General features: G+C 36.7%; 172 protein-coding genes, 37 pseudogenes and 2 CRISPR repeat arrays (2 of these 211 only partly in view). Of the genes and pseudogenes, 125 read left to right on the forward strand and 84 right to left on the reverse strand.

All coding sequences use genetic code 11. The features are described from left to right. The 5 genes from SSOP1_RS06395 to SSOP1_RS06420 form a co-directional block, all read left to right on the forward strand. Window positions 1–1,464, forward strand: partial view of an ABC transporter substrate-binding protein gene (locus SSOP1_RS06395; protein WP_063492894.1) — the 3' portion only. The gene continues 297 nt to the left of window position 1, outside the view; the window shows 1,464 of its 1,761 coding nt (coding positions 298–1,761); its start codon lies beyond the left edge, outside the window; the stop codon is at window positions 1,462–1,464. Between the two features lie 6 nt (window positions 1,465–1,470). After that, window positions 1,471–2,367 (forward strand): ABC transporter permease subunit, encoded by an 897-nt coding sequence (locus SSOP1_RS06400; protein ID WP_231918220.1) that lies wholly within the window; start codon window positions 1,471–1,473, stop codon window positions 2,365–2,367. Window positions 2,368–2,374: 7 nt separating this feature from the next. Next, entirely contained in the window at window positions 2,375–3,175 is an 801-nt protein-coding gene (locus SSOP1_RS06405; RefSeq protein WP_231918223.1) for an ABC transporter permease, read from the forward strand. Window positions 3,176–3,262: 87 nt separating this feature from the next. After that, window positions 3,263–4,018: an ATP-binding cassette domain-containing protein gene (locus tag SSOP1_RS16280; protein ID WP_081225713.1), complete on the forward strand. Its 756-nt coding sequence runs from the start codon at window positions 3,263–3,265 to the stop codon at window positions 4,016–4,018. Continuing rightward, the gene (locus SSOP1_RS06420) at window positions 4,011–4,757 is read left to right on the forward strand and encodes an ABC transporter ATP-binding protein (protein ID WP_063492770.1); all 747 of its coding nucleotides are present in this window, start codon (window positions 4,011–4,013) and stop codon (window positions 4,755–4,757) included. Before SSOP1_RS16280 ends, SSOP1_RS06420 begins: the two co-directional genes overlap by 8 nt. A 287-nt stretch (window positions 4,758–5,044) precedes the next feature. On the opposite strand, the gene SSOP1_RS06425 is transcribed toward SSOP1_RS06420, so the two are convergent. The 3 genes and pseudogenes from SSOP1_RS06425 to SSOP1_RS06435 all read right to left on the reverse strand — a co-directional run bounded on the left by SSOP1_RS06425 (window position 5,045) and on the right by SSOP1_RS06435 (window position 8,675). Further along, window positions 5,045–6,904: a hypothetical protein gene (locus tag SSOP1_RS06425; RefSeq protein ID WP_063492771.1), complete on the reverse strand. Its 1,860-nt coding sequence runs from the start codon at window positions 6,902–6,904 to the stop codon at window positions 5,045–5,047. Between the two features lie 279 nt (window positions 6,905–7,183). Next, window positions 7,184–8,054: pseudogene (locus tag SSOP1_RS06430) on the reverse strand (transposase). Between the two features lie 132 nt (window positions 8,055–8,186). Continuing rightward, window positions 8,187–8,675 carry a hydrogenase maturation protease gene (locus SSOP1_RS06435; protein ID WP_010923251.1) on the reverse strand — a complete coding sequence of 163 codons (489 nt, stop codon included), beginning with the start codon at window positions 8,673–8,675 and terminating at the stop codon, window positions 8,187–8,189. 995 nt (window positions 8,676–9,670) lie between these two features. Here SSOP1_RS06435 and SSOP1_RS06440 point away from each other — a divergent pair. Then, the gene (locus tag SSOP1_RS06440) at window positions 9,671–10,285 is read left to right on the forward strand and encodes a carbon disulfide hydrolase (protein WP_010923252.1); all 615 of its coding nucleotides are present in this window, start codon (window positions 9,671–9,673) and stop codon (window positions 10,283–10,285) included. A 17-nt stretch (window positions 10,286–10,302) separates the two neighbouring features. Here SSOP1_RS06440 and SSOP1_RS06445 read toward each other — a convergent pair whose 3' ends face one another. The 3 genes and pseudogenes from SSOP1_RS06445 to SSOP1_RS06455 form a co-directional block, all read right to left on the reverse strand. Next, window positions 10,303–11,064, reverse strand: coding sequence for a hypothetical protein (locus tag SSOP1_RS06445; RefSeq protein ID WP_010923253.1), 762 nt, complete (start codon window positions 11,062–11,064; stop codon window positions 10,303–10,305). A gap of 315 nt (window positions 11,065–11,379) precedes the next feature. Continuing rightward, window positions 11,380–12,729, reverse strand: a pseudogene (locus SSOP1_RS06450) (RNA-guided endonuclease InsQ/TnpB family protein). Further along, on the reverse strand, window positions 12,698–13,285 hold the full coding sequence (locus SSOP1_RS06455) for an IS607 family transposase (RefSeq protein ID WP_010923255.1): 588 nt from the start codon (window positions 13,283–13,285) through the stop codon (window positions 12,698–12,700). Before SSOP1_RS06455 ends, SSOP1_RS06450 begins: the two are co-directional and overlap by 32 nt. A gap of 443 nt (window positions 13,286–13,728) precedes the next feature. Here SSOP1_RS06455 and SSOP1_RS06460 point away from each other — a divergent pair, with 443 nt between their 5' ends. Continuing rightward, the gene (locus SSOP1_RS06460) at window positions 13,729–15,207 is read left to right on the forward strand and encodes a CoA-acylating methylmalonate-semialdehyde dehydrogenase (RefSeq protein ID WP_010923256.1); all 1,479 of its coding nucleotides are present in this window, start codon (window positions 13,729–13,731) and stop codon (window positions 15,205–15,207) included. A gap of 33 nt (window positions 15,208–15,240) precedes the next feature. Here the strand turns inward: SSOP1_RS06460 and SSOP1_RS06465 are convergent, their stop codons facing one another. Both SSOP1_RS06465 and SSOP1_RS16285 read right to left on the reverse strand, forming a co-directional pair. Continuing rightward, complete coding sequence (locus SSOP1_RS06465; RefSeq protein ID WP_010923257.1) at window positions 15,241–15,927, reverse strand: helix-turn-helix domain-containing protein; 687 nt, start codon at window positions 15,925–15,927, stop codon at window positions 15,241–15,243. 218 nt (window positions 15,928–16,145) lie between these two features. After that, complete coding sequence (locus SSOP1_RS16285) at window positions 16,146–17,159, reverse strand: IS630-like element ISC1078 family transposase (protein ID WP_010923639.1); 1,014 nt, start codon at window positions 17,157–17,159, stop codon at window positions 16,146–16,148. Window positions 17,160–17,243: 84 nt separating this feature from the next. Between SSOP1_RS16285 and SSOP1_RS06480 the strand changes: the two genes are divergently transcribed. The 5 genes from SSOP1_RS06480 (at window position 17,244) to SSOP1_RS06500 (ending at window position 21,549) form a co-directional block, all read left to right on the forward strand. Continuing rightward, window positions 17,244–18,329 (forward strand): zinc-dependent alcohol dehydrogenase family protein, encoded by a 1,086-nt coding sequence (locus SSOP1_RS06480; RefSeq protein WP_048054205.1) that lies wholly within the window; start codon window positions 17,244–17,246, stop codon window positions 18,327–18,329. Window positions 18,330–18,400: 71 nt separating this feature from the next. After that, window positions 18,401–18,667 (forward strand): hypothetical protein, encoded by a 267-nt coding sequence (locus tag SSOP1_RS17600; protein WP_063492772.1) that lies wholly within the window; start codon window positions 18,401–18,403, stop codon window positions 18,665–18,667. 92 nt (window positions 18,668–18,759) lie between these two features. After that, window positions 18,760–19,725, forward strand: a complete 966-nt coding sequence (locus SSOP1_RS06490; RefSeq protein ID WP_010923358.1) for an ISH3-like element ISC1439A family transposase — start codon at window positions 18,760–18,762, stop codon at window positions 19,723–19,725. Window positions 19,726–19,950: 225 nt separating this feature from the next. Continuing rightward, window positions 19,951–20,655 (forward strand): acetoacetate decarboxylase family protein, encoded by a 705-nt coding sequence (locus SSOP1_RS06495; protein WP_231918225.1) that lies wholly within the window; start codon window positions 19,951–19,953, stop codon window positions 20,653–20,655. An 81-nt stretch (window positions 20,656–20,736) separates the two neighbouring features. Further along, window positions 20,737–21,549, forward strand: coding sequence for an acetoacetate decarboxylase family protein (locus SSOP1_RS06500; protein WP_048054307.1), 813 nt, complete (start codon window positions 20,737–20,739; stop codon window positions 21,547–21,549). Between the two features lie 61 nt (window positions 21,550–21,610). Here SSOP1_RS06500 and SSOP1_RS06505 read toward each other — a convergent pair whose 3' ends face one another. Then, window positions 21,611–22,618, reverse strand: coding sequence for a catechol 2,3-dioxygenase (locus SSOP1_RS06505; protein ID WP_010923261.1), 1,008 nt, complete (start codon window positions 22,616–22,618; stop codon window positions 21,611–21,613). Window positions 22,619–22,721: 103 nt separating this feature from the next. Here SSOP1_RS06505 and SSOP1_RS06510 point away from each other — a divergent pair, with 103 nt between their 5' ends. The 9 genes from SSOP1_RS06510 (at window position 22,722) to SSOP1_RS06550 (ending at window position 29,243) form a co-directional block, all read left to right on the forward strand. After that, window positions 22,722–23,141 carry a GlcG/HbpS family heme-binding protein gene (locus SSOP1_RS06510; protein ID WP_010923262.1) on the forward strand — a complete coding sequence of 140 codons (420 nt, stop codon included), beginning with the start codon at window positions 22,722–22,724 and terminating at the stop codon, window positions 23,139–23,141. 165 nt (window positions 23,142–23,306) lie between these two features. Beyond that, window positions 23,307–24,521 carry an NAD(P)/FAD-dependent oxidoreductase gene (locus SSOP1_RS06515; protein ID WP_010923263.1) on the forward strand — a complete coding sequence of 405 codons (1,215 nt, stop codon included), beginning with the start codon at window positions 23,307–23,309 and terminating at the stop codon, window positions 24,519–24,521. 75 nt (window positions 24,522–24,596) lie between these two features. After that, entirely contained in the window at window positions 24,597–25,403 is an 807-nt protein-coding gene (locus SSOP1_RS06520; RefSeq protein WP_010923264.1) for a ferritin family protein, read from the forward strand. A 133-nt stretch (window positions 25,404–25,536) separates the two neighbouring features. Next, window positions 25,537–26,469: a YHS domain-containing protein gene (locus SSOP1_RS06525; protein WP_009992600.1), complete on the forward strand. Its 933-nt coding sequence runs from the start codon at window positions 25,537–25,539 to the stop codon at window positions 26,467–26,469. A 5-nt stretch (window positions 26,470–26,474) separates the two neighbouring features. Next, complete coding sequence (locus SSOP1_RS06530; protein WP_009992601.1) at window positions 26,475–26,909, forward strand: hypothetical protein; 435 nt, start codon at window positions 26,475–26,477, stop codon at window positions 26,907–26,909. 4 nt (window positions 26,910–26,913) lie between these two features. Beyond that, complete coding sequence (locus SSOP1_RS06535; protein WP_009992602.1) at window positions 26,914–27,318, forward strand: Rieske 2Fe-2S domain-containing protein; 405 nt, start codon at window positions 26,914–26,916, stop codon at window positions 27,316–27,318. After that, a complete protein-coding gene (locus tag SSOP1_RS06540; protein ID WP_009992603.1) occupies window positions 27,296–27,643 on the forward strand; it encodes an MmoB/DmpM family protein in 348 nt (115 codons plus the stop codon). Before SSOP1_RS06535 ends, SSOP1_RS06540 begins: the two co-directional genes overlap by 23 nt. 11 nt (window positions 27,644–27,654) lie before the next feature. Next, window positions 27,655–28,785, forward strand: coding sequence for an aromatic/alkene monooxygenase hydroxylase subunit beta (locus SSOP1_RS06545; RefSeq protein ID WP_009992604.1), 1,131 nt, complete (start codon window positions 27,655–27,657; stop codon window positions 28,783–28,785). Next, a complete protein-coding gene (locus SSOP1_RS06550) occupies window positions 28,782–29,243 on the forward strand; it encodes a metal-sulfur cluster assembly factor (protein WP_010923265.1) in 462 nt (153 codons plus the stop codon). Before SSOP1_RS06545 ends, SSOP1_RS06550 begins: the two co-directional genes overlap by 4 nt. 42 nt (window positions 29,244–29,285) lie before the next feature. Here SSOP1_RS06550 and SSOP1_RS06555 read toward each other — a convergent pair. Both SSOP1_RS06555 and SSOP1_RS06560 read right to left on the reverse strand, forming a co-directional pair. After that, window positions 29,286–30,234 (reverse strand): annotated as a pseudogene (locus SSOP1_RS06555) (IS110 family RNA-guided transposase); the annotation flags it as partial. A 19-nt stretch (window positions 30,235–30,253) separates the two neighbouring features. Continuing rightward, window positions 30,254–31,237: an IS630-like element ISC1048 family transposase gene (locus SSOP1_RS06560; RefSeq protein ID WP_010923242.1), complete on the reverse strand. Its 984-nt coding sequence runs from the start codon at window positions 31,235–31,237 to the stop codon at window positions 30,254–30,256. Window positions 31,238–31,281: 44 nt separating this feature from the next. Between SSOP1_RS06560 and SSOP1_RS06565 the strand changes: the two are divergent. The 3 genes and pseudogenes from SSOP1_RS06565 to SSOP1_RS06575 all read left to right on the forward strand — a co-directional run. Then, window positions 31,282–32,197: pseudogene (locus SSOP1_RS06565) on the forward strand (IS110 family RNA-guided transposase); the annotation flags it as partial. Between the two features lie 309 nt (window positions 32,198–32,506). Beyond that, window positions 32,507–32,731: a type II toxin-antitoxin system CcdA family antitoxin gene (locus SSOP1_RS06570; RefSeq protein ID WP_009993015.1), complete on the forward strand. Its 225-nt coding sequence runs from the start codon at window positions 32,507–32,509 to the stop codon at window positions 32,729–32,731. Continuing rightward, a complete protein-coding gene (locus tag SSOP1_RS06575) occupies window positions 32,721–33,113 on the forward strand; it encodes a type II toxin-antitoxin system VapC family toxin (RefSeq protein WP_009993017.1) in 393 nt (130 codons plus the stop codon). Before SSOP1_RS06570 ends, SSOP1_RS06575 begins: the two co-directional genes overlap by 11 nt. A gap of 442 nt (window positions 33,114–33,555) precedes the next feature. Here SSOP1_RS06575 and SSOP1_RS16290 read toward each other — a convergent pair. Further along, window positions 33,556–34,034 (reverse strand): annotated as a pseudogene (locus tag SSOP1_RS16290) (ISNCY family transposase); the annotation flags it as partial. Between the two features lie 117 nt (window positions 34,035–34,151). On the opposite strand from SSOP1_RS16290, the gene SSOP1_RS06590 reads away from it, so the two are divergent. Next, window positions 34,152–35,204 carry an ISH3 family transposase gene (locus SSOP1_RS06590; RefSeq protein ID WP_063492773.1) on the forward strand — a complete coding sequence of 351 codons (1,053 nt, stop codon included), beginning with the start codon at window positions 34,152–34,154 and terminating at the stop codon, window positions 35,202–35,204. A 187-nt stretch (window positions 35,205–35,391) separates the two neighbouring features. On the opposite strand, the pseudogene SSOP1_RS06595 reads toward SSOP1_RS06590, so the two are convergent. The 3 genes and pseudogenes from SSOP1_RS06595 to SSOP1_RS06605 all read right to left on the reverse strand — a co-directional run. Then, a pseudogene (locus SSOP1_RS06595) lies at window positions 35,392–35,979 on the reverse strand (ISNCY family transposase); the annotation flags it as partial. A 433-nt stretch (window positions 35,980–36,412) separates the two neighbouring features. Beyond that, window positions 36,413–36,754: a nucleotidyltransferase domain-containing protein gene (locus tag SSOP1_RS06600; RefSeq protein ID WP_009990179.1), complete on the reverse strand. Its 342-nt coding sequence runs from the start codon at window positions 36,752–36,754 to the stop codon at window positions 36,413–36,415. After that, window positions 36,745–37,092 carry a HEPN domain-containing protein gene (locus SSOP1_RS06605; protein WP_014511635.1) on the reverse strand — a complete coding sequence of 116 codons (348 nt, stop codon included), beginning with the start codon at window positions 37,090–37,092 and terminating at the stop codon, window positions 36,745–36,747. The genes SSOP1_RS06600 and SSOP1_RS06605 overlap by 10 nt, the downstream gene beginning before the upstream one ends. Before the next feature lie 719 nt (window positions 37,093–37,811). Here SSOP1_RS06605 and SSOP1_RS06610 point away from each other — a divergent pair. Beyond that, on the forward strand, window positions 37,812–38,240 hold the full coding sequence (locus SSOP1_RS06610) for a PaaI family thioesterase (RefSeq protein ID WP_009991882.1): 429 nt from the start codon (window positions 37,812–37,814) through the stop codon (window positions 38,238–38,240). On the opposite strand, the gene SSOP1_RS06615 is transcribed toward SSOP1_RS06610, so the two are convergent. Together SSOP1_RS06615 and SSOP1_RS06620 are read right to left on the reverse strand one after the other, a co-directional pair. Continuing rightward, window positions 38,212–39,021 carry an HpcH/HpaI aldolase/citrate lyase family protein gene (locus tag SSOP1_RS06615; RefSeq protein ID WP_009991883.1) on the reverse strand — a complete coding sequence of 270 codons (810 nt, stop codon included), beginning with the start codon at window positions 39,019–39,021 and terminating at the stop codon, window positions 38,212–38,214. The genes SSOP1_RS06610 and SSOP1_RS06615 overlap by 29 nt on opposite strands. A 30-nt stretch (window positions 39,022–39,051) precedes the next feature. Further along, window positions 39,052–39,690, reverse strand: a complete 639-nt coding sequence (locus SSOP1_RS06620; RefSeq protein WP_009991884.1) for a GntR family transcriptional regulator — start codon at window positions 39,688–39,690, stop codon at window positions 39,052–39,054. 825 nt (window positions 39,691–40,515) lie between these two features. On the opposite strand from SSOP1_RS06620, the gene SSOP1_RS17605 reads away from it, so the two are divergent. After that, window positions 40,516–41,826 (forward strand): DUF3782 domain-containing protein, encoded by a 1,311-nt coding sequence (locus tag SSOP1_RS17605; RefSeq protein WP_231918226.1) that lies wholly within the window; start codon window positions 40,516–40,518, stop codon window positions 41,824–41,826. A gap of 517 nt (window positions 41,827–42,343) precedes the next feature. On the opposite strand, the gene SSOP1_RS06630 is transcribed toward SSOP1_RS17605, so the two are convergent. From SSOP1_RS06630 to SSOP1_RS06680, 11 genes are all read right to left on the reverse strand, one after another. After that, complete coding sequence (locus SSOP1_RS06630; RefSeq protein ID WP_009991888.1) at window positions 42,344–43,480, reverse strand: mandelate racemase/muconate lactonizing enzyme family protein; 1,137 nt, start codon at window positions 43,478–43,480, stop codon at window positions 42,344–42,346. Between the two features lie 2 nt (window positions 43,481–43,482). Next, complete coding sequence (locus tag SSOP1_RS06635; RefSeq protein WP_009991889.1) at window positions 43,483–44,646, reverse strand: UxaA family hydrolase; 1,164 nt, start codon at window positions 44,644–44,646, stop codon at window positions 43,483–43,485. Further along, window positions 44,631–44,930, reverse strand: a complete 300-nt coding sequence (locus tag SSOP1_RS06640; RefSeq protein WP_009991891.1) for a UxaA family hydrolase — start codon at window positions 44,928–44,930, stop codon at window positions 44,631–44,633. The genes SSOP1_RS06635 and SSOP1_RS06640 overlap by 16 nt, the downstream gene beginning before the upstream one ends. Before the next feature lie 1,193 nt (window positions 44,931–46,123). Then, the gene (locus SSOP1_RS06645) at window positions 46,124–46,651 is read right to left on the reverse strand and encodes an LOG family protein (protein WP_009990017.1); all 528 of its coding nucleotides are present in this window, start codon (window positions 46,649–46,651) and stop codon (window positions 46,124–46,126) included. Between the two features lie 29 nt (window positions 46,652–46,680). Continuing rightward, window positions 46,681–47,217, reverse strand: a complete 537-nt coding sequence (locus tag SSOP1_RS06650; RefSeq protein WP_009990018.1) for a hypothetical protein — start codon at window positions 47,215–47,217, stop codon at window positions 46,681–46,683. A gap of 4 nt (window positions 47,218–47,221) precedes the next feature. Beyond that, window positions 47,222–47,959, reverse strand: coding sequence for a hypothetical protein (locus SSOP1_RS06655; RefSeq protein WP_009990020.1), 738 nt, complete (start codon window positions 47,957–47,959; stop codon window positions 47,222–47,224). Further along, window positions 47,928–48,788 (reverse strand): ABC transporter ATP-binding protein, encoded by an 861-nt coding sequence (locus SSOP1_RS06660; RefSeq protein ID WP_009990022.1) that lies wholly within the window; start codon window positions 48,786–48,788, stop codon window positions 47,928–47,930. Before SSOP1_RS06660 ends, SSOP1_RS06655 begins: the two co-directional genes overlap by 32 nt. A gap of 40 nt (window positions 48,789–48,828) precedes the next feature. Then, window positions 48,829–50,583, reverse strand: coding sequence for a glutamine--fructose-6-phosphate transaminase (isomerizing) (gene glmS, locus SSOP1_RS06665; protein ID WP_063492774.1), 1,755 nt, complete (start codon window positions 50,581–50,583; stop codon window positions 48,829–48,831). A 35-nt stretch (window positions 50,584–50,618) separates the two neighbouring features. Continuing rightward, entirely contained in the window at window positions 50,619–51,101 is a 483-nt protein-coding gene (locus SSOP1_RS06670) for an HD domain-containing protein (RefSeq protein ID WP_063492775.1), read from the reverse strand. Beyond that, window positions 51,092–52,477 (reverse strand): hypothetical protein, encoded by a 1,386-nt coding sequence (locus tag SSOP1_RS06675; protein ID WP_063492776.1) that lies wholly within the window; start codon window positions 52,475–52,477, stop codon window positions 51,092–51,094. Before SSOP1_RS06675 ends, SSOP1_RS06670 begins: the two co-directional genes overlap by 10 nt. A 2-nt stretch (window positions 52,478–52,479) precedes the next feature. Next, window positions 52,480–52,932: an alanyl-tRNA editing protein gene (locus SSOP1_RS06680; protein WP_063492777.1), complete on the reverse strand. Its 453-nt coding sequence runs from the start codon at window positions 52,930–52,932 to the stop codon at window positions 52,480–52,482. Window positions 52,933–52,967: 35 nt separating this feature from the next. Here SSOP1_RS06680 and SSOP1_RS06685 point away from each other — a divergent pair, with 35 nt between their 5' ends. From SSOP1_RS06685 to SSOP1_RS06715, 7 genes are read left to right on the forward strand one after another with little or no spacing between them, the layout of a single operon-like run. Then, the gene (locus SSOP1_RS06685; RefSeq protein WP_063492778.1) at window positions 52,968–53,975 is read left to right on the forward strand and encodes a MupG family TIM beta-alpha barrel fold protein; all 1,008 of its coding nucleotides are present in this window, start codon (window positions 52,968–52,970) and stop codon (window positions 53,973–53,975) included. A gap of 60 nt (window positions 53,976–54,035) precedes the next feature. Beyond that, window positions 54,036–56,753: an ABC transporter substrate-binding protein gene (locus SSOP1_RS06690; protein ID WP_063492779.1), complete on the forward strand. Its 2,718-nt coding sequence runs from the start codon at window positions 54,036–54,038 to the stop codon at window positions 56,751–56,753. 16 nt (window positions 56,754–56,769) lie between these two features. Further along, window positions 56,770–57,816, forward strand: coding sequence for an ABC transporter permease (locus tag SSOP1_RS06695; RefSeq protein ID WP_063492780.1), 1,047 nt, complete (start codon window positions 56,770–56,772; stop codon window positions 57,814–57,816). A 2-nt stretch (window positions 57,817–57,818) separates the two neighbouring features. Then, window positions 57,819–59,171 carry an ABC transporter permease gene (locus tag SSOP1_RS06700; protein ID WP_009990034.1) on the forward strand — a complete coding sequence of 451 codons (1,353 nt, stop codon included), beginning with the start codon at window positions 57,819–57,821 and terminating at the stop codon, window positions 59,169–59,171. 1 nt (window position 59,172) lies between these two features. Next, window positions 59,173–60,111, forward strand: coding sequence for an ABC transporter ATP-binding protein (locus tag SSOP1_RS06705; RefSeq protein WP_009990035.1), 939 nt, complete (start codon window positions 59,173–59,175; stop codon window positions 60,109–60,111). Further along, a complete protein-coding gene (locus SSOP1_RS06710) occupies window positions 60,080–61,057 on the forward strand; it encodes an ABC transporter ATP-binding protein (RefSeq protein ID WP_009990037.1) in 978 nt (325 codons plus the stop codon). Before SSOP1_RS06705 ends, SSOP1_RS06710 begins: the two co-directional genes overlap by 32 nt. 15 nt (window positions 61,058–61,072) lie before the next feature. After that, window positions 61,073–61,252 (forward strand): hypothetical protein, encoded by a 180-nt coding sequence (locus SSOP1_RS06715; RefSeq protein ID WP_009990041.1) that lies wholly within the window; start codon window positions 61,073–61,075, stop codon window positions 61,250–61,252. A 182-nt stretch (window positions 61,253–61,434) separates the two neighbouring features. On the opposite strand, the gene SSOP1_RS06720 is transcribed toward SSOP1_RS06715, so the two are convergent. Genes SSOP1_RS06720 through SSOP1_RS06740 form a run of 5 tightly spaced genes read right to left on the reverse strand, consistent with a single transcriptional unit; the run spans window position 61,435 to window position 66,681 of the window. After that, window positions 61,435–62,160 (reverse strand): hypothetical protein, encoded by a 726-nt coding sequence (locus SSOP1_RS06720; RefSeq protein ID WP_009990042.1) that lies wholly within the window; start codon window positions 62,158–62,160, stop codon window positions 61,435–61,437. Continuing rightward, entirely contained in the window at window positions 62,138–63,130 is a 993-nt protein-coding gene (locus SSOP1_RS06725) for an ABC transporter ATP-binding protein (protein ID WP_009990044.1), read from the reverse strand. Before SSOP1_RS06725 ends, SSOP1_RS06720 begins: the two co-directional genes overlap by 23 nt. Then, a complete protein-coding gene (locus tag SSOP1_RS06730; RefSeq protein WP_009990045.1) occupies window positions 63,120–64,091 on the reverse strand; it encodes an ABC transporter ATP-binding protein in 972 nt (323 codons plus the stop codon). The genes SSOP1_RS06725 and SSOP1_RS06730 overlap by 11 nt, the downstream gene beginning before the upstream one ends. Further along, window positions 64,088–65,689 carry an ABC transporter permease gene (locus SSOP1_RS06735; RefSeq protein ID WP_009990046.1) on the reverse strand — a complete coding sequence of 534 codons (1,602 nt, stop codon included), beginning with the start codon at window positions 65,687–65,689 and terminating at the stop codon, window positions 64,088–64,090. Before SSOP1_RS06735 ends, SSOP1_RS06730 begins: the two co-directional genes overlap by 4 nt. Before the next feature lie 5 nt (window positions 65,690–65,694). After that, entirely contained in the window at window positions 65,695–66,681 is a 987-nt protein-coding gene (locus tag SSOP1_RS06740) for an ABC transporter permease (protein ID WP_009990047.1), read from the reverse strand. 484 nt (window positions 66,682–67,165) lie between these two features. Here SSOP1_RS06740 and SSOP1_RS06745 point away from each other — a divergent pair, with 484 nt between their 5' ends. The 5 genes and pseudogenes from SSOP1_RS06745 to SSOP1_RS06760 all read left to right on the forward strand — a co-directional run bounded on the left by SSOP1_RS06745 (window position 67,166) and on the right by SSOP1_RS06760 (window position 72,520). Continuing rightward, window positions 67,166–67,594, forward strand: a complete 429-nt coding sequence (locus tag SSOP1_RS06745; protein WP_063492781.1) for a transposase — start codon at window positions 67,166–67,168, stop codon at window positions 67,592–67,594. 83 nt (window positions 67,595–67,677) lie between these two features. Then, window positions 67,678–68,115: a hypothetical protein gene (locus SSOP1_RS06750; protein WP_010923288.1), complete on the forward strand. Its 438-nt coding sequence runs from the start codon at window positions 67,678–67,680 to the stop codon at window positions 68,113–68,115. Window positions 68,116–68,305: 190 nt separating this feature from the next. Continuing rightward, a pseudogene (locus SSOP1_RS16925) lies at window positions 68,306–68,593 on the forward strand (IS256 family transposase); the annotation flags it as partial. Window positions 68,594–68,698: 105 nt separating this feature from the next. After that, window positions 68,699–69,910: a hypothetical protein gene (locus SSOP1_RS06755; RefSeq protein ID WP_010923290.1), complete on the forward strand. Its 1,212-nt coding sequence runs from the start codon at window positions 68,699–68,701 to the stop codon at window positions 69,908–69,910. Window positions 69,911–70,024: 114 nt separating this feature from the next. Beyond that, complete coding sequence (locus SSOP1_RS06760; protein WP_063492782.1) at window positions 70,025–72,520, forward strand: ABC transporter substrate-binding protein; 2,496 nt, start codon at window positions 70,025–70,027, stop codon at window positions 72,518–72,520. 376 nt (window positions 72,521–72,896) lie between these two features. Here SSOP1_RS06760 and SSOP1_RS06765 read toward each other — a convergent pair whose 3' ends face one another. Continuing rightward, window positions 72,897–74,138, reverse strand: a complete 1,242-nt coding sequence (locus tag SSOP1_RS06765) for an ATP-binding protein (protein ID WP_009991992.1) — start codon at window positions 74,136–74,138, stop codon at window positions 72,897–72,899. 701 nt (window positions 74,139–74,839) lie between these two features. Here SSOP1_RS06765 and SSOP1_RS06770 point away from each other — a divergent pair. The 3 genes and pseudogenes from SSOP1_RS06770 to SSOP1_RS06780 all read left to right on the forward strand — a co-directional run. Next, a pseudogene (locus SSOP1_RS06770) lies at window positions 74,840–75,367 on the forward strand (glycosyltransferase family 2 protein); the annotation flags it as partial. Between the two features lie 63 nt (window positions 75,368–75,430). Beyond that, window positions 75,431–76,330, forward strand: coding sequence for an IS5-like element ISC1058 family transposase (locus SSOP1_RS06775; protein ID WP_010923244.1), 900 nt, complete (start codon window positions 75,431–75,433; stop codon window positions 76,328–76,330). Window positions 76,331–76,425: 95 nt separating this feature from the next. Continuing rightward, window positions 76,426–76,881, forward strand: a pseudogene (locus tag SSOP1_RS06780) (glycosyltransferase); the annotation flags it as partial. Here SSOP1_RS06780 and SSOP1_RS06785 read toward each other — a convergent pair. Then, window positions 76,871–78,199 carry an APC family permease gene (locus SSOP1_RS06785; RefSeq protein ID WP_009991990.1) on the reverse strand — a complete coding sequence of 443 codons (1,329 nt, stop codon included), beginning with the start codon at window positions 78,197–78,199 and terminating at the stop codon, window positions 76,871–76,873. The pseudogene SSOP1_RS06780 and the gene SSOP1_RS06785 overlap by 11 nt on opposite strands. Before the next feature lie 275 nt (window positions 78,200–78,474). Next, entirely contained in the window at window positions 78,475–79,050 is a 576-nt protein-coding gene (locus SSOP1_RS06790) for an XdhC family protein (RefSeq protein ID WP_009991989.1), read from the reverse strand. Window positions 79,051–79,288: 238 nt separating this feature from the next. Here SSOP1_RS06790 and SSOP1_RS17610 point away from each other — a divergent pair. After that, window positions 79,289–80,308, forward strand: a pseudogene (locus SSOP1_RS17610) (DUF4322 domain-containing protein). A gap of 559 nt (window positions 80,309–80,867) precedes the next feature. After that, window positions 80,868–81,611 carry a nucleotide-binding protein gene (locus SSOP1_RS06810; RefSeq protein WP_009991984.1) on the forward strand — a complete coding sequence of 248 codons (744 nt, stop codon included), beginning with the start codon at window positions 80,868–80,870 and terminating at the stop codon, window positions 81,609–81,611. A gap of 226 nt (window positions 81,612–81,837) precedes the next feature. Here the strand turns inward: SSOP1_RS06810 and SSOP1_RS06815 are convergent, their stop codons facing one another. Genes SSOP1_RS06815 through SSOP1_RS06825 form a run of 3 tightly spaced genes read right to left on the reverse strand, consistent with a single transcriptional unit; the run spans window position 81,838 to window position 85,645 of the window. Next, a complete protein-coding gene (locus tag SSOP1_RS06815) occupies window positions 81,838–83,916 on the reverse strand; it encodes a COG1361 family protein (RefSeq protein WP_063492783.1) in 2,079 nt (692 codons plus the stop codon). 10 nt (window positions 83,917–83,926) lie between these two features. Further along, complete coding sequence (locus SSOP1_RS06820) at window positions 83,927–84,373, reverse strand: hypothetical protein (protein ID WP_014511642.1); 447 nt, start codon at window positions 84,371–84,373, stop codon at window positions 83,927–83,929. Between the two features lie 9 nt (window positions 84,374–84,382). Next, entirely contained in the window at window positions 84,383–85,645 is a 1,263-nt protein-coding gene (locus SSOP1_RS06825; RefSeq protein WP_231918229.1) for a glycosyltransferase family 2 protein, read from the reverse strand. A gap of 462 nt (window positions 85,646–86,107) precedes the next feature. On the opposite strand from SSOP1_RS06825, the pseudogene SSOP1_RS16300 reads away from it, so the two are divergent. Continuing rightward, a pseudogene (locus SSOP1_RS16300) lies at window positions 86,108–86,941 on the forward strand (DUF4322 domain-containing protein); the annotation flags it as partial. 177 nt (window positions 86,942–87,118) lie between these two features. Here the strand turns inward: SSOP1_RS16300 and SSOP1_RS06835 are convergent. Further along, complete coding sequence (locus SSOP1_RS06835; protein ID WP_231918230.1) at window positions 87,119–88,153, reverse strand: NAD(P)-dependent alcohol dehydrogenase; 1,035 nt, start codon at window positions 88,151–88,153, stop codon at window positions 87,119–87,121. Window positions 88,154–88,498: 345 nt separating this feature from the next. Next, a pseudogene (locus tag SSOP1_RS06840) lies at window positions 88,499–89,460 on the reverse strand (transposase). A 397-nt stretch (window positions 89,461–89,857) separates the two neighbouring features. Here SSOP1_RS06840 and SSOP1_RS06850 point away from each other — a divergent pair. Beyond that, complete coding sequence (locus SSOP1_RS06850; RefSeq protein WP_009991431.1) at window positions 89,858–90,976, forward strand: L-rhamnonate dehydratase; 1,119 nt, start codon at window positions 89,858–89,860, stop codon at window positions 90,974–90,976. A 196-nt stretch (window positions 90,977–91,172) separates the two neighbouring features. Here SSOP1_RS06850 and SSOP1_RS06855 read toward each other — a convergent pair. Further along, window positions 91,173–92,241: pseudogene (locus SSOP1_RS06855) on the reverse strand (IS110-like element ISC1228 family transposase). A gap of 81 nt (window positions 92,242–92,322) precedes the next feature. On the opposite strand from SSOP1_RS06855, the pseudogene SSOP1_RS16305 reads away from it, so the two are divergent. The 3 genes and pseudogenes from SSOP1_RS16305 to SSOP1_RS06875 all read left to right on the forward strand — a co-directional run bounded on the left by SSOP1_RS16305 (window position 92,323) and on the right by SSOP1_RS06875 (window position 95,363). Then, window positions 92,323–93,239 (forward strand): annotated as a pseudogene (locus tag SSOP1_RS16305) (IS1/IS1595 family N-terminal zinc-binding domain-containing protein). A 94-nt stretch (window positions 93,240–93,333) separates the two neighbouring features. Beyond that, window positions 93,334–94,650 (forward strand): MFS transporter, encoded by a 1,317-nt coding sequence (locus SSOP1_RS06870; RefSeq protein ID WP_009992894.1) that lies wholly within the window; start codon window positions 93,334–93,336, stop codon window positions 94,648–94,650. Window positions 94,651–94,652: 2 nt separating this feature from the next. Continuing rightward, window positions 94,653–95,363, forward strand: a complete 711-nt coding sequence (locus SSOP1_RS06875) for a cyclase family protein (protein ID WP_014511646.1) — start codon at window positions 94,653–94,655, stop codon at window positions 95,361–95,363. A gap of 5 nt (window positions 95,364–95,368) precedes the next feature. Here SSOP1_RS06875 and SSOP1_RS06880 read toward each other — a convergent pair whose 3' ends face one another. Both SSOP1_RS06880 and SSOP1_RS06885 read right to left on the reverse strand, forming a co-directional pair. After that, window positions 95,369–95,542, reverse strand: coding sequence for a hypothetical protein (locus tag SSOP1_RS06880; protein ID WP_231918231.1), 174 nt, complete (start codon window positions 95,540–95,542; stop codon window positions 95,369–95,371). Between the two features lie 140 nt (window positions 95,543–95,682). After that, window positions 95,683–96,633: an IS110-like element ISC1190 family transposase gene (locus SSOP1_RS06885; RefSeq protein WP_063492785.1), complete on the reverse strand. Its 951-nt coding sequence runs from the start codon at window positions 96,631–96,633 to the stop codon at window positions 95,683–95,685. 157 nt (window positions 96,634–96,790) lie between these two features. Here SSOP1_RS06885 and SSOP1_RS06890 point away from each other — a divergent pair. After that, a pseudogene (locus tag SSOP1_RS06890) lies at window positions 96,791–97,834 on the forward strand (ISNCY family transposase); the annotation flags it as partial. Between the two features lie 7 nt (window positions 97,835–97,841). Then, a pseudogene (locus tag SSOP1_RS16310) lies at window positions 97,842–97,976 on the forward strand (transposase); the annotation flags it as partial. A gap of 193 nt (window positions 97,977–98,169) precedes the next feature. Here the strand turns inward: SSOP1_RS16310 and SSOP1_RS06895 are convergent. Continuing rightward, entirely contained in the window at window positions 98,170–99,222 is a 1,053-nt protein-coding gene (locus SSOP1_RS06895; RefSeq protein ID WP_014511406.1) for an ISH3-like element ISC1359 family transposase, read from the reverse strand. A 117-nt stretch (window positions 99,223–99,339) separates the two neighbouring features. Here SSOP1_RS06895 and SSOP1_RS06900 point away from each other — a divergent pair, with 117 nt between their 5' ends. Further along, the gene (locus SSOP1_RS06900) at window positions 99,340–99,591 is read left to right on the forward strand and encodes a hypothetical protein (RefSeq protein ID WP_063492787.1); all 252 of its coding nucleotides are present in this window, start codon (window positions 99,340–99,342) and stop codon (window positions 99,589–99,591) included. An 83-nt stretch (window positions 99,592–99,674) separates the two neighbouring features. Further along, the gene (locus SSOP1_RS06905; RefSeq protein ID WP_063492788.1) at window positions 99,675–100,118 is read left to right on the forward strand and encodes a hypothetical protein; all 444 of its coding nucleotides are present in this window, start codon (window positions 99,675–99,677) and stop codon (window positions 100,116–100,118) included. A 321-nt stretch (window positions 100,119–100,439) separates the two neighbouring features. On the opposite strand, the gene SSOP1_RS06910 is transcribed toward SSOP1_RS06905, so the two are convergent. Next, complete coding sequence (locus SSOP1_RS06910) at window positions 100,440–101,144, reverse strand: helix-turn-helix domain-containing protein (RefSeq protein ID WP_063492789.1); 705 nt, start codon at window positions 101,142–101,144, stop codon at window positions 100,440–100,442. 1,140 nt (window positions 101,145–102,284) lie between these two features. Between SSOP1_RS06910 and SSOP1_RS06915 the strand changes: the two genes are divergently transcribed. From SSOP1_RS06915 to SSOP1_RS06935, 5 genes are all read left to right on the forward strand, one after another. Continuing rightward, window positions 102,285–102,479 carry a hypothetical protein gene (locus tag SSOP1_RS06915; protein ID WP_063492790.1) on the forward strand — a complete coding sequence of 65 codons (195 nt, stop codon included), beginning with the start codon at window positions 102,285–102,287 and terminating at the stop codon, window positions 102,477–102,479. 79 nt (window positions 102,480–102,558) lie between these two features. Further along, window positions 102,559–103,296: a CorA family divalent cation transporter gene (locus SSOP1_RS06920; RefSeq protein ID WP_010923300.1), complete on the forward strand. Its 738-nt coding sequence runs from the start codon at window positions 102,559–102,561 to the stop codon at window positions 103,294–103,296. A 228-nt stretch (window positions 103,297–103,524) separates the two neighbouring features. After that, window positions 103,525–104,853 (forward strand): circularly permuted type 2 ATP-grasp protein, encoded by a 1,329-nt coding sequence (locus SSOP1_RS06925; protein ID WP_231918233.1) that lies wholly within the window; start codon window positions 103,525–103,527, stop codon window positions 104,851–104,853. Next, window positions 104,838–105,638, forward strand: a complete 801-nt coding sequence (locus SSOP1_RS06930) for a transglutaminase family protein (RefSeq protein ID WP_010923302.1) — start codon at window positions 104,838–104,840, stop codon at window positions 105,636–105,638. The genes SSOP1_RS06925 and SSOP1_RS06930 overlap by 16 nt, the downstream gene beginning before the upstream one ends. Next, entirely contained in the window at window positions 105,628–106,029 is a 402-nt protein-coding gene (locus tag SSOP1_RS06935) for an alpha-E domain-containing protein (protein WP_010923303.1), read from the forward strand. Before SSOP1_RS06930 ends, SSOP1_RS06935 begins: the two co-directional genes overlap by 11 nt. Window positions 106,030–106,181: 152 nt before the next feature. Here SSOP1_RS06935 and SSOP1_RS06940 read toward each other — a convergent pair whose 3' ends face one another. Together SSOP1_RS06940 and SSOP1_RS06945 are read right to left on the reverse strand one after the other, a co-directional pair. Next, window positions 106,182–106,985 carry an enoyl-CoA hydratase/isomerase family protein gene (locus tag SSOP1_RS06940; protein ID WP_010923304.1) on the reverse strand — a complete coding sequence of 268 codons (804 nt, stop codon included), beginning with the start codon at window positions 106,983–106,985 and terminating at the stop codon, window positions 106,182–106,184. Window positions 106,986–106,995: 10 nt separating this feature from the next. Continuing rightward, complete coding sequence (locus SSOP1_RS06945; RefSeq protein ID WP_048054210.1) at window positions 106,996–107,763, reverse strand: 1,2-phenylacetyl-CoA epoxidase subunit PaaC; 768 nt, start codon at window positions 107,761–107,763, stop codon at window positions 106,996–106,998. Between the two features lie 103 nt (window positions 107,764–107,866). Here SSOP1_RS06945 and SSOP1_RS06950 point away from each other — a divergent pair, with 103 nt between their 5' ends. The 4 genes from SSOP1_RS06950 (at window position 107,867) to SSOP1_RS06965 (ending at window position 112,850) form a co-directional block, all read left to right on the forward strand. After that, complete coding sequence (locus SSOP1_RS06950) at window positions 107,867–108,571, forward strand: 1,2-phenylacetyl-CoA epoxidase subunit PaaC (RefSeq protein ID WP_010923306.1); 705 nt, start codon at window positions 107,867–107,869, stop codon at window positions 108,569–108,571. A gap of 69 nt (window positions 108,572–108,640) precedes the next feature. Further along, window positions 108,641–110,230, forward strand: coding sequence for a benzoate-CoA ligase family protein (locus tag SSOP1_RS06955; protein ID WP_010923307.1), 1,590 nt, complete (start codon window positions 108,641–108,643; stop codon window positions 110,228–110,230). Between the two features lie 72 nt (window positions 110,231–110,302). Then, window positions 110,303–111,103: a transcriptional regulator PaaX gene (locus SSOP1_RS06960; protein ID WP_010923308.1), complete on the forward strand. Its 801-nt coding sequence runs from the start codon at window positions 110,303–110,305 to the stop codon at window positions 111,101–111,103. Window positions 111,104–111,635: 532 nt separating this feature from the next. Continuing rightward, window positions 111,636–112,850 (forward strand): RNA-guided endonuclease InsQ/TnpB family protein, encoded by a 1,215-nt coding sequence (locus SSOP1_RS06965; RefSeq protein ID WP_063492791.1) that lies wholly within the window; start codon window positions 111,636–111,638, stop codon window positions 112,848–112,850. A gap of 29 nt (window positions 112,851–112,879) precedes the next feature. Here SSOP1_RS06965 and SSOP1_RS06970 read toward each other — a convergent pair whose 3' ends face one another. Further along, window positions 112,880–113,713, reverse strand: coding sequence for an ABC transporter permease (locus SSOP1_RS06970; protein ID WP_010923313.1), 834 nt, complete (start codon window positions 113,711–113,713; stop codon window positions 112,880–112,882). Further along, window positions 113,706–114,599, reverse strand: a complete 894-nt coding sequence (locus SSOP1_RS06975) for an ABC transporter ATP-binding protein (RefSeq protein WP_010923314.1) — start codon at window positions 114,597–114,599, stop codon at window positions 113,706–113,708. The genes SSOP1_RS06970 and SSOP1_RS06975 overlap by 8 nt, the downstream gene beginning before the upstream one ends. Before the next feature lie 93 nt (window positions 114,600–114,692). Between SSOP1_RS06975 and SSOP1_RS06980 the strand changes: the two genes are divergently transcribed. Both SSOP1_RS06980 and SSOP1_RS06985 read left to right on the forward strand, forming a co-directional pair. Further along, window positions 114,693–115,544: a hypothetical protein gene (locus SSOP1_RS06980; protein WP_010923315.1), complete on the forward strand. Its 852-nt coding sequence runs from the start codon at window positions 114,693–114,695 to the stop codon at window positions 115,542–115,544. A gap of 367 nt (window positions 115,545–115,911) precedes the next feature. Then, on the forward strand, window positions 115,912–116,523 hold the full coding sequence (locus SSOP1_RS06985) for a 3'-5' exonuclease family protein (protein ID WP_010923316.1): 612 nt from the start codon (window positions 115,912–115,914) through the stop codon (window positions 116,521–116,523). Here the strand turns inward: SSOP1_RS06985 and ilvC are convergent. Then, window positions 116,520–117,521, reverse strand: a complete 1,002-nt coding sequence (gene ilvC, locus SSOP1_RS06990; RefSeq protein WP_010923317.1) for a ketol-acid reductoisomerase — start codon at window positions 117,519–117,521, stop codon at window positions 116,520–116,522. The genes SSOP1_RS06985 and ilvC overlap by 4 nt on opposite strands. Before the next feature lie 42 nt (window positions 117,522–117,563). Beyond that, the gene (gene thiC, locus SSOP1_RS06995) at window positions 117,564–118,865 is read right to left on the reverse strand and encodes a phosphomethylpyrimidine synthase ThiC (protein WP_010923318.1); all 1,302 of its coding nucleotides are present in this window, start codon (window positions 118,863–118,865) and stop codon (window positions 117,564–117,566) included. Window positions 118,866–119,244: 379 nt separating this feature from the next. On the opposite strand from thiC, the gene SSOP1_RS07000 reads away from it, so the two are divergent. Then, complete coding sequence (locus SSOP1_RS07000; protein ID WP_010923319.1) at window positions 119,245–120,417, forward strand: DNA double-strand break repair nuclease NurA; 1,173 nt, start codon at window positions 119,245–119,247, stop codon at window positions 120,415–120,417. Here the strand turns inward: SSOP1_RS07000 and SSOP1_RS07005 are convergent. The 3 genes from SSOP1_RS07005 to SSOP1_RS07015 form a co-directional block, all read right to left on the reverse strand. Further along, complete coding sequence (locus SSOP1_RS07005) at window positions 120,404–122,194, reverse strand: ATP-binding protein (protein ID WP_010923320.1); 1,791 nt, start codon at window positions 122,192–122,194, stop codon at window positions 120,404–120,406. The two genes, SSOP1_RS07000 and SSOP1_RS07005, sit on opposite strands and share 14 nt — an antisense overlap. Window positions 122,195–122,808: 614 nt before the next feature. Then, window positions 122,809–124,488 (reverse strand): McrB family protein, encoded by a 1,680-nt coding sequence (locus SSOP1_RS07010; protein ID WP_010923321.1) that lies wholly within the window; start codon window positions 124,486–124,488, stop codon window positions 122,809–122,811. Window positions 124,489–124,512: 24 nt separating this feature from the next. Further along, window positions 124,513–125,718 (reverse strand): hypothetical protein, encoded by a 1,206-nt coding sequence (locus tag SSOP1_RS07015; protein ID WP_010923322.1) that lies wholly within the window; start codon window positions 125,716–125,718, stop codon window positions 124,513–124,515. A gap of 480 nt (window positions 125,719–126,198) precedes the next feature. Between SSOP1_RS07015 and SSOP1_RS07020 the strand changes: the two genes are divergently transcribed. The 4 genes and pseudogenes from SSOP1_RS07020 to SSOP1_RS16955 all read left to right on the forward strand — a co-directional run bounded on the left by SSOP1_RS07020 (window position 126,199) and on the right by SSOP1_RS16955 (window position 131,168). Further along, window positions 126,199–127,260: an AAA family ATPase gene (locus tag SSOP1_RS07020; protein WP_063492792.1), complete on the forward strand. Its 1,062-nt coding sequence runs from the start codon at window positions 126,199–126,201 to the stop codon at window positions 127,258–127,260. 290 nt (window positions 127,261–127,550) lie between these two features. Then, window positions 127,551–128,605, forward strand: a pseudogene (locus SSOP1_RS17615) (zinc ribbon domain-containing protein). Between the two features lie 418 nt (window positions 128,606–129,023). Beyond that, entirely contained in the window at window positions 129,024–130,838 is a 1,815-nt protein-coding gene (locus tag SSOP1_RS07035) for a DUF2075 domain-containing protein (protein ID WP_010923326.1), read from the forward strand. A 183-nt stretch (window positions 130,839–131,021) separates the two neighbouring features. After that, window positions 131,022–131,168, forward strand: coding sequence for a hypothetical protein (locus tag SSOP1_RS16955; RefSeq protein WP_158011698.1), 147 nt, complete (start codon window positions 131,022–131,024; stop codon window positions 131,166–131,168). 145 nt (window positions 131,169–131,313) lie between these two features. On the opposite strand, the gene SSOP1_RS16960 is transcribed toward SSOP1_RS16955, so the two are convergent. Beyond that, the gene (locus tag SSOP1_RS16960; RefSeq protein ID WP_158011699.1) at window positions 131,314–131,466 is read right to left on the reverse strand and encodes a hypothetical protein; all 153 of its coding nucleotides are present in this window, start codon (window positions 131,464–131,466) and stop codon (window positions 131,314–131,316) included. A 288-nt stretch (window positions 131,467–131,754) separates the two neighbouring features. Here SSOP1_RS16960 and SSOP1_RS17390 point away from each other — a divergent pair, with 288 nt between their 5' ends. Further along, the gene (locus tag SSOP1_RS17390; protein WP_164671528.1) at window positions 131,755–131,922 is read left to right on the forward strand and encodes a hypothetical protein; all 168 of its coding nucleotides are present in this window, start codon (window positions 131,755–131,757) and stop codon (window positions 131,920–131,922) included. A 193-nt stretch (window positions 131,923–132,115) separates the two neighbouring features. Here the strand turns inward: SSOP1_RS17390 and aceA are convergent, their stop codons facing one another. Next, entirely contained in the window at window positions 132,116–133,429 is a 1,314-nt protein-coding gene (gene aceA / locus SSOP1_RS07040) for an isocitrate lyase (RefSeq protein WP_010923328.1), read from the reverse strand. Between the two features lie 461 nt (window positions 133,430–133,890). After that, entirely contained in the window at window positions 133,891–136,371 is a 2,481-nt protein-coding gene (locus SSOP1_RS07045) for a malate synthase (protein WP_010923329.1), read from the reverse strand. A 474-nt stretch (window positions 136,372–136,845) separates the two neighbouring features. Here SSOP1_RS07045 and SSOP1_RS07050 point away from each other — a divergent pair, with 474 nt between their 5' ends. From SSOP1_RS07050 to SSOP1_RS07060, 3 genes and pseudogenes are all read left to right on the forward strand, one after another. Further along, entirely contained in the window at window positions 136,846–137,424 is a 579-nt protein-coding gene (locus tag SSOP1_RS07050; RefSeq protein WP_063492794.1) for an IS607-like element ISC1904 family transposase, read from the forward strand. Further along, window positions 137,402–138,673 carry an RNA-guided endonuclease InsQ/TnpB family protein gene (locus SSOP1_RS07055; protein ID WP_010923331.1) on the forward strand — a complete coding sequence of 424 codons (1,272 nt, stop codon included), beginning with the start codon at window positions 137,402–137,404 and terminating at the stop codon, window positions 138,671–138,673. The genes SSOP1_RS07050 and SSOP1_RS07055 overlap by 23 nt, the downstream gene beginning before the upstream one ends. A gap of 12 nt (window positions 138,674–138,685) precedes the next feature. Continuing rightward, window positions 138,686–139,917 (forward strand): annotated as a pseudogene (locus tag SSOP1_RS07060) (MFS transporter); the annotation flags it as partial. 6 nt (window positions 139,918–139,923) lie between these two features. On the opposite strand, the pseudogene SSOP1_RS07065 reads toward SSOP1_RS07060, so the two are convergent. After that, window positions 139,924–140,718 (reverse strand): annotated as a pseudogene (locus SSOP1_RS07065) (AMP-binding enzyme); the annotation flags it as partial. A gap of 93 nt (window positions 140,719–140,811) precedes the next feature. On the opposite strand from SSOP1_RS07065, the pseudogene SSOP1_RS07070 reads away from it, so the two are divergent. Then, window positions 140,812–142,019, forward strand: a pseudogene (locus tag SSOP1_RS07070) (RNA-guided endonuclease InsQ/TnpB family protein). Window positions 142,020–142,025: 6 nt separating this feature from the next. Here the strand turns inward: SSOP1_RS07070 and SSOP1_RS07075 are convergent. After that, a pseudogene (locus tag SSOP1_RS07075) lies at window positions 142,026–142,865 on the reverse strand (AMP-binding protein); the annotation flags it as partial. Between the two features lie 100 nt (window positions 142,866–142,965). Between SSOP1_RS07075 and SSOP1_RS07080 the strand changes: the two are divergent. Both SSOP1_RS07080 and SSOP1_RS07085 read left to right on the forward strand, forming a co-directional pair. Continuing rightward, window positions 142,966–144,066 (forward strand): CaiB/BaiF CoA transferase family protein, encoded by a 1,101-nt coding sequence (locus SSOP1_RS07080; protein ID WP_010923336.1) that lies wholly within the window; start codon window positions 142,966–142,968, stop codon window positions 144,064–144,066. 416 nt (window positions 144,067–144,482) lie between these two features. Next, window positions 144,483–145,133: a PD-(D/E)XK nuclease family protein gene (locus SSOP1_RS07085; protein ID WP_048054212.1), complete on the forward strand. Its 651-nt coding sequence runs from the start codon at window positions 144,483–144,485 to the stop codon at window positions 145,131–145,133. Between the two features lie 421 nt (window positions 145,134–145,554). Here the strand turns inward: SSOP1_RS07085 and SSOP1_RS07090 are convergent, their stop codons facing one another. Together SSOP1_RS07090 and SSOP1_RS16315 are read right to left on the reverse strand one after the other, a co-directional pair. After that, window positions 145,555–146,328, reverse strand: a complete 774-nt coding sequence (locus tag SSOP1_RS07090; protein WP_010923338.1) for an MBL fold metallo-hydrolase — start codon at window positions 146,326–146,328, stop codon at window positions 145,555–145,557. A 287-nt stretch (window positions 146,329–146,615) separates the two neighbouring features. Further along, window positions 146,616–147,456 (reverse strand): annotated as a pseudogene (locus SSOP1_RS16315) (DUF4322 domain-containing protein); the annotation flags it as partial. A gap of 307 nt (window positions 147,457–147,763) precedes the next feature. Here SSOP1_RS16315 and SSOP1_RS07100 point away from each other — a divergent pair. After that, window positions 147,764–148,426, forward strand: coding sequence for a hypothetical protein (locus SSOP1_RS07100; RefSeq protein ID WP_010923339.1), 663 nt, complete (start codon window positions 147,764–147,766; stop codon window positions 148,424–148,426). A gap of 134 nt (window positions 148,427–148,560) precedes the next feature. On the opposite strand, the pseudogene SSOP1_RS07105 reads toward SSOP1_RS07100, so the two are convergent. Then, window positions 148,561–149,725, reverse strand: a pseudogene (locus SSOP1_RS07105) (zinc ribbon domain-containing protein); the annotation flags it as partial. A gap of 151 nt (window positions 149,726–149,876) precedes the next feature. Further along, window positions 149,877–150,464, reverse strand: coding sequence for an IS607 family transposase (locus SSOP1_RS07110; protein WP_010923342.1), 588 nt, complete (start codon window positions 150,462–150,464; stop codon window positions 149,877–149,879). Between the two features lie 313 nt (window positions 150,465–150,777). Here SSOP1_RS07110 and SSOP1_RS07115 point away from each other — a divergent pair, with 313 nt between their 5' ends. The 3 genes from SSOP1_RS07115 (at window position 150,778) to SSOP1_RS07125 (ending at window position 153,752) form a co-directional block, all read left to right on the forward strand. Then, on the forward strand, window positions 150,778–151,584 hold the full coding sequence (locus tag SSOP1_RS07115; protein WP_010923343.1) for a DUF1028 domain-containing protein: 807 nt from the start codon (window positions 150,778–150,780) through the stop codon (window positions 151,582–151,584). Between the two features lie 70 nt (window positions 151,585–151,654). Continuing rightward, a complete protein-coding gene (locus SSOP1_RS07120; protein WP_010923344.1) occupies window positions 151,655–153,334 on the forward strand; it encodes an MFS transporter in 1,680 nt (559 codons plus the stop codon). Then, window positions 153,318–153,752 (forward strand): MarR family winged helix-turn-helix transcriptional regulator, encoded by a 435-nt coding sequence (locus tag SSOP1_RS07125; protein WP_010923345.1) that lies wholly within the window; start codon window positions 153,318–153,320, stop codon window positions 153,750–153,752. Before SSOP1_RS07120 ends, SSOP1_RS07125 begins: the two co-directional genes overlap by 17 nt. On the opposite strand, the pseudogene SSOP1_RS07130 reads toward SSOP1_RS07125, so the two are convergent. Then, window positions 153,727–154,470: pseudogene (locus SSOP1_RS07130) on the reverse strand (GH116 family glycosyl hydrolase); the annotation flags it as partial. The gene SSOP1_RS07125 and the pseudogene SSOP1_RS07130 overlap by 26 nt on opposite strands. 256 nt (window positions 154,471–154,726) lie before the next feature. On the opposite strand from SSOP1_RS07130, the gene SSOP1_RS07135 reads away from it, so the two are divergent. Then, window positions 154,727–155,692 (forward strand): ISH3-like element ISC1439A family transposase, encoded by a 966-nt coding sequence (locus SSOP1_RS07135; RefSeq protein ID WP_063492796.1) that lies wholly within the window; start codon window positions 154,727–154,729, stop codon window positions 155,690–155,692. Window positions 155,693–155,912: 220 nt separating this feature from the next. Here SSOP1_RS07135 and SSOP1_RS07140 read toward each other — a convergent pair. Then, window positions 155,913–157,166, reverse strand: a pseudogene (locus tag SSOP1_RS07140) (GH116 family glycosyl-hydrolase); the annotation flags it as partial. A gap of 54 nt (window positions 157,167–157,220) precedes the next feature. After that, on the reverse strand, window positions 157,221–158,219 hold the full coding sequence (locus SSOP1_RS07145) for a GH12 family glycosyl hydrolase domain-containing protein (protein ID WP_063492797.1): 999 nt from the start codon (window positions 158,217–158,219) through the stop codon (window positions 157,221–157,223). Window positions 158,220–158,311: 92 nt separating this feature from the next. Between SSOP1_RS07145 and cpsA the strand changes: the two genes are divergently transcribed. From cpsA to SSOP1_RS07160, 3 genes are all read left to right on the forward strand, one after another. Further along, window positions 158,312–159,493, forward strand: coding sequence for a carboxypeptidase CpsA (gene cpsA, locus SSOP1_RS07150; protein WP_010923348.1), 1,182 nt, complete (start codon window positions 158,312–158,314; stop codon window positions 159,491–159,493). Between the two features lie 28 nt (window positions 159,494–159,521). Next, window positions 159,522–159,995, forward strand: a complete 474-nt coding sequence (locus SSOP1_RS07155; RefSeq protein ID WP_048054214.1) for a hypothetical protein — start codon at window positions 159,522–159,524, stop codon at window positions 159,993–159,995. Window positions 159,996–160,130: 135 nt separating this feature from the next. Next, window positions 160,131–160,859, forward strand: coding sequence for a glycosyltransferase (locus SSOP1_RS07160; RefSeq protein WP_063492798.1), 729 nt, complete (start codon window positions 160,131–160,133; stop codon window positions 160,857–160,859). On the opposite strand, the gene SSOP1_RS07165 is transcribed toward SSOP1_RS07160, so the two are convergent. Genes SSOP1_RS07165 through SSOP1_RS07175 form a run of 3 tightly spaced genes read right to left on the reverse strand, consistent with a single transcriptional unit; the run spans window position 160,851 to window position 162,936 of the window. Then, complete coding sequence (locus tag SSOP1_RS07165; RefSeq protein WP_010923351.1) at window positions 160,851–161,381, reverse strand: hypothetical protein; 531 nt, start codon at window positions 161,379–161,381, stop codon at window positions 160,851–160,853. The genes SSOP1_RS07160 and SSOP1_RS07165 overlap by 9 nt on opposite strands. Continuing rightward, window positions 161,378–161,788: a hypothetical protein gene (locus SSOP1_RS07170; RefSeq protein ID WP_010923352.1), complete on the reverse strand. Its 411-nt coding sequence runs from the start codon at window positions 161,786–161,788 to the stop codon at window positions 161,378–161,380. Before SSOP1_RS07170 ends, SSOP1_RS07165 begins: the two co-directional genes overlap by 4 nt. Before the next feature lie 23 nt (window positions 161,789–161,811). Beyond that, complete coding sequence (locus SSOP1_RS07175; RefSeq protein ID WP_010923353.1) at window positions 161,812–162,936, reverse strand: MFS transporter; 1,125 nt, start codon at window positions 162,934–162,936, stop codon at window positions 161,812–161,814. A gap of 178 nt (window positions 162,937–163,114) precedes the next feature. On the opposite strand from SSOP1_RS07175, the pseudogene SSOP1_RS16320 reads away from it, so the two are divergent. Then, window positions 163,115–164,102 (forward strand): annotated as a pseudogene (locus SSOP1_RS16320) (IS630-like element ISC1048 family transposase). Between the two features lie 180 nt (window positions 164,103–164,282). Here the strand turns inward: SSOP1_RS16320 and SSOP1_RS17620 are convergent. After that, window positions 164,283–165,581, reverse strand: a complete 1,299-nt coding sequence (locus SSOP1_RS17620; RefSeq protein ID WP_010923356.1) for a PIN domain-containing protein — start codon at window positions 165,579–165,581, stop codon at window positions 164,283–164,285. A 134-nt stretch (window positions 165,582–165,715) separates the two neighbouring features. Here SSOP1_RS17620 and SSOP1_RS07195 point away from each other — a divergent pair, with 134 nt between their 5' ends. The 3 genes from SSOP1_RS07195 to SSOP1_RS07205 all read left to right on the forward strand — a co-directional run bounded on the left by SSOP1_RS07195 (window position 165,716) and on the right by SSOP1_RS07205 (window position 169,372). After that, complete coding sequence (locus SSOP1_RS07195; protein ID WP_063492800.1) at window positions 165,716–166,891, forward strand: RNA-guided endonuclease InsQ/TnpB family protein; 1,176 nt, start codon at window positions 165,716–165,718, stop codon at window positions 166,889–166,891. A 448-nt stretch (window positions 166,892–167,339) separates the two neighbouring features. Beyond that, window positions 167,340–168,377, forward strand: a complete 1,038-nt coding sequence (locus SSOP1_RS07200; RefSeq protein WP_009992547.1) for a thiamine pyrophosphate-dependent dehydrogenase E1 component subunit alpha — start codon at window positions 167,340–167,342, stop codon at window positions 168,375–168,377. Then, window positions 168,374–169,372 carry an alpha-ketoacid dehydrogenase subunit beta gene (locus tag SSOP1_RS07205; protein WP_009992546.1) on the forward strand — a complete coding sequence of 333 codons (999 nt, stop codon included), beginning with the start codon at window positions 168,374–168,376 and terminating at the stop codon, window positions 169,370–169,372. Before SSOP1_RS07200 ends, SSOP1_RS07205 begins: the two co-directional genes overlap by 4 nt. A 398-nt stretch (window positions 169,373–169,770) precedes the next feature. Here SSOP1_RS07205 and SSOP1_RS07210 read toward each other — a convergent pair whose 3' ends face one another. The 3 genes and pseudogenes from SSOP1_RS07210 to SSOP1_RS07220 all read right to left on the reverse strand — a co-directional run bounded on the left by SSOP1_RS07210 (window position 169,771) and on the right by SSOP1_RS07220 (window position 172,303). Continuing rightward, window positions 169,771–170,136 (reverse strand): DUF6293 family protein, encoded by a 366-nt coding sequence (locus tag SSOP1_RS07210; RefSeq protein WP_231918234.1) that lies wholly within the window; start codon window positions 170,134–170,136, stop codon window positions 169,771–169,773. A gap of 747 nt (window positions 170,137–170,883) precedes the next feature. After that, window positions 170,884–171,270: pseudogene (locus SSOP1_RS07215) on the reverse strand (IS1 family transposase); the annotation flags it as partial. A 214-nt stretch (window positions 171,271–171,484) separates the two neighbouring features. Next, window positions 171,485–172,303: a hypothetical protein gene (locus SSOP1_RS07220; RefSeq protein ID WP_009990015.1), complete on the reverse strand. Its 819-nt coding sequence runs from the start codon at window positions 172,301–172,303 to the stop codon at window positions 171,485–171,487. Between the two features lie 207 nt (window positions 172,304–172,510). Here SSOP1_RS07220 and SSOP1_RS07225 point away from each other — a divergent pair, with 207 nt between their 5' ends. The 3 genes from SSOP1_RS07225 to SSOP1_RS07235 all read left to right on the forward strand — a co-directional run bounded on the left by SSOP1_RS07225 (window position 172,511) and on the right by SSOP1_RS07235 (window position 177,109). After that, on the forward strand, window positions 172,511–173,362 hold the full coding sequence (locus SSOP1_RS07225) for a hypothetical protein (RefSeq protein ID WP_009990012.1): 852 nt from the start codon (window positions 172,511–172,513) through the stop codon (window positions 173,360–173,362). A 238-nt stretch (window positions 173,363–173,600) separates the two neighbouring features. Further along, window positions 173,601–175,442 carry a hypothetical protein gene (locus tag SSOP1_RS07230; RefSeq protein ID WP_010923362.1) on the forward strand — a complete coding sequence of 614 codons (1,842 nt, stop codon included), beginning with the start codon at window positions 173,601–173,603 and terminating at the stop codon, window positions 175,440–175,442. A 551-nt stretch (window positions 175,443–175,993) separates the two neighbouring features. Further along, the gene (locus tag SSOP1_RS07235) at window positions 175,994–177,109 is read left to right on the forward strand and encodes a tubulin-like doman-containing protein (protein ID WP_010923363.1); all 1,116 of its coding nucleotides are present in this window, start codon (window positions 175,994–175,996) and stop codon (window positions 177,107–177,109) included. A gap of 154 nt (window positions 177,110–177,263) precedes the next feature. Here SSOP1_RS07235 and SSOP1_RS07240 read toward each other — a convergent pair whose 3' ends face one another. Beyond that, window positions 177,264–178,223 carry an IS5-like element ISC1234 family transposase gene (locus tag SSOP1_RS07240; RefSeq protein WP_010923364.1) on the reverse strand — a complete coding sequence of 320 codons (960 nt, stop codon included), beginning with the start codon at window positions 178,221–178,223 and terminating at the stop codon, window positions 177,264–177,266. A gap of 99 nt (window positions 178,224–178,322) precedes the next feature. On the opposite strand from SSOP1_RS07240, the gene SSOP1_RS07245 reads away from it, so the two are divergent. The 6 genes from SSOP1_RS07245 (at window position 178,323) to cas6 (SSOP1_RS07270) (ending at window position 186,658) form a co-directional block, all read left to right on the forward strand. Continuing rightward, a complete protein-coding gene (locus tag SSOP1_RS07245; protein WP_048054216.1) occupies window positions 178,323–180,338 on the forward strand; it encodes a hypothetical protein in 2,016 nt (671 codons plus the stop codon). A 6-nt stretch (window positions 180,339–180,344) separates the two neighbouring features. After that, window positions 180,345–180,614 carry a hypothetical protein gene (locus SSOP1_RS07250; RefSeq protein ID WP_063492801.1) on the forward strand — a complete coding sequence of 90 codons (270 nt, stop codon included), beginning with the start codon at window positions 180,345–180,347 and terminating at the stop codon, window positions 180,612–180,614. A gap of 76 nt (window positions 180,615–180,690) precedes the next feature. Further along, window positions 180,691–181,650, forward strand: coding sequence for an IS5-like element ISC1234 family transposase (locus SSOP1_RS07255; protein WP_010923922.1), 960 nt, complete (start codon window positions 180,691–180,693; stop codon window positions 181,648–181,650). A 310-nt stretch (window positions 181,651–181,960) separates the two neighbouring features. Continuing rightward, window positions 181,961–184,072, forward strand: a complete 2,112-nt coding sequence (locus tag SSOP1_RS07260; protein ID WP_231918235.1) for a hypothetical protein — start codon at window positions 181,961–181,963, stop codon at window positions 184,070–184,072. 5 nt (window positions 184,073–184,077) lie between these two features. Continuing rightward, window positions 184,078–184,860, forward strand: a complete 783-nt coding sequence (locus SSOP1_RS07265) for a hypothetical protein (protein WP_231918236.1) — start codon at window positions 184,078–184,080, stop codon at window positions 184,858–184,860. A gap of 1,096 nt (window positions 184,861–185,956) precedes the next feature. Beyond that, window positions 185,957–186,658: a CRISPR-associated endoribonuclease Cas6 gene (cas6, locus tag SSOP1_RS07270; protein ID WP_009992588.1), complete on the forward strand. Its 702-nt coding sequence runs from the start codon at window positions 185,957–185,959 to the stop codon at window positions 186,656–186,658. A 289-nt stretch (window positions 186,659–186,947) separates the two neighbouring features. Here cas6 (SSOP1_RS07270) and SSOP1_RS18045 read toward each other — a convergent pair. Next, window positions 186,948–187,113: pseudogene (locus SSOP1_RS18045) on the reverse strand (AAA family ATPase); the annotation flags it as partial. 233 nt (window positions 187,114–187,346) lie between these two features. On the opposite strand from SSOP1_RS18045, the gene SSOP1_RS07275 reads away from it, so the two are divergent. After that, window positions 187,347–187,880: a PaREP1 family protein gene (locus SSOP1_RS07275; RefSeq protein ID WP_009991931.1), complete on the forward strand. Its 534-nt coding sequence runs from the start codon at window positions 187,347–187,349 to the stop codon at window positions 187,878–187,880. 105 nt (window positions 187,881–187,985) lie between these two features. Here SSOP1_RS07275 and SSOP1_RS16975 read toward each other — a convergent pair. Beyond that, window positions 187,986–188,126 (reverse strand): annotated as a pseudogene (locus SSOP1_RS16975) (CRISPR-associated endoribonuclease Cas6); the annotation flags it as partial. 176 nt (window positions 188,127–188,302) lie between these two features. On the opposite strand from SSOP1_RS16975, the pseudogene SSOP1_RS16335 reads away from it, so the two are divergent. Further along, window positions 188,303–189,315, forward strand: a pseudogene (locus SSOP1_RS16335) (IS630-like element ISC1078 family transposase). Between the two features lie 310 nt (window positions 189,316–189,625). Here SSOP1_RS16335 and SSOP1_RS07290 read toward each other — a convergent pair. After that, window positions 189,626–190,654 (reverse strand): annotated as a pseudogene (locus SSOP1_RS07290) (IS110 family RNA-guided transposase). 479 nt (window positions 190,655–191,133) lie between these two features. On the opposite strand from SSOP1_RS07290, the gene SSOP1_RS07295 reads away from it, so the two are divergent. Both SSOP1_RS07295 and SSOP1_RS07300 read left to right on the forward strand, forming a co-directional pair. Further along, window positions 191,134–191,439 (forward strand): hypothetical protein, encoded by a 306-nt coding sequence (locus tag SSOP1_RS07295; protein ID WP_009991621.1) that lies wholly within the window; start codon window positions 191,134–191,136, stop codon window positions 191,437–191,439. Window positions 191,440–191,730: 291 nt separating this feature from the next. Next, window positions 191,731–194,826 carry a hypothetical protein gene (locus SSOP1_RS07300; RefSeq protein WP_009991620.1) on the forward strand — a complete coding sequence of 1,032 codons (3,096 nt, stop codon included), beginning with the start codon at window positions 191,731–191,733 and terminating at the stop codon, window positions 194,824–194,826. Between the two features lie 445 nt (window positions 194,827–195,271). On the opposite strand, the gene csx1 is transcribed toward SSOP1_RS07300, so the two are convergent. Next, entirely contained in the window at window positions 195,272–196,405 is a 1,134-nt protein-coding gene (gene csx1, locus SSOP1_RS07305) for a CRISPR-associated CARF protein Csx1 (RefSeq protein WP_009991619.1), read from the reverse strand. Window positions 196,406–196,975: 570 nt separating this feature from the next. Next, a CRISPR array of direct repeats spans window positions 196,976–202,331; the repeat unit is 25 nt; unit sequence GATTAATCCCAAAAGGAATTGAAAG. Between the two features lie 275 nt (window positions 202,332–202,606). Here csx1 and SSOP1_RS07310 point away from each other — a divergent pair. The 3 genes from SSOP1_RS07310 to cas4 all read left to right on the forward strand — a co-directional run bounded on the left by SSOP1_RS07310 (window position 202,607) and on the right by cas4 (window position 204,270). After that, a complete protein-coding gene (locus SSOP1_RS07310) occupies window positions 202,607–202,789 on the forward strand; it encodes a hypothetical protein (RefSeq protein ID WP_048054217.1) in 183 nt (60 codons plus the stop codon). A 61-nt stretch (window positions 202,790–202,850) separates the two neighbouring features. After that, window positions 202,851–203,705, forward strand: coding sequence for a type I-A CRISPR-associated protein Cas4/Csa1 (cas4a, locus tag SSOP1_RS07315; RefSeq protein WP_009990076.1), 855 nt, complete (start codon window positions 202,851–202,853; stop codon window positions 203,703–203,705). Between the two features lie 7 nt (window positions 203,706–203,712). After that, entirely contained in the window at window positions 203,713–204,270 is a 558-nt protein-coding gene (gene cas4 / locus SSOP1_RS07320; protein WP_009990075.1) for a CRISPR-associated protein Cas4, read from the forward strand. Between the two features lie 223 nt (window positions 204,271–204,493). Here the strand turns inward: cas4 and SSOP1_RS16345 are convergent. Further along, window positions 204,494–205,506, reverse strand: a pseudogene (locus SSOP1_RS16345) (IS630-like element ISC1078 family transposase). A gap of 400 nt (window positions 205,507–205,906) precedes the next feature. Between SSOP1_RS16345 and SSOP1_RS07335 the strand changes: the two are divergent. From SSOP1_RS07335 to SSOP1_RS07390, 12 genes and pseudogenes are all read left to right on the forward strand, one after another. After that, window positions 205,907–206,872 (forward strand): CRISPR system ring nuclease, encoded by a 966-nt coding sequence (locus tag SSOP1_RS07335; RefSeq protein ID WP_009990074.1) that lies wholly within the window; start codon window positions 205,907–205,909, stop codon window positions 206,870–206,872. Beyond that, window positions 206,862–207,179 carry a clan AA aspartic protease gene (locus SSOP1_RS07340; RefSeq protein ID WP_009990072.1) on the forward strand — a complete coding sequence of 106 codons (318 nt, stop codon included), beginning with the start codon at window positions 206,862–206,864 and terminating at the stop codon, window positions 207,177–207,179. The genes SSOP1_RS07335 and SSOP1_RS07340 overlap by 11 nt, the downstream gene beginning before the upstream one ends. Window positions 207,180–207,665: 486 nt before the next feature. Next, window positions 207,666–207,875 (forward strand): annotated as a pseudogene (locus SSOP1_RS07345) (DUF4322 domain-containing protein); the annotation flags it as partial. 79 nt (window positions 207,876–207,954) lie between these two features. Further along, entirely contained in the window at window positions 207,955–208,914 is a 960-nt protein-coding gene (locus SSOP1_RS07350; protein WP_063492804.1) for an IS5-like element ISC1234 family transposase, read from the forward strand. Window positions 208,915–209,083: 169 nt separating this feature from the next. After that, window positions 209,084–209,956: pseudogene (locus tag SSOP1_RS07355) on the forward strand (ISH3-like element ISC1225 family transposase); the annotation flags it as partial. 69 nt (window positions 209,957–210,025) lie between these two features. Then, entirely contained in the window at window positions 210,026–210,559 is a 534-nt protein-coding gene (gene crn1, locus SSOP1_RS07360; RefSeq protein WP_009988389.1) for a CRISPR-associated ring nuclease Crn1, read from the forward strand. Between the two features lie 738 nt (window positions 210,560–211,297). Next, the gene (gene csa5, locus SSOP1_RS07365) at window positions 211,298–211,786 is read left to right on the forward strand and encodes a type I-A CRISPR-associated protein Csa5 (protein WP_009988390.1); all 489 of its coding nucleotides are present in this window, start codon (window positions 211,298–211,300) and stop codon (window positions 211,784–211,786) included. 1 nt (window position 211,787) lies between these two features. Further along, the gene (cas7a, locus tag SSOP1_RS07370) at window positions 211,788–212,723 is read left to right on the forward strand and encodes a type I-A CRISPR-associated protein Cas7/Csa2 (RefSeq protein WP_009988393.1); all 936 of its coding nucleotides are present in this window, start codon (window positions 211,788–211,790) and stop codon (window positions 212,721–212,723) included. Then, window positions 212,724–213,515 (forward strand): type I-A CRISPR-associated protein Cas5a, encoded by a 792-nt coding sequence (gene cas5a, locus SSOP1_RS07375; protein WP_009988394.1) that lies wholly within the window; start codon window positions 212,724–212,726, stop codon window positions 213,513–213,515. Next, on the forward strand, window positions 213,500–214,471 hold the full coding sequence (locus SSOP1_RS07380; RefSeq protein ID WP_009988397.1) for a hypothetical protein: 972 nt from the start codon (window positions 213,500–213,502) through the stop codon (window positions 214,469–214,471). The genes cas5a and SSOP1_RS07380 overlap by 16 nt, the downstream gene beginning before the upstream one ends. After that, complete coding sequence (cas3, locus tag SSOP1_RS07385) at window positions 214,468–216,114, forward strand: CRISPR-associated helicase Cas3' (RefSeq protein WP_009988399.1); 1,647 nt, start codon at window positions 214,468–214,470, stop codon at window positions 216,112–216,114. The genes SSOP1_RS07380 and cas3 overlap by 4 nt, the downstream gene beginning before the upstream one ends. Further along, window positions 216,111–216,755, forward strand: a complete 645-nt coding sequence (locus SSOP1_RS07390; protein ID WP_009988400.1) for a CRISPR-associated endonuclease Cas3'' — start codon at window positions 216,111–216,113, stop codon at window positions 216,753–216,755. Before cas3 ends, SSOP1_RS07390 begins: the two co-directional genes overlap by 4 nt. 156 nt (window positions 216,756–216,911) lie before the next feature. On the opposite strand, the gene cas2 is transcribed toward SSOP1_RS07390, so the two are convergent. After that, window positions 216,912–217,217 carry a CRISPR-associated endonuclease Cas2 gene (gene cas2 / locus SSOP1_RS07395; RefSeq protein WP_009988403.1) on the reverse strand — a complete coding sequence of 102 codons (306 nt, stop codon included), beginning with the start codon at window positions 217,215–217,217 and terminating at the stop codon, window positions 216,912–216,914. A 1-nt stretch (window position 217,218) separates the two neighbouring features. Further along, complete coding sequence (gene cas1 / locus SSOP1_RS07400; protein WP_009988404.1) at window positions 217,219–218,121, reverse strand: CRISPR-associated endonuclease Cas1; 903 nt, start codon at window positions 218,119–218,121, stop codon at window positions 217,219–217,221. 201 nt (window positions 218,122–218,322) lie between these two features. Here cas1 and cas6 (SSOP1_RS07405) point away from each other — a divergent pair, with 201 nt between their 5' ends. Both cas6 (SSOP1_RS07405) and SSOP1_RS16985 read left to right on the forward strand, forming a co-directional pair. Beyond that, on the forward strand, window positions 218,323–219,108 hold the full coding sequence (gene cas6 / locus SSOP1_RS07405) for a CRISPR-associated endoribonuclease Cas6 (RefSeq protein ID WP_009988407.1): 786 nt from the start codon (window positions 218,323–218,325) through the stop codon (window positions 219,106–219,108). 56 nt (window positions 219,109–219,164) lie between these two features. After that, window positions 219,165–223,108: a CRISPR direct-repeat array (repeat unit 25 nt; unit sequence CTTTCAATTCCTTTTGGGATTAATC). A 559-nt stretch (window positions 223,109–223,667) separates the two neighbouring features. Further along, window positions 223,668–223,838 (forward strand): CRISPR-associated protein DxTHG, encoded by a 171-nt coding sequence (locus SSOP1_RS16985; protein WP_014511649.1) that lies wholly within the window; start codon window positions 223,668–223,670, stop codon window positions 223,836–223,838. Between the two features lie 865 nt (window positions 223,839–224,703). On the opposite strand, the gene SSOP1_RS07410 is transcribed toward SSOP1_RS16985, so the two are convergent. Then, window positions 224,704–225,669: an ISH3-like element ISC1439A family transposase gene (locus SSOP1_RS07410; protein WP_010923988.1), complete on the reverse strand. Its 966-nt coding sequence runs from the start codon at window positions 225,667–225,669 to the stop codon at window positions 224,704–224,706. 288 nt (window positions 225,670–225,957) lie between these two features. Between SSOP1_RS07410 and SSOP1_RS16990 the strand changes: the two genes are divergently transcribed. The 7 genes and pseudogenes from SSOP1_RS16990 to SSOP1_RS07435 form a co-directional block, all read left to right on the forward strand. After that, window positions 225,958–226,113, forward strand: coding sequence for a hypothetical protein (locus SSOP1_RS16990; RefSeq protein WP_158011700.1), 156 nt, complete (start codon window positions 225,958–225,960; stop codon window positions 226,111–226,113). A 53-nt stretch (window positions 226,114–226,166) separates the two neighbouring features. After that, on the forward strand, window positions 226,167–226,319 hold the full coding sequence (locus SSOP1_RS17290; RefSeq protein WP_162268489.1) for a hypothetical protein: 153 nt from the start codon (window positions 226,167–226,169) through the stop codon (window positions 226,317–226,319). 237 nt (window positions 226,320–226,556) lie between these two features. Further along, window positions 226,557–227,291 carry a PIN domain-containing protein gene (locus tag SSOP1_RS07415; protein ID WP_010923381.1) on the forward strand — a complete coding sequence of 245 codons (735 nt, stop codon included), beginning with the start codon at window positions 226,557–226,559 and terminating at the stop codon, window positions 227,289–227,291. Window positions 227,292–227,497: 206 nt separating this feature from the next. Continuing rightward, window positions 227,498–228,375: pseudogene (locus SSOP1_RS07420) on the forward strand (IS5 family transposase). Window positions 228,376–228,818: 443 nt separating this feature from the next. Further along, window positions 228,819–229,361: a hypothetical protein gene (locus SSOP1_RS07425; RefSeq protein WP_048054218.1), complete on the forward strand. Its 543-nt coding sequence runs from the start codon at window positions 228,819–228,821 to the stop codon at window positions 229,359–229,361. 51 nt (window positions 229,362–229,412) lie between these two features. Further along, window positions 229,413–229,832 (forward strand): hypothetical protein, encoded by a 420-nt coding sequence (locus SSOP1_RS07430; RefSeq protein ID WP_010923384.1) that lies wholly within the window; start codon window positions 229,413–229,415, stop codon window positions 229,830–229,832. A gap of 161 nt (window positions 229,833–229,993) precedes the next feature. Then, a pseudogene (locus SSOP1_RS07435) lies at window positions 229,994–230,506 on the forward strand (IS256 family transposase); the annotation flags it as partial. A gap of 73 nt (window positions 230,507–230,579) precedes the next feature. Here the strand turns inward: SSOP1_RS07435 and SSOP1_RS07440 are convergent. Next, window positions 230,580–230,686 (reverse strand): annotated as a pseudogene (locus tag SSOP1_RS07440) (IS110 family transposase); its annotated part runs 121 nt beyond the window's last position; the annotation flags it as partial.

Consider the following 230,686-nt stretch of genomic DNA (forward strand, 5'->3'; position numbering starts at 1 on the left):
AGAAAGGGAGTTATGTGGCAAGATGGAAAGCCACTAACAGCCGAGGATGTAGTATTCTCCATTAACTATACTAAGTATGTTAATAATAACATTATACCTATTTGGTGGGTTAATCAATGGATCAATTTGGTTAAGAGCGTAAAGGCAATAAATAACTACACTGTGGAGATCACATTTAACACAACAATTCCTACCGATGTTGTATTAATGAAGATATTTACAAACATGTTTATAATACCAAAACATATATGGGAGAATGTAAGTAATCCTAGGAGCTTCACGGAGGCAGAAGCGTATATTGGTACTGGGCCGTATAAATTAGTGAAATACGAACCGGGAGTGGAATACGTATTTACAGCTAATGATAACTATTTTTTAGGTAAGCCAATTGTTCAAACTCTCATCCTAAAAGTTGTTCCAACAACCCAGCTAATCGAATATATGATGATGGGTGAAGTAGATGTAGCATTGTTCAGTAGTTATTACGATGCTAAACCGTTATTAGGAAATCCTATGTTTAACTATACCGAGTTTGGAGCAGGGTTAGCTTACGTATTAGTGTTTAACCTTAATAAGTACCCATTTAACATGACAGACTTTAGAAAGGCCATAGCATATGCTATAAATTACACTGCTATTTACGAGAAGCTTGGTAAAGCAGCTGCAGGTTGGACTAGTGTCGGTCCTAATATAGTGCCTCCATATTCCCCTTATTACAATGATAGTTATAGTTATAATTACAGCCTTGATAAAGCTATTTCAATACTAGAATCTCTGGGCTATAAATATATAAATGGAAAATTACTTGATAAAAATGGCAATCAATTATTTGTTACTCTTACAGTGCCAGATGACCCAATTGCTGAAACGATAAGTCTTATTGTCGCACACGATTTAGAGAACGTTGGAATTGGGGTAACGATTAAAAGCATACCATCTAATTTAAGAACTCAAATCTTGAGTGAGGGTAATTTTGAAATTATGATCAATATTTATGGAGGGCTACTTTCACCATACCAGTGGAGTTTTAACGTGAAGGGAAGTGTTCACTATGTCCCAGGGTATAACTCAACCAAGTTATTAGGTATTGAGTCAAAAGCCTTCTTATCAAGCTATAATGAGAGGATAAAACTTCTAAATGAATTTCAAGCTATAGTTGCAAATGATGTCCCAATAATAGTTCTATTCTGGCCTAAATTCTATTGGGTCTATAATAGTGAGGTAGGAATTGCTGGTTGGTTCTTTGATCCTAAATATGAGTATGGTCCACCTTGGATATTAAATAAACTGGTCTTAATTGAAGGTCAACAATCAATGACAAATACTACAACTCTAACGACAAAAGGAACTACAGCTATACCAAGTACCTCGCAATCACCTTCTTTATCCCTAATTGTTCCAATTATAGGAGTAGTTATCGTTATTATAGGTTTTATAGCTTGGAGGTATATCTTTAAGAGATGATGAGTTTTGAAATTCTTACAGCTATTACAAATAATTATTAAACTGTTTATCATGATCATTTCTATAGCTATCCTTAATTATATTCTTGCGAGATCTTCAACAAGTGTATATATTATTCTGTCATACTATGAGTATAGTTCTCCAAGCGTCGTAGAAGCCCTTTCCAAATACTATGGGTTCGATGTTAGTCCCCTACAAGGTGCTCTTATATTTCTGGTGAATCTATTTAGTGGTAACATGGGAATCTCTATTTTTTACAGTACTCCAGTATCTCATATTGTTTTTAAGGCACTTATGAAATCTTTATTGATCATACTGCCATCAACAGTATTCTCAACGTTTCTAGTGTTCTTTCTAGTAATATATACAATAAAATATATGGGGACAAGGCGTGATAGGATTGTGGATTACCTTATCATAAGTCTTATGGCGATACCAGAAGTTCTGCTAGCTATTATATTCTTCCTATATTTACCTTCAAATATATTCTCAATGATTGCCCTTTTAACTTTGTTTCAAGTCACCTTCGTATACGTATTTATGCGGAGAAATATGGTTCATATTCTCTCAGAAGCGTCAGATCTCGTGGAATATTACCTCTCTTTAGGGTTTAAAGGTAGGGAGATCGCTAGAGAACTAATAAGGATGAGTCTGCCTCTAGTTTATATATCAATAGCATATTCTATTGCTACTGTTGTTCCTGTTCTCGTTTTCGTAGAAACAGTGTTTAATTACCCTGGTATAGGATATATGATGTTTACCGCACTTGAGAAGTCTGACTATCCACTAGCTTCTGGATGCTTTTTAATATTGTCAATTATTGCTATACTCTCTAACACGATGTCAGATTTAATAAGCTCTAGATATGATTGGAGGCAAGATATATATGAAACTCAGAGGTAAGATTTTAGTGTCAATATTCACTTTAATATTCTTTTTAGCTCTCTACATGATTGGCCTCACAATAACCACAGCTCCTATATATAAACCCTTTGAGAAACCTAGTATACGCCATCCACTTGGTACAGATAATGCTGGTAGAGATCTACTAGCTTACTTGTTAAGAAGTGCTGGAACAGCCCTTCAGTTCGGTATATTAACTCCTGCGTTAAGTATATCTATTGCAATTTTCGCACTCTTCAGTATATTTAATATTAAAGCCGAGAGAATTATGAATGACATAACGAACTTTTTCATAGCGATCCCTAAATATCCCTTATTTATAGTACTATCTTTTTTACTCCCACCTAATAACTGGATAGCTCTTATAGTACTTTCGTTACTTCTATGGTCTGCTCCTTTTAGAATATTAAGACCTACCTTTAAGCAGCTCCTTGAAAGTGGATATGTAAAGTCCGCAACGATTCTGGGAGGGGGAAGTCTTTATATAATGAGGAGGTACCTATTAAGAAAAACATCTCAACTGTTGGTCTCCCAATACGCATGGCTAGCCATAAGAGCAATAGGTATACAGGCTGGTTTAGCGTTTTTAGGTATTGGAGATGTCACGACGCCCAGTTGGGGATATATGATTAGAAATGCGTTCGACAATCCAATTGTCATTTATAATGGGGAATGGCTCTACTGGGTAATACCTCCTACTATTTGCTTAATCTTACTTGCCATAGCGTTTCTATTGATAGCGATTAGTTTTGAGGAGAGGAGATATAGGGCTACATATACATCTGAGATGCTTAGGATTTTTTGGTAGTAGATAGGGTGGTATAAATGTATCGAAATAAAAAAGGGAAAATTTGAAATAACAGAACAATCCATTATTAAGAGGTGGTAATATAACATGCCTATAGAGGTTAGGAGGCTTAGGATAGCCTATGGAGAATATGTTGCTGTCGAAGAGTTTAACATGAGATTAGAAAGGGGCTCAATAGTTGCACTAATAGGTCCCTCTGGAAGTGGTAAGTCAACAGTTGCTAAGGCGATCTTAAGGATTCTTCCTCCTATAGCTAAAGTCTCGGGGGAGGTTTATTTAGACAACCTTAACATATTATCGTTGCAAGACAAGAGTATGAGAGAACTTAGGTTAAAGAAGATCTCCTATATACCTCAAGGATCGTCTAAGGTATACTTAAATCCAATGTTAAAAATTTCAGATACAATAAAGAAACTTTATAGAAATAGAAATATGGGATTTGAAGAGAATAAGATTAGAGAGTTGCTCCTAATGGTAGATTTAGAGCCTAGAATATTAGAAAGATATCCATATATGCTCTCGGGAGGACAACTCCAACGAGTCTTAATTGCAATATCACTACTATTTAATCCAGAATACATTATAGCTGATGAACCTACGGCTTCTCTTGATGTAATAACTCAGAGGTCTATTGCGCATATTTTCAAGGAGATGGTAAAGTCAAAGGAATTAGGCATGCTACTGATAACTCATGATTTAATGTTTGCTAAATTAGTAGCGGACTATGCTATAATTCTCTATAAAGGGAAAGTCATAGAGTATGGTAAGATGCAAGAGCTAATTAAAATGCCTAAGAGTAATATTACTAAAAATCTTGTGGAGGGAAGCATGACGGTTGAATGAGCCTTTAATTAAGTTAAAGGACGTGAGTGTAGTATACCATACCACATCTGGAGAGATTAGAGCTTTAGATAATGTGAACTTTAGTATAGATGAAAAAGAAGCTGTAGGAATTTTAGGAAGATCGGGTAGTGGTAAGTCAACATTAGCAAAGGTCATTGGGAGAGTTGTAAAACCTACTATGGGCTACGTAATGTTCAGAGGTAAAGATGTCTGGAAACTTAGAGGTCAAGAGTTTAAGGAGCTTAGAAGATCCGTGCAATTAGTACTACAAGACCCATATGATACTATAGATCCAGAATTTGAGACAATTGAAGCAATCATGGAAGGTGTTAAGATAAATCATATTAACAAAGATCCGAAGGAGGTCAAGTGGATTCTCGATCTCCTAGACATAAATCAAGTATTAAATAGAAAGGTTTGGCAACTCTCAGGAGGCGAGAGACAAAGAGTTGTTATTGCAAGAGCTCTCATGTTAAATCCAAGAATATTGATTTTAGATGAGCCTACCTCTATGGTAGATAGCATTCATAGAAAGGAGATAATTACAGCTATATGCAGAATTAAAGAAAGCCTTAAGATATCACTTGTCATTATTACTCATAACATAAAGGATCTCATATGCGTGGATGAGATAGCAATAATGAAAGAGGGTAAGTTTGTAGCCAAAGGGAGTCTTATAGAACTTAGAGATTTAGATGACGAATATGTAGCCAACCTTATGGAGGGATTAAAAATTTGAGCTAAATGAACTGAGTATTTTAGCGGATATTTAACTCAACTATTTCCCATTAGAAAATATGATAACTATTGCTTAATTTAAAATAAATCAATTGGATAGTACAGATTACTTATGTAAAAATCTGTTAAATAATATCAAATTATACAAATTAAATCGTATATATGATATTATTTATGATAATCTTATATAAGATGTTAAGATAATTTTAATGGATGATGATATCAAATATTTGTATTAAGTTAAAACAAGTATCTCGTCTTGCCTTTACTTAGATTTACTTTTTTCTATTAAACCATTAATACATAGGCTTTAAGTAGATATGATTCATTATAATCCTTTTCTTTATATTTAATTAATAAATTCCTTAACAAATTACTTTTACTTCTGTTAATCTCTACATCAACTAGCTTCTCCTTTACTTCACTATCACTAATCTTTTTAATCAAATAAAGCATACCAATACGGCTTAAAGAAAGCATTGTATTATGAATCAGTTCTATTTCATTATCGGATACTTTTTCTAGTGAGCTAAATATCTCATGAAATTCTTGGCCCCAATAATCCACTACTACTTTTTTAAACGTTGTGATGATGTCCTTTGAATTAATTAAGGTAAAGCAAGCCACTTGGTCATCTACTTCTACAAGCTCTCTACATAAATTAGCTGCTTGGTCTCGAGAAACTTTCCCTTCAACTAGTCTATGTATTACTTGAAATGATCTAGGAAGGGAAATAGAAAGAAAGTCAATCAACTCTTCCATGTTTACTTTATTGAAGATATTACCAGGCGTAAAAAGATGTGCTATATCTACTAATTCCTCCATATCACATTTAACATCTTCACCATAATATCTTTTTGATAAGTATATTATGCTTAAAATTCTAAATAGAGTATCAAGAGGAATTTTATCAATATTCTCTATAACTTCAGCAAGTAATTGACATGAGTAACCAGTTATTTTATCAGTTAGAATCTCTAATCTTAACTTCCACAATTTTAACGATAATTCCTCACTATACGCATTTATACTTCTAAAGAATTCGATCGCCTTGCTAATATACTCTAAGGCTACATTAAATTTCTCCTCATTGAGCGATATTAAAGCCTTAGTGTAGTTTATTAGTCCATTAGAATATATAACATAATATTGCAAATTACTGAAAAGTAACTCATTTATATCATTTAATTCACTTAGTTTTAACTCCCCTTCAATCTCACTTAATATTTTAGCTGAATTACTAAAATCTTGCATGAAAGCTAGATAAAGTGCCACTCTGGGGAATATTAACAACTTTGCAATATTACAATATTCATCATTTTTTATCGAACATATAAGTTTAACCAAATTGTAAGCTTCAAATATTAAGGGATTCCCTAAATTAGATGCAGTTAGTGCTAAAATTACTCTGCTGTCTCGCCTTAATCTATAATTGAAATTAATTAAATTCCTAACTATTTCTACTAACTCTGATGTAGGGTGTTGTTGGCTCAGAAATAAAAGCAACGAGGGTAACCATCTTAAAGATTCCATATTATTAATTATTTCATTATATATTTTACTAATTAAATAATTTAATTTTTCTGGATTAAGATCTCCTTTAATTACATTACTTGTTAGTTCTCTTATCAAGTCTGGATCATATTTACTGCTAACTACTGCTTTCAATAATCTACTTGTTAGGCTATTATATTTTGGAGTTAAATCTCTCTTATTTATTATTGTATCTAATATCATATAATATATCGCATTATTTAAATAACTAGTTAGAAATTTACTAAAAAATTTTTCTATATCTATTACCGAGAGAATTTTATCTATTATTTCATTAAATTTTATATTGTATTTTTTCATTGTACTATATATAGTTGTATTGGATATGAGGTATTTTTTATCATTTAGAAGTCTATCAATATAATATGAAGATATAAACTCGATTAGTTTTTCTCTTGGTAAAGTAGGTAGTTCTCTTCTTGTTAGGATAATTATATAAGAATTCGATAGTTTACATATTTTCCTAAGAATGCTTATAGTCTTCTCATCTAATTCAAAATTCAGAATTAATAAGGAGTTTTTTGGAACTATATTAGGTATGGAAGATAAACTGTAGACTTTTTCAATTTGTTTTCTACTAATTAATTCCTCCAAAACACTTTCATCCTTAATACTAATAATCCTCTCTTCCTCCAGTTTATCGATTAAATCATCTATAAATTCTCACCTAATTCCTTTATTTTTACAACATGTATTTTTAACTAGGTTCTCTCCATATTTAATACTCACCCATTCTAGTACGGGAATGAGAGAATCTCTAAATTTCTTTCCTTCTGGTACTTTGTTGATTCGTTCAATTTGTCTCATTAAAACGATATTGTATAACACTAATTTTTTCAGTAATTAATATTTATTTCAACGTTCTTCTCAAGCTTACACCCTAATGCCCGGAGCCCTACCGACTACAGAATTCGCCAAGTTAACCATCCACGCGTAAGCCCAGAACTTGAGCTTAGCCTCAACTACTTGCCCAGCAAAACTTGTCTAACCGATTCCCCAAAAGTACGCTTCACCGCAGAGAACAAGGACTCGACCCGCCACCTAACGCCATAACCCTTCTCCTCCCTCCAACGATCATAACCCAACTTCCTAAACTCCCGCACAGCCTTACGTCTAGCAGGATGGCCGCGTTTAGTAGAAGCGTTCTTCTTGGGAGGAACTACAACCTCAACTCCGGTCTTGTAAACCTCATTGGCGTCATATGCCTTATCTCCATAAAACTTCTTTCCCTTATCTTGAAGATCCTTAACTGTTTTTACAGCACTTTCAACCTCGTTGCTAGTGACCTCAGCGTTTACCACGTTGAATTCGTTATTGTCCATTACTATCTCGATCTTGAGGAATTTTGAATCCCTAGTCTTACCCCACTTGGCAACAATGTATTGTCCTCCCGTGTTTGATGCCGGTAGCGTCTGCAATTACTTCAAGTTCGTCACTTGTCTCGGGGAAGGTTATGTTCATGTTCCTCACTCTCTCCCATATTGTTCGAGGCTTGTGGGGATGATCTTCAATTGTTCTAAGGCTCTTAATACTCCTTCTATTGCAAGGTAGGAAGATGTGTAAGAATGCTAGGAATTCGTTGAACTCCTTCGGAGCTTTATACTTTGTCCTAGCGTTACTGTTCTCCTCTGCTAATAAGTCCCACCAATGTTCGAATACGTAGAAGGGGGAACATCAACTTATATCTAGTTATGACGTTCTCGTCGTACTTGCTCCAGTCCCTCTTGTACTTACTCTTTCCCATAGGTAATACTTAACGAATAATCTATAAACTTTTTGTACAATTCTGAAGCAATCCACAAAGCAGTCAAAAAGCATATACTTATAACCCTCTAAGTAAAATAGAAGGAGGTTGTTATAAACTTTTCATATCCCATTACTTATTGAGAGTATTGACGCACCTCTCCTTAATCTCCTCAATTATATCCATAACGTTAAAATCAGCATCAATTCCCAGCTTCTTCAAAAAGGCTTTAAATTCTGGAATTAACTTTTCGATCCTAAGTAAGCAGTCTTTCGATAAACCGTATCCTATCTGGATTTCTTCTGGCTTACATACTATAATATAAAACTGTTTATCTTCATACAATTTTAGAATAGTATTAAGTCCTAACTCATGTAATGACTGTTCGAGTATCCCCTTACTTGTTGATGTTATCTTGAAAATTCCGTATTCTTCGTTAATGTTAGCCACATCTATGATTATTACAGTATCGTATTTGTCTAAATCAACACTTAATAAGTTACCTAAACCTAAGTCAACAACTACAGCATTCTTAACCTTGTTTATTATAACCTCAGCTAAACATGAACCAAAGCCGTCATCTTTCATAAGCCTATTTCCAACACCTATAATTGCCTTCATAATAATTTCACTATATTGTTAGAGGAAGTAATTATATGTACTGCACATACCTAACATGGGTCAAAACTTCTAATAATACGAAGTGTATCTAATCCTTTAATTTTCTTACTTTCCTCAGTAATCCTTTGCCGTTTATCCATCTTCATAACTGGTATTATAATTGTGGGATTCCAGTAAACCATAAGTTATAAAATCAACGTCTATATCCTTGATAAACCCCTTATAGGATTCACTTAGCTCCAACGCAACGTAAAAACAATTTCTCTAAATCACTCTTAACCTCCTTAAGGCCATCCTAAATTTCTTTGGCTATTGCATTGCGATCCCTAACTTCAATTCCACCAAATCTTAATGATAATGAACGAAGACACCTTAACCATATTAAGGTGAATAACTCCCTAAATTTTGTTGAAAGTTTTAATGCGATCTTGTATATCTCACATTTATAGTACAAATTGTCCATTAAATCCGAAACCTTAACGTAACTGTGGACGCCCCTAAACGTGCTATAAGTATTTAAAACCTTAAGAAACTGTGATGGGGTTAGGAGTGCAATAAACGGTGATGATAAATTTATATTCTTAAATAAAAATCCGATTGCTATATTATTATATGTAACGTCAACTAATGAATATGCAACGTTTCAGAAATCTATAGTTCCTGCCGTTGGATAGATTTCAGTGGTCATCTCTATGGCTTCTATAGACACGAGAGAGTGGATAGCTCCATAAACTCTACAAATCTTGTAGTTGAGTTTGGCGTTAAGTTTAATCGTTTATTCTTAAGTAAAATTTCGAAACCCTTAAATATCCTAATTTTTATTTTTATATCCCAATAATCTATAATAAAATTATAATTACAAGGCATTTTCATACATGATTCATTAGTTGTGAAGTACATTTAATTCTTGAAAGCTAATTTAAATGATATATGATCATATACTACCTATAGCATAAGCATAATTATAAGGATAAAGAGAAGAGACATGTGAAAGTATGATATCAGAGTACGTGGATGAGGAGATAAAAAGGAGAGAGGATTATAGTCTAAGAAGACTAAAGGGTATACCTAATGATAGAAGGCTATGGATATTGACTTGCATGGACGAGCGAGTTCACGTGGAGGAAGCTTTAGGGATTAGGCCGGAGGATGCCCACATTTACAGAAATGCTGGAGGTATAGTAACTGATGATGCGATCAGATCAGCTAGTTTGACCACGAATTTCTTCGGTACTAAGGAAATTATAGTTATCACCCATACCGACTGTGGAATGATAAGATTTACTGGAGACGAGGTTGCCAAATATTTCCTAGACAAAGGTGTAAAGGTTAATGAATTACAAATAGATCCTCTATTGCCATCATTAAGACTTCAAAGTACAGAGGATTTCACCAAATGGTTCAAGTTCTTTAGAGACTTAGGCGCAAATAGTCCAGATGATATAGCATTAAAGAATGCTGAGATACTCAAAAATCACCCATTAATACCAAAAAATGTAACAATTAGCGCATACGTATATGAAGTTGAAACTCATAAATTGAGAAAACCTCATCAAAGACTTTATGAATTAACATCAAGATTTGAACATGGAACTGTAGTTAAGGAATAAGATTTTTTTTAAAAATTTTATATATTTAAATCATCGTAAAAGATTTCTGAATTTCCACAGCTACATCTAGATCCATTAACTATATTTTTACACAAAGTACATCTAGGTATAATGTTCTCCTCCTCAGTCATTATCTTAATTGAACTCTTAATTAACTCACTCCACTCTTTTTCAAACTCCTTTAGATTATAGTGAGAGTAAACGCTATCAGGGGTCTCCTCTCCTAAAATCGTTACTGCGTATATGGCAGCGGTAAATGCAAGCTTCTCCCAATCTTTTGTCTTTAAAATGGAAAGTTCTCTAATTTTTTCAACACATCTTAACCATAAAATTTTAGAGTATAGTAATGGCAAAGAATAGATTCTTATACGCTTAACCTCTTCCATTAAATCATATTTTATTAGCTTTAATGTAGAGAAATTTTCCTCAGGAATTTTTGCATAAGATTTTAAAGAGACTATTAACATTAAAACACCTAGTGTTTTGAATACGACTCTAATATCATCATGAAGATTTATTATATTTAGTATGGCCTCTGCATTTTTCCTTTTCAAAACTCTTCTTATATATTTCTCATTATCTAAAATCTCTCCTTGATAATAATACCATTTATATAATCCCTTAACCACATTATAATAACTCTCAATATTCTCAGTAATTACTATTTTATTCTCTATAATCTCTTTAATTAATCTATTAGGTTTTTTAGTGAGAAAATTAGCTAACTCCTCAACATATTTATAGGTTTTTGGACTAAGCCAAATGGAAACAGAAGGCATTTAGTATTATATAGTTCTAAAAACTTTAATCTTTGCTTTAAACGCAAGAATATCTTAACTCATATAAATAAAAATATATCAATTCCTAATTCATTAGCCCTAAATAGAAGCAGTATGTTAAATTACTTCATTACTAATGTAACTTTACTTCCTTATATAAAACATATTAGCCAAGTGTATATTAGTCAGACTTAACTAGGGTATAGGTAGTTGACCTCATTGAGCGTAAAGCTTGACAATGAGCTGGACTTCCAATTCGTACTGGAAGTTGGGCTTGAAATCAGAACAAGGATGAGCATATTCGGGGTTTAGGCTTCATGGGATTTCATGATATTTAATATTAATCCTCAGCCCTTGGGCTTCACCAAAGTCACGGACGTTCATCCCTCTCCGCCCCATTAGCGGGATAACCCCAACCCACACCCGCGCTATTTCACGGATGTGAGGAAAACCGCACATCTTGAGATAAATATTCAGTGAAGCATTCAATTGCCTATCTAACTTGAACCCGCACCTCTCACACTCAAAGGTCTTACCAACCTTTCGGGATACAAACCCACATCTGGGGCAAGACCTCGAGGTGAGGTACGGGTTAACCTCCTTCACGAAGGAGCCGTAAAGCGGAGCCTTGTACTTCAACACTCTGTGTATACTCCTCCAAACAGTCCTAGAAATCTTCCTCGAAAGAGACTCATTAGCATCTACAAACATACCCTCTTTATCAAGCTTTTCCACAGCGAAAAACGTCATGGGGTACAAGTCCAACAACGCGTTTACAAACTTGTGAACGAAGTCCAGAACGCTAGTGCTTTCAGAAAGTTTATAGCTTTAGGCAAAGGATATACCACTAGATCATAGTCTAAGAACTTTTCCAAAATACTAGCGATTCCTCTCCCTATGCGAATACTTCCTCATCAACTCTCTCCCCCTCTTCGTGTGCTTTGATGCAAATGATTGCACCTTAGCCCTCTTCACCTCCATAGAGTACTTAAGGGAGTACAACTGCTTCAGAGAGATTGTAACGAATTTCTCACCATCATAAGCATCTAGAGTATAAAGGTTGGAGTCAATAGCTAGAAAGTTCACTGGTGTTACCCACGGTAACTTGTAACGAAATGGCAAATACACTTTCTCCTCCTTAATTATAGGTTCGCCAAGTTCCAACTCCCTAACCCTTCTTGAGAACCATGACTTACTCCACGGGAAGGTGATGTACTCATAAGGTCTTACAGTTATTCTAACGCTTTCCCCCACAACCTTCCTCAGAGTCGTCTTTATCCTAACGTAAGCCTTCTTTACCCTTGGTTTTTCAATCGAAGCTCTCCCCTTTATGGCCCTTTTCCTCCACGACTTCAAGATCGAGAATGCGTCATTAATTGCCTTATCAACGTAGTGTGACGCGAGGTGGTTGATCTTCTCCAACTCTTCCCTAAGTGGTTTGTACACTTCCTTCTTCTTCGGTAGTGTTATCTTGTAATTACCGTTCTTTTTTCTTACTTGTATTTTCGTTAAACTCCACAAGTAGTCAATTGCTTTCTGTAGTAGTGTTCTGTATTCTTTAATTAACTCTTTGCTCTTCTCCCTCTCACTATTCTTGATAGAGTACGTGAAGTGCACGTATTCCTCTTCCGGTTCAAATTTTCCAATTCTTAAGTTCTTCAGCACATTTCTTCACCTTTTCGTATTCATGACTTCTCATACCATACAGTTTCCCACTGAATGAGACTAGTGCTGACATTAGGTCTTCAACTAGTTCTTCCTCTTTGTCCTCTTGGTTTAGTACTACTATTTCACAGTTGTGTGCTTTGCACACTTCCTCCAGGATTTCGAAGCCGACTCTAACAAGTCTGTCTGGGTAAGCAACAACTACGCGTGATACTTCGTTGTTCAGTATCATTCTTAACAACTTCAAGAACCCCTTTCTCTTCATGTTTAACCCGGAACCTATGTCAGTAATTACGAGGTCGTACTCCTTGACTTGTTCCTCTAGATACTTCACTTGGTTTACTAGTTCGTCTTTTTGTGTGGAAGATGATACTCTAGCGTAAAGTATTACTTTTCTTTTTCTAATAATTCCCATTAGCCTCTCTACGTCCTCTTCTCCGAATCTTTGTTTTCCACTCTGTAGTATAACTGGTTTTATGTATCCTTTCTTAACGTATTCTCTAAGTGTTGCATAGGATATTCCTAGTCTTTGGCATGCTTCCTTAGGTCTTAGCATTGTATAAGAGTTTGTGTCAAAATAATATAAACTTTACGGTTTATCGGAAATCGTTGGCAACGGCAACCCCAGTTGCAGGAATAAACGTATCAAAGGATAAACTATTTTCACAATATTCAAAAATGAGAAGAGGGAAAAATTTCAGACTTTCACTCATTCTTTTATTCATAACATTAGTTCCTAAAGATAATCCTAATCGAAATAGAGAAAACGCTTAATAATACTATAGATTTATTTTCAAGAGAGTGATTTAGGGTCTATCGGGGAGACAGAGATAAGCCAGCAGAGGTTCAAAGGCTTGAAATGAAATACATAACAAAGTAAGGGTTTAGAATTGACTTTTATTTTTTGCTTAAAAAGATGTCACTATGCATAATCTTTTCATGATTTGTTTGAAACATGTTTGAAAGAGGTATATTAACGCTTATTATTTTAAATTACTTATGGGTAAGGTATTGGGAGAGGTAAAGAAGGATTATGGAAAGCTAAAGCTCTACATAAATGGTGAGTTTATAGATTCTAAAACTGATACAATAGGCAAAGCATATAATCCAGCTAAAGATGAAATTATTGCTGAAGTCCCATTCTCAGCTAAAGATGAAGTTGAAGAGGCTATACAATCAGCCCAAGAGGCATTTGAAAAATGGAGAGAAGTTCCAATAACAACTAGAATACAATACCTCTTTGCACTTAAGAATAGATTAGAGGAGTATTCAGAAACAATAGCTAGGATAATAGTTCAGAATCACGGAAAGACCATCCAAGAGGCTAGAGGAGATATGAGGAGAACTATAGAGAACGTTGAGGCTGCAATAAGTGCAGCCTACACTTTATATAAGGGCGAACATCTAGATCAAGTATCTCAGGAGGTTGATGAGACCGTTGTTAGGGAACCTTTGGGAGTTTTTGGAATTATAACTCCATTTAATTTCCCAACAATGGTTCCCTTCTGGTTCCTCCCATATGCGATAGTTTTAGGCAATACGGTAGTAGTCAAACCTTCTGAGATAACTCCAGTACCAATGGATTTTATTATTAGAATTTTTGACGAGATTAAGTTACCTAGAGGCGTTGTAAACGTTGTTCACGGTGCAAAGGATGTAGTTGATGAGTTTCTTACCAATAAGTTAGTTCAAGGTGTAACTTTCGTAGGTTCAACGAGAGTAGGAAAATATATTTATGAAAATGCAGGGAAAAACGGTAAGAAGGCTATTGTTCAAGCAGGGGCTAAGAACTTTGTCGTTGTAATGCCAGATGCTGATTTAAATAAGGCAATACCTTCTATCGTCTCAGCGTTCTTTGGCAATGCTGGACAAAGATGTCTGGCCGCCGCTAATTTAGTAGCTGTAGGGAATATTTATGATGAGGTTAAGAGGAAGTTCATAGAGGCTTCAAAACAACTAAAGATAGGTTATGGTTTAGATGAAAGTGTAGATATGGGACCAGTAGTGACAAAGGACGCTAAAAAGAGAATAATAGGATATATAGAGAAGGGAATTGAGGAGGGTGCAAAATTATTATTGGACGGGAGAGATGTAAAGGTTCCAGAGTATCCTAATGGATATTTCCTAGGTCCAACAGTATTTGATGAAGTTACACCAGAAATGGTAATAGCTAAGGAGGAGATATTTGGACCAGTAGCATCCATAATTCACGTTAAGAATTTAGATGAAGCGATTAACATCATAAATAGAAGTAATTACGGTAATGCGTCATCAATATTTACCACCAGTGGTTATTATGCCAGAAAGTTTAGGCGTGAAGTCAATACCGGAAATATAGGTATTAATATAGGAGTAGCTGCACCAATGGCGTTCTTTCCATTTGGAGGTAGGAAGGAATCCTTCTTTGGCATACTGCATGGGCAAATAGATAGCGTAGACTTCTTCACAGATAAGAAGGTAGTAATAACCAGGTGGTAAAATTAATTTTTAACCACTATTTTTAGCCATCTTTTAGCTATCCTTTTTCTCCTCTTCTTGCTTAGAGACATTGTTAATTACATTGTAGAATTTTAGGTCGTCAATATATCGTTTAATTATTCTCGACTCAGCCGATCTTAAATGATATGTGAATGTGGATTTACTTATATTTATCAATTTAGATATTTTATCAGACTTGATCCTCCTAGGAAAATCAAAATATCCATTTTTATAAGCTAAAATTAAAGTTTTGAGTTCATATGGAGTAAGTTCATCCTCAGTTATATCTAATTCATGAAAACTAATAAACTCTACATTCCCTTTTGACTTAAGCTTCTCTCTCAGTTCATTAACGTAACTTTCATATAATAAAACTCGCCAATATTCCTTTCCATCATACTTAAATCCATCTAAGATTATTCCATCTACGGAGTTTATATTATCCATCACACTATTTTTGTATCTCTTTCTGAAATCAAACAGTATTTTCTTATTATCTGTTGTAAGTGAAACTAATGAGTACCCTATGAAACTATTATTTCTTTTTATCTTATTTATTAACTCCTTGTATTTTTTATCCACAACAATTAGAGACCTAATAAAGTTCCTCTCAGTGTCTACGGAAAACCTTAAAGTTTTCACAACGTATTTACCAACTAGATTAGTCCAACAATTCTCATGTTCTACGGAAAACGTAATCTCCAATAACCTATCACTCATACATTTTTACCTATAATACTATTTTCGATTAGAATTTTTAAGCTTTATGAAAATTCTCCTTATCTCAAACTATTGAATCAAGCAAAAATGTTCATAGTGAATCAAGTTGCTATCTAAAAACATTTATAGTGTAATTATTGATATTTTAATTAATTTATTCATCTAATTTACTTTATTTTTCATATCGAACATGTTAGAGAAATCCATTTTATACTTCGTCAGACTTTAAAGGGCAAGAAAACTTCACTCAGTATTGACGTCCAAGGTTCACCGCACCTCTTCACACTATACGTAAGGTCATTTACTCTCTTGGATATGGAGCGTAGGAACCTCGTTGCATCCCACATTAAGGTCTCGAAGTCCGTGTAAATCTTCGAGTAGAGCCTTTTCTTGAGGACTGCCCACGGCCCCTCCGCCGGACTCTTATCCGGAGAGTAAGGCGGCAGATAAACAAACTCCACCCCATTTTCCTCAAGGAATTCCCTCACTTCATTACCGTGTATTCTAGCATTATCCATCACTATCACGGTCTTCTCGTCCTTTATTACCTTCCTCAAGTAGAGTATAATATCTTTTGAGTTCAGCGAGGGCTTCTTGTATGTCGAATAGGAGAAAGTTATTCCCTCTTTACTAATCGTTATCCCGCCTACTACTGCAAACCTCTTCCTCTTAGGGTTGACCTTTATCCCTCCTCCGACCTTCATCCAGCCTTTACCCTTGTTTATGTAGGACACGTACGACTCATCGAAGATGTGTACCTTGTACCCTTCTCTTATTTTTTTAAAAAGCTTCTCCCCTTGTTCCTTCACCCACCTTTCTACAGCGTTATCGTCTCTAACGTAAGTTCTCTTTCCTTTCTTGTACTTGAAGCCTAACTTCTTGAGGACTGGGCTTAAACTCCTCGGGTTGTACTTTATCCCAAATTCCTTGTCAAGTATATACGCTATGAGCTTCAAGGTCCAGAAATCGTAGTTCAAGCCGAAATCTCTTGGGCTCTTTTCTAAGATTCGGACGAGCTTTTCCTCGTCCTTCAGTTTCGTGGGTCCCTTCCTCGGCTTAGCGCTCAGGTCACCTTTCCTCAACCACTTGTACACGGTAAAGATGGAGACGTCATACTTCTTGGCAACGTCCTTTATACTCATCCCGTTCCTCACATCTTTTACAGCGTTAATCCTCCTCTCTTCCTCTTGTTTCTTGTTGAGCCTTATACCGTGCATTCTGGATTTCGGCATAACAATTTAGTATTACTCATGAAATATAAATCTTGCTCTTTAAAGTCTGACGAAGTATAGTAGAGTAAGATAAAATTTCTTTTGATGAAGGCAGCTAGATTAGTGGAGTTTCAAAAACCTCTTAAAATAGAGGATCTAGATGTTCCTAAAGTGGGAAAAGGAGATGTACTTCTGAAAGTGATAAGCTGTGGAATATGCAGATCAGATTGGCATCTATGGCGTGGAGATCCTGCTTTGGTAGCATACATGCAGTGGAGTGGTGGTAAGTTACCAATAACTCAAGGTCACGAGGTTTATGGAGAAATTGTAGAGGTTGGAGAGAGTGTAACTAGATTAAATAAGGGAGATAAAGTAGTTATGCCTGCTTCTTCTACCGGAGATAATAGGACATGCAAATACTGTATGGAAGGAGATTCAAATGTTTGTGAACACTTAGTAATAGCTGGTTATGGAATTAATGGATGCTTTGCCGAGTACATGCTAATCCCAGAGAGGTCAGTAATTGATCTAGTTAAAGTACCAGATGGAATAAAGTCAGAGTGGGCTGCTCTAAGTTCTTGTGGTTTTGGAACTTCATGGAATGCGTTTACAATGAAGACTAATTTAAAGCCCAGTGACATAGTGGTCATAATCGGAGCAGGTGGAATGGGTTTGAGTGGTATAGCAATAGCTAACGCTCTTGGAGCTAAAGTGATAGCTATAGACGTTAACGAACGATCTTTAGAGAAAGCTAAGATGTTAGGTAGCGTTGAGACTTATAGACACTCTGGTAAGTCTGAGGAATTGAATAAAATAGTAGAGGATATTATGAAGAAGTATGGTTCAGTGGACGTAATATATGATACTACCGGAATTCCAGAGGCTGTCATTCCATTTTTGCCTCTCCTTAAAGTACATGGAACATTGCTATTAGCGGGGCTTATGATGAAGGGGAAAGAGATTTTTCCATTGCCAGCAGATTTAGTAGTAGCAAGGGAAATCAGAATACAAGGAGTATTAATGTTACCAGCTCAAAAATTCGATACAATATTTAAATTAATGAAGGAAGGAAAGATTAACCTAGATCCGGTTATTTACAAGACTATAAGCATCTATGATGTCAATGATGCCTACAAGGAAATGAGCGAGTACAAAAATGCAGGAAGAATTATTATTAATAAGTTTAGTTAATTTTTCTCTTTTTTCCTAATTATAAAACAAGTTTTAGAAAGGTTTATTAAGACAAGGAGAGAAAAAACAATATGGAAGAAATACGTCCTTACTATAATACATTTAGTTTACCAATAACTAAATCTGGCAAGTCGCAAATAGTTCCACCTCCACCATGGATATATGCAATAGAAATGCAGTGGTGTTTCACCAATTTTACTCAAAATGATACAATTTCTATGGAAGAGAAAAATATCAGAGCGGAGTTAGAAAAATCGGCTTATTTCAACACAAGAAGCAAAAAATTTTCATATTTGTTGAAGAAACTAACAGAAAACGAGTTTATATATAAAGAGTAATACCATTTGTCTAGTATTATCAATAGAGGAAAGTAGGTGGAAGGACGAGATGAACAAGAAAAGGTTAAAGCGAGGGACTCCATAACTCCGTTATGCAAACCATACAAGTATCCAAAACGGAGCTGAAGTCCCTCGCTATAACTTTAGCAACAAACAATATTAACGTTATCTCTCAAGATCTAGACCCGGAAATAGTGAAAGCAGCACCATCCTTGCTAACCGGAAACAGAGGAAAATACTACTTGAAGGTAGTAAGACGAGGCGAGAAAGTAATTAGTAAAGGTCAGAGAACCTTCAAGTTCTACCCAATCTACAGAGAAGTAAAGGGAGAGATCAACGTAGTCGCTGTAGATGAGACCGGATTAACCGTGGGAGAAAAGGAACAAGAAAAAGCAGAGGGCTTTCTACTCTACAACTGGAAGAGAAAAGGAGTAAAGATGAGATCCTTGGACCTCGTATATCCCTTAAGGTTACCCCTCCTAGTGGAGGTAGCAGATTTGAGAAGCGACAGTCCATCACAGTTCCTACTCAGGAGCGTGAGGGAAGTAAGCCAATACATGGAAATAGATTACGTTGTAGCTGACGCCGGATTCTTGAACCTAGGGGTCATCAAGGAAATGCCCGTGAAGACCATTGTGAGAGGGAAGTCGAACTTGAAGGGATTCAAGGAACTATCTAACGTTCCATTAGTTGAGAAGAGATACGAGGTTAAGGACAAGGTTTACGTTGCGTATAGGGTCTTGAAATTTGAAGGGCTTTATTATTACGATGTGGTTTACGTTAAGGGAAAGCCGAGGCACTTTATGTTCGTGACGAACTTCGAGGGAGATCCCTATGAACTGGCTGAACTCTATAGGTTGAGGTGGCAGGTTGAGGAGGGTTTCAAGGTTAGGAAGGCAAGGATAAGGTATGTTAGGAAGTTGAGTAATAAGATCTTCTTGTTCCTCTATTACACGGTTCTGGATTCTGCGTGGAATCTAGTGAATCATCTTCTCTTTAACTTCAAGTCCACGTGTAAGAAGGTTTTGTCCTTCGATTCATTCGTCAAGCTTCTCTAACTTTCTCGGTGTTCAGAGGAGACTATGCACGTCGTTTTCACCACGTGAGAAAAATTCAGAATTCTCCTCTTATTATTAGAATTGTACGCTATATTTTTTGCAAATTATTTTAACATGTTATGTTTCATAATAATTTTATTGTTTTTCTCTATATCAATCTCTTTTTGAAAGGACTAATATTATATCTTTCAAATGAAATAATTTGGTGAAACACCACTGATAGAAATGATAGGAGTAAAAGCCTATTTTGATCCCGTTAAAGTTCTAGATTTAGTGCCTCCTCCGTTGGAAATAGTGGATGGTGAAGGATTTGTATACATTGCTAAGATTTTCACGGTAAGTGGAAATAGATGGGAGATGTTATACGAAGATCCTGAAGAGACTAAGTATATGGAGGCTGCAATAGCCCTAAAGGTCAAATATAATGATAATATTTTCACCTATTTCCCGTTCATGTGGGTTGATAAAGACCTACCGCTACTTCGTGGGTGGCTGCTAGGCTATCCTAAAAAACTAGCTTACATATCGATCTCAGAATTTCATAAACTTCTAGATGGTTACAGCGGTCCTTCTAGTGGGGTAAGGATGGGAGGATATGCATTAAGGAATGGTAAGGAGATAATAAGAGTGAAAATAACGCTAAAAGAAAAAGTATCGCAATATCCAATACCCTTTGGTCCTATAGTACAATTCAGGAGATTCCCAGCTGTCCAAGATGGTACAGATGTTTACGAGCTAGGACAAATAATCTCTTCAGATTTTAGAGTCGGCGAGGTGTGGAGAGGTGAAGGGGAGGTGATATTAAATGGTTCAGTGAATGAGGAGTTGGAAGTTTTGAAGATAAATAGGATTGAGGGAGGATATTACTTCAATTGGTCATTTAAGCAGTTAGGCACAAAAATTCTAACTAAAGTTCCAAATAATTATTAAGTGGTATTTTTAAGTGAGATAGGAAAACTTGAAACAAGTTTAATGGAGTGCTTATTTAGTAGGTTAAAAGTAAAAGTACCTATGACAAAAAATAACTCCGATTTCACTTTACCCCCAACGAATAGTGGTAAATCCCAAATTGTATTCCAACCACCATGGTATTATGGTGTAACCTACATTGGGGCTCATGTAAAGTTCACTAAGGAATCTGCAGAAAAGGTAATTCCGGGATTCCTATCAACTGACGGTGAAGGTTGGGTTTACATTGCCGAATTTATTTCTACCTCAGAAGACAATTGGGACTATATGTATCAAGACCCAGATTTAGTACAGTATATGGAGGGAGCTATTGGGTTAAAGGTCAATTTTGAAGGAAAGAATTACTTATATTTCCCATTCATGTGGGTTGATAAAGATTGGGCATTGGTAAGGGGTTGGTTAGATGGCTATCCAAAGAAAATAGCTAAAATAGCCATGACTAAATTACATCCATTACTTCCCAAGTACAATAAACCAGAAAGTGGACTTAGATTAGGAGGATATGTTGTAAGGGGAGGAGGTGTAATGTTTAGAATGCAAGTTGAATTAGAGGGGAGGACTGATTCACTGCCCCTTAAGAGCTTCGGACCATTCTTAAATATAAGGAGGTTCCCAAGTAGAGGTGAGGGTGAAGTTGATCTTTACGAAATAGTAAGTAGAGTTAGGGATGAGAGCAAGTACGGAGAAATATGGAAGGGAAAAGCTAATGTGGAGCTAGGCGGATACGTTAACGATGAAGTTAGCTTGCTTGAAGTTGAGAGAACGATTGGAGGTTACTACTATACCTTATACTTCAAAGTAACTACCACTCAACTAATAAGCAAGAAAATCGAAGAAACCATCTCTCTAAAATAAATAAAGAATGCTATACATAAACCTATACATAAACATAAAAAAGTAATAATGTTTATTATTATTAGATTTTTGCGCCTAATTTCTGTCTGACTATCTCTTTTAATTCGTCACTAACTCTATTTGCAGGTATAGGGCTACCATGCCAAAATGCCTCTTTAACATGTCCCCAATAATATAACCATCTGTTTTCATCCTCCTTAGTATCCCACACTATTGGCTCCCAATCCGGTACAACATTAAGGTAACCACCATGCAATAATTCAATTACGTTACCGCCAGGCTCCTTTACATAAAGTGAGTGGCTATCAGTTATACCGTGCCTTAAAGGACCCCCTACAATTTCTAAACCGTAATCAGTGTAAAAATCAGCAGCCTTAAGTATGTCGTCCGCATAATCCACATTAAACGTAACATGGTTTAGTCTGGCTGGAACTCCGGAAGGATCTAGGCTAACCGCCAAGTCATGTGCTGTACCATTAACTGCCATCCAATATGCAATCCTTTTGTCACCTTCTTTTAATATTTCATTTACTTTAAATGTGAGCCTCTTCAGTAACTCTACGGTCTTAGCAAGAGATTCATCATTATAGGCGAAGATAAATATATGGGACAAATCCTTAGCTTGAACTCCTTTAGTAGGTTTTTTCATAGGTCTAGCCTTATATCCCGATCTAAGTTCACCTGAAGCTCTCCATATCTTCATTTCCCATACCAGTTTACCAATTTGACCACTTGGTAAGATAAATTTATACCCTTTCCCTACACCCATATCTGGCTCTCCTTCATCCCACCCTAATCCTAATCCATTAGAGTTTACTATATTTATAGAATCAATTAGATCTTTTTCACTATAAGTTCTCCATACAATCTCCTTGACTCCAGCGGTATCAGATTCAGTAACCTTTAAACTATATGCGTACCAATCTTCCCACCCTCTTAGGTATACCGATCTATCCTTCCTTCCAACTTCATGTAATCCCAAAATGTCCTTGAAAAACCATAATGTATCATCAATTTTAGGCGTTAGAATTTCTACGCTAGCTAATTGGGAAAGTAACTTATTTACCATTTCTCACACTCTCCTTATTTTCATTTCTCTTCTACGACATTAAAAAATCTACTCAAACAAGTTTTATGTATGGCTTAATTCCACCTTTACTTAAACAGCATTTATGAACATATTAAATAAGTTAGGCATATCAGATGAATTAGCGGATATGTTAATAAATGAGGCAGTAAGGAAGGCTAAAGAGTTAGGAGTAAACGTTTCAATAGCAATAGTAGATGAAGGAGGAGAATTGAAGGCTTTTAAGAGGATGGACGGTGCACCAATCTTGACCATACAAATAGCCATAGATAAATCGTGGACTGCTGTAAGTTTTGGTATACCGACCCATGAATGGTACAATATACTTAAAGACAACCCCTCGCTGGCAATGGGATTTCCTAAAATACCTAGGTTAATAATCTTTGGTGGAGGATTTCCTATAATCTATAAAGAGCAAGTAATAGGAGGAATAGGAGTATCTGGTGCGTCTGCAGAACAAGATATGGAAATTGCCAAGAGTGCGCTTAAAAGATTGGAATCATAATTTTGTAAAATATTAGATAAACTATTTGATGAAGATATAAAATGTACAAGAATGGTTTAAACTTTATCTTCCTTTTTTTAAATATAGACTTTTAAGTTCAAAATCTCCATGCATCAAACTTGTTAGATTAAGCTTAATATAGCTTTCAACGGTTCATGAATGTAGATGAAATGTGAATACTTAATTATTGGAAGTGGCATTGCGGGATATAACGCACTAAAGGAATTACTCCAAATAAAACCAAACTCGAGAATAATTATGATAACCTCAGACAAATATTATCCATATGATAGACCACCACTATCAAAGGATTATCTTAAAGGAAAATTGGAAAAAGATATGTTATTCTTCGAGTCTGATGATTTTTACAAGAGGGATAATTTAGAGGTAATGTTAAACAAGAGTGTCGAAAGGATTGATGCTAATTTAAAGGAGGCAATACTAAATGATGGTAGTGTAATATCCTTTGATAAGGCATTAATAAGTACTGGTGGTAGGCCTAGGAGATTAAACATTCCGGGGAGTGAAAACGCGTTATACTTAAGAAGTTTGGATGACGCAGATAGGATAAGGGAAGCTGCGAGTAAAGGCAAAAACGCGTTAATAATTGGTGCTGGATTTATAGGTGTTGAAGTGGCCTCTAGCTTGATAACACTTGGTGTAAAGACTACAGTAGTGGAAGTAATGCCATACATATGGAATACATTCGTAGACGAAAAAGTATCAAGAGTCATACAACAATACTTGGAAAGTAAGGGAATAAACTTCATTCTAAACGAGTCAGTGAAGGAGATTCAAGGGAAAATCGCAACAACCTCAAGCGGTAGAAAAATTGAGGCAGACATGTTCCTAATCGCAGTGGGAATCTCGCCAAATGTCGAACTAGCGCAGAGAAGTGGAATGCAAGTGGATAATGGCATAGTTGTTAACGAGTACCTAGAGACGAGTGCCAGGGATATTTATGCAGCTGGGGACATCGCTAACATATTCGATCCAAGGGAGGGTAAGAGGAAGAGAATAGAGCATTGGAACAACGCGGAATACACTGGAAAATTGGCAGCTAGGAATATGGCTGGAAGCAGAGAGGCTTACAATTTCATATCATCCATATGGTCAGACATATTCGACTTACACATAGAGTCAGCCGGTGAAACAAGGAATTATGACGAATATATAATAAGGGGAAAGTTTGAATTGGAAAGACCAAGGTTTAGTGTAATATACTTAAAAGGAGGTATTATAAAGGGTTACTTAGCGATAAATAGAAACGTTAAAGAAATAATAGCCCTCAATAAATTAATACAAAAGCAAGCAGACGTTTCAAGTAAAAGAGATAAGTTGGCAGATGAAAGTTTTGATCTTCAGAAACTTTTAATATAAGTGGGATTTAAAGTTACTTCTTTTTTCGAACATGTTTAAGAATTATTTTTAAATGAGGATTATACATGTTTACTTATGAAACCAGTTCCTGTAGAGCCTAGACTACCATCAAGAGACGAGTATTATGATTTAGCGAACAAGTTAGAGTGGACGCCAAAATATGTAAAAGAAGAAGAGCTATTTCCGGTAGATATGAGTGGAATACCGAATTTACCAATAGATGTATGGACTGAGCTATATGATGCCCCCTATAAGGTGACATATAGGGAGTATGTAAAGAATCAAAAGGAGAAGGATCAAAGACTTTTCTCTGTAAGAGAGGCTGGAGTAAGGGCAGAGCTAGTAAAGAAATTAGATAAGACTTATCATCAAGGTTCCTTCTGTTTCCACATAACTGCAGTTCCTATACCAGAATATACTGCGGCTATAGCTGAAGCAAGAATGGCAAGGTTTGGGAAAGCTGGTGAATGGAGAAACTTATCCACATTTGGTTCTATGGATGAGGTAAGGCATGCGCAATTGCAAATCCTACTGTCTCATGATAATATACAAGCTAGTCCTAAGTTCGCTTTCGCGCATAAGATGTTCTGGGTTGACGGCTGGTTACCAATAGCTGCTAGATCGTTCTTTGACGATACTATAACTGGGACTAATGCAATAGAATTTGCTTTATTAACGACCTTTGCATTTGAGACTGGATTTACTAATTTACAATTTGTAGCATATGCCGCTATGGCAAATAAAACTAATGACTTCGTGTTCTCCTCAGCAACTCAAAGTATACAAACTGATGAGGCTAGGCATGCGCAAATAGGGCACCCAGTTCTAAAGGCTTTTGTTGACGTAACAAAGGTAAATGAAGAGATGGAAAAGAAAATTTAATTTGTTTTTTTAAAATTTTTCCCTATTTATACTTTACTCTTCTTAGTAAGAATTCAAAATCTATAAACTGATAAACACATCTATCAAACTTGTTAGAACAATTCTTAAAAAGTATAAAAAAGATTATACGACGATGAGTAGAGAAGGAAGTTTAGGCCAAACTAAAGGAGAAGTCAAGCAAGTATTATCAAACATTTCGGAGGGATTAATGAAAAATTATAGAAATACTGTTGAATTTGCTGCTAGGATGAGAGAAAAAGGCCCGGCATATAAAGAGGCAGGAGAATATTTGGTAGCGAAAGGATTCTGGCTCTCCGTTAGGCTAATAGGAGCCTTAACCGGAGTTTCAATGGATTACCTCACTCCTCTAGACGCTAGAATAATGTCATACAAGGAGTTTATGACAGAATGGGTAGGTGCGCAGTTAAAGAGATTATTAGAAGATTATGGAATAAGATTACCTTGGTATTGGAAATGGTTTGAGTTAGAGTTAGACCATTGGCATCATGACTTTATTATAGGATTATATACGTGGAGAAGGACTCTAAATGTTTCATTTAGAGGTCCTACGCCTGATGAGAGAAAATGGTTAAACGAGAAATATCCACATTGGGAGATGTTTTTCGGTAGAGTTTGGGACTTGTATATAAAGAAGATTATTGATGGCCAAATACCGTTACCATTAACTGCAGTACATTTATGTGCGGTTTGTCAAGTACCGATACAAGCTCCAGCTAATGGAAAGTACTTGAGGATCTACTTAAAAGAGTATAAGGGAAAAATGTATACGTTTGATAGTCCCGCTTGCTTATGGATATTTGAACAAGAGCCAGAAAGATATGCTGGGAGAAGGACTTACACACAAAGAGTTCTTGAGGGTATGATACAGTTTACTGAAGAGGCATACAAGGATCCGAAGAGGCTACTAGATGAGGTGATATGGAATATGGGACAAACAGAGGAAGGGGAAGCTGGTCTAGACCCTACTGACGGTGCATATGCATTATTATATAGAGAGAAAGATCCAGATTTCTTTAATAGAATAAAGAAGTATACGGAGGCGTAAAACAAATGAGTATAGAAGCGGTACCCATAGTGTTTGTTCCAGAAGAAGGTACAGTATGGTTACCAGCTGTGCTTCCAACAAACATTGCAGTAAAAGAAGCTGTTGAAATGTTAAAGAGTTTAACAGTCAATGTGTTAGTATGGGAAAAGAAAGGGAAAGAGTTAAGGTTAGTAAATTACTTTACTGGTCAAGTCTTAGACCCTAATGCCAAAGTTAGAGACGTAATAAAGCCATATGACGTTTTCTGGTTAATCTGGTGGCCTCCTAGAGAAGAGTTCTGGAAGCCAGAAAATCAGAATGATGAAATATTTAGGATTATAAAGGAGACCGAAGATGCAGTAAAGTCAGCCCCAAGATCTCCTTCAGTACTATTTGCAGATGAGATTGAGAAATATAGTATCGTTAGAAGATTGGAAAGGGAGGGTAAACTAAGAGCGTGAGATTATGAATTACCCTGGAGAATTTCATAAATTACTAACTCTAGACGACATTTATGAAGGAGAGGCTAAGCTAGTAGAGGTTAATAGATATGAAATTCTAGTAGTAAATATAAAGGGAGAGATTAAGGCATATTATGCTAGATGTGCCCATGCATTAGGTTTAATAGAATCAAACTCTTTCGATGGTGAGGAGAAAATAATATGCCCAGTACATCTATGGGAGTATAACGCGAGGACAGGCGAAAGTATAAATCCAGTTGGTAGTTCTCTCTTTCCTTTAGATGTGAAGGTTGAAGGTAGTGATATTTTTGTTAAAGTTCCATCTGTTCCCATATCCGAATTCAAGGTTAAATGGTTTGGTATGTATAGGCAAAGGGGTGTGATAAATGAGTTTGGAGTTAACTCTTGAAACAATTTTAGATAAATATCAAATAATGGATTTAAGTAAATTACCACAAAATATGGTAGGGCCAGTGCTCATGAAAGACGAGTTCAGCTATGCTGTAGTTGAGGCTTTAGCGCGCGATAATCCAAATACTTTCAAAGGAGTTCTTGATAGGGGTTCTTACATAAGAGTAGTGGGTGAAAGGGAACTTATCTTAAACAAGACTACGCTAGAGGAAGTGATAGGTATGGACGTTAGATTTCCTGGAGAGGTTGAGGTAAGGATGAGCGCATTTGCAGGAAAGATAATTGTTAGAGGGGATTATATAAAATGGCATTTAGACTTGTGAGGTGAAAGGATATGACTAGATTAGAGGATTTGGAATGGTATAAAAGGTATAAACAAATGTTCGGAGCATTCAAAAGCGGTCCAGAAGGGGATCCGTTTTTCAGAGATTATGAGTATAGGGGATACAAGAAAGTTTGGTCAACGTGGCCAATGTTGGAGAAAAAGTTAGGAAGAAAAAAACCATCAGAATACCAAGTAGTTACTTATGCATTATCATACTGGGCCGATCCAAGATCCCCTACTTATATCTACGATAAAGGGCCATTTGAACTAGGGACAGAACACATAACCCAAAAATGGTATAAACACTTTAGAGACAACTCACCGTTCATTAAACCATTATTCGAAAGAGGTGAATGGCATGATTATGAAGACCCATACAAATTGACATATTGGACTTATAACTCCATGGCGGACGATAATGAAACTTTCTTAGATAAGATTTACGAGGAGATTGTAAATACTAAATATGATTGGAACCTAAATGAAGAGGTACTGGAATTATACAAGAACGTTTATGACCCATTAAGATACGTATTCCATATTATGCAAATGGAGTCAATGTATCTAGCTACTATGGCTCCTACAAGTTCTATAGCTAACGTATTTATTTTCATGGGAATGGACCATTTAAGGAGAGTCCAAAGAATTTCACAAAGGGTAAAGATGCTCGATATTGTATATCCAAGTCTAGGATTTGGAAAGGAAACAAGGAAGGTATTTGAGGAGAGTCCAATATTTCAGCCAACAAGAGAAGTATTGGAGAAAATGTTAGTTACGTATGATGTAGGAGAAGCCTTAGTAGCGTTTAACTTAGCAGTCAAATTCGTATTAGATGAACTGATACTCCAACATCTAACTCAACCATTCAGTAAGTTAGGAGACGAGATGATAAAGCACATTCACTTATCGTTCTATAACGATACGTTAAGACATAGACATCAAGCTCAAGAGCTGTTCAAATACGCATTCAGTAAGGAGCCAAGTTTAAAGGATGTTATTAAACCTTGGGTGAAAGATTGGCAAGAGATGGGATTTAAGGCTACAGAAGGGTTTAGAGATGTGCTTAAAGGAGAATATGATAATGCTATAAGGCAGATTAGGAAGGCTCATAGTGAATATCTTGGAGGAATAGGACTATGAAGGAGAAGGTTGTAGAAATTTTGAGGCAAATTTACGATCCAGAAATTCCAATAAATATATATGACTTAGGACTAGTAAGAGAGATAAGAATTGAAGGCAAAAGAATTTTTGTTAGATTGATTTTCACTGCAAATAAGGGATGTACGCTGGCAGATCTTGTAGCAGTTCAAGTTAAGTATAAACTAATGAAGGTATTTCCAGACTATAACGTGGAGGTCAAGAGTGATTTCAATGAAGAATGGAATATAGGCTATGCAACAGAAACGGGCAGGCTGATGTTAGAGGAAATATATGGAAAGGATGCAGTGGAGGTATTAGTTAATAAGACCAAAATAGAGGAATTAGTATCAACAAATAAAGTCAAGTTAGAGAATTTCGATCCACGTGAATATATGAGAAAAGCAGTGGAGGAGAGATATAAAAAATTTAGAGAATGGTATGACAAACACAAAATATAGTCTTTTTCTTAATAGGCACTACATGCTCCGCCTCTAACAAACCTACTGGGACAACGAGTCTAGCACATCACCCACATCAACATCTTGAACGTTAACGTCCTTCCCCCTAGGTGCCCTAAAACTCTTCTTAACATCGCCCTTGTAAACACCATCCTTTATAACGTGATAACAAATACAAGCAAGCTTCCCACCAAGAGCACAAGTTTAGTAGCACTCTTCCACTTGGAGACAAGCCTATCGTAATACTCCTTAAAACGCTCAGACTTCCTAGCAACCCTAGCAACCAAGAAAAAAGCCCTACGCAAATACTTATTACCCATACCAGAGTGAGACTCGCTCTCACCACTCTGCTTAGTTCTGGGAGCAAAACCAGCATAAACCCTAGCCTTAGAACTGGAAAAACGAGAAACATCACCGAACTCAGCGTAAATGGTTGCAGCACTAATCAAACCAACTCCCGGCTCAACTCGACCACAGGCTGAGGAATCTTAGAAATTATCATGTCCTCAACTTCCTTAACCATAGCCTCCAAGCTCTTCAGTAAGTCTACCAGCTGCTTCAAAGCTAGCTTCTCAGCATCATTCAAACTTCTCCCTAACTTCTCCTTCAACTCGTCCCTTTCCTCCTTGCTCAACCCTTCTCCCCTACTTAACTTCTCCAGCAACGCCATTCCCCTCTTATCAAAGGGCTCTATCTTGTATCCCGCCATTTCTAGAAACTTCCTTATCTCGTTCTTTACTTGCGTTATCTTCCTCATCAAACTCTCCCTATACCTCGTTAACTCCCTCAATTCCCTTATTTCCCCGGTCGGTATGTATGACCCCTTAACTGCTCCCAGGATGAAGGCTTTTGCCAGTCTTTGCGCGTCTAGCTTGTCGGTCTTCTTTCCGAATACTTCCTTCAAGTGTAAGGGATTTATTACTGTTACCTTATATCCCTTTTCTGTTAGTTCTTCGTGTAGGTAGAAGAAGTACGGTCCGGTTGACTCCATTAGTATTTCCGGAAAGTTCTTAGACTTCAATTTTATCTAATCCTAGGTATGTTATTGCATTAAGATTAAATCTATACTTATTTTCTTCAAAGAACTGTTTAATACAGTTTTTAACGTCTTCTATCGTATAGAATATTTTATTGCTCATGTAGTTCTTGAGGGACTTGAAGACCGCCTCAGCCATATTAAGCTCAGGCGAGTAAGGAGGAGTAAACACGGGATGAATACCCTTCCTGCGACAAACCTCAAGCGTACCCTTAGTCTTGTGAGGAGAGTAATTATCCATGACCATGTAAACCCTACCACTACCCACACGCCTCTTAAAGTACCTCAAGAAATACTTAACGGATTCAGAGTTAGGCCTTTTAGCAAGAGAAACCACTACTTCGCCGGTCCAAGCGTTTATAGCTAGAATAACATAGATTGAGGAAAAACCTATATTGACGCGCATTACGGGCTTACTGCCAACCTTAGCTAGAACCTTCTTAATTGACGTGCTAATTACTGTCCTACACTCGTCTAGAAAGAACAGTGCCTTTCTTTCCAATTTCTTTATTTTTTTAAAATCTTCCCACTTGTCCTTTTCTGCTTGGATGTTGGTAGGTCTGGGTTTTACTAGGTTGTATCCTAGTTCGTGGACTAGTTCGTATAGTCTGGATTTCTTGTATTCTATTCCTTGTTCTTGTAGTGCTATCTTGAGTGTTTTCATTGTCCAATATTCTTGTTGTATTCCGTATTTTTGGGGCTTATCTTCCAGAATTTGTTTTATCTTTTCCTCTTCTACTTTTCTGGGTCTTCCTGATCTGGGCTTGTCCTTTAGTCCATCAAGACCTTCTTTCTTGTACTTGCCAATCCACAATTTTATCGTGGAATAGCCCTTGTTAAGCATTTTCGAAACTTCTTTCTCCGATTTACCATCAACTACGTGCAGCTTCACTGCAAGAATCCTCTCCTTAATTCTCGCGTTCTTCTCTTCCTTATAAGCTTGAACCAAATCTTGCATAGTTCAATCTGGTAATACTAATCTATAAACTTTTCGGAAACACTAACGAAGAACTAACAGAAAAGGGATATAAGGTAACAGTAATAAATCCCTTACACTTGAAGGAAGTATTCGGAAAGAAGACCGACAAGCTAGACGCGCAAAGACTGGCAAAAGCCTTCATCCTGGGAGCAGTTAAGGGGTCATACATACCGACCGGGGAAATAAGGGAATTGAGGGAGTTAACGAGGTATAGGGAGAGTTTGATGAGGAAGATAACGCAAGTAAAGAACGAGATAAGGAAGTTTCTAGAAATGGCGGGATACAAGATAGAGCCCTTTGATAAGAGGGGAATGGCGTTGCTGGAGAAGTTAAGTAGGGGAGAAGGGTTGAGCAAGGAGGAAAGGGACGAGTTGAAGGAGAAGTTAGGGAGAAGTTTGAATGATGCTGAGAAGCTAGCTTTGAAGCAGCTGGTAGACTTACTGAAGAGCTTGGAGGCTATGGTTAAGGAAGTTGAGGACATGATAATTTCTAAGATTCCTCAGCCTGTGGTCGAGTTGAGCCGGGAGTTGGTTTGATTAGTGCTGCAACCATTTACGCTGAGTTCGGTGATGTTTCTCGTTTTTCCAGTTCTAAGGCTAGGGTTTATGCTGGTTTTGCTCCCAGAACTAAGCAGAGTGGTGAGAGCGAGTCTCACTCTGGTATGGGTAATAAGTATTTGCGTAGGGCTTTTTTCTTGGTTGCTAGGGTTGCTAGGAAGTCTGAGCGTTTTAAGGAGTATTACGATAGGCTTGTCTCCAAGTGGAAGAGTGCTACTAAACTTGTGCTCTTGGTGGGAAGCTTGCTTGTATTTGTTATCACGTTATAAAGGATGGTGTTTACAAGGGCGATGTTAAGAAGAGTTTTAGGGCACCTAGGGGGAAGGACGTTAACGTTCAAGATGTTGATGTGGGTGATGTGCTGGACTCGTTGTCCCAGTAGGTTTGTTAGAGGCGGAGCATGTAGTGCCTATTAAGAAAAAGACTATAATCTATAAATTTTATTAAATAGGGGAATTCTCTATATAGAGTATAGCCTGGCTCAGATTCTCAGAGACACCTTTTACTTAAAGTATAAATTTATAACTTAATGTCGACACTATGTTTTTCCTTAGGTCTTAAGTTAGGCTAATTAGGATAAATTCTACTAGTTAAAAGTTATTCATATGTTCTCTCTGAGAAAAAATTGGAGTAACCTAACAAGCATTAAATATACGAAAATTTTATATACGTATATCTCGTATACATATATATGTCAGACGTAATAAGCGTAAGAGTGAAGAAAGAGCTAAAGAAGAAGGCAGAGGAGTTAGGAATTAACGTTAGGGAAGTTGTAGAAAAAGCTTTAGAGGAAGCCATAAGGGAGAAGGAGAAGGAAGAGCTTAAGGATATGACTATGAAAATTAAGGAACTAATGAGGGACGTAAGTGAATATGATTGGGTAAGTACTGTTAGGGAGAGTAGGGATGAAAGATAAGGAATTCTTGCTCGATGCCTCAGCTTTGTATTCACTTTTAGATTACGTGGATAAGGTAGATGTTAAGAAAATTCATGTACTTACCCTAACTTTTTATGAGGTAGGTAATGTCATATGGAAGGAGTATTATATACATAAAAAGGTTAAAGATCCTATAACCCTTTCGAGGCTTTTCTATAAATTAATGCGAAAATTTAACGTAATAGAGGATTCGCCTCTTGAGGGGGTAATGAGAATTGCCATAGAAAGGGGTTTAACTTACTATAACGCATCTTATGCGTATGTTGCTGAATCTTTAGGGCTTATCCTAGTGTCTAACGATAAAGAGTTGATAAGAAAGGCTAACGCTATTTCGTTAAAGGATTTGATAAAAAGTATGTGAAAAAAGTAAATTATTTGTATGTTGATATTTTTGGAGTTTTTAGGTTCTCTTTAGTAAGGTGTACATATGGGCGATTCATGTTTCCATTGCGAATTCATTTTATTTCAAATATTGTTACGAAATTAACTTAATGAACAGCAGTTATGTGATTTTAAGGGGATTTTAAGATTTTCATCAGATTCCTCATTTCATCTAAATTATTTTTAACGAAATTCTTCAATCCTTAAGTTCTCAACGTTCTAACCACGGAGTTGAAGGGCTCTCGCAAACTCAGTCTTGACCTTGTTGATCCCTTGATTTTCGCCCTTCTTCATATTTTTCATTTTATGACCTCGATGATTAAAAACTTCCTCGGTAGTATTGAATCCCTAGTAGTACAAAGGGAAAACTTGATAACTGCTGTAGGATAAGATGACTGCATGAGAACACTCCACTTAGCATTTTACGTATTTTTCCTTCTCTTAAACAGTTTCTTAATCCCACCCAAAGACTGATAAATATTTTTTATCAGCCTTGATATCCTATTGGCACCTAACTTCAAACCAAGGGAGTACTTGAACGAGAGGACCAAGAACAAGGAGAGGACCTTCAAGGTCACAAAACCCTTACCCAAGTGAGGAAAGAACCCTTCTCCAACCCCAACGCCTTTAACTCCCTAATCAAAACCTCAATATCCCAACGACTCTCTCATGAAGTTATTATGTCCTCTGAAGTATCATTTACATTAGTAGAGAAGAAGTACCTCTTACCCAAACCCTTATAATCATCTACTACAAGTAACTTTATGGGAACACCTAGATACTCAACTAGGTATTCCCCTTGGGGGAACTCGCCAACGGGCACGAGTCTACCACCCTCGGTGACTCGCGCGCTGGACTTGAGTTCCCCCACAGTATCCTTTAAGAGAGTTTTGGAATTAACGTCAGTATGGGAATCTCATTTTTTGCGTAAAAAACGAGATGAATGGAATACAGAAAAAGTTGAGAGGATGAGAATTTCTGTAGAAAAGTTTGTATATACGAGGGCGGACTTGAACATATGAAACATGAGAATACAACTAAACCGGCGAAGTTCAACCGGGACTTCGCCAGGTCCGCCCTCAAGATAATTTACTCGATCCTCACTAAAATACTTTTCCTTGAGGAACTCCTCAGTGCCTTGCTTAAGGCGAGTGGGAGCTACTTGAGCAGGTTGGGGAAAGATGGGAGAAGAGCGTTGAGAAAATTGAACGCGGTTCAAGTTGAGGACGTGAGGGATGCGTTGAGGAAGATGGGGAGGATGACGTTAAGGGGAGTCAGGGACAGGAGGGTAGCGGTGGACTTCCATGCCATACCTCAATACCACGCTAACAAGAGTTTCTTGAGTAGGATAAAGCCAACTAAGGGGACGTCGTGGGGACTGGTTCAAGCTGCGATCTTCCTCCTGGGGAGGACGAGGAGCTTCTTGGACGTGATCCCAGTGACCGTGAAGAACGTAGCTGAAGGTTTCAAGGCGGTGATGGAGGTAATCGTGAAGGAGTTGGAGGAGGACAAGCTGAGGCTCGTCATGGTCTTCGCGGACAGGGAGTTCGCGGTGAACGAAGTGATTAGATACCTCTTGGAGTTGGGCTTGGACTTCGTCATATCTGCCAAAGCCCAGATGTACAAGAAGTACAAGGGGATGTTGCAAGATGTGGATGTGAGTTTTGGCGGAGTTAGATACACTGGCTTTCTCTGCGTGAGACATGGAACCGGAGCTTACCTCATTATCCTGAGGAAGGAAGACGGCAAGATTATTGCCTTCCTCGTGAGGAGGGAGATCGACCTTCACGATGCCATAGTCCTTGCCGAGATGTACAGGGAGAGGTGGGGGATAGAGAACGCCTTCCGCTCCCTTGAGGAGTTCAGGATCAGGACTAGGACTTGTGACGTGAGGAAGGAACTGGTTCTCGTTCTGCTTTCCTATCTTCTCTTGAATGTCTGGTTCTTGATCCGTTCTTGGAGGAAGGTAAAGTTGTGGGAGTTCTCGGTCTCCCTCTCGAATCTCCTCGATCGGGAGGTAAGAGTGGAACAGGGACGTGTGTTCCGTGAAGTGAAGACGTCATTCCCCTAGACTCCAGCTAACCCTATGCACCTCCTTCCAGCTACGTGAAATTAATTCTATATATTTATATTCTTCTGTTCAAAGCTGACTTATTAACTGTCATTTTCATAAAATATATGCAGTTATATTTGAATAAAACTGGTGCGGTTCAATCTTACATATATTATCATTTATATCAGAAAAATGAGATTCCCATACTGACGTACCAAGAATCAAAAACCTTGCATACAACACTAAACTCCTTCTCGAGCACTGGCAAAATTTCCAAGTATTCTTGTATTTTGGTCTTGAACTCAACTTCCTCTCCCCTCTCCCTTAACACCTCAACAACCTTTTGTGGTATATACGGTATTATTGTTACTACGTAGGCCTCGTTTGTCCTCAAGTCTTTTACTGTTATTAGTAAAAGTTGTATTGCCGGCTCGTATCTCTTGTGTTCTCTGCAGTAAAAGACTTGTGCTCCGTTTCTTGATACCGGTATCGCTCTCGCGTATTCTTTGTGGTCGTGTGTGTCGTCTATTATTAGTAGTACCGGGTGGTCTTTTACTATTTCCTTTACTGCTTTGATCAAGTTTACGTTTGCCAATTTGTCAAGGTTTTTTAGTACTGTCTCGTAGTCCATACCTATTACCTGGGCTATCTCGGTTGCCGTCCCGCCCATTACTCCTCCAAGTACCAGTTTTGCTAACGTGTCTTTTCTCACGTCGGTCATGGGGTCGGCTAGTAGCTGGATTGTCTCTTTAAGTGCGTGGTAATACTGTTGTATTGCCGGGATTTTATTCACACGATACTTTATTTGGTTAATTTTTAAAAGTTTTTAAGGTCTCCTCAAACTGCAAGGATTTTCCTATAAATGCTATCCACTATATCTTCAGTTTAATCACAAGAAATATGGTTATTAATCATTAATAGTCTGAAATATATAATATTTTACTTAGGCTAACTAGACAAACTCAATTAATTTTAAGTTTTAATTTATCTCGAGATAAACGAGATCCCCATACTAGCATACAAATACTCCCATTATTATCATTTCGTGTTCACATGTGGTAATATCCTCTTCCTCACCTTAAATCCTTTTCAATTGAATTTCTTTGAACATAATCAGTTTAATTATTTTTACAAACTCAATATTAGCCAAGGAGAGTCATTTCTTGTAAAAAGATTTTTGGTCTATCGTCGCGCAAGGAGACCTCTACTCCTTTAACCCCACAAAGTTAGACTTCTTTATATACGTCAAGAAATTTAGAATACCAAGATACATATTCTTCTTCATTAATCACGTGAATTTCAAAGGGATTTGGATTGCCTATAGCTTTATTAACCTCATGGTATATTTTCAACCTATCGAATTCATTGCTTACATTAGTTATTATTAAAACGTCAATATCACTATCAGGTCTGAAATTTCCCCTTATGTAGCTACCAAATAAAATAATCTTAGTACTTGGATCAATATTCTTAACAACTTCTTTAATTCTATCTAGGTAGAAATTTAAATTTTTTATGTAATTATCTCTCAATCTCTTATTCTCCTCAAGGACCTCGATTATAGACATCCTAGACCCCTCATCATATTCTCTACAAAGTTTAAAGCTTTTTCAGCACTCTCCTTTGAGAAAGTATAAGGTAAGTAGCGAGAAGAGATATAAGATTGTACTAAAAAATCCAGCATTAGCTCATCAATTTCTACCTTCTCAAATCTCCCTAGACTATTGATTAGTACCTTTAAATCATGAGTTTTAGGATAATCACCTAAATGAATATATAATTTATATTTAACGCAAAGTTGCAGTGCTTGTTCTGAATGAAATACCGATAAATTCCAAATTCCTTCCTCAAAATCTCTCCTTGCATCGTGCAAGAAATTTTTAGCGTTGTTGAGAAGAAAGCTCATAAGCAATTACTCATGTTGCTCGATTTAAATTTATTGAAACTATATGAGGTAAAGTGTTCTTATGTCGTTATCCTATTCGATAATTAGTAGAAAAATTATATCATCATAGGAGTTTTTCTTAATTATCCGTTTTTAAATGTAGTAGCGTGATTAGAAGTAAGACTGAAAAAGGTTTATCTTAATGGGGGTTAAGGGGGCGGAAGACTCCATCCGTGACGGTAGACCCAAAATCGTTTTACAAAAATAATCCTGTTTGAGTAATATCAGATTCTGGAAAAATAATAGAAATTATAGCTTTGTTAAGAATTCAACGACTGAAGAAAGATTTAAGGTGAGGAAGCCGGTATTATCACTAGTATTTTGGAAAAGTTCTTAGACTATGATCTAGTGGTATATCCTTTGCCTAAAGCTATAGACTTTCTGAAGGCACTAGTGTATCTCTGCTAATTAGTAGCCTTCATATAGTTAATTTCATAACAATCTTTGAAATAAAGTGAGTTCGCAATGAATATTTGAATCTCTCTTTCTTTGTTTCTATAATATTATATTTCTCTCATCTTATTTTTATTCAGTTATTTGCACTTAGGGCACTTCTGGAGAATAGTACTGAAGGAGAATGAAAAGTATTCATTAATCTATCTAATGTATAATATCTTAGATGGTATATCTTTTGCCATATTATAAGAAACTTTTTAATGAAGAATAAAAACTTATTTCCCATGTTATCGGTGAGCGAAGTAAATGAATTGCTTAAACAAGAAGAAATTTTCAATTTTATAGGGATTGAATTTGAAAAACTTGAAAAGGGCTACTCTAGGCTAAAGTTCAATTTTAATGAGAAATTAACTAGAATAGGTGGAATTTTACATGGTGGAGTAGTATTTTCAGCAGTAGATTATGCAGGGAGTTACGCAGTGAGAACTTTAGATAAAGTAAAAGATGGGGTTACTGCAGAACTAAAAATAAACTTTTTAAAACCAATGAAGGAGGGACCTTTTACAGTCGAGGCAAGGGTTATAAGTGAGGGAAAAAGATTGGTTGTAGTTGATATATCAGCATATGACGGTAACAGTAATCTATGTGCAAAGGCTTTGGGAACGTGGGTAGTCTATAGGGAAACTAACTCTGAAACTCAATTATCCTCTTAGCTATCTTATAATGCACGTAATCAACTAACTTATCGTCTAACCTTATAGCTCCTCTACCCTCCCTCTTCCCCTTTTCATAAGCCTCTATAACCTTTTTAGCCCACTCAATTTCCTCCTTACTCGGTGAGAACACCTCATTTGAAATATCAATCTGAGAGGGATGAATAACTTGCTTACCCACATAACCCAGCTTCTTTGCTTCTTCGCATTCCTTCCTAAAACCATCTAGGTTTTTCAAATCGAAATAAACCTTATCTATAGCGTCAACGTCATAAGTCCTAGCGACGCTGACAATTAAAGTCTTTACGTACACGTTCTTCTCATAAAAATTGTAGTCCCCGCCAAGGGACAATGAAAGATCGGCTGCTCCATAACTTACGGCAACAACGCCTTCCGACCTAACTATATCCTCAATCTTAACTAAACCCTTTGCAGTTTCTATCAATGGTATTAAGGATTTCCCAGTTGCCTTGTAGAGAAATGAAAGGTCGTTCTCAGCCTTTGGTAAGACAATACACGTGATTTTATCCTCCCTTGCGATTGTAGAAATGTCCTTATATGAGTCAAGCAATTGTAGGGAATTCACTCTTACGCATAACTCCCTCTTCCCCCAATCCAGTTCCTTCACGAGTTTAATTAGCGATTCCCTTGCTCTCTCTTTATCCTCAGGAGGTACTGCATCTTCAAGATCGAAAATTATTGAATCAGCCTTTAGTTCAACCGATTTCCTTATCATCTTTTCGGAAGTTGCAGGGACGTATAACTGAGATCTCCTTATCATAAGTTAATAATGGAGGTTGAGCATAAAATCTTATCTAAACATTACTGGCAGTATATTTTGCTTTACATAATCTAAAACTTTCTCCTCATGCATTCGCATCATGTCATAAGCCAAATCTGGACTGCGATTCTTTATGGCTATTACTATACTTTCATGTTCCCTAAACTCCTCATCTCTTCTCTGAAAGCTGGTAAACAAGGTTATCCTAACAATTTTTAGCTTCAATCTAATACTATCCAAAATATCCACAATGTATTTATTATGTGATGCCTCAGCTATTGCCCTATGTAAGTTACCGTTTAAATTAGCTAAGGTTAATGGATCAGCATTTGCTGACCCTCTTATCTCGTTTAAAACATTTATGATCTTGTTAATCTCATCTTGGCTAGCTCTTATTGCGGCTAGTTTAGCTGATAGGGATTCTAAGTTTATTCTAACCTCGTAGAGTTGAAGAATATCACTTTCTGTTAACGGTATTACAGTGAACGATTTACCGTTCTTTACTATTACTCCCTCCTTTTCTAACCTAGCTAAGGCTTCCCTAATTGGGGTTCTACTAATCTTAAGTAATGACGCAAGCTCCTCTTCTTTCAAAGTATTGCCGGGTTTGTATTTGCCGGTAATTATGTATTCCAGAATTTTCTCGTAAGCTATTTGTGATAGTGACATATGAAATGTTTCTATAGTAAACTTATAAGTGTTACCAATTGAGTCACTTTAAGTATACATGAAAGAAATATTTTTACTGAATAGTAAATACGAATTGTATGAGCATAAATTGCTAAAGAGTCTAGTAGTAAAATTTTTAAAAAAAAAACTAACTATATGGATAAATAGAATAAGGGGAGAACGTTAGTGCTTTCAGAAAGTTTATAGCTTTAGGCAAAGGATATACCACTAGATCATAGTCTAAGAACTTTTCCAAAATACTAGTGATGGTTCTTTCATTTAGTATCGTTAATATGATATTACTTCACGCTAATCACTAATTAGTCTTTTGAAATGTAGAGTCAACTATTCTAAAAACTTTTACAGAAATAAATTGAAAGCTCAAAGAAGACATGAATCCCCTTATGGATTTTCTCTACTTATGTTTTTCCGTAAGTTATTACTCCTCTTGAAAAATAATCCGCTTAGATATTTTTGTAAAATGAATTTGGAGTCTACCAACTATGCTTGACGAGAAATTGCTAAGGAAAATAAAAGACCTTGATTAAGTTCTTCATACATAGGATTTTCGATTTAGTATCAATTAGACATGACTATTAACCACTATTTAAATTGCATTAGATAAGTAACTTGACACAAGCTACAACTAGGGTTATATTGCAATATGAGGTAAAAGCTAATGATTTTTCCTACGTCAAAAAGAGATAGTTATCCAATTCGGAGTTTAATATTAAAGTAAGGGTAAAACAATTAACTTTCTTTGTATTAATTCTATAAACTTTTCGCCCAAAAATTTAAATACTCTAAATTCGATAAGGAATTGATATGCTTAAGGACGATATCCTAAAATTACTAAAGGAGGATGCGGAGTTTAGAAAACAAGTAGAGGAAATATTAGGTATTTCATTTATAAATGTGACTCTAGCCGACTTAAAGGATATATTGAAAGGGTTATTAGCATCAATGGATAAACTAAAGAGTTCTGTAGATCAGCTGGTTGATGCTCAAAGAAGGGCGGAAGAAAGAATAGCGAAGCTTGAAAATGCAGTGGAGCAACTGGTTGAGGCGCAAAAGAGGACTGATGAGAGAATAACTAAATTGGAGGAGTCTACGAAGAAGTTGGAGCAAGCTGTACAAGAGCTTATTGAGGCTCAGAAAAAACATGATGAGAGAATAACTAAATTGGAGGAGTCTACGAAGAAGTTGGAGCAAGCTGTACAAGAGCTTATTGAGGCTCAGAAAAAACATGATGAGAGAATAACTAAATTGGAGGAGTCTACGAAGAAGTTGGAGCAAGCTGTACAAGAGCTTATTGAGGCTCAGAAAAAACATGATGAGAGAATAACTAAATTGGAGGAGTCTACGAAGAAGTTGGAGCAAGCTGTACAAGAGCTTATTGAGGCTCAGAAAAAACATGATGAGAGAATAACTAAATTGGAGGAGTCTACGAAGAAGTTGGAGCAAGCTGTACAAGAGCTTATTGAGGCTCAGAAAAAACATGATGAGAGAATAACTAAATTGGAGGAGTCTATACAGAAATTGGTTGATGCTCAAAGAAGGGCGGAAGAAAGAATAGCGAAGCTTGAAAATGCAGTGGAGCAACTGGTTGAGGCGCAAAAGAGGACTGATGAGAGAATAACTAAATTGGAGGAGGTTACTATGAAATTAGTTGAATCTCAATTAGGTATGCAAAATGAGATTAGAGAGTTAAGGAAAGCTTTAGGAAGTATGGGTAAAAGGTGGGGAAGGGATTTTGAAAAGCTAATAATTGAAATAGTCGACGAGTTAGCTAAGCAAGAAGGACTAGATTTAAAGTACGTTAATAAGTTCACTTACAAGGATGATAATGGATTATTTGGTCTTAAAGGTGTTGAATATGATGTTGATCTCTTGATAAAGGACACTAAAGTGTATTTGATAGAGATTAAGTCCTATGTAGAGAAAGATGATGTGAACTGGGCTGCACATAAATTCAATGTGATAGAAAAGGCTTTAGGTCTAAAGAATACTATCAAAATGATATTTGCAGTTGATGCTACAAATTTAGCAACAAAGAAGGGTGAAGAGTTGGGAATTAAAGTCGTATACGGAAGTCAATCCGAGGAGGAAGAGAAAGGAGAAGTAAAGGTAGGTTGAGCTTTTACTCTTGCCCTATCTATCTCTGAGAGATGCGGTATAACTTAATTTTCATGCAAAATATCGTTAGGGCTAAGTTTTTTATATCGTATACGACCCGATTACCTTAAATGCTAGTCTTCTAGGCTATTCACTAGGTGATGAGAATACAAGACTTAAAGCGATTACAACCAAAATTTTAGCTTAATTGAGAAAAATTGAGACCGTTTAATGTAAATATTATCGCTCTATATGTAGTAATAGAGAAGCTTTCATTAACATTTTGGTTCAATATTGCTGAATAGAGGGAGTGTGGCAACAATTTTAGTAATTTAGTATAAATCGTATATAAAGTCTTCATTTATCCTCAATTCAGCATATGGTTCAGATGTTGATAAAGAGAAGGTCTCACAAATGTTAAATCCTTTTTCTCCAAAACTTTGATACATAATGAAAGTATTTAATGAAAGTGACTTGAAGGAATTTAAACTAAGTTTCAAATGAATGAAATCGTTGTCTACACTCTCTTGCAATTCCCTTATGTTATTTTCCTCATTAGCTTATTCTCTAAATCACTGAAATGTAATATTCTGAGCCTATTTTTATAACTGTATTTTTCTATATTTCTCTCTACAACTTCAAGGTTTTCTGGAGGAGATATGTAACCATCTTTGAATTTAGGCAAGGAATAAAATAGATCATTAGGAAAATCCGCAATTGTATACTCTACCATCTCTATTTGACTCTTTACTAGTCCGATATTTAACGTGTATATTAAAGATATGGGGGAAGCGTCTGGTCTATCGTGAGGCAAGACTCTCACCTTATACTTAGATGCCAGATCTAATATTTCGAGAAATTTTGTAACCCCTCCAACCTTAGCAATATCTGGTTGTAGATATGTTATGCCGCTTTCAATTAATTTCTTAAAACCGTATAAAGAATACTCGTTCTCCCCAGCAGCTATTGGTATAGGAGAAAACTCAGTAAGCTTAGAGAGTAGATCATAATCATTAGGAGGCCATAACGGTTCCTCAATCCATTCAATTTCATATTTATGAACCTTATCTACGAACTCCTTAGCCACATCTAGATTATCAAAAGGAGAATTAAGGTCAATCGCTATTTTAACTTCCTTGTAATTCTCTCTTATAGCTTTTACCGCAGCTAAAACAGTTGAAGGAGATTGATGAAGTTTAACCAGATCAAAACCTCTTTCTAAAGATTTTCTCGTAGCAATCAAAACATCATCAATTTTACCAAACCTGGGAAAGCTAGCGTATACTTTCACTGAATCTCTGATTTTATCTCCAATTAATTTATACAATTCTACATTACTTTTTCTAGCTTTTAAACTCCATAATGCCATTTCCACTGCACTTATGGCCCCAGAAACCACTCCGCAATTTCCAGCACTAAAAAGAATTTTCTCTAAAATAGTCCTAACGTCTATGGGTTCGCTTAATTCTACTCTAGATAAAAGTGGTATTGCAATGTCATTTATAATCGAGAGGTAAGAGTTTATAATTCCACTTCCCGCTACTAATGCCTCCCCCCAACCGTAATCTTTTTCATCTTCCACTTTAACGTAGAGCTGCACATCCCACGCATCCTTCCAATCAGAGGGAGGTTCAGTATTAAAGGGGATGGATAAAGAAAAAGGCTTAACTTTCATCTTTAAGCACTTATGTAAAGCTTTATTGGAGAGAACTCCTCATGTTGTAATATCTCCGCTGAAGTTAACCTACCGTTGGCAACCCTAATCGTATAGTTGAATATTCTTTCCCCTGCTTCTTTTAAGCTAACCTTCAATTGAAGTAAATCAGAAACGTCAACGTCAATATGCTCACTCATTGTTGCAATAGTCTTTGGATTTGCGGAAATTTTTACTACAGGAATTATCGGATGACCAACTACATTCCCTTGCCCAGTTGTAAACAAGTGAAGTACTGAACCCTTAGCGGCAAACAGCGTAACTGCCTCAGCAGCAGCAGACGAAGTATTAACGAAACACAGTCTAGATGATCCCTTCCCTAATGGATCCAAATAGTCTAACACACAAGTAATTGGTTTAGTGCCTAATTTTTGAATATTCCCTAGAGCCTTTTCCTCTATAGTCGATAATCCTCCCTTAATGTTTCCCTCAGTTGGTTGTGAGCCTAATAGGTCGACTCCTTGACTCTCAATGAAAGCAACGTATTCGTTATAAATCCTCATGAACTTATCCCTCAAAACCGGATCTTGTATCCTACTGGCTACAATGTCTTCAGCACCAGTTAACTCTGAGGTCTCTCCAAACATCACTGTTGAACCGTAATCTATCAATTTATCCACAGCATAACCGGTTGCTGGGTTTGACGCTAAACCAGATGTTGTATCGCTCTCGCCACACTTAATGCTTAAAACTAAAGATGATAGGTCCACTTCAGTCCTCTGCTTCTCACTAGCCTCTTGGACGAACTCCTTTGCCTTTCTGCTAGCTTTCTCTATTACTTTCAAATCACCATTTCCCTCAACTGGGAAGACCTCAACTGGCTTACCAGTCTCAGCTATCTTATCAGCTACCTTATTTGCCCAGTTTTCCTCAATTCCTATAACTATTGCAGCAGCTACGTTTGGATTTGCACCAGTACCAGATAATACGTGAAAGAGTAAGTCTAAATCCTTACCAAACTGTAATCTACCGTAGGGATGGGGAATAGCTACCGTACCCCTAATTAATTTCGATACCCCTATTGAAGCGGAATTTGATAAATCATCTACTGGTATTACAGCTACGTAATTCCTAACTCCTACACTACCGTTTTCCCTAATGTAACCCCTTATTATTGGTTTTTCCATTTACCCCACCTGTTAGATCTTATATTGTGTACGTGCACATGTTCTCCTACTTTAATATCCTTTATAGCAGACCCTATTGGTCTACCATACTTTATTACAATATCGCTTTGTCTAATATCCTTTAATGCTATTTTATGACCTAAGGGTATATCGCTAATCGCCTTAATTTTAGGTCCCTGTGTCATGTCCTCGATATAAATTCCCTCAACCTCTTGTCCAGTTTTAATGTCAGCTATGGCAACTCCTACATTATCATTTTTGTTGTGGATAAGAAAATATGGCATGATTTATATTAAGCAATAAGCCATATATACTTAACTGTATACAGAAACGATCTTTTCAGCCAATCTTAATAGGGTATAATGAAATATTTCGTTAGTATTTTGGAAAAGTTCTTAGACTATGATCTAGTGGTATATCCTTTGCCTAAAGCTATAGACTTTCTGAAGGCACTAGTGTATAAAGAAAGGACGCTGAAAGGTAGCTGGCTAAAATGTTTATTGTAGAAGAATTTACTTACAAGAAAGTCGGGAGTGTTCTCAAACAGTCATGAAATTCAAAAAACGTTTGTAAAAATATTGGAATAGTATGGAAAAACGCTCGTTTAACGTTTAAGATATAGAAATTTGAACAAAGACATTATTTTAGAAAAGGGTTTATGTGCAAGGGTTTACGAGGTTCATTCTAGTACTACCACAAAAAGATTTCATAACCCTCCCACATAAACCCTTTTCAAAGGCCGTTTTTCACGTTCTAATTCCTTAGCTACATCTCGATCGAAACGACTAATTGTGAAAATTTCTAGTCTGATTTAATTTTACTATATGATATCGAATAAGATGACTGCATGAGAACACTCCCGTTAATTGAGTATGAACATATATTAAAAATGACATTAAATTCAAAGAAATCCAATTTTATTTATATTATCAGATACATATAATTAAATTTTAGATTATTAATAATAAGAAAAACAGAGTAAATTTTCTTATGTTTGAAGAAATAATATAATACTCCTAACTAAATTTATATTTGTAAGATGATTTTGGATCTACTGTTATGGACGGAGCATCCTCACCTCGCGATGAGGATTTCCTGCTTCTCAGAGAAAACCTCGATCCCCTTACCCATAGCGGAGGTTACATCGAACTGAGCTGCAATGCCCCTTATGGAAGAGGGGTTATGGAGGGTTTGCTCTCCACAAGCATTAAGGGCAGTCCCACGACCCAGCTCCTTCAGCCAAGGTCAGATTCGTTATTTATTACTTCTTGGTAATAAACTTTTCTATAAGGGGACTATCCATCCTTACGGAAGGGGACATTCGCCCCCTTAACCTCCATTAAGTTAAAGAGTTTATGGCTATTTTATGGATTGAATTTCTTGATGGATATGGTTTTAAGATAAGGGCTAAGAGACTTATTGAGGCCATATCAATCCATGATGAGTTGTTAGATCAGCTACAAAAATTAATAAGGGTTTACCCGAAGTTAACCTCTTTACCCTTTATCTCATCTTCGCAAATCTCTTCTGCCATCCTTTCCACGTTATCAAAGTACTTTACCTTTACAATCTTCCTATCATCAATGTAGTCTGGGAACGATTTAGCGAAATAGTCGGTACTAAGACCAGTATTAGTCAACGCGTATATTGGTTTCCCCATTGCATAAGCCATCATTATCTCTATTTCAGTCCCCACACCACCTCCCAAGGATACTAATAAATCACCGGATCTAACTAGGATTACGGATCTGCACCTAAATTCACAACCGGACTTAATGCAAATTACTTCCCTAGGAATTTCTATGTTTTCTTTCTCTATTGGCAATATTAAAACTGTTTTTATATTCTCTCTTAAGGCCTCATCAACTACAACTCTCATTAGTCCCCAATATCCACCCAGTAAAAGTATTGGATTGCATGGTTTAATCGACCTTACGAATTTCCTTGCCTTTTCAGCTAACTCATGGTTAGATTCTTCGCTATGGGCAGCTATGGAAATAATCATGAGTATAATGAATCCTTTCTCCATTTTTATTAGTATCTCTTAAACCTAATAACTATCAGAGTGATAATATCAATAACTATTAAGATTACACCTAGAACTTCCGCTATTTCCTTATACTGAAGTATATCAACCTTATGGATTGTTATTTCGAGGTCAATAGGGTAAGTAGTGTTTTTTGTCGTTACTATCTCTTGATATTTCTCTATTTTTTGATATTCGTAAACGTATACTATATCGTTTGATTTATTAACAACAGTAGCGTTTACCACTTTTGTTAAAGTTATGGGAAACGTTTCGTTATATATTGAAAACTCCCATTTACCAGGGGTTAATTTAAAATATGAAGGTAATTTCACAATTTTCGTATACCCGTTATGAATAATCTGAACGTAGATCGTAACGTTACTATCATTCTCAAAAAGTCTAGCCGTAACATAAGCGATCTTAGGAACTGCAATGGAATAGGGGTTTGAAATACTTATTAATGATTGAATTGGCGAATTAATAGATAACACAGATAAAACTAACAAGGAGAAACCTATAGTGGTGAGTAAACCAAATCTCATTTCATCACACCTCTATCCTCTTGAACTTTAGTGCTGATATGGCGAATAATATCAATGATATCACAGCCTCAGTATAAATTCCTACATTCAAATAAGGTACTCGTTTTTCGCTTACTGCTTCATAAATTAAAAACACATACGGGTTCGAAATAGTCGCTATGGGTGTTAATGATGAGTTCATTATTATTCCATAGTATCCTGCAATACCTCCAAAGATGAATAGAATTCCTATTATTGTTCCTGAAAGAAGAGTAACTATTCCTCCACTTCTAAATGAGAGGGCTATTAATAATACAATGTTTTCAGTGAAGAAATATCCAACAGTGTAGATTAGGACTAGATATTGGGGAACTGGAATATTTGAGAGAAATATGTAAAGTTCAGTTGTAAATAGCCAAAATAAATAAGGCAATATCACATCGCAAAAGTAAGTGAAGAAGAATAGGCTTATTCTCTTTATAGCCATCATCATAAAGGATATTATGGAACCCCTATAGATGTGATCACCAGTAACGAAAATGATGTTCCTCAAGGCTAAGGCAAAGGTCAAGGTTTCCGAAACGCTTATTAAAGGCACGAAGGCTAAGACTAAACCATAATAATTGAACACTCCCCTAGCGTAAAACGCACTAATGAAAACGTTTGAAACTAACATTGTTGGGATTACTAACTCAAGCGTAGGTTGCCTATATCTCTCCTTAAATATGAGTCTAAATATTTGAAAACTTCTTGAAGGCATCATCTAGTGAGAACCTCCTAATACTTATTATCTCGATTCCATTATCATCTAACTTATCTACTATCTCCCTTAACTTACCTTTAACCTTTATATAAGGTCCTTCAAGTATTCCTCCCAATAATTTCAAAGCTCTATCAGTATCGTCTACCATTACGTAAATTTCTTCCTCTTCGGTATCGCTTAAAGCCTTGTTCATCCTGCCTGAGTATGTAATTCTTCCGTCATTAATAAATATTACATCAGTTATAACTTTTTCGAGCTCTGAGAGTATATGAGATGAAATGAAAAACGTTACACCATTTTTCCTATTCAACTCCTTCACTACCTCATAAAACTCTATTCTAAAGGAGGGATCTAGATTGGCAGTGGGTTCGTCTGCTATTATCAACTCAACATCCTTTATTAATGCAGCTACTAATTGAACTCTTTGGGCTAAACCAGAGGATAGTTGATAAAGCCTCTTATTAAGGTGAGGAGTTAACTTAAATTCCTCAATTAGATAGTTAATTATCTCCCTCTTTTTCCCATAAACATTTCCCAGATCCATCAAATATTCCCCTACTGTGTTCTCTTGAGGATGAATTAAGTTAGTGAAAATAACTGAAATTCTCTCCATGACCTTTGGGTTATCCCAAGGATCTTCACCAAATACTTTAACAAACCCTCCGTCCTTTCTTAACAACCCAGAAAGTATTTTTATTGTAGTCGTTTTTCCAGCACCATTTGGTCCAATAAAACCAGTTATTGATCCACTTCTGAGTTTAAAACTAACGCCCTTAAGTACTTCTTTACCAGCAAACTTTTTCCTTAAATCCTCAACTTCAATAGTCATGTAATATAAATAGAAGAAAAAGGATAATTTATTATTTATTTTAAACTATCACAGCTTTCACTAACCCTGGAGGAGTATCTATCGGCAACCCTTTCCTAACTCCCAGTTTATAGGCCAATAAGTGTAACGGTATTACATTGCTTATGGGAGTTAAATCCCTAGTAGCCTTTATACTTTTCATATCACCATCTTCAGCAACGGTCACAATTACATCTCCTCTTTCCTTTATAGATCTAATAACCTTGTTATATAAATCCTCAGCCTCCACAGGTTTTATTAAAATTACGGGGTAACCTTTATTTGTTAGAACAATGGGACCGTGGAGGAGTTCTCCCAGCTGAATCCCCTCTGCGTGAGTCATCGAAGCTTCCTTAAACTTCAAAGCTCCTTCTAAGGCTATGGGGTAATTTATACCACTACTCGAAATGTATAAGCTTTCCTTGTCTAATTTAGGAGCCAATTTCTCTGCCTCTTTCTCCATCTCCGGTAACCTTACCATTAACTGTTTAGCCAATTCTTCAATCTCACTTTTTAACGAACTGATCTCACTCCTATCGTTTTTACCAGAGTGAAGTCCAGTGTATAGCGAAAGCACTTTTAATACTACAATAGTTGAAGTGAAAGTTTTTGTCGCTGGTACAGCCATCTCTGGCCCAGCAGTTATTGGTAAGTACACGTTAGATTCTAAGGCTAATCTTGAACCTACAGAGTTGGTTATACCTAATATTACAGCCCCTCTTTGCTTAGCCATTTTAATACTCCTTATAACATCACTTGTCTCCCCACTTTGACTTATAGCAATAATTACCGAACCAGTAGTCACGTTTTTCAAGGCGTAATAGGGAAACTCCGCTGCACTTACAACATTAACATTTAGGCTAATTTCAGAAAAGTAATATGATGAGATAAATCCAGCGTGAAGACTAGTCCCATTACCTATTATATAGACGTTCTTGGCACCATATACTATCATTGAGGCTAAGGAAAGGTACTTTTCCATTAGAGAGTTAAATGAGTTTATTAACGCTTGGGGAATGTCATATATTTCCTTTAACATAAAATGTGGAAATCCACCCTTTTCAGCGATCTCCTCCTTATATTTAACTCTCTTAATTTCCGGTTTCACCTCATTACCTTCAATATTATACACCTTAACCTCATTCCAAGAGATCACTGCAATAGTATTTTCTGGTACTATTATTGCATTCTCCGCAATACCACTTAAAGAGGGCAAATCGCTAGAAACGTATTTACACTCTGGTGTGATGCCTATCATAAGGGGCTGACCGGAGTTTATTGCAAATATTTTATCAGCACCTATAGTTATGAAGGCAAGGGAGTAGATTCCCCTTACCCTTTTCAGAACGATTAATGAAGAGTTTAGGTAGTCTTCTGAATTCTCAAGTAGGTGTGGTATTATCTCAGTGTCCGTAGTGGAGACGAATTTATGCCCCTTGGTTATCAGATCATCCCTTATTTTCTCGTAATCATCCAATATACCATCCATTACTACTGCTATTTTTCCATTACAATCAGTTAGCGGATGAGCGTTTTCTAAAGTTGGCCAACCCCTACTTGCATATCTAGTGTGACCTATTGCAACTCTTGCCTTATCACTAACGTTTATCTCATTTTTTGAGATATTCCCTACAATTTTCTTTATCACCAAATCCCCGTCCTTAAGATAAGCAATACCAGCACTATCATAGCCCCTATAAATAAGCTTCCTTAAACTCTTATTTATGATTGAAAGATCCATAGGATCCTTGCATACAAAGGCGAAAATTCCTCCCATACTTAAAATCTTAACGGAGCCATAAAAAAGGACTTCTATTTCCCAATTAATGTGAATATAGCTAGAACAAGGCTATATACCTCTGGGTAAACTAAAGACAAACTACTAAACAGTTTTCTAATTTGAATTGGTTCAACATTACCGTTTAGTATTTTCATAACAGCTTCCCTTGGAATGCTAGTTTCCCTTAATTCATTTTCAATCCTTCTTTTCAAATCCTCTTTAACCTCAAATGTCTTTAACGTACTGTACGTTGTAGCACTCTTAAGATCTCTAGCCTTCCATACGTCTTTATGATTGACAATTGCGAAGACGATTGGAATTCCCAGATCAATATCCCCCAATTCCTTGTATATATGATAAAGGTAATACGCAGTATACACTTCATTTCCTATCGCATTCTGTAAGATTATGGCTAGCTCAATGAACCCCTTAACTTTCTCCTCATCCCTCATAACCCTATTAGCTATTATTGGAACAACGTAATGATACTCCTTCCTAAACTTCTCTAAATCCATTCTTCCACATCTCTGGCCTTTAACCCTAAAAACACCTTCTTTTCTCCATTTTCCTCTACGTAATTCTTATAAGCCCTAGCCAAATTTCTCTTGAACCATAAAACACCTCCACCTTCTAACCAATTGTAGGCTGTCTTAGAGCATTTTTCACCATCAAGGAAGTAAGTATAAACACACTCATCCCCATAGTATAATATCTTCTTTTTGTTTTCATATACAAACTCGGGGGATACTTCAGATATTTTTCCTGAGTCAGTAAATAAATCAACAGTTATGAAATCACTAAAGAGTTCCGTTATCTTTTCGAACTCCCTCTTATCCATTAGGTGACTTATTTCACTCAACCTCTTGATCAACCTCTCATCAATATTGGGCTTCAAGATTATCTTATTAGCATAACCCTCCTTTCCACTACAGCCAAAGGGATGTTTCAAGCATACCTTTATATTTGAAAGTAAATTAAAAGTGCTTTGAGTCATTGCATCGTAATTATCCTTATCAATCCATATGTAAATTTTATCACTATCGTTAATCATTCCACTTCTAGCTATAATTCTAGGCAATGGCGAAATTTCACTCACTACGTTAGACCTAGTAGGCATAATCTTTGGTGTAATAATTACGTTACATTCACCATCATCATAAAGTAAACAAACCTCCACATTTCTTTTCTCCCTCAATTTCTTGTATAATTTCAACGCCTTCTCCCATGAATTTACGAAAAGCGTAAATGCCTCCTTTAGCTTAAATACGTCTTCACCTTTAACGATCTCATAATCTAAATCCCTAATCCTAAAATCCTCAATCAACTCAATCACTTCATAATTACCCCTACACTGATAATATCCCTCACCTTTCTTTACGCAATTTCTACCCTCTATTGCTTGTCCGTATTCATTAACTATCGAAATAGATACCACTCTTCTATTCCTAAATCTACGTCTTATTTCCTCCTCAAAGAATACTGAAGGTGTTGAAGTAGAGAATATGGCGTTAGTACCACTCCTTGCCAATTCGTCAGTAGTTGCAATCAACGCGTTATCTGACATCAACTGATATTCATCAAATACAAGGAGTGAGGTGAGAATTTCAAATCTAGGAATTTTGGAAATCGGATCACTGTAAAGGTTTAAAAGGAATTTACTGAAAGGTATTTGCGATACTTCATAGTCATTAGGAACTACTCGGGTTAATCTTGAAAAGTTATTAGTTGTATGTGTAGACAAGTAGTCTTCTAGTGGTAAAATTGCGTCCTTTAGATGACCAATAGGTAAATTTAAGATGAAGTTAGTATCTTCACACACTGAAAATTTTTTCCCATCAATTTCCCTTTCAGTTTCCTTACAGTTCAAAAGCTCAAAAACTTCTTCTATCATTCTTAACACTTTACGTTAAATGATATCTCAAGTAATTGTTTGTTATTTCTATACCTCCAGTAGTCCTTTATGATCTCCCCAACCTCAGAGGTACTCTTAGTGTGTTGTTTATTACAAGCGTTTATATTCCAATCTAGTATTATTACGATACTCAGCTCTTTAACCTCAGCTGGAACGGGAAAGAGATCGTAGATCTCATCTCCATATTTCTTTTCAGCCTCTTCCCTAGGTAAAACCTCAACTAGTATTGGAAGGCTTTCCCTAACCTTCTCATTGGCCAATTCAAAGACCTTATCCATTTCCTCATCGCTAGGTTTCCTCTCGAACTTTACTGTCAATCTGCCGTGATTACTATTAACATAAGTGCTTGTAGTCCACTTAGTATTTAATACCTTCCTTACAGCTCCTTTAACCACATGTAAAGCGGTGTGAGTGCGAACCTCAATCTGCTCCATGCTAAATATATTATCTACAAAGCCTTTTATATAGTGTGACTAAGAGGAGTATAGGTTTCTCAATCTTCCCAGGTTGGAAAGAAATAAGAGAGGAGCAGATTAATTTATTAAAAAAGGCTAGAGATTTGGGATTTTCCGAAATATTCATGGGTATTGGTCCCGGGACACATTGGAGGACTCCGGTAAGTGAGGCGTTTAGTATTGCTAAAGAAATCCTAGAAGAGGCTAATAAATTGGACTATTATACCTTTGTGGATATAAACCCTCAAATTCTTAAAGAGTTGAACGCGTCTCCAAGGGATCTATCGAAATTTAAGAATATTGGCTTTAAGGGGGTTAGGGCTGATTATGGATTTAGTAAAGAGGAAATTGTTGAAATGAGTAAGCAAATGACTGTTGAGTTAAACCCATTTGAGATAAGTGAAGAGGAAGTTGATTTCATTGTCAGAAATGCAAATCTTGAAAGGATTAGAGCTTGTCATAACTATTACCCAGTCTTATATAGTGGAATATCTAAAGAGGTCTTTCTGGAGAAGAATAGAATATTTAAGGAAAGAGGTATGGAGGTTGGTGCATTTATTGGTAATCCGAAATTCAATCTTCGAACCACACTAGAGGTTTTAAGATATGTCGAACCGTTCGATTCTGCCAACTACTTGTTCAAATTCGTTGACAGAGTTTTGATAGGAGACCCCATTCCAGATTATGAAAGTTTAAGACAAGTATCAGAAGTTTTCAAATCTGACATTACGAAGATAAGGATTAAGGTATATGATGAAGGTGTGGGCAAAAAATTAGATAGAAAGTTTGTAGTAGATAAGGATAGGGAGTTCGCCATAGTATGTTATACTAGGGATAATATATATGAAGGTGAAACGTGTTATACTAAATTATTTAAAAATGCGGTGGCAGTGAGGGGCAGAGAAGTATGGATATTCACTAGGGATTTGGGAATTGGTCCCTACAGGTTAGTAGGGGAAATAGATGATATTAATATGGAAATTGTCAAAATGTCGAGTGAGATAATGTTAATTAGTAAATAATCAAGATTGAATCATTGTATGCAAAAGATTTTTTATATTACTCCTTCCTAAATATATCCGGTGTATAGTGTGTTAAGTATAAAAGACAAAAAAATAATTTCGCTCTTAATACTAGTTGCAACTGCTATCAGTCCCATTTTTGCCATAGCACAATCTGCCAGTTCCTCGCCTGCTTCTACAGCAATAACAATAATTTCATATAACGGTAATGACGCCAACGGTATATTGGCTTTTGAGCATGGGCAAATAGCTTTTTACGCTTATGCCGTACCTCCATCAGAATATACCAGTTTACCTCCCGGAGCCAAACCTTACTTGTTACCGAGCACTTATTACGACATTCTAGTAAATCCATTAAATACTACTTTTGGTTTTAACCCATTCCAATTCCAAGAAGTTAGATTCGCACTGAACTATATAGTAAATAGAACCTATTTTGTAGATAGTATATTACACGGTTATGGTATACCAGCAATATCCCTATATGCTGGAGAACCTGACGTAATTCATTTACAGCCAACATTATCTAAGTACGCTAATGTCCATTACAATTTCACTTACGCAAATGAAACTGTTTATAAAGTTCTAACTACTCATGGTGCTCAATATATTAACGGTAAGTGGTATTATAATGGAAAACCCATAACAGTTTACGTGTTTGTCAGAACTGATGCCACAGTAAGGAGAGAATATGCTGAATACTTTATAACTCAGTTACAGAAGTTAGGTTTTACTGTCCAGCAAATTCAAGGCAATTTACAAAAGGAAATTTCTGTAGTATATGGTAGTGATCCCGCAAATACTACATGGGATATACTAATTGAAGCTTGGGGTGGGACTTATGGGTATTATGATTCATCATTAGCAATAAGTCTTTACAGTACTTTAGGAGCTTCAGCTCCATTTTCTTCATACTATGGCTTAAGTATGGGAACATATAATGATACCAAGTATGAATCTCCACTATTACTTAAAGAGGCGAACGAGCTTGACAACATGTCATTAATAATAGCTCAAAGTCAGTTCACCAGTGCCCAAGAATATTATCAGTTATATAATGAAATTGTAAACTTAGGTATTAATATGTCAGTAAGAATAGGACTAGGGATGAGTCTGACTCCAATATACGCGCTATCTAACATTAACGGAATTTATCCGAGTTTCGCCCAGAGTACACTATTAAGCTTCCAGACGTATTATTCTATAACCAATGGAAGTTTTCCCAATGTTACAATAGGTGTTAGATATTTAAGCCAAGGTTCAGCTAACCCTGGTGCTGGTTTTACTGATGCCTATACTGATGAAATAGGAAATGCTCTATTCACCCCATCCTCTTTAACAGTGCCAGGTTCTGGATATCCTGTACCTTTCATCTACACCTACAAGATAGTGAATATTACTCCCCATGCCGTAGTATCAGTACCTTCAAATGCGTTGTGGTGGAATCCAACAACACAACAAGTGACTAAGGTACCTCCTAATACTACTGCACAAATGGCAGTAATATACAATTTAGCCCCAGTATTTAATAATGATAAATGGGCTGATGGTCAAAATATAACTCTCGCTGATATAATATATGAGTATATTGTTGCATCAGAGATGTCCTTAAACTCTAGTAATCCAATTTATGACTCTACTGCATCGTCAGTTTATGCTCCAGCGCTACAGACCATTAAAGGATTTAAGATAATTAACTCCACTGCTATAGAAATATGGGGCAATGATTGGTTCTTCGATCCTACTGAGGCTGTAGTGTCCTTATTTGGGGCTTTCAATCCATTAGGTTATGCTCTAGCTGGAGGAGGTTACTTCCCATGGCAAATGTATGTTGGTATGAAAGATGTTGTTGCACAAGGTAAAGCAGCGTGGTCTGAGGGAACAGCTCAGTCAAAAGGAATTGATTGGCTAAATCTGGTTAGTCCAACTGATGTTGGGTATATAACTTCAGCGTTACAGAATGCCTCAGCTACCGGATATATACCTAAGAGCTTACAGATAGTGGAGAACTTAAGCGGTATAACTCTAGTAACTCCACAACAAGCAATAGCTGGTTATCAGGCTGCAATCAACTTCATGAAGACCTATGGAAATGGATTAATAGGAGATGGTCCATATATCTTGGCAGCGTGGAATCCAAGTGCTTCTCCGCCTTATGCAAAACTGGTTAGGAATCCCTACTTCCATTTGGTTCCTCCATCTAATGCATTAGCCTTGCCAACAATGTATTCAATTTCACTAAGTGTCCCATCAACAGTTTTACCTGGTCAAACCTTAACTGGTACAGTAATGGGAACTCCTTCGGGAAGTACTACTGCAATACCCAGTCCTAATGCCTTGGTTAATATAGAGATATTATATCCAAATGGTTCTATAATATCAAGTTATCAATTAATGACCAATGCAAATGGACAATTTACCTTTACCGTTCCATCTTCATTATCCCCAGGGTCTTATCTAGTAACAGTATCAGCGTACAGTAATACTTCGATACTAATAAATCCAGTGACATATACTCTTGTAGTGTTGCCATCAATAACAACTACTACGAGTACAACAACTACGACAACTACTATTACTACTACCACAACTACATCAATCAGTACGTCTGTATCTACAACTACAATTACTTCTGTTAGCACTGTAGTTAGCACCTTATTAAGTACTGTGGTAAGTACTGTAGTATCTAGCGCTTCCAATGTTGGTTACATAGCTGTAATAGTAGTCCTAATAATTATAATAATAGCTTTAGCAGTATTATTGTTCAGAAGAAGATAATGAAGAGTGGGTAATAATGGGTTTTACAACATATATTGTAAAAAAGGTACTTATTTATTTTTCAGTTCTTCTCGCAACTTTAACAATTCTTTATATTTTCACTTTTCCCATATTACAAGAGATTATAGCTAAGAGTATTAATTTTCAAGTCGCTCAATTTTCTCAAACCTTGTTCAAAAATGCTCATAATCTAAACTCTACCCAAATTCAGATTGCGGTAGAGAAGTATAAGGAATCTTTAATTGCGGCTTATGGACTTAATCAACCCATTATAGACAAATATTTTATTCAGATGTATAATTTGTTACGTTTTAATTTCGGTACTGCCTACTTTTTACAAGCTCCATCTGGTTCTAGGGACGTTAGTGCAATTATTGCTTATTACTTACCCAATACAATCCTCTTGTTCACTACTGCTACGATAATATTCATAGTCGTAGGAACGATAATAGGTTTACTCTCTGCAAAATCTAAATTCTGGGAGAAGGTAATTGCAATAATAGCTGTAATACACTCTAGTATTCCTACTTGGTGGTTAGGTTTTGTCCTAATTGCAGCTTTAGCGTATGCAGTTAAGGTTTTCCCACCTGGTGGAATGACCTCAGTACCACCTCCAAAGAATCCGTTTGATTATGGAATGAGTGTTTTATATCACATGGCGTTACCACTGATTACTATCTTTATTGTAAACGTTGGAGGATTTGCGTATATTGTTAGAAGTTTAGTTACCTCAATTATGAAAGAAGATTTTGTAATTACAGCGAAAGCTAGAGGATTACCAGCCTCTAGAATACTATATAGACATGTCTTACGCTCAGCCTCACCATCAATTGCCACACAAGCTATTTTAGCATTAGCTGGATCATTAGGAGGTAGTTTAACCACAGAAGTTGTTTTCGAGTGGCCTGGGGTGGGTTTATTAACTTATGTAGCCATAACCTTAAATGATTTACCAGTGATATTAGGGATAACCTACGTTTTAACAATTGTGTTATTGGTTGGATTATTTTTAGGAGAGTTAGTTTACGGGTTATTAGATCCTAGGATAAAAGTTGGTGAGTAGGATTGAGTAAAAGAAATGTAGGCTTTTCCTCTTATATTAGAGATTTTTTGTCGAGTAAAATTGGATTAGTAGGCCTTATAATTCTAATTATTTTACTTATATTTACTGGAATAGCCTTATCTATCCCTGCAAAAGTTTACGTTTCGTGGAATAATCCAGCAGCCTGGAATCAATATCCGGAACACGTACCTCCAGCTTGGTTATCCATCTTTTACCCGGGAAAGTATTTCACAACAGAAGAGCTATCACCAATAAATATGTCTTTGTATTCTCCTGCTAAAAATATATTCGTAGCGATAATCACATATCAATTTAATTGGTCTAAGGTCTTACCGGCATACAACGTATATTTCATAACTTCGAGTAATGTTACCCCTATAGAAGAAGTAATATATTGGAGTAAACCGGATGGTTATACCTTACAGGTAAATGTTCCAGCTGGTGTATTTAATGTGCCATTTGATCTTACAAGTATTAGAGGTGATATTTTAAGTTATATATCTTCAATTACGGGAAAAACACCAAATATAGTTAACAGCACCGTATTGTCATCAGCTTTATTTAACTCTCCAAAATCTAATTTTACGGTAATTGAGCAGGGGAAGTATGTAGTTAAGATAGAAATAGTATCCTCATTACCCATGAATATTACAAAGTCAAGGTTAATTCTATTAGGGAATTCCTATGGCTTGATGGGAACTGACTATTTCGGGAGGCCATTGGATTTAGGAATTCTTTTAGGATTACCGAATGCGCTAGAAATAGGTGTATTAACTTCATTAGTAGCTGTACTTGTGGGAGTTTTTGTTGGAGGCATCTCTGGTTATCTAGGTGGAAATAAGGATTCTATAATACAATGGGTTACCTTAGTATTCCTTGCATTACCAGCTCTCCCCTTTTTAGTTGCAGTATCGTTTGTTGCAGAACCTAACATAGTTATAGAGGCTCTATTAATAGCTTTCTTATCCTGGCCATTTTATGCCATAATAGCTAGATCAATGGCCTTATCAATAAAGTCAAATAGTTATGTTGAAGCTGATAAACTACTTGGAATACCATCATATAGAGTATTCTTTACACACTTCATGCCTAGGTTAATACCAATAACAGTTGCTTACATGGTATTAGGTGTTCCTGCAGGGATTCTTTTAGCCCAAACGTTAGCCTTTTTAGGAATAGCTCCAGCCAATATAGTAACTTGGGGAGGGATTTTAGATGCTGCAGAAACTTATCAAGCTCAAGTTAATGGATGGTGGTGGTGGGTTGTGTTCCCTGGAGCAATGGTCGTTATTGTAGCAATACCTTTCGTGCTAATAGGTTTCGCAATAGAAAGAGTTACATTAGGTGAGAGATAGGATGTTATTAGAGGTAAGAAACTTAAAGGTTTACTTCTACACAAAGAGAGGTATTGTTAAGGCTGTTGACGGAGTTAACTTATATTTAGATAAGGGAGAAATAGTTGGGCTCGCTGGTGAGAGTGGATCTGGAAAGAGTACGATAGGTTATGCCATAATGAGGCTTGTACCTTTTCCTGGAAAGATTGAAAGTGGGGAAATATTATTTAAAGGTGAGAATATACTAAAACTAGATGAAGAAGCATTTAGGAAAAATTATAGATGGAAGAAGATAGCAATGGTTTTCCAAGGCTCAATGTCTGGATTCACTCCAGTGTTTAAAATAAAGGATCAGATAATCGAGGTTTTACGTATTCATGGTTGGAACGGAGATTATGAGGAGAGAATAAAGGAGTTGTTCAAAATGGTTAACATGGATCCACAATTAGCTGAAAAGTATCCTCATGAGCTTTCTGGAGGTCAAAAGCAAAGGGCTTTTATTGCAATGGCCCTAGCCTTAAATCCTGAGGTTCTGATAGCAGATGAACCCACAACAGCCCTAGATGTGATGGTCCAAGAACATATTCTTAACCTATTGAAGAAGTTAAGGAAAGAGTTAAACTTGTCTATAATTTTCATAACACATGATTTGGCCTTACTTTCCGAGATTTCAGATAGGGATTATACGCTATATGCAGGTAAAGTTATGGAAAGTGGGCCATCAGAAGTTATATTCAAAAAACCTAGACATCCCTATACTTCACTACTTATCGAATCCATTGCCACATTGGACAAAGATATAATAAAGGGAATACCGGGAGCTATGCCAGACCTCTCAAGTCCACCGTTAGGTTGTAGATTTAATACTCGATGTCCCTTTGCTAGAGACATTTGTTTTAAGGAAGAACCTAAAATGAAAACGTTCTCAGATGGTGATGAGGTTGCCTGTTGGCTCTACTAGTAATTATGTAGTTAAAGTAGAAAACTTAAAAGTATATTTCACTAAGGGTGGAATGTTTACTAAGAAGTATGTAGTTAAAGCGCTAGATGGTGTGACGTTAAGTATAAAAGAAAGGGAAATTATGGGAGTCGTAGGTGAAAGCGGATCTGGTAAAACCACATTAGGTAGAGTAACAATAGGTCTCCAAAAACCAACTTCTGGTAATGTTTATATTAAAGCTGATAATAAGGAGATTAATGTAAATAAGGCAAAATTAAAAGATATTAGCAACTACGTTCAGATGATATATCAAGATCCATATTCCTCCATAGATCCCATAATGAGAGTATATGACGTTTTAGCAACTCCATTGAAATACAAAAAGATGAGTGATATAGATAAGAAGATTGAGGAGGCAATGAGGTTAGTTGATCTTCCACTGGAACTGTTGGAAAATAGGGTATATCAATTATCTGGTGGGCAGAGACAGAGATTAAGTATAGCTAGGGCAATAGTTGTCAACCCAAAATATATTGTAGCAGATGAACCTACTACAATGTTAGACGCTTCATTAAAAGGAGAGATCTTGAAGATAATAAAAGACGCTAGAGAAAGTAAAGGTTTTTCCTTTATGTATATAACGCATGAGCTACCAATAGCAAAAATAATATCCGATAGGATTATAGTATTATATTTAGGAAAGATAGTAGAATTAGGGAACTCAAATGAGATTATTAAAAACCCATTACATCCATATACTCAGGGACTAATTGAGGTTTATCCTAGAATAGATCCCTCACTTAGAGATAAGATCAAGGAGATAAAGATCAAGGTTGATATAGTGAGACCAGATAAGGGGTGTGTGTTTTATCCCAGATGTCCATTTGCAATGCCTAAGTGTAAGGAACAAGAACCAGAGCTGAAGGAAGTTTCTCAAAATCACTACGTAGCGTGCTGGCTTTATTGATAGAGGCTTGGTTACATGAGATCACTCTTCAAAGTAATAGTTGGTCTTGCAATGTTAGGTGGGGCGATTGGATTAGATTATGTTGGAGCCTCGTTTCAAAGCTTATCTATCTTAATAATCTCCATGATTCTTGCCATTGCTGGGGCAATGGTGGGTATAAGAGGACTAATGGAGTTTTTAGGAGAGAGATTTTAGGTGCTTATTTGATTCCTTAAATTTTTTCCCACTAAACTACTATTAACTTGCTTTCAAGCAATAATTAGCTCCACAATTTCTGTCCTCACAACTCTTAACTCTTTATGAAAATTCAGCAAGTTCACAAAGTAGATTTTAGATAAAAACTACATATAGATCTTCTTTCACCACTTTAATTTTCATTATTTTGATGATTTCCTAAATCTGTACACTGCAATACTACTTGCTACTATTATAATAATAGCAATTACTACACTTGGTATAATTACGCCAGAATAATCGGTCCCACCTTCCATTCGAGATATGTTAGTATATAGGTAAATTTGTCCCGAATTGGTGTAATTACTCTGCATTTGACTAATTAAACCATTAACGTAAATTATTCTTTGGCTTACGTAATAAGTAGGTATCGTTGTAATATTTAAGTCTGAGAAGTTAACAACCAATTTTCCGCTATTCTGCTTAATGATACTAATGTTCGTTATTATTTGACTTTCAATTTTATTATTACTCATATTTACAATTTTTTCATTAAATGAGTAAGTTCCATTAGTTGAATAAGGCATATAAAATGGAGCTAATAATCCTATGTTGCTAGACGCGTTAGATATGTAGTACGTAATCCATATTTCCTTCCCACTCATGTTTATAATGTAATAATATTCTCCATTATAACTGAGCTGGATTCCTAAAGTCTTGTTGTAAGAATTACCGATCTCCCTAATAGTAACGTTATAACCACCGTCAGGCAAATGATTAACTGATACTCCTACGTTCATATTTATTGCAAGAGAGCTTAATACTCCATGATATCCTATTAATTGTGTGCCATAAAAAGTCAGAGATAGAAATAAAGGAAAAAAGAAAAATAATGATAAAAACAAGTTAATATAGGTGGCATGCAACATAATGATCTCCTTTAATCCTCTTTATCTCTGGGGGTTTTTCCTTACAAATATCTTTTGCAAATGGACATCTACTATAGAATACACATCCCTTTGGTAACTCTAGTGGGCTTTGAATCTCACCTTTGATATTGGGTTCCTTTATACCAATATCTGGATCTGGAACAGGCACTGCTTGCAGTAGTGCTTGAGTGTAAGGATGTAAAGGCTCGCTTATTACTTCTTCCGGAGTTCCGATTTCCACTACCTTACCTAAATACATTACTCCTATTCTATCTGAAACGTAACTAGCTATTGAGATATCATGTGTTATAAACAAATACGCCGTTCCCCTTTGATCCCTATCGTTTAATATAAATTCCAAAATCTGACCCCTGGTTGATGCATCTAACATTGAAATTGGTTCATCAGCAACAATAAACTTGGGCCTTAATAATAAAGCCCTAGCTACTACAACTCTTTGTCTCTGTCCTCCAGATAACTCCATTGGCTTCTTATTTGCAAAATTCTCAGGGGGGGTTAACTTCACTATTGATAGTATTTTATATATTTGCTCAACTTCCTCACTTTTATTCGATATGAGTTTGTGTAATCTTAGCCCCTCAGCCAAAATTTCATATACGCTCATTCTAGGATCTAAAGCACCATACGGATCTTGTTGAATTATCTGAAAATCTTTTCTTAGCCTCCTTAAAGTGTTATCATTTAATTTTGTTATATCCACTAACTTACCACCATCAACTTTCCAGTATATACTTCCAGAGTAAGTCTCGATAAGTCTCAAAATTCCCTTTCCTAACGTGGTCTTCCCAGAGCCTGATTCGCCTATTAAACCAAATATTTCTCCTTTCTTAATCTCGAGAGAAACGTCGTTAACTGCATGTACGTAAAGTTTCCTAAATAATCCAACTCTACCCATGGGATACTTTATCCAAACATTTTGAACTTTTACGATAATCTCATTATTGTCCATTTTCTTCCCCTCCTACAAGATGACAAGCCACGTACCTTCCATCCACATATCTTAATTTTGGTTTTTCAACCTTACATATATCTTTAGCTATCGAACATCTTGGTGCAAATGGACACCCTTTAATCTCCTTTGACAGATCTGGTGGATCACCTGGAATATAATGCACTTTCTTTACCTTACCAAATCTAATATCCGGTACTGAGGACAGTAAGCCCTTAGAGTAGGGATGTAGTGGTTCCTTGAAGATTTTACGAGAATCTCCGAACTCCATTATCTCTCCGGCATAAAGTGTTAGTACCTTCTTAGCAACTCCAGCAACAACTGCTATATCATGAGTAATGTAGATTAAAGTCTTTTGCTTATCCACAATTTCCCTCTTAATTAAAGATATGACCCTTGCTTGGTTTATAACATCTAATGCAGTAGTCGGTTCGTCTGCAATTACTAATTCTGGGTCTAATAATAGGGCTGAGGCAATTACAACTCTTTGTCTCTGTCCTCCAGATAGTTCGTCTGGAAGCTTCTTATAGATCTCTGGTGGCAAACTAAGTTGATTAAATAGGTAAAATATCCTTTCACTAGCTTTACTAGTATCAATATTACTATCATTTTCCATCATTATCTTTACTAATTGTTCACCAACCCTCTTTATGGGATTAAACGCATTCATAGAGTATTGGGGTATTATCGATATTTTCTTCCATCTTATCTCCTTTCTGTAGGTTTCTTGATCCATTTTCAAAATATCCTTATTATTAAAAAAAATGCTACCAGAATATTCTGCATTTTCGGGCAATGCCCTCATAATAGCATTAGCAATTGTGGTTTTTCCGGAACCTGTCTCACCAATCACTCCTAAAGAATCACCCTTCTCCAATTGAAAATACACTCTATTAATAGCCCTAATTGACCCTTTGCCAATCTTGTAGGATATGTTAAGGTCCCTAACTTGTAAACTCAATGGGTCTCACCAACTAAACTTCCATAATACCTAGTTATCGCCTCACCTATATAAAATAGACTAACGCCCAAGAGAAATAACGCTATACCTGGTGTCAGAATCCACCACCATGCAAATCCAGGAGCGTCTAGTGAGGCATTAATTGAGAACCCTAACATATTACCCCATGTTGGGAATTTAAGTATTCCAATACCTAGAAAGTCTAGGGCTGACTCTATACCTATCACAGCTGGAATATCGAAGATTAGCTGTGCTATAATTATTGGGAAAACGTGCCTTAACACGTGCTTTCTTATGATTTCCATATTGGACATTCCTAAAGCCTTAGCGGCTTCAACGAATGCCATATTTCTAACTTGGAGAACTTGTCCTCTTATTGTTCTAGACGTAGGAGGCCAGCTTAGAATTACTAAAACTATTATGATTAAAATATCCTTAGGGAAAACTGTAAAGATTTGTTGGAATATGGTTATTAAGACTATTAGTATTGCTAACCCAGGGAGTAGTAGTATGAAATCAGTAAATGAGGTTAATATTTGATCCAACTTCCCACCATAATAACCAGCAAATAAGCCAAATACCGCACCTATGAATACTATTGCCAACCCAGCAAGTATTGCGAGTTCAAGGTCGAATATTCCACCTTGTGAATACTCTGCAAACACACTAGCCCCATTATTATCAGTACCCAATACTCCATATCTACTACCAAGAAATTCGAAATAAAGGTCAGATAAGTAAACTACTAATTTGGAGTTAGGTCCGTTTGGGATATAATTTATGGTGAATTCCACCTTGTAATTTCCGGTACTATTAAACATGCTTTGAAGCATTATAACAGAAGCTACTGCGCTTTCATTAGGAGGTATATTTGAGGTATAGAACCATGGAGTTTCTCCAGCTGATGCCGAAGATGCTAATATGTAATTCCATCCTCCATTCCCTAAGTACTTAAATACAGTTGAGAGCGTAACCAAATTTGTTGGCAAGTAGTTCCCAGCTAAGAACAACCAAAATGTGGCATTTGACGGATTTATCACATATCCATTAAAAGTATAGTAAGCGTTTGTAGCATAAGCGGAAATACTGGCTTGGATGATATAGAATTCATAGTCTCCAAATTTTGTCTCTCTAGGCAATAAATAGTTATAAAGAAAGTCATGATACAGAGTTAAATTTAATGGATTAGTTCCTTCTATTATTATCTCTACACTCCCGTTTCCAGTGTTTCCATAAGAATAAAGTGTCTTTTGGAAGTTAGTTTCTCCCTTGGGTCCATAGCTACTATTATAAATTATTATAACAGCATCTCCGTTAAAAGTAAAGTTAGACAAATGCCAATAATTTATAACAGATGCTGTCTTCGCAGCAATCAGATCATAATCATTAGGTACTTTTATGTCAGGTGGAAGATTACCGTAGAAGATTGAAGCCCACGAAGGCACTGCATATGGTGAAGCTGCATACTGACCAGCTGGTGTATAAGGGTTTGCCTTAGGCGCTGTAAAGAAACCATATGCAATACTCCCTAAAAGAAAAATGAATATAATTAGCGCAACCCAAAGTAGCTTCAGTCTTAATATTGGGGGAATTCTCATTAAATTCACCTTAGTTTTATTCTAGGATCAACTAATGGATATATTAGATCCATCGCGTAAAGTACGACTAGGGCGTAGAGTGTTAGGAAAAAGAACGATCCAGTTAATAAGGGTATATTTAGTTCAGTGGCAGCAATAATTCCTAAGTAACCCATCCCTGGAATTCCAAAAATATACTCGATAAAATATATACCACCGAGTATAAAAGCTAAGTCAATTCCAGTTCTCGTTATGACTGGTATAATTGAATTTCTCCTAGCTATTGCCCTTACTGTACTCTCCTTCAATCCCGAGAGCCTTGCGTATTTAACGAAGTCAGAATCTAATACATCAACCATCGTATTTCTCATTAGTATTCCCCTAACCGGGAACCCGAAAATAAAGACTTGGATTATCCAAGGAAGCCAATATACCTTTAATATGGATACTATATCATTCAAATGAAGAACTTGGATGCCAGAAATTGGTATCGCCTTAATATAAACTGCAAATACAACCCATAGTACTGCTAATATGAAGAACCCGGGAATATTATACTGAAGAATCATGTAATTGGATATTATATGATCTACAGCCTTATTCCTTTTTAATGCTGCATACGCACCAACAACTATAGCTAGTAATGTCTGAAATATAAATGGAGGTAGGGTAAGTATTATAGTATATGGAAGATATTGAAGAACCTCATTTATTACGTATTCATGATGCTGGAAATCATACCCTAGATTGAAAGAAAATAAAGCATAAAGATATCTTATAAACTGCACGTATAACGGCTGATTAAAGCCGTAAAGTGTAGTGATATCGTTAATTATATTCTGAAAATAAGACGCGCTTTTGCCCAATTGACCTACGGGCGCGTACCAAATTGCTGGATTTACTCCAAATAGTTCAGGCAAAGCTTCCACAACAAACCAGAGGAGTATTACCAACCCTAATAGTAAAATTATCCTGTCTACAGCCCTTTTTATAGCGTAATTAAGGAACCCCATATAAGACTTTATCACTGGAGACGTTTTTAAAGCTTTTTATCTTGCAAATTTAAGGACATCAACTAATTATAAAATATTTATTTAAGGACTCTTGACTCTAAATATTTTAAATATTGGATAATGCTTTATAGAAACTTTTTAAAGGATGAGTTATTGTAAAACGAGTCATTTATATAACATTTTAAAAATTCTCAAACATATTGATTTACATTCTTACAGAAACAATGAGATGTGGCATAGTACTTACTGTTTTTCTATAACTCATTTTAAGCAAATTTTAGTTTAGATAATTTTATATCTAGGGTTAACATAGTATGCTACCCATTTCGGGAGCTTCCGGTATAAAAACCTTTCCGTGAAAATCGAGCATAGTATATACTACTTATTCAAGTGATGTCACCTGCTTTACTCGTGACGTTATCCACGTTGATTAAAATGGCAATTCATGAGTAATATTAATAAGAAATTAGGATGAGATAATATTATGGTAAAGGCAATTTCAACTGAAAAGGACCTCTTGCTCAAGATAGATAAATCCTTCCCTTGGGAAACGTTTAGGAGTAAGCTTAAGTCCCTTTACTCCAAGAAGCCCAAGTGGGACGTCATCTCACTCCTCAAAGTCCTCCTAATCAAGTTCGTTTTCGACATCTCTTGGAATAACTTGGAGGGAGAAATTAGGGACAGTAAGAGTTTTATGGACTTCTTGGACGGGAAAGTTCCACCAAAGAGCACAGTATTCTCCTTCTACAAGAAACTTCAACAAACAGTTGTTCAAGAGGGCGAGACGATGAGAACAACACTAATGGATGAGTTAAACAAGGCTTTGAACAAGGTGATCAGCGAGTATAGGGAAAAGGGCTTTGAACTTGAAGTTGGGAGAGAAAAAACGATAGGTTCGAGGACTACCACATAATTGATACATTCTTCCGTGAGGCCTACCCCGGAAAGAGGAGTCTTCAAAACGGTCTTGAGAAGATCTCACTTGACCTTAAGGAGATGAGATTCAATGACGTTTTTCTCCTCATGGGTTATACTACTTCCAAGCTCAAGAACTTCACGGCCTTTAGGAAGTATAAGGGTAGTTGGGGTGGGAAGCACGGTAAGTCCTACTTCGGGTTTAAGGTCTGTAACCTTGTGGAAAGGAGGACTAATTTCGTTAGGGACTTCAAGGTTGGATTGTTGAGTGATCTAGCCTTTTCATTTGATAACGTTAAGTTAATGGCTGATAGGGCTTGGATTTCCAAGAAGGACGTCTTAGTTAAGGGTGTTGGTAGTGCTAGGCTTCCGGTTGAGGGTAGTGGTGTTAAGATTAGGGAAGGTAAGGCTTCGTCTACAACTTTAAGGGGAGTGGTTATGGAGGTATTCTTCCTTAACTTCTATCGTGATCTCGAAATTCTTTCGACGAGGATTAGGACGAAGGTATTCGTTAATTAACGAGGTTCGTTTACGTGTTTACTTGTTGTTATGGCAAATTTTATTGCAAAATCGTACAATTATCTGTATTTTCCCTTATTAATACATATTATATTATTCTTTATACTTGAATATAATGAAGAATAGTATAATCTGAAATGCTGTAATTATAATGATTTTTAATTTTGCTCAAATCGGACAACGTCACGTGATCATCTCGTCGGCCGAGCTCGGAGGGATCAAGTCCGAGGCCAACCCAACCCTTCTAAGCTACCTCGTTGCGAGCAAGGAGCTCTGGAAGTTCAAGACCAACAACTTGGTCGAGTCCTTCAACTCCCTCTTGGAAAGGAGGTTTAGTAAGTTTCACTCCCCTTGGAGGATACTCCAGATCGCGCGGGCCATAGCCCTCTACTACAACCTATTGACCTATTTTCTCACTATTATAATAATATTACAATTACCTTCATTTCTCTCAATTTCACAGAAATATATCCAATAATTTATACATTGAATAAATGAAATTCAGAGTCAGAAGATACAATTCGCAATGGACTCCTGAATCGCTCGCTAAGCAGAAGTTAAGATAAAATTTATTTATAAGTAAATGAAAACATATTTATGTGATACTATGGATGTGAAATATATTCTTGTAGTGATAATAATAATAACGTTTATAGTAAATATTGTATCTCTATTTTACTTAAACTCTCAAATAGCAAGTCTGTCATCAAGCTATAATACATTAGTCAATAACTATAATACTTTAAGGACCTACTACCAAAACCTCAATTCCAATTATACTACACTTTACTCATCATATTCTAATCTAGTTAACTCTTATAATTCGTTATCATCTCAATATGCAAAGCTATCTTCAGAATACAATACGCTTATGGCAAAGTACGATAACTTAACCGCAAAGTATAACACTCTATCTCAAAATTACACCATATTGTCAGGTCAGTTAGCCCTAACAATGGGCACAATGACTGTTCAGTCATTCTATATTTATTTAGCACAAGTAAACACTCAAGGCATGGAAAGTTTATTAGTAGGACCTCTAGCATCTTACTTCGAAATAACGTCACCACCTGGTAATGGTACTATAATAGCTTCCCCAGCGAATTCTTCAGATGCACTTCCTCTTATTGGATCTAAGTTATCCCAATTCTTCAACTATTTAAGTGTAAAAACTGAGGTTAAAGAACTTGTAATTACTCCCTTGGAAAACTACGTATTGGGAGAGGGTTTGGTTTCATTTAATGACCAATATGCTAATGGAACAATTGTTACAAATTACGCACTAATCACAGTAGTTGCGCAAGAGATTAACTTATCCACTTGGCAAGTTGTATATGTAAAGATTAACAACGCGCTCACACAAAGTCAATATAACACGTTAGTAACGCTTTTCAACTTAATCCAAGCGTTAGAATCTAAGAATATAGGTCAATTACAATCCATATTAGTTGGTCCTTATCAAAGTTATGTGTATATAGCCCGAGGACCTTACGCTGGTAATTATTCTGGATTAGATGTACCTAATGTTTTCATAGACACTATAATATCTAAGGATGTAAGTTCACTACAATTTGAATTATATTACTTTAACATAACTCCATTAAACCCCACTACTAGCTTAGTTGATATGTATGGCGTACTTAAGATTACCCTCTCAAACGGTTCTACTTACACTTCCTATACAGATCTCCGCACAACAGTGGAACTAGAACCTAACGGGGTACCTCAAGTAGTTGCATTAAATATAATTAATGATCTAACTCAACAACAAGTAGTTTCTGCATTGCCAAAATGAGTTATTTAACGGTATTCTGTTTTTTATCATTTTCATCTTTCTTTTTACTCTCATTCAACTCAATCACTGTTGGTATGGTAACATTTTTATACCTCTTTTTAACCTTATTAAATTATGAAAAGGGAGATTTATCTACTATTCGCTATATTTTTAACTATGTTAATATCAATATCTCCAATAATCACTAGTGGTTATGCGCTAATAACTAACTTTCAAACACCGGTTCTCTCACCGGCACTATATAGAGCTTATACACCTTATGTTGCTGTTCTCAATGAGATGTGGAGTTTCACATCACCTACAGCACTGTTTCAAGCCTTAATAGCAGGTCAAGTCCAATTGGCAGGCTTAGATCAGCAATCACAAATTCTCCAAGCTCAAAGAGATCCAAATATCTACCTTTACGATCAGCCGAGCTATGGATTTGGACCCATAATACAATTCAACTTCGCCAAATACCCAATGAACAATACTTACTTTAGATGGGCAATCTTTAGTCTCATAAACTTCCAGCTAGTTCAACAGCAAGTATTTGCAAATGGACTCTTGGGTCAAGCAATACCATACTTCTTAAATCCATCTTTATATCCAGGGTTTTTCAATCCAAACGCATCAATATTTTATCAAACCCATGAGAGTTTTAACCTAACTAGGGCGATGATTTACTTGCAGAAGGCAGGGCTAGTTTACAATACCAAGCTTAACACTTGGACATACCCCAACGGAACTCCAGTAGTTATATCATGGATAATACCAGCTAATGCACCAGAATCTCTTAGCCTAGCTCAAATCGTAACTCAGGCCGCTAAACAAATAAACTTGACGATACAGTATGAAGTAGTTCCATTTTCGCCGACATTGATTCAAGATTTATTAACAGGTAATTACGAGTTAATTACTTTTGGATGGGACGTTAATGCAATAGCACCGTCATTCTTGTACTTCATTGATGGTCCATTAGCACCAGTAACTAGCAATAATGCATTTGTAAATAATACTATAAACCAATTACTGACCAAGGCATATATTGAAGCTACTGCTCTAAATGAGTCACAATACTATACGCAGCAAGCAGTTTACTATCTACAAGCCGCAGTACCTGAAATAATAGCAGGATGGGGTAATGCGGTACAAGGTGCGTACTTACCCGGTTATGCTAATTATATTCCAACTGTTGGTAGTGGTATAAGTCTGATGAACGTACATACTGCGAATTCAACCCACGGTACTTTCAACTGGGGTATTACCGTTTTAACCGCAGCCCCATCAACTTATGACGTTTATAGCGCGCAAACAGCATACGAATTTGATGGCTTAGGAGAAGTTTATGATACTCCACTATCATCTCCTCCATATAACGCATTACAATTACTACCATGGGTAGTTACTAATTGGACAATACAAACTGGGTTAAATGAGACAATACCAGGTACCAATATAAAATTAGTTAATGGCCAGGTTATCACATTGTATCTGGTTCATAACGATACTTTCCATAATGGTCTTCCATTAACAGCTCAGGCAATAAACTTCACCATTTGGTATTTCGACATGGGTGGTTACAGTAGTAATCCATTTAATTCATCTAAAGATACGGTTTACATAGGCAATTATTACGGTAAGCCGGTAATCTTAAACTATACCGCAGAAGCAATGGCACCATCATTTGAGTGGTTTGATGCACTGCCTGAACTTGTATACTCTTATATACCTCCAAATAACCCCTACGAGATACAGATATACTTCAATACAAGTAGTTTGTGGGCAATTTATGAGGTATCGGGAATCTATATAGTACCACCCTCGATATTTGAGAATATACCCCCGCAATGGCTAGGTTTAAATACTTACTCGGTATCATCAAACGGTCAAGTGATAGGTTCTGGGCCATACTATATGTACAGTTGGAATAAGAGTACTGGAGCAACATTCTATAGATATAACGGTTACTTCAGAATGGATCCTCTAACCAACTTCATAGCAAATATAACGGCAGGCAGCACGTATACCTATACCTTTAATATAACTCAAATACTTGCAGAACCCGCTTATATTAATGGCAAGCCAACAATTCCAAATCCGATAGTACCGATATCCAACGCTACTGGTGTAGCTGAAATATGGGTTTATGGGCAAAGTCCAAGACCAATTATGAGCATACCCATATCTCATGTAAGTGGAAATACCTATGAGGTAACCATAAATACAGCTAGTCTAACTCCAGGGGAAACCTATGTTCTATTCATTAATGCGACATATACCGAACCATTAATGTTAAATTACAGTGCTAATAGTTTAGGAGGAGGAATCAAATATGTTGATATACCTCACTTCTACACAGCTTACTATACTTTCAACGTTCTACCGACAACCACTGTATCTACAACTATAACAACTTCAACTACTTCTACTTCAACTACTTCTACTTCAACTACTTCTACTTCAACAACTGTAACACCAGTTTCATCGGTATCTGCACCACCCGCACCACCTAGTGTAAGTGCAATAACTATAAGCACTAGTCCCGTAGTTTATGGTTCATTAGGAGTTGGAATAATACTAGTGATTGCTGCTATAGTTGTAGCAGTTTTGCTAGGAAGAAGAAGCTAAAAACTCATAATTTAAGTTAATTATTTTTTAATTCAGATCTATACTTTTTAACTAATTATAACAAGGTCAAATAGAACATATTTTTGGAGGGCGATTCAGATACCCATTGCGAATTCACTTTATTTTAAAGATTGCTACAAAATATTTTAAAGATTGCTACAAAATTAACTAAATGAAGGCGACTAACTGGCAGAGATACATGATTACCAAATGTTAACATTTTTACAACGTATTATTTACAAATTACAATTCGCAAAAGACACCTGAATCACCCAATTGGATAACGTCTCGTGTGGTTGTGCGTCATCAAAAATTAGATATTCGTAAAAAGTATATAACTTTCACGGTTTATCGGAAACTACTGACAACGTCTTACTCATGATTCTTTCCCTATCATCTCCCCAGCAAATCTCTCCTTAACTAAGAACTTCCATAAAGGGATTAATGTAATCTCCTTTCCGTTTCTAATTTCCTTCCCCTCCCTATCCCACGTTATGATAATTAGCTTATAGTCCTTAAACCTCTCAGAAAATCTTACCAATCCCTTATACTCCCTATCATCTATTCCACCTTCATCATACGTAACTTGTATTGCAAACTTATCCTTAATTATAAAATCAACCTCCGCATTACCATTTGAATAATAATAAACTTCCTGACCATACCTCTTATATAACTCTAGAAAGACTAGATTTTCTATCATTTTCCCCATCTGGAGTCTCTTATACGTGTTAAAAAGCCCAGTATCAATTACATAAACCTTTCTAGGTAACGTGTACCTTTCAAGGGATTTTCCAGTAAATCTCTTCACGAACAGAAAGAGGTATGCGTTAGATAGACAATAGAAGTAGTTTTCAACGGACTGGTGAGATAGATTAAACGCATTTCCAACTCTCCTAGTCGACACCTCCTTACCAATATTCTCTAATAGAAAGTCAGCTAACCCCTTTACATCTTTTCTAGTCTTGCATCTAATTATAACATCCCTTGTAATGATGTCAGAATAGAGGTTCCTTAAATACTCGTTTTTATCGAATTTGAAGGTCTCTGGAAAACCTCCTTGTTGTAAATAGTTTCTTAACTCTTCTTTTAGCCTAGCAATACCCCTAGTGGTCTCCTCTACTTTAACGTCCTTATACCTTAAGTACTCCTTAAATGAGAAGGGAAAAACGAGGAAGTCCATATGCCTCCCAGTCAAGTAAGTTGCCATCTCTGAACTCATTAGTCTAGCGTTACTTCCAGTAACTATTACTGGGTATATTTCCCTTATTCTAGAAACGAAGAGTTCCCATCCCTTAACGTTTTGTATTTCATCTAGTATTATTACCTCAATTTTCTTTTTTATCTGATAGCCAGCCTCTAAAAATTTATTCAATTCGTTAGCCTTTATTCCCGATAACCTCTCGTCATCGAAATCGACTCTTAAGATCTCTTTGCCTTTAGTGAGTTGAACTGTAAAGATTGATTTCCCAGCCCTCCTTGGACCAGTTATCAAATAAGCGTTGTTATACGTTATTGAGTAGTTATAGTGCCTCGTTATGATCCTCTCTTTTCTTAACTTATCGTTTAGGAAAGATTCTTGGTCTAGGAGTATTCTCTTTATCTCTTCTACTTCCACAATAATAAGGTTAGAGTTTGGGGTTAAAAAACTGTCAATATTTGTTTGACAGTCTACTGTTTTACTGTCAATTTTTACTTGACAGTCCAAAGTGAATACCAAAAGAGAATTCCTCACTATAATGCTGACAAATAGGGGTTTAAGGTTAGTCCTTGTTCTTTCTTAGAATTTTCCAATGAAGAATAAGTTTGGTTGAAGTGACGCGTCGGAGGAAAAGGTCGGCCTTATAGGTTATTGCTGGTTATTTGAAGAGGAGTAAGGTTAATTATAAAAGAGTACTTAATTATTTATTTGTATTATTTAAGTATTTATAATAATTTTATTGTTTTAGTATAAATCATTTAAAATATTCATTTTGTTGTCTACACATTATTATTTTCTCCTTTCCCGTTTAGCTGATCTTTAAATTTAACGATATTATGTGCTTTGTGACCTTGTTGAATTTTAGCAAACGATTAAGAGATCTCATAAGCCTAAATTGTAGACCTTGAGATTAATTGATAGAAAGATAATAGTGATTTAATGTAGAAATATTCAACAGATCAACTAAACGGATATTATAAGAATCTAGATGTTCATTAATTCACTTCCCTTATATTAGGCTTTTAGTAGTTTCCCTTTTACCGTACTTAGTGATTATTCCATAATAATAAGATTCCATAATAGAAAATTTTATTACAACATCATGTAAAACGTAGAGTGTGAATTATTGCATTTACGCAACAGTTTTCAACAACGCCCCAACATTGGAGGAGAGTGTAAAGAGCGTTTGGAGGAGTGATGTAACCATAGTGATTACTGACAATTATTCAACAGATAGTACATGGGAGAGATTATTAGAACTTAGAAAGGATTATAATTTAGTATTATATAGGCTGAAATCAACTAGGGGTAAGGGTAGAGGCTATTCTTTAAAACATTGTCCAGAGAACAGTATTACAACTTACTTTGACTTGGATATGAGGTATAATGAGAGTTTTCATAAAATCTTAGAATGGGCTCCAAGGGATAAGAAGATATTAGTAAATCTAGTTAACGGGTTTGTTGTTAAGAGAGAGACCATATTGGAGAAAGGGAGTTGGAGGGATCTAAATAGAGCTGAGGATTGGGAGATTGTTTCTAGAGTTGGTTTCGATTATTTTGTCCCTGCACTTATTCATGCTGAGTTACGTAATGAGTTAGCTAGGGAAAAGAGATATGCCAAAGGTTTAAAATATTATGGTAGGAGGTGCTTTGTGGATTGCTTCAGAATTGTACAAAAAGTTTATAAATTATTCGTTTAAGTATTACCTATGGAAAAGAGTAAGTACAAGAGGGACTGGAGCAAGTACGACGAGAACGTCATTACTAGATATAAGTTGATGTTCCCCTTCTACGTATTCGAACATTGGTGGGACTTATTAGCAGAGGAGAACAGGAACGCTAGGACAAAGTATAAAGCTCCGAAGGAGTTCGACGAATTCCTAGCCTTCCTCCACATCTTCCTACCTTACAGAGCAATAGAAGGAGTATTAAGAGCCTTAGAACAATTGAAGATCATCCCCACAAGCCTCGATTACTCAACAATATGGAAGAGAGTGAGGAACATGAAAATAACCTTCCCCGAGGCAAGTGACGAACTTGAAGTAATTGCAGACGCTACAGGCATTAGCACAAACACGGGAGGACAATACATTGTTGCCAAGTGGGGTAAGACTAGGGATTCAAAATTCCTCAAGATCGAGATAGTAATGGACAATAACGAATTCAACGTGATAAACGCTGAGGTCACTAGCAACGAGGTTGAAAGCGCTGTAAAAACAGTTAAGGATCTTCAAGATAAGGGAAAGAAGGTCAAGAAGTTTTATGGAGATAAGACATATGACGCCAATGAGGTTTACAAGACCGGAGTTGAGGTTGTAGTTCCTCCCAAGAAGAACGCTTCTACTAAAAGGGGCCATCTTGCTAGACGTAAGGCTGTGCGGGAGTTTAGGAAGTTGGGTTATGATCGTTGGAGGGAGGAGAAGGGTTATGGCGTTAGGTGGAGGGTCGAGTCCTTGTTCTCTGCGGTGAAGCGTACTTTTGGGGAATCGGTTAGGGCAACAAGTTTTGCTGGACAAGTAGTTGAGGCTAAGCTCAAGTTCTGGGCTTACGCGTGGATGGTTCACTTGGCGAATTCTGTAGTCGGTAGGGCTCCGGGCATTAGGGTGTAAGCTTGAGAGGAACGTTGAAATAAATATTAATTACTGAAAAATTAGTGTTATACAATATCGTTTTAATGAGACAAATTGAACAAATCAACAAAGTAGGTAGGAGGTTCAAAAATAAATTAGATGTTATAAGAGGTTTGGGATATAACTGGAGTGATATGAAAATTGCGTATTCCCAACATTCAATTCCATATAAGATTTTTGTCAATGCCCCTTCCTTTGTACTCGCCAAACTTATGGGAATTTATAGAAACTATAAGGAATATAATAACGGAGTTGGTACAATATTATCAGCTCTTGATAGAATGATTGATCTTAAGGAGATAGGAATTAATGATAAGTACTTCTTATTTGGTGGGTATTGGGGTTTCTTCAGTGCGTATAATTTGGATAAGATTATTGATGAAAAGCTACCAAGTAAAGTAGGGAGAGTAAGAAAGCTCATATGCAATGATGATGGGCTACGATATATCAAAACCTTAGATGGATTTGACATAATTAAGCTTGCATCTTTTTTAAAAGACAAGCTTGAATGTAAGGAGTTCAACCTTTAGAATTCTCACTCTCACTTGATTGCCTGCTTATCTCCAATGCCTCAGCGTAAATGAAACCTAGTATTATCCAACCAAAGAACAAGTACACAATGTACTTGTTAAACGTTGGTAAAGAGTAGAGAAATACTGAAATACTGACTAATGATGCAAATATCCCGATAAATACTTCGTGAAGGTGCTTTAAGGCTCTCTTTGATGCAATCCTAACCAGTGATGAATTGGCTGAAATATGAATAAATAGGTTATTTAAGCCAGCCAGGGCTCCAAGTATTGTAAAAACATTGTATAGTCCAAAGGTGTAGGTCATTGCAGTTAGCGAAGTTATAAAGACTAATCCTACAAGTAGTTCAGAGTATTTCACCTTAGAGAGACCACTTGGCATTATTTTATCCTCAGCCATTGCTTTCAATGTTCTAGAGTTAGCTAAAATATACGTCATTCCTCCTAATGTCCCATCGCTTAATGCGATGAGGGCTATTACTAATGTCCCTATTAAGCCAAATCTGAACAGTAAGTAGTCTATTAAGTTTCCAGTGAAGTTCATGGCTGCTAAGGAGTAAAAGAAAAACGTTGCTATTAAACCTCCAAATAATAAGACTGAAATTGCAGCCTTACCTATGGTCTTAGGATTAGTTTCCCCACCTAAGGGAGCTATTGAGCCATAACCAGTTGGTATTCCTAATCCGAATACTACAGCTGATATTAAGGTAGGTGTAATTGAACTCGGTATTGGATTGTAAAAATTCCATCTAGAATCGTAAAGAAATAATAAGGAAAGTAGGGAAATTATTAAGATTTCCACTATTGACGCTCCAATAGCGTATTTAGCTGACACTTGTACTCCAGCAAGCACTATTGAAGTTGCAATTATTCCAATAATTAGTGCGTAAAACCACTGATCATAAAATATTGAAGGCAGCATTGTAGAAGGTATGTACGTTGAAATAATAGTATAAAGTACGTAAGCGCCACCTGTGAGTAGCGTTCCACCATAAGCCAACCCATAAAGTAAATAGTTCCAACCCGTATTCAATCCTAACCTAGAGGTTAAGGAGTAAAATGCGTATGTGTAATACCCCCCACCCCTCTTAAATCGCCCAGATAAGGAATAAATAACCAGACCATTAAATAGGACCACGAGAGTTGCGATCAACATTGCAAATGGTGCTTGCGTTCCGACTTTTCCTATCATTACAGTACCGAAGGTTAGTAAGGAGATAAAGGGCGCTTGCCCACCAAATGAGATAAAGAATACGTCTTTAAATGTTAGCTTTTTACTCGTCTTCATTTCCTCCTTTTTGTCAATCTCTTCCTTCATACAGTAAAACATAGTGATACATTACAAATAAACGTTTCCGTATGTAACTAGACTGTGGACAACAATTTCATTCATTTGAGACTTAGTTTAAGTTCCCTTAATATCGCTTTGGGCGATTCAGTTATTATTTTAAAGATTGCTACAATTTGACTGAATGAAGGGCGACTAACTGGCAGAGATACATGATTACCAATGTTAACATTTTTATAAGCACATTATTTACAAATTACAATTCGCAAAGGAGACCTGAATCGCCCATTTTCCCTTCTAACACCTCATAACTTCTCTAAAAGCTTTTCAAACCCCTTAATTTCTCTAAGTGGTAATCCCATACTTCCTCTTGTCACAGCTAAAACTTCAGCAACAATTGAAAACGCGATCTCCTTCTCGTTTTTAGCACCAATATCTAAACCAGCTGGTATTCTCAATTTCTTTAATTTCTCTTTATCAATTCCAGCTTGGATAAGCCTCTTCAATATTACCTCAGCCCTTTTTAAGCTCATTATTACAGCAATCTCCTTAGCTCCACCGTAAATTGACTTCATAATAGCCCAAGTATCGTATACGTGTCTAGTTGCGACTATTACGTAATTGTCCTTTACAACGTCATCTGGAATTTGGAAAGTAGTACCTTTAATCACCTCATCAGCCTCATAATAACTTTCCTCAGCAAAAGGATCTACTACTAAAACGTGGAAGCCCAAATCTTTTAAATATCTCGCTATAAATGGCGCAACGTTAATTCCCTTCCCAGTACACTTACTGGCATCAACTTTGACGGTGTCCCTATCGCAAAATACTGGTTCCTCCATATCCGCTTCCCTACTTGAAGCAAATATAACGACTTTCATAAATTAACATACTAACTAAACGCTTATATGTATTCATTAAAACCGAGTTAAGGTAGTTTCAAGTAAAGTGAACTACCAAGCTTTAATTGTAGATCCATAAAGTTTTAACAAAAAATAATACTAACAAGCTAATATCTGGTTAACAGAAGATAATGGAGTAAATTACAATATTAAGAAGTTAAGAAGTTGAAAAAGATTTAAGGTGAGGAAAACCATATATTACTAAGGATGAATTCGAATGATAACACTAGATTTTCCTCACCGAAATGATGTTGAGCAGATAGGGCATAAATTACTTTCCATGATAGACTTCAAGGGAAGTAAGGTAGAAGAAGTCGCCAAGGTCCTCGTCTCAGCAGCCCTATTGAATGACTCGATTGAGAACAAGCTAAAGATGTTTGGGATCTCAGACCAAACGGTAAGTAATTACGCCGAGAAAGAAGAAGTTGCCGAGAGAACTCGAAAGAGTAAAGCAATTATTGCATGATATGTTAAAAGGAGGTAAACATATTTATCGATTGGATTACAATGAGACGGTAGGCCAGTCGAGGGGTTAGGTAGCTCAGACGAAGGATACTCATGGAACTACGTCACTACAACGACAAAACCCAATGAGAAAGTACTTGTACTCGCATTCATAGAACAAGAGAACGGGGTGACTAAGGACATAGTGAAAATATTCGTAGAACAAGTATCAGGGAATTTCAATATCTCGATAACACTTGACGCTGGATTTAACTCAATAGACGTACTGAACTTCATCTTACAATTCAAGTACATAATCGCAGTACCAGTTGGGGACGTCAAAATTTATGAGTTGATGGGGAATACAAGACGAACATTAAGAGGTACAAGAAGGATGAACAAGTGACGTTCAGATTATTCGTTTATAGAAGAGGGAGGAAGAAGGAAAAAGATTGAGTATTTCGCAAGGTCACTAACCTTGCCCAAGGATCAAGTGCTCAAGTTTTACAACAAGGTGAGGAACCCTATAGAGACTTCCTATAAGAACATCAAGTCATTTCTCCCGTTCATAAGCTTAATCAAGTTCGCTAGTATTTTGGAAAAGTTCTTAGACTATGATCTAGTGGTATATCCTTTGCCTAAAGCTATAAACTTTCTGAAAGCACTAGCGTTCCGTAAGCTAATCTTCATGATAGCTCTCTACCCCCTCCTATGGTTGCAGAAAATCACTGCCACGGTCCACTTTGTTAGAGGCGAGGCATGTGGTGCCTCTTCACAATATTCAAGGAAGTGAAGAAGGAAGACTTTTACTAATCCTTTTATTCATAACATTAGTTCTCGGAGATAATCCTAAAAATAGATAAAACGCTTAACAATACTACGAATTTATTTTCAAGAGGGGTGTGATTTTTGATCTACTGTAAAGGGAGAAGTTTATCCTCTTCTTCCTAGGTTATACCAAATAATATAGTCCACTCATTTGCTAACACGAATTATCATTCTATGTTAAGAAATTCTTTGCTTTTTAAACGGAAAGATCTCTATATTATATTATAGTATAACTTATTCTTTTAGTATCCTAAATAACTCATTATGAACTTCCTTAGTTGATGGTAAATCGGGAGTAGAAGTATTCCTACAAGGGAGAAAATTGGATACAGCTATTGTGTTCACTATTCCTTCATTTGTGATCAAAGGATTCTAAATAACGCCGTAATACTTTCCTTCTTTATTAGTTCTTCATTAAAATTTATCAAAAACTAGAAGATATCTACAGAAACTATCACAATAGGTATGAAAGAAAAGTCTTGTTATGAGTAAATTTTATTTTCTCATTTTGCCATTTATCTATAGTGAAGATTAGGGTTGATATTATAGGTTTAAAAGGTGGTGTCGGGAAGACAACAATAGCGTTGAATACTGCATTATATCTTTCCAAGAGATATAAGGTTTTATATATTGATAAGGATCTGCTTTCAATGGGGTCTTTAATTTTAGGATTTAATGGCCTTGGTTTTAATAAAGCAATAGTAGAAGGTTTAGGCAATGAACAATATGAGTATAAGGTTAATAATAACTTAACGTTATTCAAGTTATATAGTGATCCAGTAAACGAGAGAGAGTTACAGCATAAGGTTAAAGGCATGGGTGAAAAAGCTGAAAGAGCCTACGTTGATGTTGTATCGAAGGGCTATGATGTTATCATAGTAGATTACGGTAGGATTTTCAGAACTAATGATCCATTAGTGTATGACGAATATGAAATGTTTAAGAAAAATTTCCCTGACTATACGATAGCTGCAGCAGGAATTACTGACGCCATTAGAAATGATGTTACAGATGTTGTAAAATATTTTCTAGATACAATAAATAGAATTAAAGCCAAACCCCTCGCTTTCGTAATTAACATGGTACCTCAAATAGGTGATATTCAGAAAGAAATTAATCAAATAGTTAGAGAAATTAGTGAAGTTGTAAAATGTGATATACTTACTATTCCCTTTAACGAGAAGTTAGTACAATATGCCAATATGGGAGAAGTAGAAGAAATGCAAAAAGTGGGAAAGTTAATAGAGCGAATTTTATCTAATGGGTAATAGATCTTTTTAAGCTAGTTTACAAGTTTTTTACAAGAGAACGTCTATCCTTTTGATGCTGAATACTCTAAGCATAAGTGGTTTTTTCCAAATATTTACTTATACAATACATAAAAGTTGCATAAAAACTATTTTAGTTAAACTATCCGCATCCTCTACTAGAAAACGTTCATCGGGATATAAGAAAAAAATTGTTTATATGTATTTTAAAAAAAAAGAACATACTTTACTCTTTAGCCGTATTTTTCTTAACTGTAGGGATAATAGATATTAATATAATAATTAGTATGAATGCTATTACAATAGCAGGTATTCCGTACACTTGGTATAACGTATATTTTCCCACGTAATTAACTAGGTAGTTAACTACAGTTTCCCCTGGTGTTAATTTGACGTAATTTAATGGTATTGTGATGTTTTTGACGTATGTCTGATTACTATAGTAATAGAACATTGATATCTGAAATACAGTATTCTTTGTGACATGTATGGTAAAAGGCATTGCTATGGTTTCGTTTGGTAGTATTTGTGAGATTACGTAGAATGGTGGTGTTATTGCAGTACCGTTGGGTTTTATAAGGATGTATATATTGTTGGCGTTTTGGTTTCCGGTGTTTTGTATGTATAGTATTAGTGTGGCTGTATATGTTCCAGTTGTTGATCTAGTTATATTGATGAATTGGTATGTTGCATTCAACCTGACTGATATAGGTAACACTGATTTAGTATAATTTAATGGTATTGTGATGTTGCTAGTATATGATTGGTTACTATAGTAATAGAACATGGTTATTTGAACCAGTGCGCTATTTGGTGTGCGTAAAGTGAATGGGATTGCTATGGTTTCGTTTGGTAGTATTTGTGAGATTACGTAGAATGGTGGTGTTATTGCAGTACCGTTGGGTTTTATAAGGATGTATATATTGTTGGCGTTTTGGTTTCCGGTGTTTTGTATGTATAGTATTAGTGTGGCTGTATATGTTCCAGTTGTTGATCTAGTTATATTGATGAATTGGTATGTTGCATTCAACCTGACGAATGGGACTTCGTAAACTTTCTGCCAGTAAGAAAACACGCTATTGCCAGAATAAAAGGTAATGTGAACAAGGTTAGGTTTTATAGTGGCAGGATACAAGACATTTCCTTTAGGAGATAGTTTTAGTATCTTTACAGCGTCTTGTCCAAACTGAACTGTTATATTATATAGCGTTATGTTATCACGATTAGATATGTTAATGTTACCGTTATTCCACGCTACACTTATTGGATATACTATAGGAAAATAATAACTGCCTAAAGTTACGTTCTTAAGACCTAATGGTGTGTAGAAGAAAGCATAAATCTTGAGTGAAACATTTGAATTGGCATAGAAGGATAATATGAAATTTACAGCACTATTTGAAGCTAAATGTGGAATAGTTAACATCTTCATAGTATTATTATAGTTGGCAATTATGGTGAGGTTGCTTATTGGAAGGGTGTCTTTATTTACTATTGAGACATTAAAGTTATTATAACCCGGATAAACGACTCCATTAGGAGTTCGAACATTTGCATATAGTGTTGATATTGAAGTATTTACGTTAGTTTCTAAAACGAGTTGCCTAACATAGTAGAGGTTATAGGGTGTTAAAAACCGTATAGTTAATGGAATATTTAAATGATAAATCGGAATATCTTCAAATGGGACAAATAGCTCCACTGATATGTCCTTACTCCCGTTAACGTAAGACAAACTAACGTTTTTCATAAAATATGGGGATAAGATAGAGCCATTGTAGAGTGGAGATGGTGTGTTAATTCGAAAGATAACTTCTTGGAAACCTTGTATTAAGCTTGAATTTAATAGTTTAATACTAAAGTTATAAATACCATAGTAAGGCAAAGTAAATGAGGTATTATAAGATACATTACCCCCATTTTCAGTGATTAATGACAACATTACTGGGAAATCTAACTGATTAGGAAGACTCGAGCTAACTATAGTAATGTTAAATTGTATGTTATATTGTTGCACTTGAGAGGATAAGGGTAAAATGTCTTCTACATAATGTCCTTCGGTAGCGTTTAGAATTCCTTGAGGTAAAAGTATCTTTGCAATTAGGGCATAAGCGTTTATCTTAGTAGAATTTAAAAACGTAATCAAGTTTACATTTATCGTTGTAAGATTATCCAAGGTGGGGATTGTCTTCCAGTTAGCTGTAATGAAGTATGAAAAAGGTGGTGTTGTAGATGAGGAATTTGAGACTCCAGATAACATTAGTGGGAAGAGCACTAGAAGTATTAAGACAATTGATTTATACATCTCATATCACCTACTCCTCAAAATCCTTCAATATCCATCCTTGATATCCATGAATTTCTAGTTCTTTACAAGCTGAGACAGATTTCGCTTCACCTATAGTAATGGAAACATTAGGGATAGTCTTATTTTCACACAGATTCACTACTCCATTGAGATCGAGCTGCGAAATATCATTAATTAGAAGGATGATTTTCACATCCTTTCTTCTTAGTTCCTTTATCTTTTTAATATTCTCTATATGAAAATTAAGGTATGTTAGAGTTGATTCTTCGTAAATAAATATCAATCTTATTTCTCTCTCTAGATCCAAGTAAAACGGAATTTTAATTCCGTTAATTTCCACATTTTTCCTTGCACTAATCACTATCTGATCTAATTTTTTAACCATTTCCATTAAATAATCATTAATTAAATCATCTTCTATTAACTCATTTTTTGAAACTAAGATTTTATCCATTTTTCCCACCTAACCCAAATAGCTACTTCCCCTCCATTCGGAAACACCGTAATGGGTGATTGCTGCATATATAAACATGGGGAATATTACGAATAAACCGAGAATGCCTAGTGTAATAAGATCAACGAAGGATATTTTATCTGGGAGTTTAAGGTTCAAGATTCCAAAAGATATTTTCATACTTAAGTAAAGACCAAAAATAAAGATAAGGAGCGAATATAATATTATAGGTATGTTAAATCCATAATAGGCTAAATAACTCCAAGTCAATGCAGTGGGATTTCCAGGAACTAAGAGCGTGTCTATTAATGCCAAAGCAAATGAAAATGGAGCTAATAGATATGTTAACATATGAAATCTATATTTTCCGGGCATTTTGAAAAATAAGCCACTCCTCATTTCCTTAATTAGGTAAAGATAACCGCTTCTAGCCCATCTTAACTGCTGGTTGAGGAATTTTAAAAACGTAGGTTGGGCCGCTGATTTAGCCACTGCCGTAGCTTGATAGACTGTCTTATAACCATTCATATTTGCGTAATAAGTCAGTGCTTTATCGTCTGCAGCAATTAGTTTTCTCTTTCCGTAAGTCTCGTGATTGAAATGCCTTATAGTCTCTAGTAGATAACTTCTTCTGTAAGCGGCAATCTTTCCATCAATCACATTTAACGTTCCATTTAACGCTCTAACAACAATATCCCTACTATACTCTATTATTTGTCCAAACAAATAGGGAATTCTGCCATCAGTTCTGAATAATACTGGTCTCCCTTGAACTCCAGCTACCTTAGGGTCCGCAAACGGTTTAACGATTTCATTAATAGTATTATCTTCCATAATCGTATCACTATCTAACTGAACTATTATATCTCCAATTGCGTTTAACCAACCTATGATTAATGCACCGCGTTTACCAACCCTTCTACTAAGGCTTATAACCTTAGCACCATACTTTTTGGATATATCCACTACTTCCTTTCTCTTATCATCGTGGACTACTATTATCTCATCTGGTTTATTTTTTGCAACTGATCTAAGACATTTTTCAAAAATCTCAAGATTCTCACCGTACTCTGGAACTATTGCACTTACTTTTACCTTATCTCTACTTAAACCACTGATATAAGGTTTATAGCTTTTAGAGAAATGGCGCAATAAAAACTGTCTAAACAAGAAGAATATTGCAAAATTCACTGGAAAATATATGAAGACACCGTATTCAAGCATATACAGCACGTTTTCTAATTCGTATAGCATAATCTCTAATGTTATCAATGCCAAAAGCTTATAAATCCTTATGTTTTTTTCATCAAAATTAGATATATAATAACTATGAATTATACACAGTTCACAACTTAGAAAAATAATAATATTTAAATAAATAACATTTATTCTTAACCAACAAAGTTAACTACACGATATCTTTATTGGTATATAAGATTTTTATTTATCTCACGGAGCGTTCAGTAATAAATCTCGTGGTTGAATTTTAAGCATAGTGTAAGCTAATATTACCACGCAGATCTCCTTTCAATCCGCGTGATTACGGAAGACCCAAAATCTTTTTACAAAAAAAAAAAAAAACAATATTAGTTAATTAATATCCAGCTTATAAAGGATAATAGAGTAAATTATAGTGTTAAGAATTCAACAAATTGAAAGGAAAAATTTTAGGTGAGGAGATCTGTATTACCAAGAGTGAATTCCAAATAATAATACTTAACTTTCCCCACCCAAATTCAGCAAATAGGGTATAAATTACTTTCCATGATAGACTTTAAGGGAAGAAAGGGAAAAGAACAAGCGAAACCCTCGTCACAGCCGTGGAACGACTCAATCGAGAACAAGTCAAAGATGTTCAAGACCTCAAGCCAAACAGTGAGAAACTACGCCGAGAAAGAAGAAGTAGCCGAGAAATTACCCAAACGAGTGAAACAACTATCCCTTGAAATGCTAAAAGCAGTGAAGAAAGTAAACATATCAATAGATTGGACCACGATAAAGTACCAGACCAATAGAGAGGTTAGGTAGCTCAGAAGATGGATACTCATGGAACTACGCAACTGCAACGACAAAACACAACGGGAAAATACTAGCATTCATTGAACAAGAGAAAGGGATGACAAAAGACGACACAGTCAAGCTACTTATTGAATAGATCTCACCAATGGGTCTAAAAGTAAACTTGATAACACTTAACGCGGGATTCTACTCAGCAGACGTGTTGAACTTCATCTCCAAGTTCAAGTTGCAGTCCCAGTAGGTACCTTGAAAATCCACAACGATTTCGATGAAGGTGAAGAATAGCAAGAGACATAGGAGGTAAAAGCAGGTGAAGTTCAAGTCAATTGTTCAAGGTAGGGATTAGGAGGAAGAATTGAGTACTTCGCTAGGGCGACAAACCTAGATCTACCTAAGGATGTGGTGTTTAGGCTTTACAACAAGGTGAATCCAATAGAGACTTCCTATAGGAATATCAAGTCGTTTCTCCCGGTCATAAGCTCAACCAGGTTAGCGTTTCGTAAGCTGATGTTCATGATAGCTCTCTACTTCCTCCTCACCATATTCAAGGATGTGAAGAGGGAAGACTTTTACTCATCCTTTTATTCATAACAGTAATATCAAGGATAATTTTATTAAAATAGAGAAAACGCTTAATGATACTATAGATTTATTTTCAAGTGGGCGATTTTGGGTCTACCGTCACGGAAGGGGACTTTCGCCTCCTTAATCCCCATCAAGGTTAAATTATGGTGTTATTACTTGTCTTCCGTCTACTCTTCCCTCATCCAAGTTAGTGAATGCTTTGTTAATATCATCTAAAGGTACCTTAATAATATATGGCTTAATTTTTCCACTTTCACTAAGCCTTACTACATCTTCTAAATCGTTTAGCGAACCGTAATTTGAACCCAGAAGCTTCTTATTCCACACCGCAGTATCAAAGGCTTCTAAACTTACTCTCTTCCCCTCCATTCCTACCAGTATTATTGCACCTTCTTGTGCTAATAATTTTCCTAAATTATAAGTAGTTTCCTCAGTCCCCACCAGATCTATTGCAATACTAGCACCTAAACCATCTGTGAGTTTGTTTATTAGACTCTCAGCGTCTTTCATTTCCGACACATAGTCTGCTCCTAACTCTAACGCGAAATCCCTATGCTTCTTACTCCTAGAAATTCCAACTATAGTTATATTCTTCATTAACGCTTTTAATATTTGGATAGTGTAAACGGCTAACCCTCCAATACCGTTAACTATAACAACTGGTTCAGCGAATTTACTTATGAACGGCAAGGCTTGCCTTATAGCCCCCATAGAGGTCGTACCGGCATCCGCTAAGGGTGCTGCTTCAACTGGGCTTAGGCTGTTTAATTTTACCAGCCATCTGGAGCTTTTAACCAACATGTACTCTGAGAAACCACCATTTGTTGTTTGCCCGGGGATTATTTGATTTTTACAAATGTTGAACTTCCCCTCTCTGCAATATCTGCAAGTTAGGTCACCCCATGTTGCGTAAACTACTACGTTGTCTCCCTTCTTTACCTTTGCTAACTCTCCGACTTCCACTATTGTCCCAGCGTTTTCGTGACCTAGTATTATTGGTAATCTAAAGCCTTGCTTCGCTTCAACTCCCTTCCATACTCTTAAATCTGTTCTACAGACTCCAGCTCCTCCTATCCTTATTAACACCTCTTCCCCTTGGGGTTCTGGAATGTTAACGTCTTCTATTGATAATGGTTCAGAGAACTTCTTTAGAAGGGCTGCTTTTGATTTAACCATATTTACATTTTCCATAAAGCTGAATAAAAGGTGATTCCAAACATGTTAGGATTGGTATTCATCACTAAAGTTAATTATACTTGCTTATAGTCTGAAGGGCAACAACATTTCTAAAACTACACAAGACCAGTGGTGTTTCACCAAATTATTTCATTTGAAAGATATAATATTAGTCCTTTCAGAAAGAGATTGATATAGAGAAAAACAATAAAATTATTATGAAACATAACATGTTAAGATAATTTGCAAAAAATATAGCGTACAATTCTAATAAAAAAGGAGAATTTTGAATTTTTCTCACGTGGTGAAAAAGACGTGCATAGTCTCCTCTGAACACCGAGAAAGTTAGAGAAGCTTGACGAATGAATCGAAGTACAAAACCTTCTTACACGTGGACTTGAAGTTAAAGAGAAGATGATTCACTAGATTCCACGCAGAATCCAGAACCGTATAATAGAGGAACAAGAAGATCTTGTTACTCAACTTCCTAACATACCTTATCCTTGCCTTCCTAACCTTGAAACCCTCCTCAACCTGCCACCTCAACCTATAGAGTTCAGCCAGTTCATAGGGATCTCCCTCGAAGTTCGTCACGAAGATGAAGTGCCTCGGCTTCCCCTTAACGTAAACCACATCGTAATAATAAAGCCCTTCAAATTCCAAGACCCTATACGCAACGTAAACCTTGTCCTTAACCTCATATCTCTTCTCAACTAATGGAACGTTAGATAGTTCCTTGGATCCCTTCAAGTTTGACTTTCCTCTCACAATGGTCTTCACGGGCATTTCCTTGATGACCCCTAGGTTCAAGAATCCGGCGTCAGCTACAACGTAATCTATTTCCATGTATTGGCTTACTTCCCTCACGCTCCTAAGTAGGAACTGTGATGGACTGTCGCTTCTCAAATCTGCTATCTCCACTAGGAGGGGTAACCTTAAGGGATATACGAGGTCCAAGGATCTCATCTTTACTCCTTTTCTCTTCCAGTTGTAGAGTAGAAAGCCCTCTGCTTTTTCTTGTTCCTTTTCTCCCACGGTTAATCCGGTCTCATCTACACTACGTTGATCTCTCCCTTTACTTCTCTGTAGATTGGGTAGAACTTGAAGGTTCTCTGACCTTTGCTAATTACTTTCTCGCCTTGTCTTACTACCTTCAAGTAGTATTTTCCTCTGTTTCCGGTTAGCAAGGATGGTGCTGCTTTCACTATTTCCGGGTCTAGATCTTGGGAGATAAGGTTAATATTGATTGTTGCTAAATTTATAGCGAGGGACTTCAGCTCCGTTATGGATACTTGTATGGTTTGCATAACGGAGTTATGGAGTCCCTCGCTTTAACCTTTTCTTGTTCATCTCGTCCTTCCACCTACTTTCCTCTATTGATAATACTAGACAAATGGTATTACTCTTTATATATAAACTCGTTTTCTGTTAGTTTCTTCAACAAATATGAAATTTTTTGCTTCTTGTATTGAAATAAGTCGATTTTTCTAACTCCGCTCTGATATTTTTCTCTTCCATAGAAATTGTATCATTTTGAGTAAAATTGGTGAAACACCACTGACACAAGACCTTTCCGTATGATAGGAATAGAGTCTTGCCCTTTAAAGTCTCAGAAAGTATAAATATAAGCTTTATGTGATTCTCGTACTTATCCACACAAGTTAGGGTTAATTGATAAAAGGATGCTCAGACAAATGTTATAGTATGACTGCAAAAATTGATAAGATATACGTAGTTACTACGGAAAGAATTTCAAGGCAGAATTTTCCTTACGTTAAACCGACTGATTATTACAGAGAATATTTGGGATCTTTATCGCCATTTCAATCAGCGTTCATGGATAAGGTTTGCTTTATAAGAATGGATCTAGACGATAACGTCACTTATTCCATTCTTGAAACCTCTGAGTCTGTGTGTAATTTCGTAATGTCAAATTTAGCTGATCTGGTTAGGGGTTTACCCGTTTCTAGGATAAACATGGTGTGGGATTTGTTATATAGATATACCTTGCCAATTGGCAGGAGTGGGATAGCAATTCATGCAATAAGTGTTATTAATCTTTTAATGTACGATGCATATGCCAAGTTGCTGGGAGTTCCAGTTTACGAACTATTAGGAGGAAAAGCTAGGGATAAGATAAGGGCTTACGCTAGTCATCTACATCCCACAAGTAAGGATGAGTTAGAGAAGGAGGCTAGGAGTTATGTAGAGGAAGGATACGCTGCAATGAAGATGAGGTTCTGCTGTGGCCCCTCTGATCCTCTAGGTGTTGATAAGAACGTTGAATTGGTAAAAGTTATAAGGGATAGTGTTGGATATTCAGTGGATTTGGCTGGGGATGCGTGGATGTCTTGGAATTTGAATTTCGCGTTAAAGATGGCTAGGAGATTGGAGAAATATGAGTTAAGTTGGATTGAGGAACCTTTATTACCGGATGACTTTGAGTCTTATAGTTACTTAAGTAAGAGAACAGATATTCCAATAGCTACTGGTGAGCATCACTATCACGTTTACGATTTCAAGAGGCTTTTGAATTCTGGAGTAAGAATATTACAGCCTGATAGCATATGGGTTGGGGGAATAACTCCAATGAAGAGAATTGCTGGATTAGCTGAAGCTTATGGCGCTGTTGTAATCCCTCACACCTCTAACATATACAATTTACACTTTATAATATCCGAACCAGAAAGTATTGCACCAATGGCTGAGCACCTAACTAAATATAAATGGCTGGAGGATAGGGTTTTGAATCCTCCTAAGCCAATAAAGGGATATTTCGAGTTGGGCGAAGAAAAAGGTTTTGGCTTAAAGTATAGCCTTTAGCTGAGGGTTCATTTACTGCTAGGAAACTTTGTATCTGATTCTTTTGCTTTAGATACTGGAATCGTTCCTCCGTAAAATTCCTTTATTACCTCCTCTAAGGGCATTCAGTAATAAATCTTTCGGTCGAATTTTGAGCATAGTATCAGCTACTATTGCCACGCGGACTCTTTCAATCCGCGTGGCGATTAGGGGAGGGTCACTTCACCTCATAAGGTTTATTATTATACCAAACACTCCACACTATCCTAGCCAACTTCCTAGCTAAGGCAGTGTACAGTTTCCTACCCTTCAGTTTATCCTTGTGGGTTTCGTAGAACTTAAGGAGAGTAGGGTTACGCGAATATTGAGTCTCGGCGAGGAAATAAAACAAGCTACGCAAATACTTGTTACCCCTCTTGGAGATACCCTTTCTAACCTCAATCCTACCACTCCTCTCAACCACCGGGTCTAAACCGCAATAAGCAACGAAGGATTCAGGTCTTGGGAAGCGCTTAATATCACCCACAATCCCAATTATAATCCCAGCTGCCAGTTTCCCTATTCCGGGAATCGTGAGTAACACGTGGTCTTGAGGCACATTACCCTCTATCATTTTCCTCACCTCCTTCAACTCTTCTCGCGTTTGAAGTAGTGTTCTCGCTAGGACTTAAATCTCACGTAGTACTGTACCAGTGTATTCCAGTTGATACAGTTTTACGTCAGAGAAGTCTCCCTTAGAGAACTTCTCCAACCTCTCCTCGCTCAACTTCTCCTCGTCGCTCACGAGGAAGAGAACTCTCCTTAACCTGTTCTCTTGTTTCGTTTGCACATCCTTCATGAAGAGGTAGAGTGATACTAATTCTTTTAAGGGGTTGTTAACGTATTCTCTAGCCTTATTTACCATGTTTTCAAGTTTTTCTGCGTCGTAAAAATCTGTTTTCTTTCCCCTTACGTCCTTTTCTTTCCATAACAAGGCTGACTAGTAGGACTTTCACTCCTCTTTCTTTGAAGTATTGGCAAGGTCTTGTTGAGTATACTCCGGTGGGTTCTATTACGATGATGTTTGGCTTCATGGTTAGTATTTCTTCGTAGCCCTTCTCGTTGTTTGTGAATTTCCTCACCCTCCCCTTACTTGTTACCAAGTGTTCTTTTGATACGTCTATTCCAATTACCCCTACCCTTGTGTCACACCTATATTCGTGAATATTTTCACAATGTTCAGTCCGACGGTAGGGGCTCGTCACGCCCTTGCCCGAAGACTTTGCTTCAATTCCCATCTCGACCATTTTTCCCAGCTGAGGAGTATTACTCTCCCCAGCTAATTAACCTATATATAGGTTACGAGATTTTTTGTGAGGGTTACCAGGATGAACCTCGTAACCCTCGCACAATTAATACTTATGATTCTAAGAAATTTAAATCTTAAGCCGAGAAAGTACGAGCTAAAGGATATTGCATTAGCAGCCTACTCCTTGGGAGTTCAAATCACGAAAACGGGAATCCCACCATCAACCCTATACTACTATTTGAGGAAAGTAGGGATAAGGAGAAGAGAGAGCAGACCAACATGCCCATCATGTAACTCTAACAGAGTAGTAAAGAACGGTTCATCTAAAGGGAAAGCAAAATACAAGTGTAAAGCGTGTGGAAGGACGTTTTACGACGCGTTAAGGCACAGAATGGATAGGGAACAGAGGGAGAGAATCTTAAAGGAGTACTTGAACAGGATGAGCATGAGGGCAATATCAAGAGTTGAAGGTAAACCATTGACTACAGCCTAGTGAGGAGGGTTGGGATAAGGGCCTTCACGTATCTAACGATCTTGAAGGGTGAGCTCAAGAATTTCACAGCTAAGTCTACGGTGTTTGACGAGTTCTGGACTTATTTCCGTGTTAGGCATGGGGTGATGAGGGAGGATTTGTGGATTTGGACTACTGATGGTGTGCCTTTCTATGAGTTTGGGGATAGGAGTTACGGGACTTTTCGTTTGGGTTGGTTACCTAGGAGTGAGGTAAACTATACTGATTATTACTGTGTTTATCAAGTTCTCGATAATCGTGTAGCGGGTAAGAAGTATACTTATCTTGTGGAGAGTCATAATTCTTGCTGTAGGTTAGTGAGGCTGGTTAGGGATACTAAAGCTGTTAATAGGAGTATAAGAATGGCGGAGTACAGTTTGGCCTTGTTGAATGTAATGTACCCTCACGTATTCTCAAGGGAGAGAACTCCCTTAAATGAGGCTTACTTGAAGGGAGTACAGTATATTAGAGAAAACTTGATATAATTTTACTATATGATATCGAATAAGATGACTGCATGAGAACACTCCATACAAGTATGGATATATTAATAATAGTTTCTTACAATAATTTATTAATATGTCCGAACCTTCTAATCCTAAAACTCAATCCAACTCTAATAAATCTTCTAGATCCAGACGGTATATTATATATCTAACAATAATAGCATTAGCTGGATGGACTATGGCCTCATTCGATTTTAATCTATATACATTAACTCTTCCACTTACATCTAAGGCATTACATTTTACTGTAGCTGAGGCTGGGATTCTTTCTGGAATCATATATCTAGGACAATTTATATCAGTTCTAATATTTGGACCTCTAATGGATAGATTAGGTAGAAAGGTAATGTTCCAGCTAACTCTACTAGTTTCTGCAATATTTACTGGTTTTACTGCATTTGTACAGAATTTTATACAATTTGTTACCTTAAGATTTATATCTGATGGTAGTGCATTTGCAGAATTACCTACTGGACTAACACTTATAACAGAAGAATCAAAACCAAAATTAAGAGGAGTCTTATATGGATTTGTTCAAGGAGGTTGGCCTTTAGGAGTTTTCTTAGCCTCTGCTATATACTTAATTCTGGTATCATCTATTGGTTGGAGAGGATTATATCTAGTGGGACTACTTCCACTTGTCCTTATCCTAATAGGTAGAAAATGGGTAAAAGAAACGGATAGATTCATTGATTTAAAAAAGACGTTAGAAGGTAAACAACAAACTACAAGATTTAAGGCTGATCTTCAAAAGGCTAGAGAGTTTCCATTTAAGCAATTATTTACTGATAAAAGTATTAGAAGACAGCTTATTGCAGTTAATTCTGCGTGGATGTTATATACATTTTCTTTCGTTACTACCAATGTAGTGATAACGTTAATTTTTACTACTTACTATTACCTTACTGCGTCTCAAGCAGCTTCAATTTTATTGCTTTCTTCTGGTATAGGGTATTTTGCGTATCCTATAGCAGGTTGGTACGGACAGAAAATAGGTAGAAGAAATGCATGGGCAATAAGTAGCGTAATTATGCCCATATTAGCAGCAATCTTTCTATTTACCGCAAGACCTGGTAACTATCTATCAGTGCTTATGCCATATATTCCATTATATTTCTTCAGTAATGGCACATTTGCGTCACCAGGCTTTATGTATGTATCTGAAAGTTTTCCTACCAGAGTAAGAGGTACTGCAACTGGATTTACAATGGCATTAATAGCAGCTTCGTATGCCATAGGCGGATTTTTATTTTACAGTGTTCTTACTTTAACTCACAGCATATACCTAACATGGATAGCATTAGCAATCATATTACCTTTAGGTTCATTAAGCATATTGATAGGGAAAAATATACCACCTAATGCAGAACTAGAAGAAATATCGTGGTAAAAATGTCTTTTAGGGAATTTTTGCAAAATACTTCCGATAAAATTAAAATTTTTGATTTGACCCATTTGATGTACCATAATATGCCAGTATATCCAACGTCTCCTATTATTTCTATAAATCAAATAAACAATGTTGCTAGAGATAAATTTTCTTCTAGAGAGATTAAAATGATTACACATCACGGTACTCATTTTGATGCTCCTGCTCATATGTTAGATCAAGGAGAAAGTATTGATAGAATAAGTCCAAAAACGTTTATTCAAAAGGCTGTAATACTAAATTTAAGTTTTCTTAAACCTAAAGAGGAAATTACTTCTAAACATCTCTTACGATTTAAAGATGTTATAAGTAGAAATAATGCAATTTTACTCTATACTGGATGGAGTAAAAAAAGAGGATTAAATTCAGAATATCTATTTCAATGGCCATATCTAGATATAGAAGGTGCAACATATCTAACGTCCTTTAAAGACATTAAGATAGTAGGAACTGACGGATTAAGTATTGCAGGATATGGAAATAATGTAAATGTATTTGATACACATAAGATATTATTGGAAAAAGGTATTCTAATAATAGAGGAATTGAATTTTAATAATATTTCAGTAGTCCTTGATTCAGTAAATTACTTAGAAGGAGTCTTTATAGGATTACCTATGCTAATTAAAGAAGGAGACGGTGCTCCAGCTAGAGTCTTATTTATATTAGGATAATTTTTCTATAACTTTTCTCCGTATTTAACAATATTTTCTGGATCATAAGCCGGTATAACTATCTTACATTCTTCTTGAAGGTAATCGTAGGCTCTTATACATTCATAAATATCTTCCGCTATCCCTATAGGCGTCCTAGTTTCCAGATTAGCATTTATCGGAAAATCCTGGCAGTTCAAGAGGCCCATAAAAACTTTTTAAAATTAGAGCCTTTAATTTTGGTATGACCAAAGAATTGACGAGGGAGCTTCCGGTATAAAAACCTTTCCGTGAAAATCGAGCATAGTGCACACTACTTATTCAAGTGATGTCACCTGCTTTACTCGCTAGCATCAAAGGGCTTATTATAATACAGCACAGCCCAAGTAATAACAGCAAGCTTCCTGGCACAAGCAGTAATCAACTTCTTACCCTTCAAATTCCCCTTGTGCTCCTCATAAAACCGCTTAATAATAGGATTAACCTTGATAGCAGTTAAAGCTGCAAGATAGAAAGCCCTCCTCAAAACAGCATCACCCCTCCTAGATATGCCTCTCGATACAACACTCTTCCCACTGGATTCAACAAGAGGATCGAGACCACAGTAAGCGACAAACCTCTTCTTGTCACCAAAACGCTTAACATCACCAACCCTTGCTAAAATTATACAACCCAACGTTCTTCCAATACCCGGAATCGTGAAGATCAAACTATCCTTAGGAACAAGATCCTCAAGCTCTTCCTCAATCTCCCTCTTCCTAACCTCAAGCCTCTCCAACTCGTCCAAGAGGAACCTAACCTCAGATAATACTATATTATCCTCCCCCCTCAATACCTCATTCAAGTTCTTCTTGGACAAACTGTCCTTATAGCCTAGAAGTATTAAATCCCTCCTTAGCCTAGTCTTAACCCTAACAATGCTCCTTGTGATAAAATCCCATTGACTTGTTAACTCCTTAGCCTCACTCGTTGTAAACTCACTGCCCATACTTATAACTAGTTCAGCGAGCTTTTTAGCGTCATTCTTATCACTCTTCTTACCCCTAATGTCCTTGAACTTCTTGAGTACGAGGGGATTAATAATCCTCACGTCGTACTCCTTACCCAAGTACTTAGCCAAGTTGATGTGGTAAACTCCAGTACTTTCTATAGCCACTTTACAACCCTTTGGCAAGACTTGCTTTACTCCTTCAAAACCTTGCTTATTATTTTGAAATTCATAGTATTTACCTTGGAAGTACACTACTAATTTATCTTTTGAAACATCTATTCCGGCGACTGGGGCCTCCATGTATACTCACCCTTATGTTTTATTCGGGCTTCAAGCCCAACTTCCGGTCCGAATTGGAGGAGGCCAAGCTCCCTCTCGAGCTCTAAGCCCAAGGAGAGCAACGGCCTCAACCCCAGTCAGATCTGTAATACGCAGATCTGACTAATATGTTTTATATAAGGAGTACTATAAGGCATTGGAAAAGGCAGTTAACGAGGTCATACTATCCATGACTGGAACGAGGAAGGATGTTGCCAAGAGGCTCGTCCTGGGGGCGGTTGTGGGAAGAAATGCTACCGAGATAGCTCAAGAGGCCGAGATGGACTACGAGACCGTACTGAATAACTTGGACAAGGCAGCTCAAGCCAAACTAATCGAGGTCGTGAAGAAGTTAGTCGGGGATCATCCTGTCCTTCTCATAATAGACGACACCCACGACCACAAGCTCTACGCTAGGGCCATGCCGGTCTCCAGAAACGGGGCACAGATCTTCTACTGTAGGGCGCACAAGAGGTTCGAGCCCGCGATCCAACTCCTTGTGATTGGCGTCAAGGATCTGGTGAACAACCAGATCTACGTGATCCACATAATTGCCTACATACCCCGAAAGGTGGAGGAGGAGCTCAAGCGTAGGGGAGAGGAGGTGAAGTTCAAGACCAAGATAGATGCCCTCTTGGAGTTTCTCTCCTCCCTCTCAGGTTTGAATGTGAAATCCAAGGTCTTCGACTCGTGGTACGTGAACTCGAGGACTCTCCAAGGGAATACTGTGGGGGAACTCAAGGCCAACGCGCGGGTCGTCGAGGGTGGCAGATCCGTGCCCGTTGGCGAGTTCCCCCAAGGGGAGTACCTGGTAGAGTACTTGGGTACTCCCATAAAGTTACTTGTTATAGATGACTATAAGGGTTACGGGAGGAGGTATTTCTTCTCCACCGACCTTAACGACACGGCTGAAGATATCATAACAACTTGGGAGAACCGTTGGGACATCGAGGTCTTGATCAGGGAGCTCAAGGCCTTGGGACTCGAGGGTGGGTCCTTCTTGACCTGGGTTAGGAACTCAGGCTTCGTGGCCTTGAAGGCTCTCTCCCTCCTCGTTGTCCAATACTTCAAGTACTCCACGGGTCTGGTGCTCGGGGCCAAAAGGTTGGCCAGATTGATAAAAAGCATTTACCGTGAGGCGGGTGGAATCAAAAAACTGTTCAAGAGGAGGAGAAAACCGTAAAGTGCTAATAGATAAATCCTTCCCTTGGGAAACGTTTAGGAGTAAGCTTAAGTCCCTTTACTCCAAGAAGCCCAAGTGGGACGTCATCTTACTCCTCAAAGTCCTCCTAATCAAGTTCGTTTTCGACATCTCTTGGAATAACTTCAGTATGGGAATCTCATTTTTCTGATATAAATGATAATATATGTAAGATTGAACCGCACCAGTTTTATTCAAATATAACTGCATATATTTTATGAAAATGACAGTTAATAAGTCAGTTTTCAATAGCAGAATATAAATATATGGAATTAATTTCACGTAGCTGGAAGGAGGTGCATAGGGTTAGCTGGAGTCTAGGGGAATGGCGTCTTCACTTCACGGAACGCGCGTCCTTGTTCCACTCTTACCTCCCGATCGAGGAGATTCGAGAGGGAGACCGAGAACTCCCACAACTTTACCTTCCTCCAAGAGCGGATCAAGAACCAGACATTCAAGAGAAGATAGGAAAGCAGAACGAGAACCAGTTCCTTCCTCACGTCACAAGTCCTAGTCCTGATCCTGAACTCCTCAAGAGAGCGAAAAGCATTCTCAATCCCCCACCTCTCCCTATACATCTCGGCAAGGAGTATGGCATCATAAAGATCCATCTCCTTCCTCACGAGGAAGGCAATAATCTTGTCGTCTTCCTTCCTCAGAATAATGAGATAAGCTCCACTCCCATGTCTCACGCAGAGAAATCCAGTATATCTAACTCCGCCAAAACTCACATCCACATCTTGCAACATCCCCTTGTACTTCTTGTACATCTGGGCCTTGGCAGATATGACGAAGTCCAAGCCCAACTCCAAGAGGTATCTAATCACTTCGTTCACCGCGAACTCCCTGTCCGCGAAGACCATGACGAGCCTCAGCTTGTCCTCCTCCAACTCCTTCACGATTACCTCCATCACCGCCTTGAAACCTTCAGCTACGTTCTTCACGGTCACTGGGATCACGTCCAAGAAGCTCCTCTTCCTCCCCAGGAGGAAGATCGCAGCTTGAACCAGTCCCCACGATGTCCCCTTAGTTGGCTTTATCCTACTCAAGAAACTCTTGTCAGCGTGGTATTGAGGTATGGCATGGAAGTCCACCGCTACCCTCCTGTCCCTGACTCCCCTTAACGTCATCCTCCCCATCTTCCTCAACGCATCCCTCACGTCCTCAACTTGAACCGCGTTCAACTTTCTCAACGCTCTTCTCCCATCTTTCCCCAATCTGCTCAAGTAGCTCCCACTCGCCTTAAGCAAGGCACTGAGGAGTTCCTCAGGGAAAAGTATTTTAGTGAGGACCGAGTAAATTATCTTGAGGGCGGACCTGGCGAAGTCCCGGTTGAACTTCGCCGGTTTAGTTGTATTCTCATGTTTCATATATTCAGGTTCGCCCTCGTATATACAAACTTTTCTCCAGAAATTCTCATCCTCTCAACTTTTTCTGTATTTCATTCATCTCGTTTTTTACGCAAAAAATGAGATTCCCATACTGACTTGGAGGGAGAAATTAGGGACAGTAAGAGTTTTATGGACTTCTTGGGCGGGAAAGTTCCACCAAAGAGCACAGTATTCTTCTTCTACAAGAAACTACAACAAACAGTTATTCAAGAGGGCGAGACGATGAGAACAACACTGATGGATGAGTTAAACAAGGCTTTGGACAAGGTGATCAGCGAGTATAGGGAAAAGGGCTTTGAACTTGAAGTTGGGAGAGAAAAAACGATAGGTTCGAGGACTACCACATAATTGACACATTCTTCCGTGAGGCCTACCCCGGAAAGAGGAGTCTTCAAAACGGTCTTGAGAAGGTCTTACTTGACCTTAAGGAGATGGGGTTCAATGACGTTTTTCTCCTCATGGGTTATACTACTTCCAAGCTCAAGAACTTCACGGCCTTTAGGAAGTATAAGGGTAGTTGGGGTAGGAAGCACGGTAAGTCCTACTTCGGGTTTAAGGTCTGTAATCTTGTGGAAAGGAGGACTAATTTCGTTAGGGGCTTCAAGGTTGGATTGGCTAATTTGAGTGATCTAGCCTTTTCATTTGATAACGTTAAGTTAATGGCTGATAGGGCTTGGATTTTTAGGGAGGACGTCTTAGTTAAGGGTGTTGGTAGTGCTAGGCTTCCGGTTGAGGGTAGTGGTGTTGAGATTAGGGAAGGTAAGGCTTCGTCTACAACCTTAAGGGGAGTGGTTATGGAGGTATTCTTCCTTAACTTCTATCGTGATCTCGAAATTCTTTCGACGAGGATTAGGACGAAGGTACTCGTTAATTAACGAGGTTCGTTTACGTGTTTACTTGTTGTTATGGCAAATTTTATTGCAAAATTGTACAATTATCTGTATTTCCCCTTATTAATACATATTATATTATTTTTTATACTTAAATATAATGAAGAATAGTATAATCTGAAATGCTGTAATTATAATGGTTTTCAATTTTGCTCAAATCGGACAACGTCTCATCAAGTGCTTTTAGAGAATCTGAGGGTTCATCCATATGGGTATTTATGTAACATATAATTTATAAGTAAGGATTCATACTTGTATGGAGATATGCACTTTATCCGAAAATTTTCAAAACAGAATATCTATAACTTAATAATCTGAAGACTTGTAGAGTAGATCTTGTTGGTAGAACTCCCTAAATATTTTAGACATAATCTTCTTTTCGGCTTTCCTTAAATACTCCTCCAACGTGGGTTTTGATATTCCCATGATCTTTCCTAATTCCTCTAGGTTTATTCTTCTAGGATATTCATAATACCCTAGTCTTATGGCTTTAAGTACTGCATTCCTTTCTTGCTCAGAAAGATCGAAGAATGTGGGTACGAAGTCATTAAAGTTTACAAGTTTAGCATTAAAGTAATGGATCTTCCCTATCGATTCCAAATCCCTCTTCAGTGTTGTAACGTCGCTTGAAGGCATAATTAGTAATAATCTTTCATTACCTTCTTTTATTAAATCTTTTATATAGAGCGTCATATAATTTTCTATGATACTCATGATCATGTTCTCATACCTTTCTTTAAACAATATTCTATAAATCCCCCTCCTACTGTCCAACTCTAAGATTTGTATAATCTCGTAAATGCTCTTCTCTTTCTTGAACGATTTTAAAAAATCCTTAAATACTCTTCTGTTATATGTTTTAACTTCGTCCATTCCTAAAATGTAGTCTTTTCCCTTACTCGGTTTTGCAAAAATCGTCTTTACTTGTACAGGAAAACTTGACGTGAGTTTACTCCAACAATCCTCGTGATCTATTTCAAAAGTCACTAGTGACAAGTTAAATAGTGACACAATTAAAAGTATATTATTTTTAAAAATATATAATAGTTTAGGACATTTAATTACGTTAGACTTGAGTATAGTTTTTGGTAACTTACCATAAACGATCGAATAGTTGTAATGTGAATTTCATCTATCAACTAAATATTTTTATTTTACATAATGAATATTATAAAAGATTTGTATTCGTCAAAGAAGCTGATACTTTTTCCTTTAACATAATGAAAATCTTATAAAGACAGAATTGCAAAAATGGGGCGTTCAGTAGTAAATCTTACGGTCAAATTTCAGAGTGTGGACAATAACTTCGTTCATTCGAAACTTAGTTTAACCTTGATGGGGGTTAAAGGGGCGTAATTCCCCTTCTGTGAGGTAGGGGATGGATAGCTCTGGAAAAGTTTATTACCAAGAAGTAATAAAAACGAATCTGACCTTGGCTGAGAGAGCTGGGTCGTACCTATGGGACTGGGGGATCTTAAGTCTGTGGAGAGCAAACCCTCCGTAACCTCTATTCCATATCGGGCATTGCAGAACGGTTTGATGGAACCTCCGCTATGGGGATCGAGGTTAATCTGAGAAGCAGGAAATCCTCATCGCGAGGTGAGGATGCTCCGTCTGTGACGGTAGACTCAAAATCGTATTATCAAAAATAATAGCTTTCCGTTAATAACCAATTATCGTGCATTACATGATTATTTTACTCAATTATACCAAAATTTATGGAAAATTCTAGTCCTATAGTAATATTTTTTATAATAGTTAATATAAAAAATGTTAATTGAGTATGAACATATATTAAAAATGACATTAAATTCAAAGAAATCCAATTTTATTTATATTATCAGATACATATAATTAAATTTTAGATTATTAATAATAAGAAAACAGAAAAAATTTTCTTATATTTGAAGAAATAATGTGAGAATCCTATCTGAATTTATATTTGTAAGATGATTTTGGATCTACTGGTGAGGGCGGGGTAGTTCACATTCTCCATAATACCACTTTCGCCAAATACTTCAATTGGGTAATAAAATTTTTGGAAGAAGATTTAAAAGTTGCGATATCTTCTCTTTTTCCAACATTCGGATCTTACGGTGAATTGAAAATAACTGAATACTTTATGTGATTTATACTAAATTAACAAAATTGTTGTCCACACTTAAGGGTGAGAGGGTAATATTTCTTTTAAAAAAGAACAAAGAACGAACCAGTTTCACTACTAGCGAGTCACTAATTCATGTTTACCTTTTGCTAGAAGAGTTTGGATGGATTCCAAAACAAGGAGATTCTAAAGTCTTAAAGGTTAAGAGAAAGATTTGTTATAACTTGAGGTTTATTGGATAAAATTACCAATAATATAGATTTTTATACTCTCTAGAAAGTTCCTATTAACTTAAAATAGGTATATATTTAGGGTTAAAATATGAAGTGCCAGATACAATACGTTGAGTTACCGAATACTTTCCCTAAATCTGATGTAGATGTTTATAGGGTGTTGGAAGAGGATGGTAAATATTACATTAGACTTGAGCTTAATGGCAAACCAATGTATTTTACCTTTAGTACCAGCGAAATAGTTTTGCACTCGAAGGAACTATACGAACTGGTCTCAAGGGAGGAGATTGACGATTGTTCCCCATTGGGAATTTTAGACGAAATCTTCTATGTAATATTATATCAATTGGGTACTAAGAGAACTCAACTCTTCTTAGAATTCGATAACCTTTTCGATCTCATAACGTCTGGAAAGGTAAAAGATTCAAAACGCATAATATTGTTAAGGAAGATGATATTAACGAATTATTCAGATTCAACAGTAATATACTACGTTAGTAGAAGGTTGAGCAAATTCCTCACAGCTGAGAGTGTAGAGGACGTTAAGTTCAATTATGAAAGAGCTGAATTGCTAGTTACTAGATCTGGTGATCTGTACAACATCTATCTCACAGAAGTCCAAAACGAGTTAAATGAGATAATCAAAAAGCTTACCTCGATATCGTTTATATTTATGCCCATAACTGCAGTTGCCAGCATATACGCGGTTGACTTCACAAATGTATATAGTACACTTATAAACTGGCAGAGCTTAATCTTCTTATCTCCCGTTTTAATATTAACAATCCTTCTGGTAATTTACCTAAGGAAAATAAGGTGGTTATAAAATCCTCTGGTAAAGTAATCGTTACATACTTACAGCTGATAACCTTTGATGGAGATATTGAACTTTTGCAAATTTATCCTTAAAAAAAGATGTAAAATTTATAATGTGCCATAAAAACTATTCCCTCTTACTTAAATATTTACGTAAAATATAATTCATTTAAGAGTAAAGTGTTTATGTAGATACCCTTTTAAAAGCTTAAAATGTTTGTATTACATATCTCTAAATGTGAAAAGAAGAAAGCTCAATAAGGATAATAATTACAATGAATTTCTGACGGATCCAATATATTCTAGATTAATAGAAAATGTTGAAAAACTTAAGGATAAAGTATTTCATTTGAGCAAGATTGTGAACTTACAAGCCTATATGGAGGGTTTCACTTTCTACACTTCGTCAAATTACAGAAGCACACCAATTGATGTTATACCTAGAATTATTACATCTGAACTCTTCTTCAAAATTTCAAATTATTTAGTAGCTAGAAGTTATGTGCTTAACAAGTTCATAAGGGAAGTATACCAAGAGGGTTCAAACCCAATTCCCGACTGGATAGTGAAAACGACTCCATACTTTAGGCCAGAAATGATGGGATTCTCACCACCAAAGGATATATACATTCACGTTTACGGTGCCGATATAGTTAGGGTTAACGGTGTGCCATTTATTTTAGAGGACAACCTGAGAATTCCATCTGGAATATCATACTCGTATAAGGCCTTTGAATATGTTGATAGGTTTCTGCCAGAGTTAAAAGAAGGTTATGATAATAGGGTGCTTCAAATTAACGGGTTGGACTACCTTTATGACATTCTACGTTACGTGAGCGGTAACAAAGATCCCATCATAGTTATCTTAACTGATGGTAATTATAATTCAGCATATTTCGAACACAAGTTCATTTCCGAAAAATTAGGAATAATATTGGCTGAGCCAAACGATATTTACGTAAAGGATAAGGAGGTAGTAGTGAGGACCGTAGATGAGGGCGAAGTCCATGTAGACGTAATTTACAGAAGAATTGAAGATTTGGACTATTTAACCCCGGGATTGATGAAAGCCTATTTGAGGGGTTGGGTAACATTAGCTAACGCGCCGGGAACTGGGGTAGCTGATGATAAGGCAACGTTTGTATGGATACCATATTTGGCTGAAAAGTATGGAATTAAACTAGAAAACGTTATACAACCATATACCATTTGTCTTTACGAAAAGGAGAATCTAGAGAAAGTTATTACCCAGCCTACGAGATATGTTATAAAGAAAAGGGAGGGTTACGGGGGTATTGGTTTGGCAATAGTTAAGGACGATAACATAAATGTTTTAAAGGAGATATATAAGGAGTATGAGAACTTTATAGCGCAAGAAGTTCTGGACTTTGACACAGTTATTTCTGTGGTTAACGATTCCTTTTACGAGACCTATGCTGATATGAGAATCTTCACTTACTACGATAAGGTTGCCAGTGCAGTTTTAAGTAGAGTGGGAATAATGGGAAGTAGGATAACAAATAACTCGTCTGGAGGGATGGTGAAGCCTCTATGGATTATAAAGTAGAGTATATTAGCATTTACGAATACGAGGCTGATGTGATATCAAACGAGAATACGCTGAAGATTGTACCATATAACGGGGATAATCAAGTGCTAATATCACACGAGGTTGGAACTATACCTAATGGTTACAAAACGTCTTATGTAGATATATTTGGAAACATTGTGTATAAGATAAAGGTTCAAGAATTACATAGAAGGTTGGAAATTTATTCCAAAAGTGTAGTGACACTGGATAAAAAAGTAATAAAGACAGATTATGAGTTCCCGTACAATTACGGCTTCAATGAGTTCCTTTTACCAACAAGATTAGTTGATCCAGAACAATTCCAGAAAATAGCTAAGGAGCTAACAAAGAGTTTAAAGACACTTGGAGAAGTAATAGAAACAATAGTTAATTTCGTGAGAAAGAAGATTATATATAAGCCCGGAATAACCAACATCAATACTACGGCATTTGAAGCGTATAGTTTGGGTTATGGAGTTTGTCAAGATTATACTCACATCACGTTAGGATTACTTAGAGCTCTAGGTATTCCAGCTAGATATGTAATGGGAGTAGTTAATGATAATCCAAGAGCAACTCACGCTTGGGTTGAAGTGTTAACTCCAGATGGTACGTACATAGATGTTGATCCTACTAGAGGTAGGTTTTACAATTTAGATTATATAAAGTTCGCAGTTGGTAGGGACTTCAATGATGTAAGTCCAGTGATAGGGTTTTTCGTTAGTTCTGGAAGGGGATGGCTTAAGGAAGTAAGAATAAAGGTGGAGAAAAGTGCTTCCTAAAAGTATTGCGTATAAGATTTACTGGGCTGGAAGGTATTTGGAAAGAATAGAGAACATATGTAGGATGTCGTTACTAGCCATTAATAACGGGTTAAATATTAACACTGTAGCTAAACAACTTGGATTTGATAACGAGTATGAATTGATAAATTATGTTAAAACTTCTTTCCAGTACTTAAGGGAGAACGTTAGAAGTTTTGCGGATGAGAAGGTAATTATTCAAGTGAATACACTTGAGTTTCTGATAGACTCTGACAAATCCGATTTACAAAGTTACTTTACGCAACTACTTAATGGAGTATATAACGTTGGAAATAGCTTTGAGAAGTTCTTTGTAGAGGTTAGGAGCGAGATGAGGATTAGACCACAGCAGGAAAATCAGCCAGAATAACGTCGGTATGTGGATTTCTTTTATCTTAAGATGAACTGGAGAATACTGAGATAATATTAAAATAATAGTAAATATTAACTTTAATAATTACAATCTAAAATTACCAATTGTATCAAATCTGGAATATAAAAATCTTATGAGGTTAGGAAGTTTCACTTCCCTTTAAAATTAGGTCTTCTTTTCTCGAAGAAAGCTCTAGCGCCTTCCTTAGCATCCTCTGAAGCCAGAGCTTGATTCTGCATTTCTCTCTCCAGAGCAAAAGCATTATACAACGGCAAATCCATTCCTTCATTAACTGCTAATTTTGCAAATCCCACTGCTAATGATGGACCTCTAGATATTTGCCTAGCAAACTCTAATGACTCTTCAAATAGTTTTTCTGGCTCTACTAACTTGTCTAGGATACCTAAATCATAAGCCTCTTTAGGAGAAAGTGTCTTGCCGGTTATCATTAGATATATAGCCTTCGATCTTCCAACTAATCTAGCTAAAAACTGAGTTCCTCCCTCACCTGGGATTAAAGCTAAATTGGCTACTTCTGGCATTCCAAATTTAATATTCTCATCATTGGCACCGAACCTCAAATCACAAGCAAGTGCCAGTTCTAAGCCCCCACCCATACAATGGCCATTTATGCTGGCTATTATCAATTTCTTTGTTGACATCATTCTTAACATGACCTCTTTGCTAAACTGACTTGAGAGCCCTATGTATTCTGGTGATTTATCCTTTATTTCATTTATATCAAATCCTGCAGAGAAAAATCTGGGAATTGCGCTAGTTATAATTAACGCTTTTACATTTTCATCAAAACGTGACTCCACAATAATGTTATCCAATTCTCTTAACATTTCCAGATTATGTGCATTAGCTGGTGGTCTATTTAATCTTATTATCCCCACTCCATCTTCGACTTCTATTTTGAAATATTTTGGAGTCAATTCAGTTAAACCCATGAACTATCACCTAAAATATTCTTCTATTCCTATTCACATCTGGTAACTCTAAACCTAAGGGTGCGATTAATTCTGCGACATCTTTTATGTATAATTGCCTCATTTCATCATTCCTCATTCTCTTTATCCCATACTTATAAGCTAAGTCTATAGTATATGACTTAGAGTGTCCAAACATATCTAAACCTCTAGGGAACCATTTATTTATTAATGCTTGTGCTAAATCCCTTTTTCCCTCTTCAACTAGTCTCTTTATGCCAGTATATCCAAAATTAATGTGAAATTCCTCTTCCATTAGCATTGTAGGAATTATTCTTGAAAGTGGACCAAAACTGGAATCCTCGAAGGCTAGTAGTTGATATAAACCTACCCTGTCTATTAAAAACGTAAAACCTAATGTGTCCTCCCACATATTAAAAGGAATATTAAACGCATCAAGCTTATGCCTACCCATTCTAGTCCACAATAGATTTTCGGCTATTTTCTTACCTTCTTCCCCGAATTCCTTTAGTAATTGAATAACTTGCCAACCATGCCTCATTTCATCAACCATAATCCTAGAAATTGTTACTCTATCTGATAACTTAGGTGCGTGGAATAACCACGGCATATGCTGTTCAATCGATGCGAACTCTGTATCTCCTTGAACTGTAAGTAGCTTTAACAAAACATCTACTGCTTCAAAGGGTAAATCGTATATTGATTCAAATTTCCTTAAACCCTTGTAATCTCCCCATCCAATAACTCTCTTAGGTTTCTTATATTCCACGGGAATCATCGATATATACTTACACATTTAGATATATAACGTTTTCTATACGTAGACATGAAAAAGCGAAAAGCATAAAAGATTCTAAAAATTAGATATTAAATGAGAGAACATGCAAAAATTAAGGAGTGTGAAGGAAGTTCCACAAGATTTAACAAATACACTAGTAAACATAATCGAACTAAGAGCTGATTTTGAGCTTGCAATGGTAGAGCAATATTCTCCATGGCTAGTAAATGCCCCAACGGTTGATAGTAGATTATTTGTAGCCAAACTGGTTTCAGATGAGCTAAATCACGGATGGCAACTGGTAAGATTGTTAGAGGAGTTCAAAGTTAAAGACGTAATTGAGAGGATTAGTAATGCGAGGTTGGGAATCCATAAATTAGAAGTATCGAACTTACCATTATTTAATTGGGAAGACGTTATTGCATTCACATTCCTAGTAGATGGAGCTGGGCTATATCAGCTAAAAATTCTTAAAGACTGTTCATTCGAACCCCTATCAACCCTAGCGTCTAGTATGATTAAGGAAGAAGAGTCTCATATATTTTTCTCACAAAATGAACTAAGAAATTACCAAAATAAGAATAGAATGCAAGGTGCAATTAACTTCTGGTTCCCTAGAGCGGTAGAGATGTTACACATGACATGGTCATTAAACGAAACCCATTTGAGAGATCTGAATATTTCGGATCTAACTAAAAACGATTTAATAAATGGTTATATAAAAACAACTAATGAGGAACTGAAAAAATGTGGATATAATGAAGTAAATTACGATAAGGCACTCCACTATAATGTTGTACTGAAGTAAAGTACGAGATTTTTACGTATAACATTAACAGCGTAAACTATATAAATTGGTTTAAAAAATTAAATAATAATGACAAGCCAGCATCGGAAAATTTTAAACATCACAGATGAACTATTTTCAAGGTACGATAATAGTGAATCAGATAAAAGAATTGCAATATATTATAGGAATGAAATTTGGACATATAGAAGGTTGATTGATGAAATTAATAGGGTAGGTAATACATTGAAAGACCTAGGTATAGAGAAAGAAAATAGGATCCTAATGATCTCATATGATAGTCCTTATTTCATATCAACGTTCTATGGTGCCGTGAAAATAGGTGCGATACCAGTACCAGTCAACACATATCTAAAGCCAGAAGAATACCTATTTTTCCTAGAGGATACTGAAGCAAAAGTGCTTGTAGTAGAACCAGAGATTTGGAATAAGTTATCACAATCCATTAAGAACAAGACCACTAAACTTAAGCATGTAATTATCTTACCGGGTATGTACAATATGATGGAGAAGATTGAAAGTACGCAATACATACCTCAATCATCATATACGGAGCTTGTATCAAAGGCTTCAGTAAAGCTGGAGGCTGAAAAGACGTCGCCAAACGATATGGCTTTTTGGTTATATACGTCGGGTACTACCGGACATCCTAAGGCAGCACTTCACTTGCATAAAGATATTCTCGTAGTTCTTAATACTTTCGTAAAAAATATACTTAAGATTACAGAAAGAGATAGGTTATTTAGCGCTTCTAAATTATTCTTCGCATATGGATTAGGTAATGGATCTTATTTTGCTTTTGGAAATGGTGCTTCAGTAATTCTAATGCCGGAAAGAGTGGAACCCAAAAGAGTTTTAGAAACGATACATAAGTACAAACCAACTATTTTCTTTGGTGTACCTACTTTATATAATGCAATGTTGCAAGTAGAAGAGTGGAAAAATTACGATCTAAGCAGCTTAAGGTTCTGTGTTTCTGCGGGAGAACCTTTGCCTCCTGCGATATTTAATAGATGGAAGGAAAGGTATGGGATAGAGATCGTAGATGGTATTGGATCCACTGAAGCGCTTCATATTTACATTTCTAATATTCCGGGGAACTGTAAAGCTGGTAGTAGCGGAAAAGTAGTTCCTGGTTATGAAGTGAAAATTGTTGACGAAAACGGTAATGAGGTACCCCCTAAGACAGTAGGCGATCTTTACGTAAAAGGAGATAGTATAGCCATGTTTTACTGGCGTGATTATGAGGCTACTAGAAGGAACATGGTAGGGTTTTGGTTTAGAACTGGGGATAAGTTCTTTAGGGACGAGGATGGTTACTATTATTATGTTGGAAGATCTGATGATATGATTAAAACTTCCGGATTATGGGTCTCTCCAATAGAAGTCGAGGCGGTATTGTTATCTCATCCAGCAATTTTGGAAGCTGCAGTAGTAGGTCTACCAGATGAGGTGGGATTGATAAAAGTAGTAGCATTTGTCACCTTAAAACAAGGATACTCTCCTAGTGAGGAATTAGCTAATAACATTAAAGATTATCTTAAAGAAAAACTGGACCATTACAAGGTTCCTAAGGAAATAAGATTCGTAAATGAGATTCCAAAGACTGCAACTGGTAAAATACAAAGGTATAAATTTAGACTGGGTGAAGTAAAATAAAATTTTTACAGCTATCATAGTACTTATAATACCCAAGAAAATTTTTTAGTATTTATTTAGAGGTTATTATTAATGAAGATACAATCGTTATTCTTTACATTGTATGGAGATTACATAAAAGATGCGGGAGGAACGATAAGTTCCAAAAGCTTGATTATTATTCTTAAAGAATTTGGTTTTTCAGAAGGTGCGATTAGAGCTGGTTTACACAGAATGAAGAAAGCCGGTTTAATAGTCTCTGAAAGGGGAAAAGATAAGAAAATAAGATATAAATTGTCTGAAAAAGGGCTGTTGAGATTACTAGAAGGAACTAGGAGAGTCTATGAAAAGACTAGAAGAAGATGGGATGGCAAATGGAGGATAGTAGTGTATAACATTCCAGAAAATAACAGGGAGGTAAGAGATAGATTGAGGAGAGAGCTAAAATGGTTAGGATTTGGAATGCTAGCTCAGTCAACATGGATATCACCAAATCCTATTGAAGATACGTTAAGGAAATTTATCAATGATCTCTACAACTCGACCAATAGCGTGAAGGTAGACATTTTTGTGGCAGATTATTTAGATCAACCTAATCATTTGGTAGAAAGATGTTGGAATTTAGTTGAAGTCGAACAAGCTTACAAGTCTTTTTTAGAAGAATGGTCTCCAATGCTTAAAAAGGTCAACTCCATGAAAAGTAATGAAGCGTTTGTAACTAGGATAGAATTAGTCCATGAATATAGAAAATTTCTAAATATAGACCCTGATTTACCAGAAGATTTATTGCCCCAGAATTGGATAGGTTATAAGGCATATGACCTCTTCATGAAACTGAGAGAGGAATTAACACCAAAGGCAAATGAGTTCTTTTACAAGGTGTATGAGCCATAAAACTTTATGCTATCATTTAAAAAAGTTTAGTATATACTAATTTTCTTAAATTAAACAATTTTACTTCTTATATCTTATTTAGCAATAGTATTAAATTAAATATAGCTTTTTTTGTATTGTCCCATATTTTTGTGTCAAATTAGTATCATGAAATCCCTCGATATGAAGAATCCAAGCTTATCTTCACCATTCTCCTATAAGGATATGTTAAAGATAATTCCTTGTGTGTTTGAAAAAATATCCTGCGGGCATTGTAATGTTGTCCTATCTATTACGTTAATCTTTTTAGGGAAAATATGGTTCAAAACACCTCTTGGCAGTCAATAATAAAAAATGAGTTAAGCGTTCCGTTGAACCACTTCTCGACATTACAAAATACTGAAAGCCTTGCCCCTTCTAGGGCAGTGAGAAATTAGCAGTGCACTGAAAACCATTAACGTTAGACTTTATCTTAATGGGGGTTAAGGGGGCGGAAGACCCTTCTGTAAGGGATGGATAGCCCCTTATATTTTAAATATTAAGAACTACAGATATACAATTAACGTCTGACGTAGGATTCCGCTTCCGCGCTTATACTAACGAACAAGCATTGAGGGCGTTAAAAGCCCAGTTGAGGCTAGCATGTGAGGTATATAACACCCTACGTTGGGCAGACACCTATTTCTACCAAAGGGATGGGAAAGGACTTACACAGACGGAGTTAAGACAGATGGCCCTTGACTTAAGAAAGCAGGATGAGGAGTACAAACAACTTCACTCACAAGTTGTTCAACAGATAGTAGATCGTTTTTACGAGGCTAAGAAGAGGTTTATGGACGGGCTAGCACGCTTTCCAAGAGAAAAGAAACCGCACAAGTACTACTCGCTAGTTTACTCTCAATCGGGATGGAAAGTGTTGAGCTTAAGGGAAATAAGAAGAAAGAGTAATCACAAGAAGAAGTTAATGAAGCTCTACCTATCTCATCTAGGAGTCTTCAACGTGATAGTACACAGGGACTTCCCTCTAGATAAGGTGAAGAGAATCATAGTGAAGTTAGAGCCGTCTGGGAGAATATACATCATTTTCGTGGTTGATTACGAGTTCAAGGCCCTTCCATCTACTGGAAAAGTTGTCGCGATCGACGTGGGAATTGAGAAACTCGTAACTACCTCCGATGGTCAGTATTTCCCTAACCTGAAGCCTTTTGAGAGGGCCTTAACCAAGGTAAGGGAACTTCATAGGTCTCTTTCGAGGAAGAGATTCCTCTCTCATAACTGGTTCAAAGCTAAGGTTAAGTTGGCTAGGGTTTATGAGCACGTGAAGAACTTGAGGAAAGATATTTACATGAAGCTCGGTAAGTATTTTGCAGAATACTACGATATCGTGGTAATGGAGGATATTAGCGTTAAGAAGCTGGTTGGTAAGTCTCTCAAGGTGAGGAGGAGGCTTCACGATGTTGGTTTTTACGAGTTTAGGACGATACTGGAGTATCAACTAATAAAATACGGTAAGAAGTTCACTCTCGTCGATCCAGCATACACGTCGATGACTTGTGCTAGATGCGGATACGTCAGGGAAGATTTAACTCTCTTCGACCGCGTGTTTGTTTGTCCTAAATGCGGTTGGATAGTAGACCGTGACTATAATGCTTCTCTCAACATCTTACGTAGATCGGGGTCGGAACGACCCTCAGTGTGGAGCTCTGCCTTCTACCGCTGGCAAGGTGGGGCTATGAAGCAGGAAGCCTTGTCCGTTAGGGGAGGGTAGTTCACCAGTATAGGGAGAAAAATATCTTACTAACTTACCTTCTTCGGTATATCTCTCCCCAAGAAGTTTATTATGGATAAAACCAATGGAACAAGGGAATATACCACAATCGACACAATAGCTAACCCCACATTATTACTTATGGAAGGCAGAATGTTCAGTCCCCTAGCTATTGTTGAGAATGGTGAGTTCTGTAGTAGCATAAATGGTAACTCAGTGGAACCCCACGTTGGTAGATACTCTGAAATCATCTCGTAGCTTCTATTGTTGGTTAATAAAGACACGAAGACGAGTACGTCAGATACTATTATTGAGGCTATTAAGATGAATCCACTAATTGTAAAGGATAGATTACTCCTCCTCAGTATTTCACCTATTGCAAAGGCGATGTTTAGGAAGACTAATGTTGAGAATACTACTGAAGAGAAGAGCTCTGGTAATAGTATTAAATCACTTTGTACTCCAAAGAGAAGAGATGAAAGGACTAAGGCAAGCACTACCATGAATAGGTAAATAATTAAAAGTAAGGAGAATGAACCAAGCCACTTCTCCATAACAAATCTCAACCTAGTTATTGGTTTTGATATGAAATAATCTACTGTTCCTTGTTCATATTCTTCTGCCATTGATCCAGAAGCTATCGATATTGCTAAGAAGTGTATTAGGAGGACTTGTGGTAATAGTACCCCAAGAGCCCATAAATAGGGAGATAGGGGAATTATTAATGTCTTCAGTGACTTTGAAGGTACTAAATATATTGCTAAGTAAATGCCGAGTTCAAAGATGAACGTTATTATAGATAGTACTATGACCTTTTTCCTAGCTATTGCCCTTCTCCACTCGTAAAGCATGATCTCAAACATTTCCTAATGCCCTCATGTAAGCCTCTTCCAGGTTTAGGTCAATATAGAAACCCTTTACCTTAACACCACTTGTAACCAAATCCTTTAACAATTCCTCTCTCCTATCCTCATTAAGTTTGGCTATTAATCTATTCCCATCGTTAAATATTCCTTTAACGTATTCTATCCCCTTTAGCACTCCCTCGGCCTTTTCAATTTCGTCCGTTTCTACTACTACTTGTATACCTAAAAACTCCTTAACCATATCCTCAACAGTACCACTAAAAACTATCTTCCCCTTATATATCATGAATATTCTATCAGATAGCTTCTTTACATCCTCTAACTCGTGAGATGTCATCAAAATGGATACGTTATCTTTTCTCTTCAACTTGTTTAGTAGCTCTCTTGTCTTCAGAGAAAAGATAGGGTCAATTCCCATATTTGGCTCATCCATTATTAGAATAGAGGGATTCCCAAGCAAGGCTTCAGCAATTGCTATTCTCTGAACCATTCCCTTACTGTACTTAACTATGGGATTATTTGCGTAATTCTCCATTTCAACAAATTCCAAAACCCTATTCACCTCACTTTTGTCCACTCCCCTTATCTTAGCTGAAAGTTCTAGCACTTGCTTTCCAGTAAGAAATGGTGGGTAATTGGGAATTTCTTGAACGTAGCCGACTTCCTTAAAGATTCTCTTACTCTTGAAAGGATTTTCCCCAAGTATTTGCACTTCTCCCCTATCTGGCTTCATGAGAGTGAGTAGGATTCGGATAAGTGTGGTTTTTCCCGCACCATTGGGGCCTATAAGTGAGACGAATTCCCTTTTCTTAACCTCTAATGAGACATTATCTAAGGCTATTTTATTGCCGTATTTCTTGACAATATTGCTTACAACGATCATTTTACTATATATAATAATTCATAATCCTGTTTAAAAGCGTGTGTAATAGCGTGTTTGCAAAAAGTTTATTTGTTAACCAAAAGACTATAATGTATGAATGCGAAAATACCCATTATTTTAACAGTTATTATTGTAGTCTCTGCGTTCATTGTAGTCTTCGCCAGCACGCATTCGACCACTCAAGAAAACTCTACGGCTGACGCATTCCACTACACTACATTAGGTGAAATACATACGTACAACATCTCACCTGTAACCAATTTCATCCTATATTATGTTAATAATACTAATACAACACTTGCGTTATCACTGGCATCTCAAATAATTGGTAATGGTACAACAAATTTCATATCATTTAATAACACCTTCGCAACAATAGGCTATTTTAAGGCTTCCACTCCCTTGTCGTCATTTGCATTCACAATAATAAACAAAACGCTAGTGAAAAATGGCTTTATTTACGGTCAATATAATACCTTACTTTATGATTATAAGAACACTACCGCGTTTGGATTTGATGGATATTACTTTTATATTATTAAGGACAACGCTAGCGTCAACACTACCCTATTTCTCCTAAAGTATCTTTACACCTCACAGAAGGTATCTGCACCTCAACCATCCAGCAATGTAATAGCCTATGGTAACACATCTTACGGTAGTTTTCAATTACTTTCATCAAATAGCCAACTAATATTGAAGGGTACTGGTAACTTCAGTAACGTGACTAAACTTTTGAAGTACTTCAATATAACCATAGGTAACTTTACTGTTGCAGGGAAAGTTGTTTATAATAACGCTACTGTCGTAATCTATTCAATAAGTGCCACTTACGATAACAAGAGCCTATTCGTGATGATAGGGATAAACAAACAAGAGAATTACGGCGTTGCTGTAATATCTCATCAAGAAATAAGCTTAAGCGAGATATTGAAAGAATTATAATTTTTTCTTTTTTCTTTAAAAAAAGAACTGTTTACATTAATATTCTATTATTATTTTGTACCGAGATCAATCCTATTTTATTGAATTAAGGATGCGGAAAGAAATTTCACTCATTTTAAATACTTGCATTCATTATCACTGCTTTCAATTAATCATTATATGTACAATTTACGTAAAAAACTATCGTGAAAGCTCAATAAAGCTCAATAAATTTGTAACTTATACTAATATTATTTAAAACTAACTGTCCATAAATACTATGCCCACTACTCTTTTGCTAACGTAATCTGAAACGAGCTCATAAATGAGTTAAAATTCCTCAAACCTTAGCTATTTTTTTATACTCTCTAACCAAGGAATATATTAGATGAGACTACTATTAACCATTGACACCTTCCGCCAATTTTTGCCCTTTCAAAATGAAAAGATCATAGTAATTGGAGTCATGGAAATTGACCACATTAATAAGAGAAAAGATTTCCGCTTCTTCACGGAATGGGATCTGGGTAATGAAAAAGAAATGATTACGAAATTTTATGAATACTTAAAGGGAAAAATTAGTGAAGTTGGATCAAACAACTTGAACTTCTTTAGCGGGAAAAGCAAAATCCTCGAAAGATTATTTGTAGTGGGTTTCAACATCTTACGCTTTGACATACCGATTTTAACACAGAAGGGAATAGAGTACTCAATAGGAACAGTTTCAGAATTGAACTTATTATGGAGTAGCTTAGTCGTAATAGATTATCTTCAAGCAATGCTACCTTATAATAAGATGAAAATTAAGGGTATGAGTTGGGAGAGATTCAGCTACATATTGAGAACCACTGGATATAAGGTACCTAGAATTCCCTCAAGAGGTTCGCAAGTAAAGGAGTTATACATAAAAAAGGACTACGAAAGTATCCTTAAGCGTAACAAAGCTAAACTTTTAACACTCTACTCTGCCAGTAAGATCTTTGAAAAAGAGAAGATCTAATCATTTTTAACCTTTCTTCCCAGAAGCTTATATAACTCCTTTTCAGCCTTAGCCATTTCACTCTGCGTAGCTAATTCCCATAATCTATAGAATACTGGATAACCAGCTTGTTGCTCCAAAGACCACTCCTTAGCGAAACTACCATCCCATATATACTTAGCTTCATTCTCAACAATTCTCCTTACCACGTCATAATACTTGAACATTCTTGTTAAAGTACCGTATTGGCTAGTAGTACTGTGATGCACCATTTGGTTAAATATTCCCTCTTCAGCAATTAGTCTAGCGATTTCCGCTAACTCTCCAGAAGCGTAAAACTCCAATAACGCAGCTTCTGGAGATACTCCATATTCCTTTACGGCAATGTCATAACAAGCCTTTATTGCCCCAAATAGTATTGGTACCCAAGTGTGCTCACTCATTAAGTCCAATAACGCCTCCTCCTCAAATGAGGAAATCACAGCAATCCCACCTGGTATCGCACCTATACCCTTAGCTATTGCTTTAGCGTAGTCCCACGCCTTTCCAGACGCATCTTGTTTAACTCCTAACAGTACAGGGTAACCTTTACCTTGCTTGTGCAAATCCATAATCCCCTCCCCAACCATTCTGGGAGCAACCATTATAGTATCAACACTTTTAGGGGGTCTAATGAGCCCAAAAGCTACATTATACCCGCTTGCAAAATCTAACACGAACTCCTTTTTCCCTTGTAAAACTGGAGCTATCTTCTTTTCATAAACTTCTTTCATTACTTCATCTGGAATTAAAAGCAACGCGACATCGGACCTCCTCACTGCTTCATCTATCTCGTAAACTTCAAATCCTTCTTTCTTAGCCAATTCATAATATTTATCCTTAACATTTCCTACAATAACGTTTAGACCATTTTCCCTCATGATAGTAGCTTGAACCCTTCCTTGATTGCCGTAACCAATTACACCTATTGTCTTTCCCTTTAACGGATCTAAATTCGCATCTAAAACTGTTTTATCCATAAAAAAGTACTGGAGTACGAAAATAAAAATATGAATCCGTACTTATAAGGATGAAGAAGAACCTATCTTCCTCACTTGATCCATTGCCCACATCATTGGACAATATCCACCACACATAGTACACGCTTTAACCTTCGGAATACCAAACTGAGTGTAGACTTGATAAGCTCTTTGGGGATCTATGAGCCTAGAAATCATATTATCCCACTCTAACTTACCCCTATAATAGCTAACCTCATCATCCCATTTCCTAACTCTTCTCCCTAACTTAACCACATCACCAGCGTGAGCTGCAATTCTGTAAGCAATTGCCCCTTCCTCAACTTGTTTAACAGTTGGCAATCCCAAATGTTCGGCTGGAGTCAAATAGCACAATAGATCTGCACCAGCAGCTGATGATATTGCAGCACCTATTGCAGAGGCTATGTGATCGTATGGTGCACCGACATCTATCGGCAAAGGACCTAAAACATAATATGGTACACCACCAGTTAACTTCTTCATCAATTTCACATCCCATGCTATTTCATTTAATGGTACGTGTCCCGGACCTTCTACCATTACTTGCACACCCTCCTTTAACGCACTTTTAACCAGTCTGGCCGTTTCCAAAAGTTCACCAACTTGAAATTCATCATGAGCATCCCCCGTTGCTCCAGGTCTCAATGCATCACCTAATGAAATCACTGCGTCATATTCCTTAAACATCTCCAGTAAGTAGCCCCAGTGCTTCCTATATGGATTTTCAGAATTATTGTGTATCATCCAACCAGCTATCATATCCCCTCCCCTTGATACTATTGGAATTATCCTATTGCTCTTCAACGCCCTTATGGCTAATTCCTTAGTTATCCCAGCGTGAATTGTCATAAAGGCTACTCCATCCTTTAAGTGCTTCTCCACAGTACTCAGTAATTCATCCTCAGTGAAATACGCACCACCAGATTTCTTCTTAAAGGACTCTATGAAAACTTGATAAACTGGTACTGTACCAACAGGCAATTCAGACGCCCTTATTATCTCCCTCCTTATGTCATCTAAATCACCTCCAGTCGATAGATCCATTAGTGTGTCTCCCCACCTATTAGCAACCTTTACCTTCTCCAACTCCATTTGTAGATTTACAACTTCATCCGACGTTCCAATGTTTATGTTAACTTTAGTGGTCAACCCTTTACCAATTGGCACCAACTTTTTGCTAGGATACTTAGCGTTCCTAATTAGGATTATTTTACACTCACTTATCCTATTTCGCACCTTCTCTACTGGAATTCCCTCAAGCTTACTAATTTCCTTCATCTCGTCTGTTATTTGGCCACTTCTTGCTTCCTCTATTATGGCCATAAGAAATATTCATATAAGTGAGTTATAAACCTTACTATATACTATAAGATGGGAGAATCTCCTAGTAGCTAGAACTATTCAATTTGAATCATCACTACGTAGTATTTTTCATCCTTCTCCTCTATTGTGAACAATAATTTTGTTAATTTAGTATTAAGTCATATACAGCATTAGCTTATTTTCAATTCAGCATACGATTTAGATGTTGAAAGAGGAAGAGAAAATCTAACAATTCTTAATCTTCATCAAAATTTTCGTTACACAGTTACTACTTAACGAGAGTGGTTTGAAGGAAGAATTTAAACTTAAAATGAGAGAAACTGTTGTCCTCACTCTATGGTGTAAAAATTTTATTTATATAGAAAACTAATGATTATGTATGAATTGGAAAGTAACAATAAAAAATACTATTGAGGAATTAGCGAAGCTCAAAAAAGATGTTAAAATAGAGAACGAGGGAGATCCAGAACATGAACTATCTGATGCAGAAGATAAAGTTATGAAAATAGAGTTGGAGGAAGAGTTTAAGCCAACGATGTACTCCTTATACGAATTTAAATCACTTAACGATAAAAGAATAGCGTCAATAGACTCCTCATCAAGGTATTTGAGGGACTTCTCAGTTAACACATGTCTTATCGGTCTTTCAGTATATAGTAATAGAGAAGGTTTCATAGATGGTCCCTTTACTGTAGATATCCCATATATCGGAATCAGTAGTTATAGGGAAATATTGGAAAGCTTAAAAATTGATGACATTAACGTTAGGTACAAGAATGTAGTGAACTACTATTACGTTAACGAGCCTAATAACGAATATAAAATCGACGATATTGCGGATGAGTTGAGATTAGAAGCGGAAAACGTTGGGCTTAAAAGGGTTATTCAGAACCACGATATAGTTATTATTGACGGTCCAATATACCCAACACCATTGGAGCTAACTGAGGAAATAAACTTAGAGACAGAAGCTAGGAGAAAGCATAGATTAGCTTATGCCAAGCTAGTAAATGAGAGAATAGAATTACTAAACAATAACGTAATTGGAGTAGTGAAAAGATTAGAGAATTCAAAGAAGCTTTGGAGAGTTAAGGAAATTAATGAAACAATAGGTAACGTTAAAAGGATGAAGGACGTAACGATTATTGAACTAATAGACGAGCGTCTTTGTAGGAAAAACTATGAGTACGTATGCACTATAGGCCCATTTAAAATTGAATATGCCCTAGAGGTTAAAGATGAAGATGGGAGAAATGTTATAGAAAAAGTTCCAACTAAGTACGCTTATTATGTCATCATTAGAAAAAAGTACTTCCCACCAACTTTTCTGAGAATAGAGAGTACTAATAAGAACCTAGACATCTCTCCAGTTTTATCTAGACTAACGGAGAGACTAATGCCCACTTACATTGAAATCGTTGATAGGAGAAGTAAGAGAATATCGGCATCACTCTTTTTATACGCATACGAGATTGCCTCCAATTACTTAAACATCATTCACGACGATAAAATGGGCTACCTTAGCGTAATCTCACAGTTCACCTCTGAATAGTCTTTATGGGAACCTCACTGAAATATATGGAATACACTATGGCCAATCCCGGTGTTGCATGCCTTAGAAAATCCTCATATTCCTCCAACCCTAATCTCCTCAGTACATGACTCTCATTTCTCATAACGACTTTAGTATTGGTAAGTTGAAGAACCAAGGGATTTAAGTCCTCGGGGACATGAGTGGCTAAAACTACCCCTATGTTCCTAACCCTACCTAGCCTCATTATCCTATTTATTAACCCCTCTACAATGTCCTTTGATACATTCTCTTGATCAGTCTGCGGGAAGTACTCGTGGGCTTCATCCATTATTACCAAAGTTAACTTAGTCGTCTCCTTCATCTTATATAGTTCATCCTTCCAGTTGAAGAAATCCTCTAGAAGCTTATACGCTATAGTGGCAACTGCCTCTATTGACGCTGATCTATTCATAACCCAACTTAAATCCACTACTACATCACTATATGACGAAAAAACGTCTTTAGGCTTAAAGTCCACAGTACCGGGCACGGTGAAAATACCGTAACTATCATAAGCCTTTAAGGTTCTTAAAATGGCCTCTTTAGTCTGGTAGGGAACATCAAGGCGTTTCATAGCCTCTTCGAAAGCCTTCCCCATATTAATGGTCAACATCTTTTTACTCCCATCATAAGAGGAAAATTGTTTAGATTTAGATCCAGAGACCATCTTCAAATCGTAAAACCCGCTGATCTTTCCAAGTAGGGATCCCGGGGTTAGTCTATCTCGTAGGAAATCGCTTAGCTGATCTTCGTAAAAGGTCTGTTTCTTATCAGCTAGCTCATAAAGGTCATATCCAATTATTTCAAACATGTTATTCACAATGGCCTCCCAATACATTGAAGCCTTTGGAGTGAAATACGGAGTAATCTTATTGAAATTTTTTAGAACAGAATAGAAGTTTATTGAATAGGGTATGAGGAATACCTCTGATCCATTACATTCCTCTAAAACTCCATCCTCTTTAACGTCTAGTATATTATCACAATCATACCAATTGGCGAATTTTTCGGCGTGATCCTTTAGCGATATCGATCTTGAAGCCTCCTCAACTACTGGCATAATTACCGCAAATCCCCTTCTCTTTTCAATTAAGTAGTTAATGAAATCCCCTTGCCTATCGAAAATGAAAGTACCCTTATCGATTTCCTCACTGCTTATCATACTTTTTAACAAAGTAGTTTTTCCAGACCCAGTTGTGCCTAAAATTAACGTATGATGCCTTAGCGTATATTCGTCAAGTCTAACGCTAGCATCAGTCTCCTCTCCTCCTGAAAATATTTTGCCTATAGTTATGCCCCTACTTGGAATATTCAAGATCTTTTCTATTAAATCGTGGTTTGGAATGAAGACTGGACTTTGAGGATCAACTGGAGAAACTGGTGGTCTTATTTTTCCGTTCTCAATCTCAGCAATTGGCTTTAGCTCCACATAAGTTGTGGTAATAATGGTTGTTGGATCCTTAGGATAGCTCAATTCCCTAATTCCTAACTTAGATAGGGCATCAGCCCTTGTTATGGCACGAACTTGTCCTAAAATTGTAACTGGCCTAGTTATACTTCTAATGGCTAAATATTGACCTTTCTTTACATCGGAGTTTAGATAATCCTCAAACGCTATATCAACACCAATCAACTCATTATCCTTAAGGCTAACACTCTCAAATCTAGTTATTCTACCAATTAGTTTACCGAATTTTTTCGCATCTGCTTCAGCTTCGTTTAGTTTATCCCCTAACTTCTTTACTAACTCTTCCACAAATATAAAAAATGTAAGTGAAAAATTAAAGCATTTTCGTCTTCAAACTATAGATATGCTTAGTAGATCTGTTGAATATTTTTCCATTCAATTAATGATAAGATGTACAATTTATGTTTGCTATCTCTCTTAACTCTTAGTGGAAATTCAACAATTCCACAAGAAGCAGTGTAGATGAGGAAAAGGATCAAGAACTATAACTTTGTTCATGTCTTTATACATTTGACTCGTTTGTTTTCTTGAAACTAAATGTGAATGGCAATTTCATTCATTTCAGACTCAGTTTAAATTCTTCCGAACTACATTAGTTAAGTGCTTTAATTGTGTGACAAAATCCTTGGCAAATGGTTTAAAATTGTTACATCCTCTCCTCGTCAACATCTAAATCTTATGTTAAATTGAAAAATAACGAATACCTTTTATGGCCGTTGTTTTACACACTCCTTAGAAATACTTTAGCCTTACCCTCTCTCTTTTTTGAAATATTTTCTTTGTCATGATAATAAAGAAGATAAAGGGAGTAGTGGTGTCATTTCCTTCAGAGAGGATAATGAGGGAGATAGTAGAAGAGTTAAAGGAAGATGAAAGCAAGAACAAGAAGTGAATTAACTTTTTTATTGTCCTCCTTTTTCTTTTTTCCATTTTTCTATTAATCTATTAAATTTATTTATATTATCTGGATTTAGTGTCCCTATAGTGGATCTTAAAACTTCAACGAACTTATATATATCAGAATTGTTGTCATCAAGACGGGAATATATATCCAGCGCTGTCTTTAAGCTAGCCGGTGAGATATTAAACTTTATTACCTTATCTTCTTTTTCATTTAGATTAACTCTAAGATATTTTACAAGATCCTTAACTTTATTCTTAAAGTCCTCACTAAAAGAAGCGTAAGTTTTAAGAAATTCATCTAAATCTTCGGTTTCTTTCGGATAATCAAAGTAAATTATCACGAACCTTCTTGCCAGCGCATCTCCAACATAAAACAGATTTCTAGCATCGACTAAGTTTATTGTAGCAATAATTCGTATTCTTTTTAATGGTTCATTCTCTCTACTCTCCCTCTTTAACTTCTCATATATTTCTAAGAAACTCTTGGTTACATTATCTATATTATCTCCATAACTCTTAATTTCCTCTATTAGAGCATTGGGAATTGACCATTCGCTAGGATATGGAGTAGAAAATATTGTCATTAATTCTCCAAATGCCTTATCAACGTCAGCCCTATTCAATTCATCAATTACGACGTAATAGTTCCCATCCTTTATTCTTGCAGCATTTACGTAAGCTTCAATGAAAAGCCCGCTCTTCCACATTACAGATCCCTCTCTTATACTTTCTCCTCCTATCAAATTCCTTCTAAACCAAAGTGAATTGGCAGTAGCTACTTCATAACAGTTATCATTATTACCAGTTAAAGCTCTCACAGTCCTTATAGCTAAGCTAGTTTTTCCAGTACCAGGTGGGCCAGCTAGGAGTACATTAGTAGTTTGTAGAGCTTTCAGTATAATGTTAACTGAATCTTGAGGAATATAGAAACCATTAAGATCTATTTGTGCGTTTTTATTACAAACTACTTCCTCTGATAGGTATTCTTTCTGAGTACTGAAACGAAACTTAGAATAAAATTCTAAAGTAGACCTAATTTCCTCTTTCTTCGATAGAATAAATTGTTGAAAAGCTTTAACTGCATCATTATTGTCTTCTGTATAGCATTGGTTTGATTGATTATTAACCCCTTCTAACTTATAATCTTCTCCCACCCATTTATTACTGTCATTATAGTTTTTTCTTATGCTTTCGTGAAGCCAAAATATTTTTATTCTAAATCTTACTATCCAGACTTTGTCACCTTCCTTCCATCCTTTAAAATTCCTCATCGCGTCCTTTGTGATATCCGTTACTACTCCGAATCCAATAATGCCTAGCTCTTTTGTTCTTAGAAGGGCTACCAGTATTTTATCGTTCTTAATTTCTATTTTATTTTTATTCTCTGTATCATTTTTCTTATCTTTTCTCTTCTTATCTTCTCCAAAATAGATTTCGTCATACCTGTTTAAAATGCTACTAATATTGCTACGATTTTCAGCCGAAGCACCCCATAAAGTATATCCTAATTCTCCATAAAAAGAATATTTTATAGATTCTACCCAATGAGATTTTTCACCTATAAAGAAGCAAGGAACAAAATTTCCTTTTTCAATATAATCGAGAAAAGTTTGCGCACTATCTTGAGAGTCTAGTAATTTTTTGAACTTGTCTCTGACTACTAACCAATCACCATACACAAAAAAGGGTAGGTAGTCTTGTATTTAAATGTGTTCTTTCATTATCTTATCGATCTTCGATAAATTATTTTCATCTGACTCCAAAGGATCGATGATAATCATATATAATAAATGACTATTATACCAAAAGTCTAGTATTCCGCTTTTTGCTCTGGCAATCCCATCCAATTCCATTGTAGCCTCATCTTCGTTATCGAAGTTAATTTGTTTAATTTCCAATCCAGGATAAACTAATACTGCTAATGAAGGATCATATTCATAAGTATAAGCCATAATTTTGAATCTACCCATTGTAATATAACTAACTTTAGATGAGTACTTACATTCAAAGATAATCGGCCTTTCGTTAACAAGAGAAATATCCGGTCTTCCCTTATATTTCTCTATATCCTCTATATAATCAACCTTTCTTAGAGAGGATTGGCTAAGTGAGGCATTAAATATTATACTTAACCTCCTATTACCTCTTATAGCTATATATTTCTCTTCCTCCTTCTTTATTTCATAACCTTTAGATTCAAGGTAATTTACTACTAAGTAGAATACATAAAGCTCATATAATTTCCACATGATGAATTTTATTAATTTCTTGTTTATAGGCCTCTTGGGTGTCCTTATCCCTACCTTAATTTCCTCTAATTCTTTAGCCGTATAATACGCTTTGTATGCTCGTAATAACCAATCTGGGTCAGTATAGGACGGATCTCTAAAATAACCATCCGGAAATTCCTCCTTGATTTTATCGAGCTGAGAAAAAGTCTGGTCGAAATCATCCAAAAAATTAAAGTAACGAGGTACTTGTTCTTTTCTTACTTCAATTTTACTTCGTTTTTCCTTAATAATGGAATAAATTCTTCTCGTAATATAGCCTAAGATTCCATATTCTGGAGCATTATATCCCTCGGTAAAGCTATGATAGGCTACCAAACCCATAGAGTATACCGGAATACTTAGGTCTACATTCAACTCACCATAAAGGTCATTGGAGTATTCAATTGAAAATTCTCTATAGGTTAATCTACTCTTTTTTGCATCCTCTGCAGATCTTACTACACTAGCTGTTATTAAGTACATAAGGTAATAATAAATATATGATAGTGTATAGTCATCTAGAGGGACTTCCTCAGTTCCATTAAAAGTTGAGAGCAACTTTTCAACATCTAAGATCCCCTTATATTGTAGATAATAACTTCCAACCTTTTTTAGAAGCGCCCTATCTCTCCTATTCACATAAACTAATATGTTCTGGAATATTTAACCATAGATTCCTAAGTCATCATAAGTATGAATAACAATTTTATTAATTCAGTACAAATCATATGAAGTGTTAATTCATCTTCAATTTAACGTATGATTCAAATGTTGAAAAGAGAAGAGGAGGCAATTTTTAATTCTTTTTCAAAAATTTTATTACATAACTAAAGTATCTGATAAATGTGGCATTAGAGAAATTTAAACTTAGTTTCAAATGCATGAAATCGTTATCCATTCTTAGGATTAGAAAAGTATTACAAACTTAAATTGAACATTTTTACATAAATTGAAAGGAACATAACAGTAGTGTGGTGGTAAAAAACAACTGATCGATAAATCAGTATTCTTAAGAACGGTTTTATGTTTACGATGTTACTGGTTATTATTTCCAAGCAAGTCTTAATAAAGGGAAAAAATTATAACTTCTGGGGCAGAAGTTGAATTCTGGGGCAGAAGTTGCTATTTGATGAAAGGCCTAAAGAAAACAGAGAAGACTTGTTTGATAGGGAAAAAGAGATTAAAGAAATAATGAGTAACATTAACAGGCCTTTGATTTTAATCACTGGAGTCCGAAGAATAGGTAAAACATCAGTATTAAAAGTCGCACTTAATGAGATAAAAATACCCCATGTCATAATAGATTGTAGAAACTTACGCCCTAACTACAGTAGAGGGGATCTATACTCACTATTCTCTAACGCTTTTTCATCAAAACTATCCACCTTCCTTGACGTGCTAAGTAAGATAAGAGGGGTTAGCATTTTAGGTAACAGCGTTGAACTAAAATGGAAGGGTAGAGAATACGTCAGTTTATCAGATCTTTTTGATCATTTGAACGAGAAAAGGATAGTAATAGGGATTGACGAAGCTCAAAAATTGAGGGGACCATTATCAAATGAAATAAAAGAAGCTATTGCTCATGCTTACGATTATGACAAAAACTTAACCTTTATTTTAACGGGCTCTGAGGTGGGACTACTTCATGACTTTTTAGGAGTAGAGGACCCCGGGTCACCGCTCTATGGTAGATACTATTTCGAGATAACGTTAGAAAGGTTTGATAAAGAAAAGAGTAGGCAGTTTTTAAGAAAGGGTTTCGAGGAGTTATCATTAAAGGTCGAGGAGAATGTAATACAAGATATCATCGCAATGGTTGATGGTATCCCGGGATGGTTAACTTTAGCAGGTAATCAATATTTCAATAATAGGGATTTGAAAAGAGTAAAGGATCTGGCAATAAACGTTGCTTTGAACGAAATTAACAGCTTGATCTCGGTTAAAAATAACGTCTCTCCCATTGTAGCAAAACGTTACAGAACAGTCCTAAGGTGTATAGCTAAGGGAATGAATAGTTGGAGTAAGATACTCAATTGTGTACAAAATGAGGAAGGTAGTACAATTTCCACTAGTGTTCTTAGTAACATTCTAAATACTTTGAAGAAATTGAGCATCATCGACGAAAATTACCGATTTTTAGACCCAGTTTATAAGGAAGCGTCTAGGATGCTTAGAAATTAATTTATAATTTTAAGTATTTCAACTCTTTTTTGAGAAAATCGTATCATTATATTGGTATATTCAGGACAATCTTGACCTTATATTAGGGACTTACTAGTTAACCTATTATTCATTTAGGTTTTACCTCCTTGGTGAGATGATTTGGCCATTCGTCAAAAGACTCTATTACAAATGCTAAAAGCCTTGCCCTTCTAGGGGCTGGGATGAAAGTCTAAATACACCCTTTCTTCTTAAAATATTTCGTGGCTAGGAGGAGGGGTAAGAAAAACCCAATCAGAGCTACTGTTGCAATGAAGATTGGCCTCACTCAATCTCTCCTAGACCTATCAAACAACTATGTTAAGCATTAAGGTATTTGTTATTCTGGTTGAAAGAAAAAGGGGTGAATCATAACCAGAACAAGAAGAAACTCCTCGATTTAGTCCACCAAAGTGTTGGCGAACTACCAATATTGGTTATCCCAGAAACTTAAAGGAGTACTTGAACTGGAGAATGAAGGAAACTAAGCTTGTTATTAAAGGTGATGAGGCATACCTTAAAGTCGTTTTTGAGAAGGAAAGGGAAGAGATAATACCAAAGGAGAGTGTAGCAGTAGATATAATATGGATGACGTTGTAGTTGGGAAAGACGATGTTAAATACGTTAGGATCCCAACTAGACTGGCTGAGGCTCATCATTGGAAGTCATTAGCTGAGTCCCTACAAAGAAAGTATTCAAGGAGGTGGAGGAGTAATAGAGAGATTCTATTGAGGATTCGTTCTTTTCATTTGAAGGCTAGGAGGATTATGGAGGATTTTGCAAGGAAAGTTGGTAAGTGGGTTGTTGATGAAGCCAAAAGGATGGGTGCTAATGTGGTTAAGTTAGAGAGGTTAACTAATATGATTAAACGTTAGTGCTTTCAGAAAGTTTATAGCTTTAGGCAAAGGATATACCACTAGATCATAGTCTAAGAACTTTTCCAAAATACTAGTGTGAGGAACCTTTCGTCGGGGTTTAGGGATCGTCTCTATTTAATGCCGTATCGCCGTGTTCAGTATTGGGTTGAGTGGGAGGCAATGAAGTGTGGTCTTCTAGTAGAATTCGTTAACCCTAAGTGTTCTTCTGTCCTATGCCCTAAGTTTGGGAAAAAATGGAGGAAAGCGTACATCGTTGATTTCATTGTTCTTGTGGTTATGAGAATGATCGTGATGTTATTGCTGTAGTTAATCTTAATGGGAGGGGGTCTCTGACTCTCTTGACTGCTCCTCAGATGAGACCCGAATCGATAAGGGGAACCGCCATTTATGGCGTTGAGAAAGTCAGAAGACTAAACAATGAAGGTAAAGAATTTGTTCGAGAATATTAAACACTTAAAAAGAGAAGTGTGTCACTTCAAGGAGGTCAAAGGAGAGACTCGGAGGACATGCGTTAGAGAAGTTACTAGTTGCAGCGTGGTTGACGATGGATAATTTGTATTTCAACTAGAACTAATTATGCTAGCATTTCCAGTATTTCTTATTCTTCATAATTCATTAATATACTATTTATAAAGTCAGAAAAGCAAAGCAGATCTTCTTTCAACATTCTATTTTAAGATAAATTTATAATGTGATGTTACTACTATAAAAACTATGAAAGATTCTATTGAAACTTATAATAATGTTATTCTCTATATTAAGTTGCATTTAGTTAAAGGCCTAGAAAACTCTAGGAAAGGCCATAATATGTTTAAGCCATATGTAACAAGTCACTTAGTAGTAAGTAAAAAATAGAGGAGTTCACCTATGCCATTACCAGTAATACTACATGAAACTACTCAAGTTAAAGATTTAGTTACTGCATATAGGGAAACGTTTAATGAATATCCTTCTGTTGAACAAGAAAACACGTGGAGAAGGCTCTTAGATATACTTAAAGGCCTTAATATATCTCATCCTATAATCATGGAATATCCAATATTTACAGAAAGAGTTGACACTATCTTTGTAGATAAAAATAGAGCCTTAGTAGTTGAGGCTAAGGGTTGGAAGAAAGTAGAACGAATAGATGATCTCACTATTAAGGCTGATGGAGAGCTTCACTTAGATCCATGTTATCAACTAAACAACTATGTGACTAAATTAAACACTTTCCACTCCTCAAGTATAAAATTTGATGGTACGCTCTTCCTTTATAACACTATGGACTATTCCTCCTCGGAATGTGAAGTGTTAAGAAACCCTAATGATCTGAAGAAGAAACTTGATAACTATTCGCCGGGAGGCATACAAGATGCTGACAAAATAGTAAACGGGAAGTTTGTATTAACCAAGGACTTCATTAAATTTGTTGCTGAAGTAAAAGAACATTTAAAAGGGAACGTGGCTAAGGCAATTTTACCTTATGGTTTTGGTCTAACAGAGGAACAAGGTTTAATCTTAAGCAAAGTTTTGAAAGCTCTTGAAGATAAAGATGTGAAGAAGAACTTTCTTATAAGAGGTGGTAGTGGGTCTGGTAAGAGCTTATTAGCCGTGACTATCTTCCTTGAAGCGTTTAGTAGGGGCTATTTCACTATCTTATCTTATGTGAATCAAAGATTACTAAATACCATAAGATTACTACTAGGTGGAAGTGAAAGGAAACGTAAAGAAGGTAATATTTACAGAAGTAAAGCACAAGCTTTATCCCAGTTTATTATGTTTTACTCGACGGGTTATGGTTTCGGAGTGGGAGAGGAGAAGTTCCCGGAGTGGTTTAAGAAAACCTTTGAAAGAGATGTAGACGATATAGACTTAATCGTATTTGACGAAGCCCAAAGGATGAATGTTAACGTAATAAAAAATTCTTCAAGAGGAAGGGTTAACGTGTATTTTTATGACGACTCTCAGATATTATTAGGAGATGAAGAGGGGACTGAAGAGACCTTTAAAAAGTATCTTACCAACGTGGAAGAATACCAATTATCCTCATCTATAAGGGTACCAAAGGATTATATAGAGGCAGTGAAAGGCTTACTTGAAGGGAGGAAAGTTACGGTAAGGGGCTATGATTTTAGGATCTTCAATGATGTAATGAGTATGATAAATGAATTAAAGAAAAGGAAAGACGAGGGCAGAAAAGTGGCGTTAATATGCAGCTTCACGGAATCTGTGGGTGATAAGAAAAATAAGACAAAGTGGACTTTAGAAAACATAAGGATAGGGTATCCGTTACAATCTGGTTTCGATCTTTACAAGAATACCAGTTTAAGGGTTAAGTGGCTTATGGATGAGAAAACTGAATATCCTAAATACTGGAGAGGAGAATTAGATCCCCTACAATACTGTGCCTCAGTATATGGTGCGCAGGGATTTGAGGCAGATTATGTGGGAGTTGTATGGGGAAGAGACATGATATGGAGGGATAGTTGGACCGTCAATCCAGACCTTACACCTATTACGGATTATGTGGGTGGAAGGGATTCCTTAAAAAAAGTGTTAAAAAGACACAAAACAAAGGCGCTTAAACTACTAAAGAATAGATATTACATTATGTTAACCAGAGGGATAAGAGGAGTTTATCTCTTCTTCGAGGACCGTCAAACTGGTGAGAAAGTAGATGAATTAGTTGAGGTTATGTAGTTTATACTATCGGTTAGCTGAGTATTTTTAGAACGTCCGTTATTATCATGATAGTAGTGGAATATGAAGGTCTTAAAGTATACTTGAAAGATGAGGAAAGTCTCAACACTTTTCTGTTAAAATACGGAATTAGTAGAGATGAAGTAAAGATAGTCTATTATTAGAGACTTGACTAACAATTTTTTGCCTACAGAGATGAGTGTGGATAGCTGGCTAGATTTGGGTTTTCAAGAACTCTTAGACGGTTTACTGTTTGCAGTATATTTAGCAAGAGCTTCTATAACTGCTGGTTATAGCGTAGGAAGGGATCAAATTGATGAAAGCTCTTAGGGAAAGTTATAGATCATCAAGAAGAGATTGTGAATCTTATGAAAAATTTGCTGAAATCAATAAAGAACTCATAAAGAGGATGAATTAAATGACTTTATAGAGGAAGGTGAACTTCTCCGCCCTCACGATGGAGATTTCCTGCTTCTCAGATTAACCTCGATCCCCATAGCGGAGGTTCCAACGAACTGTTCTGTAATGCCCCGTGTGGAAGAGAGGTTACGGAGGGTTTGCTCTCCACAGGCGTCAAGGTTAGTCCCAAGGATATGACCCTAGCGCTTCCAGCCAAGGTTTGATACATTTTATCATTTTTCCACTAATAAACGTTTCCAGGGCTATCCATCCTTACGGAAGGGGATTTTCGCCCCCTAACTTCTGATAAGTTAAAAATACAGCTAGGAACGCATTATCAAGAAACAAAAGTGAATGGCTTCCTTCTTGCATTCACTAAGATATGTCTTCTATTAGATATCGAATAAGACGACTGCTTGAGAACATTCCAAATTCTAAAATGCCTCTTGAATCTTCTGATTTTACATAAAGTATACTATAAAAATGTTTTTTAAACCGGAGAGCGGTAATTAAATTAATGATTGCAAAAGTATATTCATGTTTAGGTCCCATATATATTAAAATTGCAGAAGAGAAATGTGATGACATGGATAAAGTAATATCTGACTGGAAATATGCGTGCCTTATAGAATTCTTCGATGAGGAAGGGAATTTAGTGGAGTCAATAGATCCCAAGGAGTTATGAAAGAAAATAAGGGGGTAAAAAGAACTTTATTAAGGGCGATTCAGGTCTTCTTTGCGAATTGTAATTTGTTAATAATGTCGATATAAAAATAACATTAGTAATAATACATCTCTACTATTAGTAGTTTTTCATCCAATTGAATTCGATCAATCTTTGAAATAAAGTGGGTTTACATTGAATACTTAAATCACCGCTATTTTAATACTTTCTGTTTTGCCTCTACAAACTGTTCAGCTTCAGTGGAACCTTCCATTGCAGTAGTGGACGCTTCTCCCCCAGACGCTATTGTTAACACTAGGTCAAAGTAATCTGTTCCAACCTCTCTCTGGTGGCTTACTGCAGTATAGCCTTCTGCTTGTGCTTGGAACTCTAACTCTTGTAGTCTTACATATGCTGGCATTCCTTCATTTCTATATGCTCTCGCTAATTTGAATGTATGGTAGTTAATTAAGTGCCAACCTGCAAGAGTAATGAATTGGAATTTATAGCCCATTTCTCCCAATTCGTTCATGAACTTGCTAATTTTAGAATCATCCATAAATTTCTTCCAGTTAAATGAGGGGGATAAATTGTACGCTAACATCTTACCTGGATAATGAGTGTGAATAGCCTCAGCAAATTGTCTAGCCTCTTCCAAATCTGGCTTAGAAGTCTCAAACCACAATAGGTCAGCATAGGGTGCATAAGCTAATCCTCTAGCTATGGCGTATTCAATACCACCCTTTATCTCATAATATCCCTCTGATGTCCTCTTTCCTGTTAAGAATTGATTATCAGTCTCATCTACATCGTTAGATAAGTATTTAGCATTCAGTGCGTCTGTCCTTGCTATTAGTATTGTTGGTACTCCTAATACGTCAGACGCTAGTCTTGCAGCGTTTAGTACTCTTATAAATGCACTTATAGGGATCAGAACTTTCCCTCCTAAATGGCCACACTTCTTCTCTGCTGCTAATTGATCTTCGAAATGTACCCCTGCAGCCCCTGCCTCTATTAAGGCTTTTGTTAATTCGAAGGCGTGAATTGGACCACCAAAACCAGCTTCAGCATCTGCAACAATAGGCAGTAAATAGTCAATATCATGTTTACCCTCACTCCAAGATATTTGATCAGCCCTTATAAGGGCGTTATTTAACCTCTTTACTAGGTTTGGAACGCTGTTAGATGGGTATAAGCTTAAGTCTGGATAAGTTTGATTTGATAAGTTGTTATCTGCAGCTACTTGCCATCCACTTACGTAAATAGCCTTAAGGCCCGCCTTTGCCATTTCCACTGCTTGGGAACCCGTTAATGCCCCAAATGTTGCCACATAGGGCTCAGTATTTAGTAAGTTCCAAAGTTTGTGAGAGGCTAACTTAGCTAAACTATACTCAATTCTAATAGATCCTCTTAATTTAACCACATCCAAGGGCTTATAATTTCTCTTTATTCCTCTCCACCTTGGATCTTCAGACCACTCATATTCGAGACTTTTCTCCTCTTCAATCCATTTATCTCGGATGTTCATTTTTTCATCCTAATCTATATACACATATTTTAATATATAAACTTTAGCATTAATAGTTTATGTCTTTCCCTATCCAATTTAAAGATATTTTATCAACTTCTTGGCAAGGTCTAAAAAGTATTTATATTTTAAGGAATTTATAGTCAACATTTCCATGTAATATTGACAAAAAGAAATCTTTTAATACGTCCTAAAAAGCGAAATTATAGTTAGATCTTCAACGTCATTAGTAGAATTTTACTTGACTCTAATTGAGAAAACTAAACACTTTTTAACGAAACTCTAGCTATAACTCGCATAAGCCTTTAGCTATGCGTTTACTTAACATAAAAATTAGAGAAAATAAAAAGTATTTAGATCAAGGCAGTAGAACGAGATAACCTTATGTAAATTACGATTTTTTTACAAAAAAGAAGAGTCCCCTTCATTTTTTGTTTAAAAAATAATAAGAATTAACCTATTTACCAGTAATTGTCGTAAACGTAGTCGTATAACTCCAATACCCACTTATCCAGTTCTCCTCTTTTTACCTTATCTTCAATCATTTTTCTAAACGAGAATATGCTATCCATTACCTTTGACCTCCTCTCTGGATCCAATGGAGAGAGTATGAAGAGTATCTTCCCGCTATTCATTATGTACTTGGGATATAACATCTCTTTCATTAATATTTCCATAATTACTGGGGCCATTGATCTGTCAAACCTCGGGGCCAAATTAATAAGCTCTTCCTCGATCTCAGAAGCGTTAGCGTTAAGGATTTTTGCCAGCTTCTGAGCAGCTTCTTTAGCAGACATCTCCCTAAACGGACCTGAACTATAAGCCTTAGATATTACCTTATACACCTCTTCCACCGTTGAAGCGTTATTTGTCTTTCCAAAGGTTTCAGCTATTCTCCTAGACGCTCTCATATCTTGTTCTTTGTAAAACTCATATGTCCAATCTAAGTGTAACTCCCACAACTTCTCGAATATATCCTTTACCTTCGTCCCCTTTGTGACCTTTAGAACGTCTTCAGCTGGAATTACACCATCCTTAGTTAGCTTTGGTCCCTTAATATATCCATCCTTTGTGAAGCTAGCATCCCTATTTATTACACTCCATAGCCAAGAAGTGAATATTCTATAGGTAGCTAAGTCGTTCATGAACCTTTGCTTTAATTCATAATCATCTATTGCCGCAGCTAAGTTGCCATTTAGCAATTGGAAACCGTAATTCGCTGCCATATAAAACGCGTGTTGAACGTGTTCTGGTGTAATGTCTCCCTCTGGGATGTCATATAACGAATGCCATAGGTCTTTTCCACCCCATAATTCCTTATTAAATAATAGCTTTTCTGGAGTGTTAATCATTTCCTTGGTTATAACCCAAGGCGTTATTTTTCCTCTTTCATCAATTAGGCCAAGCTTTTGGAATAACGCTCTTTCTTCTGGTGTTAACCCACTATCCACGGTGGGTAATTTGGTTCCCTCTACCTCAATGTAATTAATTGGTGCGTCAATCATTTTCTGTAACTCATCTAAACTTGCCCTTAAGGGTTTGCTCCCTGCCTCTACATAAGCTTCTTCCTTAGTCGCTACCCAACTCTGTCTGAACATATCGTAAAGTTTACCCTTTACTTTTCCGTTAACTATATCCTCTAAAGTGATTTTACCTTCAACTTTACCCTCTGCCACAAAGATAAGTCCTATTAGCCTCTCCCTTAACTTATCTAGCTTTATTCCCCTTAATGCCTTTAAGTTGTATCTATTTCTCCCGAATGGGTCAGTTTGAGGGTAGAGCATTACTGCCGCCATACCACCTACTGGAGCAGCATCGGCTTCGCCGTTCTTCGCCCCAGCTAATAGCATCATGAGTGCGTTGTACTTTTGATAAGCCATCATGTTTGGTGAGGTCATGGTAATGTTTTGGGGATCTGGAAGTACTTTCTCTTGTAACCACATCTCAATCAGACTTCCCAAATAGTCCCATCTACCGTTATTTGATTTTATGAGTCTCTCACGAAATATCCACAGTATTACAGGGAAAAATCTTCCAGCATTGACCTCCTCATAAAGGAGAGCGAGCTTAAGTGTACCTATCTTAAGTCCTAGTTTAGACTCGATTCTTCTCAAGATCTTTTCTATTATCAATGCCTCATCCGGTGTCTGGGTTTTAGGTAGATAGAAATATACTCCAGAACCCGCACTCTTCAGACTATTATAATTGTTTAGGGTATATATAACGGCAGAAACAATTATAGCCGGTACTGGTTTACCATTTAACGTTATATCGAAATCCAAGAGGTGTAATCCAGGGAGTCTGTGGAAAATCACTGGCCACTTATCCCTAGGTTTGTTTAAGCTGTACGTTTTTCCCTTCTCGTAATAAGGATTTGGAGCCTTACCGGAGAGGAAGAGTTTTACGTTCTTTCTTCCCTCCCATACGTCAGCAATTGTTTTACCAGAACCAAAGGGTATATACCATGCAGGTGAGGCGTCTTCCTCATCTTCCATAACACATGCTACGTCTGAGTTTATTTGATTATACGCCCTACTCAGAGGATACCAAGGTCCAGTGATTTCTAACCCTGGGTTATTGAGGGGATGTGCGTCCTTTGGTATTGGTACATTTTCATTTAACCTCCATTTTAGCTTTGACTGTACCCCGAGGAAGTTATCTATCATCCCTTGAATGATTTCCCTAAAGGTTCTCTTATTTCCATCAGCATCTACAAAGACTTCGTCAAAGGATGGAAAAGCACCTTTTGAGGTCACGGGGTCTTTTGATTCTAACCATAGTCGCCTTTTATTAATAACCTTTCTTATCTCATCTGAGAACTCAACTGCGAGCTCCTCAATTAGTTTTTCAACACTTACAATCCTATCGTTTATGGTCTTTTCTCCGAATAGGTCACTATACTTTTGATAGATCTCCTCAGGGATTTTAAGGCTAGAAGACATTTGATCCCCAATTTTAAAAAGTTGGAGAATACTATTAAATTTTTCTAAAAAAGTTTCAATTAGATATATGGAGTACCTTATGGAAGAACTTATTTCTTTTTTGAACGTGCTTTTTAAGTTTTTAAATAAGAAATTGTATCTTGCAGCTTGTAGAGAACTCTACGATTTAGTCTCTGTGAACTGTAAGGGGAAGAGAAAAACTTCTCTCAATATTTGAGCTTAAGATTAAGGATAAATTCGTCATTGTCTAAGATTGGTGTGAATGTAACAAATTTATCTTATCTATTGAAATCCTATATGGAGTTTTTACTGGGAAACATAAGTATTTAAATTTTAAAATAATACATATATTTACCATGTCAAATAGTGGAGGAAAGGATTGGGTAACAGCGTTAAAGGTGGCCATATCAGCCGTTGCCAACAGTTTCAGATAAACCGTAAAGTTTATATTATTTTGCCACAAACTCTTATACAATGCTAAGATCAAAGGAAGCATGCCAAAGACTAGGAATATCCTATGCAACACTTAGAGAATACGTTAAGAAAGGATACATAAAACCAGTTATACTACAGAGCGGAAAATGGAGATTCAGAGAAGAAGACGTAGAGAGGCTAATGGGAATTATTAGAAAAAGAAAAGTAATACTTTACGCCAGAGTATCATCTTCCACACAAAAAGACGATCTGGCAAACCAAGTGAAATATCTAGAGGAACAAGTCAAAGAATACGACCAAGTAATCACAGACATAGGTTCCGGGTTAAACATGAAGAGAAAAGGATTCCTAAAACTACTGAAAATGATACTTAACAACGAAGTATCACGCGTAGTTATTGCTTACCCAGACAGACTTGTTAGATTCGGCTTCGAAATCCTGGAGGAAGTGTGCAAAGCACATGGCTGTGAAATAGTAGTAATAAACCAAGAGGACAAAGAAGAAGAATTGGTCGAAGACTTAGTCTCAATACTACTCTCATTCAGTGGGAAACTACATGGCATGAGAAGTCATAAATACGAGAAGGTGAAGAAATGTGCTGAAGAACTTAAGGCTTAAGTCATTCCAACCAGAGGAAGAGTACGTGCACTTCACGTACTCCATCAAGAACGACAAGAGGGAGGAGAGCAAAGAATTAATTAAAGAATACACAACACTACTACAGAAAGCAATTGACTACCTGTGGAGTTTAACGAAAATACAAGTAAGAAAGAACGGTAATTACAAGATAACACTACCGAAGAAGAAGGAGGTGTACAAACCACTTAGGGATGAACTAGAGAAGATCAACCACCTTGCATCACACTACGTCGATAAGGCAATTAATGACGCATTCTCGATCTTGAAGTCGTGGAGGAAAAGGGCTATAAAGGGGAGAGCTTCGATTGAAAAACCAAGGGTAAAGAAGGCTTACGTTAGGATAAAGACGACTCTGAGGAAGGTTGTGGGGGAAAGCGTTAGAATAACGGTAAGACCTTATGAGTACATCACCTTCTCGTGGAGTAAGTCATGGTTCTCAAGAAGGGTTAGGGAGTTGGAACTTGGTGAACCTATAATTAAGGAGGAGAAAGTGTATTTGCCATTTCGTTACAAGTTACCCTGGGCAACACCATTAAACTTTCTGGCAATTGACTCCAACCTTTATACTCTAGATGCTTATGATGGTGAGAAATTCGTTACAATCTCACTAAAGCAGTTGTACTCCCTTAAGTACTCTATGGAGGTGAAGAGGGCTAAGGTGCAATCATTTGCATCAAAGCACACGAAGAGGGGGAGAGAGTTGTTAAGGAAGTATTCGCATAGGGAGAGGAATCGCGTTCTGGACTTCGTTCACAAGTTTGTAAACGCGTTGTTGGACTTGTACCCCATGACGTTTTTCGCTGTGGAAAAGCTTAACAAAGAGAGTATGTTTGTAGACGCTAATGACTCTCTTTCGAGGAAGATTTCTAGGACTGTTTGGAGGAGTATACACAGAGTGTTGAAGTATAAGGCTCCGCTTTACGGTTCTTTCGTTAAGGAAGTGAACCCACGCTTTACATCTAGGTCTTGCCCCAGATGTGGGTTTGTATCCCGAAAGGTTGGTAAGACCTTTGAGTGTGAGAGGTGTGGGTTTAAGTTGGATAGGCAATTGAACGCGTCACTGAATATTTATCTCAAGATGTGCGGATTCCCTCACATCCGTGATATAGCACGGGTGTGGGTTGGGGTTATTCCGCTAATGGGGCGAAGAGGGATGAACGGGTTTCCCCGTGACTTTGGTGAAGCCCAAGGGCTGAGGATTGATATTAAATATCATGAAATCCCATGAAGCCCAAACCCCAATTTAGGCTGGGGATTTGAACTATTCGATTTAGTAGTCTACCTATATGTTGCAACTACAATATCTCCTCTATTCTTTCCTTCTTCAAGCAAAATAGCTAGCTTATTGCTTTTTCTATTAACCATAGTCATAGGATATTTTGCCAGACCTTTAGGAGGTATATTCTTTGGACATTATGGAGATAAGATAGGGAGGAAGAGAATATGGTTTGTTTCACTGCTTGGAATGGGTATTGCTACTACACTAATAGGGTTTTTGCCCACTTATAATCAAGTTGGCATATTTGCTACCATACTACTGATTTTGTTACGAATATTGCAAGGCTTTTTCTTAGCTGGAGAATGGGGAGGAGGAATGACGTTAGTTAATGAGTTTTCTCCAAGTAATTTGAGGGGATTAATGAGTGGTGTACAACAAGGAGGAGCAGCATTGGGTTTAATATTCGCGGTAATTGCTAGTGAAATAGCCTCGTCTTTAGCACCTGGTTCTGCCTTTGCTACATATGGTTGGAGAATTATGTTCTGGTTCGGTGTTATTCCACTAATAATAGCTTTAACTGTAAGGTGGAAGGTTGGTGAGAGTATTGAATGGCTAACTAAGGTAGCAGATAAACCTGAAAAAATTCCTATTGCCACTGTTTTTAAGAAATGGTGGAAGCTGGTTATAATAGCTGCTGTAGTGTTGTTTAGTAGTGGGTCTATATACTACGGCATTATAGCGTACATGTCTACATTTTTTGAACTTTACACACATTTATCAATATATGAAATAGATAATATTGTATTGGCCACTAATCTAGTATGGTTATTCCTCTCTCCATTGACTGGTTATTTAAGTGATATATTGAAGATGAGAAAGACATTAATAGCAATACTAGGATTTATCATTGGTATCTTGGTATACCCAATAATAAATGTGCTTTACACCAGTTCATATATCTTAAGCATTTTAGCCGGTATGCTATTAGGATTTTTATTTGCGTTTCAATACTCAATATTTCCCGCTTGGTTATCTGAAAACATTAATACTAATGTGAGATACTCGTACATAGCTTTCTCAATCAATTTAGGAGTGGCACTTTCATCCTTTGCCCCTTACATAGTAACAGCACTAGGATTAATCTTTCATAATCCGGTCATAGGATTGCAGTTTTTGATATATCTGCTTCAATATTAGGAGGAATAGCCGCTTTACTATCACCACCTGATAAAGTGGGAATGCAACTTAGTTGAAAAAAGTCAACTTTTTTCTTCTTCTCTTTTTCTTAGCTCAAATCTCTTCAATTTACCGGTCTCCGTTCTAGGTAATTCTTTAACGAATTCTATTTCTCTAGGATACGCATATAAGGCTAGTCTGCTTTTTACAAATTGTTGAATTTCCTCTACTAGACTATCAGATGGAGAATATCCATCCTTTAGTACTATAAATGCCTTTATTACATTTCCTCTCAACCTATCCGGCTTACCTATTACAGCAACTTCTTGAACTGCGGGATGTTGTAATATAATACTCTCTATCTCCTCCGGTCCCAATCTATAGCCGGAAACCTTTATTACGTCATCCCCTCTCCCTTTAAACCAAATATAACCATTTTGATCCATTAAACCTAGGTCTCCCATTAAGAACCAATGTCCTCTAAACTTCTTAGCGGTAGCTTCCGGATTCTTATAATATCCTAGAAATAATACAGGATCCTCTATCCTTACTGCTATTTCTCCAACTTGATTTATTACCTCATTACCTTTTTCATCAATGACTGCTATCTCATGACCGGGAGTAGGTTTACCTACAGATCCTATCTTACGCCACATGGAGTTATTTACGGTCACTAGATTAGCCTCTGTACAACCATAAAATTCATTAACATTGGGGGATAACTCTTTCATTGCCCACTCAATCAAGTCTCCTCCCACAGCTTCTCCAGCACTACTAACTGCTCTTAATCTTAAATCGTAATCTCTCCTTGGACTACTAACTTCCTTCCTAATCATTCTTAAAGCCGTAGGGGGGATGAAAGCGCAAGTAACCTTATAACAGACGGGGGTTCAAAGGGGGCGGAAAACTTCTCTTTGAGGCGGATCCCTTTGTAGAAAAGTTAAAATAGGAAAATAACGAAATACACATCAATGCCCACCTTAGGGTTTCGCTTCCGTGCATACACTGACGAACAAACCCTTAGGGCGTTAAAGGCCCAGTTGAAGTTAGCGTGCAAAATCTACAACACCTTAAGGTGGGCAGACATATACTTTTACCAAAGGGATGGGAAAGGACTTACGCAGACTGAGTTAAGACAGTTGGCTCTAGATCTGAGAAAACAAGATGATGAGTATAAGCAACTCTATTCTCAAGTAGTTCAACAAATAGCCGACCGTTACTACGAAGCTAGACAGAGGTTTTTTGAAGGTTTAGCACGTTTCCCGAAAGAAAAGAAACCTCACAAATACTACTCCCTTGTCTATCCCCAGTATGGTTGGAAAATACTTCACGTTAGAGAAATAAGAAAAGGAAGCAAGAAGAAACTAATAACGCTTAAACTATCAAATCTTGGTACATTCAAGGTAATAGTTCACCGAGACTTTCCCCTTGACAAAGTAAAGAGGGTAGTAGTGAAGCTAACAAGATCTGAGAGGATATACATCACTTTCGTAGTTGATCACGAATTCCCCAAGTTACCTAACACTGGTAAGGAAGTGGCGATAGATGTTGGTGTAGAAAAGTTGTTAGTAACGTCAGATGGTGAGTATTTTCCTAATTTGAGACCTTACGAGAAAGCGTTATGGAAAGTGAAGCATCTACACAGAGAACTTTCAAGGAAGAAGTTCCTCTCTAATAATTGGTTTAAGGCTAAGGTTAAGCTTGCTAGGGCTTATGAGTATTTGAAGAATCTAAGAACGGATCTTTACATGAAGTTGGGTAAATGGTTTGCTGAGCATTATGACGTTGTGGTGATGGAGGGTATTCACGCTAAACAACTTGTGGGTAAGTCCTTGAGGTCTCTGAGGAGGAGGCTGAGTGATGTGGGATTTGGTGAGTTGAGGGGTGTGCTGAAGTATCAGCTGGAAAAATACGGTAAGAAACTCATCCTAGTTAATCCTGCATACACTTCCAAAACTTGTGCTAGGTGCGGGTATGTGAAAAATGACTTGTCTCTATCTGATCGTGTTTTCGTTTGTCCCAACTGTGGTTGGATTGCAGATCGTGACTATAATGCTTCTCTTAACATCTTACGTGGATCGGGGTCGGAGCGACCCTTAGTGTGGAGCTCCGCCCTCTACCAGTACTCTGGCATGGCAGAGCTGTGAAGCAGGAAGCTCCCTCATTTATGAGGGGGTAGCTCACATTTTTGCATTATGGCTAGGGTATCTTTAGGGGAGAATTTACCTAGCCTTCTATATGCTACTATTGGCTTCCCGAAATAGAGGCTAGGTAGTATTACATCGCCTATAGCCCCAATCCAGCCCCAGTCCGCGGGTGTATAAAATACATCCTCTTCTCTTGGTGCCATTTCGAAATAGAGCTGATAGGCAGGAATATGTCCCAACAGAAATCTATGAGCATGAAGGACTCCCTTTGGTGCTCCAGTACTACCAGAGGTATAAAAGAGTTGGGCTGGATCATCACTCTTAGTATCTACCGCATAATGTACTCCAGAGGTCTTTTTAACCTCATCGAAATTAATTTCACTTTCATCTCTAGCTTCATCAGCAACTATAATCTTAGTTACGTTCCTTAATTTTTCTCTAACCTCTTTTCTTGAACCTTCAATTATTATAGCCTTGGCATCACTTTGTCTTATTCTATATTCAACAGCCTCTACTCCCATTAATGGTGAAATCGATAAGCTAATTGCTCCAAGCCTATATAGTGATAAAATACTTATTACAGTTTCAACCCTGGGCTGTAAGTAAATACCAACCACATCCCCTCTTTTTACTCCTATTTCTCTTAAAATTGTTATTAAAGAATCGCTAAGACTCTTTAATTGGGCGAAAGTATAAACGAAATGATCACCTTCCTCGTCTTCATAGTATATTGCGATGTTATCTCCTACACCTTCCTTAACCTTTCTATCTAATATCGATTCTCCTATATTAAAGCGAGAAGGAATATTCCATTTGAATGTTCTCACAAGTTCATCATAATTATGAAATCTAATTTCCCTCAAATCTACCTCGAGCATAAGAAGACTATCTCAATTCTAGTATATAACTATTATTATTTATGATAGTATTAAATTGATGGTAAGTTAAGCTTTTAAATATAAATTAGGAAAAGGCTTTATGTATAGGGTTATTGAGTTAGGACACGTAATTTCAGCACCATTCGCAGGAGAGATCTTGAGACATTTAGGATTTGAGGTAATAAAGATTGAACCACTACTAGGAGATCCAAGTAGGAAAGACGACGTTTTAGTAGATTCCATGTTCGTCTTCAATAATAGGGGTAAAAGATCAATTTCCGTAGATTTAAGAAAGGAAAAGGGAAAAGAGGTTTTCCTAAGATTAGTACGGAACTCCCACGTCTTAATCGAGAACTTATCTCCTCATGTAATGGATAGGCTAGGATTATCAGATGACGTTATATTTTCGACCAATCCCTCCTTAGTATACTGCTCCATAAAGGGATATCCTAAGGGGAAATACGAAAATCTACCTGCCTTCGGTACCATAATTGAGGCGGAAAGCGGTATCATGGATGCTAATGGAAAGGCAAGGTTACCTGCTTCAATAACCGACATGAACGCATCTACGTATTGCGTAATTACGATTTTATGGGCACTGCTTATGAAGAAACCCGGGCACTATAGGGTGAGCATTATCCAAGCCAATACAGTTTGGTTAGGATATTATCTCATAGCATATCAGAAATACGGTAAGCTCTTTGAAGCTGGAAAAGATGAACTTCCCTTCTGGGCTCCCTATGAGTTATTCAAGAGTTCCGAGGAGAAGGAATTTTACTTAGCAGTAAATGATAACGAAAAATTTACAAAGCTCTGTAAGGCACTGGGATTAGAGGACCTATTAGCTGATGAAAGGTTTAAAACTAACGCGGATAGGGTTAGAAATAGAAAGATATTACATGAAAAGCTTCAACAGAAGTTCAGCTCAATGAAACTGGAAGAGATAATGAACATTTTACGTTATAATGATATACCCGTGGGTAAATTAAATAACTTGAAAGATTTAATTAGTAACGAATTAGTGGAATGGGATACGTTTAGAAACGTTCAAGTACCTAAACTCCCTCTACCAGGTAGTCTTAATAGCCAACATGTGCCAAATGTAGGGGAAGATACTCTATATATATTAAAAGAGCTTGGGTATTCAGAAAACGAAATAGAAAGTATGATAAAAGAAAATGTAATTAATTATAACAAATAGAGAAGAAAAGAAGGGGTTGGACTTTTATAGGATTTCATGATATTTAAAATCAAACAGGGGAACCTTTCCACCAAGGAACTCCATGAACTTCTCACTGCCCCTTATCTTCCAAGTAGTTCCAAGTGGTGGACGAACTTGATTAGGAGGGTTTTGAAGAGAAGGATAACGTCTCACTTAGGTCAAGTAAAGGGACTCTAACTTGTTTCTAAACTTCTCCCAAGGGAGGACCTTATCGGCTTTGAGTAACAAATCTTTTTCAGTTGAAATTGCCTTTACCATAATATTATCTCGTCCCATTTTCTTATTAATATTACTCATGAATAGCCATTTTAAACAACTTGGATAACGTCGCGTTTAGTTTCTCTCAATCAAGAGAATGTTTTTAAAAGCTAGTAATAATAAAGATATAATTGAAGATGTCGCTGGCTGAAGAGATTAAAAAGGTCCTAAAGGAGAATCCATCAATTATAGTGGACGCGCTCGCGCAGAGACCAGAAATTCTCTATGATGTATTAGTTAAGTTGATGCCATGGCAAGTTATAATTCGTGATATTGATGACCTAAAAAATCATACTCAAAAAATAGAAAAGGAGTTAGGGGAAGTAAAGGAGAGTCTGAAGAATTTTGTTACTAAGGAGGATGCTAAGAATTTCGCCACCAAGGACGACATAAAGAGGTTGGAAACTATCATTACTGGTTTAGGTGCGAGGTGGGGATTATTAAGTGAAGATGCGTTTAGGCAAGGCGTATATGAGATTATGAAATCTGAGGGAATTGTTGCTAAGAAGGAGCTCGTATACGATAAGACTGGTGAAGTATATGGCGAACCTTCTGATGTCGAATACGATTTAATGATAGAGGACGGAAACTTAGTAATGATAGAAATAACTTCAGCTATAAAAAGAGGAGATCTACCCGTAATTAGGAAGAAGAAGGAATTTTATGAGAGAAACAAAAACGTGAAGATATCTAAAGTAATAGTCATAACACCTTTTTTACACGATAAATATCCAGATAGGCTAAAAGCAATGGCAAAAGATATGGGAATAGAAATAATTAATCCTTAAACTATTGTGACAAAGGAAAAGCAAGCCTCGCCCCTTCTCGGTACTCCCAAAATCTATTTCCAGAAATAATCCACTTCGAAATATTATAGAAATTAAGCAATTAAAGTTTATAACTATCTGACAACTAGCTAAAATTTAAAGTAAAAATCTTACTAAATACTTCAATATTTATGTATTACTTAAGAAGCAGTACTATAATTCATGTTATTCACCTCATATTTTCTCATAAATTTTAGAAAAATTAGAAAGAAATACTTTAATTTTATAGAAATTCAGATAGAATCATTCCCTTTTGATATATTTTATCATATATAAGGAGGTCAGTTAGATCATATAACGTTCTTCTATTTATTTAAACATGGGGCTTATGCGACACTAGCGGAAGGGATTTTTCAACCCTAAATCCCCATGAAGATGGAAACTATTTCAGAATATACTCCTTAAATCTATTCACGTTTTCCGGATCATAAGATGGAATAACAACATCACATTCCCTCCTCATGTAATCGTAAGCATTTAAACACTCGTAGATATCCTCTGCAATACCAATTGGTATATTTTGTTCAAAATTATTCATAACAAAAGCTGAATCACTTATACACCATCTCTTTTTATCAAAATTGAACTTGACCAACATCGAGCTTCTATGATGACAACCAGTCCACTTAACCTCAATACCCTTAATTACTTCTTGATTTTCTACCAAAACAATCCTATTCCACGCTTCATCAAATAAATATTCCCTAGTTAATCTGGGTAAGTAGATGTCCCTATTTAAGAAAGGTGAAGGAGATGGAGTAACTACATCCTCATACCATCCCTTTTTAGAGAAGTATAGTTTAGCTTTTCTGAACATATGAATTCTTCCTATAGTGTAGTCTTGAACTGGAGTAATAATAATGTGAGAAATGTCATCAGTGGTTATGTTCAGTTTTGCTAGAGCATTTTCGATCTTCTCTACATGTTGAAATTTGCATCTGTCGCTCTTAGCCCATTCCTTCAGAAACTTATTCCTTAAGCTTAAGTCATCCGGTAATCCAGTATTAATTAGCACATATTGATCGTTTTCTGTCTTTATTAAAAAGGAGTAAAATGACAATCTATACCACTTGTCAAAATCTTTCATCCAGAAAACCTCTGCTCCAGGTACCTCTCCATGATCACCAACCTGTATTATCTTAAATAGAGAAACCATACCATTATATTCCTTCTGAACTTATTAATATACACTCATACGAGTTTGGATAATTTAGTCAATAATCAGTCCTAATTAATATTGAGAGGTATGATTACCATTTAGCAAAGAATCTAAGAAGAATGGGATAGATGGGAAATGGATATGATAGAAGATAAGACAAACCTTACCCTTTACGGTAGACCCAAAATGATCCCCTTGAAAATAAATCTGTAACATTATTAAGCGTTTTCTCTATTTTAATAAAATTATCCTTGATATTACTGTTATGAATAAAAGGATGAGTAAAAGTCTTCCCTCTTCACATCCTTGAATATGGTGAGGAGGAAGTAGAGAGCTATCATGAACATCAGCTTACGAAACGCTAACCTGGTTGAGCTTATGAACGGGAGAAACGACTTGATATTCCTATAGGAAGTCTCTATTGGGTTCACCTTGTTGTAAAGCCTAAACACCACATCCTTGGGTAGATCTAGGTTTGTGGCCCTAGCGAAGTACTCAATTCTTCCTCCTAATCCCTACCTTGAACAATTGACTTGAACTTCACCTGCTTTTACCTCCTATGTCTCTTGCTATTCTTCGCCTTCATCGAAATCGTTGTGGATTTTCAAGGTACCTACTGGGACTGCAACTTGAACTTGGAGATGAAGTTCAACACGTCTGCTGAGTAGAATCCCGCGTCAAGTGTTATCAAGTTTACTGAGATCTGTTCAATAAGTAGCTTGACTGTGTCGTCTTTTGTCATCCCTTTCTCTTGTTCGATGAATGCTAGTATTTTCCCGTTGTGTTTTGTCGTTGCAGTTGCGTAGTTCCATGAGTATCCATCTTCTGAGCTACCTAACCTCTCTATTGGTCTGGTACTTTATCGTGGTCCAATCTATTGATATGTTTACTTTCTTCACTGCTTTTAGCATTTCAAGGGATAGTTGTTTCACTCGTTTGAGTAATTTCTCGGCTACTTCTTCTTTCTCGGCGTAGTTTCTCACTGTTTGGCTTGAGGTCTTGAACATCTTTGACTTGTTCTCGATTGAGCCGTTCCACGGCTGTGACGAGTGTTTTGGCTACTTCTTCTCCCTTTCTTCCCTTAAAGTCTATCATGGAAAGTAATTTATACCCTATTTGCTGAATTTGGGTGGGGAAAGTTAAGTATTATTATTTGGAATTCACTCTTGGTAATACAGATCTCCTCACCTAAAATTTTTCCTTTCAATTTGTTGAATTCTTAACACTATAATTTACTCTATTATCCTTTATAAGCTGGATATTAATTAACTGATATTGTTTTTTTTTTTGTAAAAAGATTTTGGGTCTACCGATGAGGACGGGTTAGCTCACCTCTTACTTTCTTTAAACTAATCAGAAGTTTAAGGCGAATTCATGGCTAACTTAACGCCAATTTAAAAAAAGGTTTATAAAATCTATAAAGAAATATAAAATGATGAAAAGGAAATTTGATCTCAAAAAGGATGTAATAATAGCGTTAAATCCATTGCAGACAAGATACCAACTGTTCTCAGAAAGAGTATTTCAGCCTTTGTATAGTGCGACAAATGATGGAATTTATCGTATGGAGAGACTCAAAAGAACCGGAATCGGACTCGGGCTTACGCTAGCTGAACTTGGAGTAGGTGTTCTAATCATCTTTCTTGGTATCTTCATTTATTTCACTATTTATTTCACTTATCAATATATTTATATTCCTCCACTTGCCCATTATCCACTTGCCCCAGAAATAATAGTGTACGCAATTCCTTTTGCCATTCCTATTGGAATTTTTATTGGGATTATAGTTGCACTTGTTTTTGGAATTGTAAAGCTGGTAAAAATTATCAGAAAACTTTCAAGAAAAATAAATATAGCAGAAGGGGAACTAGTAGTTCCATGGGTCTCTGTAAGGAATATCGTAGTTACTAATGTAAGGCAGGAAAATATAGCCAACAGACCCAGTATTACTCTGAATATAATCTCGCCGGTTTACAAGGAAATAGGCGATTGGCATGTTCTAACAACGGACGGAAGAGACATAACAATACCTAACGTTGACGACCCATTTAATAAGCTAAATTATGTAAAAAACAGATTTAACTTGACATTCTAAAAATTTTTTACATGTACGTCGTTGGACTTCCGCTTGGAGGGTTTCTGGAGGTGTTGATGGGGTAGTATATTGTTTGGACACTCAATCCCTCCTACTTGAAAGCTCTGATCGTATATTCCCCAGGGGTTTGGGCTTCATGGGATTTCATGATATTTAATATCAACCCTCAGCCCTTGGGCTTCACCGAAGTCGCGGACGTTCATCCTTCTCCGCCCCATTAGCGGAATAACCCCAACCCACACCCGCGCTATTTCACGGATGTGAGGGAATCCGCACATCTTGAGATAAATATTCAGTGAAGCATTCAATTGCCTATCTAACTTGAACCCGCACCTCTCACACTCAAAGGTCTTACCAACCTTTCGGGATACAAACCTACATCTGGGGCAAGACCTCGAGGTGAGGTACGGGTTCACTTCCTTAACGAAAGAACCGTAAAGCGGAGCCTTGTACTTCAACACTCTGTGTATACTCCTCCAAACAGTCCTAGAAATCTTCCTCGAAAGAGAGTCATTAGCATCCTTAAACATACTCTCTTTGTTAAGCTTTTCCACAGCGAAAAACGTCATGGGGTACAAGTCCAACAAAGTGTTTACAAACTTGTGAACGAAGTCCAGAACGCGATTCCTCTCCCTATGCGAATACTTCCTCATCAACTCTCTCCCTCTTCGTGTGCTTTGATGCAAATGATTGCACCTTAGCCCTCTTCACCTCCATGGAGTACTTAAGGGAGTACAACTGCTTCAGAGAGATTGTAACGAATTTCTCACCATCATAAGCATCTAGAGTATAAAGGTTGGAGTCAATAGCTAGAAAGTTCACTGGTGTTACCCATGGTAACTTGTAACGAAATGGTAGGTAAACCTTCTCCTCCTTAATTATAGGTTCACCAAGTTCCAACTCCTTAACCCTTCTTGAGAACCATGACTTACTCCACGAGAAGGTGATGTACTCATGAGGTCTTACCGTTATTCTAACGCTTTCCCCCACAACCTTCCTCAGAGTCGTCTTTATCCTAACGTAAGCCTTCTTCACCCTTGGTTTTTCAATCGAAGCTCTCCCCTTTATGGCCCTTTTCCTCCACGACTTCAAGATCGAGAATGCGTCATTAATTGCCTTATCGACGTAATGTGACGCAAGGTGATTGATCTTCTCCAACTCTTCCCTAAGTGGTTTGTATACTTCCTTCTTCTTCGGTAGTGTTATCTTGTAATTACCGTTCTTTTTTCTTACTTGTATTTTCGTTAAATTCCACAGGTAGTCAATTGCTTTCTGTAGTAGTGTTCTGTATTCTTTAATTAACTCTTTGCTCTTCTCCCTCTCACTATTCTTGATGGAGTACGTGAAGTGCACTAGTATTTTGGAAAAGTTCTTAGACTATGATCTAGTGGTATATCCTTTGCCTAAAGCTATAGACTTTCTGAAGGCACTAACGTATTCCTCTTCCGGTTCAAATTTTCCAATTCTTAAGTTCTTCAGCACATTTCTTCACCTTTTCGTATTTATGACTTCTCATACCATACAGTTTCCCGCTGAACGAGACTAGTGCTGACATTAGGTCTTCAACTAGTTCTTCCTCTTTGTCCTCTTGGTTTAGTACTACTATTTCACAGTTGTGTGCTTTGCACACTTCCTCTAGGATTTCGAAACCGAATCTAACAAGTCTGTCTGGGTAAGCAACAACTACGCGTGATACTTCGTTATTTAATATCATTCTCAACAACTTCAAGAACCCCTTTCTCTTCATGTTTAACCCGGAACCTATGTCTGTGATTACTTGGTCGTATTCTTTGACTTGTTCCTCTAGGTACTTCACTTGGTTTACTAGATCGTCTTTTTGCGTGGAAGATGATACTCTAGCGTAAAGTATTACTTTTCTTTTTCTAATAATTCCCATTAGCCTCTCTATGTCTTCTTCTCTGAATCTCCATTTTCCGCTCTGTAGTATAACTGGTTTTATGTATCCTTTCTTAACGTATTCTCTAAGTGTTGCATAGGATATTCCTAGTCTTTGGCATGCTTCCTTTGGTCTTAGCATTGTATAAGAGTTTGTGGCAAAATAATATAAACTTTACGGTTTATCGGAAACTGTTGGCAACGGCTTCCGACTAAAGACAAAGAAAGTTGATAATATTAGAAATTCCCCATCCATAGCTATAGGATCTATAATAAACATCAACGCTCCTATAGGTAGTGTTGCGAGAATCGCAAAACTGACTTTCTCCCGCCACTCATGGCGAGGTTTTCAGCAGTTTGTAATTATATTATCTATTTGCCTTAAGCTATGTGGCCACATTGTACTATGCAACGGTGAATTACTTATATATGCAAAAGTTGAGAATATACATGCTATGACTTTCTCAATAGTCATTTACGATCCCGATGAAAAGGCTTGGGGTGTAGGAGTAGCAAGTAAATTCCTAGCTGTTGGTGCATTTGTACCGTGGTTGAAACCAAATGTTGGCGCAATTGCTACGCAAGCTTTAGCTAATTTAACATATGGTATAAATGGGCTATCCTTGTTGGAAAAGGGTTATAGTGCGTCTGATTCAATAAGGATTCTCACAGAATCGGATCCGTTAAGGGAGAAGAGACAAATCGGCATTGTCGACTCTAAGGGAAATGCTTCAGCCTTTACTGGAAGGGAATGCTATTCGTACGCTGGACACATAGTTGGAAATAACTTCACCGTGCAAGGCAATATATTAGCCGGAGAAGAGGTTTTAGAGGCAATGGCAAAGGAGGCTGAAGGTAAGGGTAAAATTTATGAGAAGATTCTTAGAGCGTTAAAGGCTGGTGAGAGTAAAGGTGGTGATAGAAGAGGAAAACAGAGTGCTGCAATAATTGTAGTTAGAGCAGTTGAAAGGAGTGAGAGGGAAATTGATCCTTTAGTAGTAGGAAAGTACGTGGATTTGAGGGTTGATGATAGCCCAGACCCCTTGAGGGATTTGGAGAGGCTATTGGATCTATGGGTTGCTACTTTTGTTGAGGAGGAAATGGTGAACGTTAAGGATTATGAGGATCAGATTAGGGATGCTTTGAAAAGATGGGGATATAGCGATTTGAGAACCTGGGTTGAGATAAACAATTTTGAGGGGAAGTATACTGGGGATAAGATCGGTAAAAGTGTGTTGAAGATTTTACTATCTAAAGGTTAAGAGTTTAAAAATTAATTTATTATAAAGTGAGGAGTAAAAGATTAAATAGTTAAACATTCATCTCTTAAATATGCAATACAAATGGGTTGCCTTAAGCAATACAACAATTGGAGTGCTAATGGCTTCAATAAACGGCACAATAACCCTAATCTCCCTCCCTGCCATATTTAGAGGAATTAACATTAACCCCTTTACCTCATTTCAGTACCTATTATGGATATTAATGGGATATAACGTAGTTACCGCAACCTTGTTAGTGTCATTTGGTAGGTTATCTGACATTTTCGGCAGGGTTAGGTTATACAATTTAGGTTTTTTAATCTTTACAATTGGCTCAATTCTGCTTTTCTTAACTCCCAATACTGGTAGTCTAGGTGCACTAGAGTTAATATTGTTTAGGATAATCCAAGGAATAGGTGGAGCTTTTCTCTTCGCAAATAGTGCTGCTATAATCACAGACGCTTTCCCGTTTAATGAGAGGGGTAAGGCTCTTGGAATAAATCAAATCGCAGCCTTAGCTGGATCCCTAGTTGGTTTGATACTAGGCGGGATATTATCTGTAATAGATTGGCGTTACATATTTCTAGTTAGCGTCCCAGTTGGTATACTAGGTACAATATGGAGTTATACGAAACTAAAGGAAATTTCAGTACCTAGTAGGAGTGAGGGTATAGATTGGGCTGGAAACACAACCTTTGGTTTGGGTTTGATTCTAATCCTCATTGCAATAACTTACGGACTGTTACCTTATGGGAGTTCTCAGCTAGGTTGGGGAAACCCATTCGTGATTGGTTCAATGGTAGCTGGTATAGGATTAATAGGTGCATTCATCTACATAGAGAATAAGGTGAAATATCCCATGTTTAGGTTAGAGTTATTTAAGATTAGGATGTTCACAGCAGGGAATTTAGCCAGCTTTTTGAGGTCAATAGCATACGGTGGATTAATGATAATGTTAATAATATTCTTACAAGGAATATGGCTTCCACTGCACGGGTATAGTTATGAGGAAACCCCATTCTGGGCTGGTATATATACTATACCATTAATGATAGGCTTTGTAACTATGGGCCCAATAAGCGGTTGGCTTTCCGATAGGTATGGGGCTAGGCTCTTGGCAACACTAGGAATGGTAATAGTGGGTATAGGATTTCTATTATTAACACTCCTTCCCTATAATTTCAACTACCCAGAATTCGCCCTCATAATATTCATAATGGGACTGGGAAATGGAATGTTTGCTTCCCCAAATACTGCCTCAATAATGAACTCCGTACCACCTAAGTATAGGGGAGTAGCATCTGGAATGAGGGCTACAATACAAAATACTGGTCAAACGTTAAGTATGGCATTGTTTTTCACCATAGTCATAATCTCCTTAGCCTCAACACTACCTACTGCGTTGGCAAATGCGGTAACTCAAGCCGGAGCTCCTCAATTAGCTCCATTAATGCAAAAGATACCGGTAACTGGTGCCCTATTTGCGGCATTTTTAGGATATGACCCAGTTAAGACAATTCTCTCATCTCTACCCCCACAGATAACTGTTCCACCACAAGCCGTAGCGGTAATGGAACAGCACGATTGGTTCCCAACAGTTATTGCACCATCCTTCATGATAGCCTTAAGGGAAGCATTCTACATAAGTTCAGTTTTAACTTTCATTGCAGCTATTGCCTCGGCTTTAAGAGGTAGGAGAGTTATTGCAGAACAACAAGATGGTGGTGAAATAAATGCAAAAAATAGATGAAAAACTCCAATTAATGAATACTATAGCTAAAATCTATAGAGGATCAATAAAGGAGTTTAACAACAGGCTAGGTAAGTTAATGAACCTATCCTACTTGGACTTTTCAATACTTAAGGCCACATCTGAGGAACCTAGATCAATGGTTTATCTTGCTAACAGATATTTCGTAACTCAATCAGCAATAACTGCAGCAGTGGATAAATTGGAAGCCAAGGGATTGGTTAGGAGGATAAGGGACAGTAAAGATAGACGAATCGTAATTGTGGAAATAACACCAAAGGGCAGGCAAGTGTTATTAGAAGCTAATGAAGTACTTAGAAATTTAGTAAATGAAATGCTAAGTGATGTGGAAAACGTAGAAGAACTCCTAGAGGGTTTAAATAAAATACTATCTAGAATAGGAAGCTCCAAGGACTAGGGCTACCAATGTAATGATCCAAATAGTTCATTTCCGCCTTTCCATTATAGCCATTTATCCTTGATGGCTGGTCCCATACCATACCGTTTTTAACCAAATTATCCCACTCTTTCTTACAAAAGCTTAAGTCTCCAACACCTTTCTTATAAGCTAACCAGCAGATGGCGAAGACCATTCTAGGCCATGAGGAGTAAGTTTGAACACTCAAACCAACAATCTTACCATTATCGTCCACGAGGTTAGGAACACAATGGGGAGAAGCGTTACCATTAAGCCTTATAATACTCTCTAACGCCTTCTTTATTATGTCCTCTTCTACAATATCCTCTAGTCCTACTAGTGTAGTAAACCACTCGCCATACAATTGGGCAAGAAATGACGCATTATCAACACTATCCCAAGCCTTAAAATACCTGCCATTAAACATTCTTCTAAACGCTTCTCTGGCAGAACTTAGCTTTTCACTGATAAAATCAACATAATTACTATCACCAACCAACTTTGCAATCTCCCTCATAGCAATTAAAGACCCAATGAAAAGGGAGGAAGTATAACTATCATGACCCTTAATGATGGTAGCGTCAAAAGCATTGTCCATCTCTCCCTCCATGAATGGTAAATTCCCCTTACACTGCCTTAATTCCCAATCCATGACCTTAACTAGAATTGGGTAAACCTCTTTCAAGAATTCAATATCGTTAGTGAACTTAAAGTACCTATCAGTGGTGTTTCACCAATTTTACTCAAAATGATACAATTTCTATGGAAGAGAAAAATATCAGAGCGGAGTTAGAAAAATCGGCTTATTTCAACACAAGAAGCAAAAAATTTTCATATTTGTTGAAGAAACTAACAGAAAACGAGTTTATATATAAAGAGTAATACCATTTGTCTAGTATTATCAATAGAGGAAAGTAGGTGGAAGGACGAGATGAACAAGAAAAGGTTAAAGCGAGGGACTCCATAACTCCGTTATGCAAACCATACAAGTATCCAAAACGGAGCTGAAGTCCCTCGCTATAACTTTAGCAACAAACAATATTAACGTTATCTCTCAAGATCTAGACCCGGAAATAGTGAAAGCAGCACCATCCTTGCTAACCGGAAACAGAGGAAAATACTACTTGAAGGTAGTAAGACGAGGCGAGAAAGTAATTAGTAAAGGTCAGAGAACCTTCAAGTTCTACCCAATCTACAGAGAAGTAAAGGGAGAGATCAACGTAGTCGCTGTAGATGAGACCGGATTAACCGTGGGAGAAAAGGAACAAGAAAAAGCAGAGGGCTTTCTACTCTACAACTGGAAGAGAAAAGGAGTAAAGATGAGATCCTTGGACCTCGTATATCCCTTAAGGTTACCCCTCCTAGTGGAGGTAGCAGATTTGAGAAGCGACAGTCCATCACAGTTCCTACTCAGGAGCGTGAGGGAAGTAAGCCAATACATGGAAATAGATTACGTTGTAGCTGACGCCGGATTCTTGAACCTAGGGGTCATCAAGGAAATGCCCGTGAAGACCATTGTGAGAGGAAAGTCGAACTTGAAGGGATTCAAGGAACTATCTAACGTTCCATTAGTTGAGAAGAGATACGAGGTTAAGGACAGGGTTTACGTTGCGTATAGGGTCTTGAAATTTGAAGGGCTTTATTATTACGATGTGGTTTACGTTAAGGGAAAGCCGAGGCACTTTATGTTCGTGACGAACTTCGAGGGAGATCCCTATGAACTGGCTGAACTCTATAGGTTGAGGTGGCAGGTTGAGGAGGGTTTCAAGGTTAGGAAGGCAAGGATAAGGTATGTTAGGAAGTTGAGTAATAAGATCTTCTTGTTCCTCTATTACACGGTTCTGGATTCTGCGTGGAATCTAGTGAATCATCTTCTCTTTAACTTCAAGTCCACGTGTAAGAAGGGTTTGTCCTTCGATTCATTCGTCAAGCTTCTCTAACTTTCTCGGTGTTCAGAGGAGACTATGCACGTCGTTTTCACCACGTGAGAAAAATTCAGAATTCTCCTCTTATTATTAGAATTGTACGCTATATTTTTTGCAAATTATTTTAACATGTTATGTTTCATAATAATTTTATTGTTTTTCTCTATATCAATCTCTTTTTGAAAGTGCTAATATTATATCTTTCAAATGAAATAATTTGGTGAAACACCACTGAGTACCTATACACTAGGAGTATTAAGCTCGGATTCATATCCTTCCATCTGGGAGGAGAAGTAGTACCATCAATGGGAGAATCTAAGGAATGATAGCCTAAATCATGAGGAACATAACCATCTTCTCTTATATGTCTAATCAACAACTTCAAAAACGATTTTTCTAACTCTGGAAACATAAGAATCACTGGAAGTGAGCCAAACTCATAACAAGCGCCTATAGTACCTAAATATGGACAGTTCTGTGGTGCTTCGTAAATCGCAAACCTACCCTTCTCATCTAACCAAGTATTGGAGGAGAGGATATATGCGCTGTTTATTATGGCGTCTCCTAACCAGTCCTTTACGTTTACGATATTATGGAAAATTTTGTTTCTTAACTCATTAAAGTTGTCTAAAAAATACTTTGCTACTTCCAACGAATCTTTAAAGAAGTTCTCGTAATAATGCCCGTAGGGGTAAAACACGTGCTTACCAGTAAAGTACCAAGCGAATACGTATCTTATTTCATCCCCTTCTGAGTAGTTGGATATTAGAATACTTGCCGGATCATCCCTATGACCGGTTACCTCATGAGGATCATCAGTTACTTCCTCCTCCCTATCCAGTTTCACCCAAGGTTCCTCATTTTCATATTGTGATAACCAGAAGTTTATTGTCTCGCTTGGTTTCCTCTTCAAGTTGTACTGCGTTATTATCTTACTTACATTCTCTGATATTAACGAGGTATTTCCCTTAGCTGGGTCGTAATCATTCGCCTTTATGTTTTTATGAATTACCCCGTTCCTTATTCTCTCATTTAATCTCCCAATGCTTACACTACCTACGATGTTTGGGAAGGAAATTGCAACTATCCCCTCCCTACTACCCTTAACTCTTAGACTAATTCCTACTGCAGGTAAGGACGAATTTTTCACGTCACGAGGGATTATTGATGAAAAAGCCTCCAACACTACTTCAACGTCGTCATTCTTTCCCTTTACTGTAACAACAGGGTATTTACCTTCATAGAGTATTTCTCCACGAAACTCACTTACCTTGTATAATCCACTATCTTTCTGGAATAGGAATCCCCTTTTATCTTTAGGCTTAATATATATGTGGAACCCCCTTAGTAACTTAATTGGATTTCCCCAATTGTTCCTTATTGTGATGTTTGTTATTCTTACCTTATTATCAATTTCCAGTTTCCCAGTACCAATTCCTCCTAAGGGTACTCCAGCCACGATCCTATCCTTATCAGTATATGTAACCATGCTATATTAGTTTGAGGTATAAATGGTTAAAAAGGTCTTAGAGTCTTATATTGTTTAGAGGAGAGTTTCAGAAAAGTTGGATACGGTCCACGAGAAGTATGCCGTACCGTTAGAAGTCATGGTGCCCCATTCTGTACCAAACTCCCAATCCGTTAGATAATAGTTTGTAATGTTATAGCTTGTAAAGTTACTTAACGCTTTAATAAACAAGTTGGGTTCATAGCTAACGTAACCATTTGTAACTTTCCAGCCATCTGGTCTAAAGGCTATGTACTCCCATCCTCCCCATGGAACACTTTTCATCTCCCAGACTTGAAAAGTAGCGTTAACTAAGGTGTGATTAATGTAGATTGGGACGACAACTTTCCCAACCTGTTCTCCTGCTGGTTGTAGGTTTTGGCTAAATAACCAGACCATTATCTCAATATCTCCATTGCCTGGAGCAGTTCCGGGGCTGAATGCAATTTGAGGTCTAACTATCCACGCATCAGATGCAATATCAAAATTTATTGATGGATCTAATTTAGTTAAGTTTATGTAAAATGAGACCATGAACGGTGTCATGTTACCTATCCTCATTGGGAATATGTTACCAGCATATGCAGTATCCCAAGGCTTTCTTCCTACATAAATCTCAGGATAACCGTTAGTCCACTCCAATGGTTTAACTTGTGTTAAGTTAAAGCTAACAGAGAGTGTACGAGTAAGCGGATTAAATACCATAGTGTAGTTGCCATTATAGTTTTTAGCATTCCACATATTTACTTCAAGGTAGAACGACGGTATAGTTGAATTGTTCAAATAGACTGGGGTAGGAGAACTAGCAGAGGAGGTGACATAGATTAATTGATTATATGAAGTAATGGAAGTTACTGTTTGTGTTACGGTAGTGGTTATTGCATTTGTTGTAGTCGAAGTACTAGTTGTAGTGGAAAATTCGGTTGTAGTTACGGGTTTAACGCTGAGAGACTGTTGATGCAAGTAAATGATTCCCCCCATAACGCCAATGGCTATTATCACAATTACCGGAAGCACAATATATAATTTATTCATTATCCTACTTTATAATCCTTTAGGTACTAAAGATTTTCCGGCTAACTTTTATTAATGGATTAGCTTTTTATTCTTAGCTCGCTAAATCTCTTATGGATTTAGTTGAGAAGTTAAAAAATGACGTAAGAGAAATAGAGGACTGGATAATTCAAATTAGAAGGAAAATCCATGAGTATCCGGAACTTTCCTACAAGGAGTATAACACCTCTAAACTAGTAGCGGAAACGTTAAGGAAATTGGGAGTAGAAGTGGAAGAAGGCGTTGGATTACCCACAGCAGTGGTTGGTAAGATTAGGGGAAGTAAACCAGGAAAGACTGTTGCTTTGAGAGCTGATATGGATGCCCTTCCGGTAGAGGAGAACACTGATCTAGAATTTAAATCCAAAGTTAAGGGAGTAATGCACGCATGTGGTCATGATACTCACGTAGCAATGCTCTTAGGTGGAGCTTATCTGTTAGTTAAGAATAAAGATTTAATCAGTGGTGAAATTAGGTTAATATTCCAACCGGCAGAGGAGGATGGAGGATTAGGAGGAGCAAAACCAATGATTGAGGCTGGAGTTATGAACGGTGTAGATTATGTATTTGGAATACATATATCGAGTAGTTATCCTTCTGGAGTTTTCGCAACTAGAAAAGGCCCTATAATGGCTACGCCGGACGCATTCAAGATAATCGTTCACGGGAAGGGCGGTCATGGTTCTGCTCCTCATGAGACTATTGACCCAATTTTTATATCCTTACAAATAGCTAACGCAATCTACGGCATAACAGCAAGGCAAATTGATCCAGTTCAACCCTTTATCATATCCATTACTACAATACATTCAGGTACAAAGGATAACATAATACCAGATGATGCCGAAATGCAGGGAACAATTAGAAGTTTAGACGAGAACGTTAGAAGTAAGGCTAAGGACTATATGAGAAGAATAGTTTCGTCAATATGTGGAATCTATGGTGCAACTTGTGAGGTTAAATTCATGGAAGACGTCTATCCAACTACCGTAAATAACCCTGAGGTAACTGATGAGGTAATGAAAATTCTATCTTCAATATCAACAGTTGTTGAGACAGAGCCAGTGCTAGGAGCGGAGGACTTCTCCAGATTCTTACAGAAGGCTCCAGGAACGTATTTCTTTCTGGGAACCAGAAACGAAAAGAAAGGATGCATATATCCCAATCACAGCTCTAAGTTCTGTGTAGATGAGGACGTGCTAAAATTAGGTGCCTTAGCTCACGCATTATTGGCAGTAAAGTTCAGTAATAAATAAAGGGCTTAATGCTAAATGAGTATTGGAAATGGAGAAGGAAAAGGTTCTCAATATTTTGAGGAATTCCTCAAATTTACCTTTAAGTTTAATTAAAGAATTCCTCTCAGACAAGGATAAGGATATTAAACATGAAGCTTGGAATTACGTTATTTTGAACGTTAAGGATAAGGAGTTCCTATTAGAACTCTTATCATTTCACGATACCGGTACAAGATATAGAGCTTGGAATAGTGTTCCAGAATTCATTATAAGTGGAAGATTAACATTAGAGGAGGTAATTAGTAGAAAAAGGTACTTCCTTGAAATGCTTAAAGACGATAATAAAGTCGTAAGGGCACTATCTTGGTATGTTACGTTAAAACCCTTATTGGAAATGAAAATAGTAAAAATGGAAGAGATTCTTAGTTATTCGCCCTTTCTGTGCGAGTTAATTAACTCAGAGTTTCACGATGTCGTACTAGATACTATGGATGAATTTAGGATTACATGCAAGTTTATATAGAAATAGAAGATACAGCTATTTATATAGATATGTATAGATTGTTCTTCTCTATTTTATTTACGAGATATGTTATATAAGTATTATAGATCTTCGCCCAAAATCCTTTTATTATTAACTTGTAAGGAGTCACTAAAGATGATTTCAGTTATCATACCGGCATTTAATGAGGAAAGAAGAATAGGTAAGACGTTAGAGAAAATATCATCAACACTACCTAATGCTGAAGTAGTTGTAGTGTTTGACGGACATGATAATACACCAGAGGTTGTAAAGAAATTTCCAGTGAAGCTCATAATAAGCAAGGAGAGACTTGGTAAAGGAATGGCACTAAAGAGGGGAATTACTGAAAGCAATTTCCAGAGAGTTTTACTATTGGACGCCGACTTCCCCATAACTGAGGAGGAATTGAACAAAATCCTGAGTACTGACGCAGATCTGGTCATACCTAGGAGGAAAATTATAGGCATGCCATTAAAGAGGAGATTTCTGCATAAGGCGTTTATAGTGTTAACAAAGATCCTCTTTCCTTCTCTACTGAAGTTTTCTGATTTCCAAGCAGGTGTTAAGCTAGTAAACCGGGAAAAGGTTGTAAGCGTATTGGATGAACTAATAATTAATGATTTTCTATTCGACGTTAACCTAATTTACGCATTTAAGCGTAGACATTATAAAATAAAGGAAGTTGAAATAAATTATATTCATGACGAGAGTGATAGTAAGATATCTAGGAAGTTAATGAAAATCGTTATTCTAATGTTTCTCTCCTTAATAAAATTAAGAATATATTATTCTCCCTTCAAGAAAATATTATACACTGAACCTTACCTAAAGGTACAAGGATACATTCTAAGTAAGCTAAGATAATCTACCAGTTATAATTCTTGAAATTAGATTAAAGGTACCTGCAAATAGAGCTATCCAGTAATAAATTGTGGGATAGCTTTCTACCAGAACTGTTACAATAACGTTTTTGTACACTATACTCATATTCTCACTCCCTATTATAAACAATGGGTATTTAACTGGGGTAAAGTAGTTAACTACGTTATTAAATAGCAAGTAAAATATCAAGGGGTCTAATATGTAAAGATAGCTCACCCAAGTTATCAGTAGGTAGTGTTTAATTATTTCCTTTTTCAAGGCTAGATAAATATAGTAGAGTGAAACACTTATTACATAAAATCTAAAGGCAAATAAAATATAGTTTATTATTGTGCCAATTTCTAATGTTCTTCCTAAGAATTCTAGATAAAATGAAAAGAGACTATCTTTAATTGTCACCATTCCACCAGCAGAATAATACCACCAATAGCTAGGGAGGAGTGCTACTAATATATTTAACAACATACTTGTAATTAGCATTAACGTGATTTTCCTACCTCTCATATTATCTCACTTTGGGAGAAAGTCGTATTGAAAATCTTTATCACCATAGTTAAGTTGTAGGAATTATCTTTAACTGCCATCTCAAACATTTTAAAATTAGTAACTACTACACTAACGTTCTTTACCTCATTTGGATTGATTGTTACGGGTTTTGATAAGTAAGTGTACTCCCCGGTAATATTTAGTAAGGTTATCGGTAAGTCAAGTGTGTTATTAAAGGTTAAGATTAACTCATTATGGGAGATGATTAACCCTATTTTTGGTTCTGATGTGAATAACGGAATAATAATGGAATTAACCTGGTTAAAAGAAGTTTGGACTAAATTGATTGGGTTATTAAGGATAGCGAACTGGACGATTAGTAATGAAATGAATACTACTAAGCCTATGATTTTACCTAAATTCACGTTTTAATATAATATATTGACTACTATAAATCTTTCAACGATAAAAGTGAAACGATAGATATTACACACCCGGCGTCCAAAGCTAGCATTGATATGGAAAAACTATGAGTTAAATACAGTACCAATCCCACAAAGGATGGAGCGATCATGGTCCCAATTTGGGATACAGCGTTAGCGAAACCTATTGAGGTCCCGGCACTAGATTCACCAGCTATTTTCATTATTAACGAATCAGTTGGAGGTCTATAGGAGAAAGAGAAAATACCTAATAGGAAGGCCTCTGGAAGTATATCAATGTCATTTGAGAAAATTATTAAAAACGTTAATATGATAAAGCCTATCAAATTTATCAAGATGACGTTACTGTCACCAAATCTTTCAACAAGTTTCTCTACACTTAGAATACCAACTAGTTGACCAACTCCAAAAAGAAGAAGAAATAAGGCTGACAATGTGGGAGAAATACCTCTGTAAAGTACTAACATCGGGAAAATCCAAGTTGTTGTTCCCCATGTGGACCACAGCTCTCCTAATCTGACCAGTGTTGCCATGGTAATCTTCCTATTAAGTATCACCCTAAACGATCTCTTGATTTCAGTTCCACTAACGCTTATCCTACTGAAATGACTCAAAATAGCAATTAGTCCGAAACTTACTGCCATGGCTAAGTAAATAAATCTCCATAAATGTAGTAGGAAACTCGCTATAATACCTAAAGTAATGATAGTAATTGGTCCAGCACTTTCAACCAGTGCCACGTAAAATGTGAACTTTGAACTGTGAGAATAACTTACTGCGACTATTTTCATAGCTGATGGAAATATGGAAGCTGTTATCAGCCCCTCTATCAAATAGGCTATAAGTAAGATAGTGTAGTCTGTAAGGTAGAGGAAAAGTAATAGATTCATCCCTACTAAGATAATTGACGCATACTCCACAGCTCTACTTGGACCAATTCTATCTATAATTAAACCCCAAGGTATTGAAGACAATACATAACCTATATAAAACGCTGTTGCCACTAGCCCAATTTGGATAGAGTTTAAGTGAAAAAGTAAGGCAATTGGCAACGATATAACTCCCCAACTTAGTCTTAAAAACAACTGAAGAAAAGTACCTATCCAACCCACTATTATATTTCTTAACACAAAATGCTAATTGGTTAAATCCCTCTTTTATGGTTATCGTTCAAAAATATACTTGGGCGATTCAGATGTCTTTTGCGAATTGTAATTTATAAATATGCAATTGTAAAAATAATATGTTAATATTGATAATCGTTAGTGTTTCCGAAAAGTTTATAGATTAGTATTACCAGATTGAACTATGCAAGATTTGGTTCAAGCTTATAAGGAAGAGAAGAACGCGAGAATTAAGGAGAGGATTCTTGCAGTGAAGCTGCACGTAGTTGATGGTAAATCGGAGAAAGAAGTTTCGAAAATGCTTAACAAGGGCTATTCCACGATAAAATTGTGGATTGGCAAGTACAAGAAAGAAGGTCTTGATGGACTAAAGGACAAGCCCAGATCAGGAAGACCCAGAAAAGTAGAAGAGGAAAAGATAAAACAAATTCTGGAAGATAAGCCCCAAAAATACGGAATACAACAAGAATATTGGACAATGAAAACACTCAAGATAGCACTACAAGAACAAGGAATAGAATACAAGAAATCCAGACTATACGAACTAGTCCACGAACTAGGATACAACCTAGTAAAACCCAGACCTACCAACATCCAAGCAGAAAAGGACAAGTGGGAAGATTTTAAAAAAAAAAATAAAGAAATTGGAAAGAAAGGCACTGTTCTTTCTAGACGAGTGTAGGACAGTAATTAGCACGTCAATTAAGAAGGTTCTAGCTAAGGTTGGCAGTAAGCCCGTAATGCGCGTCAATATAGGTTTTTCCTCAATCTATGTTATTCTAGCTATAAACGCTTGGACCGGCGAAGTAGTGGTTTCTCTTGCTAAAAGGCCTAACTCTGAATCCGTTAAGTATTTCTTGAGGTACTTTAAGAGGCGTGTGGGTAGTGGTAGGGTTTACATGGTCATGGATAATTACTCTCCTCACAAGACTAAGGGTACGCTTGAGGTTTGTCGCAGGAAGGGTATTCATCCCGTGTTTACTCCTCCTTACTCGCCTGAGCTTAATATGGCTGAGGCGGTCTTCAAGTCCCTCAAGAACTACATGAGCAATAAAATATTCTATACGATAGAAGACGTTAAAAACTGTATTAAACAATTCTTTAAAGAAAATAAGTATAGATTTAATCTTAATGCAATAACATACCTAGGATTAGATAAAATTGAAGTCTAAGAACTTTCCGGAAATACTAGTGAATCTGATCACTATTTGATATGAAGATAATAGTATTTAGGAAGAAAATTATTCAATATATCTACAGTATCATATAACAATGTATACCGACTACCGATATGATAGAGGAAAAGTATTCAACAGTTCAACTAATCAATTCATGAAAAGAACTTTATGATATCATTGAGAGATAGTGTTCTTAAGAACTTCTAGTACTTTTGCGTAGTTGTACCTTTTATCTAAGGTTTTTATATCAACTTTTGGCTCTCCAGTAAGAGTGTTAGTAATCTTAACTACATTATTTCCATTTAGCTCAAGGATCAACTGCTTGTTAATTTTAGCATTAAAGCCATTCTTATAATTATAATATTGATGATAATAACTTAAACAATTTAAGTATTCGCCCATGTCGAACCTATCGTGATAAGTCGTAGTCTTGAGAACGATAGGTTTAATCTCCGTTGAAGCGCTTAAACCCAATGACTGATCCATCGTGACAAGGTAAACATTAGTTGGAATCGCCGTTTTCAGCCTATTTACCTCTTTTTTAAGCTCCACATCTCCGTAGCTCTGATTTTTAAGCCTATCCTCTAATTGACTTATGGATGGGAGATGAACTTCCTTAAAGGTTTGTAAACCCAATATGAATTTTATTAAATTAGGATCCTTTTGGGTACCTTGTGTCTTACTTTTCAGCTCCCTATATACTGAAGTTGACGGTATTAATCTAAACCCCTTCTCCCTATCGTAAAATAGTCTTTTGATCCTATTTCCTAAACTTATATAAACGTTAGTATCGGCTACGAAGAGCGCATCTTCCTTCTTAATAATATCCAGTATCTTCTCCTCTTCCCGAAAGGTTCTCATACCACTTCTCGTTTTGCACAATTCTATAAATTCATCTCCCTTCTGATCATCAATGTAATTATTGTCACCAAGTTTTATCTTAACTTCCCCATGAAGGCTCAGAATATTATAAAGAGCCGTTAGTGACTCAATATCAAGTTCTGAGTCCAGTTCGTCTCCCGCTGTAGTAAGAGGCAAGTGTCTAAACTTGATTTCTTCCCCGTTTCTCATGTTAAATATCTTTATCTCATTAAAGGGTACGTAACCGAATACCCTGTACCCCTCATTCTCGTTCTTTAGATAAACATATCTTACCTCCCTAGCTTTAGAGTAGTTAGCGGTAGTTAATGCCATGTATTTTCTACCCGGCGTAATGTCTAAAACGTCCGGATCATATTCCGAAATTTTCTCCCTCCACGTCTTTACACCTTCACCTATTACAATGTCCTTTACTTCAACGTTAATTCCTAAGTAACTTAATGCCTTCTTTAAATTATCCTCTATCCTTTTATGTGGTGGAGATTCCCTTAAAATGATAATTTGTGTGGGCTTTAGGTCAGTTAATAGTTCTGTCATTATCGCGTTAATTGTTGTAACTGATTTGTCTGAACCAAGTGTAGCTAACTTTTCCATAAATATATATATATAACAAAAAGGTCTTTTTATTATTATAACAGACGGGGGTTCAAAGGGGGCGGAAAACTTCTCTTTGAGATGGATCCCTTTGTAGAAAAGTTAAAAATAGGAAAATAACGAAATACACATCAATGCCCACCTTAGGGTTTCGCTTCCGTGCTTACGCTGACGAACAAACCCTTAGGGCGTTAAAAGCCCAGTTGAAGTTAGCATGTGAGGTATATAACACCTTAAGGTGGGCAGACATATACTTTTACCAAAGGGATGGGAAAGGGCTTACACAAACTGAGTTAAGACAGTTGGCTCTAGATCTGAGAAAACAAGATGATGAGTATAAGCAACTCTACTCGCAAGTAGTTCAACAAATAGCTGACCGTTACTACGAAGCTAAGAAGAGGTTTTTCGAAGGTTTAGCACGTTTCCCAAAAGAAAAGAAACCTCATAAATACTACTCCCTTGTCTATCCCCAGTATGGTTGGAAAATACTTCAAGTTAGAGAAATAAGAAAAGGAAGCAAGAAGAAACTAATAACGCTTAAACTATCAAATCTTGGTACATTCAAGGTAATTATACACAGGGACTTTCCCCTTGACAAAGTAAAGAGGGTGATAGTGAAGCTAACAAGATCTGAGAGGATATACATCACTTTCGTAGTTGATCACGAATTCCCCAAGTTACCTAACACTGGTAAGGTAGTGGCGATAGATGTTGGTGTAGAAAAGTTGTTAGTAACGTCAGATGGTGAGTATTTTCCTAATTTGAGACCTCTTGAAAAGGCGTTATGGAAAGTGAAGCATCTACACAGAGAACTTTCAAGGAAGAAGTTCCTCTCTCATAATTGGTTTAAGGCTAAGGTTAAGCTTGCTAGGGCTTATGAGCATTTGAAGAATCTAAGAACGGATCTTTACATGAAGTTGGGTAAGTGGTTTGCTGAGCATTATGACGTTGTGGTGATGGAGGGTATTCACGCTAAACAACTTGTGGGTAAGTCCTTGAGGTCTCTGAGGAGGAGGCTGAGTGACGTGGGATTTGGTGAGTTGAGGGATGTGCTGAAGTATCAGCTGGAAAAATACGGAAAGAAACTCATCCTAGTTAATCCTGCATACACTTCCAAAACTTGTGCTAGGTGCGGGTATGTGAAAAATGACTTGTCTCTATCTGATCGTGTTTTCGTTTGTCCCAACTGTGGTTGGATTGCAGATCGTGACTATAATGCTTCTCTTAACATCTTACGTGGATCGGGGTCGGAGCGACCCTTAGTGTGGAGCTCCGCCCTCTACCAGTACTCTGGCAAGGTGGGGCTGTGAAGCAGGAAGCTCCCTCATTTATGAGGGGGTAGCTCACTTAATACAAGCCTTGAGATAGAAAAACCTAAACTATAGTAGTACATCAGTGTTGATAACAGATTTATTACTTTTTATCAATATAAATCATATAAAGTATCCGTTTATTTTCAATTCGATATATAATTTAGCTTTTAACAAGAAGAAGATATAGTAATTTTAAAAAAAAAAAGAATCTTTTCCAAAAATTTTATTACGTAATTAAAACATTTTGCGAAAGTGGTATTAGCTGAATTTAAACTAAATTTCAAATGAATGAAATTATTGTCCACACTCAATTAAACCACTAGTTCTCCTCACCAGATATGGATTATTACGAAATAATATATACAATTAGACTCAATAATATTCAAAAATACTATAAAGTAAATTATAGAAAGATTTATTAGGTAAATAATCTATATTAACAAACATGATTATAAAACCCGAACCATCACTTAAAGATTTATCCTATATAATTGAGAACGCAGGATTAAAGGCTAGTGATTTACTAAACATGTATAAGAGAATGCTAATTATCAGATACTTCGAAGAGTCCATAAGGAAAATTTACCATGAGGGAAAGAATCCCTTCAATATGGCATCCGGTAGAATTAGGGGAGAGATGCACCTATCAATAGGGCAAGAGGCAGTTGCAGTTGGTACGTTATACGATATTAGAGACGAAGATGTAGTAGTGAGCACCCACAGACCCCATCATCACGCTATTGCCAAAGGCGTTGACTTAAAGGGATTGGCAGCGGAAATTTTAGGTAAAGCTACTGGACTCTGCAAAGGAAAAGGAGGGCACATGCATCTGTTCGATAAATCTAAGAACTTTGCATGTAGCGGAATTGTAGGAGCTTCTTTTCCTCAAGCAGCTGGCGCTGCCTTTGCGTTTAAATATCTAGGAAAAGATAACGTGGCAATATCATTTGCCGGTGAAGGTGCAGCCAATCATGGTACCTTCGCTGAAACTCTAAATATAGCAAGTGCTTGGGAATTACCATTAATAATAGTTATAGAAGACAACAAATACGCTGATTCTACACCTAAATCCTTCGTTATGTCCACCACTTTCCATTATCAGAGAGGTTTAGCATATAACGTCCCATCATATCTTGTTGACGGAATGGATGTAATAGACGTCTACTCAACTTCTAAAAAAGCCATAGAGAGAGCAAGGAAAGGTTTTGGTCCCACATTAATTGAAGCTTTAACTTATAGGTATGTAGGACATTTTGAAGGAGACGGAGAGGAATATAGAACTAAAGAGGAAGTGGAGTTCTGGAGCTCATTAGATCCTATAAGGAGATTAGAAAACAGACTATTACGTCTAAATTACGCTGACAGCGACATTCTAGCTAGACTCAGAGAGGAGGCAAGAAAGCAAGTTCAAGAGGCAATAGATTTCGCAATAAATAGTAAGTACCCAGAGCTAACTGACGCATTCGGAGGTGTCTTCGCATGAAAATAAGGGGAATCGCACAAGCCATTGCCGAGGGAATAAGACAAGAGATGGAGAGAAACGACAGAATTGTGGTACTGGGAGAAGACGTAACATATTGGGGGGCAGTCTTCGGATTTACTATGGGACTTTTTGATAAGTTTGGAAGAAAAAGGGTTATCGATACACCCATTACTGAACAAACATTTATGGGCATTAGCGTTGGCGCTGCTTCCTCTGGCTTACACCCAGTTGTTTCATTAATGTTCGTAGACTTTCTAGGTGCGGGATTCGATCAAATGTTCAACCATATGGCAAAGAATTATTACATGAGTGGAGGTCAATATCCCATGCCAATTACTGTAATTACGGCAATAGGAGGAGGTTATGGTGATTCCTCACAGCACTCACAAGTTTTATATTCACTCTTCGCCCACTTACCAGGATTTAAGGTGATAGTACCTTCAACACCATATGACGCTAAAGGTCTTACAATTAAGGCACTAAGAGACAACAACCCAGTCATAATATTCGGACATAAACTATTAACTGGACTACCATTTTTACCATTTGAAGGGAATGAAGAAGAGGTCCCAGAAGAACCTTATGAGATCGAATTCGGCAAAGCAGCCATCAGAAAAGAAGGAACTGATCTAACCATAATTTCCGCCGGCTTAATGGTCCATAGAAGCTTGAAGGCTGCGGAAATGCTACAGAAAGAGGGAATTTCAGCCGAAGTAATAGACGTAAGAACGTTCGTCCCGTTAGATGAAGAAACCATAATAAAGTCAGCTAGGAAAACCGGAAGAGTGCTAATTGTAGACGAAGACTATATGAGCTATGGTGTAACTGGAGAGATAGCATTCAGAATACAGTCTAAGGCATTAAAGGATCTTAAAGTCCCCATATCCAGGCTTGCAGTTCCAGACGTTCCAATACCCTTTTCAGAGCCTTTAGAAAATGCGGTAATACCCAACGTAAATACAATCTACAGTGAAGCGAAAAAGTTAATCCAATAAACACTCTAACGAGAAATTATTGAAACTGTTTAGTGGTAGCGTCAAATATTATCAGTAGAATCCGTTTTATACAATAATTTTCTCTTAATAAATGAACAATCATGAATTTTACAAAAATAGGAGTTTATTGGGCGATTCAGATATCCGTTGTGAATTCACTTTATTTTAAAGATTACTATGAATTTAACTAAATGAAGATGACCGACTAATAGAGATATATAGTTACTAATGTTAATATTTTTTACATCTATATCATTCACAAATTGAAATCGCAAAGGATCCGTGAATCACCCATTATAAACGATTGTACTATGATTCTTCTGGAATACCTTTAACTATGCAAGTTTTAGACCCTTTATCTATTACTATTGACATGTATCTTAACACTTCAAGACCAATCAAGCTTCTCCCCTCAAAGTCCCTAGATATTCCCTGATTATCAGTATGTATGCCTTCTCTTGTGGGGTTAGTTTGCTCTTTCTCCCTTGTTCTTTCTTGATCTTGACGAACTTTGCCTCCTCCAAGTCTTGCCTTAGCTCTCGACCGAATCTCCTTAATCTGGCTAACCTCTCTTCTTCGCTCTCCTCAGAGTTCTCTATCTTACTGAGCCTACTTTCCTTGTACAACTTGATCAAGTCCTCTATTGACTCCTTGAAATTGTCGAAGTCTTTCTGAGTTAACTTCTTATTCACTAGTGCTTTCAGAAAGTTTATAGCTTTAGGCAAAGGATATACCACTAGATCATAGTCTAAGAACTTTTCCAAAATACTAACGTGTTCATAATACAAAATAAGGGGTATCTAAAGTTTTTGTCCCAGAGTCGGATTTATCCAGTTATAAGTACAGTTCTAATGGAAAGCTTACATTATTCTTTCAATTCCTTTATGGATTTATCGTAATTTATTTAACAAATTGTGGTCGCAAGGATTTTCTGTCTAATTGAAATATTGAGTATCATTTATATACATTCAATTATTTCACTTTGATTCGTTTTGATCGCATTGAGGCTCGAACTTTTACACTTTTAAATCCTTTCAAAAAATCGAACTTATAGGTTAAATCAGACGTGAAGGTTCCTCCTAAATTCGTTGCGTCTCCTAAATAGCTATTCAACATTTATACTATTTCATCTAAGTATTTTTTATTTTAACGTCAAGTTATCTTTTTAAAGGTATTTATAAGCAGGCTACTTTTACGTTTGATTTCACGAGCCTGTATTAAAAATTATTTAAAGTCATATTATGTTTATACCAATATTATTTGAATTCTAAATTTAATGAAAATAAGTTTTCGTCTTATGGTTGTTAATCAGAGGATTTGTAAAAGTATAAGAATGGGTATATATTGGTTTGTATAGGTTTACCGTGGGATTCAGATATCCATTGCGGATTCCCTTCATCTTAAAGATTGTTATGAAATTAATTACATGAAGACAATTAACTAGCCGAGACGCGGGGAGTGTTCTCATGCAGTCATCTTATTCAAGAAGTATTAGTAAAATTATATCAAGTTTATCTAATATACTGTACTTCCTTCAAGTAAGCCTCGTTCAAGGGAGTTCCCTCTCTTGAAAACACGCGAGGGTACATTACATTTGACAAGGCTAAACTGTACTCCGCCATTCTTATACTCCTATTAACAGCTTTAGTATCCCTAGCCAGCCTCGCCAACCTACACCAAGAATTATGACTCTCCACAAGATAAGTATACTTCTTACCCGCTACACGATTATCGAGAACTTGATAAACACAGTAGTAGTCAGTATAGTTTACCTCACTCCTAGTTAACCAACCCAAGAGATAACGAAAAGTCCCATAACTCCTATCCCCAAACTCGTAAAAAGGCACCCCATCAGCCAGGACTGTCCAAATCCACAAATCCTCCCTCATCACCCCATACACTAGTATTTTGGAAAAGTTCTTAGACTATGATCTAGTGGTATATCCTTTGCCTAAAGCTATAAACTTTCTGAAAGCACTAACGTTCTAATCTATTGGCTGCATCTCGATTAAAACGACTAATTGTGAAAATTTCTAGTTTGATTTAATTTTACTATATAATATTGAATAAGATAGCTGCATGAGAACACTCCCAAAATAGTCATTTTGGTGGTTACCATTTTATAAAGTAAGTCCCATAATCTGGTTGCCACAGTTCTAATGTAATTTTATTTCTATCTGCCGCTAACCTATGTTCGCTTTGTATCTCTACTCCCTCATGAGGCCCATCTAAGGTGACTACTAAAACTTTTTCCGCCTTCACGTTTTTTGGAACCCATGGTAGATTTATCGTAATCTTTGCATAATAGGTGGGTTGACCTATTGTGATCCCTTCCATACTGTAATTCATATTGTATCTTCTATAAAGCTCTTCCATAGTTGATGGAAAGTATTTTTCATCCCAAGTATAGAACCCGTATTTTATCAATTCCCCTACCTCTAACGGGGGATCAAATGTTACGCGGAATTTAATGAGCTTAGGATCTACCTCTTTTTCCCACTTACCTTCACCTCTTTTATTCTCATCCAGCAGATTTTTCCTAGTTATCTTATTAAACCTTATTACTTTAGAGGCTTTTTCCGCGTTGAACCTATTGGATTGATGAATTCTTTCCTTAACCCCGTTAACTAAAGGAGTTGCTTCGAAGTTTATTCTTAGAGCTCTATCTCCTTTAGGAGAGGCACTGCATATCTTATTTATGTTAAGGAATAGGAGATATTTATCTCCTTCAGAGTATACCTTACCCTTAGTTATCGTACCGTTCTTTAAACCTATTATATTTAGCTTACTCAGCCCATTTAGTATTCTTTCTATTTCTGTTCTATTCATTCTTATCATTATCTCGTTTATGTTAACGTCCTCATTATCAATGCCAACTTTCTTAAGTAGTGTTGCTATGAGTTTTTTTGAGGCTAAGGAAAGTTCTCCCACACCTTAATATTCTTAAAGCGTGTTATAAAAGTGTTGCTAAGTCCTCTATGTTGGAAACAAAATGCGGAAGTTGAAACCAAATTAAAATTAGATTAACTATCAGTTAATATTAATATTAAGTTATAAACAATTAAAAGGTAAATATTAAGTAAATCTATAAAATTTAATAGGAAACATTTATATTTTAAAGGATACTACTAAAGATACATGATGATGGAGAAAATAGTAATGGTTGCTATATTGATTTTATCAATCATTTCACTGCCATTGACTATAATATATCCTCACGCTTCTTCATCTCTTCATTTAGGTCCTCAAAGAATATGCTTTAATATAACGTCAAACAATTACGTAAGTGCAGTATATAAGCCGATAATTCAAGTTTTAAACTTAAATGCTAGGCCAAACTCAACCGTTAATATAACCTTAAGTTTAACGAATTCGTCAATGCCTATGATGCTTAAAGTACCTAAGTTCAATCTATTAGGATATACTTTAGGTGGCAAACTGGTGACAATCAACGTGAACCCTTTAGGATCTCTCTGTTACGGCATACCTGATCTATCGATTTCAACACCCGTTTTCTCGGCAGGTGTTTATATGGTTTTCAGCGGGTATATAACTGGTGTTTTGTCTTTTTCTGGAAATATTTCCAAACCATTATTAATAAGACTTACAGATGCGGGAAACTTAAGTATACCTATTAAAATTCCTCTCCATGCTTCTGGTAAAGGAATTATAACGCTATCTAATATTACCTATCATGTAGCTATAAGCCTAGTTGTTAAATATTCTTCACTGCTAAACTCTGGGAATTATACTATACTGCCTCTAAAGCCTATAGGGAACTTTAAGGGAGTCCCGTCCTATATTAATGGAATTTATGTTATTGAAAGCAATTCTTACATGACCCTTCTTATCCTTTACTTGTATATTGTGATTGCAGTCGGGATGATTATAGCTATAATTGTCAAATTTAGGAGGAAAATAATACATATTATTACATTCCTCAAGCACTTCGTGAAACTTACAAACCCATGCTTAGATAAACCAAAATAATAGAACCTAACCTCAATTCAAGAGCGTAGGTATAATGAATGTAGCCTTTTTCATAATAGTTTCAAAAGGACTAGTTTTAACTTAAGATGTTAAAAATGAGTTAGTAATAGAAACAACAAGAAATATTTTGTATTAGGGAATATCATTTTCCTTCGCGTCTATTAAGAAAAAGGCTATAATTGCTCGCACTCCTTCTTAAGCATACATATTTATATATAACTTAAAACTACTTGTTTATGTGAGCTATAGGACATTACTCTCAATAATTGTGATAATATTGGTAATGATTTCTTCCTTTTCCATATTATGTATAATAATATCTAATGCAGAAATTACTATTAACAATAATATTACAGATTCAAATAATATTTATATGGCCCCTAATTTTTTTGGTGCCGATCCCGCTATGATCTTTCCCTATAATAGTACAATGTTGGGAATTATTCTAGCAGGCGGTGGTGGTCCAGAGCTTTCTGTAAGTCAAGTATATAATTTATCGTATCCTTATAATCAAGTCATGTTTAATTATCCGGAAAATGGACCTTTAGAGTTAAATATGTCTTATGATAATTGGTCCATTCATGAAATATCATTCATAGCTCTACCAACTGTAGATGTTTATCCTACGAAAATATATAACTCTTCACTTTATCTTGGTAAGGGACTACTCTCCGCTACCTATAAAAATATCGCTATCATAATTATTTCTTATAAAGATTTTTCCAAATATAATATAACTCTTAGTCAGTATCCTTCCCATATTCTTCAAGGAACGGATGGCATAGGTTTATTTATAATTCCGCTGCAAGCATTACCATGGGTTTATGGGAAAAGTGTTAACTCATCCGTGATCCAACAGACCTATATTTTTCAAAACGAGACAAATTTAATAATTAACGGAAATGATTTTGGGTCTTTAACTCAATTGGGTCTTTATGATGAATTATCATCAACTGTTCAAACTTTAGAGTTTTTAAACACTACTTCACCTTATTCAAGTATATTAATTGATTCGATAAATAACACTATAGAAGCTATGGCAAATCGATTTACCATTGATAACCAAACCATTGATAATTCAATTATTGACCTGGCCTATAGTTCGTCAACATTAACTCCCGGAGAACAAGAATTTTACGCTTACATAGTGAGTTTCGGTGGCAATATTACTACTAAAATAGAAAGTGAAATCTATTCAATTTTACCTAAATTAGTTAATTTAATACAGTATCCCAGTATCTCAAATCAATCTCCAACCACAATAGTTTCGGTGTTTAATGTTCTGAATAGATCAGCTACTAAAGTACCTGGTGTTGTATATGGATTACTTTACAATTCTACTGGATTAATTTCAAAATCTATAATGAATTCTAATGGTGAGTTAGTATTTAATGTTTCTCCAGGTACGTACGTACTTTACGTCTACCATTATCCAAACTTAGGACTTAATTATACAGAATATTGGGGTCAAATTAGAATAGATGTCAGATCTGGTATAAATAAATATAATTTTACTAGAGTTGAGCCGTGGATTTACAATATAATCGATACATCGATAGATTCTCAATTTAAGATATCTGTGAAAATTATTAATCCATTAAATCAAACAGTTAGCGGGCAGCTATATTTATGGATAAGTAACGGAATCGCATCCTCAGCTAGCGCTCCAACATTTGAAAGTCAGTTGCTCTTAAATCCTGGCGTAAATTCTATTAATTATACTTATACAGCCTCAAGTAGTGGTTCTTACTATGTTTACGCAGTTTTGAAATCTTTTGTTTTAAATCCTGAAGGAGAGCCAATAACCACTGATCAATATAATTGGACTAGTATGGGAGGTATAAATATAAGTAATACGCCTACTCAAACTGTAACTACAACGTTTACGGTTACCCAAACCACTGTAAACCGGCAAACTATCACCTCTACCGTTACCCAGACAAGCGAAGGTACCACCACAGTAGTAGTGGTTAATAAATCTTTAAGTGCTGGAGCAGAGCTATTAATTATCACTATATCTATAATAATTATTGTAATTATGGGAATTATAATAATTCTGTTCCTAAGAAGATCTAAGTGATCTCTTAATTAATTTAATTATTGGATATGTACTAAATTTTATAAATCATTAATAATATTCTGAGAGTATAGAATTTTATCCCATATAAGATGTGATTGGGAACTTTTCTTATTATAGTAAAAATTTCTAGTTCCATTATTAACTTATGCTGTAATTTGTATGCATACATACAGATAATTAATGTCGTAGCAATTATCATATCTTCCCTTGATAATACCAGAAACCTTGTACGTCCTAGAAAGTTTTTAACCTTCAAGTCCACTTTATGGGGAGATTCAGATATCCGTTGCGAATTCACTTTATTTCAAAGATTACTACGAAATTAACTAAATGAAGATGATTAACTAGCAGAGATACACGATTATCAATATTAACATTTTTACAACCGCATTATTTACAAATTACAATTCGCAAAGGAGACTTGAGTTGCTCTAATGTTGTCATATACATCGAAATTAGTTCCAGAACAACGTTGCTTTGGAACCATTTGATATAAGATATATATAAATAGCAGATAGAGTAGAAAGAAACTAATAAGGGGATGAAAGGTAATGTTAGAAGTAGTATATATAGTAGGAGCATTTGGATCACCGTTGCTAACTCCGCCTACGTTGGCAGTAGCTGGTTTCCTTATCGCTGTGCTTATGGGTCTAGAATATGGTGTATTATGGGTTCTAACTGGAGAATCTTTAAATAGAGAACTAATATTAGTTATATCAAATATAGTTTACTCGATAGCGTGGTCTATTACTGCACTACCTTTTACTCCAATATATTATACACTTCAACCTTATTTTTCTCAACCTCTCCTCATTTACCTTTATCTAGCACTTTTCATAGGTTCTATATTGCTTGGTGTAATCCCAGCTATAATGTATATAAGAAAATATTTACAATTTAATAAAATACAAAAGGAATTTAAACAGTTAGAACTAGATTATAAATCCATAAATCAAGAATATAGTGAAATTAATACGAGACTTAATAAAGCTAAGGAGGAAATCAATAATGTCATGGATAAGATTAATAAAGCTAAGGAATTACATGAAACCGCACTTAGGGATCCAGACTTAATAGTTACGGCACTTGATAAAAAACCTGAGATACCAGAGGTTATAAGACCTAATGTAAATTACGTAGTAGCAGGCTTAGGAGGTACTGGAACAGCGCTATTGGAGGCACTCATAGATTATTTAGTTTCAAAAAACGTCATTAAGGAAGACGGGACTAATCCTTTCTTATTCGTGGCTTTTGATACGAACCAAGCAAGTATTGCGAGACTGAGGAAAAAGTATGAATATACACCAGTTGGAAAACTATTGTATACCTTTAATAACTTTGAGGCACTCACTACAGCTAATATAATAAGCCATAATCCTTGGCTTGCTGGGTTAAACGTTGATGTAATTCAAGGCTCTGGAATGAAGAGAGCTATAGGTTATGCATCTTATAATACGGTGAAGGAAGCCATGATGGAGGATATCCTCAGAAGGTTAAGTGATTTAATTGCCAAAACGAGAACTAATCGTATATTTTTAATAGTATTTACCGCTTTAGGAGGAGGTACTGGTTCTGGCTCATTCATTCATTTTACGAAGGACTTTATAAGTAGGCTAGGTAGGATAACTGGAGATTCAGAACCTTACGTGAGAGTGTCCGGAATGTAATTATCTGAACGAATAGATAAACAGAATGATAAATATTAATATTGCCAGAAGGGTAGGACCTGGATCACCGAGAAAAACTTTATAATGGAAAAATATCAAGACGAGAGGATTTACCTATCGCGCATAGCGTTGCCTGATCGCGAGGAGGCGCGTCTCAGAGCTGAACGGCTCTACGTCCTGGAGGAGTCCTCCGTTGGATCGCGAGGAACATCTTGATGTTGTAGATCACTCCCAGGACGTGAAGGAAGACGTCGTTCCTCCAGGTCGTGGTCCCGTAGGGCCTCCAGAACGCGTTCAGGTAGGTGCCGAAGAACTCCACGTGGGCCCTCAGGGTAGTGAAGGGCTTCTCCCGCGCTATGAGCTGTGTCGGGGAGGGAGAGAATCCCCTGTCCGCGATCTTAATCCCCTTGAGCGGTGACTTGAACCTCTTGTCCGAGAAGTTGGCCGGCTTCACCGTGATGGACCTCACGAAGAGGGAGACGGAGATCACGGCTATGGCCTTGAGCCCGTAGTGCGAGACCCCTCTCTTCTTGGTCCACCTTCCCTCGAACCTCCTCTTGGTTCTCCCCAGGGAGAGCAGCTTCCTGGCCCTCTCCAGGTTACCTTCCCTCCTCTCCAGCTCCGCCTTCTCCCGAAAGGTCTCCACGCTCCTCTTCCCAGGAGGTAAGTCCAGTAGGAAGGAGTCCACTAGCCACGCCATGAAGTCCACGAGATGCGCGCTCGCAGGGAGGTAACTGGGTAGGCACTTCTCCTCAAGCTTGAAGGAAATCTCCAACAACTTCTTCCTCACCCCGTACAACCTGCCCACGAAGTCGTGCAGCGTGCTCTTCCCCACCTTCCTCCCCACGAACCAGGCCACGACCACGTTCACGTTAACCATTTTCACCGCGTCCCTATAGGAGCAAGAGTAGAGCACCATGACGATTAACAACTTCAAGTAAACCAGCGCGCCCTCGCCCAGAACCCTCTCCAAATCCATGGCGTCCAGCACGGGCTTGATCTCCGTTAACCATTTTTCCCTCCACGGCATATCCTCTATTGGGGGAAGAGGGTAGTACATCAGGTTTGGTATGTGTCTTAATGTTCTTGCCATGGTACTACCCTCTACTCCCATAACTTAAGTGTTACTCCAATTTAATCCAAGATAATGCTAAAAACCAATTTATTCTTGCCAATAAAAATTCAATTTTTACATTCCGGACACTCTCACGTGATGGGATTCGGCGTGCTACCTAGAGGAAATGAAGGTAAATTATTTCACGTTAATGCATTTTCCGCTATAAAGGAAATGCAGTTTATACTTAAAAATGGCGTTAGATCAAAAGATGAGAAGGCAAGTAGCGGAGCAGAAAATACTATAAATCTCATTAATCCCTTCTTAGCATTTTTCATTATAAGTAGAGATAGACCCGTTAGAGATATAGATACTAATATAGCGGTAGGTCTAGCGAGATTTATATCGGATATAGGTACTTCTGGCGTAGTTGAAGCAAATCAGCAAAGTAAATATGCTGAGACTTTCGATCTCGGAGATATTAAAACTAAAGCTGCAATGTCTCCGGATTCCTTCTTCACCTTCAACAGATATGACATTTATTTCCCTGCTTCAAGAATATCGTGGTATAAAAACGTAGGAGTTATTGTAGTTAATGACATTAATTCTAGATATGCTAAATTAAGGGAAGAGTTAAATGAAATTTCGAGACTCTTATCTGGATACAAGGATAATATCTCGAAGTTTTTAGCGAATTTAGATAACCTTAACAATACCGTTAAATCCATGACTGTAAAGGTGTACAGAAGATGGAGCAATAGAATAGGCGAAACACATACTCAACTTCTAAAGTGGAGGGCGGAAGTAGTAGAAGGAGGGAGTATATCACCTAAGAACCTTGAGACTCCATTAAATAGCATGAATAGCTCTACTGAAGAAAACGTTGAGAGTATAGTAATCTTAAAGAGGAGAATAGATGAGTTCAATGAGATTGTGAAGGAAGAGGAGTCATTTTTAAAGAGTCCTCCTGCAAGCCAGATAGAGTACGTCTTTCCAGTTAGAGAACTTGAGAATTTTAACGTATCCCAGTTATCCACGGACAAAGCATCACTTTATAGACTAATCGAGGAGTATAGGAGAAAAGACGAATTCTTAAGAGCTTTAGCAGACTTAAAAGCTCCACTAGGTTCAGTAGGGCAGACAATGGCTAATATCGATTACCAGAAAATTAACGTTCCTATACCCATAACTACCGAGGCTAAAGAATTCATTTCTAAGTACAATTCTGGCTTAATAAAGCAGAATGCAGTAGTATCCCCCGATATAGCTAGCGTATTGATGGTTACTGCATCAATGCAGGATAATATAAACGTTAATGATTTTCCTAATCCAGAAACCCTTAAACAAGCGTTAGAGAGTAAGACTCGCAATCCAGACGCTAAAATGGGCTATATCAATTCAAAAAGATTTAGTATATCCACATATCACATAATAAATGGTGTTTACATATGGAGAATATCTAAAAATACCCCTCCTATTCTAAGGGATTTAACGTACCTCATAGAGGATTATGAGGCTGTTAAGAACGAAAACTTTGGAGAGTTAATTTACCATCATACATTGTTTTATAATGATCCTCAGACCTTTGAAGCATTAACGGGAGAACAAATAGCCAATTTATCCCCTAATCAAGCAGCTTGGAGGATAATAGAATTTTGGGCGAACTATAATCCAGAAATAGAATATATTAATATTTGGGGAATTATAGAATTAGCCGGCGTATATAGTGATCTTAAAATTATTAATAATAATATTGATAATTTAATGGAATTACTTGACGGAGCTATAAAGAGTTTACAAAGGGGAGTAACTAACGTAGATGTGGTTAAGGTAAAGAAATATTTAGATGCAATAACCTCGGCAAAAGTTCCATCTTCAGAAAACGTTAAGGCAATCTACGAGGCTAATAAAATAGCGAATAAAGACGAGGTGAATAGAGGTCTCAAAGAGATAGCCGATTTAAGCCTACAAATACTCTCAAAACTGGAAGACATAAAGGTGAGATACGGTCAAAAATGGATAGATGATCTGAATAAGTTAAAGAAGGAATCCACAGATTACGGTATAAATAGGATTATACAAACCCTTATAAATCACACTGATACGTTAATTACTAAATCAGAGAGTTTAAGTGAAGATCTCAATAAATTCGTGGAATCCATAACCTTAGAGTGAACTAAATTGTCCTCCTCATTCGATCCTGAGAGATCCCTACTAGATTTTTTCAAATCCAATAACAGCGAGCAAACGTTCTATATTTTGAAGGGACTTTATGAAATATATAAAAGTAAAGGTTATACTGAGTTCCTTAAGGATATTACTGGTCTAATTAATTTAGTAGCGAAATATGAGACTATGCTATCCATAAGTTCTAACACTAAAGGTAATTTAAAGAAAATAAAGGATATGTTGGAGAGGTTAAATATAGACGTGAGAGTGTCCGGAATGTAAAAAATTGAATTTTTATTGGCAAGAATAAATTGGTTTCTAGTATTATCTTGGATTAAATTGGAGTAACACTTAAGTTATGGGAGTAGAGGGTAGTACCATGGCAAGAACATTAAGACACATACCAAACCTGATGTACTACCCTCTTCCCCCAATAGAGGATATGCCGTGGAGGGAAAAATGGTTAACGGAGATCAAGCCCGTGCTGGACGCCATGGATTTGGAGAGGGTCCTTGGCGAGGGCGCGCTGGTTTACCTGAAGTTGTTAATCGTCATGGTGCTCTATTCCTGCTCCTATAGGGACGCGGTGAAAATGGTCAACGTGAACGTGGTCGTGGCCTGGTTCGTGGGGAGGAAGGTGGGGAAGAGCACGCTGCACGACTTCGTGGGCAGGTTGTACGGGGTGAGGAAGAAGTTGTTGGAGATTTCCTTCAAGCTTGAGGAGAAGTGCCTACCCAGTTACCTCCCTGCGAGCGCGCATCTCGTGGACTTCATGGCGTGGCTAGTGGACTCCTTCCTACTGGACTTACCTCCTGGGAAGAGGAGCGTGGAGACCTTTCGGGAGAAGGCGGAGCTGGAGAGGAGGGAAGGTAACTTGGAGAGGGCCAGGAAGCTGCTCTCCCTGGGGAGAACCAAGAGGAGGTTCGAGGGAAGGTGGACCAAGAAGAGAGGGGTCTCGCACTACGGGCTCAAGGCAGTGGCCGTGATCTCCGTCTCCCTCTTCGTGAGGTCCATCACGTTGAAGCCAGCCAACTTCTCGGACAAGAGGTTCAAGTCACCGCTCAAGGGGATTAAGATCGCGGACAGGGGATTCTCTCCCTCCCCGACACAGCTCATAGCGCGGGAGAAGCCCTTCACTACCCTGAGGGCCCACGTGGAGTTCTTCGGCACCTACCTGAACGCGTTCTGGAGGCCCTACGGGACTACGACTTGGAGGAACGACGTCTTCCTTCACGTCCTGGGAGTGATCTACAACATCAAGATATTCCTCGCGATCCAACGGAGGACTCCTCCAGAACGTAGAGCCGTTCAGCTCTGAGACGCACCTCCTCGCGATCAGACAACGCTATGCGCGATAGGTAAATCCTCTCGTCTTGATATTTTTCCATTATAAAGTTTTTCTCGGTGATCCAGGTCCTATCCTTCTGGCAATATTAATATTTATCATTCTGTTTATCTATTCGTTCAGATAATTACATTCCGGACACTCTCTCGTGAAAGAACTGGAGAGATTATCAAAAAGTATTGCCTCTGACCTCATTAATAACATAAACGATGTTTGTATTTCAATTCAAGGTTACTATAATGATAAGAAACTACCCATGGTTTTCAAATATAGCTGCCATGAAATGTTACCAGATCCTTATAATGCTGACCATAACTACCCCGCTAGGTTAAAGTATTTCTTGACAACAGTTCTTAGAATGAGGAATTCTTACGAATCAACAGTTAGATTCTCTACAGATTTAATAGATTACTATTCTAAAAAATTGGGATATGATATATCAAATATAAAGGACTTTTCCGAGAAATTAAGATTCGTAACTAACTCCCTTCTGGATCCTTCTTTCATATCAACCCTTCAAGGAATTACTAAAGTTCTGATGGATTCAACCGAGTATTTATGTGTAATATCTTATTACTTAACACCTCAAAAAATTAGAGGCAAGAAACCCTCAACAATTATAGAATACGAGCCATTAATAGATAATATTATTAAATACTCATCATACTTCCTAAGATTTATTTTCGAAAAAACTGACAGATTTCTAAATTTTATTCCATCAGCTGGCCTAAACTTAACTGAATTAAGGAATATAGCCAATCAAATGCTCGAAATACTCTCTAAAATTAACCTAAATGTTTTAGAATCTTATCTTACAAATCAAGGAGAGTTGAAACTATCTCAAATTTATACTGGAGACCTACTATTCTTTACCTTCTTTAATTTAGCTGATGCATTAAATATTTATGATGATTACATATATAAAATCAGAAACGCAGTACTTTCCGTACCTTTAGAAAATAGGATCGCAATAACTAGAAGTATTCTCGGATTAAAAGATGTTGAGGATATTAATATGAGCTGTAGAGATGTACATAATTTTATTCTAAATATGAATGAAATCTCAAATGAAATTTATTCTGGTGGAAATATTGCAGAATTAATAGATAGTCTGCGAAAGTACGTTTTCATAAGGGATTCTATAAATTATGCTTTTAAAGATGTAGCACTATTAATGCAGAACGTACTATACTCTAAAGAAATCACGTATTTAAGTATGTCCCTTCACGTAGAAAACTACATACATAATACCTCAGCCATAGAATTACTTGATAGAATTAGAATAGATTATAATGATTATAACCGATTAATTAATAATTTACATGAGTTTAGGGACTGGATTAACGTACTCAAAAAGCTCGATTTAGATCAAAAGTTGTCTGAATCTCTAGTCAAGGTAGTGAGCGGGGATCCTCCAACTAATAGTAAAATGAGTTTGGATGAAGTAATAGGAAAGATAATTAAGAGAGAACAAGCTAACGTTGAGGAAGTTAAAGGAACTGGAATATACGAATTTAGAACAGACAATAGGGTAATAAGAGCCATGCCCGTTATATACGATATGTGGAAGGAAATAGGAGATGACGGGATAGAATATTCCCATTTAGTAAATTGGTTAAGTAAGAGATTAGATATTGATGATGATAGAAAAGTTAATGAGATAGCAATAAAATACTTAAATGCGTCATATTATGCAGGGTTAATAAAACTTGAAGAAAAACCGACAACTAAGCCTCCAGATACTGAACAAACTCGTAAAAGAGAAATCACGATTAACGCAATAGGTATCCCTACTGGAGCAAGATGGAAATTCATACTCGCACGGGAAAATAAATATCTTAATTTCGATACAAACGAAAGTTCGATAAGGATTAAAGCGCAAGAAAAAGATAATCTAACTTTCTATGATGTTACGATAGGCAATGTTATATATGTACCCTATCCTAGGACGTATACCATTAGATCTAGTGATTTATCAAAAGGCGTGTTAGACGTAAAATATAATGTATCTTCCCCTCAATCAAGTCAAAGGACTGGAAAAACTAATGTGCAAACTAATGTAAAGATTTCCAAACCCAAGGGAACTGCAACCGCAGGTGTTATATTATCAATAGTATATATTATCGAACTAATAGTAATTGCAAGTGGATTCCAATACTCTAACATTCTATTTGAAGCATTAACAGTAATGGACATATTCTTTCAGTTAGCAATAATGGGATTACTAGTATCCGCTGTAACTAACCCCTATAACTCCCATAAAAAAGGTTCATATATTATCATAATATCGATAATAATGTTCTTCTTTTCAATCCCCATAATAGAATATGTGATATTCTTCATTATATTTGATATTGCAGTTGGAATTTCATTAGCAAGATTTAAACGTAGGTGATAGGTATGGAAAAGAAAAACTCAATAAATATATCATTATTAGAAAATTTAGCAAATTTTTTCTCCATAGGGGAAATAGAAAAGGGAGAACTAAGAGCAAATTCAGAAATAATTAATTATCTTTTAGAACAAGGTCTAATAAGACAAATAGAGAGAAATTTTATAGTAGATGAACTGCTCAAATTTATTATATTAAAATATAGTAATATAGTAAAATTAAAAATGTCTAAAGACTATTTAGTGAAGACTCAATCAATATATATACTCTTAATGATAGTAGACGAGAATTATCATAAAATACCTTTTTACGACTATATTGCGTATAGCGGACTGGTTAAGATAAAAAAGAAGAGAATTGCAAGGAGTGTAATAAGAAATGGTAAAAAGATCATCAATAATAATCAAGGCGAAATACATTTAATGAAATATCAAAAAAATAAAATAAAGGCTGAGATTAACCTAGATCAAACGAAGTCTGGAGAGATAATTGAATTCGGCTTATATATATGGAATAGGCCATCTAAGCTAAGTTTAATGGGAGATAAGACCTTTAGCCAAAACTATTTCTGGATATACGCTCCTACCTTAGAATACTCCACCAAAATACTTCTCGAAAATAATCTAAATGTAGAATCGATAAACCTAGAAAGGTTCTTATATCTAGATGACAACCATCAAATTAAGGCACCAATTAAAAATCAATATATGCTCAGAAAAGAAAAAAATTATATTGAGATAAAAGTGCATTATCCTGATTATGGTATATATAAACTATCGTACAATTTATAAATTGTTAACTAGGTATTTATCTTAACGGGGGTTAAGGGGGCGGAAGACCCTTTCCGTGAGGGATGGATAGCCCCCTTATATAAAAGTTTTTTAACTAATCTAAATCATATATTTTTTAATGATAGTTACCAATGGAGTGAGCGTCACCGAGACGTCTTGGTTAAAGCGAGGGTCGATGTGGTACGCCTCTGCTCCGGACAGTAGCCCCAAAGGGGTAACAGTGTCATGGTTAATGAGTTTCGTTCGGGGTCGGAACGACCCTTAGTGTGGAGCTCCGCCCTCTACCGCTGGCAAGGTGGGGGTATGAAGCAGGAAGCCTTGTAGGGCAGGGTAGTTCACTATACGAAAATCGTATCGATTGTTTGGGGTGTTCTAATGCATCCATCTTATTCGATAATAAATAATAAAATTATATCAGATTAGAAATTTTCACAATTAGTCGTTCCGAATCCAGATGCAGCCAAAGGAATTAGAACGTGAAAACAGCCTCTGAAAAAGGTTTATGTGCAAGGATTACGAAATCTTTTTGTAGTAGTACTTGAATGGATCTCGCGAACTCTTGCACATAAGTTTTTCTAAAATAATGTCTTTGTTCAAATTTCTATATCTTAAACGTTAAACGAGCGTTTTTCATATTACTCCAATATTTTTACAAATGTTTTTTGAATTTCATGACTGTTTGAGAACACTCCCAACTTGATATAATTTTACAAATAATTTTAGAATTTCATGATTGCATGAGAACACTCCCAATTCAAAGAAATCCAATTTTATTTATATCATCAGATACATATAATTAAATTTTAGACTATATTAAAAACAGAGTAAATTTTCTTATATTTGAAGAAACAATATGATAATCCTAGCTGAATTTATATTTGTAAGACGATTTTGGATCTACTGAGAAGGGGCGAGGCTTGTCTTTTCTGTGTCAAAAGAGTTTGAAACTGAAGTAGAAAGTCGTATCTTAAGTACTCGAGTTAAGTTTAAAGTCATGCTATACACTTTTTAATACTGTGATTTATACTTTACAATTCCAACTGAAAATCTCGAATGACGTAATTGTCCCCCTTTCACATCTAAACTCAGTAGGACCTTGTTCCTCTCCTTCTCCCCAACTTACTCAAAGATCACTGAAAGCAAGGAACCACACAAACCCTTAAGAATAACCGTAATAAAAGATCACGGCAAACCCTTATATTCCACGGGTAAAAATAAAATAGTGCTAAAGACTGAAAACACATACACATTTACCGTAAATACCCTATTAGAGGATGTGGTAAAGGAAGTGGTAAAGACCGAGAGTGTCAATAAGGAAATTTACAATACGAAATTTCACGTTGAGCTGGAAAACATTATAGTCAAAGAGGAGTTTAAGATTAATGATGCCAGATTCTACAAAATTCACTTTAAGACCCCAACACTCCTACAACCCCCGAGACCTAGTATCAAAAGAAAAGGCAATAGATACGTCTTGTTCCCTTACGTTCCACTCCTCTTTTACTCCATAGCCTCCCATTGGAATAGATACATGAATAACAAGATAGTTGGAGTAACTGGTAGCAAAACCCTATATTATTTTAGAGAAGTAAATTACAAGATAAGGCCTCTAACCGCATATTATGGGAACATACCTAATAAGGGATTTGTGGGATGGGTTTTATTTGAGTTAAAAGCTAGGAAGGGAAGCAATTTAAGGGAAAACATCAGAAGGCTCTTAGATTACGCAAATTACTTCGGTATAGGAAAAAGCAGAAATATAGGTTTTGGAGAAGTAGATGTAAGACCTTTGGAATAATATTAAAGATATCTTATTTGATTTCTTAAAGATCTATCATGCTGAATTATTACAGAATAGGTAACTTAATTTGATTAAATTAATGCATATACGTTTATCATTAGTTTTCCTCCAATTTTGGGTGATTCAAGGATCCTTGCGATTTCAATTTGTTTCTCTAAAAACAGATAAGAATAATTGATTCGACATTTTCGATAATACTAATAAGAGACGAGGGAATGTTCTCATGCAGTCATCTTATTCGAGAAGTGTTAGTGAAAATATATCTGATTAGAGGTTTTTATAACTAGCTGGAATTTCCAGACCTCCTAACTCCGAGTATTGCCAGAACGTTAGGAATGACTAAAAGCCTCGAAATGTCTTCTACTTCTCTCTTAATATAAACTCATTGACAACTTTTGCTTCTACCAATTCCTTCTGGTCTGCACTATTCTTTTAGCTTCTTCAACATTCACATGCGGAGTAGACTCCACAAATATATTTTAAACTTTGTGGAATACACTCCACTAATCCGATGAGTTTGTACCTACCTCGCAAGTTGTCCGAATTGAGTAAAAACCCAAATAGTAAAGTTTATGGGAACCCAGAGACAAGGTTAATTGAAACCTTTTTTAACGATGATTCTGACAAAAGGTGAAACAAAGCTGATATTAAATAAAGATTTAAGGTCAGACAAAGAGGTCATATTATGGAGTCGCAGTTACCTAAATTCTTAAAGGAACCGGAGAAGTACTCTAGGTTGAGATTACTTGAGGCTCTGCAAGAGCTCTATTTAAGCATTGAAATGCTCAAAGAAGGCTATAGCAGGAACTCCGCAAGTAAATTATTCCTCTCATGGAAGGCGCTTTTAAGTTCAATCGTTGTTACAAATTTTGGCAAAATAATGGAAACGAAGAAGAAAGAAGGGAAGGAAGACGAGATAAAGTGGTACATGAGAATAGGATATTCTGCACCTACTACTGGTCTAATAGGGATTGCAAGAGACCTTGAGAATCTCGGATTTAAAGGGTTAGTTAATCTAACAACCGCAATGCTGGGGATTCACAGATACGCATATAACGGTTTAGATGAGGATATAAGTCCTTTTCACAGTAGGAGTGAAGCAATAATATCAATAAAGGGGTTAATAAAAGCTGAAGTTGAAATAGTAGGCTCAATGAAATTTGGGGATGAAGAGAAAGAGCTCTTTGAGAAAATAAAGAGGGAATTGAACAACATCTGATGGGGAGTCTTATCTAATTTTCTTTTGATGCAAAATGTTAGCGTATAAATTAGAATAAAGGAATCAGATAACTAACATCGTATATTAGTATAATAACAACGTAATTTATTTCTTCTCTTTCTCCTCTAATTTTCTAAACTCCAATCTGATCTCACCAAACTTAATACCTCTACTCCTACCAATACCCAGATAAGATGACGCTAACAAATACATTAAGGCTCTCCTCTTTAACTTTTCATCTGGTAGCATTTATCGGAAAATCCTGGCATAGTATTTATAGGAAAATCGTTACACTTTTACGTTACATTAAAAATATATAACGAATCTTTCCCGGTTAGATGAGAAATGTTTATTGATAAGCTATATACTTCGTCAGACTTTAAAGAGCAAGATTTATATTTCATGAGTAATACTAAATTGTTATGCCGAAATCCAGAATGCACGGTATAAGGCTCGACAAGAAACAAGAGGAAGAGAGGAGGATTAACGCTGTAAAAGATGTGAGGAACGGGATGAGTATAAAGGACGTTGCCAAGAAGTATGACGTCTCCATCTTTACCGTGTACAAGTGGTTGAGGAAAGGTGACCTGAGCGCTAAGCCGAGGAAGGGACCCACGAAACTGAAGGACGAGGAAAAGCTCGTCCGAATCTTAGAAAAGAGCCCAAGAGATTTCGGCTTGAACTACGATTTCTGGACCTTGAAGCTCATAGCGTATATACTTGACAAGGAATTTGGGATAAAGTACAACCCGAGGAGTTTAAGCCCAGTCCTCAAGAAGTTAGGCTTCAAGTACAAGAAAGGAAAGAGAACTTACGTTAGAGACGATAACGCTGTAGAAAGGTGGGTGAAGGAACAAGGGGAGAAGCTTTTAAAAAAATAAGAGAAGGGTACAAGGTACACATCTTCGATGAGTCGTACGTGTCCTACATAAACAAGGGTAAAGGCTGGATGAAGGTCGGAGGAGGGATAAAGGTCAACCCTAAGAGGAAGAGGTTTGCAGTAGTAGGCGGGATAACGATTAGTAAAGAGGGAATAACTTTCTCCTATTCGACATACAAGAAGCCCTCGCTGAACTCAAAAGATATTATACTCTACTTGAGGAAGGTAATAAAGGACGAGAAGACCGTGATAGTGATGGATAATGCTAGAATACACGGTAATGAAGTGAGGGAATTCCTTGAGGAAAATGGGGTGGAGTTTGTTTATCTGCCGCCTTACTCTCCGGATAAGAGTCCGGCGGAGGGGCCGTGGGCAGTCCTCAAGAAAAGGCTCTACTCGAAGATTTACACGGACTTCGAGACCTTAATGTGGGATGCAACGAGGTTCCTACGCTCCATATCCAAGAGAGTAAATGACCTTACGTATAGTGTGAAGAGGTGCGGTGAACCTTGGACGTCAATACTGAGTGAAGTTTTCTTGCCCTTTAAAGTCTGACGAAGTATAATATTAAGAAGTACAATGAAAGATATTTATAAATACATGGATAAATATTTTGACTTTTTATGATAAGGGAATTTCCTAAAACTACTACTGGCAGTTCAAGAGGCCCATAAAAACTTTTTAAAATTAGAGCCTTTAATTTTAGTATGACCAAAGAATTGACGAGGGAGCTTCCGGTATAAAAACCTTTCCGTGAAAATCGAGCATAGTACACACCTCAATGCTGGTATTGGGGTAAAGAACTGTTTGATCCAGTGAAAATCGAGCATAGTACACACTACTTATTCAAGTGATGTCACCTGCTTTACTCGCTAGCATCAAAGGGCTTATTATAATACAGCACAGCCCAAGTAATAACAGCAAGCTTCCTGGCACAAGCAGTAATCAACTTTTTACCCTTCAAATTCCCCTTGTGCTCCTCATAAAACCGCTTAATAATAGGATTAACCTTGATAGCAGTTAAAGCTGCAAGATAGAAAGCCCTCCTCAAAACAGCATCACCCCTCCTAGATATGCCTCTCGATACAACACTCTTCCCACTGAATTCAACAAGAGGATCGAGACCACAGTAAGCGACAAACCTCTTCTTGTCACCAAAACGCTTAACATCACCAACCCTTGCTAAAATTATACAACCCAGCGTTCTTCCAATACCCGGAATCGTGAAGATCAAACTATCCTTAGGAACAAGATCCTCAAGCTCTTCCTCAATCTCCCTCTTCCTAACCTCAAGCCTCTCCAACTCGTCCAAGAGGAACCTAACCTCAGATAATACTATATTATCCTCCCCCCTCAATACCTCATTCAAGTTCTTCTTGGACAAACTGTCCTTATAGCCTAGAAGTATTAAATCCCTCCTTAGCCTATTCTTAACCCTAACAATGCTCCTTGTGATAAAATCCCATTGGCTTGTTAACTCCTTAGCCTCACTCGTTGTAAACTCACTGCCCATACTTATAACTAGTTCAGCGAGCTTTTTATCATTCTTATCACTCTTCTTACCCCTAATGTCCTTGAACTTCTTGAGTACGAGGGGATTAATAATCCTCACTAGTATTTTGGAAAAGTTCTTAGACTATGATCTAGTGATATATCCTTTGCCTAAAGCTATAAACTTTCTGAAAGCACTAACGTCGTACTCTTTACCCAAGTACTTAGCCAAGTTGATGTGGTAAACTCCCGTACTTTCTATAGCAACTTTGCAACCCTTTGGCAAGACTTGCTTTACTCCTTCAAAACCTTGCTTATTATTTTGAAATTCATAGTATTTACCTTGGAAGTACACTACTAATTTATCTTTTGAAACATCTATTCCGGCGACTGGGGCCTCCATGTATACTCACCCTTATTCGGGCTTCAAGCCCAACTTCCGGTCCGAATTGGAGGAGGCCAAGCTCCCTCTCGAGCTCTAAGCCCAAGGAGATCAACGGCCTCAACCCCAGTCAGATCTGTAATACGCAGATCTGACTAATATGTTTTATATAAGGAGATAAGCTACAAGACAGTAGAGAGACTATACTTCCACCCTCACATCTTCATCATCCTCTACAACCTGCTCTCAAAGACCGTTGATGACCTTAAGATTGACGCGACCATGGACGGGTTGTTCCCCAGTAGTAACCAAGCATTACAAGAGTGAAAGAGAGAAATCCAGGGAAGAGATAAAGGAAGGGAGAACTTCGTATACTCCTTCTTCACCTTTGACTTAGGCAGTAACCTGATTGTCGCTTACGGTTATTCGCTTAAGAGTGAGAGGGAGGCTTATGAGATGGCCCTCGAAGTCCTGAGGGATCTTGCCGTTCGAGTGGACTCTTGAGAGCTGATAAGTACTACAAGTCTACACTGGATGACTTCCCTGATTCTGAGGTCTACTTGATACCTAAGTCTAACGCCACGATCAAGGGAGGGAAAAGGTGGAGGGAGATGATATTGAGGTTCATGAGGAACCCACTGGAGTATTTGGAGGAGTATTTCAAGCGTGAGAGGGCTGAGTCTCTGATCTTCATTAAAAGGAGGACAAGGTGGATCATAAATAAGGTTAGGGAAGAGAGGATTCACTTGACGATCTTAGCGAGGGTCGCGATTCACAATCTACTGTGGTCTAAAGCGTTAGGTTAAAAATCCTGTAGGGGTTCAAAGAAATTCCCTTACCATAAAAAATTTTAATACTTGTTCATGAACTAATGAATATCACGAGTTTTATTCCTTAGTCTCACCAGTTACTAAAAAAAGATTTTCAGTTAACGAGAGGATCTTTCTTATATGTTTTTAACGTAACGTAAAAATGTAACGATTTTCTTATAAGTGCTAATCCCGAGATGCTATATAAATTTAGAACCCATTAGACTAATTTGTCCCAGACTCCACTAACCACAATGCTTTAATTCTATGTTTAAACATGAATTTTAAATGAGGAGAATCTTCAAAGCAGAGCAGATTGAAGAGATGCTTAGTAATAGAAATAAGGTATTTATAGGAGGTCTACCTTTTAGTGGTAAAACTACCCTAATAAATAAATTTTATAATAAGCATAAAAATGAGGAAATACAATTTATTGAATTGCCTAAAAAATTCAACAGTACTGATGAATTGAATGAATGGAAGAATAAAATAAAGGGAATTCGGAGGGGTATAATAGAAGGAAGAACTTACATAATAGAACTCTTATTAGGTAAGGTATCAATAGCTACTACACCATCTCTTCAATCTCCCTATTTGGATTTTAGGGGAAATGCAGTAAGCATGAGGAGTATAGATGCTATTAAGAGAATATATAAAAATGGTATAAAGGATGATAAGGTAGTATCTAAGATTTTAATGTACTCAACTATTACTACGCCAAATTACTTTACAATCATACCTAAATTAGTAAATGAAGGGATCGAGTTATATAAGCAAGGTAAGTTAGATAAGGTCTTAGAGATTGTATTAGGAGTAAAGAGATTGTACTCTTCATTTCCTAAAATAGATATAAATGGAGAGGATAGTATAACTTATGCTTTAGGATCAGTCTTACCTAGGAATATAGATTTTAAAACAGCGTGGAGCGAGTTAAGTGAAACGTGGAAAGAGTTAGTATATTATAGGCTTGACTCCGCGTTAAGACTTCTGCCCGGTAGTGCAGAGAAAATCATTGGTCAAAAAGACATTAAACCTTTAGGAGATAAGGTAGAGGTAGTTGATATAGAACCCTTTTTCGTAGATTTAGTTGAATGGGGGAAGTCGATTATTCTCGACGGTAATAATCTCTGTATAGTAGGTCCATTACGCTCTGCAAAATCTTCCCTAGCAAATTATATATATTCTATGGTTAATTCTAAAGATGTTTCTTTGTTAGATTATAATAATTACGATCTATTAAGCTTAGATAAGAAAATAAAATCTGAAAATAAAAAATATATTGCAGTTCTCACTGACGATATTTTTTATTCGATTCCCGTAGAATGTAAAGTAATAGAATCGAGAAGTTATATTAAAGACTTCATTGATTACCTTTATTTAAAGAATAATGTAAGACGCGTAAAAGGCGCTAACCCTAATGTGCCGATTCACTATTACTATCTTTATAAATTAAAATATAATATGTCCGATGAACAAATATATAATGAGTACAAATCTGATATGAACAAATATATTACAAATACCATTTTCGGAAATAATAAAGAATTAATCAATAATTATCTCTCACTTCTAATTTTAGGTAAAAAATATTTACTACTACCTGTGAAAGTTAGTGAAATAGTATTGAATAGCCTTAACAAACAAATAGATAAAACTTTTATTAACTGGTTCTCAGTATTCGATTTTACAGACTATGATGTAGATGCAAATGAGGAAATGGAAAAGGCAGTATATGAGGCATTATATAAAGTAAGGGAAGAGCTCATAAGAGTAGTTAAGGAGAATAGATTTGAGGAAGATCTACTTAAAGTCTATTTCGACGCCATATCAAGGTATCCAACTGATAACGATACCAGAATCGACGAGTTTATAAAGACGGGATACGGACATTATTCTCCAATTGTGTACCTTCTACTTTATAATCCCGACATAATAGAGGAATTTAATTGGGATTTAGGTGAAAGAGTCAATCAAGCCTGCAGTTCATTAAAAAGTTTAGAGGATATAATCTGGAAGGGTATAACTAGTTCGAAAGATATTGTTGACAAATTATTGGAAGAAGTAATGAATTTCGCTGAATATAAACCGTCAAATTACGCTAGTATTTATGAAATATTATCGTCTGAAAACGTTAATATAGAATGTTTAAGAAAGGCGTTTAACATATTAAAGTGGTATATAAGCACTCTAGATGATCGACTTGTATTCCTGAAATTTGAAAATAAGTTATATAATGTTATATTAAAGACAAAGGATGATAAGCTAATAAACTACTATTTGAAAATGAGTTTTAAAGGCACTACGCGAAGTGCCATATACATTAATCCTGAACACATCAGCAAAATTGCCGAAATTTCAGATAACGCCAGACTGGAAGCCTTACCTTTAGTAATACTAAATAAAGCGATTAACGACGAGAAGGAAATAGACAAGATTATTGATCCCATAGAAACTTATGCTGCATTGCTAGCAATTATGCGTTTGGAAATCGATGCAATAGCTGAAGGTAAGATAGAGACTATCATTAAGTATTATAGGTATCTAGATGAGCTTTATGATAAATTTGTTAAAAAAGATGTTAGGAAAATCGACGAAAAAGTATTATTTACGCTTTATGATATAGCTTTTGATTTGAATGTAAATGAAAAGAGAGAAATATTGGATTTCTTAGCTGAGGAGAAGGAATTTGTAGATTCCGGATACGGACTAATAATGTTTTACTATTATAAAGTTAAAGATAATTTAAAGGAAGTTCTTGACTACATTACTACGTTAATTGAACCATATTATAATCTTTTAATAAAAATAAGGAGAATGTATAATGACGAGGACGTATATGAACTATTCGAAGCATATAAGATAAAATTAGCTAAGACACTTATCACTTCAAGATACGATTATAAGTTAGTGCTGCAGGATATAATTGACTTATTGTCAAAAGCTAATATAAGTGATAGGGCATTAAAAAGGAGAATATTAGGTGCGTATTATATATCGAAATTCTTGCTATACGGAGAAGCTAAGAAAATTAAAGTAAGGGGACCGGAAGAGATACTTTATAGGGTAGCATTAGCATTAACCGGAAATGAAGAGATGAAAAAGGAGTTCTATAAAACTGTTGAAAATATGGAAATTAATGATAAACTAATAGTGGAAAATTTAGATTATACCTTAGAAAATTTAGCATCTAATGACTATTTAATACCAATATTGGAAATATACTTCTATCTAAAAGGTGATAATGAGAAGTTATCAAAAGTAATGAAATATGTTGAAAAAGAACTATTGGGAGTACCTACATTTATACTTCATAAGCTATTCAACGAAATTAATGTTAAAGGGAATAGGAATAAATATATTGCATCATTAATATTGTTTATATAAATTTTCTATATTTTAATAAATTATAATGGAAATAATAGTTGTCCTTCCTCAGTCTCATCGAGCTGGTCTGAATTAAGGAGTCACACTCTTCTTTTCCATACAACTATAATGTATGCTATCCCATTATGAGTGATATAACTCACGTTGAGTAGAGGTATATGGTTTATCTTCTCTATTGAAGACGTGATTGAAAAATCCTGGGTAGTTGCGACGATTACGAATAGGTCTATTGCGTATTCGCTTAAGAAAGATCAAAACGGCTAATGCGAAATAGTTTATTCATCATTTTATCTATTATATTAGTAAAGTGGGAAAAAATAATATCTCCGATTTAAAACCATTTCTCCAGATTTCATCAAATATTTATTCAGAGATAGCACTTTACAAACTTTTCATGACAATCACTGCTCAGAATTTCACAATTTTTCTCCTTTCCTTACACTCCTTATATCTGTCTCTCAATCTCATCAATCTTATCCCCGTACGTTACGTAAACCTTATCCTTCTCCTTGTAGACATAAGTACCAGCATAGGGTAAACCACCATGGGCGTATAATATTCTTTTATCAAACCCCTTACCCTCTACCTTCATATACTCCCCCAACAACTTCCTCTCGCTTCCCATCTGATACTTCTCAATCTTGTCAACTTCGTTCTCAATAATGGCTCTAGTAACTTTATCTGCGTAAGTCTCGGCGTAGTGCCTTAGCGTGTCCAAGTCAACATTTCCACTAAATCTGGAAATTACGTAAAACAAAGCGTGGGATAAGGCATACTTCATATCCTTGTAAACAACGTTTATTTCGTTTTCGGAGGGAGTCAATAAGGGGTCTTTGCTCAAATCATCCTCCAAGCGCTTTAAGTGCAAGGAGGAGTCCTTCTCAGACAAGTAAATGAACAAACCATTATCTAGGGCAGTGGCAAACCTGGGAATAGCGTTAACGGAATCACTAAATATCTTGTTGAAGAAGTTCTTGTCCTTGTTGAGAATTTGATAGGTAACGTACTTAAGGCCGGAAAGCGGTGAAATCTTTATGGCTTCAATCTCGTGAAGTTTAACAGTATCGCTGACGTCTTTACCAACTGGGTCTGAGTTGTATAAACTAACCTTCACTTCCTTTTCGCTCTTTGCAGCGTAAGCTGATACTGCAAGCTGTATGGCCTCCTTTGCCAGAACCCCCATGTAGTTTATGCCGTGTGTTGTATCAATGAAAACTTCGTTTATCCCTTCTTTTTCAAGGATTCTTAATGAGTGGTAGTAAATGTAAGTAAAGTAGTGATCTGGCTTACCCTTAAATTTCTGATAAACGTTTGGTGCCACTACATAGCTTTCGCTGATTCCAAGGTCGTTCTTACTGTTTTGAATTATACACTCCTTACACGAACGATAGTCAGCATATTTGCAGTTGTAAACGTCAGCTACGCTAATTCCCAAAATCACTACGGTTTTGTCAACCTTCAAGAGATCCCTCAATGCTAATACGCTTACGTTGCTCTCGAATTTCTCTCCATCTATTTCATAAGTGACTTTTTGATAACCCTTTGGGTTTCCAATAGTCGAGAAAACTATTGATGCCATAGAGTCTTATATGAGAAAAAAAGTTAAAATTTTTTATTAGCTTTCACGATAACGATTACAACAGTTATTTGGTAAGAGCTGATGTATATAATCTTTTTGTATTTATGCATATATGATAAAACTTATTCTTAATTCTCAGATAAACGATTTTCATTATATTGGCGGTTATTAATTGGGAAAACAAACGTGCTTAAAAAGCTGTTTAAAAAGATAATGGTGCCTTAAAATGAAAAATTTATAATTGAAGTCGGAATAGTAGTAAACGATTATTTACGTGATGTAACGGTTTTATGAAAGTAAAGAGATAAAGAGAAAACCGGTTAAGTTCGTTTTCATGAAGTTGTTTAAAAGTGTGAAAGTTCGAGTCTCAATGCGACCGAAACGAATCTTTCTATAATAATTGAACGTTTATAAATGATAGGGTGTATTTCAATTTAACATAAAATCCTTGCGACCAGAAATTGTTAAATTAATTACAACTAAAATTGGTCGCATGAAGAGTAAAGGGTAGTCATGAAGATTTATAAGTAAGAAAAGAGAAAGAAAGATAGGAAGTATAAAAACACAACAGATTAATCCCAAAAGGAATTGAAAGGCAGATATTTCAGTAGATATTCTGCTAAGTGTTACTCCTCGATTAATCCCAAAAGGAATTGAAAGATTTCATATTCAATTGCTTTCTCAGTGTCGCAACCTAACTTGATTAATCCCAAAAGGAATTGAAAGTTTTTGTATACCCTAAATCAAATAATATTAATGCAGTTGATTAATCCCAAAAGGAATTGAAAGTTTGCAAAATTAAGCGCTTTCTCTATCAGCTCAGTTGGGATTAATCCCAAAAGGAATTGAAAGATCTTCTGGCGCATCGCCAAGCTTAGGCAGAGCTAGAGATTAATCCCAAAAGGAATTGAAAGCCCAATCTTTCAATTGCATTTGGCAAAATCCTAGCCGATTAATCCCAAAAGGAATTGAAAGATAATGAGTATAGTTAATGAGCGCATCAAGAACAATTATAGGATTAATCCCAAAAGGAATTGAAAGATTTATAACAAAAAATTATTGATAAAGGATGATCTCTCGATTAATCCCAAAAGGAATTGAAAGTTAGTTTGTTGATCATTATTATTTTGTGATTGTTTGTCGGATTAATCCCAAAAGGAATTGAAAGTTCATTTCGCAGCAACTTCAATAGTTATTGAAGGACATGATTAATCCCAAAAGGAATTGAAAGTTCATCTACCAAGAGGCGGTGCTTATGAGTTAGAGGTTCGATTAATCCCAAAAGGAATTGAAAGGCCTTTTCCAATAAACACCGCATTCTGTTTTAACTTATTGATTAATCCCAAAAGGAATTGAAAGGTTATAGAACATGGCGAAATGCACAAACTGCATTACCAGATTAATCCCAAAAGGAATTGAAAGTTCAATATATCATCAGGATTCATTTTTACAATTTTAGATTAATCCCAAAAGGAATTGAAAGGAAGAAGAGAATAATTATCAAACTCTTGCAAACAATATAAGATTAATCCCAAAAGGAATTGAAAGTAATATATTGATGCTATATGTCCAAGTTAAAAATAGCGATTAATCCCAAAAGGAATTGAAAGATTCTGCTCACCCGCCAGAGGTACACCATTTTTCTAGATTAATCCCAAAAGGAATTGAAAGAATAGGTCTTGAATCCAGACTTTTCCATTTTCATATAAGGATTAATCCCAAAAGGAATTGAAAGTACACTACTATCCTGCCTTGCTTAGATACTGCTATGATTAATCCCAAAAGGAATTGAAAGAGTGTTGGAGGAAACCAAACAATCGACATCAGAGGTGATTAATCCCAAAAGGAATTGAAAGAACCTTACTGGGCAGTTATATGCGTATGAACAGCTGTTTGATTAATCCCAAAAGGAATTGAAAGTTAATAGATCAAGTGCTCTATATTCATAATATTTGCCGATTAATCCCAAAAGGAATTGAAAGATCAATTATTGCATTTTCAATTATTGAATAATCAATTGAGATTAATCCCAAAAGGAATTGAAAGTTAACTAGATTTTCTATTGCTCTCCTTATGGCTTCACTTCTGGATTAATCCCAAAAGGAATTGAAAGCATCTTTTTCCGTCGCTTTATATCACCTATGGACTCTTCAGATTAATCCCAAAAGGAATTGAAAGACCATACCCAACTTCTAACAACGTCGTTCTTAACAACGGATTAATCCCAAAAGGAATTGAAAGAGTAAATCAAAAAGCAAATAAGTCAGGGGTGGAGAATTCGATTAATCCCAAAAGGAATTGAAAGTAACGTTTTTAGTTATGTCGTTATCTTCTTCGTTGATTAATCCCAAAAGGAATTGAAAGTTGTAGTTTGAATGCGAAACCATTTGCTAAGATATTGATAATGGATTAATCCCAAAAGGAATTGAAAGCGTTATCACAGTTATATTTCTTCTTTAAAATATCATATGATTAATCCCAAAAGGAATTGAAAGTTATCCAGACATTAAGCATGTTGTCGTAGAGGTAGCTGGATTAATCCCAAAAGGAATTGAAAGTACTTTTCCATCTTGAGGTATTGCGTTTAGTTGCACTGATTAATCCCAAAAGGAATTGAAAGTCTGTCAGTAGCACAAATAATTTTGTTCTCATAAATAGTGATTAATCCCAAAAGGAATTGAAAGCGCCCATAGGACGGGATTTAGATTTCTTGTAGGATTTGTTTGATTAATCCCAAAAGGAATTGAAAGGTAAGGGGGCTATCCATCCCCGCCCGTGAGGCTTTCCGCCCGATTAATCCCAAAAGGAATTGAAAGTGAATCGTTATGGGCTTAGTTAATTCCGTAGTTAAACCGATTAATCCCAAAAGGAATTGAAAGAACTTAAAGTTGTTATACGTCATTGGAATAACATTCATTGATTAATCCCAAAAGGAATTGAAAGTTTACGATATTCACGTCGACAGATACCCTTACTGCTGATCGATTAATCCCAAAAGGAATTGAAAGATAGAATTGCATCAGACAGCTTTCATACCTCCGCATCTGATTAATCCCAAAAGGAATTGAAAGATATCCAACGCTTGAAGTAATATTTGAATGTCAATACTTTGATTAATCCCAAAAGGAATTGAAAGATGCATTCCACCTCTGTTTCTTCCTCTTTACGCATTTCTGATTAATCCCAAAAGGAATTGAAAGCTCTATATTCTACTATCCTCCCTCTCTGCTCTGGCGGATTAATCCCAAAAGGAATTGAAAGATCTCTGATTTCTCAGTTCTCTAATTCCGAATACTACATGATTAATCCCAAAAGGAATTGAAAGTAAAACTGCTCAAAAATGCTAGAATTATAATTATGGCTATGGATTAATCCCAAAAGGAATTGAAAGATAATTATTCAAGATGCGATATTGTTTCAAATTTTGATTAATCCCAAAAGGAATTGAAAGAAACAACGCAGCAAAAACGAAGAAGATAACGACATAAGATTAATCCCAAAAGGAATTGAAAGGCAAGGGGTAGACCCGCGACCTGTGGGGCACGCACCCGATTAATCCCAAAAGGAATTGAAAGATGTGTCCGTTCGGTGCGATGTATATTTGTACGTCTTTTGATTAATCCCAAAAGGAATTGAAAGTTATATTACGATAAAAGTGCCAGATATGGTTGTTGGCATTGATTAATCCCAAAAGGAATTGAAAGCCCACCAGAAAAAAAGAAGGGTGGGGGGCAAGGGCCCCGGGATTAATCCCAAAAGGAATTGAAAGGCATATATTATTGGCTGAGGTAAGGTCGGCATATCTGTCGGATTAATCCCAAAAGGAATTGAAAGCCATCCAAGCCTTGATTTGATATTCCTTTTAATGTCTGCGATTAATCCCAAAAGGAATTGAAAGTTCATTATCCTCAATTTTTTCTATACCCTTGTTGTTCATTGATTAATCCCAAAAGGAATTGAAAGCCCCACTGGAATGCACCATTTCTTGCAAGTAATACATTTGATTAATCCCAAAAGGAATTGAAAGATGCAGTTTGGCCTAAAGGAATATATACGTTAATGTCTGCGATTAATCCCAAAAGGAATTGAAAGCCATTATTCGGCACTGCATTTAATTGAAGCACTATACTGATTAATCCCAAAAGGAATTGAAAGAATATTTTGAATATTTGTACACCCATATGAAAAACGCAGGATTAATCCCAAAAGGAATTGAAAGTATCTCTTATTCGTAAGGGTTAAAACAAAATTATCTTGATTAATCCCAAAAGGAATTGAAAGTATATTGATGAGTCGAAGAATCTGATGAAGAACTTCCTTGGATTAATCCCAAAAGGAATTGAAAGTTTTTATTTAAGAACACTGATGGAAAGATCTATAGGATTAATCCCAAAAGGAATTGAAAGACCCATATTGAAGAGTTTGAGCATAAAAATGATTCTAGATTAATCCCAAAAGGAATTGAAAGTTCTCAATTGCCTTTCCCACGATAACCTCAATCCAGTAGGATTAATCCCAAAAGGAATTGAAAGGAACGAACATGGTAAGCCCTGAGGACCTTGAAAACGATGGATTAATCCCAAAAGGAATTGAAAGCTCAGCAGATTTAAACTAACGATATTAATTGTACACACTGGATTAATCCCAAAAGGAATTGAAAGTTAAGTTGTTTTGCTCTATTTAAAACAAAAATAATCCAAGATTAATCCCAAAAGGAATTGAAAGCAAGTGCAATAGCAAACTACTACTAAATATAACATATATGATTAATCCCAAAAGGAATTGAAAGCTATATGGGGTCAGGGTGGAACTAAAATCGTGGCTTTAGATTAATCCCAAAAGGAATTGAAAGCTTACTTAAGCCTAATATCTCCGCAACTTCATCAATAGTGATTAATCCCAAAAGGAATTGAAAGGAACTCTCTATTGCTGACGAACTAAGAGAAAATTGTTTCAAGATTAATCCCAAAAGGAATTGAAAGTCTAACAATGAATCTGTCATAAAGTGCCCGCAACTCTTGATTAATCCCAAAAGGAATTGAAAGAGATTATCAATCAAGTGATAGAGATATTGCAATTTTGATTAATCCCAAAAGGAATTGAAAGTGTTAGATACGGCAAGGCAAAGATTACAAACAAGGATGTGATTAATCCCAAAAGGAATTGAAAGAAAATGGTGCTTATCGCTATTAGGTAGTCGGCGTTGTTTGATTAATCCCAAAAGGAATTGAAAGACTACTCTTACTTTTTGCATTCCTTTTGGAGTAGGCGATTAATCCCAAAAGGAATTGAAAGTATTTACGTGCATAAAGAACATACCTCCAGCGCCTCCTCGATTAATCCCAAAAGGAATTGAAAGTCGTAAACTTGAAACTGACCCGTATATCCGAATTTACGATTAATCCCAAAAGGAATTGAAAGGTATTATTCTCATAATAGGAACCGCCCTAGTGTATGCTAGATTAATCCCAAAAGGAATTGAAAGCGTGATTACATGGAACATTACTTTTCCACCGAATATTGATTAATCCCAAAAGGAATTGAAAGTTTATGTTTTCGAGTTCTTCTGGTCTTAACATCACTCTAGATTAATCCCAAAAGGAATTGAAAGGTCAGTTATACGCTACATATGAAAAGATAAATGAAGGATTAATCCCAAAAGGAATTGAAAGATCTCTCTTAGTTTTGTCAAAGCTTCTGACCCGCTCCTGATTAATCCCAAAAGGAATTGAAAGTCTATCTTTATTGTTACAACTTTTGCATACGACATAATTTGATTAATCCCAAAAGGAATTGAAAGTCCTCTATCATCTCCTTTAAGCACTGTGTAATCTCACTTGATTAATCCCAAAAGGAATTGAAAGTAATACTGCAGTAACGGTACAAGTCATTGACAGCGCTGATTAATCCCAAAAGGAATTGAAAGATATGGTATTCAGTAAATTCATGCTATAGTCAATTTCTTAGTAAGTGCGAAGAGAAATAGCTTTTGTCTATACAAAGAATACCAGTTAAATCCCTTAACCCACTTATTTCCAACATTCCCCATTTAATAGCCCTTTTTATTTCTTTGCAATTATTACGAAAAAGACTATATTTGCAAGTGCTCAAATGTTTCACGTCAAGAATCCGCAACTAACCCGTTCCCTAAGAACTAAGTATATTTTACACTTCTTTAAACTAATGGCTTACCATTGTTTGATGATGTGCATATCAAGTTATGATAAATCTTATAATGAGAATTCCAGCAAATTAAAAGAAGGCATTACATGCCTCGCCTCTAACAGACCTGAGTTCGCAACTGTAGGAAGGAATTTTGAGGGAAGTGAGGATATGGAAACAATATGTTTCCTTTTTGGCTACGTTACGATGAGAGTTACTTGAGATAAAAGAGTTATTAGTTTGCATTGTCTATCTATATAATGTGTTCTTTACTCATTCAGATATGCTGTTGCTTTCAAAGAGGATAAAGAAGTTACCTAAGAACGTGGATGAGGAGCTGAGGGGATGGAATTGGAGCGAACCACCAGTTTACACTAGGTCCCTTTCACAGGTATCAATTTCCGAAATGGTTTACTGTAGTACTCTGAGGAACGTTTACCTTAAGGTAAAGGGCTTTAGGGGAGAAATAGGTAGGCAAATACTTCAAGGTTCACTTATCCACACGATTTACGCTATTGGCATTGAAGCAATCAAACGTTTTATTTATTCAAGGGAAAGCATTGATGGGAGTACTCTGAGAACGCTAATGGGAGATGAGTTTTACTCCCTACTTAAGGACTTAAGGGAGGAAGAGGGGATTTACGCAAAGGTCTTATGGGATCACATTACGAACATTTATTCAGCTGAACTGGATAGGGTTAGGAGTAAGTTCACTAACTTAACTAGGGATTCCTTGGTCTCCCAAGTTGTGCCGTTTTACGTTGAGTTTCCAGTTGATGGTTCCCTTCTGGGCTTGACCAATTTAAGGGTCGACGCCTTTATCCCTCACCTTCCCCTAATAGCGGAAATGAAGACTGGGAAATACAGATACACTCACGAGTTGTCCCTTGCAGGATACGCTTTGGCAATTGAGAGCCAGTACGAGATACCCATTGATTTTGGTTACTTGTGTTATGTTACTGTGACTGAAAAGGAGGTTAAGAATAACTGCAAGCTGATTCCCATTTCAGATTCCTTGAGGAGTGAGTTCTTGGACATGAGGGATAAGGCTCAAGACATAATGGATAAGGGTGTGGATCCTGGGATAGCTAAGGATTGTGAGAGTGATTGCATGTTTTATAAGGTTTGTCACCCTTAATGTATTAATGACAATAAGTGGGATTACGATAAAGCACTTCGCCTATTGTCCTCAAATAGTTAGGATAGAGAGCATGGGGTTCACTGAGAGAGTGAGCGAGGCCATGATTGAGGGGGAACAAGTCGAGAAAGATAAGGTTATGAACTTCCTTTACGCTACGTTAAAACCGTTGAATGTTGTGGGAAAACCGATCTTTAGGTATGGGGACTTGATCGGTTCACCGGACTACGTTTTGATTTACCCAAATCACTGGGTTCCACTTGACGTTAAGAGTGGGAGGAAGAGGTATGATCACAAGTTGCAAATGAAGTATTACCTTTACTTAATGGACATGAATGGGATTAACGTGAAGGAGGGGTTACTGTATTACGTTAGCCTTAAGGAAATGGTTAGGTTAGAGTACAATTACGCTGAGAAGAGGTATGTGGAGAAGGTTTTGAGTAAGATAAGGGAAGCCATAAACGGTAAGGTGAGGGTTGTTCAAGACGCGAGGAAGTGCTATAATTGTGGATTTTTCGTCTATTGTAAACCTAAAATAAAGGGAAATTTAGCTTATGTTGATTGAGAAAAAGCATACTAAAACGTATTAGCATTTGAAGATATATACATACTAAGCAGATTGTTGATAGGAAAGGAATATTATTGGGTAAAACTGGTTTTTGAATAATATGCAAAAGCCTTCTTCTCTTTATTATGCTAACCTTTTCAAGTATTGTGATAAGCATTCAACCACTTAGGTAGCTTATACGAAAAGGGGATGAGCGTTAATAGGTATAAGTTATACTTCGTCAGACTTTAAAGGGCAAGAAAACTTCACTCAGTATTGACGTCCAAGGTTCACCGCACCTCTTCACACTATACGTAAGGTCATTTACTCTCTTGGATATGGAGCGTAGGAACCTCGTTGCATCCCACATTAAGGTCTCGAAGTCCGTGTAAATCTTCGAGTAGAGCCTTTTCTTGAGGACTGCCCACGGCCCCTCCGCCGGACTCTTATCCGGAGAGTAAGGCGGCAGATAAACAAACTCCACCCCATTTTCCTCAAGGAATTCCCTCACTTCATTACCGTGTATTCTAGCATTATCCATCACTATCACGGTCTTCTCGTCCTTTATTACCTTCCTCAAGTAGAGTATAATATCTTTTGAGTTCAGCGAGGGCTTCTTGTATGTCGAATAGGAGAAAGTTATTCCCTCTTTACTAATCGTTATCCCGCCTACTACTGCAAACCTCTTCCTCTTAGGGTTGACCTTTATCCCTCCTCCGACCTTCATCCAGCCTTTACCCTTGTTTATGTAGGACACGTACGACTCATCGAAGATGTGTACCTTGTACCCTTCTCTTATTTTTTAAAAAGCTTCTCCCCTTGTTCCTTCACCCACCTTTCTACAGCGTTATCGTCTCTAACGTAAGTTCTCTTTCCTTTCTTGTACTTGAAGCCTAACTTCTTGAGGACTGGGCTTAAACTCCTCGGGTTGTACTTTATCCCAAATTCCTTGTCAAGTATATACGCTATGAGCTTCAAGGTCCAGAAATCGTAGTTCAAGCCGAAATCTCTTGGGCTCTTTTCTAAGATTCGGACGAGCTTTTCCTCGTCCTTCAGTTTCGTGGGTCCCTTCCTCGGCTTAGCGCTCAGGTCACCTTTCCTCAACCACTTGTACACGGTAAAGATGGAGACGTCATACTTCTTGGCAACGTCCTTTATACTCATCCCGTTCCTCACATCTTTTACAGCGTTAATCCTCCTCTCTTCCTCTTGTTTCTTGTTGAGCCTTATACCGTGCATTCTGGATTTCGGCATAACAATTTAGTATTACTCATGAAATATAAATCTTGCTCTTTAAAGTCTGACGAAGTATAAGATGTAGTGAAACAAGTAGAGGAAGAAACAAGGATCCAAATTTGTAAAATTAATTAAATTTCAGTAATCCCATTTGAGAGTTGACAACAACTTTGTTAATTCAGTATAAAAATCATGTAAAGTATAAGTTTAGTTTCAATTCATCATGTAGTTTCTTCATGAATAAGATGTATATATTACAATTTTAATCTGAATTAAAAATTTTTATTGTATAGTTAAAGTGTCTAAAGGAAGAAGAGTTTAAGATAATTTTAAATGAGTTTCAAATAAATGAATTTACTATCAATACCGGCACTTTAAAGCGAAATCTTTAAAAATCCTTATATTTATTCCTTTTGTTATGGAAGTACACGTATGCTCTGTAGGAACTTCATTATTAAAGAATTCCCTAGATGATGATAACGTGAGGAAGGAGATTGAAAGGCTTGGGCTAAAGGACTGGGATAGGCTTAAGTTTGACGATGATAGACAGAATAGGATAAAGGAAAATTTCGACTCACTTAGGAAAATGTTATTGAAATTCATCAGAAGTAAAGGTAGAAGAGCTTCAGCTGAACTAGATTCGTTGTTTTCCACTTTCGAAAAGCTAAAGCACAATAAGAGTGAAATCTATGTTTTCCTTTACTCTACCAATACATCAAATTCGCAATTGGCAGGAGAGGTTATAAGGGATTATCTAATTGAAGAGGGAATCAGATCTGAACTAGTTACTGTAAAGACCATATCGTCTGAGGAAAATTTCTATGAGGGAATTGTGGATTTATTCGATAAAGTAATTTATAGAATATTGAAGTTTAAAGAGCAAGATAACGAGGTTTATATCAACGCTACGCCGGGACTAAAGCCGGAATCCATATTTCTAACTTTGGCTGGTCTTTTAGCTGGTGCAGATTTAATCTACTATAAGTATCAAGAATTTAATGATGTGGTAATACTCCCTTCCCCTCCTATAACTATTAGGCCGAAATATTTAGATTGGTTAATCAGATTCGCTATCTCCGGTTATACGCTATCTGAGAAGAGAGCTGAAGAACTGGGAATTCCGGTAAGGTTACTTGAAGCTAAAATGCTTGTTGAGAGGAAAGGAGAGGATGCTTATAGATTAAAAGATTGGGTGAGGAAGTTGTTAGGTATTTATCTACCTATCGGAGCCCAAAATAAGTATTATAGAGTTATTGTTGAAGGAGAAGGTGAAAGGACGTTTGATAACGAAGTAGAGGCTTATAATTATATGGAGAGTAAGAGGAAAGAAGGGAAGAATGTAAGGGTTGAAGTGCCGGATAGGGTGTATTTCCTTGGACTTTGAGTTAGAAACTGAGGGTATAAAAGTTAGGGCTAAAGTAGACACTGGGTTTGATGGAGAAATCATTGTAACTAAGGAGATTTTCGATAAGATACCATATAATTCCTCTGATGGGACCAGAATTTGCACAGCTTCTATGGAGTGTTACTCTACTTTCGTAAAGTTAGTTAGGACTAAATTCTTAGGTAGAGAAATTACAGCTGAAGTTTTGAATTCTCCAGTTATAGAAAAGAATATAATCGGAGAGGGACTTTTAAAGAAAGTAAGCGCGGTTATAAACTATAAGGATAATAAGATAGAAGACCCTTGACTACAGTATCTTTTTTGAGTATTTCTAGAAAGCTGAGGATTAGAGATGTTTCTTAGTGTTGTCATTGAGCTATTCATATTTCTATTTAGAATATAAGGCATACAAAACTAGTGCTTTCAGAAAGTTTATAGCTTTAGGCAAAGGATATACCACCAGATCATAGTCTAAGAACTTTTCCAAAATACTAACGTTATTTTGCAACTACTATTTGTAGAGATTTCCCTTGTTTAATAAGTTTATACCCTAATGACGACACTATCTTCACACTTGCCCATTTTTAGTAATTTCATTTAAAAAAGATATGTGAAGAAGTTGAATGAACCCCGACGTATCTCGGTAGACCCAAAATCATTTTACAAAAAATAATTTTGGTTGGGTAATATCAGATTCTGAAAAATAATAGAATTTATAGCTTTAACAAGAACGCAACTAATTGAAGAAAGATTTAAGGTGAGGAAGCCGGTATTATCACGTGGTGAAGACAAGGTGATAACACCTGGTCTTCCCCACCAAAATAATATACAACAAGTAGGGTATAAATTACTTTCCATGTTGAGCTTCAAGGGAAGAAAGGCTGAGGAGGTATCGAGAGTTCTGGTCTCCGCGTGCTTGTGGAACGACTCCGTGGAAAGCAAGTCCAAAGGGTATAACGTGTCACCACAGACCGTGAGGAACTACGTGAGAGTGTCCGGAATGTAAAAAATTGAATTTTTATTGGCAAGAATAAATTGGTTTCTAGTATTATCTTGGATTAAATTGGAGTAACACTTAAGTTATGGGAGTAGAGGGTAGTACCATGGCAAGAACATTAAGACACATACCAAACTTGATGTACTACCCTCTTCCCCCAATAGAGGATATGCCGTGGAGGGAAAAATGGTTAACGGAGATCAAGCCCGTGCTGGACGCCATGGATTTGGAGAGGGTCCTTGGCGAGGGCGCGCTGGTTTACCTGAAGTTGTTAATCGTCATGGTGCTCTATTCCTGCTCCTATAGGGACGCGGTGAAAATGGTCAACGTGAACGTGGTCGTGGCCTGGTTCGTGGGGAGGAAGGTGGGGAAGAGCACGCTGCACGACTTCGTGGGCAGGTTGTACGGGGTGAGGAAGAAGTTGTTGGAGATTTCCTTCAAGCTTGAGGAGAAGTGCCTACCCAGTTACCTCCCTGCGAGCGCGCATCTCGTGGACTTCATGGCGTGGCTAGTGGACTCCTTCCTACTGGACTTACCTCCTGGGAAGAGGAGCGTGGAGACCTTTCGGGAGAAGGCGGAGCTGGAGAGGAGGGAAGGTAACCTGGAGAGGGCCAGGAAGCTGCTCTCCCTGGGGAGAACCAAGAGGAGGTTCGAGGGAAGGTGGACCAAGAAGAGAGGGGTCTCGCACTACGGGCTCAAGGCAGTGGCCGTGATCTCCGTCTCCCTCTTCGTGAGGTCCATCACGGTGAAGCCGGCCAACTTCTCGGACAAGAGGTTCAAGTCACCGCTCAAGGGGATTAAGATCGCGGACAGGGGATTCTCTCCCTCCCCGACACAGCTCATAGCGCGGGAGAAGCCCTTCACTACCCTGAGGGCCCACGTGGAGTTCTTCGGCACCTACCTGAACGCGTTCTGGAGGCCCTACGGGACCACGACCTGGAGGAACGACGTCTTCCTTCACGTCCTGGGAGTGATCTACAACATCAAGATATTCCTCGCGATCCAACGGAGGACTCCTCCAGAACGTAGAGCCGTTCAGCTCTGAGACGCACCTCCTCGCGATCAGACAACGCTATGCGCGATAGGTAAATCCTCTCGTCTTGATATTTTTCCATTATAAAGTTTTTCTCGGTGATCCAGGTCCTATCCTTCTGGCAATATTAATATTTATCATTCTGTTTATCTATTCGTTCAGATAATTACATTCCGGACACTCTCACGTGGAGGAGCAGGGAACTGAGGTGATCGAGAAGCTATTAGAGTCCATGAGGAGGATTTCCATGGAGATACTCAAGGGAGTGAAGGAAGTCGACATCTCCATAGACTGGACAACCAAGACGTGGTATGGTAAGCCGGTGGAGGGACTGGGTAGTTCAGCCAAGGGGAACTCGTGGAACTACGCTACCGCGACCACGAAGTATCAGAATATGGTGCTCCTCCTAGCTTTCGTTCCCCAAGTTAACGGGATGAGCAAGGATGAGATCGTGAAGCTTCTCATGGAGCAAATTGTGGGAATGGGCCTCAAGGTGGGGCTCGTAACCTTGGACGCGGGATTCTACACCGTGGAAGTCCTCAAGTTCATATCGCAGTTCAAGTTCGTGATAGGAGTCCCTGTGGGGGACGTGAAGATCTACGAGGAGTTCGACGGAGAGTACACGACAAACAGTAAGAGGTATAAGAAGGAAGAGCAGGTCAAGTTCAGACTCCTGGTGTATGGTAAGGAAATCGTTAAGAAGAGGAAGAAGACCGTGGTGTACTTCGCGAGGGCGACCAACCTCGACCTACCCAAGAGGGAAGTGCTGAAGTTGTACAACAAGGTTAGGAGTCCCATTGAGACGTCTTACAGGAACATCAAGGCCTTCCTTCCCTTCACGAGCTCCACCAAGTTCATCTTCCGCGAGTTGATCTTCGTGCTGGCCATGATCTTCTACTCGCTTTACACCGTGTTTAAGAACGTCATGACAAGAGAGGAGTTTAGATTGCTGCTCATCCTCTGCTTTCTAGACGATTTATCTGATCTAAAGGATTTTATATTTAATCTTGAGGAAACACTTATTAATACTATAGATTTATTTTTATGGAGGTGATTTTGGGTCTACCGTATCTAGGCGAGGAAGTGTATTAGTTTATAAGTCACTTTCTTATTCATTTCAACTATGGTAAAGCTAGTCGCAACTTTGGGTAAGTCTCCGGGAGGGATAGCTGAGACTTTGGATAATTTGATCTCTGGAAATTACGTAGCTCCTTTTGAGGCTAAGCAAATCAAGGTTAATGAGCTTGTCGTAATAAGGACTGAAGAGGTGACTGAGAGCTATTATTTCCTGAAAACTATTCTTCTATGTTGTTTGGATTTCACTAACGTTAAGGAAGTGTCGTTACCGTTTGACGATATTTCCTTTCCCCAAGATTTCATAACTGTTAGGGAAACTGTTAGGAAGGTTTTGAGTACTGGAGATTATTTGGACTTCTCTGGAGGAAGAAAGGCAATTACGGCAGCTGCAGTATTGACAGCAAGGGATGTTGGGGCTCACTTGGTTACAACTATTATTGATCAAGACGATTACATTAGAATGAATAAGAGGTATGAGGAACTGAAGGGTAAGGCATTGTCAGTTTATAACAAGGGGCAGTGTCTAAGTTACTTCTGCGATTTGATGTCGTCTAAGGCTAAGACTATAATATTTTTCTAAAAATAGAAATATTAGATATAATGGCAGCAAGAAAGGATGGTCTATCGCTAGATTTTAGTACGTTCTTGGATCCATATAGGGAGAAATACAGCGTATATTCATAAGCGTTAATTCCTTGAAAGCTCTGTTTGAGGTTTCACGTAATATTTGAAAAGGGCTACTATTATAGCTGATAGTCGTATTGTTAGATATGCAAAGGAAAAAATTGGCGTAATACAATTTGAAAAGAATTTGGTAAAGAGGTAAGTGGTTTTCAAAGTGTTGGAAAAATAGCGCTAAGACAGAGTGTAATACGGTGTACTTTTTTAGCGTACCAGGATTTTTTGAGTTGATCTGTTGACTTATACTTCCTTAGACTTTAAAGGTCAAGGTCAGCATAAGTCAAATAATAAGTTATGAGTTCAAACGTGATGATTATCCAAATTTTACCTTACCCTTTTATAACTTAATCAAGTATAAATTGTTACAATGTTTTAACTTTTCTCATAATATTATTACGAAAAGTCCTTTTTACTTCAATTCCTTTTATCCTTTAATCAAGGTTTGTTTTACTACTTGATGTTGTATATGTTATTTAATGAACTTATGAGGCTTATGTAAATATTTTATCTGTACTTTTTCGCATATTAGGAAAAATAACGTAACGTAATTATCGCAACATGTGAAGTTTCTTTTCGTAATACAAAACGTTTAAATAATAGGCAATATTTAAATATTGGAAAATACAAATGATTCTCTATGGAAGCGTCAGAACCAGTTGCGGAAACTATCTCGAAAAGGTTTTGGACATTAATAAAGATGTTGAGGTTTTACGTTGTGCTTAGGAGGTTTGGCTACATAGATCCCTTAATATATTCCATTGATCCGAAGCAAATAAAGGATGTATTGTCAGAGGCATTGAGAGAATTCGTTTCTTATACTTCCTCCTCATCTAGTAGAAGCATTGTTATTTATGATGATCCGAAAAATCCGGTAACTGCTCAAGCCCCTTGTCTAGTCGTAGCTAAGAGGGATGAGATTCCCCAAAACTTTCCCAGTATTTATCGGTATACAATTTACAAGATTGATAAATCTAGTGAGTACTGCATTTCTCCCCTTGTGGTAAATGATAAGTACGCTACACTTATTACACCTAATGAGTCAGTTATAAAGGAATTTTTTGATAAATTGGATTCAAATATTCAATACGCTCGAGTTTTAGCCTCACTTGCAGTTGGAGGTGAATAATATGTGGATATCCTTCTCCGTTAGGTATTTGGTAAACGTAGAAGATCTAAATAACGTAGAGTCTGCAGGGAACTACGTAAGGCATAGGAGAGCTCCATTAGTTTTTAAGGATAAAGACTCCTACACGGTAACATATGTGCCAGCAGTTAGTGGAGAAATGATAGCACATGGGTATCAAATGAATCTAGTCGAACTAGCGCTTCAAAGAAATCTACCAGTAGATAGTTTAGCTAAGCAGGGAATATTGATAAAGAGGGGTTCTGATGATAAGGTTCATGAAGGCACTAAATGCACTGATGAAAAAGGGTCGGATTACGAACTCTGCGTCATTAATGAGGATATAGTCGAGGATGTTGCTGGATTCATGAATCCAAACAAGCTAGTTAAGAGAACTTCAAATGTAGCCTTTAGTTACATGGTTCCTGCAATAGATGCAGTTAAAGCTTCAACAATATCTTCCCAATTTCACGTTAGGTATGCTAATAAAGAACTAATGGACAAATACAAGAACGAGAACATTCAATCCCTATATAATATCGAAACAGCGAGCGCATCGTATGTACTTACGGGTTACTTGAACGTTAACAGTGTAGGAAAGACACAAAACTATCCGGTAAAAGAAGTTGATAAGAAAAAGGATAGGGAAAAGGCTGCATTAGATGCCTTAATGTTAACTTTAACGCAATTCCTATTTGGCGCAAAGTTGACTAGATTTAAGCCCATAGTGGAGATAGAGGCCTTATTTGTTAGCGCTTCAGAGAAGCCTTTCAATCTACCACCCGTAACTGGAGACATTAAGAAATACATAGACCTTGTTAACTCTACAACGGATTCCTTCGCTAAAATTTTGAATATTAAACGGCCCGTAGTAAAGTACTATCTAAAGGAGGAGAAAGGTAACGTCAATACGCCAATAGATGCGTTTACGGTAATGTAAATGAAAGGTGTTGTTATTTTCGGTATTCACCATTGGGGTTTTTCAGTTAGAGTTCCCAGAACTTCCGCAGGTGGAAGTTCTTATATTGTTCCTCCCATAACGACTATTTTGGGTGCGTTAAGTAGAGGTTACTGTAGTGATTACGCTGTTAAGAACAACGTTTCTTGTACTAAGGAGTTCATAGATAAATTCTCATCTGATCTCTTCTGGGTTACTTACGGTACTGAGGAACATATGCTAATGCCCTATTCAGATCTCTTGAGGGAGGAGAGAGTACCATATAGACAGTCAAAGAATAGAAGTTTGGATCACGTAAGTGATTGGTTTGGAGTTTCAGCATTTGGAAAAGTTTACTGTGAAAACGTAAATTTTAGTATATTATTGCTACTGAACAAGGAAAATTCCGAATTCTGGAGTAAATTGGGTTGGCAAATAATATCATTAGGCACAAAGGAGTCGTTAGTTACAATAACTGATGTAAAGGTAGTTGACGTAGAGGAAAGTAGTGATGAGGATATTTATACGATATACTATATACCGGCAGAATGTTTAACAAATACAGAAGAGTTTGAAGTAGTGAACATGCCCGTAAAGAGCGTGTATGAGCTTTCCAGTAAGCCGAGTATTGGAGTTTTCTCAAATTTCTTAGTCCCAAGGAAGACTCCATTTATAGGAGGAAAGGTAAAGGTTAAGAAGAGTAACGTGAGAGGAGACATATGCAAGGTTTATAAAATGGCTGATAAATACGTGATAACCTTTAAGGAGGGATTAGAGAAATGGTATTCAAAATAAATCTTCCACCTGAGGGATTATTTGCTAGAAGTCTAGTAATAAGTGAACTATTAGGTTTAAATAACGTTGGGATTAGCATAGATAATGATGTAGTAAACATAGAAAGGAAAGAAGAGTTTAAGGACAATTTGAAGAATGAATTGAGCCAATTTAAACTCGTATTCAATAAGCTAAAGACGTATAAAAAGAACTACGCAAACGAAGTAAACCTTGCAGAGAAGGTCTTCAACGGTGATGTTGAGGAGTTCTTTAAAGAGGATAAAGAAGAATACTTTTTACCTTTAATTTTCCCAGAAATCATGGAGGCTGAAAAGTGGTTCGGAGGCTGGAGTGGGAGTGGAAAAGGATCTAAAAGAACTATTGGAGTTAACAGACAGTCCTTTATTCTGTCACTATTGAGTTTAGGAAAATATCAACTAGTTAGCTATAGGGCAGCTAAAGAACAAGTCACGGTTTTAGCTTTAGTAGATACCACTGTGATGTCGGATATGTGTAAACCCTCTAAGAAAAAAGAGCTCAGAGTCCAATCAAATTTAATAGCTCAACTATCTCACATTAGTAGATTGCTTATATTCTCAACTATATTGGATGAGCAAGGTTGTCAAGAAGTCCTCTTATTAAAAGAGGGAACACATAGAGCGGAAATATACGAGAGAAATTCGCACACCTCTTTAAGGCCATTAATTCGCTTCTGGACTTTAGTGGATGATGATAGTGTGGAGAGGAGGATCACTAGTCTAGCTAACCAATCTCCGGACTCACTTAACAAGGTATCAAATTACATCTTTGAGGGAATTAGGGGTACGTTATCACCGGTAGAAGTAGCATACATGATTGCTAGGGAGACGTATTTGAAGGAAGAGCAATCACCTCTAACTTCATGGGATGTGAAGAAAATAAGAGAGGCATTAGAAAGGATGAGAGTCGAGATGGAGGAGGTATACTCATCCACATGAGGAAAGGGATACAGAAAGTCTTGGACATTCTCAACTGTCGTGATAATTCAATTTATTATGAATGTGAAGACGTGAACTTCATTCTAACGTTCCCAACTGGTTACGGAAAAACCACGCTTTCTTTGGAAATCGTCCGAATGATTGACCTAAAGCCCACCCAAAACTTCAGTAGGTTAATTCACGTTGTTCCTACTAGGTCGTTGGCAAAGGATATTCAGAATTCAGCTTGTGAAAGAGGATTAGGATTTGCAGTTCAATACTCCTTCACTCCCTCTCACATAAAATCCCCACTTTTCTTAGCAAAGTTCATCATAACGACTTACGATTCGTTCTTACTAAACTTGTATAAGGCGTCAATAGGAGAGCCTTTCTCATATCACGGTCATTACGATTTGCCCAGATTTGGAATATACACTTCTCTAGTACACTTCGATGAATTCCACTTAATGAATGAGGGAAATTCATGGACCTCTCTGTTAGGGGCAGTTAGGCACTTATCTAAAGTGGGAGTGAATATGATACTCTCATCAGCTACGCCCAGTAAGAGCGTGGAGGAGGAATTAATCAGAATGATGGAGAACCGGAAAGTAGTTAGATTGGCAGTTGTAAACGAGTACGGCGAATCTGTGAAAAATAGGAATTGTGTGAAAGTGAGTGAAGGTTACTATGAGTGTGAAGTGGGAAGCGTGAAGTATACTAGCGTAGAGGTAGAGGATAAGATAAATGCCCCTGATATAAACATCAATTTTCTTGATAAAGAGGATGATGTATTAGGAGTAGTTAGGAGAAACAAGGATAAGAAAATTATGGTCATAGTGAACACTGTTGATAAGGCAATTACGCTCTACGAAAAGTTAAGGGATTTGTCTCCTTGCTTAATACACTCGAGGTTTAAGATAGGTGATAGGGATGAGAAGTTGAGAAAGGAGTGTAATATTATAATTGCAACTCAAGTCATTGAGGTTGGCGTTAACATTTCCTCTGAGGTGATGATAACTGAACAAGCTCCAATAACCTCTATTGTACAGAGAGTTGGTAGGCTATTAAGAGATAACAAAAAGGATAAGGGGGAACTTTACATATGGAAGAGCGGGAATTATTATCCCTACGACAAAGATGAAGTTGAAAACACTATTAAGGAGTTGGAAAGTAAGAAAAACGACATATCCTTAAAGGTACCTTCAAGTTACGGAGAAATTGTAGATAGAGTTATAAAGCCTCCAAGAGGAGACCCTGATTTATTAAGAGAGTTAGATAATATAGCGGAGAACTTATTCGCAACTAGAGAGGACTTAGAAAAATTACTTGATAAGTACTGTACTTTAACTAACTCATATGTTATAAACGTAGCGTATGATACGCCAGCTTCAGAGAGGGATCTGATTCCACTTGACGGAGATTTGGCACTTAAAATAGCTATTAAGGGTAACGATTGTGTCTACGCTTACGTAGAGGAATACAAGCCGGAGAGAAAGGTAGCGGTTGATAAGGTAAATGTAAGGGAAACTTGTGTTGAAATAGCAAAACCTTGTAGAGATTATAGGAAAGTCTTTTATGATGGAGATAAACGCTATATAATATACGCACTGAAGATAGATAAAGAACTTTACGATGAGGAAACTGGGTTGAGGTTGAGGAAATGACTTGTTGGGCATTTTACGGAATGGAAACTTTCAAACAACACAGTTTAGGTATACTCAATTTCTTTAGGGATAACTTCTCCTATATCATTCCAATTATATCATACAGGACTGGGATCGATAAGGAAACGGTGAGGAAGAGCGTGGAGATAGGCGTTTCCCTTCACGACATAGGTAAAACGTCTAAATACTATGATATGAGCTATTTCGGCCACGAATTTTACAGTGGGTATCTCGTTTACAAGATCCTACGAGAGTGTTGTGATTCAGAACTAAAACCGTTAATTGCACTGGCTGCAATGAGCCATCACCAAGGGATGGAGGGTAGAACGTTAAACGAGATGATCTTGAAGGGGAATTACACGAGGATTCCTTCATTTTACGAGTTGAGGGAAGAATGTAGAAATGATATCGTGGAAATACTAGGAGAAATTGGTGTGAAAGTAAAGGATTTCCCTCAAAAGGTTACTAGAAGTGACGTCAAGAGTTGGTTTCAAAAGTTGAACATTAAGTGGAAAAACTTATACGTTATAATCCTTGGACCGTTAATGATATCTGACACAGTTGTAGCTAACAAGAATAGGGGAGGGGATCAGTACAACAAAATAATAGAGGAATATGAGAAGTGGATAAACGTTAAATAATCGATTAGTTTTTTATACTTGCTTAAGTTATAAAGGGCAAGGTAAAATTGGATAATGATCATATTTGAACTCATAACTTATGACTTGATTTATGCTGACCTTAACCTTTAAAGTCTAAGGAAGTATAAAATCTACTAACCATGAAACTGAATCCCACTACCACACAACGTTACTTTTCTCCTCTCTTTCACTTCCAGAGTAACCTATCACAATCCTCTCTCTAAATTGATTTTCAGTTATTGGAACAATAAGTATGAAAAATCTCTCATCCTCTTGAAGCTTCTTCCTATTGCCAATTATTTTCAATCCAGCCTCAACGTCCTTAAGCCTAGACGAGTTTAAATCCCCCATGAACACACTATACTGTATTCTATCCAACCCCTTCTTCTTCAAGAACTCAGCAACCCTATTCCTAAGATTATCATCAGTAATGTCGTAAAATATTAGGTAAAGCATTGCCATTTCACTTCGCTAGGTATGGTCTGTATTCCTCGTCATTCAGTATAGCGTTAACTAACCTTCTAGCCTGAGTGTAAATCTCATCCTCCTTCACGTCAGAGAATAAAGAGTAGACTGTTTTCAAGTCAGTTACCTTATCCGCACTCTCCCTCGCTAATCCAATTAGCTTCCTATCAACAAAGGGACTCCTAAACTCCTCCATTAAGTCAAACACTAACGATATTCTACCACTCCTGAACTTGTGTAAAAACCCTATGTACGGATTTAATCCAACTGATATCACTGCCCCCCAAACGACCTTCCTCAGCATTCCATAACCTATATTCAAGGCCCTATTAAAGGGATCTAAGTTATCGCTAACCCTCTTCATCCTCCCCTTAAATCCCAAGGACTTAGGCAGTAAAGATTTAACTCCCCTCCAATAAACCTTAGCAGCCTCAGCCTCTTTTTGCATCACCTCCTCAGCAGTGTTAACGAACGTGATTTCCCTAGCCAATCTATCCAACTCTTGACTCGTTAGATTATACCCGTATTTCCTCTCATAATACCTTAACGTAACCCATTGGTTGTGAACTTTACCGTAAATAAACGCCTTTGCGAATTCGACTTTCCTCCTCTTCCAAGCAGTTAACTGTTTCAGCCAAACCTTAAATGAACCGGCGTATTTCGCAGGGATTAGCTTTGCATAGGGTTCATGTTTGTTGAAGAAAACTATTTCTATTCCGTACTCATTTGCGACCTTTACCACTTCAGATGAAATGGAGGAGTTCGTTAGAACGACTATGGAATGGAGTTCTGTAGGGGCAATGGACCACTTCACTTGATTCTTTATCTTACAGGTTATTAATCCCTTCTCAACCTTTAAATAGGCACCATAATCCTTAACGAACGCTATTTTCTTATCCATAGGTAAATTTGGTATTACCTCTTTAAAAATAGTTATGAGGAGTTCAAGACTATAATTTAGGTATACATTTCTCCTTTGTTTTGGTTTTCGGCAGATACAGTCACAGTTCCGTTTATAACACCTTGAAAACTCTCTCTGTGATACCTTATGAACCACTATTTCGAGTTAAGTTTAAAGTTACGTTAATCCATTTAATATACTGTGATTTACACACTTACATTTCGATTAAAACCCTCAAATGACGTAATTATTCCACCCTTCTCTTCTAAGCTCAGTAGGACGTTATTCTTATCCTTTTCCCCCACGTACTCGAAGATTATAGAGAGCAAGGAGCCGAACAAACCCTTGAGGATAACTGTTGTAAAGGACCAAGGCAAACCCTTGTACTCAAATGGGAAGAGTAAAGTGGTGCTAAAGGCAGAGAACACCTACACTTTTATCGTAAACACTCTATTGGAGGATGTGGTAAAGGAGGTAATAAGGGTTGAGAGTGTCAATAGGGAAATTTATAACACTAGTTTTCACGTAGAGTTGGTGAACGTTTCAGTAAAGGAAAACGTCATGGCAGAGGACGCCAGATTTTACAGAGTTCACTTCAAGACGCCTACGCTTTTACAACCCCCTAGGCCTAGGATGAAAAGAAAAGAGAACAGATACGTGTTATTCCCTTACGTTCCACTCCTCTTCTACTCTATAGCCTCCCACTGGAATAGATATATGGATAAGAAGATCGTTGGAGTTACTGGTAGTAAGACGTTATACTACTTTAGAGAGGTGAACTATAGGATAAGACCTATGACTGCTTATTACGGAAACATACCCAATAAGGGGTTTGTGGGATGGGTTGTGTTTGAGTTGAGTGCTAGAAAAGGCAGTAAGATAAGGGAGAACATTAGGAGGCTATTGGATTACGTAAATTACTTCGGCGTGGGAAAGAGTAGGAACATTGGCTTTGGAGAGGTAGAAGTAAAATCACTTAATGGTTAATGAAACGCTATTTTCTCACTCTAATGAGGATTATTTTACTTAGACTCTATTGCGTAATTTCAATTCCTTTTAGGATTAATCTTGAAGATAGAGTTAAATGAACTTTTGATGACACAAAACTTTCAATTCCTTTTAGGATTAATCGTCTACACCTCTTGCGTCTATTATGATATCATATTTGTCAACTTTCAATTCCTTTTAGGATTAATCAAATACGTTTTCTCCATTGTCATATTGCGCATAAGTTGACTTTCAATTCCTTTTAGGATTAATCACCAAGTGAAACTTGGAATATATAACCAAAAAGATATCTTTCAATTCCTTTTAGGATTAATCGATTCTTCAATAAAGCTGGTAATATACTTTGACAGAATCTTTCAATTCCTTTTAGGATTAATCAGTAATAGAAACTCATTCAGAGTCTCTTCCAACCCGTACACTTTCAATTCCTTTTAGGATTAATCCGTGGTAGTGGTGGTAGTTGTTGTTGTTGTAGGCGCTTTCAATTCCTTTTAGGATTAATCTAGTATAGTGTTACAGTTAAACGCTGTACCGAATAATGGCTTTCAATTCCTTTTAGGATTAATCTAGTATAGTGTTACAGTTAAACGCTGTACCGAATAATGGCTTTCAATTCCTTTTAGGATTAATCAAAATGTTTAATATTGGTGGAGTAGTTGATTTCGATAATATCTTTCAATTCCTTTTAGGATTAATCAAGGGTAATAGAAAGCATGCCCATATCAGCAAGTTCTAACTTTCAATTCCTTTTAGGATTAATCGTAAAATCCCCAACGCCACATACGTTATAAGGGAAGATACTTTCAATTCCTTTTAGGATTAATCCTAGTGTTAAAATATATTTCAAGCCTTACGATGAGAACTTTCAATTCCTTTTAGGATTAATCCATGCATCAGTTCATCGTAGTTGAACTCAGCATGGATCTTTCAATTCCTTTTAGGATTAATCCAAATCCATTCGAGGAAGTGTTAGAAGAGGTGTATGGTGACTTTCAATTCCTTTTAGGATTAATCCAGAGGGAAAAAGTTTGCAGGAGATTTCAAGTATTACACTTTCAATTCCTTTTAGGATTAATCCAATATTAAATATTAGTGATTTGGTAATAACGAAAATAAACTTTCAATTCCTTTTAGGATTAATCGAGTGAGACCATGATCATTAACACTGATATTACGGTAAGCTTTCAATTCCTTTTAGGATTAATCAACAAAACTTCACCAGTGATGGAACATTTGAATGTAACTTTCAATTCCTTTTAGGATTAATCTGTTAATATTGCCGGTTCGGCTAGTGATATAGTGTGGTTCTCTTTCAATTCCTTTTAGGATTAATCGGTAATGGTCTGTATATTGTCTTTAAGTATTTATCTTTCAATTCCTTTTAGGATTAATCAGCACTAATTGCGAGATTTGAGGATGCCATCAGAAGTAACTTTCAATTCCTTTTAGGATTAATCCAAGCTAAGATTGCGAGTACAAGCGATCACTTACACAAAGCTTTCAATTCCTTTTAGGATTAATCACGCCGTTTCTCTATAGTTATTGAACCATGCAATATCATTCTTTCAATTCCTTTTAGGATTAATCATTAGCTAAACCATTTCAAAGGCTAACATCTTCTATGTCTTTCAATTCCTTTTGGGATTAATCATAAATCCACAAAGTGGCCGTTCAAAGCAAAGAGTTTATTCTTTCAATTCCTTTTGGGATTAATCTGATATTTATTTTCTCGTGAAAAGTGGAGGGCCTAGAACCTTTCAATTCCTTTTGGGATTAATCATTATATCATGGAGACCCAGGTGCTGTGACTATCAACTTTCAATTCCTTTTGGGATTAATCAATTAGCCAGCGTGCCATCTGGGTAAACGTGTATTTTGGTTAACTTTCAATTCCTTTTGGGATTAATCATAATATATTTCGTTCCAACTACACCTAATGGATTCGGGCTTTCAATTCCTTTTGGGATTAATCTAATTGTCTGCCCTTGAGTTCCACTGAGAGAAACGCCTTTCAATTCCTTTTGGGATTAATCAAAAGACGTACAAATATACATCGCACCGAACGGACACATCTTTCAATTCCTTTTGGGATTAATCGGGTGCGTGCCCCACAGGTCGCGGGTCTACCCCTTGCCTTTCAATTCCTTTTGGGATTAATCTTATGTCGTTATCTTCTTCGTTTTTGCTGCGTTGTTTCTTTCAATTCCTTTTGGGATTAATCAAAATTTGAAACAATATCGCATCTTGAATAATTATCTTTCAATTCCTTTTGGGATTAATCCAAGATATATAATGGAGGTGGAAAAGATGAGTGGAGAAATCTTTCAATTCCTTTTGGGATTAATCGGAAATTGAAAATTATGATGCCATTTGATGAATATTGCTTTCAATTCCTTTTGGGATTAATCGAAGATCTATTAGAACTGTTAGACAGCTATGCAATGACTTTCAATTCCTTTTGGGATTAATCCTCTGCATCTTATCTAAATCGTGGTACATCTTTAGTAGTCCTTTCAATTCCTTTTGGGATTAATCGGAAGAATGTAAAATTGTGGAATTAGAAGATAAAAGCTTTCAATTCCTTTTGGGATTAATCTGTGCATCACTTCACCACTAAACTTCTCATAGAAGGCTTTCAATTCCTTTTGGGATTAATCCTTAAGACAATTGCAATTGCGCTATCTCCAGGTTTGAAATATACCTTTCAATTCCTTTTGGGATTAATCATGATGTAACATGATGGTGACAGTAGAAGAAGAAGTGTTCTTTCAATTCCTTTTGGGATTAATCAAGGATCTGTATAGTACAGTCACAAAGGAAGAAATCTTTCAATTCCTTTTGGGATTAATCAATTAGGAAATTTGTGGATCAACTGCCAGAATCTGACTTTCAATTCCTTTTGGGATTAATCCAGAAATTCTATACAATTTGACGATATCATCAAATCTTTCAATTCCTTTTGGGATTAATCTTTGGCAAGGAGAATTCAACATATAAAAAATGTTGCAAACTTTCAATTCCTTTTGGGATTAATCAATAGAGAAATATACAAGGGGAGATCTTTATGATAAAATCTTTCAATTCCTTTTGGGATTAATCCCAATATCGTGGACGCTGGATAGATTTGCATCCCCTGATGTCTTTCAATTCCTTTTGGGATTAATCCATGAAAGAGATCTCTGATGAAATGATGTCTACTTTGAACTTTCAATTCCTTTTGGGATTAATCAAAGAAGAAATTAAAGTAAATCAACTTCAAATAGAAACTTTCAATTCCTTTTGGGATTAATCTTCATCAGTGATTTGTTGGTGAAGTATAGTTGAAAATCCTTTCAATTCCTTTTGGGATTAATCCATCTGGACTCGAGGGGCAGGGACAGAAAGCAAATCGGCTTTCAATTCCTTTTGGGATTAATCGTGCGTCCGGGTCACCGATTTTGTTCAATCCATATGCTCTTTCAATTCCTTTTGGGATTAATCAACGCATTTATCAATAAGAACCGAGCGGTGGTGAAAAGCTTTCAATTCCTTTTGGGATTAATCTTGAGCTGAAAATCAACACTACTACCAGGATATGATGTGCTTTCAATTCCTTTTGGGATTAATCGAAAACTGCGCCTGGAGATTACCTAGTCGAATTTTTCTTTCAATTCCTTTTGGGATTAATCAAGTATGCATTTCCAGGATTTGTTACTCCACACCAGCCCTTTCAATTCCTTTTGGGATTAATCCTAATGTATCACTCACATCTTTTGATATAATGATACTCTTTCAATTCCTTTTGGGATTAATCCTTGACAACTTGGCTATGGAACTTGCAACCGTAGATGACTTTCAATTCCTTTTGGGATTAATCCGAATAAAGATACGCAACGCCAAGAGGAAGACTAACTTTCAATTCCTTTTGGGATTAATCAATGTCCATATGGTGGCCCCCCAATTTCTCTAGAGTAGCTTTCAATTCCTTTTGGGATTAATCTGTTGTGTTTTTATACTTCCTATTTTTCTTTTCTCCTTTCTTACTTATAAATCTTCATGACTACCCTTTACTCTTCATGCGACCAATTTTAGTTGTAATTAATTTAACAATTTCTGGTCGCAAGGATTTTATGTTAAATTGAAACATTGGGTATCATTTATAAACGTTCAATTATTATAGAAAGATTCGTTTCGGTCGCATTGAGACTCGAACTTTCACACTTTTAAACAACTTCATAAAAACGAAGTTTGAAGTTCTCTATTTGATAATAATGTTTCACTGATTTCGTATCATATCGAAAAATATTTTTTATCTCTTATCGCTCTCCTTTCATCTTTCTTTCATTGCAACGTATAATTATCTTTTTAAACTTACTTTTAAATACGTAATATTTCCTAATTTCACTAAGGCTGATAAAGTAAAATCTTTTTAACGTCAGAATTACTTTTTATTAACGTACGGTATATAGATAATTATGAGGATAAATTATATATAAAAGGGAGTTTAATGCCAGAAATCTATGAGTAAAACTTTTAATTATTTTTGTAGAACGTCTATTATGTTATCGCAAAATAGGTTACTATTTTACATTGCTGGGGACGTATCGGGATATAACGTAGTTAAATACATTTACGGAGAGAAAAGTGACTATTCGTTCTTCACAGCCCATTTCTTTTACAAGATATTATCTCCCATTAAAGTAATTTCATTATTACCAGATATCTGGTAAAGGATATGCAAAAGGCTGGCGAAGTTTATAAACAAGCGATTAAACGTAATGTGACAGTTTACATGAAAAATATATATTTGCTTATAGTCTAAAGGGCAACAACGTTTCCAAAATTACATAAAGACCTTTCCGTATATTAGGAAGAGAGTTTGTCCTTTAAAGTCTCAGAAAGTATAACTCATTAAATTATATGGACAATTTTCTAAATGAGAAATTGTACCAAATACCGGAGTTGGCAATATCGTTATTCTAACCGAAGGTCAAGGGTGAAACAAGAAAGCAAAATAAAAGCGACCTTAAACTTGAGTGTGATCAACAATTTCCCGTTCATTTAAAATTTAGTTAAAATTCCTTAACGTCTCTTATTTTAAATTCTCCGATTAACAATAAAAACTTTCGAATAAAAATAAAATTACAACGTCATTGCTTTATTGACAGATAGACCTTGTGATGAATTGAAACTAGATTTATACTTTAAATGATTTATACTGAATTAACAAAATTGTTGGCTATATTCCTAAACCTCATTGATCTCCTTGATAACTAGTTCTGATATGCAACGTGATTAAGGATTAGATCTCTTTAGAGTTGTTGAAATCCTTTGAGGAGTTTTAATTTACTCTCAAGCATGAAATTAAAGAGTTATCAGTGGTGTTTCACCAAATTATTTCATATGAAAGATATAATATTAGCCCTTTCAAAAAGAGATTGATATAGAGAAAAACAATAAAATTATTATGAAACATAACATGTTAAGGTAATTTGCAAAAAATATAGCGTACAATTCTAATAATAAGAGGAGAATTCTGAATTTTTCTCACGTGGTGAAAACGACGTGCATAGTCTCCTCTGAACACCGAGAAAGTTAGAGAAGCTTGACGAATGAATCGAAGGACAAAACCTTCTTACACGTGGACTTGAAGTTAAAGAGAAGATGATTCACTAGATTCCACGCAGAATCCAGAACCGTGTAATAGAGGAACAAGAAGATCTTATTACTCAACTTCCTAACATACCTTATCCTTGCCTTCCTAACCTTGAAACCCTCCTCAACCTGCCACCTCAACCTATAGAGTTCAGCCAGTTCATAGGGATCTCCCTCGAAGTTCGTCACGAACATAAAGTGCCTCGGCTTCCCCTTAACGTAAACCACATCGTAATAATAAAGCCCTTCAAATTCCAAGACCCTATACGCAACGTAAACCTTGTCCTTAACCTCATATCTCTTCTCAACTAATGGAACGTTAGATAGTTCCTTGAATCCCTTCAAGTTCGACTTTCCTCTCACAATGGTCTTCACGGGCATTTCCTTGATGACCCCTAGGTTCAAGAATCCGGCGTCAGCTACAACGTAATCTATTTCCATGTATTGGCTTACTTCCCTCACGCTCCTGAGTAGGAACTGTGATGGACTGTCGCTTCTCAAATCTGCTACCTCCACTAGGAGGGGTAACCTTAAGGGATATACGAGGTCCAAGGATCTCATCTTTACTCCTTTTCTCTTCCAGTTGTAGAGTAGAAAGCCCTCTGCTTTTTCTTGTTCCTTTTCTCCCACGGTTAATCCGGTCTCATCTACAGCGACTACGTTGATCTCTCCCTTTACTTCTCTGTAGATTGGGTAGAACTTGAAGGTTCTCTGACCTTTACTAATTACTTTCTCGCCTCGTCTTACTACCTTCAAGTAGTATTTTCCTCTGTTTCCGGTTAGCAAGGATGGTGCTGCTTTCACTATTTCCGGGTCTAGATCTTGAGAGATAACGTTAATATTGTTTGTTGCTAAAGTTATAGCGAGGGACTTCAGCTCCGTTTTGGATACTTGTATGGTTTGCATAACGGAGTTATGGAGTCCCTCGCTTTAACCTTTTCTTGTTCATCTCGTCCTTCCACCTACTTTCCTCTATTGATAATACTAGACAAATGGTATTACTCTTTATATATAAACTCGTTTTCTGTTAGTTTCTTCAACAAATATGAAAATTTTTTGCTTCTTGTGTTGAAATAAGCCGATTTTTCTAACTCCGCTCTGATATTTTTCTCTTCCATAGAAATTGTATCATTTTGAGTAAAATTGGTGAAACACCACTGAAGAGTTATTAAGTTGGGAAACCAATAAAATATTATGATTCTTGGCACTTTAGGCTCAGATAAGTCAGTTACTACAGTTGACGCTATAATGACTGAGATTTTCACAGGGATTAAGCTGGATGAAATAAGGATCTATAGGGAAGACGCTAATACCAAACCGGACTTCGTAACAAAAATGAAGGATGCGTAAAAATTCTCAATATAAACGCTGAAATTGTAGAAAGAGTCTTGGGAGATGATATATTGGACTGGAAAAATAAAATATCAAATGAAAAAATAAATGTATTAGATATTACACCAGGAAGGAAATACATGGCTATTATAGGAAGCAACTACGTCCAAGCAGATGAAGTCAGATATGCATATCTAAAAGATGAACGTAAAGGGTATCACTAGTGCTTTCAGAAAGTTTATAGCTTTAGGCAAAGGATATACCATTAGATCATAGTCTAAGAACTTTTCCAAAATACTAACGTTTTTGGTTATGTACCCCTCTCAGAAATAAAAGTTTATGATATAAGGAAAGGGAGGAAAGTTGAGTACGATCCCCCATTAACTAGAAAGTGTGAGGGGGATGAGTGCGTATCGTCACTAGATAGTGAGGGATTAACTGCACTTTACAACCTTCTTTCCATGCACGGAAATGCAGATGTTAAATTCGGTAATGAAAGTGTATTTGATTTGGCAAGGGGCAGTAGTACAAATGACGAACTTTTAAACATTTGTATGATTAGGTCTGGGTTTAAAAAGTTTGAAGAAGAGAAAGAGATACAAAATACTGATGGTTTTTTCATAGCTGATACTAGCGTTTACATCAAATTGGGTAATAGACTAGGTTATCTTACAAAGGATAGGCTATTGGCTTCTAAAAGTGTGTACAACGAGTTGTCGGAGAGGACTAAATTAACGCAAATGGGAAAAGAAATAATAGTCTTCTATTTGGGAATGTACTCTTACAGACATTTACATAAAAGTCCTCCGGTAAGTGAGTATAATAAGAGTGGCGATATTCCTTTAATTGAAGAAACTAGAAAGATTAAGGAAAACATACCTGAAAAGGTTACGTTAATTACTGCTGATAGGCAACTGAAACAGAGAGCTAGAACGCTTGGTGTTAACGTCATTTTTCTTAATACCTTGAAGAGTGATTCGGGAAATATGAGTGAATTACTATTATGTGCTAGTAATAGGCGGGAGTATATGGAAAAATACGATTATGCAAGAAGGGACTTAACTATAACTATTAATGATAAAGAAGTAATCAAAATTGAGTCTGATCCAACCAAGGAAGGGTTTTCAAGAATAAAGACGTTAAATAAGGAATTTAACTATGCGAAATTAATAGAGAAACTTTATGAAATGATTTAGTTAGTAGTAAAAATGATGAATTTTTATAAAGATAAATACGTATATCATGCGTATAAGGAAAATGAGTTATAAGAGTTGAAAAATAGGTGAGGTTAGATGAAGTATTGCGTTAGTTACTCTTTTATAAAGATTTTTTGCTTAAATGCTTTGTGGATTGCTTCAGAATTGTACAAAAAGTTTATAAATTATTCGTTTAAGTATTACCTATGGGAAAGAGTAAGTACAAGAGGGACTGGAGCAAGTACGACGAGAACGTCATAACTAGATATAAGTTGATGTTCCCCTTCTACGTATTCGAACATTGGTGGGACTTATTAGCAGAGGAGAACAGGAACGCTAGGACAAAGTATAAAGCTCCGAAGGAGTTCAACGAATTCCTAGCATTCTTACACATCTTCCTACCTTACAGAGCAATAGAAGGAGTATTGAGAGCCTTAGAACAATTGAAGATCATCCCCACAAGCCTCGATTACTCAACAATATGGGAGAGAGTGAGGAACATGAACATAACCTTCCCCGAGGCAAGTGACGAACTTGAAGTAATTGCAGACGCTACCGGCATTGGCACAAACACGGGAGGACAATATATTGTTGCCAAGTGGGGGAAGACTAGGGATTCAAAATTCCTCAAGATCGAGATAGTAATGGACAATAACGAATTCAACGTGGTAAACGCTGAGGTCACTAGCAACGAGGTTGAAAGTGTAAAAACAGTTAAGGATCTTCAAGATAAGGGAAAGAAGTTTTATGGAGATAAGGCATATGACGCCAATGAGGTTTACAAGACCGGAGTTGAGGTTGTAGTTCCTCCCAAGAAGAACGCTTCTACTAAACGCCATCTTGCTAGACGTAAGGCTGTGCGGGAGTTTAGGAAGTTGGGTTATGATCGTTGGAGGGAGGAGAAGGGTTATGGCGTTAGGTGGCGGGTCGAGTCCTTGTTCTCTGTGAAGCGTACTTTTGGGGAATCGGTTAGACAAGTTTTGCTGGGCAAGTAGTTGAGGCTAAGCTCAAGTTCTGGGCTTACGCGTGGATGGTTCACTTGGCGAATTCTGTAGTCGGTAGGGCTCCGGGCATTAGGGTGTAAGCTTGAGAGGAACGTTGAAATAAATATTAATTACTGAAAAAATTAGTGTTATACAATATCGTTTTAATGAGACAAATTGAACGAATCAACAAAGTAGCTTAAAAAGGTGGATAAATGTTAGCTCGCTATTATTGAAAATCCGACATTGAAGTATATTGGCTTAAAGTATTACATACTAATTTTTATGTGAAATATCGAAGATAGATACAATCGGAATGGTGTTTTCAACAATATTTCAAAGGGGTTAGGTAAGATCTAAGGGGCTATACTTTGAATTTGGTATTTTCAATAATTTTTTGCTCCACCTAGTTGCCCGAACATTGGGGTTACTGTGTCGATATAAACTATTGTAGCCCAAGGATATTTGTTAGTTAGAAAATTAATTGTTAATCCTTTGCGTGAACCACAAGGTACAAATACCTGTAAAAGTAAAGTATAATATAATGGCTTACATAACTGATGACTTTGAGTTCTGGGCTTGGGTGAGTAGTGAGCCTAAAGTGATGAGGATGTTTAATGAATTGGAAAAAGCTTTCAAAAGATTTGAAGGTTCATTAATGTCTTTAGGTTATAATTACATATATCTAGATGTTTTTCCCTTTGATCAGAGAAGGATAACTGTTGTATTTGGTGAATACGAACCGCTACCCGTTGATGAGCTTGAGGGTAAGGAGGAAGAACGTGTCATGAAGGAACGTGAAAATTACTTTTCGATTACTTTTGATAATATTACTCCATCTCCGATAGAACAACCTACTTTGCTATCATATGAAGTGTATGCAATGTGGTGGCTCCATCACGAGGTTCCTGAGGAAAGTGATTTCGTTAATTTGGAAGGAATTGTTGAGAAGGGATTATTTCATTGCGTGAATGGAGACAAGCGAGAGGGTAAGTCTCAGACGAAATACCTCTTGGACTTAGGGGAATGCTATAATAATTTAATAAAAGTAGTGAATAAAAGGGACTTTAAATTCCCCTTAATGTAAAAGGGATATAATTTTCCAATAGATTTAAAATATGTTTCTTTTTAATCTTTAATGATGTCTACTAGCGGATTTTATCAACGATCTAGGAGGGCAATAATTTATGAAACTGATTCTCTTTTCAGATATACGACTGAGGCTGAGTTAAAATTCGTAATCGAGAAAGGAGTAATTATGTCTTACAATCCAAAGGGTACATATTTGACAAATTTGTTTACTGATGACCCAAATGTTGCTGTGAAAATGTTAGCCCTATCTAAGCTTCCTCGATATAGAATTGGTCCCATTTCCATGAGTAAAAAGTTATTTTCTAAAGTTAAGTATGTAGGCATTGTGACGCCAAAAGGAAAAAGTAGGGGAGGAGCAAAGGAATACGTTTTTACTGATCCCATAATTATTGATGTAGAGAACCTTTACGTTTACGACTTTAAAGATAGAAGAACATATACAATTCGTTTACCCTCTATTCATTGAGACATTATTTGAAACAGTAAGAGGTTAAATAGTTAAAATACGTAAGTTAAGGGCGATTCACGGATCCACTGCGATTTCAATTTGTTTCTCTAAAAATAGATAAGAATAATTGATTCTACATTTTCGGTAATACTAATAAGGGACGAGCGTTAGGTAATATCATGGACCTGTTAACTGCGAATGAGATAACCCTCTACGGCATTCAGCTAAAGGAGCTCATAGAGGGACCCGGACAGAGCTTAACCCTCACACTCGCCCCCAAGATATTATCCGATGACGCATTATTAAACAAATCGGTCCAAGAGATCGAGAAGATGGCCTTGGAGGAGGCTGAGAAGAGGAGTCCCAACTACCGGAGGGGTAAGGAGGTGAAGAGGAAGGGTTACGCGAGGTACAGGTTCTTGAAGGGGTTTAAGATCATGTTAGAAGGGAGAGAAGTCATTTACAAGTTAGAGTGGATCTCGGTGGAGTTGCCCGTACTTTACGGGATTAAGGGAAGGGTGAAGACTCAAGTGGAGGAGACTTTGCTGAGGAAGGAGAGGAAGGTCTTCGCGACCTTGATGTTGGTCTATTCTGTGCTGGGAGGTAAGTTGAACGCAAAGCTCTGGATGCCTCAGATCGAAGTGAGTGGCAATTTCAAGTATGTAATAGTTGATGGGAAATGCGTTAGTATTTTGGAAAAGTTCTTAAGACTATGATCTAGTGGTATATCCTTTGCCTAAAGCTATAAACTTTCTGAAAGCACTAGTGTAGGTAGAAGAAGTACGGTCCGATTGACTCCATTATCCCTTCCTTATATTCGCCAAGGAATTTGATTAGTTCTTCTATTCCCTCGTTGTCGTACTTGAATTCCC

It is taken from the genome of Saccharolobus solfataricus, assembly GCF_900079115.1.
GTDB classification, from domain to species: domain Archaea; phylum Thermoproteota; class Thermoprotei_A; order Sulfolobales; family Sulfolobaceae; genus Saccharolobus; species Saccharolobus solfataricus.

Coding starts and splice junctions, on each gene's coding strand:
- SSOP1_RS16280 (WP_081225713.1), top strand. CDS start 3,263: ATGCCTATAGAGGTTAGGAGGCTTAGGATAGCCTATGGAGAATATGTT.
- SSOP1_RS06435 (WP_010923251.1), bottom strand. CDS start 8,675: ATGAAGGCAATTATAGGTGTTGGAAATAGGCTTATGAAAGATGACGGC.
- SSOP1_RS06440 (WP_010923252.1), top strand. CDS start 9,671: ATGATATCAGAGTACGTGGATGAGGAGATAAAAAGGAGAGAGGATTAT.
- SSOP1_RS06445 (WP_010923253.1), bottom strand. CDS start 11,064: ATGCCTTCTGTTTCCATTTGGCTTAGTCCAAAAACCTATAAATATGTT.
- SSOP1_RS06455 (WP_010923255.1), bottom strand. CDS start 13,285: ATGCTAAGACCTAAGGAAGCATGCCAAAGACTAGGAATATCCTATGCA.
- SSOP1_RS06460 (WP_010923256.1), top strand. CDS start 13,729: ATGGGTAAGGTATTGGGAGAGGTAAAGAAGGATTATGGAAAGCTAAAG.
- SSOP1_RS06465 (WP_010923257.1), bottom strand. CDS start 15,927: ATGAGTGATAGGTTATTGGAGATTACGTTTTCCGTAGAACATGAGAAT.
- SSOP1_RS16285 (WP_010923639.1), bottom strand. CDS start 17,159: ATGCCGAAATCCAGAATGCACGGTATAAGGCTCAACAAGAAACAAGAG.
- SSOP1_RS06480 (WP_048054205.1), top strand. CDS start 17,244: ATGAAGGCAGCTAGATTAGTGGAGTTTCAAAAACCTCTTAAAATAGAG.
- SSOP1_RS17600 (WP_063492772.1), top strand. CDS start 18,401: ATGGAAGAAATACGTCCTTACTATAATACATTTAGTTTACCAATAACT.
- SSOP1_RS06490 (WP_010923358.1), top strand. CDS start 18,760: ATGCAAACCATACAAGTATCCAAAACGGAGCTGAAGTCCCTCGCTATA.
- SSOP1_RS06495 (WP_231918225.1), top strand. CDS start 19,951: ATGATAGGAGTAAAAGCCTATTTTGATCCCGTTAAAGTTCTAGATTTA.
- SSOP1_RS06500 (WP_048054307.1), top strand. CDS start 20,737: ATGACAAAAAATAACTCCGATTTCACTTTACCCCCAACGAATAGTGGT.
- SSOP1_RS06505 (WP_010923261.1), bottom strand. CDS start 22,618: ATGGTAAATAAGTTACTTTCCCAATTAGCTAGCGTAGAAATTCTAACG.
- SSOP1_RS06510 (WP_010923262.1), top strand. CDS start 22,722: ATGAACATATTAAATAAGTTAGGCATATCAGATGAATTAGCGGATATG.
- SSOP1_RS06515 (WP_010923263.1), top strand. CDS start 23,307: ATGAAATGTGAATACTTAATTATTGGAAGTGGCATTGCGGGATATAAC.
- SSOP1_RS06520 (WP_010923264.1), top strand. CDS start 24,597: ATGAAACCAGTTCCTGTAGAGCCTAGACTACCATCAAGAGACGAGTAT.
- SSOP1_RS06525 (WP_009992600.1), top strand. CDS start 25,537: ATGAGTAGAGAAGGAAGTTTAGGCCAAACTAAAGGAGAAGTCAAGCAA.
- SSOP1_RS06530 (WP_009992601.1), top strand. CDS start 26,475: ATGAGTATAGAAGCGGTACCCATAGTGTTTGTTCCAGAAGAAGGTACA.
- SSOP1_RS06535 (WP_009992602.1), top strand. CDS start 26,914: ATGAATTACCCTGGAGAATTTCATAAATTACTAACTCTAGACGACATT.
- SSOP1_RS06540 (WP_009992603.1), top strand. CDS start 27,296: ATGAGTTTGGAGTTAACTCTTGAAACAATTTTAGATAAATATCAAATA.
- SSOP1_RS06545 (WP_009992604.1), top strand. CDS start 27,655: ATGACTAGATTAGAGGATTTGGAATGGTATAAAAGGTATAAACAAATG.
- SSOP1_RS06550 (WP_010923265.1), top strand. CDS start 28,782: ATGAAGGAGAAGGTTGTAGAAATTTTGAGGCAAATTTACGATCCAGAA.
- SSOP1_RS06560 (WP_010923242.1), bottom strand. CDS start 31,237: ATGCAAGATTTGGTTCAAGCTTATAAGGAAGAGAAGAACGCGAGAATT.
- SSOP1_RS06570 (WP_009993015.1), top strand. CDS start 32,507: ATGTCAGACGTAATAAGCGTAAGAGTGAAGAAAGAGCTAAAGAAGAAG.
- SSOP1_RS06575 (WP_009993017.1), top strand. CDS start 32,721: ATGAAAGATAAGGAATTCTTGCTCGATGCCTCAGCTTTGTATTCACTT.
- SSOP1_RS06590 (WP_063492773.1), top strand. CDS start 34,152: ATGAAACATGAGAATACAACTAAACCGGCGAAGTTCAACCGGGACTTC.
- SSOP1_RS06600 (WP_009990179.1), bottom strand. CDS start 36,754: ATGTCTATAATCGAGGTCCTTGAGGAGAATAAGAGATTGAGAGATAAT.
- SSOP1_RS06605 (WP_014511635.1), bottom strand. CDS start 37,092: ATGAGCTTTCTTCTCAACAACGCTAAAAATTTCTTGCACGATGCAAGG.
- SSOP1_RS06610 (WP_009991882.1), top strand. CDS start 37,812: ATGTTATCGGTGAGCGAAGTAAATGAATTGCTTAAACAAGAAGAAATT.
- SSOP1_RS06615 (WP_009991883.1), bottom strand. CDS start 39,021: ATGATAAGGAGATCTCAGTTATACGTCCCTGCAACTTCCGAAAAGATG.
- SSOP1_RS06620 (WP_009991884.1), bottom strand. CDS start 39,690: ATGTCACTATCACAAATAGCTTACGAGAAAATTCTGGAATACATAATT.
- SSOP1_RS17605 (WP_231918226.1), top strand. CDS start 40,516: ATGCTTAAGGACGATATCCTAAAATTACTAAAGGAGGATGCGGAGTTT.
- SSOP1_RS06630 (WP_009991888.1), bottom strand. CDS start 43,480: ATGAAAGTTAAGCCTTTTTCTTTATCCATCCCCTTTAATACTGAACCT.
- SSOP1_RS06635 (WP_009991889.1), bottom strand. CDS start 44,646: ATGGAAAAACCAATAATAAGGGGTTACATTAGGGAAAACGGTAGTGTA.
- SSOP1_RS06640 (WP_009991891.1), bottom strand. CDS start 44,930: ATGCCATATTTTCTTATCCACAACAAAAATGATAATGTAGGAGTTGCC.
- SSOP1_RS06645 (WP_009990017.1), bottom strand. CDS start 46,651: ATGATTATTTCCATAGCTGCCCATAGCGAAGAATCTAACCATGAGTTA.
- SSOP1_RS06650 (WP_009990018.1), bottom strand. CDS start 47,217: ATGAGATTTGGTTTACTCACCACTATAGGTTTCTCCTTGTTAGTTTTA.
- SSOP1_RS06655 (WP_009990020.1), bottom strand. CDS start 47,959: ATGATGCCTTCAAGAAGTTTTCAAATATTTAGACTCATATTTAAGGAG.
- SSOP1_RS06660 (WP_009990022.1), bottom strand. CDS start 48,788: ATGACTATTGAAGTTGAGGATTTAAGGAAAAAGTTTGCTGGTAAAGAA.
- glmS (WP_063492774.1), bottom strand. CDS start 50,583: ATGGGAGGAATTTTCGCCTTTGTATGCAAGGATCCTATGGATCTTTCA.
- SSOP1_RS06670 (WP_063492775.1), bottom strand. CDS start 51,101: ATGGATTTAGAGAAGTTTAGGAAGGAGTATCATTACGTTGTTCCAATA.
- SSOP1_RS06675 (WP_063492776.1), bottom strand. CDS start 52,477: ATGATAGAAGAAGTTTTTGAGCTTTTGAACTGTAAGGAAACTGAAAGG.
- SSOP1_RS06680 (WP_063492777.1), bottom strand. CDS start 52,932: ATGGAGCAGATTGAGGTTCGCACTCACACCGCTTTACATGTGGTTAAA.
- SSOP1_RS06695 (WP_063492780.1), top strand. CDS start 56,770: ATGGGTTTTACAACATATATTGTAAAAAAGGTACTTATTTATTTTTCA.
- SSOP1_RS06705 (WP_009990035.1), top strand. CDS start 59,173: ATGTTATTAGAGGTAAGAAACTTAAAGGTTTACTTCTACACAAAGAGA.
- SSOP1_RS06710 (WP_009990037.1), top strand. CDS start 60,080: ATGGTGATGAGGTTGCCTGTTGGCTCTACTAGTAATTATGTAGTTAAA.
- SSOP1_RS06715 (WP_009990041.1), top strand. CDS start 61,073: ATGAGATCACTCTTCAAAGTAATAGTTGGTCTTGCAATGTTAGGTGGG.
- SSOP1_RS06720 (WP_009990042.1), bottom strand. CDS start 62,160: ATGTTGCATGCCACCTATATTAACTTGTTTTTATCATTATTTTTCTTT.
- SSOP1_RS06725 (WP_009990044.1), bottom strand. CDS start 63,130: ATGGACAATAATGAGATTATCGTAAAAGTTCAAAATGTTTGGATAAAG.
- SSOP1_RS06735 (WP_009990046.1), bottom strand. CDS start 65,689: ATGAGAATTCCCCCAATATTAAGACTGAAGCTACTTTGGGTTGCGCTA.
- SSOP1_RS06740 (WP_009990047.1), bottom strand. CDS start 66,681: ATGGGGTTCCTTAATTACGCTATAAAAAGGGCTGTAGACAGGATAATT.
- SSOP1_RS06745 (WP_063492781.1), top strand. CDS start 67,166: ATGGTAAAGGCAATTTCAACTGAAAAGGACCTCTTGCTCAAGATAGAT.
- SSOP1_RS06750 (WP_010923288.1), top strand. CDS start 67,678: ATGAGATTCAATGACGTTTTTCTCCTCATGGGTTATACTACTTCCAAG.
- SSOP1_RS06755 (WP_010923290.1), top strand. CDS start 68,699: ATGAAAACATATTTATGTGATACTATGGATGTGAAATATATTCTTGTA.
- SSOP1_RS06760 (WP_063492782.1), top strand. CDS start 70,025: ATGAAAAGGGAGATTTATCTACTATTCGCTATATTTTTAACTATGTTA.
- SSOP1_RS06775 (WP_010923244.1), top strand. CDS start 75,431: ATGGAAAAGAGTAAGTACAAGAGGGACTGGAGCAAGTACGACGAGAAC.
- SSOP1_RS06785 (WP_009991990.1), bottom strand. CDS start 78,199: ATGAAGGAAGAGATTGACAAAAAGGAGGAAATGAAGACGAGTAAAAAG.
- SSOP1_RS06790 (WP_009991989.1), bottom strand. CDS start 79,050: ATGAAAGTCGTTATATTTGCTTCAAGTAGGGAAGCGGATATGGAGGAA.
- SSOP1_RS06815 (WP_063492783.1), bottom strand. CDS start 83,916: ATGTATAAATCAATTGTCTTAATACTTCTAGTGCTCTTCCCACTAATG.
- SSOP1_RS06820 (WP_014511642.1), bottom strand. CDS start 84,373: ATGGATAAAATCTTAGTTTCAAAAAATGAGTTAATAGAAGATGATTTA.
- SSOP1_RS06835 (WP_231918230.1), bottom strand. CDS start 88,153: ATGGTTAAATCAAAAGCAGCCCTTCTAAAGAAGTTCTCTGAACCATTA.
- SSOP1_RS06850 (WP_009991431.1), top strand. CDS start 89,858: ATGACTGCAAAAATTGATAAGATATACGTAGTTACTACGGAAAGAATT.
- SSOP1_RS06870 (WP_009992894.1), top strand. CDS start 93,334: ATGTCCGAACCTTCTAATCCTAAAACTCAATCCAACTCTAATAAATCT.
- SSOP1_RS06875 (WP_014511646.1), top strand. CDS start 94,653: ATGTCTTTTAGGGAATTTTTGCAAAATACTTCCGATAAAATTAAAATT.
- SSOP1_RS06885 (WP_063492785.1), bottom strand. CDS start 96,633: ATGGAGGCCCCAGTCGCCGGAATAGATGTTTCAAAAGATAAATTAGTA.
- SSOP1_RS06895 (WP_014511406.1), bottom strand. CDS start 99,222: ATGAAACATGAGAATACAACTAAACCGGCGAAGTTCAACCGGGACTTC.
- SSOP1_RS06905 (WP_063492788.1), top strand. CDS start 99,675: ATGGGGTTCAATGACGTTTTTCTCCTCATGGGTTATACTACTTCCAAG.
- SSOP1_RS06920 (WP_010923300.1), top strand. CDS start 102,559: ATGAAGTGCCAGATACAATACGTTGAGTTACCGAATACTTTCCCTAAA.
- SSOP1_RS06930 (WP_010923302.1), top strand. CDS start 104,838: ATGGATTATAAAGTAGAGTATATTAGCATTTACGAATACGAGGCTGAT.
- SSOP1_RS06940 (WP_010923304.1), bottom strand. CDS start 106,985: ATGGGTTTAACTGAATTGACTCCAAAATATTTCAAAATAGAAGTCGAA.
- SSOP1_RS06945 (WP_048054210.1), bottom strand. CDS start 107,763: ATGATTCCCGTGGAATATAAGAAACCTAAGAGAGTTATTGGATGGGGA.
- SSOP1_RS06950 (WP_010923306.1), top strand. CDS start 107,867: ATGCAAAAATTAAGGAGTGTGAAGGAAGTTCCACAAGATTTAACAAAT.
- SSOP1_RS06955 (WP_010923307.1), top strand. CDS start 108,641: ATGACAAGCCAGCATCGGAAAATTTTAAACATCACAGATGAACTATTT.
- SSOP1_RS06960 (WP_010923308.1), top strand. CDS start 110,303: ATGAAGATACAATCGTTATTCTTTACATTGTATGGAGATTACATAAAA.
- SSOP1_RS06970 (WP_010923313.1), bottom strand. CDS start 113,713: ATGTTTGAGATCATGCTTTACGAGTGGAGAAGGGCAATAGCTAGGAAA.
- SSOP1_RS06975 (WP_010923314.1), bottom strand. CDS start 114,599: ATGATCGTTGTAAGCAATATTGTCAAGAAATACGGCAATAAAATAGCC.
- SSOP1_RS06980 (WP_010923315.1), top strand. CDS start 114,693: ATGAATGCGAAAATACCCATTATTTTAACAGTTATTATTGTAGTCTCT.
- SSOP1_RS06985 (WP_010923316.1), top strand. CDS start 115,912: ATGAGACTACTATTAACCATTGACACCTTCCGCCAATTTTTGCCCTTT.
- ilvC (WP_010923317.1), bottom strand. CDS start 117,521: ATGGATAAAACAGTTTTAGATGCGAATTTAGATCCGTTAAAGGGAAAG.
- thiC (WP_010923318.1), bottom strand. CDS start 118,865: ATGGCCATAATAGAGGAAGCAAGAAGTGGCCAAATAACAGACGAGATG.
- SSOP1_RS07000 (WP_010923319.1), top strand. CDS start 119,245: ATGAATTGGAAAGTAACAATAAAAAATACTATTGAGGAATTAGCGAAG.
- SSOP1_RS07035 (WP_010923326.1), top strand. CDS start 129,024: ATGCCATTACCAGTAATACTACATGAAACTACTCAAGTTAAAGATTTA.
- SSOP1_RS16960 (WP_158011699.1), bottom strand. CDS start 131,466: ATGTATCAAACCTTGGCTGGAAGCGCTAGGGTCATATCCTTGGGACTA.
- SSOP1_RS17390 (WP_164671528.1), top strand. CDS start 131,755: ATGATTGCAAAAGTATATTCATGTTTAGGTCCCATATATATTAAAATT.
- aceA (WP_010923328.1), bottom strand. CDS start 133,429: ATGAACATCCGAGATAAATGGATTGAAGAGGAGAAAAGTCTCGAATAT.
- SSOP1_RS07045 (WP_010923329.1), bottom strand. CDS start 136,371: ATGTCTTCTAGCCTTAAAATCCCTGAGGAGATCTATCAAAAGTATAGT.
- SSOP1_RS07050 (WP_063492794.1), top strand. CDS start 136,846: ATGCTAAGATCAAAGGAAGCATGCCAAAGACTAGGAATATCCTATGCA.
- SSOP1_RS07080 (WP_010923336.1), top strand. CDS start 142,966: ATGTATAGGGTTATTGAGTTAGGACACGTAATTTCAGCACCATTCGCA.
- SSOP1_RS07085 (WP_048054212.1), top strand. CDS start 144,483: ATGTCGCTGGCTGAAGAGATTAAAAAGGTCCTAAAGGAGAATCCATCA.
- SSOP1_RS07090 (WP_010923338.1), bottom strand. CDS start 146,328: ATGGTTTCTCTATTTAAGATAATACAGGTTGGTGATCATGGAGAGGTA.
- SSOP1_RS07100 (WP_010923339.1), top strand. CDS start 147,764: ATGATGAAAAGGAAATTTGATCTCAAAAAGGATGTAATAATAGCGTTA.
- SSOP1_RS07110 (WP_010923342.1), bottom strand. CDS start 150,464: ATGCTAAGACCAAAGGAAGCATGCCAAAGACTAGGAATATCCTATGCA.
- SSOP1_RS07115 (WP_010923343.1), top strand. CDS start 150,778: ATGACTTTCTCAATAGTCATTTACGATCCCGATGAAAAGGCTTGGGGT.
- SSOP1_RS07120 (WP_010923344.1), top strand. CDS start 151,655: ATGCAATACAAATGGGTTGCCTTAAGCAATACAACAATTGGAGTGCTA.
- SSOP1_RS07125 (WP_010923345.1), top strand. CDS start 153,318: ATGCAAAAAATAGATGAAAAACTCCAATTAATGAATACTATAGCTAAA.
- SSOP1_RS07135 (WP_063492796.1), top strand. CDS start 154,727: ATGCAAACCATACAAGTATCCAAAACGGAGCTGAAGTCCCTCGCTATA.
- SSOP1_RS07145 (WP_063492797.1), bottom strand. CDS start 158,219: ATGAATAAATTATATATTGTGCTTCCGGTAATTGTGATAATAGCCATT.
- cpsA (WP_010923348.1), top strand. CDS start 158,312: ATGGATTTAGTTGAGAAGTTAAAAAATGACGTAAGAGAAATAGAGGAC.
- SSOP1_RS07155 (WP_048054214.1), top strand. CDS start 159,522: ATGGAGAAGGAAAAGGTTCTCAATATTTTGAGGAATTCCTCAAATTTA.
- SSOP1_RS07160 (WP_063492798.1), top strand. CDS start 160,131: ATGATTTCAGTTATCATACCGGCATTTAATGAGGAAAGAAGAATAGGT.
- SSOP1_RS07165 (WP_010923351.1), bottom strand. CDS start 161,381: ATGAGAGGTAGGAAAATCACGTTAATGCTAATTACAAGTATGTTGTTA.
- SSOP1_RS17620 (WP_010923356.1), bottom strand. CDS start 165,581: ATGGAAAAGTTAGCTACACTTGGTTCAGACAAATCAGTTACAACAATT.
- SSOP1_RS07195 (WP_063492800.1), top strand. CDS start 165,716: ATGCCCACCTTAGGGTTTCGCTTCCGTGCTTACGCTGACGAACAAACC.
- SSOP1_RS07200 (WP_009992547.1), top strand. CDS start 167,340: ATGATTATAAAACCCGAACCATCACTTAAAGATTTATCCTATATAATT.
- SSOP1_RS07205 (WP_009992546.1), top strand. CDS start 168,374: ATGAAAATAAGGGGAATCGCACAAGCCATTGCCGAGGGAATAAGACAA.
- SSOP1_RS07225 (WP_009990012.1), top strand. CDS start 172,511: ATGATGATGGAGAAAATAGTAATGGTTGCTATATTGATTTTATCAATC.
- SSOP1_RS07235 (WP_010923363.1), top strand. CDS start 175,994: ATGTTAGAAGTAGTATATATAGTAGGAGCATTTGGATCACCGTTGCTA.
- SSOP1_RS07240 (WP_010923364.1), bottom strand. CDS start 178,223: ATGGGAGTAGAGGGTAGTACCATGGCAAGAACATTAAGACACATACCA.
- SSOP1_RS07245 (WP_048054216.1), top strand. CDS start 178,323: ATGGGATTCGGCGTGCTACCTAGAGGAAATGAAGGTAAATTATTTCAC.
- SSOP1_RS07255 (WP_010923922.1), top strand. CDS start 180,691: ATGGGAGTAGAGGGTAGTACCATGGCAAGAACATTAAGACACATACCA.
- SSOP1_RS07260 (WP_231918235.1), top strand. CDS start 181,961: ATGTTACCAGATCCTTATAATGCTGACCATAACTACCCCGCTAGGTTA.
- SSOP1_RS07265 (WP_231918236.1), top strand. CDS start 184,078: ATGGAAAAGAAAAACTCAATAAATATATCATTATTAGAAAATTTAGCA.
- SSOP1_RS07275 (WP_009991931.1), top strand. CDS start 187,347: ATGGAGTCGCAGTTACCTAAATTCTTAAAGGAACCGGAGAAGTACTCT.
- SSOP1_RS07300 (WP_009991620.1), top strand. CDS start 191,731: ATGAGGAGAATCTTCAAAGCAGAGCAGATTGAAGAGATGCTTAGTAAT.
- csx1 (WP_009991619.1), bottom strand. CDS start 196,405: ATGGCATCAATAGTTTTCTCGACTATTGGAAACCCAAAGGGTTATCAA.
- SSOP1_RS07310 (WP_048054217.1), top strand. CDS start 202,607: ATGATGTGCATATCAAGTTATGATAAATCTTATAATGAGAATTCCAGC.
- cas4a (WP_009990076.1), top strand. CDS start 202,851: ATGCTGTTGCTTTCAAAGAGGATAAAGAAGTTACCTAAGAACGTGGAT.
- cas4 (WP_009990075.1), top strand. CDS start 203,713: ATGACAATAAGTGGGATTACGATAAAGCACTTCGCCTATTGTCCTCAA.
- SSOP1_RS07335 (WP_009990074.1), top strand. CDS start 205,907: ATGGAAGTACACGTATGCTCTGTAGGAACTTCATTATTAAAGAATTCC.
- SSOP1_RS07350 (WP_063492804.1), top strand. CDS start 207,955: ATGGGAGTAGAGGGTAGTACCATGGCAAGAACATTAAGACACATACCA.
- crn1 (WP_009988389.1), top strand. CDS start 210,026: ATGGTAAAGCTAGTCGCAACTTTGGGTAAGTCTCCGGGAGGGATAGCT.
- csa5 (WP_009988390.1), top strand. CDS start 211,298: ATGGAAGCGTCAGAACCAGTTGCGGAAACTATCTCGAAAAGGTTTTGG.
- cas7a (WP_009988393.1), top strand. CDS start 211,788: ATGTGGATATCCTTCTCCGTTAGGTATTTGGTAAACGTAGAAGATCTA.
- cas5a (WP_009988394.1), top strand. CDS start 212,724: ATGAAAGGTGTTGTTATTTTCGGTATTCACCATTGGGGTTTTTCAGTT.
- SSOP1_RS07380 (WP_009988397.1), top strand. CDS start 213,500: ATGGTATTCAAAATAAATCTTCCACCTGAGGGATTATTTGCTAGAAGT.
- cas3 (WP_009988399.1), top strand. CDS start 214,468: ATGAGGAAAGGGATACAGAAAGTCTTGGACATTCTCAACTGTCGTGAT.
- SSOP1_RS07390 (WP_009988400.1), top strand. CDS start 216,111: ATGACTTGTTGGGCATTTTACGGAATGGAAACTTTCAAACAACACAGT.
- cas2 (WP_009988403.1), bottom strand. CDS start 217,217: ATGGCAATGCTTTACCTAATATTTTACGACATTACTGATGATAATCTT.
- cas1 (WP_009988404.1), bottom strand. CDS start 218,121: ATGGATAAGAAAATAGCGTTCGTTAAGGATTATGGTGCCTATTTAAAG.
- SSOP1_RS16985 (WP_014511649.1), top strand. CDS start 223,668: ATGTTATCGCAAAATAGGTTACTATTTTACATTGCTGGGGACGTATCG.
- SSOP1_RS07410 (WP_010923988.1), bottom strand. CDS start 225,669: ATGCAAACCATACAAGTATCCAAAACGGAGCTGAAGTCCCTCGCTATA.
- SSOP1_RS16990 (WP_158011700.1), top strand. CDS start 225,958: ATGATTCTTGGCACTTTAGGCTCAGATAAGTCAGTTACTACAGTTGAC.
- SSOP1_RS07415 (WP_010923381.1), top strand. CDS start 226,557: ATGCACGGAAATGCAGATGTTAAATTCGGTAATGAAAGTGTATTTGAT.
- SSOP1_RS07425 (WP_048054218.1), top strand. CDS start 228,819: ATGGCTTACATAACTGATGACTTTGAGTTCTGGGCTTGGGTGAGTAGT.
- SSOP1_RS07430 (WP_010923384.1), top strand. CDS start 229,413: ATGATGTCTACTAGCGGATTTTATCAACGATCTAGGAGGGCAATAATT.